Raw genomic sequence first — 170,038 nt, forward strand, 5'->3', positions numbered from 1 at the left:
TTGATACTTTGGATTTTATTTTGGATTCAGTGGCGGACACGGGATTACATTTTCATGCCCTTGCCCGTTTTCTTCTGCGGCTTCTCCTGCTGCTGTTGCTGGCGGGCGTCCTTCGGGTTGGTCTGACCTTTCTGCAACGGCTCTCTCAGATTCTTTGTAGCCTCGTTGGTCTTGCCATCGTTGTTCACCGCCACCTGCGTGCGGCTCTCGTTGGACGGAGCAACCTGCTGTGCATTGTCAGGGTTCGTGTCGTAGCGGTACGGGCGTCCCTTCTCCGGGTTGAACTTGATATACATCGTGGCATGGAAGCCCTGCTTGTCGGTCACGTTCTCCAGCTTCACGGCTTTACCCGCCACATAGTCGGCTTTCTGCTGGTCGGTGAAGCTCACGCCGCTCCATTTGCTGATGGGGCGGATGCTGCCGTCCTCGTTCGTCCACGTGTTGCGGCGTTGCTCCTTCTTGGTCTGTGCGGCATTTTCCCCGCCCTGCGCCTGACTTTTCGATGTGTCGCCTTTGGTTTCCTGTGTCTGTGCGGTACGGGGCGACTTGCCGGTTCCCGGCACGAACTCCACGCCGCGCTGCTCCACGTTCACTTGCAGGGTGGTGACGAACTTTCTGCCGTCGTTGCGCTCGATGAGCTTGTCGCGTACGGGCAGTCCGGCGCGGAGCATGTCCCGCTCCTGCGTGGTGATTTCCGTCTTGCCGATGCGCTCCGGGATGCGCACCCTGCTTGCCGGAATGTCCGTGATTTCATTCGTCTTGCGGTCGATGCTGATGTAGGAGGGGATGATCTCGCCCGTTTCCCTGTCCACAATGTCCACGACCCTACCGAGATTGCCCGTTTCGCGGAGGTTCTTCCGGTCATTGTCGGAGAATTTGTGTTCCTTGTACTCATCCAGCTTCTGCTCCTTGCGGATGAAGTGCGGCACGAGGCTGATGTTTCCCTCACCGTCCTTCTTGAAGGAGAGGCGGGCGTCCAGCTCGAATGATTCGCCGCCGAAGGTCGGTTTGACCTTTACCAAGTCGGACTTGCCATAGTTGAGCATCTTCGTAAGGTCGCCGGACTTTTCAAGGTTGTCCCGCTTTACGCCCCATCTGTCCTCCAGCTCCTGCCAGTTGATTTTACTCTCGTCGATGGGCTGGTAGCCACGTTTGCCCTGCATCTGTTCGGATTTGTCCTGTTGCTGTTCTTTCCGTTGTTCCATGTTCTCCTGTTTTTGAGGTTCTTGTTTCTCTGTCTGTTGTGCTGCCATCTCTTCCTGCACCTTCTTCTCATAGTCGGAGGTGTCCACCTTGTGAGGGGCGAGCAGCTCCTTGTTCGCTTCGGGGTCTTTCAGCAGTTGCTTCATCACCTCTAAGAGATTTTCAGCTTGGTCTGCCGCAATGCGGTAGAAACCGAAGCGGCTGGGTTCCTTGCACTGCCGGAAGAAGTTCTTGAAGAAGTTGTCCAGCACGTCGCCATGTCGGTCGAATTGCAGGAAACTCTGCGCGTTCTCCGCTTTTGCGGGGGTGCGCTTGGGTGTGCCGTCCGCGTTCAGCCCGGCTACCACGCTGATCTCGCCTGTCTTCTCGTCACGGACTACCAGCACGTCCTTTTCGTCTTTTTTCTTTGCCATCTGAAAAATGTTTTAATGGGTTATTTATGAAAGAAATTATGGATACGAGCCTTGTAGAAGGCTATATCTTCCTTTTTGAAGTCCTTGATATGGTTGGAAAGGAATGTCAGCACGTCCTCCTCGCTGTAATAGGTCTTCTTGCCCAGCGTCTTGTAGGGCAATGCGCCTACGCTGCGGTAGCGTTGGAGGGTGCGTTTGCTTATCTGGAGCAACATGCACAAATCCTGATTGTCGAAAAGGCGGATGCTTTCCGTGATAGTGGGCTGTTTCCCCTCAGCCTTCATCGCCAGCAGCAGTTCGTCCTGACGGTCGAGCCGTTCCATCAGCTTCTGCATCCAGCCCTCGAAGTTGTTTCGTGTGAGCAGTTCCATGACCTATGTCCTCCTTCCTTTTGGTTTGCCGCCCGTGCGCAGCGTGTGGTTGTGGAACAGGGTGTCTATTGTCCCTTCCTCGTTCCTTACTGTGTTGTCCTCCAATAGCCGCAGTATCTCGGAAAGGCGGTAGCGGCAGCTTCCGCGTACCACCACATACTCGATACGGTGGTCGGTGCGCATACGCTGCATGGTGCGCTTGCTCACGTTGAGCATCTTCGCCGCCTGTGCCGTGTCAAGCAGCTTGTCTTCGGTTTCCCGCTTCCGTTTCTTCTCGTCCCTTGCCTCGCGGATGTACCCTGCGATGTTCGCAATCTGCGCCATCATCTCCTTGTAGGCGGAACTTTCCATTGTTATCACTTTCATGTTCAGTCCTTTCTTTTTGTTTCTGCGACAAAATTCGGCAATAAACAAAAGGGGCTTTAACAACTCACTACGTGACTCACGTAAGATTTTTGCGGAAGATGGCTCCGTAACCCGGTCAAACGGCGCAACAGGCAGCCTTTCAGCGGAAAACGATACGTCTTGTATGCCGTTTCGTTACCTTTGCGGCAAACTCTAAATGACATGAATATGGAAATAGTATCTATCGAGAAAAAGACTTTCGAGATGATGGTGGCGGCATTCGGCGCACTCTCGGAGAAGGTCGCCGCCCTAAGGCGCAAAAGCGACACGGGGCGCATGGAAAGATGGCTCACGGGCGAGGAGGTCTGCGGGCAGTTGAGAATAAGCCCGCGCACGTTGCAGACGCTGCGTGACAGGCGGCTTATCGGCTACTCGCAGATAAACCGCAGGTTCTATTACAAGCCAGAGGAGGTGAAGCGGCTGATACCGCTTGTCGGCACGCTCTATCCGCACGGCAGATGATTTGATTTATTCACCCACTGAATCCGAAGTTATGATGAACGAGAACAACGATGTTTTTACGATGGAAGACGAGCCGATAGCCTCTGTGGTGCAGGATATGCGCAAAGGCTCGAAATGGCTGTCCGCATTTCTGGAAAGCTACCGTCCTCCGCTGGACGGGGAACGTTACCTGACGGACGGCGAGGTGTCGGAACTGCTCCGTGTGAGCCGGCGCACCTTGCAGGAATACCGCAACAACCGCGTGTTGCCCTTCATACTTTTGGGAGGGAAGGTGCTTTACCCGGAAACGGGGCTGCGCGGGGTACTGGAAGCGAACTACCGCAAGCCGCTGGAGTGAGGCGGTTTCATGAAAAAGTAAACGGGTGACACCTTTTGTGGTGCTACCCGTTTACTTGTCTTATGGGGTATGTGCAATCAGCAATACCCGGCTTTTCCGTTCTGTATGAACATCACGTATGTCTGCCGTTTCTCTTGTGAGAGTGCCTTTCCCACCAGCCATGTGCGGAACAGGTGGGTGTTGTAGGTATTCACCCTGAAAGCGACCGGGATGATGATTTCAAGGGCGTACACGTCCGCGTGCAGCCCGTTTTCAAGCTGCATGTAGCGGCACACCTCGTAGTCGTTCAGCACGTCCGACTTGCGGACGGCTCTGATGGCGGCGTTCACTGCCGGGACGGTCGTATGGAACAATCCGGCTATTTCGGTGGCGGTCATCCACACGTCGTTACCGGTTACGCTGACTGCCTTGTCCTCGATGATGATTGTGTCACGTTTCATGGCTTTTCTTTTTAGATGGTGCAACCTGCAAATTCCTCGACGCCGTTCAATCTTGCGGCAAGGTTCTCCATGTCCTGATTGAGCTTCTCTTTGGTTATCTGTAGGCTCGGTAAACAACGCCTTTCCGCTTTACAGCGGTAGGTTTTCGTTTATCTGCCCCCGAACCGTACTTACACGTCTCCATGTATACGGCTCTCCATCTGTAACATCATTTTACTTATCACAGCTCTGGATTTTTGCGTTACACTCCGCACATACGACCAAAGTCTTTCTGTGCATATAGAGCATTTTGCGTTCCCAGTCATTTTTACCTTTTAACTCTTTGAGAGTGCGGACATGGTGCATTACCACTTCTCCGTGCTTGCCACATAGTTCGCACGTTTTTGTTGTAAGCCTTTCTATCAAACTTAACGATGGTGTTTTGAACATATACGGCAGATTGTCACTTGGGGCTGTTTCACAATCCGTTTTACGGGCGTAACCCTCATTGTAGAATACCCTGTACTTGGTTTCTCCTCCCTTGTTTACAAAAGGCACGGCAAAGAGATTGTCCTTGCGGTATGTTTCAATGACTTTTCTCACTGACATATTCAGCTTTTGAGCAAGAGTTTTGTACATGGAGAACTTCATAATACAGCCGAAAGAGCGTCCCAAAGCCGATGCATTGTTTGCTATTGAGTAATAGTTGTAGAACCCTCGTATTTCGGTATTAAACTGAGATACAATCTCGTGCGCTTCATTGTCAATCATATAAGTCCTGCCTTTTGACACCCATGTTTCCTTGCCGCGTTTGGTGACAACTTTCATGGCTTCGAGGCTGAGCAGTTTATTCTTGATTACTTCTCTTGAAACGTGCAATATCACGTTCCCGTTGAAGTATCTGCGCACTGTTCCGTTACTGTTTCTCTTTGTGGCATAGTCTTTACGGACATATATTTCGTAACCCAAAAATTTTGCGCTGTCTTGTGCATTTGTAATCAAAGTCTTTTCCTGTGACATCTCCAGCCTTAACTTTTCCTGCATAAACTTGGTGATGTCAGCTTTGATTGTCTCACATTCGTTTTTCGTTCCGATAACCCCGATTAGAAAATCATCGGCGTAGCGCAGATATCTCAGTCTGCGAAAATTTCTGTCCATATCGTTGCCACTTGGCATTGTTAGTATCCGCTTCTGCTTTTCGTGCAGTTCTTCTACCATCCTTGTTCTTACGTTTACATCCTCTACTTCATTTATCCTACGTTTTAGGTAGTGTACTCTGCTGTTGAGTTTGCAAATATCCTTGTTGCGGCTTCTTACTGTCCCTTTATTGAATTTGTTGGCATATTCATTCATGTACTTATCGAACTTGTCAAGGTATATATTTGCCAAAACAGGGCTTATGATACCACCTTGCGGTGTCCCTGAATAAGTCTTGTTGAATTGCCACTCTTCCATGTACCCTGCATTGAGGAATTTCCGTATCAGACGAAGAAATCTGTCATCTGCTATTCTGCCTTTCATTATTTCTATCAGCACATCATGGTCTATGTTGTCAAAGAAGCCTTTTATATCTCCCTCGATGAACCATTTTGCACCGTTGAAATTATTTTGTAGACTTTTCAGTGCTGTGTGGCAGCTTCTGTTTGGTCTGAAGCCGTGCGATGTCCACTCAAAGTGTCCCTCATATATAGCTTCAAGCACCATTCTTACTGCCTCTTGAACCAATTTGTCTTCAAAAGACGGTATTCCTAACGGACGCATCTTCCCATTCTTTTTCGGAATGTAAATTCTCTTTGCAGGATTGGGACTATAAGTCTCATCCTTTATACTCTCTATGAGTTTGTTTATCCTATCAATGCTCATTTCATCCTCTGTTTTGCCATCAGTGCCGGGTGTCATGTTTCCCGGCTTTGCATACATACGTTGGTAGGCGGCAAAGAACATCTGTTCATTGAATAGAATACGGTAGAGCCTTTCGTATTTATACTCAGGCTCGTTGCTGTGTCCAGCTAAAATGTTTAATACTTGCTCTGGATTTCTCATACGTCTCTCACGTTTTCCGTTGTTCGTATTAAAGTTACAGACTACCTCCCTTCGCCATGTACAAGGCTTTCCCTTGCTCGGACTACTACGGAAGTTCCGTTACCATATCGGATATTCAAAAGCTTTCTTTATAGCTGTTTATTCCAGCGTTCCGACTTAGGTAATCCCCAGTTAGTTCTCTTAATAACTATTAGCACGGCATACTGTCGGATGCGACTTTCGTTCTTGTCCGCTTATTGCGGCTGTGTCATAGTCGGTTCTTTATGCTCTGCACTAACGCACAAAATAGGCAGAGTACTATGAAACAACGTATGTATAATAGTCTTCCGTTGTTGCAAGATTTGGTACCACTGAACTATCGTTCAACCAATCAAGGCTTCATCCTTATGTATGCCTTTTCGTCTTGCCCCTCAGTCGCCACTTGACTATTAGTGGACTTGGAGCTTTAATCAGTATGCTACACTCCCCATCGGGTTTCCCCTTTGGATAAACTGATTGACGATAGGATTATATCGAACCCAATCCTAACTTCTTGCTAAAGAAGTATTTATTAAGCGACCATTCTGGGCGCACTTGCGTAAATCTGCGTCGTCTTTATGCTCTTGTGTCCGAGCATGGAGCTGACCGTTTCGATGGGAACACCGTTGGAGAGGAATATCGTCGTGGCTGCCGTGTGGCGGCTCTGATGCCACGTGATATGCTTGGTGATGCCGCAACGCTTGGCGACGGCACGGATACCGGCAAGGCACGTGTTATAATGCGGAACGGGAAATATCCTGCCGTCCCCGCACAGTCCCCGGTATTTGCCGATTATGCGGTTGGCGATGTCGAGCAGGCGGATGTTGGACACCACGCCCGTTTTCTGGCGGTTGATGTTTATCCACTCGTGTTCGTCGAAGTAGGTGCGGATATTCTCTTCCGTAAGGTTGCGCATATCCGCGAACGACAGCCCCGTGAAGGCGCAGAACAGGTAGAGGTCGCGGTACAATTCCTGTTTGGCGTTTTTCAGTTTCCCCTCCATCAGCAGGCGGATCTCATCTTTGGTCAGGAAACTGCGTGTTGTTTCCTCCTTCTTGATTTCATACTCGCGGAACGGGTCGCGCGTCAGCCACTCGTTGTTGATGGCGATGAATACCATCGTCCGTAACGGGCAGACGTACAGCCACACGGTATTGGTGCAGCAGTGCTTGTCCGTGCGCAGGAACATCTCGAAGTCGGAGATGAAAGCCGGGGTAAGCTCTTTTAGGGCGATGTCCTTCACATGGTAGCGGATGTCGAGGAACTCTTGCATGTGCTTGTAAACGGTGCGGTACTTCAGCAGCGTGCCTTTGGCTTTCATGCCTGCCTCCACCTGCTTCTCGTAGTCCCCGTTGTGCTGGCGGAACACCTGCATCAGCGTGTGGTAGCGGTGTTCCAGTCCGAGAAAGGCGTTCTTCACCTTCTCCGCCGTGACGAAGTTGTCACGCTCCATGATTTCCTGATAATGCCTGTTGATGCGTACCCGCATCTTGTCAAGCATACGGTTCGTTTCGAGTGCCGCCGTGCTTCTGCCCGTGACACGTCCACCTTTGGTGTCCCACAGTTTCGGATCGACAGTCAGTTTGCAGCTGAACTGTGTCTGGCTGCCGTCCACCGTGATGCGTCCCATGACGGGAACTGTCCCGTCCTTTTTCACTACCTGACGCTTGAGGTAGTAGATTACTGAAAATGTACTCTTCATTGTCCTTAATTTTTGGGTTTCAAAATTAGTTGGTGAAGAGTCCGGTGTTGGTACGCAAAACGGGGAGGAACGGCGCAATCTTTTTCCGTAACCTGATTTTTCGCATGAGTTATGGATAACTCACTATTCCTTAGAGCCTTGTTTCGCTATTCGTACCCGTTTGTCGCATTTTCGGGCATGGTTACGAACAAGTAACGTAGCGGCGTCAGGATTTGGCTTCGGCAGGGATTGTAATGGCTTCACGGATTATCGCCACTTCAACCAAAACCCTTGTAACTCAATTCTATCACTATATCTTTCCGCATTTCACTTTTTTGTAGTAACTTTGCACCTAAAAAATGAATAACATGATTATCGAAACGATTAAACGGCTGTCAATAGATATGTTCATTGCAATCATGGCGATTGAAGCAATTGTCATTGCGGCAATCGCTTTGTCGCTTTTGATTGGTACGTTTTGCAAATAATCCCACAGGACATGGAGCAAAAGGAAATATATATATCGAAACCGAACGAATTATCATTCGAAATTTCAAGCAGAAGGATGCCGAAGGATTGTTGGAGTATCTTTCTAATCCTCGTGTGAATTGCTTTGCCGGAGACCGCCTTTGTTCCGAAGAGGCGGCATGGGCATATATGCAGTATTCCCCGAAAGACATGCTGCGCTATGCGGTGAGTCTGAAAAAAGATGACTTTATTATCGGTGACGTGTTTGCTTTGCGTGAGAATGAGGACACTTATAATGTGGGGTGGCATTTCAACAAACGTTTTGAAGGCAAAGGATTCGCTTGTGAAGCGGCAGCCGGATTGTTGGATTATCTTTTCCGGGAGGCGGGCGCACGGCGTATCTATGGATTTGTGGAAGATGACAATATCCGCTCCAAACGCTTATGCGAACGTCTTGGTATGCGCCGCGAAGGATGTTTCAAAGAGTTTGTGACATTCGTAAACAATCCTGACGGCTCCCCAAAATATGAAGATACCTGTGTTTATGCCATTCTCGAAAAAGAGTGGAATACCATCCGTCAGTGGTGACACACCAAACCTATTATGAATTAATACAAAACAAGAAGAAAATATGAACAAGCAATTCATTATCACGAATTTCGCCGCATTTGCTCTCATGCTGTTCCTGCCGACCGGATGCAGGCAGGCGGACGGCAAGCAGGATGCGGTGCAGAGTTATCGGGTCATAAAGGTCGCGGCAAGTCCGGTGGAAATCTCCGAGTCCTATTCCGCCGCCATACGCGGACGGCAGGATGTGGACATCCTGCCGCAAATATCCGGGCGCATTATCCGTCTGAAAGTGAAAGAGGGTGAACGGGTGAAGACCGGTCAAGTATTGGCTGTAATTGACCAAGTGCCCTATCGGGCGGCATTACGCACGGCGCAGGCCAATGTCAGCGCGGCACAGGCAAAAGTGGAAACGGCAAGAATCGAGCTGCGGGGCAAGCAGGCATTGTTTGACGAGAAGGTCATATCCGACTACGAGCTTTCTCTCGCCCGGAACCAACTGGCAGTGGCGTGTGCTGAACTCGAACAGGCAAAGGCACAAGAATCGGATGCACGCAACAATCTCTCCTATACGGAAATCAAAAGCCCGAGCAACGGAGTAGTAGGCACATTGCCCTATCGCATCGGTGCGCTTGTCGGTCCCAATATGGCACAGCCTTTCACGGTCGTGTCCGACAATGCGGAGATGTATGCCTATTTCTCCATTTCGGAGAATATGCTACGGCGATATTCGGCTCGCTATGGCTCGATTGACAGCATGATAGCCGGGACGCCGGAAGTGGGCCTGCAACTCAACGACGGCAGCCTGTACAAGGCGAAAGGACGTATTGAAACCGTAAGCGGCGTGGTGGATCCTGTTACCGGAACGGTACAAATCAAAGCCCTGTTCCCCAATCCCGACCGCGAACTGTTGAGTGGCAGCATCGGCAATGTCATCCTTCAAAACCCGAAAACGGAGGCCGTAACCATTCCCATGACCGCCACCGTGGAACTGCAGGACAAGATTATCGCTTACCGTCTGAAAAACGGACAGGCGGAAGCCGCCTATCTCACGGTGGACCGCCTGAACGACGGCAACCGGTTTATCGTAAAAGAAGGTCTTTCGGTCGGTGACACCATTGTCGCCGAAGGCGTGGGACTGGTGAGAGAAGGCATGAGCATAACCCCTAAAAACGAAACGAAATGAACCTGCGATTTTTTATAGACCGCCCGGTGTTTTCGGGCGTTATCTCGGTGGTGATTGTACTGTTGGGCATGATTTCCATGTTTTCCTTGCCGGTGGAACAATACCCCGACATCGCACCTCCGACCATCAACGTATTCGCAACTTATCCGGGAGCAAACGCTGAAACCGTGCAGAAGGCAGTGATAACCCCTCTGGAAGAAGCCATCAACGGAGTGGAAGACATGACCTATATGACTTCCACGGCATCGAATACGGGAGATGCTTCCATCAACATCTATTTCAAACAGGGAACCAACGCGGACATGGCGGCGGTAAACGTGCAGAACCGCGTGAACGGCGCACTGAGCCAACTTCCGGCGGAAGCCACCAAGACCGGTGTCACCACTGAAAAGCAGCAGAATGCCGAACTGATGACTTTCGCGCTCTATTCGCCCGATGACCGCTTCGACCAGACCTTCCTGAACAATTACTTGAAAATCAATGTCGAGCCGAGGCTGAAACGTATCAGCGGCGTGGGAAAGGCACAGTTGTTCGGTTCCAACTACAGCATGCGACTTTGGCTGCGTCCCGACAAGATGGCGCAATACGGGCTTATCCCCGATGACATCTCTGCCGTACTTGCACGACAGAACATCGAGGCCGCCACCGGCTCCTTCGGTGCCAATCATCCTACCGCCAATGAATACACGATGAAATACCGCGGACGCTTGTCCGGAGCGGAAGAGTTCGGTGAGCTGGTCGTCAAGTCACTGCCGGGCGGCAATGTGCTTCGGTTGAAAGAGGTTGCCGATGTGGAACTGGGCGATGAATACTACAACTATTCCTCCGAGGTGAACGGGCATCCGGCAGCTATGATGCTCATCAACCAGAAAGCTGGGTCCAATGCATCAAGCACCATCAAGGAGATTCACGAAGTGCTTGACGACCTTAGCCGGGACTTGCCCGAAGGGACGGAATTCGTGGTGCTTACCGATACCAACAAGTTCCTGTATGCCTCCATCCACTCTGTCCTCCGCACCTTATTGGAAGCGATACTTCTGGTCATCGTGGTGGTGTATGTGTTCTTGCAGGACATCAAGTCAACGCTTATCCCTACCATATCCATCTTCGTTTCCATCATCGGCACATTTGCCGTGATGTCCATGATTGGATTCTCCATCAACCTGCTCACCCTGTTCGCGCTTGTGCTTGCCATCGGAACCGTGGTCGATGATGCCATTGTGGTGGTGGAAGCGGTGCAGGCGAAGTTCGATGAGGGCTATCAATCAGCAGTTCTCGCGGCTGATGATGCCATGAAAGGCGTTTCGTCGGCTATCCTGACCTCTACCATAATCTTTATGGCAGTGTTTTTCCCCGTAGCCATGATGGGCGGGACTTCGGGAGCGTTCTACACGCAGTTCGGTATCACGATGGCTGTTGCCGTGGGAATCTCGGCAGTCAATGCCTTCACACTCTCACCGGCACTTTGCGCGCTGCTGCTGAAACCCTATATCGATGAGCAGGGCAACACTAAGAACAATTTTGCAGCCCGTTTCCGTAAAGCGTTCAATGCCGTCTTCGACAGTCTGAGCCGACGCTATGTACGTGGAGTGATGTTCATTATCCATCGCCGATGGCTGTTGTGGAGCATCATAGGCATTTCTTTCGGGTTGCTGGTGCTGCTGGTCAATGTCACAAAGACGGGACTTATTCCCGAAGAGGACACCGGGACGGTCATGGTGAGCATGAACACGAAGCCCGGCACATCCATGGCTCAGACAAGTAAGGTGATGGAGCGTATCAACAGCCGTCTCGACAGCATCGGCGAGATTGAATACAGCGGTGCGGTAGCCGGTTTCTCTTTCAGCGGTTCCGGTCCCTCGCAGGCGATGTATTTCGTGACACTCAAAGACTGGGAGGATCGTAAGGGAGAGGGGCAGTCGGTGAATGATGTCATCGGAAAGATTTATGCCGCCACTTCAGATATTCCCGATGCCACGGTGTTCGCCATGTCGCCTCCGATGATTGCCGGGTACGGCATGGGAAACGGTTTCGAGCTTTATTTGCAGGACAAGGCGGGCGGAAACATCGCCGCTTTCAAGGAAGAGGCGGACAAGTTTGTCGAAGCCTTGTCGCAACGACCCGAAATCGGCGAAGTCTATTCCTCCTTTGCCACGGACTATCCGCAATACTGGGTGGATATCGATGCCGCCAAATGTGAGCAGTCGGGTGTGTCGCCCGCAGATGTGCTTTCCACATTGTCGGGCTATTATACCGGACAATATGTTTCCGACTTTAACCGGTTCTCCAAGCTCTACCATGTGACCATGCAGGCTCCGGCGGAATATCGTGTGAATGCGGAATCCCTGCACCACATGTATGTGCGCGCCTCCGATGGCGGCATGTCGCCTTTGAGCCGGTTCGTGCGCCTGACCAAGACCAACGGCCCGTCAGACCTCACCCGTTTCAACCTGTTCAACGCCATCTCGATTAGCGGGTCGCCGGCGCAGGGTTACAGTTCAGGGCAGGTGCTCGAAGCCATCGGCGAGACGGCACGTGAAGTGCTTCCGTCAAATTACACATACGAGTTTGGCGGCATTTCGCGTGAGGAAAGCAAGACGACCAACAATGCCACGCTTATATTCCTGCTCTGCATGGTTCTGGTCTATCTGATTCTGTGCGCCTTGTATGAGAGCGTGTTCATACCCTTCGCGGTTCTGTTGTCGGTGCCTTGCGGACTAATGGGCAGTTTCCTGTTTGCGTGGCTCTTCGGTCTGGAGAACAACATCTACATGCAGACCGGATTAATCATGATTATCGGCCTGCTTGCCAAGACCGCCATCCTGCTTACCGAATACGCCGGCAAGCGGCGGTCGGAAGGCATGACGCTGGCACAGGCAGCATACAGTGCGGCAAAAGTCCGCCTGCGCCCTATATTGATGACTGTGCTGTCCATGGTGTTCGGTCTTGTCCCGCTGATGATGGCGCACGGAGTGGGTGCCAACGGCAGCCGTTCGCTTGCCACAGGTGTAATCGGTGGAATGATTGTCGGTACTTTGGCTCTGTTGTTCCTTGTGCCGTCATTGTTTATTGTATTCCAATATATTCAAGAACGTGTTAAGCATAATTAAATGAAGAAGACAGTAATATATATCATATTGTCGGGATGGATGTTTGCCGGTTGTGGCACATACAGCCGGTATCATCGTCCTGACCTCTCAACGGAGAATCTGTATCGGGACGTACCGGCGGACATTGATACAACGACCATCGCGTCCCTGTCGTGGCGGGAAATGTTTACCGACCCGAAACTCCAGTCCTTGATTGAAACCGGACTTGAACGGAACACAGACCTCAATGTGGCACGGTTACGCGTGGAAGCGACAGAAGCCGTCCTGATGACTGCCAGACTATCATATCTTCCATCACTGGGACTGACTGCCGAAGGTAATGCCAATAAACATGACGGAGCAACGGCAAAGACATATAATGTGGGAGCGTCGGCAAGCTGGGAACTGGACATCTTCGGCAAACTTACGGCGGCAAAGCGTGGTGCAGCCGCCGCGTTACAAGGAAGCCGTGCCTACCGGCAGGCCGTACAGACACAGCTTGTCGCCACTATTGCAGACAGTTACTACACCCTTGCCATGCTTGACGCACAAATGGCAATAAGTAACCGGACTTTGGAGAACTGGCGGACTACCGTACGTACTCTTGAAGCGTTGAAAAAAGTGGGGAAATCAAACGAAGCCGGCGTATTGCAGGCAAAGGCGAACGTGATGCGACTCGAAGCATCCCTGTTATCCATACGCAAGAGTATTTCCGAAACAGAAAATGCCCTGTCTGCGATACTTGCCATGCCGTCACACTCGATTGGACGAAGTAATCTGGCCGAGGCTGCTTTCCCCGATACTGTCTCGATTGGAGTCCCTTTGCAACTGCTTTCCAACCGTCCCGACGTGCGTCAGGCTGAAATGGAACTGGCGCAGGCGTTCTACGCCACCAATGCGGCTCGTGCCGCCTTCTATCCCAATATTACCCTCTCGGGGACTCTTGGATGGACTAATAACGGCGGTGGCGTAATCGTAAATCCCGGACAATGGTTGCTCAATGCCATCGGTTCCCTGACACAGCCCTTATTCAACCGGGGCACAAACATCGCCAACTTGAAGATAGCCAAAAGCCGTCAGGAAGAAGCCAAACTGTTGTTCCGGCAATCATTGCTGAACGCTGGAAAAGAAGTGAACGATGCTCTGACTGCATGGCAGACGGCAAAATCGCAAATTGAAATCAATGCTCGACAGGTTGAAACATTATGCGATGCTGTGCGAAAGACAGAATCGCTTATGCGTCATTCCAATGCCACCTATCTGGAAGTGTTGACCGCCCAACAGTCTCTTCTCGAAGCGGAAGTGCAACAGCTACAAACTCGTTTTGAACGCATACAAAGTGTAATCAAACTTTATCATGTGTTGGGAGGAGGAATGTAACTGCAATAAATAGAAAAATTTGAAATTATTATTAGTGTTATTCATCTTGGATATTTTTCGTGATTCTGCCGCATGTAGATATTGTACGAAAGCAATATTTGGATTGTAAAATATCAAGCCAATGAAAATACTTTTGCAGCATAAAATATTTATAGGATACTTTCTTTTAATGGCGATCATTGGCAGCATGGTCGCTATTGTTCTGCACGAGCGTAGTCGTGTACAGAAAATAGAGAATGAATCAATCGCTATTTTTCAAACCCAGCACAATATCAATACCACACACCGCTATGTGACCACGTTAGTAACTTATGGTGAATCCGTCATGGTATGGAATGATGAGGATTCTGGGGCTTACCGGGAACGATGTGTACGGACTGATTCCATGCTGCAAACATTACGTACACAATGTAAGGATTTCATACAACCCGAACAGATAGATTCTCTTCGTACATTGTTAGCAGCTAAAGAAGACCATCTGTTTCAAATAATGGAAGCGACCCGAGAACAAAAGAAAACGGATAGCCTTCTATTTCATCAAAAACCGACTGTAACGACACAGACAACCACCCGGACCGTTACCCGAAAGAAGAAAGGTATCGCCGGATTCTTCGGTGGCAAGGAAACCGTACAGATGCCGGTTGTTACAACCAGGCAAACCGCACCGGATAAGGAACTGATCTCGTTGTTGAATAAACGGAAACGGGACATAGAAACTTATACGGACAGCCTGCGGTTGTGCAATAGGGAACTCAACCGGAAATTGCGTTTACTTATTACAAGTCTGGATGAGCAGACATGGAACGCCTTCAGGAGCAAGGAAGAGCGTCTGAAAGCTTCCTACGAACATTCGACTTTGGTCATTACCGGCTTGATTATATTCTCAATCATCCTGTTGTTCATTTCGTATCTTGTCATACAACGGGATATTAAGGTCAAGGCAAAAAACAGGAAGCATCTGGAAGAAACGATAGAGCAGAACATCGCGCTGTTAGAAATGCGGAAGAATATCATCCTGACAATCTCTCATGACATCCGCGCCCCTCTGAACGTAATCAGCGGCAGTGCGGAACTTGCCGTGGATACCCGTGAAAAGAAACGCAGGAACACGCACCTGAACAACATCAGGATCGTGTGCCGGCACGTTGTACACCTGCTTAACAACCTGCTGGACGTGTACCGCCTGAACGAGGCCAAGGAAACCCGCAACGATGTGCCGTTCAACCTGAATGCCCTGTTGGAACGCATTGCCTTCGGCTTCTCCCACGTAATCAATAACAAAGGCATCCTATTCAATCACGATTTTACCGGTACCGATGTCAAGCTTTGCGGTGACGTGGACCGTATCGAACAGATTCTGGACAACCTGCTTAGCAATGCCGTCAAATTTACAGAAACCGGCACAATCAGCTTGAATGCTCGTTATAACAAAGGGGAGTTGGTGTTGGAAATCAAGGATACCGGCATTGGCATGAGTGAAGATGCGCTTTTACGTATCTTCCGCCCGTTTGAACGATTGGGTTCCGTCAGAAACGCGGAGGGTTTCGGATTGGGCCTGCCGATAACAAAAGGTCTTGTCAACCTGCTTGGCGGGACAATAGACGTGACGAGCGGCATTGACCAGGGTAGCACGTTCCGTGTTACACTTCCATTGAAAACCACGGATGAAACGGTAGAGAGCGAGAACTTGATAATTCCACATCCGGCACATTTGCCTCGGAATGTACTTGTCATTGATGACGACACGATGCTGTTGAATGTGATAAAGGAAATGCTGGAGCGTAACGGGATGAATTGTACTACCTGCGTAACCTCCAAGGACGTGGTCAAGGCGATGCGGGGCAAGGATTATGACCTGCTGCTTTCCGACATTCAAATGCCGGGTACCAACGGTATTGATTTATTAACCCTATTGCGCAACTCGAACATCGGAAACTCCCGTACCATCCCTATTGTAGCCATGACCGCACGCGGAGACAGGGACAAGGAAGCTTTTCTCCATGCCGGATTTACGGACTACATCTATAAACCGTTTTCATCCTCGGAACTGCTCGGCCTGCTTTCGAGGATGAAGACAGACAGGCGGGAGAAAAAACCGGAGGTTGATTTCAGTTTGGTCCTTTCAGAGGTCAATGACAAGCACAAGGCACTGCTTTCTCTTATATCCCAATCAGAGAAAGACCGAGAAGAACTTGATGCCGCCATGAAAAACGGCGACAGGCATAAGTTGCGTGAAATCACCCACCGTATGCAACCGATGTGGGAGTTCCTACGGATGGAAGAGCCCCTGCTGGCTTACCGTGCTTTGTTGAAAGACAGTAAAACAAGCGACAAAGAGTTAAAAGAATATACCCGGCAGATAATAGACAGCACCGCCATGCTCATCAAGGCGGCGGAAGCCGAGATAAAAAGACTGACAAATGAAACGGAAGATACTGATAGTTGAAGACAACGTGGGGCTGTCGCAAATACAGAAAGACTGGCTTTCCCGGGCCGGTTATGACGCTGTGACAGCCATGAGCGAGCCGATAGCCCGCTCGTTGATACGCAAAACGCAGTTCGACCTTATATTGTCGGACGTGCGGTTGCCGGAAGGCGACGGCATTTCCCTGTTGGAATGGTTGCGCAAGGAGAAGAAAGACATCCCGTTCATCATAACGACCGAATTCGTTTCCGTCCCGGACGTTGTGCGTACCATCAAACTGGGAGCCAGGGACTACCTGCCCAAACCGGTACACCGGGAACATCTGTTGGAACTGGCGGAAGATGTGTTCCACCCGGTAGCCACCGTGAGAAAGCAGGAACGGCAGTTGTTCCGCCGTATAAGTCCCATGATCCTGAAAGTGGAGAAATTCGCCAGACTGGTCGCCCCGTCCGATATGTCCGTGATGATACTCGGGGCCAACGGGACCGGCAAGGAGTCGGTGGCGCAGACCATCCATGACAATAGCGAACGATACGGCAAGCCTTTTGTCGCCGTAAACTGCGGCGCGTTACCCCGTGAGCTGGCAGCCTCGCTGTTCTTCGGGCATGAGAAAGGCGCGTTCACCGGGGCGGACACGGCAAAGACCGGATATTTTGACCTGGCGAAAGGCGGCACACTGTTCCTTGACGAGATAGGCACGATGCCGCATGAAATCCAATCCATGCTGTTACGAGTATTGCAGGAGAATGTATATACCCCGATAGGAAGCGGCAGGGAACGGATTTCGGATGTCAGGGTCATTTCCGCGACAAACGAGAATATGGAACAGGCCATCAAGGAGGGACGGTTCAGGGAAGACCTTTACCATCGTCTGAACGAGTTTGAGATCCGGCAGCCCTCCCTGGAGGAATGCCCGGAAGATATCATTCCGTTGGCGGAGTTTTTCCGTGAACGTTTCTCGAAAGAACTGAAAAGGACTACGCAAGGATTTACCGAAGAGACCAAACAGAGGATGCTTGCCTACCGGTGGCCGGGCAACGTGCGTGAACTCCGAAACCGTGTCAAGCGTGCCGTACTGGTCTCTGAGTCTCCGATGCTTGACGTGGATGGATTGGAAATAACTGTCTGTGTATGTAGAAATGAAGAAACAGACACACTTGCAATCCTGCCTCTGAAAGGTGAAGCATTTGAGAAAGAAAGCATTATCAGGGCTCTCAAAGCCTGCAACGGTCACCGGGAACAAGCGGCTGGAATGCTGAACATCAACCCGGCAACACTGTACAGGAAGATGAAGAAATACGGGCTGAAATGAATTTGACGACTAAAAATAGTGCAAATGTCACTGAATATGTGTACTTTTGCATTTAAATAGCGAAAAATGCGGCGTGCTGTCTAATGGGCAGTTGCCGTTTATATATAGACATAAGACCGCAAGCGTCCTAATGGGAATCTGGAAAATGAACATTAACAGGAACTATTGCGTGATTGCTTATGCTATGCCTTGGCATAGCGTGCATTCACCTATTCCTGTTAAGGGCATTCCAGAGCCTCCATTAGAAATAGCGTGGATTGCACGCTTCTTTTTTACAGTTTCCGGTTGAAAAAGAATTAAAGCTATGGCAAGGATTCAAGTTGTGACGGCAATAACATTGGACGGTTTCCTTCCGGAACCGGCCGGAGCACTTGTGTCCTGGGTAAGAAACGACAGGCGGGGTTTCCCCTTTTGGCGTGAACGCTGCTCGGCCCTTATATTGCCCCATTCCATCCTTGATTTGCTTTGCGAGAAAGACAACAGGGACGATTCATTCATTTACCTTGCTGAAATCATAGAACCGGAATCGGTGGAGCTGCTTCGCGGGCTTTTCCTCTATGATCTTGTTGATGAACTTGTGGTTTACCAGCTGCCGTTTTCTGCCGGACAAGGGATTCCCGTGTTGAATACATTCCGACCACAACATTGGGAACTGCATAAAACCACCTCTTTTTCCAACGGCATCTGCCGTCTGATCTACCGCAAATCTTGCAAGATGTAACTTGCATTTTGCGAAAAAACTTGCATTTTGCAAGAACATTTTCATCTCCACTTTTCATACTAAAAATTTTTATTCCGCTGTATTTCAATGGAATGCCAATGCCATTCAGTGAAATACATGGTCATTGGTACGCCATTAGCCCTATATGTAGTATAACCTGTTGCGCGACAAGGTGTAAGCAAAACTATTATTTACACTAAAGACAGAATGCATTATGCTACAGATAAACAGCGAAAGTGTCCAAATAATGCTCATGCAAATCATGGAACGGTTTGATAGGATCGACCGTACCCTGGAGCGGATGAACAAGTTGAAAGAGTGTCTGGAAGGCGACACACTTCTGGATAACTATGACCTTTGCCAATTGCTCGGTATCACCAAACGCACGCTGGCACGTTACCGCCAGAAGAAGTATGTCACCTATTACATGATTGACGGACGGACTTACTACAAGGCCTCCGAAGTGGAAGCGTTCCTCAACCAAAAAGGGAAGGTGTTGCCCCCAAAACTGAAAAATCGGATGGATGTTCAACTCAAAAAATGACTGGTATGGAAATAGTATGTATCGACAAACAGACGTTCGATGAACTTCGGGTACGTTTCGGCAAACTGGAGGAAAAGGTAATGGGTATGTGCCGTCCGGTGGAAGACCTCGGCTTAAAAAAGTGGCTTGACAACCAGGAGGTGTGCGAGATATTGCGCATATCCAAAAAGACGCTTCAGGTGTACCGTGACAAGGGTATCCTGCCTTACTCACGCATCAAGCACAAGATTTTCTTCAAAACCGAAGACGTACACAAACTATTGGAATCGAATTACTACCACTTAAAACGAGAACTATGAGCTATCATTTTTTAGAACGGAAAGACCCGCGTGTCGATGTCCTGTTTCAGGGACTTGACAATATGGAGCGGTTAATCGCAGCGATGGAGGACACCCCTAAATCCGTATTCCACGGCGAACGTTTCCTGACGGACGAGGAACTATCCAAAATTCTGAGGGTCAGCAGACGGACATTGCAGGAATACCGCACACTTGGTGTTGTCCCTTACTATCTGGTACAGGGCAAGGCTCTCTACAAGGAATCGGACATCCTTAAAATATTGGAAGATTCCTACAAGCGGTGCAAGGAAGATATGCGGTGGGTGTGACATGACAAAACGGAGAAACGGCCCGTTCATAGGGACATGCGTTTCTCCGTTCTTGATTTTCAGATAGCGCGGGGGGGCCTTTTTCTGCCTTTCCGAGCGGTGAAATCCTCCTCGCAAAGTTCAGTCGTGCTGCTGAAACCGCTTGCTTTCAAAGCCTTCATGTCCTCGTCCACTTTCTTGTCCGTCACCTGCGCGTAAAGTTGCGTTGTAGAAATCGACATGTGTCCCATCATGCGGCTAACCGTCTCTATCGGGACTCCGAGTGAGAGTGTGACATGGGTTCCGAAATTATGCCGGGCCTGGTGGAAGGTCAAATCGAAACCGTACACCTTTCCCAGTTCCCGCGTCAGCAGGATAAAATAGCCGCGGCGGTAAACATTGAACACATTATCCCCTTGTCGCTGGTTCCGGTATTTTTCAATGATTCGTAAGGGAATATCCAACAGGCGGACGGATGAAAGCGTGTCTGTCTTTTGACGGCGTATGTGAATCCACCATGCGCCGTCTTCGGACTGTGTGATGTCACTTGTCTTCAACCTTTTCAAGTCCGCGTAAGCCAGTCCGGTAAAGGTCGAAAACAGGAACATGTCCCTCACGAATTGCAGTTGAGGTTTCTCCACGGGAGTCTCCATAAGTTTCTTGAGGTCTTCCAGCTTCATGTGGCGGCTCTTCCGTCGTGGCAACGCAGGGTGGAGACGGCAGTACGGGTCACGGCGGAGCGTTCCCTGGCTGACTGCCAGTTTGGTCATCTTTTTCAGGCGGTACAGATGCTCATGCACGGTCTTGGGCATCATGTGGCAGTCCTTGCAAAGGAACAGTTCAAAATCATCATAGAAATTCTTGTCAAGGCTACGTAGCGTGACATCTTCCACGCCTTTCTTATCCTTGATGAAAGCGGAAAGGTGCTTGTACGATCTCAAGTAAGAATCAAGCGTTTCCTTGATGCGGTCCAGCCCAACACGTCTTCTGAAATCTTCGTTATGTTCCCGGAAGAGAGCCAGCAGGGTAAGCGGTTTCAGCCCGACACCCATTACGGCGTTCTTCACCAGTTCCGCCGTGATGAATCCCAGGCTGTTCTTAATCCGGTTGTAATGTCCGGTAATCTCCTCCGTCAATTCGTCTATGGCACGGTTCACTGTCACCGCATTCGCACTGCGTCCGTTGGCAAGGCCTTTTTCCGGATTCCAGATGTCGGGATTGACGGATACCTTCGTGCCAATCTGTTCCCATTCGGCATCAATGCTTACCTTGCACAATAATTGACAGGTTCCGTCCTTGCGCATTTTGGTGCGGTTGATATAAAACAGTATCGCGAATGTACTGCGATGTCTGATGGTTTTGTCTGCATGTTCACTTTTCTTTTTCATCTTATTGCGTTTTAGTCGTTTGTCAAATAACCACGGAGAAGCGTTCCGCTATCCTCTCGTTCAGCACACGGGTGTCGGCATTTATCTTGTCGTCAGTCACTTTGGCATAGATTTGGGTCGTCTCAATCCGGGCGTGTCCCAACATCTTGCTGACCGTTTCAAGCGGAACCCCATGTCCGAGCGTGATTTCGGTCGCATAGGTATGGCGGCCGGCATGAAAAACCAGCGGACAGTCTATGTCACAGAGTTTTGCGATACGTTTTAAGTTAAGGTTCATCGTGCTGTTGGAATACATGGGTAGCAGTTTCCCGTCCGGCGCTGTGTCCCTGTATTTCTCCATGATATGTAACGGCAGGTCCAGCAGGGGGATTTCAAACTCGACTCCGGTTTTCCGGCGCGAGCTTCTGATCCACCATGTGCCGTCATCGGCAAGTGACAGATGCTCTTTCGACAGAAGCCGCATATCACTGTACGGGATGCCGGTGTAGCATGAGAAGAGGAACAAATCCCGTGTGAGATAAAGGTTCGGTCTGTGAAGAGGCATGGTCATAAGCCGTTGCAGTTCCTCGGATGTGAGATACCTCCGTTTCTGTTTCGGGCGCACGGGTTCATAGCCGGTAAACGGGTAGGTGGTGATGATGCCGTCCGCTACGGCTTCACCAACGATGATTTTCAACTGCACGGTCAGGTTGATAATCGTTCCCGGAGAGAGGCGACAATCTGTCCGAAGGTGCGAATCGTAATCCTGTATGAAGGAGAGGGTCAATGCCGAAAACGGGATATCCGACAAGTTGTACTTTTCCCGCATGAACCTTTCCACATGGTTGTAGGCGTTCCGATAGCTTCTCAAACTGCCTTCGGTCCGGTTTACACCCACGCGCTTCGCGAAGTTCTCAATAAACGTGCGGAAGTAGCTCAATAACGTTGTCTGTTCACCAGCCATACCCAACAGCAGACTTTTGACATCATCCGCAGTCACACTGTCACGAACAACCGACAGTTCAGCATAGATTCCCAATGCCATCGCACGGATTTCATCCAGCCGATTGTTGATTTCCTTCGCCTTCACACTTTTGCCTGAAGCACGCCCCGAACTCCATATTGCCTGCGGCACACGGAGTTTCAGGCTGAAAGCCGCTTCAGAATACTTGCCGATGTTCAGCCTTGCCATTACAGGACACATACCATCGGCATCCGCCTCGCTCTTTTTGAGGTAGAACGACACCTTTACATTCGCTTGTTCCATAACCTTTTACTTTGTTTGCAAAATTACCGGATATCGAGCAAATGAACGGCATGACGAATATAGCGGAATATGGAAAGAAGCTCCATGCGTAACATTCAGAACCCGTATTTTTTCCCTTTAGCGAAAAAAGCATTAACTTTGTACTCGCAAAATATGAGTGAAACAGCGTTCTTTACGGTGATGTCAGTGGCAGTGCATAGACCTTTTTCCAATATTGTTTTCGACCTTGAACAGGCAACGGATAAGTAGCAATTTATTTTCCTAACTCCTCCAAAACGGGGCAAAACCATATAATGGACGAATATAGGTAAAACCTACATATCTCCCTTTTATTCCAATAGTTTGCATTATTCCTGCGAAATCCATCCGTATGTGAGCGAGTTTTAGTATCTTTGAACCATTGGAAACAGCTGACTATTCATTATAATCTAATAATCAAATGGTTAAACAATCAATTTGAATCACAAAAAGCAAACAGTTTTCCACTAAAAATCCCACCAACAAGTGGGATTTTTACTTTTAGAATAACTCCAACTGTTGCCCCGGTGTATTCACATCTTGAACTTTTTTCCCATAAAAGAGCTCAATATTACCAAATTGTTTGTCCGTAATACATATAATTCCCACCTGTCCAAACTCCGGTAAGAAAGATTTAACTCTTTTTATGTGCACATCTGCATTTTCACTGCTGGCACAATGTCGTACGTAGATGGAAAACTGAAACATAGTAAATCCATCCTTCTGCAGGTTCTTCCGGAAGTCTGCATACGCCTTCTTATCCTTCTTGGTATCAGTAGGCAAATCAAATAACACCAGTACCCACATAATGCGATATTCACTAAAACGGTCCATTACATTTCCGGATATGCTATTTTACGCAACTCTCCATTAAAACATTTATAAAGAGAAGCTGTTGTTTGTCCCACTGCTATCATTAGCGGACTACGCTTACCTGAAATAATAACATCTAACGACGGAATCGTCAAAAGCTGTCCTTTCAGTTCCTTTGTCAACATCCCATAATCTCCTCCTTTTTTCATAATATCACAAACCAGTTCATCCACATACGGACGATAAGGTTCCATTATATCATCAGCCAAGCAATACGCATTATAACGATTATGATGATGAATGCCTAACGTAGGCAAAAGTCCACTCAATACCAACCCACGTGCCACAACAGCACGCAATATCGCATACCCATAATTCAACAAATTATTAGGTGGAATGCCCTCTCTATCTCTCGTGAAACCATCTATTTTAAATAGGTTTTTCCAATAGTAAGCTGCAGCCCGAGCTTCCAGATTATCAGAATCCCCACTCTTCACATCAGCAGCCCATGCTTTCATGCATCTTATTTCTTCCCCTGCACATTTTTTCAACACAGCTGCCTGATTCTCTATCTTTTGCTTAATGGTTTGTTGCCACAATTGTTTCATCAATGGAAGAGAAGCACCTAATTGTTGACGAAAACGTTCATTCTGAGTTGTATTGCCATACAAAGGAAGCATCAGGCCAACGGGCATACTTTTACTATCGCAGGTTATGATAGCGCAATTATTTTCAAGTAGAGCTTCCAGTACTCCTGAGGTAATCGTAATTTGCTTATTATCCAATACAACTACACCAATATCTTCTATTGGTTTTGTCACTTCTGCCTTTTGTTTAAATCCTCCCGTTAAAGTTTCATTTTTCACTACTTCCGGTAGTTTTATTACTAACTGTGCATTCTTTAAAGATAAATAAATTGGATTTCCAAAATAGAGTGTTTTCTTAATCATAGTACTTCAATTTTAGTGAATATTATTCATCACCTTCTTCAAACGGTAACTGAGGAGACACCCTTTCTGTTCATAAAGTTCTTTCATTCACTCTTGAGCTAATTCTGGGGTCTCAATTTCTTGTACACGATCATAGCCAATCTGGGCTGATCACAGTTTAAAAAGCTCTGCTTTGGGAGAAGGAATAGACTGAATGATACGAAAAAGTCCTTTTATATTTGCCGCTTGGATTTTCCTTCTTTTACCATCTTCAGCAGTCATTTGAACTGGGGTACAATTTGTACCCCAGTTCAAATTCAACATTTCATCTCTTGAACACATTCGCTTTGTATATTGCTTAGCATTGCATTATCTGTCAAAACCTGAACAACATCTAAAATAGAAAAATACCATTGTTGTTCTTCTTCATTCCAGGCGGAACGAATACTCTTGCCTTGAAACAATTTCAATTTATTCTCCATCTCAATATTCCCCTATCATAACAATTTGACCAATATGATTGACTCGGACTTTAATAATTCTGTTCAATATACTTAGAGAAGAAATTCGTTTCCAGGTAATCTCCTGCAATTCTTTCCTATCTGCAACAACTGTTTCTAAATGATGCCTAAACACATAATCTTTAGAGGCTATTTTTTGCACTCTAAACAAGTTTGGACTTATTAAAGCATAATTCTCAGGATTCAGCAAATCAATTTCTTTAGGGTCAAAGCCAGTCTTCTCATTTGGGAACACAAAATACTCGTTTTGCTTCATACTAAAAAGAAACTTCCAACCTTCACTTCTCTTATAATCTTTATCAATAATAGGTTGACTAAGATTTACCCGCGTCACTGCATCAAAGAAAGAAACTACAACCTCTTCAAGTTCAAACTTCAATTCACCATTTTCATCAAATACAGCCTGTCCCTTTTTGTCTAAAACTGGTTTACGATAAATTGCGACATGATGATTATTACCTGTATTAACAAAATCAACCGGAATCCTCCGACTGTCTTTATCTAAAATAAAATTACCATCCTTATCCTTCTTTTCATGAAGTGATTGCGCTTTACTGATACCAAAAACACTCACTCGCTTTATAGTTATACCTTTCTCTTTATTGAGCCATATCGGGTTTTCATCCAGATTGGCAAATGCACTCTTCGCATTACCGTATTCTTTTATGCGATCCTGCAAAAGTTTACGAATTCTCGCATCTACAACTTTATCTACATTCAATTTTTCATCAATAGGTTTTCGTACCGTATAAACCGTTTCAAGCATTACTGTTTTAACCTTTTCCGGAACACACTCGTTCTGCTTAGCATCTAACCAAACAGGTTGCTTGTCCAATGAATTCTTACCAGTAAAAGCTTTCTTCGAATCATTGCCATTTTCTTGCAAACGCCTCAATAATGCATCTCTATAAGCAGGTTTATTTACAGTGGCTATCTTAGCTGCATCAAACGAGGCATTCACTTTCTCCTCTTTAACCACATACTGTTTATGACTACCGTAAACAGTTTCCAAATGCAATTGCCCTCGTGGAGTTTGTTGCTGCTTTTTGTTTATTCCATTTTTCTTTTTTGTTCTATTGAGATTAATTGTAACTACCTTATTCTTGGTCTTAATAGAGATTAGCGTATCATTTAAATGCTTCTTTGCCTCAGCACGAAATTCATCTAAAGACATGGGAGGAATAGCCTTTCCATTTTGAAAATACTTATTTCTTATTGCAGCTTCATTCGTATCAGGCTTAAGACTAGCATTCTTATTATTAAAATACTGGATAAATACATCTTTAGTAAATGCTACTGTCAAAGCATCCATTGCATGATGGCGGTGATCGTTACGCTTAGTCCAATCTTTAATCCTACCTATCAACCTTCCATCATTATCTTCAAAATATTCGACTAATCCCAGTACTTTATATTTTTCCCAATTCAATTCTTTCATAACATCAACAAGTTGCCAATCTTCACGCAATTCATCAGTAATCGCCCCAGTAGTAGCAACCACTCGACGACAAATTTCATTCAACATAGAAAGAGCTTTCTTTGCAATGTACTGTGTATTCCGTAAATCCCTATCAATAAATCCTTCAGGGATTTCACTCTCCTGCATTTTCAATTTTCTAAGTTTAGTTTTCTTATCCCTGAACAGTACCTCGCAACGATTTAAATATTCCTGCAAACCTTGTTCGCCATATTTCTCCTCCACAAAATCATAAGCAGTTTTACTCCCTTTCTCAATATTTATACTTTTCACTTCCAATGTTTTGTTAGAGAAAGAATCATCAAACAAACGAGCCTGTGGAATAATATGCTCAATATCAAAATCCTTACTGAACAATTTTTCTTTGGGAATATAGGTATTAGAATACAAGGTTTTATAACCATTATCTTTCAACTCTTCATACAATTTATAACGAATTATTGCATTACGGCTTACATGAGACATTCCGAAATCATTTTGCAGAATAGCTCTTATCCCTTCGTGCGTTTTTGTTGTATCCACAATAGATTTCGTCAGTTCTTCTCTCTCTTTTGCATTTTTCTTTAATTCGCGAGCCAGTTCAATACGGATTTCATCCGGTTTGCCATAAGTAGTAATAATCGCATTAATCACATTGACCATCTGATTCAGTATCTTCTCAACAACCGGATTACGCAAACTATTCTTAGGAAGAAGCTCTAATTTATCTTTCAATACCTTGTTCTTAATTTCTTCTTTCTTTAATGAGGATTTTGAATGTTTATACCCTGCATATTCACAAGCAACATCATACTGATTTCCATCTTTTAGATGAGGTAATATCTTACGAATTGTTTTTGTACTCAAACTACCATAATCTTCTTGAAAAGTTATATTCGCCAAAATTGAAGCATAATCTTTTTCAAAACCACATAAATCTGCTATCTTTTGAATCAGATTTCCATCTCCGGTCGGCGTACTATCACCCTCAAAAGAGTACAATAAATGCCAAAGTTTAAAGTAAGGTTGCTTGTCCAATTCTTTTTCCGAATCAAAACACAAAACTTCCGTATTCCAACCCAAAGCAGAAAATATCGTTTTTACTTGTTCTACAATTTCGTCAGCTGATTTTTTGAAATTAATAGACTCATGACCAGATATTTCAAGAATCTTACTAAATGCCTGATATAAGGCACTTCCTGTTCTATTTCCATCAATATTTTTAAAATTCAGATTCAGATTCTGAGGATTATTAAATAGCAATTTCAGCACATCTGATTTAGTCAGCTTATCACGGATAAAAAGTTCTTTAGCAAGTAAGCTTTTTTCATCAGCATCCAGAGGACGGCTAACATTCAATTTCAAAGAATCAATATTTTCGGCAGAATCGAGCAGTGTAGTAGAATTATCATCTTGCTTTTTACGTTTATTTTTCACACCAAGCACCGACACCTCTATATCGTTTAAAGTCTGCCATATCTTAAATTCCTGGAATAGAGGTGAAGAACGAGGAATAACCCGACTACCAATAGTTTTAATCTTTTTCTTACCATCTATTTCCACCTCTATCTGCCGCCTTTCAAACTCACAAATATTTATCAAACCTTTCTGACTTTTCAAACGACGTTGATAAAAGATAACGATATCCCGAATTTCCTTTTTCAAATCTTCCGTCAACTCTTTATGAAATTCAGCCTGTTTTTCCCATATCGTATTAAACTCATCCAAATAATCCTGCCTATAAAACACCATATTCCGCAAGCCTATATTAGGATTGTTATCCAAAACAGCCATTTGATACTGTCCAACAGTTTGTCTATTGAAATATAGTTCCTTGCTTCGATCACTAATTGCACCTAAATACCCACTCGAATTACTAATCTGCTCATTTATCTCTTGCAAAACGATTGCAAGTTCTTCAGGATTCATCCTCTCGGAAAGTGCTTTTACTCGCCATTGGAAGTTTTCAAGTTTCAATTCCTCTCTCTTTACTCCCCTTTTAATTCCCACAAGTCTGTATTCTTTTTCTACTCTTCTAGTTTGGGCTTCTTCTTCATTCCAACTATTTTCAACTTCTTTCCATACAAAATACTTCGCTAATATAGCCCAAGTCTGTGACTTATTCTTTCCTCTTACTTCGTCTTTGACTTTATCAATTAAGGAATCTGGATAAAATTGTTTCTGAAAATTCCAAATTCTATCAAATTCAGCTTGCAAATCTGAGCGATAAAAATCAGGGAAATATCTTTTTCCTGCTGTAAGAAGTTGCAAACATAATTCGCCGGGTGTAATACCCTCATCATACATTTTTTTGGCCACTTCCATCCCGTCAATTAAAGTCCCATTTTCTGCTCCTTTGGCCTTCCGACTGCTTTTATAACCACGTTTCTTGTTAATCATTAATAACACACGTGCAAATTGCTCTAATGAAATCTCTTCTACAGCAGCTTTCGCTCTTAAGCGATATGTTTCAAAAGTCGTTCTATTACCATTTTCAGACAATATCGTTTCATCGGTAATGAAATTATATTCTTTCAAGACCTCAATCAGATTTTCACGCCGCAGTTTATAGCGCTGCAAATTACGTCGCATACTTCGACCTGCTGTCCTATCTGCATTTGTAGTGATACTCTTCCCCTTTTCAAAATTCTGCAATTCGTCCACCGTTAAAGGGTTTACTCGCACACCAAGCTTAATTATTGACGATTTCTCTTCGCTCGTTTCTGCCTCATTAACTAATGCCCAGCCAATGCTACTGGTCCCCAAATCCAACCCCAATATTTTTTTCATAACAATAATTTAAAGTTAATTTCCACAAATGTAAAAAAAGCATTTGAAAAGATTGCAGGATATATCATTTTTATTCTTATCTTTGTCGTACTAAAATGAAGCAAATCACAATAAGGATTATTCCGTTGTGAAGACATTAGGTTCCCTCGTCCTTAACGGGGGATTTTTTATTTCAATAAACGAGTTTTTCCATCAAAGAAACTACTTTTTCTTTCCTTAAAAAACTTCCTGCCTACTAAAACTTTCCTCCCCAAACACTACCCTTCGTATCACAATATTTTATACCTTTGTTCACTAAGAATTAATCGTCCCATACCCATTTCTGTTTCGTCCGACAGCTGTCGGACGATAATTAAACAACTGTTGGACGATAATGCAACAGTTGTCGGACGATTAGTTTTTAGGAAGAAGAAAATTAATCTGCTTAGCGACAAAAATAATTCCCCGAAGCGACGAGAACTGTTTATCGCTATAAACAAAAATAAATATCTTATGAGCGCGTATTACGACCTTTACGAAACGCCTTCGCCCGACGGGAAAGAAGACAAGAAATCACTCCATGCACGTATCTGCCCGAAAAGGACTTATACCCAAAAGGAGTTTGTGGAACATATTGCAACTTTCCAACATCTGCCCAAGAATGTGATAGGGGCAGCATTGGATGCCTGCATTGACGAGTTGTGCGACCTCCTTGCCAACGGAAACATCGTGGAGCTGGGAGAACTCGGATTCTTCAGCACTTCACTGAAATGCTTGCGCGAGACCGACGACGAGAAAAAGAAAATCCGCTCCGAATCCGTCCAATTCCAAAACGTACACCTGCGCATCAGCAGCACGTTCCGCAACAACATCAAGAAGAAAATGACGTTGGAACGTGTACACTCCACTACCAAGAAATCGAAAAAAGTAGTAGAGACCACCGAAGAAACAAGAAAAACCGAACTGGAACTGTTCCTCAAGCAGAATGTATGTATCAACAAGAACGAATACATCCAGCTAAGCGGACTAACCAGACATGCCGCCATAGACGAACTAAACAACTTCATCCGGCAAGGGTTCCTGCGCCGCCGCGGAATGGGAAGGTCAACGGTCTATGTACGACAAGAAAAAGACACAGCAAACGAAATTTAGGGGGGAGGCGAACACAGAGATACAAAGACATAGAAATTAATGCTTTATCTCTTTGAAAAGAATCTCTATGCCTTTGTATTTTCGTGTTCATCCCCCCCAAATAATAAAACAACAAACAATGGAAAAATCAACAGAACCCCAACCCTCCACGCAGTGGTTCGTCTTCTTCAAAGACCAACTGCTGCTGAAAAAAGGATATACAGACAAAGGAGAAATAAAATACAGCGTACCCGTCAGTATAGAGCCTCCTCTGACACCGGAAGCCGGAAGTAATATACACGAAGTGTTCCCCCCCAACGGCAAGCAAGTACGTGCATTCGCCTTGGAACAGCCCGTGGCCGAAACCGACGAATGGGTCATGATAGGCCTGCGCGCATCGTACGACTACATCTCGCCGGACGAGTACCGTTCTGCAGGAAAGGCCTTCCAGATACTCTATTGGGACGAGCACAGCCACTTCTGCCCCGTGTGTGGCACCGCCATGGAGCACCAGACCCCCATCATGAAGAAGTGTCCCAACTGCGGCAATGAGATGTACCCTCCCGTTTCCACCGCCATCATCGTACTGATACGCAAAGGAGACGAAATCCTGCTGGTGCATGCCCGGAACTTCCGAGGAACCTTCTACGGACTGGTGGCAGGCTTCCTCGAAGCCGGCGAGACACTGGAAGAATGTGTGGAACGGGAAGTTTTTGAGGAAACGGGGCTGAAGGTAAAGAACATCACCTACTTCAGCAACCAGCCCTGGCCCTACCCCAGCGGATTGATGGTGGGTTTCATTGCCGACTACGAAAGCGGGGAGATAAAACTGCAGGAAGATGAGCTGACCGCTGCCGCCTTCTATTCCAAAGACAACCTGCCCGAAATTCCACGAAAACTGAGTATCGCAAGAAGGCTGATAGACTGGTGGATGGAGAACAATTAAAAATTAAAGAATTAAAAAGAGGGGGGGAAGAAATTTTAAAAAGCAGATTGCGGAAAACACACACTCACAAACGAACAACTACGAATGAAACGACTCTCATTCACATCAACCAATCGGTGTGTAACCGCAATCTGCCTATACTTAACTTCCCTGCAAACGTTTTGTTCATCAACCATCGGGTTTAAGTCTTTATTTAAGTTTTCTTTCAACACAGAAGCAAAAGGAAGAGGCGCAGCCCTCACGGGTTACGCCTCTCCGAACACTATATACACATTTTTTCCTCTTTCCTATCAAATGCCGAGTGACTTGCGCACTGCCTCCACTTTCTTCTCAGCTTCGGCATCGGCGCTGGTATAGCATTTCGGACAACCCATCTCGCCCTTCACCTCGATATAGAACTTAATCTTCGGTTCCGTACCGGAAGGACGGACAGAAATCTTCGTGCCGTCTACAGTGAAATATTGAAGTACATTGGAAGTCTCGGGCATATCCAGCTTGCTTACGTTGCCCTGGGCATCAGTAAGTTCCAGCGTCTTGTAATCCTTAATCAGACTGACAGCCGAACCGCCGATTTCCTTCGGAGGATTGGCACGGAAGTTATCCATCATCGCCTTGATTTCCTCGGCACCGCTCTTACCCGGTTTCACCACATTCACGGTGGTTTCCTTTGAGAATCCATATTCTACATAGATTTCCATCAATACGTCATAGAGCGTCTTACCCTGGTCTTTGGCCCAAGCACAGATTTCGGCCAGCAAGGAGCAGGCAGAAACCGCATCTTTATCACGGACAAAGTCTTCGGCCAGGAAGCCATAGCTTTCTTCACCACCACCGATATACTGCTGCTTGCCTTCGCTCAGACGGATTTCGCGAGCAATCCACTTGAAGCCGGTGTAGCAGTCGCGCATTTCAATCTTGTTCTTGTCTGCCACAGCCTTGATGAGTTCAGTGGTCACGATGGTCTTCACGATGAAGTCGTTTGGCTGCATCTTGCCCATTGCAATACGGTTCTTGATGATGTAGTACAAGAAAATGAGACAAGTCTGGTTACCATTAATAAGCACCCACTCGCCCTTATCGTCCTTGCAGGCCATACCGACACGGTCGGCATCCGGGTCACTTGCCATCACGATGTCAGCGTCAATCTTCTTGGCCAGCGCAATGGCCATGGAAAGGGCTTCGGCATTTTCGGGATTCGGAGAAACCACCGTTGGGAAATTGCCGTCCTTCACCATCTGTTCGGGCACGCAGTTGATATTCTCAAATCCCCACTCCTTCAATGAGTCCGGAATGAGCACGCGGCCTGCGCCATGAAGCGGAGTATACACAATGCTGAGGTCTTTCTGGCGACGGATGACTTCGGGGTCGATGGAGATGGAGTGAACCATGTCCAGATAAACCTTATCCACTTCCTTGCCGATAATCTGAATCAAGTCCTTGTTGCCGTTGAACTTGATGTCGGGCACCGTCACCTTATTTACCTCGTCTATGATGGCTGTATCGTGCGGAGCGAGCACCTGCGCACCGTCATCCCAATAAGCCTTGTAGCCGTTGTATTCTCTGGGGTTGTGGCTGGCTGTAATGTTGATACCGCTCTGGCAGCCGAAGTGGCGAATGGCAAATGAAACTTCGGGCGTAGGACGAAGGTCATCAAAAAGATATACCTTGATGCCGTTTGCAGAGAAGATGTCGGCAGAAATCTTTGCGAACTTGTCGCTATTGTTGCGGCAGTCGTGCCCCACAACAACGGAAATATCCTTCTTTCCGGCAAAACATTTGTTCAGATAGTTGGACAAGCCCTGTGTTGCGGCACCTACGGTGTAGATGTTCATGCGGTTTGTACCGGCACCCATGATGCCACGCAGACCACCCGTTCCAAACTCCAGGTCTTTGTAAAAACTGTCTATCAATTCGGTTTTATCTGGATTTTCCAACATGCGTTTCACTTCTGCCTGAGTTTCGGCATCATATGCCGGGGTAAGCCATTTTTCGGCTTTCTCAGTCACCTGCTTAATCAGTTCCTGATTTTCCATAAGACTGTTATTGTTTTAAGGGTTAATATAAACTTTTTTGTAAGACACAAATGTAGAAGAATAAGTTCAAATATCCTAATTTTATTCAGGCATTTTATATCTGTCTCCCGTCTGCTTAACATACTCTTCAAGGAACTCCTTCGGGTATCCCGGGCGGATTACGCCTGCCGGCTGGCCGATGGAATTACGTTCGAATTGACCGTTTTTCATACGTTTGACAACGCCGTCATTATACTTTACGACAAGAAACTCGCCAAGACGTTTCCAAGTATCGAAAGTGCTTTGGGCAGTCATGTTCGTATAGTTGGTAAGGAATGCCTTTGCTTTGGCAGGGTCTTTTTCCAGTAGTTTGGCAGCAGCAGCCTCAACGCCTTCCTGCGCTTCGTTGAAGGTTGTCTCCAACTCTGTCTGAGTGGCACGCACGTCGCCCATCATCAAGTCATAACGGGGATAAACCATATTGGCCACCCAGTTGAAAATCCAGAAAGCGGAGTTCCAGGAGAAAGTGATGTAATCGGCGCCGTCCACACGGGTGTAGCATACGGGAACCTTGTCCGTACAGCAGTATACGGGCGTAAATACCGTCATGTTGGCATCATCTGTGCCGAACCACAATACTCCACCGATAGGATCGGGCAACTCGGAGCGCATCTGTGCCACGAATACGAAACCGCTCTGCTGGGTGGAGATGGGACGTTCATTGAAGTATTCCTGGTCACCCACCTTGAAAGAAAGCGGGGAAAGGCGGTACGGGGTATGATACGGGCCTGCGCCGAAATCTTTGCTGATGTCGAGAGGAGTACCTTCATAATGGTCGCGCATGGCGTTCTTCACATCCTGCACGGAAACCTTGCGGTTGGGCTTCACAAACAGAGGCATCGGAGTGTTCGTCTCACCTAATATATAAGGCAGGAACTCGTTGCCACGGTCGGTAAACATATTGAAATAGCTCCATACACGGGCCTCGCAATAGCGACGGGCACCGAAATCGAGCGGAGCGTAGGCATCGGCAAAGCTGAAATCCTTGTTCACACCGTCAAAATAGCCCTTCTCGCGTGCAAAGGAGATGACGTCGGCGGAGTACATACAGTTCTCCTTGTCGTTCATGTTGAACTGATGAATGCGGCTCTGGTTGGCATGAGCAGAGATACAATCATCGGGCACGCGGACAGCCACCCATACGGCACCGCGCACACCGGGTCCCTTGCCAATCATCTCCATAATCCATATTTCGTTGGGGTCGGCAATGGTAAAAGACTCGCCACTGCTGTAATAGCCGTATTCCTGCACCAACTCCGTCATCACCTTAATGGCCTCGCGGGCGGTGCGTGAGCGTTGCAGACCGAGGTAAATCAGGCTGCCATAGTCGATGATGCCGGTGGTATCCACCAGCTCGGGACGTCCGCCGAATGTCGTCTCACCGATAGTGAGCTGGAACTCATTCATATTGCCGATGACATTGTACGTCTGGCGGGCCTGCTCTATCTGCCCGAGGTATTTGCCGGTGTCCCACTCGTGTATGTCAATCAGCGTACCTTTCTTGTGCATACCGGCAGGATAATGATATAACTCGCCGAACAAACCATAAGAATCGGCAGAATAGGAAACAATGGTAGAACCGTCCGCAGAAGCGTTCTTGCCCACGATAAGATTGGTGCAGGCCAGCGCATTCGCCACGGCTGCCACAACAAACAAGACGAAAAGAGTCAGTCTTTTACTTTTCATACTTCTAAATTATAATGTTACTAAATATTTCAGTCTTTACCATACAAATTCAAACTGTCCGGTGGTACGGTTGCCACAGCCATCCGTCACCGTCATCTCCACCACATGCTTGCCGCCTTTCTCCACATGTTTCGGGTCGAGCTCGCACACCAGGTTACCACTGATGGAATTGGGCTTTCCAAACAAGGCATACTTCCCGTCAATCGTACCCCGATAGGTATTGATGCCGGTTTCCTTGTCCTTGGCCTTGAAGATGATTTTTCCCGTACGTCCCCATTGGGCTTGGTTTAGGGGAGTTATCACCGGCGGAACCGTATCCACCGCCACGGTATAAGTCCCCAAATCCCGTATACGCACTTTCATGACACCATCCTCATACTTACCGCCAATACGATATTTTCCACCGCGTGCCGTTACGCCCGCCACATAATATTTGGCCATATCCTCCACCGGACGCCGGCGCAAGCCGATACGCAAATCGCAGGTACCGTGCATAGGAATACGGGTATCGTTCAATTGATAGGTGAAAGCGATGTCGCCACTATCAGCCCGCACGGAGTAGTTCAGCAAGACGTCATCGTAGAGCATTCCTTTCGGGATAACCAACTCCAGCCCCGGCTCCTGCAGATAGTTCACCTTGTCCCATTTGAGGGCGTATTTCTCACGATGTTCCACCGGAGCAATTATCGTCTTCTGTCCCTGCACTGTGAAGCGGACCTTGGAGATATTTCCCAGCGCATCTCTCAGCGTATAGACAAACCGGTAAGGGCGTTCTTCGTTGATGTCCACCAGTCCGCGATTGCCGTTGGATGCCTGCAGCATGCGAAGGCGGTTGCCCGGCTCTATGAAAGACTTCATGTACTGACCGTGTGTCCACGAATTGATATAGCGGTTCTCCTCATAGGCAAAGCGGTCTACCGTACTGCGGAAGACTTCCTCGCCGTCCACTTCGAGAATCACCGCCTTCACGCCATATTTATTCTGCACTCCGTCCATATAATCGTAGGCACGGATGCCAGCACCAATCAGTCCCCAGGCGATAATGGGTTTCGTAGGATGTGCCGGAAAAGCCCGTCGCGTCTGCTTGCCTTCCACCACTCCTTTTCCCGGCTGAGGAAACAGCATGATACCTTCGGCACGCGGGGCAGTCTTGTCCTTCACCTTGTCCATGAAGAAAGGCAGCGGGTCTATATATTCGTCCGTAGCCGTCTCTATCATATCCAGATGCAGGTGCGGACCGAAAGAGTATCCGGTGTTTCCGCTCAAAGCTATTATCTGACCGGCCTTCACGGGATATTCATCGGGTTCGGGAGTAATTTCCACCTCCCAACTTTCTTTCTCGTACTGCAAGTCTTCAACCCGGCGGGCCACATCGCCCACAAAGGCACTCAAATGGCGGTTTATCGTCGAATAACCATTGTCATAAGCCACATCGAGCACATAGCCCGAACCGTGGGTAACGCGGATACGCGAAATATATCCGTCGGCCAGAGCGCGTACCGGCTTGCCTATGGTTCCACCGGTCTTGAAATCCAGTCCGCCATGAAAATGGTTGGCACGTATCTCGCCGAAGTTACCGGAGAAGGTGATGGGGAAATCAAAAGGCGGGGTGAAGGAGGTCTTGTCTGTATCGGTTTCTTGGGCATAGCCGCTTTGCACACTACCAATAAAGAACAAAAGAGAGAAAAATATAGGATATTTCATATTTTGTACAGTCAATATTATTTTAAATGCATGCAAATATAAAAAGAATAGTTCTCTCTACCTACAGAAAGGTGCAATTATCATTGATTAAAACATGCATAAAAATTCTGTTGAAGAACATAGATACACCGATAACACCCAAGCCGGGAAATCGCTATATTGCGCCATGTTTAACCCCCCAATTAAAACTTTAAGGTTATGATTATCGGAGTACCTAAAGAAATCAAGAACAACGAGAACCGCGTGGGCATGACCCCTGCCGGAGTAGCCGAGTTGGTAAAAAAAGGTCATACGGTGTATGTGCAGGCCACGGCAGGCGCAAACAGCGGTTTCTCCGACGATGACTACATCGCCGTAGGTGCAAAGACTTTACCGACCATTGAAGACACGTATGCCGCAGCCGACATGATTGTCAAGGTAAAGGAACCTATTACACCGGAGTACAAACTGATTAAAAAGGGACAAGTGGTATTCACCTATTTCCACTTTGCAGCCGATAAATTACTGACCGAAGCCATGATTGAAAGCGGTGCCGTCTGCATCGCCTACGAAACCGTGGAAAAAGAAGACCGTTCACTTCCGCTGCTTACCCCCATGAGCGAGGTGGCAGGACGTATGGCTACCCAAGTAGGAGCCCGCTTCCTTGAAAAGCCACAAGGCGGCAAGGGAAAACTGATGGGCGGAGTAACGGGCGTACGTCCCGCACGCGTACTTATCCTTGGAGGTGGTATCGTGGGCACCAATGCCGCACAGATAGCTGCCGGAATGGGTGCCGAGGTACTGATTGCCGACATCAACCTTCCCCGCCTGCGCTACCTGAGTGAAGTGATGCCGAAAAACGTAAAGACACTCTATTCTTCCACCCATAACATCAAGATGGAATTGCCGAACATCGACATGGTAGTAGGTTCCGTCCTCATCCCCGGTGACAAGGCCCCGCATCTCATCACCCGCGAAATGCTGAAGATGATGAAACCCGGCACCGTACTCGTGGACGTAGCCATCGACCAGGGCGGTTGTTTCGAGACCTCCCATCCCACTACGCACAGCGATCCTACCTACATTGTGGATGGAATTGTGCACTACGCCGTTGCCAATATCCCCGGCGCCGTACCCTTCACCTCCACCATGGCACTGACAAATGCCACCCTGCCCTACACCGTTGCCCTGGCATGCAAAGGCTGGAGACAAGCCTGCAAGGACGACCCGGCTCTGGCGCAAGGATTGAACGTAGTGGAAGGCAAAGTAACATACAAAGCTGTAGCCGACGTCTTCGGGCTGAAATATGAGGCGATTGAGTTATAAGTTATAAGTGATGAGTGATTTGTTGGTATTTTCCTTTCAGCATGGTAGCGCAGCACAATTACCAACAAATCACTCATCACTCATAACTCCCCCCCAACAAAGAATCCTTCTTCCTCGCATACTCCCACCACATAGCGAGCAGTGTGATGCAGAGGTTGAAAATAAACGGAAATTCCTTGGAATTAGTGTGGAACAAGGTCTGAAAGAAGTCTGTAATGAACGGGGACAATAGAATCGCCAGATAATTCATCACCATTACAAAGGCCAGTGCCAAAGTTGTTTTTTCCGGTATGGCCGTATCTACTGTCTCGTCATAAATCAGCGGTTGAATGACACCATATCCCAAACCAACCAACATACATCCCGGTATTATCAGCCATTCTTTAGGCGAAATCCATATCAAGAGCAAACCCGCTGCAATGGACAAAAGGCTGTAAAACTTTGTGTGTTTCCCCATCCACTTCACGATATGCCCCAGGAAGAAACCCGGAGCCATAATGGCAAGGAAGAATAAGGAGATCATCAATCCGGAATTTCCGCTGGAGAAGTGATGGGCCTCCATCAAAAAAGGCAAGTCAAAAGTAACCGCCAGCACTACATACGTAGTGACGCCATAAAACAGCATCAACTGTAGCAGATGGCAGATATGGATGCCGTATTTACCGGGAACCGCACGCTTGGATTCCTCCGGAACAACGGCAGCTGTATCTTCTGCTATCTGCGGCTGACCGGTATCCCCCTTCAAATATCCGACAAGCAGCAGAGAAACCAACGGAAGCAGGTATACCACGAAAGGCAAGTGCCAGTTTACCTCTGCCAGATACCCAGTCACCGCCGTTGCCACAACCAGCGTCACATTGGTGATGGCAGAACTGTAACCAAACTGCTTCACCCGATATTCCCCCGTGAAATAGCGTGAAACCAGACCGGTGGACAACGGAATAATCACCCCCGAACCGATGCCAAGCAAAGCGCTGACCACCATCAACTGCCACATTTTGTCCGAAAAAAGATAAAGTACCCCACTGGCGGCAAACATCCAAAGCCCCGCTTTCAGCAGACGCACAAAATCACGTTTCTCTGCCAGCTTGCCCGCCAACAGCACAAAAGGAATTATCAGCAGTGAAGGCAGGGAGGTAAGCATCTGTATATCCAGTTCCGTGGCATGTGGAAAAATGGTGGTAAGCTGTCCCAAAATAGGTGACACGGCCAATCCCGGCAAGGAAGTCAATGCAGAGACAGACCAAATGCCGACAAGCGTAATAAGGGGGATTGTACCCCTTCCGGTATTGATTTTCATATAGTAGTATATTAATTAAATGAATAATGTGGGAACAACAAACTTACCTTCAGAATGTTCGTTTTTTAAGATTTTACTACGCTGCCCTTTAATAAACGCCAAATAATGCAAAACCCAGGAACTTTCATCCGCAAACCCCGTTGTTGTGGGAAATTCGACGGGGAAAAGCCTCGCCGCCTAAACCTTTAAAAAACTTATTAATATGGAAGATTTGAATTTCAGAAAAGGAGATGCAAAAACTGAAGTATTCGGTTCAAACCGTATGTTACAACCCTCACCCGTAGAAAAGATTCCCGACGGACCTACTACCCCGGAAATCGCCTATCAGATGGTGAAAGACGAGACCTTCGCCCAAACGCAGCCTCGCTTGAATCTGGCTACATTCGTCACTACCTATATGGACGAATATGCAACCAAGCTGATGAACGAAGCCATCAACATCAACTACATTGACGAGACCGAATATCCGCGCATCGCCGTAATGAACGGTAAATGTATCAACATCGTGGCCAACCTCTGGAACTCTCCTGAAAAAGAAACCTGGAAAACCGGCGCACTTGCCATCGGTTCCTCGGAGGCATGTATGCTGGGTGGTGTGGCAGCCTGGTTGCGCTGGCGCAAGAAACGTCAGGCACAAGGCAAACCGTTCGACAAACCCAACTTCGTTATTTCAACCGGTTTCCAGGTGGTATGGGAAAAATTCGCCCAATTGTGGCAGATTGAAATGCGTGAAGTGCCTTTGACACTGGACAAGACCACGCTCGACCCCGAAGAAGCCTTGAAGATGTGTGATGAGAACACCATCTGTATCGTGCCTATCCAAGGCGTTACATGGACAGGACTGAACGATGACGTCGAAGCCCTCGACAAAGCCCTCGATGCCTACAATGCGAAGACCGGCTACGACATTCCTATCCACGTAGATGCCGCCAGCGGCGGTTTCATCCTCCCGTTCCTCTATCCCGAAAAGAAATGGGACTTCCGTCTGAAGTGGGTACTCTCCATCAGCGTCAGCGGACACAAATTCGGTCTAGTTTATCCGGGTCTGGGCTGGGTTTGCTGGAAAGGCAAGGAATATCTGCCCGAAGAAATGTCATTCAGCGTAAACTACCTCGGTGCCAACATTACTCAGGTAGGCCTGAACTTCTCCCGTCCTGCCGCACAGATTCTGGGTCAATATTACCAGTTCATCCGTTTGGGATTCCAGGGTTACAAGGAAGTACAGTACAACTCTCTGACCATCGCCAAGTATATCCATGACGAAATCGGCAAGATGGCTCCGTTCGTAAACTATTCCGACGAGGTTGTGAACCCGCTGTTTATCTGGTATTTGAAACCGGAATATGCAAGAGCTGCCAAATGGACTCTGTATGACCTGCAGGACAAGCTGTCACAACACGGTTGGATGGTACCCGCCTATACACTGCCTTCAAAGCTGGAAGACTACGTCGTAATGCGCGTCGTTGTTCGCCAAGGATTCAGCCGCGACATGGCAGACATGCTGCTGGGTGACATCAAGAATGCCATCACGGAGCTGGAGAAACTGGATTACCCGACTCCTACCCGTATGGCACAGGAAAAGAACCTGCCGGTGGAAACCAAAATATTCAACCACGGATGCCGTACTCATAAAAAATAAATTAATTTACGATTAAACGATTTACGATGTACGATTAGAGTTTCTCTTGATACGGACTACGTTTAAAGGAGTAATTTCAATCGTAAATCGTACATCGTCTAATCGTACATCACAACGTGTTTATGGAAAAGAAAATATCAATTTCACAAATAAAGGAGGTTGCCCAAGAAGCCTACAATGAGGTGAAGGGCAGCACAGGAGGCAAGAATGCGGATTATATTCCCTACCTTGCCAACATAGACTCCAAACTATTCGGACTCAGCATCTGCCTGATGAACGGGCAGACCATCAATATAGGTGACACAGACTATCGTTTCGGTATAGAGTCCGTCTCGAAGGTACACACGGCCATCCTTATCCTGCGCCAATACGGTGCACAGAAAGTGCTGGACATGATAGGTGCCGATGCCACGGGACTACCATTCAACTCCATCATCGCCATTTTGCTGGAAAACGACCACCCTTCCACTCCATTGGTAAATGCCGGTGCCATTTCCGCTTGTTCCATGGTGCAGCCAGTGGGAAACTCCGACAAAAAATGGGATGCCATTGTACAGAATGTCACTGAGCTGTGCGGCTCTGCCCCACAACTCATCGACGAACTGTACAAATCGGAAACGGCTACCAACTTCAACAACCGCTCCATTGCCTGGCTGCTGAAAAACTACAACCGCATCTACGATGATCCGGATATGGCACTCGACCTCTATACCCGCCAGTGTTCTCTCGGCATCACGGCCCAGCAACTGGGCATTGCCGCAGGAACCATCGCCAATAACGGTGTGAACCCCGTCACCAAACAAACGGTGTTCGAAGCCAGCCTGGCACCGAAAATTACGTCGATGATTTCGACCGTAGGCTTCTACGAGCATTCCGGCGACTGGATGTACACCGCCGGCATACCGGCCAAAAGCGGTGTAGGCGGTGGTGTAATGGCCGTATTGCCCGGTGTCATGGGAGTATCGGCCTTCGCTCCTCCCCTAGACGAAGCGGGAAACTCCGTAAAGGCCCAATCGGCAATCAAGTTCATCATGAACAAGCTCGGCCTGGGTGTGTTCAACGGTGATAACGTAACGATTACAGAATAAGTTTCTCTTTTTAGTTATGAGTTATAGGTTATGAGTTATTTGTTGGTAGGCACCGTAATCAGCAAATGACTTATAACTCATAACTTATGACTTTATAATGGACTTCATCATGAAAATGGCTCTATCAGAATTTGTATTGCGGGAAAAAGGTATCTATGGCATACTGCATGTCATTATATTGATACTGTCGCTATTTTTAGTTATCAGCATCTCTGTCGACACGTTCAAGGGGATCCCCTTTTACGAACAGTCGGTCTACATGAAAGTACAGTTGTGGATATGTGCCCTGTTCCTGGCAGATTTTGTATTGGAATGGTTCCTGGCAGAGAAGAAGGGTCACTACGTGGCCACGCATTTCATTTTCCTGCTGGTAGCTATACCCTATCAAAACATCATTGCCTATATGGGATGGACTTTCTCACCCGAGATAACCTATATGCTGCGTTTCATCCCATTGGTGCGGGGTGGTTACGCCATGGCTATCGTGGTGGGTTGGCTGACGTACAACCGCGCATCGGGACTGTTCGTTTCCTACCTTACCATGTTGCTGGCCACTGTCTATTTTTCCAGTCTGGCCTTTTATGTCATGGAGCATGGTCCCAATCCTTTAGTCAAAGGATATGGAGACGCCTTATGGTGGGCATTTATGGACGTGACGACGGTGGGTTCCAATATCATAGCAGTCACTCCCACCGGACGGGTACTGTCCGTACTGCTGGCTGCGCTGGGCATGATGATGTTCCCTATCTTTACAGTGTATGTAACGAGCCTGGTCGAACGGCGCAATAAGGAAAAAGAAGAGTTCTACAAGAAAGTTGCACAGAAGCCCGCGCCCAAAGCCGACGCTTCCTGAATAGTTAAAACCGGAACTTTCACTTATCCGTTGGGAACAACTCTCCCCAAGTGTTGTTATAGACGCTGATTTTGAATATATTTTTCATCTAAAACCTTAACTTATGGCAAATATTAAACAAACAGTGAAGCTGGGTGTATTTACCCTGGCAATCATGAATGTGACGGCAGTAGTATCCCTACGTGGACTTCCTGCCGAGGCCGTGTACGGAATGAGTTCGGCCTTCTACTACTTATTTGCAGCCATTGTTTTTCTGATTCCGACGTCACTTGTCGCCGCGGAACTGGCTGCCATGTTTCAAGACAAGCAAGGCGGTGTGTTCCGCTGGGTGGGCGAAGCCTACGGAAAAAAACTGGGCTTCCTTGCCATCTGGGTACAATGGATTGAAAGTACAATCTGGTATCCTACCGTATTGACATTCGGTGCCGTATCCATTGCTTTCATCGGCATGAACGACGTACACGACATGTCACTGGCCAACAACAAGTATTACTCGCTCGTCGTTGTCCTCATCATCTACTGGCTGGCTACGTTCATCTCCATGAAGGGCATGAGCTGGGTAGGTAAAGTGGCAAAGGTCGGCGGCCTGGTCGGGACTATTATCCCTGCCGCACTGCTGATTATCCTGGGTATTATCTACCTTGCCACCGGCGGACACTCCAACCTGGATTTCCACAGCAGCTTCTTCCCCGACTTGACGAACTTCGACAACGTGGTGCTTGCTGCCAGTATCTTCCTCTTCTATGCCGGTATGGAAATGGGCGGTATCCACGTAAAAGACGTGAACAATCCCTCCAAGAATTATCCGAAGGCAGTGTTCATCGGTGCAGCCATTACGGTTATCATCTTCGTACTCGGAACTTTCTCACTGGGTATCATCATCCCGGCCAAAGACATCAGTCTGACACAGAGTCTGCTTGTAGGCTTCGATAACTATTTCCATTACATCCGTGCCTCCTGGCTGTCACCCATCATTGCCATTGCTCTGGCATTCGGGGTGCTGGCAGGTGTATTGACATGGGTTGCCGGTCCGTCCAAAGGTATCTTTGCCGTAGGAAAAGCAGGCTACATGCCTCCGTTCTTCCAAAAGACAAACAAACTGGGCGTACAGAAGAATATCCTTTATGTACAAGGCGGTGCAGTAACCGTACTGAGCCTTCTGTTCGTAGTCATGCCTTCCGTACAGAGTTTCTACCAGATTCTATCACAGCTGACTGTAGTCCTCTATCTTATCATGTATATGCTGATGTTCTCCGGAGCCATCGTGCTGCGTTATAAGATGAAGAAGCTGAACCGTCCGTTCCGTATCGGCAAGAATGGCAACGGATTGATGTGGCTCATCGGTGGTCTTGGTTTCTGCGGGTCATTGCTGGCATTCGTATTGAGCTTTATCCCACCCAGCCAGATTTCAACAGGCAGCAACACTGTATGGTTCTCCGTGCTCATCATCGGTGCGCTGATTGTAGTCATTGCCCCATTCATTATTTATGCTTCCAAGAAACCGTCCTGGGTTGACCCGAACAGTAGCTTTGAACCGTTCCATTGGGAAGAGCAACCTGCTGTGCAGACAGCCGGTAAAAGTGCAACAAATATGGCTACCGGTAGCGCCACTGCCAGCAGCAATGGCACAAGTAATTCCGCCACAAGTGGAAATACGGCAAAAGACACAACCAATATCCCCAAAGGATAAAAGGTTATAAGTTGAAACTAAAAAAGGAATATCCCCGAAATCACCGGGAATATTCCTTTTTTATTGTTATATGATACCAGAAGAGGGAATATTCAGAAATCCAATTCCTGCATTCTCTCCCACGCCCTTCTGCTCTCCTCCACCAACTCTTGCATGACCGACGCCACAGACTGCACTCCCTTTCCATGCAGCAAGGCAGATACCTGCCCTATTTCCAGTTCCCCTTCTTCCAAGTCACCTTCAAAAATACCACGTTTGGCACGGCCACGCCCTAAAAGGATACGAAGTTCTTCCTCTGAAGCTCCCACAGCCTCAGCAGCCTCTACGGCGCTGCGAAAGTTATTGCGCACCAGACGCACCGGAGCCAATTTCTTCAAAAGCAGACGGGTATCCCCTTCTTCCAAATGCAAGCAGTAATCCTTAAATACCTCGTTTGCAGAACTCTCTGCCGTCAAGGCAAAGCGTGTACCAATCTGCACACCTTCCGCACCCAGCACCCGGGCAGCCAGCATGGCCTCACCCGTTGCAATGCCACCGGCGGCAATCAGCGGAAGTGTAGTAACTGCACGTACAGCTGGTATCAGGCACAGGGTGGTAGTCTCCTCCCTCCCATTGTGCCCACCGGCTTCGAAGCCTTCGGCAACTACTGCATCAACACCCGCCTCTTCTGCCTTCACGGCAAAACGCGAGGACGAAACAACATGCACCACCGTGATGCCACGCTCGTGCAACCAACCAGTCCATTTCTTCGGGCTGCCGGCAGATGTAAATACAATCTTCACTCCCTCGTCGGCCACAATCTGCATTATCTCTTCTATCTGGGGATACATCAAGGGAATATTCACACCAAAAGCATGATGCGTAGCCTCATGGCATTTCCTGATATGCTCCCGCAACGTTTCGGGATGCATCGAACCTGCGCCGAGCAAGCCTAGCCCTCCTGCATTGCTTACAGCAGCAGCAAGTCTCCAGCCGCTACACCACACCATGCCACCTTGAATTATCGGATATCTTATTCCGAATAGAGAAGTCACTCTGTTCATTATTACTTTTTTTAAAGGTTTACTAATGAAAACAAGAAGAGGAGAAAGAAAGTTCAAAATTTGACAAAAAGTGATAAATTACTGTTGTTCCAAAACAGTTATCGAATCTCCATACGCCTTCAATACTTCCAGCGTACGGGCACGGCGCTTGCGGCCTTTGAAATTCCAAAACTCACGGGTAAAAGGTGTCATCAGGTCTAAACCGGAAATTCCACCGCCACTGGCACCCTGCCAACCGCCCACAGCCATATTATTGGCCCGCTCCGTCACCCGGTAACGCAAACCGGTTGCTTCAATCTGCTCCACCGTCTCACGCGGACCGGCATCAAACGGATGTTTAGCCCAGTTCGTAGGAATCATCAGAATCTTAAGCGCATAGAATTCATCTCCTCGCCAAGTATCCTTGTCTACCTTGATTTTTTTCTGATAAATGGGGTCCCAATTATATTTGGTATTGGCTGTATAAGGACGTAAGGTAAGCACCACTTTTTTCTCGGGCGCTTTCGGCATGACGGGCAATGAATTATCAAAATCCATCCACGACTTGTCCATCACCGCTTTCGGAGTACCCAGAGAATTGTTCATTTCCAATTCCTGCAATACCTCCGGATTCAGTTTTACCTCCCCCTCGCCCTTCAGCAACCGGTTCAGCCTCAACGAGTCCTGAGGGGTCCAGTTTTGGGCATAACAAGGGAAGGCTACTGCACAGAGCAGCCCCATTACAAGTATAAATCTCTTCACCTGACAGTTTGATTACTTAATACCTAATCCTTAATCCCTAAAAACAGGTCACCACCACATATATCCGCTGCCACAAAGCGGTTCGTCATAGCAGGGATCAATCGTCCACATAGTCCGTGGATACTTACGGGTTTCCCACCAGCGGCGGTAGCGCGAAGCGGCATCCAGCACCTCTTCGTCCGAAAGGAAATAGATACCTTCATAATTCTCCGCATCCGTATGTACCATCTTGCATCCCATCGAAGCATTGTTCCCGAGGCGGATAGTCTCTACCGTCCACAGGATGCATTCGCCCAAACGCAGCTTGCCACCTGCCGAATAGGATACCGGAGCCAGGGGGAAAGAGGGAATGACCGTCAAGTCCTCGGCATACTTCAGCAATTCCTCTATATCTTCGGAAGTGAACTTGGGCATGTTACTCAATCCATCCGGACTTTGGGTAGAATATTTGCCAGCCTTCAACTGCTTGACAAACAAGTCTACATCCGGATGGTTGTAGTCCAACGTTTCTTTGCTGCAAGAGCTCAAAGAGAGAACAGAAAGAGTAAAGAATACGAGCAGCATAGTCTGCCCGAATATATGTAATTTATTGTATAGAGTCTTCATATTTGTATGGTATTTAAGATTAATAAGTCATGCGCACGCCGCACAACAGATTCAGATTGGTGGGCCGTTCCGTACGCAAGGTTCTTGTCTGCGAGTCCGTATCGAAATGATGGGATACAGACGGCTCTGCAAACAAGGCAAAACGGTTGTTCATTTTATAGCGTACCCCTACTCCGGCAGCAACCGACAACTGTACCGGCTCTGCACCGAAACCATTGTCCGGAGCACCTGCAATGCATTTCTCGGCTGCTCCACCTACCATAGCATAGAAATCCACTTTCGGCGTACTGGCCAGCATCATGTTCAGCCTTACCGGAATTCCCAGCGTATGCAACGTATGGTCACCATCCAAGCAATTATACTGAAGACCGGCTTCCAAGGAGAAATGCTTGTTCAAACAACGTTCCACGCTTACCCCGGCCGTGAACGGCATATGGAAATTCCCTTTCGGCAGGGAAGTGCCGATGCCTGCTTTCAATGCCCAATTACGGGGCTTAGATGGCGATACAGCCACAGACTTTGCCGGTTCTTCCTCAGAAGATGGCAGCATTCTATCTATATCAGCATCCTTATGGCCAGGATTTGAATGGTAGTTCCCGTTTCCGGCCGGAGTTCCGTTACTGTAATAACCGTTTCCCGGCTGCTGCTGGTTTCCGTACACCCGTTGGGTAATCCGGATGGAAACATGGACAGACATGGATTCATCCTCATCGGCCTGCGCCGTCAATCCTGCCGGAATGCCGTTGGCGGGATGCTGTGTACCGGGCTTTTGTGCCATGGGGTTGGCCTGATGGATAGAGGGAAAACTTTCCTGCACCACATCCCCGTTCAAGTTACCTTCCGGCGTCATGGCCGCCACTTGTGTAAAGGCCTCCTTGATTTCCTCTTTCGGAGAGAAATACCAGAAAGCGGCAGAAGCAGCTCCCAGTACAAATACAACAGAGGCGGCTGCGGCTACGCGGTGAAACCTCGGAGAAAGAAAAAGCTGCCTCCTGCCTTTTGCGGCAACCGGTGACGGCAAGTCACGTTGCAACCCTTCCCAGAAGTCCTCCCGCACTGTCATCTCTGCGCCGGCAAGACGACTGCGGAACAAACCGGTTATTTCATCATTTTCTCTCATATTCAGTATATTCTTTAATTCTTTTTATCAACAAACACTTAGCACGATGCAACTGCGAGGTAGACGAATGCTCTTTGATGTGGAGGATTTCGGCTATTTCCTTGTGCGATTTCTCCTCAAAGACGTATAAGTTGAATACAGTACGGCATCCATCGGGAAGTTCCGCCACGAACGCCATCAGCATTTCTTCGGAAATACGGCCTCCGGTTTCGGCAATGCCTGCTTCATCCGGAATGTCGGGCAATTGTTCCTCATTCACCACCAGTTGGCTGAAACGTTGCTGTTTCCGCAGGTAGTCTATCGCCTGCGTCACCATTACCCTTGTCACCCAGGTACTCAATGCACATTCGCCACGGAAGGTGAAGTGGGTGAAAATTTTGATGAAGCCATCGTGCAATACGTCATGGGCCGCATCGACATCGCCCGTATAGCGGTAACATACCGCCAGCATCTGCTTGGAGTAGAGGGTGTATAATTCCTTTCGGGCGGAATCCTTTCCTGCCCGGCAGCCCTCAATCAGTTCTATCTCATTTTCCAATGTCAGTGCTCGTTTTACGGACGCCTCTTCGCGTCGTTTGTTAGTTAGACGCAGCATTTTTGAAAATGCTGCTGAATTAAATATAAAAAGATGTTAAAGAACGGAGATTACTTATATTTGGCTTTCAATACTTGAATCTGCTTGGCCAGCCTTTCATCCAATTCATCAAATTCATGCCAATACAGAAAACCGGGAACCATGTTGACGTAATTGATAAATTTCTTATACTGCACAAGAAACAAGGCCTGGTCCCGAAGACTGTCGTCACCATCAAAAACATGCGCCAACTCCCTGGACATGGCAGCACTCATAAGAGCATCTGTTTTCGTTGCATAGTAATCACCGACATCCCTCTGTTTCCTGCCCAACTCAAAATAAGTCTGCAATACATCCTGCAACATACGTTTGTCCGGTATATACTGCATCAATGAAGAACCTTTCAGCACATCCAGCGCATCTGTCCTATAAGAGAATTCATCCATATTATTGAAAAGCTTGCCATACTTCCACAGAGTATCTGTCGGTATCTTGGATACATCCATATCATGTTCCTTCAACAGCAGACTCATGTGTATGTCAATATCCAACAAGTGCTTTATATTACGGAGCTCCTGCTTATTATATTCCAACTCTTCCGTTATCAGCTGCATCGTAGCACGCACTTCCTTTTGGCGGGCGTTCTCGGTAATCCGGTCGTTTCCCCAGAAAGTGACAATGATGCCCGCAGCCACAATACTGAACTGACGGAAATAATCACCTATGCGCCAGCTTTTTATCTTATGGTTCAACCTGTTAAAGCTTGTCTTTCCCATATCTTTTCATTCTAAATGATACTTTTTCTCAAGCGCTTGTATTGCCTCGTCTATACGTTTTCCCACACGTTCTACATAGTCCGGCGTAAAATAGTTCCGCGCTACCCTGACAAAGTTCCGTACCGACCTGTCCGACAAGTAAATATCCCACGCCTCATATCCTCCACGATTTATCTGGTCCGTCTGTTCATCAGTCAATGCCAAATGGAAAGGAACCATAATTTCGTCCTTCATATCGTAATAGCCATTCATAGTCGCCCTAAATCCATCCAATACCTCATAGATTCCGGTCAACTGCAACAGTAGCTCTTTATCTGAAATCTTCTGCATCAACATGGAGTTTTTAAGTATATCCAATGCATTCTGACTATAATAAAAACTGCGGATATGCCCCATAAGAAAGCGGAACTGTATCAATGAATCTTCCGGTATCGTCCGATGCTTTAAATCATACTCCACCAATAAGCTGGAAAGACGTTCATCCTCTCTAAACTCTGAAACGATACTCTCATAATTCTCCCGGTTGCTTTTCAGTTCATCCCTAATCAGCGACATGGTGGCTTGAATATCTTTCTTCTCGGAGTTTTGAGTAACCAACTCACTACCGGCAAAGGTAATCAGTACACCAATCACCACAATGGAAGTCTGCCGGATGTAGTCTCCCACTTGCCAACCTTTGACAGTTGTTTTTACTTTATTCCATGTTATGTTTTTCATACCTTCCTACGCTATTTATCCATTGAAACACATCATCCGTTACAGCCAAACGCATCATCTATCTGCCCCAAACAGACCATCTGTTTCTCCCAAATACACCATCTGTTTTTCCGGGTGCCATTACTCTACCGGTTATCAAGAGAAAGCCTCTCATAAATCTGCCTTAATGCAGCATTCTTTATGAGAGGCTTTCCTTATTATTCTGCAATAACGCGTTCTGCCTTTGTCAACATGCTTTAAAACTCATATCCAATCCCTTCACAGAATGGGTCAGCGCACCGACTGAGATAAAGTCTACACCGCATTCGGCATAGTCGCGGAGCGTATCAAACGTGATGCCGCCGGAAGATTCCGTTTCATAGCGGCCGCCTACCATCTCTACGGCCTTCTTTGTCATTGCCGGCGTAAAGTTGTCGAACATGATACGGTCTACACCGCCCAGGTCGAGCACCTGCTGCAATTCGTCGAAGTTGCGCACTTCTATTTCTATCTTGAGGTCCTTGCCTTTTCCCTTGCAATATTCCTTCGCACGGTTGATGGCCTTGTCGATGCCTCCCGCAAAGTCCACATGGTTGTCTTTCAGCAAAATCATATCGAACAAGCCGATACGGTGGTTTACACCGCCACCGATTTTCACTGCCATTTTCTCGAGGATACGCATGCCCGGAGTAGTCTTGCGGGTATCGAGTACACGGGTATTCGTACCTTTCAGTTGCTCGGCATACTTATGTGTCATGGTGGCAATGCCACTCATGCGCTGCATGATGTTCAGCATCAGACGCTCCGTTTGCAACAAAGACTGTATCTTGCCTTCCACAATCATGGCCACATCACCAGGCTTTACGGCTGTACCGTCATTAATGAACACTTCCACCTTCATGGTAGGATCGAAACGGCGGAACACCTCCTTTGCTATCTCGATACCGGCCAGGATGCCCGGTTCTTTTATCAACAGTTTGGACTTGCCCATTGCCGTAGCAGGAATGCACGAAAGGGTTGTATGGTCTCCATCGCCTATATCTTCGGCGAAAGCCAGGTCTATCAGCCTGTCAATCAATTCTTCTTCCTTATTCATCTGTTTTATCTATCCTTATTTGATGTATGACATATTTGCTCTGTACTTTTCTGAAGAAACAATTCACCCGAAAGTTTCCATTTGCGGTCATCAAGGTACCGATGACGAAACCGGACTCATCGCGCTTCCCCTGATGGTTCACATTAAAACTGCCGACCTTGTGGTTGGAAAAGAAAGCAGCCATTGTGCCCTCTGCCGTCCGCTTGTCGGCGTGGGTCGACTTATTCTGAATGATTAAATCGACCTTGTCACCCAGATACTTGTTGAGCTCCTGAGAGTTTCCTTCCTTGAAGGCTCCAATCACTCCCTCGGGAACATTCTGAGCCAGCAGCACAGACGTCCAAATGAAGAGACCGGTCAACAAAAAGATTACCCGTTTTTTCATTTTCACAAGTATTTATGATAGGCAAAGGTAAGCATTTGTCTCAAAATACAATAAAAAAATGCTAAATTTGTGCGCTAATCAAAACAGAACCAGTATGAAAACTACTCTGCTCGTTGTAGGACGAACTGTAGAACAACACTTTATAACAGCCATCAACGACTATGTGCAACGTACCAAGCGTTATCTCTCATTCGAGATGGAAGTCATCCCCGAACTGAAAAACACCAAGAGCCTCTCCATGGAAGTGCAGAAGGAAAAGGAAGGGGAACTGATATTGAAAGCTCTCCAGCCGGGAGATGTGGTCGTACTGCTGGACGAAGGTGGAAAAGAAATGCGCTCCATAGAGTTTGCAGACTATATGAAGCGCAAGATGAATACCGTGAACAAACGGCTGGTATTTATTATCGGAGGCCCTTACGGATTCTCCCCCAAAGTGTACGAAGCGGCACACGAGAAGATGTCCCTCTCACGCATGACCTTTTCCCATCAGATGGTGCGCCTCATCTTTGTGGAGCAACTCTACCGGGCGATGACCATACTGAACGGGGGGCCGTATCATCATGAATGATGAATTTCAGCTCCGCGACACCTGGAATCCCTTATCCGAGAGTGACATTTCTACGAACCTGGCTCTCGGATTCGGTACATTCAGCGTCAAGGTCTCACGGATGCGCAGGGCTGCCTGCGGATCCTTAGCCACCATATACAGATAACCTCCCCCACCGGCTCCCGGCAGTTTATATCCTAAGGTATAGTCTTTTATCTGACGGATGATGTCCTCTACGGCAGGAGGATTTGTTCCACTGTCCAGTGCCTTCTTCTGCATCCATGTCTTGCCTACCAGTGTTCCGAAACTCTTGAAGTCATTCCGTTGAATGGCTTCGGCCATATCCAAGGCATGTGCTTTCATCTCTTCTAATAACCCCAGGTGCAGGGAAGAGTTGAGGAACATGGAGCGTACTATTTCTGCAAGGATGCCCTTGGCTGTACGCGTAATGCCCGTATAATACAGCAGATGGCAATCGCGGTATTCCGGATGGGTAAACAAATGCTCGGGCAACCAGCGTACCAATGGCTGCTGGGCAAATCCAGCCTCCGTCTGCAACAGTTTGATACCTTGCAGTACCCCACCGTATTGGTCTTGCCAACCGCCACCGGTCGTCAGCAACTGTTCCAGGGCAAGCGTACGGCGGCATATTTCGTTCTTATCCCACATCAGTCCGCAAAAGTCACTCAATGAACCCAAGACAGTAGAAGCCAAAATGGAGCTTGTGCCCAGACCGGAACCTGCAGGTATGGCAGAAAGCAATGTAATCTCTATACCTGTGCCGAAGGCTTCCAGTTGTTTTTCCAGCGAAGGATAAGCCGTTTCTGAAAAAGCCGGAACAAACCCGGCCAGCGCCAATGCTGCTTTGGGAATGGAAAAGGGGGAACCTATCATGCAATAGGATTGCAATTCCTCAAAAGTATTCACCACCTCCATGGCTCCCATATCAATGGAGCGCAACACGATGCGATGCTCCGCGCAAGGTTTGATGTACACTTGTAAAGGCGGCTGCCCGTTCAGTTCAATGGCAATATTCACCACACTCCCACCGGCAAACAAGGAGTAAGGCGGAGTGTCCGTCCATCCTCCCGCCATATCTATGCGTACGGGGCTACGCCCCCATACAATCTGGTCACTATACACATTCAGGCGAGGACTGCTCTTGCGTTCATACAAATCAGTCAGCAATCCTTCGCGCAACAAGTTGAATGCGGCCTGCTCATCTGCCTTGAAGTCCCTTCCGTCCAGCTTCTCAATCTGTGCACGCAGCATCCGGTTATGGATACGCTGCATCAGCGAGGCATCTGTCGGCAACACTTCCGGCTTGTCAATGCCGAATTTATGGAATTCACCGGCCACATCCATCAAGTCGAGTTGATAGAATACACTCTTTGCATGGTTGCGTGCCAGCACTTCCCAGTTTCCTTTGCAGAAGCTCTCCCGCTGTGCATACAGCAGACGCAAGTCGGCTTGTGCTGAAATTTCGTCGGCGGACAACCGACGACTTTCCAGCCAGACAGCCTTTCCTTCCGTCAAGCCCGGTTCGGAAACCATCCATCGAAGCACTGTCCCCATCTGCTCTTTATCTTCCACAACCGGGAAGATGGCAGCAGCCTGCAGGTCCTCTTTTCTGCCGGTGATGTCTTCCACCGACAATTCCCGTTCGACCAGCCATTCCGAAAACGACATTCCAAGGAACAGTGTCTTTTCATCCCGAATATCCCCCTTAAAAGTATCGTCAAAACCATAGGGGCGTACTGCCCAGCGCTGGTCGGCAAGCGGAACTATATCAATGCAGATACCGTCTGGAATGGTCAGCCTCCAGTCATTCTTGGGAACACCCGTGATAATCTGCCGTGCCCCCAGCCGCCAAGAAGCCCCAACAAAGCTATTTTCAATCCAAAGACTGTCGTTCTTCGGAGTAAGGGGGAGATGCACTTCTGCATTCTGCACAAAGATGGCCGGATTGGGCTTCAACTTCCGGTGCATAATCTGGCGCTGGTCGTAGACCTTATTCTGTAAGGTGACGGTTGAAGACAACAGTTCGCGGCTTGTTCCATAATGGTAGAATTCGCCTCCGGGCAAAGGCAATATGGCGACGGAGAGGCTATTCAGCTCTTCATCCTCAATACGGGGATGATTTCCTAAGGACAAGCCAAAGTCAGCATACAAGTCATAGTATTTCAAGTCGGAATATGGCGTATCCACGTCCAAAGCCCCATCTGCCTTCTGCGAACGTTTCATCAGCAAGTCAACGGCCCGGTCGCTCAATAGCCAGATGCCGATATCCATTAAAAAGAGATGTGTCTTGGAGAGGTTTTCCAATTCTTCCAGAGAGGGTTTCTGAAGCATGAAATCCAAGGATTCCGGTTGATTCCGGTCCGAGATAAACACACCATGATGTGTGGCGAGCAACGGGTCTACCCACAGTCCATAGCACACCACATCTGCATCGGGAATCTCTTGAAGCGGCTTTTCCGCACGGATATATACGTCACCACTGGCAATCAGCGTACGCAGTCTTTCGGGAGCCCGCTCCATTATCTTTTCGTAAAGTGGGAGTTGAAGGGATAATAAATTCTGTCCCAGTTTTTGTCCACGCGCCCAGCGAAACACCGGAATCGGGGTCAATATCTTGCCCGACGGTGCATATCCCGGTAAACGACGGCTTTGTCCTCCGGCATGCAGCAGAATACGCTTCTCTGCTGGAAGGCTTTTCTCTGTTGGAATGCACTTTTCTGTTGGAATACGCTCCTCCGCCAAATACTTCCTATCCCGTTCCTTCTGCCATTCTCTCAAGAGCCAGGTAGTTCCCCCACCCGAGCCAAGTTTCATTCCCACCGGGTCGGAAGTACAAAACCATTCCGTACGGTCCACATTTTCCAGTTCATAGAATGCCGACACCAGATTAGGCGGCAAAGACAATAATTTCTGCATATCAATCGCTGTATTGCTTACTATTTGACAGCAAAGTAAAATAATATTAGGCAATTGACATAGAAAGTTTCAATTTATTTCTTTGGTATCAAGCTTGTGTTCCTTTACGGAAATACGACTGAGTATATAGGCGATTCATAAAGAATGGCTTTTCCAATCAAGTTCATTTTTAAAACAGAGAAAAGAATTGATTAAGAGTTAAGAAATTGTCGAAAGAGACATTATTAAAGATTCTTAGTAAATTTCTCAGTAATAAAAGATAGAAATACACACGAACAGATACAAACAATTTATAGCATGCAATACACGATACTAACAACATGTCGTGCAAGAAGTTAATAACGTGTCCTACAAAAAACAAATATCGTGTCCGCAGGATATTAACTTCCTGCAAACACGATATTAATTCGCTTTTACACAAAACTATACGAGGCTAACTACCTGCTGCAACAACTCCGACAATTCGAAAGTAGCATTCTTAATATCCGAAATCCGGTTCTTGCCTTCTGTCGTAAGAGAAAAACGCATCTGACGCTTATCTTCCTTACCTATCAGACGGGTAATGAGCTTTTTTCCCTCGACAGAGCGAATGACCTTTGAAGTGTTGGAGGCAGACAAACCCAGTGCCTCGGCTATCTCACTGGAGGTAAGCTTAGGAGTATTGAGCAGCGTGCACAACAGCATTCCTTCATTCAGCGATAAATCATACATCTGCGTAAACTGCACCTCGAACTCGGCAATAGCCCGATAAACATCACGGATTTTACATAAAGTCTCCATATCTTGTCCTCCTATATAAATAAGTTCACATTTGCCTTGTCCGCACGTTCCATATAGGTAGCCACGCCGCCGATGGTTACTTCATCCAGAAGTTCTTCGTGCTGGATGCCCATCATATCCATAGACATCTGGCAAGCAATGAATTCCACTCCCTGCGCCAATGCCTGCGAGCGCAACGACTCCAAAGAATCCACTCCCTTGCGCTTCATCAAGAAGCGCATCATGCGGCTGCCCATGCCAAACATATTCATCTGCGACAACTTCAGTTTCAAAGAGCTGGACGGCAGCATCATGCCGAACATCTTGCCGAAGAAGTCCTTCTGCACACTGGGTTTCTGCACTTTCTTCAAGACGTTCAGTCCCCAGAAGGTGAAGAAAATGGTTACTTTCTGTCCCGTTGCCGCTGCTCCGTTTGCTAGTACGAAGGTTGCCAGCGCTTTGTCCAGGTCGTCACTGAACAGAATCAGCGTCTTTCCCCTACCCCCGGCTGCAGAAACATTGGAAGCAGATGTACAAGCCGGAGCACCTTTCTCGATGACTACCGTATAGCGTCCTTTCTCGTCATGCTTCTCTATCAATTTATTTCCCGTCGTATCACACCAGGCAGAAGCATCGCGTGCAAAACCGGCATCGGTTGCCACAATCTCCACACGCTCGCCCACAGCAATGCTATCCATCGCCTTTTTCACCTGCATGATAGGTCCCGGACATTGCAAACCGCAAGCATTTATCTTCAACGTTTCCTTCTTGGACACTGATGCATCCGCAGGAACATCATCAGTAGCAGCCTCTACCGAAGAAGAAGAAGAGCCGCCGCCTGCCGGAGCAGATAGAGACGGCAGAGGTGCTGTTGCCGTGGAGTAGGTCTTATAACCACCTATCAGATTGCGCACATTGCGATAGCCGCACCCCATCAGGATGCGCAGGGACAGATAACCGCGCAGACCCACAGCACAGAAAAGCACTACCGGCTTGTCTGTAGGTATCTCTGCCAAATGCTCGCGCATTTCGTCCAACGGAATATTGACGGCTCCCGGAATGGTGCCGAAAGAGAATTCCTCGGGCGTACGGGTATCTATCAGCATCACTTTATCCTTCTCTTCTACCAGCTCGCGCCAAGAGATGACAGGCATAGCACCGCTGATAATGTTCGATGCTACATAGCCGCCAATAGCGATGGGGTCTTTGGCCGAGGAGAAAGGAGGCGCATACGTGTGCTCCGTCTCCATCAAATCGTAGACTGTGCCACCCCGCTTGATGAGTCCGGCTATCTGGTCGATTCGCTTGTCCACTCCCTCATAACCGATACATTGCGCACCATAGAGTTTACCGGTTTTGGGATGGAAAGTCAGTTTCAAGGTCAAAGGCAGGGCATCCGGATAGTAACCGGCATGAGATGCCGAGTGAGTCACCGAGCTTTGATATTCCATGCCCCACTGCTTCAAGCGTTTGGCTGCAAGGCCCGTAGAGGCTACCGTCATGTCGAATACTTTGGCAATGGAGGTGCCGATAGCTCCTTCGTAGGAAACAGTATTGCCAAACACCATATTATCAGCAACGATACGTCCCTGGCGGTTGGCAGGATTTGCCAGATAATTGAGCCAGGGCTTTCCGGTCAGCGGATGAGGATATTCGATGGCATCGCCCACAGCATAGATGTCTTTTTCGGAAGTCTCCAAGTGTTCGTCTACCCAGATACCGCCCATCTCGCCCAGTTTCAAGCCGGCTTGTTGCGCCAATGCAGTGGCAGGACGCACACCGATGGAGAGTAACACCATATCGGCAGGAATGGCCTTTCCGCTTTTCAGGAATACGGTGATTCCGTTGTCCGTACGCTTGAAATGGGTTACTCCTTCTTCCAGATAGAGAGAGACGCCTTTCTGCAACAGATGCTGATGAATAGGTGCCGCCATAGAGAAGTCGATAGGTGCCATCACCTGATTACCCATTTCGACTACAGACACATGAACACCGGCATGATGCAGGTTCTCCGCCATTTCCAATCCGATGAAACCGGCACCTACCACCACGGCGCGTTTCACCTGCTTGTCCGAGATATAAGCCTTGATATGGTCGGTATCTTCTACATTGCGCAACGTGAAGATGCCTTCGGAATTAATGCCTTCCAAGGGGGGCTTCACGGGGTTGGCACCGGGAGAAAGCAAAAGTTTGTCATAGCTTTCGTCGTACTCCTTGCCTTCCACATTGCGTATGGTAACGGTCTTGTTTTTGGGATGGATGGCGATTACTTCATTCTGCACACGCACATCAATGCGGAAGCGCTTGCCGAAAGATTCGGGTGTCTGCACCAGCAGCTTCTCGCGCTCTGCTATCACTCCGCCTATATAATAAGGTAAACCACAATTAGCGTACGAGATGTAAGGGCCTTTCTCCAATAAGAGAATTTTAGCCATTTCGTCCACTCTTCTTAGTCGGGCGGCTGCCGTGGCTCCACCTGCTACACCGCCAATGATTACATATTTCATAATTCTTCGTTTTTTAAGTTTGATGATGCAAAGAAAAGAATTATTCTCAATAGAACATAATTTCCAAAGGAAAATATCGTTAAGAGACTTATTTTTAATGAGAACAGACATAAAAAAACGGATTATTACAAGTTGTTACACCTATAATAATCCGTTCTGTATACAAATTTTCTATAAATTACCAACCAAGCTTGGAGAAGCCGGCAGATTTATACCACTCTGTGGAACGATAAGCGACTGCAGCCGACTGGTGGGAAGATGAAGGGATGTAATGGGAAACACCGCTGGAACCTTCCATAGAGAACATGCCGGTAGAACCAGAACAATTCTTAGGAGTAGTCTGCCAATAGGGAACAGCAAAATCATATGCCTGTTTCCAAGCAGCAAATCCGGAAGCATCCGTCAGCTGCTGTATCAGTTCCACAAAATCGTAATAACCGACATGCATTTTAGAGCGTTGATCGTAATCAAAGACGATGGAACGTAGCTCGTCGCTATCGGTATTATCGGACAAGACTTGCTTGGTGATGCTTGCTAAGGGTTCCAGTTCTGAACTTTTTAACACGCAAACAGATACACCAGCATTCCAAGGGTCATTCTGAATCCATTGTCCCAAATAAATTTCTTTGTAGGGGGTGTAATAAGCGGCAGCTACCTTCAATGCCACTTCACCATCCGAGAACAGTGCAGGAACAAGCACATCATAGCGTGCACCCGGTCCGGGAATTTCCGTGGGCGAGCCAATGTAATAATCGGTAAAGCTGCGCAAGGCATAAGCCACTTCGATGGACTGCATAAAGCAGGCATCGAACAAGACAAAATCAAAATGGGGAACAGCGTCGGCAGACAATATCGTAACCAAGTCTGAAATATTCATATAGCGATTACCATCCTGCCCCACCCATCTTGTAGCAGGAAGTGGATTAGGAATCCAACCATCTCCATGAGACCAATAAATCAGACCATAGCTTTCAGCTCTATATTCATCGTTTTTAAAGACGTCATCAAACACTTCCAGTGTCTCAGCCACACCTACCGAATTACGGTTTTCGTATGTCTTTACCGTATTTTCCACCAATTCTCCACCTTCATTTTTCAGCTCTATGAGACGCGGTGAAGAATTGGAATCTATATATACCAGCAAATGCACGTTGTTAGCGCTCACTTTCTCCATACCCAACCTCATCTCCTCCAAATCTGCCAGTGCAAAGCTGGATAAACTATTATCCGAAGCCAGATAAGCCAGTACCGTACGACTACCTTCAACGGGAGGCTGCGGCGTCGGTTCGTCGTTTTCGCATGCTGTCAGTAAAACCGAGCAGCACATCCACAATAGTAGAAAGAGTCTGGATTTCATCATATGTATATTCCCTAAATTATTCCTGCGGTTTTGTAAATGTGAAAGCTTCAGGCTTCACCACCTGCAAAACCATATTCTTACTCTTCTTATACTTACCTTTTACCTTTACAGCCTCTTTTTCCAACTTTTTCCTGTTTTCAGAGAAATAAATCATACAAGTATAGTCCGGCTTCTTCAGATTGTACTCCAGATAGTTCTTGAGCTGGTAAGTGTATAAATCACGCTTGGGCAAGAATCCATTCTTATCCAGCTCTACGCTGTCCAATACCTGGATGTCTGTATAATATACGATGGAGTCATTGAAAGAAGCCGCCACACCAAAAGCATATACAGCCTTTTCCTTATCTTTCATTGTAAAAGCCGAGCACAACGCAAAAACCAAAGCTACGGCACAAAGTATACGAACGTATTTCATTGAGTTATAAGTTATGAATTATCAATGGGGCAAAGATATAAAAAAAACCGCACGCCTACTAAAGACGTACGGTTTTTAATTCCTTCTATTTGTCGGAAACTGATATTTCTTATTTATCCCAAATAAGATTTGAGCAATTTACTACGATTACTTTGTCTTAATCTTCTGATTGCTTTTTCCTTAATCTGACGCACACGCTCACGGGTCAAGCCGAATTTGTCGCCGATTTCCTCTAATGTCATTTCCTGCTGTCCGATACCGAAAAACATCTGTATGATTTCTTTTTCCCTATCGGTTAACGTAGAAAGAGCTCTATCAATTTCCCTCGCAAGAGACTCGTTCACCAAAGAGCGGTCAGCCATAGGGGAGTCATCGTTGACCAGTACATCGAGCAAGCTGTTGTCCTCTCCTTCTACAAAAGGTGCGTCCACCGAAATGTGACGGCCGGACACCTTCAGCGTATCAGAGATTTTGTCAACAGGGATTTCCAGTTCATCGGCAAGCTCTTCAGGAGACGGACGACGTTCGTTTTCCTGCTCGAACTTGGAGAAGGCCTTGCTGATTTTATTCAGCGAACCTACCTGGTTCAACGGAAGACGTACAATACGCGACTGCTCTGCCAAAGCCTGCAGAATGGACTGACGTATCCACCATACTGCATAACTGATGAACTTGAAACCACGTGTTTCATCGAACTTTTCGGCAGCCTTGATCAGTCCTAAATTACCCTCGTTAATCAAGTCGGGCAAACTCAAACCTTGGTTTTGGTACTGCTTGGCCACAGATACAACGAAACGCAGATTGGCACGTGTCAATTTCTCCAGTGCAACACGGTCACCCTTGCGGATGCGCTGAGCGAGCTCCACTTCCTCTTCAACAGTAATGAGGTCTTCGCGACCGATTTCCTGCAAATACTTGTCAAGAGAAGCGCTCTCTCTGTTAGTGATACTTTTTGTAATTTTAAGTTGTCTCATTCTTATAATACAGATTTGGGTTGCAAAGGTACGACAAATTATTTTGTTACAATAATTTCATCCCAACTTTTTCACCTTATTTATATCTTATCCTATATAACAAAAAGGATGCCGGTATGTATTGTACCGACACCCCCTTTTTCGCTATTGTTAGCTAATATTACAATCTTCTTACCTAACTATCCCTATTTTTTATTCTTGAGTCAAATCAACGGCATACATTGCACGTTTTCCTGACGGGAACATACCGGTGATGAACAAACCTTGCTCAGGAGACTTTCTTGCCTCTTTCATCGCCTTTTCCAAATCGTCTACCGTCTTCATCGGCACTCCGTTGGCTTTCAGAATGATGAAGCCCTTGCGGATACCTGCATCGGCCATCTTGCCATTGGTAACCCCGGTAACTTCCAGACCGTAACCCAGGTTCAACTGCTTCTTCAGCTCGGAAGATACGGGCTTGAAGGCTGCACCCAAGATTTCCATTCCGGCATCCTTCACTACCTTCGTAGTGCCTTGCTCATTCTTCAGCGTGATTTCGAATTCCTTTTCCTTCTTGTCACGAACCACTGTTACCTTCACTTTGTCGCCCGGACGGTGTTTTGCCAGCATTTCCTGCAAATCCGAGAACTTGTGAATCTTCTTGCCGTTCAATGCTATGATTACATCATTTTCCTTCAAGATGCCGGCAGCGGAACCACCTTCAACAACTTCGGCCACATAGATACCCTCTTTCACACCAAGTTCGTCGGCCTTCTTCTTCAGTTCTTCGGTCCAGCGTTCGTCCATCTGCAGGTCTGTGCTCAAATCACTACCCTTGATGCCAAGGAGCGCGCGCTGCACGGTACCAAACTGTTTCAAGTCGGCTACCACCTTTGTCATAATGCTGGTAGGGATGGCAAAACCATAGCCGGAATAAGCACCCGTGGGTGAGTAAAGCATGGCATTGATACCAACCAGCTCGCCTTTGGCATTCACCAACGCACCACCACTATTACCTTGGTTGATGGCAGCATCCGTCTGAATGAAAGACTGGATGTTTGCAGCTTGTCCATTGGAGGCAGAAGAGCCAATGGAACGGGCTTTTGCACTGACGATACCAGCTGTTACGGTAGAGTTCAGGTTGAACGGATTACCTACTGCCAATACCCATTCTCCCACCTTCAACTGGTCGGAGTCACCAACCGGAATTGTCGGAAAGTCATCCCCTTCAATCTTAATCAATGCCAAGTCCGTGCTGGGGTCAGTACCGATGATGCGTCCTTTCAGCTCACGGTCGTCATTCAGTTTCACAGTGATTTCATCAGCACCTTCCACCACGTGATTGTTCGTCACAATATATCCGTCTTTGGAGATGATGACACCCGAACCGAAACCTACACGCGGCTGGGTCTGTATCTGGCGCTGGCGTCCACGACCGTCTCCAAAGAAGAAGTCAAAAATATCCGGCTGTTCTTGTACCGTCTGGGTCTTACTCAACTGAGTGGCACGTATATGCACTACAGCATGGAGCGAACTCTCCGCTGCTTGTGTCAAATCCACTGGCTGGGCATCCGTTGCATGGAAAGCCGCCGGTAGCAGATTATTGGGGTTCTGTTGGAACAACTCGCTGAATGCGGCAGGCTTTTCCTTATTCAGCATCTTATAAGTGGTCAATCCAGCCACTCCAGAGCTCAGGAGCACGATAGCCGCAACTCCAAGGATGTTTTTTGTTGTCTGTTTCATACTATTCTTCCTATTCTTTAAATTGTTAATATTCAAGTTTCGTTTAACATTACGACGTTAAAATAACGACAAAAAACGTTCAGTTATTCCGCTTGTCACTCTTTTTTGTTCTCTTTTAACAGAGGATATTTAGGGCTTAACAGCGGTTAACGGCAAAGACTGACAAATTAGCATTTATGTACGATTGCTGACTGTTAAAGAACTGACAGATAGGGTATAAAAAGACGCATCACCCGTTGCGGCCGAAACGGATGATGCATTTGGGGTAAACAGATGATGCGTTTATACCAAACAGATGATGTGTTCGGGCTGAACGCATCATCTGTTTTTAGAGGGCAGATAGCACCTTAATAATTCAAGTAATCAATGTCCATGTGGTAGCCCCACTGCGGGAAGTAGAGGTTACCTCCCTCCCACTCCACCTCGCCACGCTGGAAGTCGACGGTCTCGCTGCGGGGATACTGCTTTTCGGGCTGTAGCGGCATGCCGTAATCAGTGTTCACAATCATGCGCCAAGAGTCTATACCACCCAGGAAGAAATATTCTTCGTCGGCATTGCGGGCAAAGGCAGGAATGCCGAATGACTGGTCGACAGGCACCCAACCCACACCCTCGAAGTAGACTTCTGCCCAATCGTGCAGATTCCATGCACGGGGATGCATCATGAAGCCGCTCTGGAAATGTGCGGGAATACCACTGATGCGGCAAAGCGTAATGAACAGCAGGCTGACTTGGCCACAGTCTCCGTGACGGTTGTCCAACACATATTCCGGGATATTCTCAATGGTGGAATATTCGCGTGCAGAAGCCCACGGGAAGTTGTCATTCACCCAACGGAAGATACGTTTGGCTTTCAGGTAGGGGTTGGTTTCACCGGCTGTCAATTTGGCAGCAAGTTCGCGCAAGCGCGGGGAAAAGACGATATGCTTCTCACGCTCGGCAGTATATTCCTTATAAAGGGCGGTCGTCGTATCATAGGGCTGCACATCTTCCGGCTTCAGATTATGCCATTCGCCGTTGGCGGTAAACTCAAAGGTTTCGGAGAATACGGTCGGTTCGCCTTCGACAGCACGTTTCTCCATGTACAATGTACTGTGACGGCACTCGGGCGACGAAAAGGTGTATTGCGGTTCGCTGGCCGAAATGAACTTGACATCCTGCTGCCGGGCCTGGTCCTGACGGGGATAGGGTAACCAGCAACGGATGATTTTCCCGGCAGGCACGGCATTGGTATCTACGGTCAACGTGTAGGTGACGCGCATGCGCTTCGGCGCAACAATGGCCTTGCCCTCTTTCTTCACAGCAGAAATGATTTCGGGCAGGTTCTCCATATTCACTTTCTCGCTGCCACTCGGCGAAGTGCCTTCCTTGGCTATCTTGATGTCATAGCAAGTGGAGTCCACACGAAACAGATTAGGTCCGGCATTGCGGAAATAGCGTTTCTCTCCATCCAGCATCATGCACTCCAAAGCTTTGGAGGCTTCCCACTGGCGCATCTGCTCATCGGTCACGTCGGGAATATACTTGCGGATATAGTCCTTCACCTGGGATTCCGTCATACAGAAATCCGTAAGCAGACGTTGGTACAGGTCGTCCTCCCAATTATAGGGCTTGCTCTCGGGCTTCGTGCTGCATGCAGAAGCCATCACAAACAGAGCGACGGTATACAATAGCTTTCTCATAACTTCACCACTCCAATACCCGGCAAATCGGGCAACGTTATCTTACCTTTCACAACCTCCATACCCTTGAAACGGTCGTTCGCAATCAGCAGACTACCGTCCAAGTCGGCAAAGTCCACTGCCGGAGAGAATTGGGAGGCAGCGGTAATGGCACAAGAGGTCTCGGTCATACATCCTACCATCACTTTCATGTCCAATGCACGTGCCAAAGTCACCATCTTCCAGGCTTCGCGCATGCCGGTACACTTCATCAGCTTGATGTTGATGCCCGTAAAGGCACCCTTCAAGCCTGCCACATCCTTCAGACGCTGAATGGACTCATCGGCAAATATGGGCAACGGGCTTTGCTGGGTGACCCATGCAATATCGTCCAGTTGTTCCTTGGGCATCGGTTGCTCTATCATGACAATTCCTTTTTCGTGCAGCCAATGTATCATATCGAGCGCATGATGTTTGTCCTTCCAACCCTGGTTGGCATCAATGGCAATCGGAAGGTCCGTCACCGAACGGATGGTCTCTATCATTTCCTTGTCGTTCTCCCGCCCCAGCTTCACTTTAAGGATATTGAACTGGTCGGCACACTCTTTCGTCTTTTCACGCACCACGTCGGCCGTATCAATACCGATGGTGAAAGTTGTAGAGGGAGTCTTTTCCTTGTCCAAACCCCATATCTTATACCAAGGGGCTTGCAACAGTTTGCCCACAAGGTCGTGCAAGGCGATGTCCACAGCAGTTTTAGCAGCGGAATCCCCTGCCGAGAGGCTGTCTATATAAGCCAGTATATCTTCCAGCTGAAAGGGGTCTGAGAATTGGCCGATAACATCCTGCACCTTCTTCAGAAAAGCCAGTACACTGTCCATCGTGCCTAGTTCGTGTTGCAGGTACGGGGGCATGGAGGCTTCACCATAACCGATAATGCCATCATATTCTATCTCGACCTGAACGTCGGGAGTGGTAGTACGCGAGTAGGTGGCCACTGTAAAGACATGGCGCAATTTCAGTTCATAGGGGAAGAAACGCAGTTTCATTTTGGGGGTTACACCTGCCCTACTGTTCACGTTGAACAAGGAAGGAGCGTCATTTCCTCCGGCAAATACATGATTGATTGCCATGCCTGAGCCGAGTGCGGCAAAAGCGGCGGTTTTCAGGAAATCTCTTCTGTTTGACATAATTGTGTGTGTATTAAATGTGCCAATATGCTAATGGGCTAATGTGCCAATGGGCTGCGCTATGTATATGCTACGTTATGTTTGCACCGTCACGCCGCAGGTCATTGGCATATTGGCACATTAGCACATTATTACATTGAATAAAATGGATTCGTTTCCGTTGTATTGAGCGACGCCTCCTTATTTATATAAGGTAACACGCGCGTAGCGAACAACAGTCTACCGAGGTTGTATTCATCGAACAGCTCGTCGTCGAGGCTGAAGCTATTGACGCGCACATCGCCTTGCGAATGGATGAAACGCTTGTTGCCGATATACATGCCGACATGTACCACACGTTCCTTGCGTTCCGGCGTCGCCTTGCGCCCGAAGAAAATCAAATCGCCCGGCTGGAGGTTACTGAAATCAGGAGCGATATCGATATGCTCGCCCACGTATGCCTGCTGGGAAGCATCCCGCGGAATGATGATGTCGTGCATGAAAAGAACGGTGCGCATGAAGCCGCTACAATCCACCCCTTTGGAGGAAGTGCCAGCCCAAAGATAAGGGATGCCCATCATGCTATGCGCCGTGGCTATAATGCTGGCGGCATCCTGCTTCAAGGTGGCACGCCATTTCTTCTCAGGCATGGAGATGGATTTGGAGATATATCCCTGACGGCCGTCGGGATAAGCCACCTTATAAAAGGCACCTTTTGTCCCCTCCCACTTCAGGCGGTTTCCTGCAGCAACATCAGAGACGGTCTGCGATGCCTGGCTGGGCTGTGAGTAGACAAAGCCATAATGCGAAGTCACCACTATTTTCTCTGCATTGTTCCAAGCGGTCAGCTCTTCCCGCGTGACGGGATGTATGCCTACTCGGTGTACCCATGCAATGTAGTTATCCGGTGTCTGGATACGGTACCAGCCGTCGCGCTGCAACACCCGCACCGGCATACCCATCAAGCCTTGCGTCATCATTTCTGAAGAGAAATCCGGGTCTACCCGAAGATTGCACACAGACACATTGACAATGCCATACGTCTTGCCTTCAAGTCCGGCCTCATCCGGAAGCACTTGCAGACAATCCATCACCGCATATCCTTTCTTTGCCAAACCATCCAGCAAAGCCGTCTTTGCCTCTGCCGAAGTGGTGACACCACGCAACATCACATTCTTTCCGGAGAAAGAGTAATCCACATCGAACAAAGCCACGCGCTTGTCCGGTGCAAACTTTTGTTTCAAACTGTCAGCGAGTTGCGCCACTTCTGCAGGTATTGTACGGTCACCCACTTCCGAAGCGACAGCAAAAAGCGGGATTAACAGAAATAAAGAAAAAAGAGAGGATAACTTTTTCATTGGCCAAAAGGATTTGGGGGTTATTACTAATAGCAAAGCTACGAATTTATTCCGAAATAGATACATGTTTTTAAGATAATTAAGAGTAAAGAATGAAGAATGAAGGATTCATCCGTACTGCATCCGCACACTGCACAACAAATTCTTCATCCTTCATTCTTCATTCTTCATTAATATTGCCTATCTTTGTACCCTATAAAGCAGTTGGTCGGTCTGTCGCTTGCGCCTCGTGCGTATGAGGAAAGTCCGGGCAACACAGAGCGTCCCACTTCCTAACAGAAAGCTGTCCGTGAGGGTAGAGTAACGTAGAAGAAAATAACCGCCGTCGCCCTTGGGCTACGGTAAGGGTGAGAAGGTGGGGTAAGAGCCTACCAGTCTTGTGGCGACACAAGGGCTGTGCGTCTTGGGAGTTGTAAGGTCATGTAAACCGACGTTATGAGAGTTGCTCGCTCCATGTCGGAGGGTAGACCGCTAAAGCTTGTATGGTGACATGCGGCTCAGATAAATGACAGACACTTCTTTAATGGAGAATGGATAATGAAGAATGGATAATTCCTAATTAGGCTTTTTCAGAAACAGAAGAACAGAACCCGGCTTACAGACTGACTGCTTTTTTATTGACAATGGATAATCGAGATAATAGCATGAACAAGCGTATTGCTGCCCTTTGGAAATTCCTCACCTACGACATCTGGCGTATTACGGAAGATGAAGTCACGCGAACGACCTTTTCCGTATACAATATCATCAAGACGATTTATCTTTGCATCAACCGCTTCACCAAAGACCGGATAGTAAACAAAGCCTCGGCGCTGACTTACAGTACGCTGCTTGCCATCGTGCCTATTCTTGCCATTTTGTTTGCCATAGCCCGCGGTTTCGGATTCGATAATCTGATGGAAAGCCAGATTATCAACGGTTTCGGCGGTCCTACGGAAACCACGGAAGTCATCCTGCAATTCGTGAATTCGTATTTGTCTCAGACCAAGAGTGGAATATTCATCGGAGTGGGTCTGATTATGTTGCTGTGGACAGTCCTGAATCTAATCAACAATATGGAAATCACCTTCAACCGCATCTGGCAGGTGAAAAAGGCGCGCAGCATGTACCGCAAAATAACGGATTACTTCTCTATGCTTCTGCTGATGCCCATTCTGCTGGTGGTGTCCGGTGGTCTTTCCATCTTCATGAGTACGATGGTGAAGAACCTCGAAGACTTTACCCTGCTGGCTCCCGTCGGCAAGTTTATGGTGCGCCTCATCCCCTTCGTGCTGACCTGGTTCATGTTTACAGCACTGTACGTCTTTATGCCGAATACAAAGGTCAAGCTGAAACACGCACTCATATCCGGTATTCTGGCAGGTACGGCACACCAGGCATTCCAATTCCTTTACATCAGCAGCCAGTTGTGGGTTTCCCGTTACAATGCCATCTATGGTAGTTTTGCCGCCCTTCCGATGTTTCTGCTATGGTTGCAGGTATCCTGGACCATCTGCCTATTCGGTGCCGAACTGACCTACGCCGGACAGAATATCCGGAACTTCAGCTTCGACAAGGATGCGCGCAATATCAGCCGGCGCTACCGCGATTTTATCTCCATCCTGATAATGTCTCTCATAGCCAAGCGCTTTGAACAAGACGTCCAGCCCTATACAGCCGAAGAGATATCCGAAGAGTGCCAGATTCCCATCCGGCTGACACACGAAACCCTTTATGAATTGCAGGAAATCAACCTCCTACATGAAGTGGTGACCGATGAAAAGAGTGAAGACATCGCTTACCAGCCTTCCATGGATATCAACAAAATGAATGTGGCCCTCCTACTGGACAAACTGGACACGCACGGCTCAGAAGATTTCAAAATTGATAAGGAAAATGAATTCAACAACCAATGGGGAGCATTGCTGAAGGCACGGGAGGAATACTACAAGAATGCAAGCAAGGTGCTGCTGAAGGATTTGTAAGCACGCGGAAGTCTTTCCGGAAACTCCGTATCTGCTTTCTTTTTGATTATTTTTTAGACGCGGATGACGCGGATTGGAATATTAAAAAAATCCGCGTCATCTGCGTCATCTGTGTCTAAAAAGTAAATCACCGATATTTCTCAGGCTCCACGGCACGAGTCATATCATAGGCACGGTCACTCTGACGGGATGCCACTAATTGCAGGAAATCGTCCATAGTGCCGTTACCTTATTTATATTGTATCATGCGGCTGATGTACTTACCAATGATATCGAACTCCAGATTCACCACACTGCCCACTTTGAAAGCATGGAAATTGGTATGCTCAAAGGTGTAAGGAATAATGGCCACCTGGAAAGTATCGTCGGTGGGATCGCACACGGTCAGGCTGACACCATTGACCGTTACCGAGCCTTTGTCTACCGTGATGTAGCCGCGCTTTGCCATCTCCTTGTCAAAAGCATACCGGAAAGTAAAGTAATAGCTTCCTTCCGCATCCTTTATATCGATGCAAGTGGCAGTCTGGTCCACATGTCCTTGAACGATATGGCCATCCAGCCGGCCGTTCATCATCATACTACGCTCCACATTCACTTCATCTCCCACCTGCAACAAGCCAAGATTGGAACGGTCCAGCGTTTCCTTCATGGCCGTCACGGTATAGGTATCATCTGTCAGACTGACTACTGTAAGGCAAACACCGTTGTGAGACACACTTTGGTCTATTTTTAATTCACTGACGAATGAACACTTGAAAGTAAAATGTACATTCTCCAGGTCTTTGACCATCGCCACCAATGTGGCACATTCTTCTACTATTCCGGAAAACATGGTTCTATATACTTTTAGGTTATACACGATTTATTATTAATATGCGCAAAGATACAAAAAGCCCTTCGTATAGGTACAAAAAAAAGGAAGCTTTTCACAAAGCCTCCTTTTTCAGTTTTCAATAGGTATTAGTTTTTTTTTAAGGTAAAAAGATTGTTTTCAGGATAACGATGCAAATATAGGCGCTTTTCGTGATACTAACCAAATTAAAAAACATGTCTTATAACATCTTTTTGAAAAATCATTTAAGTTTATTATCATTTCAAAGCATTTTTCTACACCTGCAATCGTTTTCAATGGACAAATATAAGGCTATTTTCCATGAAACACTGAAATTATCCTAAAATTTTGTTTATTTCTTATCATTTAAGTAGTGTTCGTCTGTCTGCCCGCTATGTTTTAACACTTTTGCGTCGATAAAGAACACTATTTCTTCGGCAATATTCGTGATGTGGTCGCCGGAGCGCTCCAACTTGCGGAACACGCTCACCAGGTTCAGACAAGAGAGTGCACTCTCCGGATGCCGGCTGATGTAGTCGGCAAGAATGGCAGTGGCCTCCGCATTGATTTCGTCCAGCATATTGTCCTTTGCAAACACAGCGGTAGCCAATTCTTGGCTCTCCTCCTGAAGTGCCTGCTTGGCAAGCTCGAGCATGGAGAGCACCTGGGCTATCATCTCTTCGAGACGGAGTTGCTTGACCAGCTCAGTGTCCAATGCCGGTTCGTGGCAGTTGAGGGCAAAGCGGGCGATGCCTTCTGCAAAGTCGCCCAGACGCTCCAGGTTCGTATTGATTTTGAGCATGGCAAGCACAAAGCGCAGGTCGATGGCAACGGGGTTGTAAAGGGCAATGATGTCCTCCACGTCGCTGTCTATTTTCAGTTCGAAAGCATTGACGCGACGTTCGCGCACCAATACCTGCTGGGCCAGTTCCCGGTCCAGCGTAAGCACGGCATCACCTGCACGGTCGAGCTGATTATATACCAGGGTCCACATTTCGTCTATTTCCTTTTTCAGCAAGACGAGTTCAGATTCGATAAACTTCACCATAATGTTTCTATTTTAAGATTACTTTTGTACAACTTATTTTTGCTTGTATGGAACAATCCGCTACCCGAAGCGTCCCGTGATGTAGTTCTGCGTCTCCACCTTATCGGGATTCGTAAATATCTTCCGGGTATCTCCAAACTCCACCATCTGCCCCATATAGAAGAAAGCCGTATTATCACTGACACGCGCTGCCTGTTGCATGTTGTGGGTGACGATGACGATAGTGTACTGCTTCTTCAACTCGTGGATAAGCTCTTCCACCTTGGCAGTGGAGATGGGGTCGAGGGCGGATGCCGGCTCATCCATCAGCAGGACTGAAGGAGACACCGCCATGGCACGGGCTATGCAGAGACGTTGCTGCTGACCGCCGGAGAGGGCGTAGGCAGAGACTTTCAGCTTGTCCTTCACCTCGTCCCAAAGAGCGGCGCCTTTCAGGGTTTCTTCCACCCGCTGACGGATGAAGGCGTTATCGGTGATGCCATTCACACGGAGTCCGTAGGCAACGTTCTCGAAGATGCTTTTTGGGAAAGGATTGGGGCGCTGGAACACCATGCCCACGTTCTTGCGGAGTTCATCCACTTGCACTCCTTTTCCATAGATGTCTTGTCCGTCAATGCGTATCTCGCCAGTCAGACGGGTGTCGGGAATCAAATCGTTCATGCGGTTCAGCAGGCGCAGGAAGGTAGACTTTCCACAGCCCGAGGGACCGATGAAGGCTATCACAGACTTCTCCTCAATGTCCATGCTGATGCCTTTCAGGGCATGGAAATCGCCATACCAGAAGTTCACGTCAAGGGTTTCTATCTTGTTCTTCATACCTATTGTATATGTTTTCAATTCGTCTTAATCTTCTTCTCAAAGTATTTCCGCAGGGCGTTCGCCAGCAGGTTCACCAGGAGGATAATGAGTATCAGCACCAGTGCCGTGCCGTAGGCAATGGGAAGCTGCGCTTCCATATCGGTGCCGCTGGTAGAGATGACGTAGAGGTGATAAGGAAGCGCCATGCACTGGTCGAAGATACTTGTAGGCAGCTGTGGCAGGAAGTAGGCGGCACAGGTGAAAAGGATGGGTGCCGTCTCGCCCGAAACACGCCCCAGCGCCAGAATCAGTCCGGTGATGATATTGGGTATCCCCATCGGCAGGATGACATGCCAGATGGTCTGAAGCTTGGTAGCTCCCAACGCGCGGCTTCCCTCACGCATGCTGTCGGGGATGGCTTTCAGCGCTTCTTCCGTGGTGCGGATAACCAAAGGCAGACTTAGCAGACCCAGCGTCAACGAACCTGCCAGGATGCTGTCTCCAAAATCCATATAGTTGACAAACAGCGCCATGCCAAACAGACCGAACACGATAGAAGGGATGCCGCTCAGATTATTCGTCATCATCCGTATGAAGCGTACCACCCAGCCTTTCGGCACATACTCATTCATATAAATACCGCTCATCACTCCCACCGGAAAGGCAAATAAAGCACTGCCCGCCATCAAGCAGAACGTACCTACAATGGCAGGAAGGATTCCGCCGGCAGTCATACCGTTGGTAGGAGCCGTAGTGAGGAACTCCCAATCGATGACTCCTATACCTTTATATATAATGAAGCCGAGGATTGCAAAAAGAATCCCCACCACACTTAGGCTCAACAGACGGAACAAGCCGAATGCCACGTTTTGCGAAAGATGCTTTCTATTGACCATATCTACCTTCTTTTATTTTCGTCTTGGCGAAACTGCTTCCACCGTGAAGTTTATCAATAAACTGATGAAGAACAGCACGACACCCAGCAAGAACAATGCTTCGTAATGAGGTCCGCCGGCAGGCGCTTCACCTAGTTCGGCGGCAATCGTTGCCGGAATGGTGCGCAGCGGTTCCAGGATGGTATGGGGAATGACGGCGGCGTTGCCCGTCACCATCAGCACAGCCATCGTCTCGCCCACCGCACGGCCGATGCCCAACACCACTCCGGAGGTGATGCCCGAAATGGAGTAAGGAATCACTACCTTATATATAGTCTGCCATTGCGACGCTCCCAGTGCCAGACTGGCTTCACGCATAGCACGAGGGCAGTTTCTCATCGCATCTTCCGTCACCGTAATGATGGTGGGCAGCGCCATAATGGCAAGCACAATACTGCCCGCCAGCCCGCTCTCACCGACCGGCAAGTCGAAGACCTGCTGCAAAAAAGGTACAATGACAATCAAACCGAAAAAGCCGTAAACCACCGACGGTATGCCACTCAGCAACTCAATGATAGGTTTCAGCAGATTCCTTACCCGGGAATTGGCTACCTCCGACATATAGATTGCCACCGACAGACCAAACGGCAGTGCAAAAAGGATGGCAAACAGACTGACCCACAACGTCCCCGTAATGAGCGGCAAAAAGCCGAACTGCGCAGCAGGTGTTGCCGTGGGAAACCATTCAGCACCGGCAAAGACGTCCTTCACCGAGATGGTGTTGTCTTTCAGCAGATGCACCGAGTCCGGACGAACGACGAACTGCTGCGGTACGAAGGCTATAATGCCAGGCGTACGCTCCACCAGCTCCGTAATGCAAGCACCTGCATTTTCATAGGAAGCGCCCAACTGCTCTTCCGTATAATACTGTGTGATGTCCTCCAAACGGAAAAGGCGGATAGGAAGGTCCTCCCCCCCCACTTCGTTCCAGTTTGTCAGCTCTTCATCAAAGACATCCTTTATCTGTGCCGGAGTCAGTTCGCTCACCCGGTTCTCCTTATTCAAGGCCAATACATACCCTTCTTCTATCACCTTGCTGCTGAACAAGCCCAGCGCTTCGGAAAAGAGGAACACGACGATAAGTACGATGGTAAGACTCGTCACAAAGCCGCTACAAGCCAGTATACCTTCTACAATCTTCTCAAAAATCTTTTTCATGTTGCCTATTGATTTCTGTATGCAAAGGAACGGGCCGGATGTTAAGGCAGTGTGACTAACGTTTGAAAGAAATGTTTCAAAGGTGTTACAAAACTATTACAACGACTCAAAGCACATTCCATGTAACACATTTGTAATATCCATTACCTTAATTTGCATCATGTGTTTACCCTATTTGCACCATGTGTTTTATGAAGACAAGAAAATTACTCCTACTCCTCGCCCTGGCAGCTGCCACCACTGGCATGCAGGCGCAACGCATCAAAGGCAGCGACACCGTGCTCCCCATAGCGCAGCAGACCGCCGAACGCTTTATGACCCTAAACCCCTCTGCCCGTGTCACCGTGACCGGCGGCGGAACCGGTGTCGGTATTTCAGCCCTGCTGGACCAGACCACGGACATCGCCATGGCTTCCCGCGCCATCAAGTTCAGCGAAAAGATGAAGGCCAAAGCCGCCGGAGAAGACTTGGCAGAAGTTCCCATCGCCTACGATGCCCTTGCCGTAGTGGTCCACCCCTCCAACCCAGTGAAACAACTGACCCGCCAACAACTGGAAGATATCTTCCGGGGCAAAGTCACCAACTGGCAGCAAGTGGGCGGAGACGACCGCAAAATCGTAGTCTACTCCCGCGAGACTTCCTCCGGTACCTACGAGTTCTTCAAGGAAAGCGTACTGAAAAACAAGAACTACATGAGCAGCAGTCTCTCCATGCCTGCCACGGGAGCCATTATCCAATCCGTCAGCCAAACTCGCGGAGCCATCGGATATGTGGGTCTAGCCTATGTATCACCGCGTATCAAGACACTCGCCGTTTCATACGACGGGCAGCATTATGCCGCTCCCACGCTGGAGAATGCCATCAATAAGACTTATCCGATAGTACGCCCGCTATACTATTATTATAACCGAAAAAACGCCTCGGTCGTAGCCCCTCTGCTCGATTTCATCTTGTCTGCCGCAGGACAGAAAATCATCAAAGAGAGCGGATATATCCCGGTACATAAAGAATAAATCTTCATTCTTCATTCTTCATTCTTCATTTTTTTACCCTATCTTTGTCCCCACGATACGAAAATAGTAACATTATGGCAGAAATAAAGAGCGAAGAAACAAGCGAAAAAAAGAGCTTGAACTTCATTGAGCAAATAGTAGAAAACGATTTGAAAGAGGGTAAAAACGGGGGAAAAGTACAGACACGCTTCCCGCCCGAACCAAACGGTTACCTCCACATCGGACACGCCAAGGCCATCTGCCTTGATTTCGGTATTGCCGCCGCACACGGCGGTGTCTGCAACCTGCGTTTCGATGACACCAATCCCACCAAAGAAGATGTGGAATATGTAGAAGCCATCAAGGAAGACATCCAGTGGCTGGGCTACAAATGGGGTAACGAATATTACGCTTCCGACTATTTCCAGCAATTGTGGGACTTCGCTATCCGCCTCATCAAAGAGGGCAAGGCATACATCGACGAACAGACTTCCGAGCAGATTGCCGCCCAGAAAGGAACTCCCACCCAGCCCGGTGTGGAAAGTCCCTACCGCAACCGTCCTATCGAAGAAACACTGGATTTGTTCCAGAAGATGAACAGCGGCGAGATTGAGGAAGGTGCCATGGTGCTCCGTGCCAAGATAGACATGGCAAGCCCCAACATGCACTTCCGCGACCCTATCATCTACCGTGTAGTGAAGCATCCGCACCATCGCACGGGCACCACTTGGAAGGCTTATCCGATGTACGACTTCGCCCACGGGCAAAGCGACTTCTTCGAAGGCGTGACACACTCGCTCTGCACACTGGAGTTTGTGCCCCACCGTCCACTCTACGATCTCTTCGTGGACTGGGTGAAGGAAGGCAAAGACCTCGACGATAACCGCCCCCATCAGTATGAGTTCAACAAACTGAACCTCAGCTATACGCTGATGAGCAAGCGCAACCTGCTGACTCTGGTCAAGGAAGGTCTGGTAAACGGTTGGGACGACCCCCGCATGCCGACCATCTGCGGTTTCCGCCGTAGGGGATACTCTCCGGAGTCCATTCATAAGTTCATCGACAAAATAGGATATACAACCTACGATGCGCTCAATGAATTCGCCCTGCTGGAAAGCGCCGTGCGCGAGGACTTGAACGACCGCGCCACCCGCGTATCTGCCGTACTGAATCCGGTGAAGCTTATCATCACCAACTATCCCGAAGGGCAAGTGGAAGAGATGGAAGCCGTCAACAACCCCGAACATCCCGAAGAAGGCAACCACGTCATCGAATTCAGCCGCGAACTTTGGATGGAGCGCGACGACTTCATGGAAGATGCTCCGAAGAAATATTTCCGCATGACACCGGGACAAGAGGTACGTCTGAAGAACGCGTACATCGTGAAGTGTACCGGCTGCAAGAAGAACGATGCCGGTGAAATCACCGAAGTATATTGCGAATACGACCCCGATACCAAGAGCGGTCTGCCCGGAGCCAACCGTAAGGTGAAAGGCACCATCCACTGGGTAAGTTGTGCCCACTGCCTCGAAGCAGAAGTACGTCTCTACGACCGTCTGTGGAAAGTGGAGAACCCGCGCGACGAGCTTGCCGCCATCCGCGAAGCGAAGAACTGCGACGCACTGACAGCCATGAAAGAGATGATCAACCCCGACTCCCTGAATGTGCTGCCCTGCTGCTACATCGAGAAGTACGCTGCCGGCATGCAGCCCCTCTCCTACCTGCAGTTCCAACGTATCGGTTATTTTAATGTTGACAAAGATTCTACGCCAGAAAAAATGGTATTCAACCGTACTGTAGGTCTGAAAGACGTTTGGGGTAAAATCAATAAATAAGAATATGAGTAAAAAAAACCTGCTGTCCGGAAGAGACAAAGAACTGCAAGAAATGGCAGAACAATATGAAGCTGCCAAAGCAGAGAACAGAACCATCTATCTAGACGCAGACGACTTAGCCGACCTCGCAGACTGGTATGCCGTGCATCATAAATATGCCATGGCTACCGAGGTCGTAGAGTATGGCTTGGGAATACATCCGGATAATACGGCTCTGCTGGTGGAACAGGCATACTTGTTCCTCGACACCCAGCATAAAGAGCAAGCCAAAGATATATTGGAACGGATTGCCGAAGAATCTTCCGAAGTGAAAGTGCTGAAAGCCAACCTACTGTTGGGCGAAGGCAAAGAAGAAGAAGCGGAAGCGATACTCGACAGCATAGACGATAAGGACGACCTGGCCAATATCGTTGATGTATCCTATATGTACATCGACATGGGATTCCCGGAAAAAGCATTGACATGGCTGACGCGCGGACTCGAAAAATATGCCGAAGAAGAAGCCTACCTTGCCGTCACCGGCGATTGTTACTATGCCCAGGGACTGTTTGAAAAAGCCACCTTCTTCTTCAATAAGCTGATTGACAAGAATCCGTATTCGGCTCCTTACTGGTTTGGACTGGCCCGTTGCTACTTTGACCAGCAGATGTTCGACAAAGCAATCGAAGCATGCGACTATGCCACGGTGGCCGATGACGAGTTTGCCGATGCCTACCTGATGAAAGGACATTCCTTCTTCCAATTGGGAAATGAGGAAAGTGCCATGGAGAACTACCTGCAAGCCGAAAAGTTCCATCTCGTCTCCCACGGTTTCATCAACACCTTCATCGGCCTGAACAAAACCTCCAAAGGAGAGTGGAAAGAAGGATACGACTATCTGGAAAAAGCCATAACGGCCGAAGACAGCCATGACTTCGCCTTGCCTTCTCTTTATGCCAATGCAGCCCTATGCCTGCACAAGATGGGAAAGAAACGCAAAGCACACCAGTATTGTAAAAAAGCATACGACCTGGCACCCGAAGAGATAGACCCGTACCTGATTGAGGGACGCATCTACATGGAAGAAGGTGAGTATGAGAAAGGTGTGAAGAGATGGGCCAAAGCCTTAGAGTATGCCCCCTATGCGGATACCTGGCACGAAATAGGCATGTGTAGCATGGAAATAGGACAACTGAGCTATGCCAAGCTGGCCTTTGAACATGTCAAAGAGATGGAGCCGGACTTTGAAGGTATCAACGAAAGGCTGACCTCTCTGTATATGCTGCTCAAAGACAAGGAGAACTTCATGAAGTACAACCAGCTGTGCGAACATCCGTTCAGGCTGGAAGAGTTGGACAAATTGCAACAGATACTACAAGAAGATAACCAGGAAGAGCTGGCCCTAGTGATGAAGAATATTTTCAATGCATTACAATAACAGTAATTATATACCACTAATCTAGCAAATGGAATCAGTAGCCTTTATCCAATGGTGTCTCGACCACCTCAATTACTGGACCATCACTTTATTGATGGCCATTGAAAGTTCGTTTATCCCCTTCCCTTCGGAAGTTGTAGTCCCTCCTGCCGCTTGGAAAGCCGCCAACAATGACAACATGAATATATATCTGGTGGTATTGTTTGCAACCATAGGGGCAAATATCGGAGCCTTGATAAACTACTATCTGGCAAAATGGCTGGGACGCCCCATCATTTACAAGTTTGCCAACAGCCGTTTCGGGCACATGTGCCTCATCGACGAAGCCAAAGTGCAGCATGCGGAAGAATATTTTGACAAGCATGGAGCCGTATCAACCTTTGTCGGCCGCCTGATACCTGCCGTACGCCAGTTGATATCCATCCCTGCCGGTCTGGCACGCATGAAACTGGGAACTTTCTTGCTGTACACTACCCTGGGTGCGGGCCTTTGGAATTCCATCCTGGCTTTCATCGGATATTACTTGTCCACAGTACCCGGCATCGAGAACGAGGAACAGCTGCTTGCCAAAGTAACGGAATACAGCCATGAGATAGGTTATGTATTTATCGGCATCGGTGTACTCATCGTGGCATTCTTCATCTATAAAGGCATGAAGAAGAAATAAAAAAGAAAACGGCATGATAATAAAAAAGCGGTGGACAGCATGATAAATTCTGTCCACCGCTTTTTATTGTTTATCCCAAATCCAAACTTTCTACTTTACAGCTGCAATAGCTTTATCATAATCTGGTTCTTGCGTAATTTCAGGTACCAATTCCGTATAGGCAATCTTACCATCCTTACCGATAACCACTACCGAACGCGCCAATAGACCTGCAAGCGGTCCGTCGGCCATGCGTACCCCGTAGTTTTCATCAAAATCGGAGAAACGGAAATCAGACAAAGGAATCACATTCTCAATACCCTCCGTTGTACAGAAACGTGCATGTGCAAAAGGTAAATCCTTGGAGATTGCCAACACTACCGTATCGGGCAGGCCGGCAGCCAGTTTGTTGAACTTACGTACAGAAGTAGCGCACACACCAGTGTCAAGGCTGGGGAAAATATTCAAAATAACATTCTTCCCGTTCAGTTCCTTCAAAGAGAATGAAGACAAATCTGTTTTTACCAATTCGAAATCGGGGGCAACAGAGCCCACCTTTATAAATTCACCGATAACCTTTACCGGTTGTCCTTTAAATTTTGTTGTAGCCATAGTTTTATCAAATTATATGTATACATAACAAATTACATACAGAAAAAGTTCACCCGAAACTTTTTTCCGGATAAACTGTTATTCTACAGACGAATTAATGATAATCACTTAAAAAATTAAATTCACATGAAAACTATTTTTGACGAACTTCAGCAGGAAGTAAAGAATTGGTGGATTTCACTCATTCTTGGTATTCTTTATGTAATAGTGGCTATAAGCCTGATGTTCTCCCCTCTCAGCGGGTATGCGGTATTGAGCATTCTGTTCAGCGTCTCCATGTTGTTCAGCGGTCTGCTGGAAATATCCTTTGCAGTAAGTAACCGTAGAAGGGTATCCAGTTGGGGATGGTATCTGGCTGGAGGCATCATCGACATGATTCTGGGATTCTACCTAATAGCCTACCCGATGCTCAGCATGGAAGTCATTCCATTCATCATCGCCTTCTGGCTGATGTTCCGCGGCTTCTCATCCGTAGGCTATGCCATGGACCTCAAAAGATACGGAACAAGAGACTGGGGATGGTATGTTGCTTTCGGTATTCTTGCCGTCATCTGCTCGCTCATCATCTTGTGGCAACCGGCAGTAGGCGCCCTTTACGCCGTGTACATGATTTCGTTTGCATTCCTGATTATAGGCTTCTTCCGTATCATGCTGTCATTCGAGCTGAAAAACCTGCACAAGCGCGGGAAAGAGTGGAAGGAAAAGAAAGAGAAAGAAGTATCGGCCGAATAAGTAGCCCACACGAAGCGTGTCAAAAGGAATCCCACCTTTGACACCTTCGTTTAGCCGAATTGCTCAATAACGTCTCAGAAAACGGAACATCGTAGTCCGTGACACTCCCATCTGCCGGGCAAGTTCGGCACACGACTCTCCTCTTTGGTGCTCCCTTACAAGCTTCCTCTTGTTCGCATAGAGTATCTTCATTTTGGGTGTGTCTCCTTTCTTCCTGCCCAGATGTTTTCCCTCCTTCCTCCGTCGTTCCAGTGCTTCTTTGGTGCGCATGGAAATCAGATTACGCTCTATCTCGGCCATCAGTCCAAAAGCAAAACCCAGCACTTTGCTGTTGATGTCATTCTGGAACACATACCCCTCTTTGGTACTGTACAGCACCACTCCCCTTTTGATGCAGGAGTTAAGAATGGTCATTATCTCCAGCAGTGTCCGGCTAAGCCGTGAAATCTCCGTTATAATCAAGGAGTCTCCCGGTTTCATCCGGTCCAACAAGCCCGCCAGTTTACGCTCTTTGCTACTCACTTTTCCGCTGACCGTCTCCATGTACCATCTGTCGATACTCAAACCATTCTTCTCCGCGAAGCGTATAATTTCCTCGCGCTGATTCTCTAAAAACTGTTTTTCTGTACTTACTCTTAAATAAGCTACTACTGCCATAATTGATAAACGTTTATTGGTTATTATTCACCACCAAAGAACGGTTATTCAAGTAAGAGTGGCAACACACAACTATGACTCTCTATCACAGAGGATCACATTATGGACATCCCCCGAAGTCAGGGAAGACTTCTCGGTAACTATCTCAAATATGCCTATAAACAAAGAAAACAGCCCCACTGAAGCTGTTTTCTGAAATTAGTTCATAAAAAATTGATACTATGTAGTTTCATAGTATACTCTCCTTCATTTCATTCACTATGTATCTCACATCCTCATCCGTCACATAAGGACCACTCGGCAAGCAAAGACCACGTTTGAACAAGTCCTCACTGACACCATTCACATAGGCAGGATTAGCCGCATAAACCGGCTGGAGATGCATGGGCTTCCATAAGGGACGGCTCTCGATACCGGCTTTATCCAAGCAAACACGCATGGCCTCTACATTACGGTTAGGCTCACAAGAAGTATGGGCACTCACTGACTCATGCGTAACACCGGCGGCACCACCTACGGCGCCTTTTACTGTCTCACGGTAGGCATCCTCCTCACCTCTCACATGCAGATTCCCGTCAAGCAGTACCGTGTTCAGCCAATAATTGCTGTCATAACGTCCGGAAGGATTCTCATGAAGCGTGATTCCCTCCACATCGGCCAACAACTTACGATACAGACCGCACAGATGTTTATGGTGCGCTATATGCTCATCCACCACCGTCATCTGGCCGCGGCCGATACCTGCACAAATGTTACTCATCCTATAGTTATAGCCTATACGTTCATGCTGGTAGTAAGGATAGGACTCACGGGCCTGGGTAGCATAGAACATAATCTCTTTCTTAGACTCCTCATCAGGGCAAATCAAAGCACCGCCACCGCTGGTGGTTATCATCTTGTTGCCATTGAAGGAAAGCACGCCGTATTTGCCAAAAGTTCCGAGGACTTGCCCGTCAAACTTGCTTCCAAAGCCTTCGGCGGCATCCTCTATGACCGGAATATCATATTTATCTGCCACCGACATGATTTGGTCTATCTTGTAGGGCATCCCATACAAAGCCACCGGAACAATCGCTTTGGGCTTCCGACCGGTCTTGTCGATACGGTCCCTGATAGCCTGCTCCAGAAGAACCGGGTCCATGTTCCATGTATCAGCCTCAGAATCCACGAATACCGGAGTAGCACCGAGGTAGGTCACCGGATGGGAAGAGGCACAAAAGGTAAAGCTTTGTACTATCACTTCGTCACCCTGACCAACTCCGCAAGCGAGCAGGGCCAGGTGTACCGCTGCTGTACCTGCACTCAAGGCCACTACCTTTTTATCCTGTCCCACGAAGCGTTCCAAATCCTGCTCGAAGGCATTCACATTTGGGCCGAGGGGAACCACCCAGTTAGTATCAAAGGCTTCTTGTATGAAGCTTATTTCCTTGCCGCTCATGTGAGCGAGGCAAAGATATATTCGTTTATCCATAAATATATGTGATTATTCTAATGATCTGATTTCCTCACGTAATGAGGAATAAAAAGAAAAGAAAGAAATTTATAAATCTTTCCCAAGTATTGCATAAATGATGACTTTGACGTCAAACTCAAAGTTAGTACTCACTCTTAAAGTCCCTTTGATATAGCACTCGTGAAAGTACTGGACAATGAAAATTATTTATTTGTTAACCATCAGCATAAAAACATAACTATATTTTAAGGCATTAGACAAAAGCATCTCAATAATCGTAAAAAACGACCTTGATGAATTTCCCAAGATTATCCCGGACAGAATTGCTTTAAAGTTTCACAGCACTGATTGCGCAATAATAAGCTACAACTAGGCAGTTCCAAACCATGCTTACCTACTTTCTATATCTTGGAATCATAACGATCTTTACTTACGAACTTAAGCCCTTCTTCCAATTCTGCTCCAAGAGTTTCTTCTTATGCTACTATTAAGCAAATTATTATTAACTCACGCACTTGATTACACTTATAGGCATACTGAATAAATTGTTACTCCCTGCCGTCATGAGTGAGGTAAAGACAAATTCTCTTGCACTATAAGGCTTAATTTACTATAACTTACACCTATGTTTTATTTTGCAATTGTCCTACATTCAATAATATATCACATTTTGAGAACATGGCATCATAATAAGGGAAAAATATAGAATCATCTACATCTTCTCCTTTTACCCATGCAACAATCGCTTTGGGTATATTGACACCTGCTTCTTGCGAGAATGGGTATCCTCCTCCGAATCGAGGATTTAATTCCAAAACATAATATTCACCATCACGTTCCAACACATCACAATCAAGATTACCAATATGCCCAAGTGCTTTTCCTATAGTGGCCCCAATCTCCCGAATATCAGCATTGTCCACCGTGATAGCCTTATCTGTTTCACCACTGCGCATAGCTAGTTTCTGTTTTACAGATACTCCACGATACTTACCATCCAAATCGTTTACAATATCCAATCCATATTCAGGGCCTTTTATCACTTCTTGAATCAGAATAAAATTATCATCTACCGAAGCGGTAGCAAGTATCGATTTCATCACCTTTTTACGATTAAGTTTATACACTATCTCAAGTTCATCAAAATCGTCAACAAACTCTAAACCTATACTACCTGACCCCCAACGAGGCTTCAAAATCAATGGAAAATTCAATCGGCCTGCCTTAATAGCAGCTATAGCCTCATTATAATCAACATAAGTTTCAGGTGTCTTCAATCCAAGACTTTCAATAAATTGAGCAGTTTTATATTTGTCAAAGCAAATATCAATCACTCTTGGCTCACTGACTATCACCTTAACCCCAATCGCTTCAAAATCGGACTTACGTTCAGCCAGAATGGGAAGCTCCAAGTCATTAAGTGGAATCAGTATATCAATCAATTGTTTCTTACAAATCTGCAATATAGCAGGAATATAATCCTCCGCATACACTTGCGGAACTTGAACTTTCACATCAGCAACAGTAAGAGCGGGAGCAGACAATTGCATGTCCGTTGCAACAATTTTTCCACTACCACCAATTATCTCCTTAAAATATTTCAGTAGGTATCGACGACGACCCGCACAAGTAAAAAGAATATTCATATAAGTTTGACTTTATCATAATATGTTTAATGAATCAAAAAATAGAGGTGTTCCCCCTGTATGAATGAATAAAATTTTCTTACCTATAATTTTATTTTTGATAATAAACTCGCTCATACCATAAAACGCTTTTCCAGTATAAGTAAAGTCTAGTGGTATTCCGTATCTGATTAAAGTATTTTTAATAACAGCATTTACTGCCTCATCCTGCCTGGCATAACCGCCTCCAATATAATCGTCAACAAAGTTTGTTGCTTCCTCAATACCTTCTGATGAAATTGCTTTATCAGTCAAATATTCACTAATACTATCCAATACGATATGCCTACCCCTTGGATTCTTTCTTGCTATGCTAATTCCAACAATTTTTTCTTTCCCATTATACATAAGTTTTCCAGCCACAAGCCCTGCTTGAGTCGTACCTGTTCCTGATGCCAAAAAGACATAGTCGAAACCAACATCATAATCTTTAATCTCCTTGTAGCAATTTACAAAAGCCTGAGTACCAATATTGCCATGCCCACCTCCAGGAATAAAGTAAGGCCTTTTACCCTTCAATTTTAGTTCACTAAGAATATTTTCAATAGTCTTGGACACTTTATTAACAGGTACAATAGTGACATTTACTTTAAATATATTCATCATAGAACTATTTGCAGTTTTATCAGAAACTTCTTGGGGACCAACAATATGACAATCAACGCCGCGAGACGCACAAATATTGGCTACCACTCTACAATGATTGGAAGAGCTACTTCCATAAGTAACAATACAATCATATCCCCCCTTATCAAAATCCTCAAAAAAAAGAGCTGCCTTTCTTGCTTTGTTACCTCCAAAAGAGAAAGGAATTAAATCCTCTCTCTTTATATAGAGTTGATTGCCTTGATATTGTCCAAGTTCTTGAATTATTGAATTAACCATTTCCCTATCTATTGTTTATCAAGATGTTTACCATTACGACTACGCTCCACATCAAGGAAGTCCCCACAAGGTGCAACATCAATATCTTCTTTAATGAACACCTTTTTAATTGTCAAGAAAAAGATTTTCAGGTCAAGTCCAATACTCATATTTTCAACATACCACACATCATTAGCCAATGTATTATCCCATTTACCACAATTACGCCCATGAGTTTGTGCCCAACCAGTGATACCCGGCCTTACACTATGGCGCAAACGCTCGCGTTCTGTATAATATCCAAGATAACGGGATAACAGAGGACGAGGACCTATAAGTGACATATCACCCTTCAGTACATTCCACAATTGAGGTAGTTCATCAATACTTGTAATACGCACAAAGTACCCCACTTTCGTTAAGCGTTGAGCATCTGGCAAAAGATTCCCATCCTTGTCTAGTTCGTCTGTCATTGATTTAAATTTGCAAATCTTGAATATTTTTTCGTTCTTACCTGGACGTTCTTGAAAGAAAAAAGCACCTGCACCCTTATTTGCAAAATGTAGCCAAATAGTAATAATCAATAATGGGATAAAGAGAATAATAAGTACTATTAGAGCAAAAATAAAATCTATTACACGCTTTCCAAAATGTTTATACATAACACATTCTATTTATTATCGAATTCACTCAGGCCACGAATGTACCGTTCTTTAATTGTAACAAAATCATCAAACTTAACATACATCGGCTCTCCATTTTCATCCTCTATTCTAAGATTTTCATTAATTACAGAAATAGTATCGCACAACTCATCAACATCCTTTGCCGCAATACGAATAATTCCCATTGATGCATAACAACGAGTAATTCCACCATTCCTCTTAGGGCAATCAACCATGACATTAGGTAACTTTTCAACTATGTCAATTCCTTGAAATGGGGCAAAGCACCCCTCTTTGGTAGAAAATAAAAAATAAGAGCATGCACAACCTCGATAAGCCGTATTAAGCTCCTCAGGCAAATCCTCTTTGATATGCTTTATACCAAGAGCAATATCAATCATCCATTTGATTGTATTAAAACCAGATACCCTCTCATAAGGAACATAAGTCATTTCACCACCAAAACGATATCCCATTTCCAGCAGATAAAAATGACCATCCTCGTCAAGAATAGTTTCTACCCAGGCAACCCCTTCACGACAACCAGCTTCTTTGAATACTTTTTTTACGCTGTCATTAACTTCATTAATATATTTTTTCAAGTCTGCCGATTGTGTATAGATGATAGAATACATATTCTCTAAATACCCCGGCTGGTTATGCTCAGAACTAAAATATAATAATGATATTTCACCATCTGCCAACACATAATTAACAGCAAACTCAGGACCATGCAATTCTCGCTCAACAATAATTGTTGCATTGTCTGAGATACTGCGAGCGTATTTATATGCAGCCACAAGTTCTTCACGATTCTTGCAATAACTCATACCGCGATTGCCACTCTTATCTACAGGCTTCACAACTACAGGATATTTCACATCTTTAAGCTCATTCTCTGTAAGGGCATCAGTTAGATAATAATCCGTTGCAACTGGAGCTCCAACTTTCTTACAAAGTTTCTTAAATTTAGACTTGTTTGTCGCAACTTCCCATGCTCTATCACTCGCACAGTAAAGAGGAAAATTCAAACGCTTCCCTAATTCACGAGATCTTGCTATATTAAAATCACTCGCCCCAGTGATTACAGCAGTAACCCCCACCTCACGACACTTCTGTTCCAAAAGGTCTGTATCAGTTGTGCTAATTAGCCATACCTCATCCGCAACCTCTTTTGTGGGGGAAGTCTCCATCAAATCTGCCACTATAACATATATCCCCCGTTTTTTTGCTTCATGCACTATATCAAGAGTGCCATAATCGCTACCAAGAACCAATAATTTTCTCATAGTTTATGAATGTATTTATAACTTAGATAATTCTTCCATATCTTCTTCCTTAGGTACCTCGCCACAGATTCTGACATATTCGCCCTCCGTAATAGTACCCGATTTACTAAAGTCAACCTTTCCTAAGGCGAACTTAATAGAATATAATATTGCCTTTGATAAGAAAGGTATAAAAATCAAACAGAAAAGTATTGTAAACAGCTTCGAAGATCCGGTATAAAGAATCATAACATTTATCAAGCCAATGCTCACCATAATACATTTCAAGAACAAACTTGGTTTATACTTTAGGTTCCTGCTTTGTGAGATGCGAGTGATATCATTCAGCAATGTCTTTGATGCAGAATCAAGTGAAGTAACAGCAAAAGCAAACATTGTAAGCGCAGTTAAAACATAAATTACCCAACCGCGAGAAAATGACAACGTGTAGCCTGTTGCTGCCGATACCAAGTGCCAAAAAACCGTAAGCACTATCAGTGAAATTGTACCATACTTTATAATACTCCTGATAGAATAACCATTACTACAATATGCTACAAAGCGACCACAAAAAATAGCCCAAGACACAACCGTAGCCTCAAAATACCACCAATAAGGATTTGTCAACAATTCCAACCAAGGTTCTCCACTAATCATTCCTTGAAATGGAAGAATCTTGCTTGTATCAACACCTTCGGTACTATAGGTATTAATGGTTGTAAACAAAGCTATTGTTGTAATTATGAATAGATATATATTTATGCGAGAGTATTTTACAAGCAAGTCATATTTTACAGACAAGGCTGCCAACACAACAAACGCTACAATTATTGTAACAATAGCAGATAGCTGAATAACATTGCTATCTATATCCAATGGAAGCATAATCGTTGTTGCAGCCATAGGTATTGATGTTGATAGACCAACAATAATAGACAACGAATTCAATATGACACTCGACCTTCTTTTAAAAGTGGCAAGACTATATATTCCAGCTGTTATCATTATGGTGGTTTGCCCTAGCGTATAAAACAAATCCGCATTCCATGTACCATAAGTATTCTGAAGTTCTGAAGGAAAACTACCAACAAGATATACACCAGTAAAGGTACAAGCCAACATCGCCATATAACTAAACTTGCTCTTTATCACCTTATGTTGGTCCGGCAACCAAACAATTCTATTCCCATGATTAGAAACGAACAAAAACAGATTAGCAATAAAGCTAAACAAAAATACACCAAGATAAATACAAAGCATTACGGGATAATCAGAACCATCACCCTCCAAAGCATTCATCCCTTGGAAATGAGTAACTATTTTTTCAAATAAGTTCATTAGTAGAATTTATTAAAATTTAGAATGTGAAGTCGACACCAGCCACTAAACGGGGATTTTTCTTTAGATAGTCATTCCCCCAGAGATAAAAGTTCCATCTTTTATGGGTGTAATAAAAGCCCAAAGCAACATCTGCATCTTGGTCAAATTTCCATGAATAAATTGTCCCCAGCATTGGCGTAATTGCATCCCCATTCTTTATTGTAAATAAATAGCCTAAATATGCATATTGTGAAATAGTGTTTGCAATATCTTTGTTTATACCCCACCAAGTATTGCCACACCAAAATAATCTGTTATCTTTTGTTATTGCACCATTCATATACAAAGCTGCAGTTACATATGAAAATTTCATACTATTGTTCAAATCAAAGGATGGAGTAACTTGTCCTCCGATATTAAAATACTTATCTATTTTCAAGCCATAACGTAATAAAGCCCCCATATAGGCAGCCCCTATACCAGTATATAAATCAAGACCAGAAGCAAAACCTGAACCAATTCCATATTGAAACGTTGTATAAGTTTCTTGCATATTTTCCCCAGGTCTCACTTTTAAAGATGTATAACTATACAACTTATCTTTATTAGGAGTGCCTGCAAAATAAGGAATTTGAGCAAGCAAATAACAGCTTTGCAAAGTGCACAAAGCAAAAAATAGTAATTTCTTCATTTCGTCTTCTATTTTAGTAAGCACTCATCATACAGCTACAACACCTTAATGGCATCATAGCCTACATTTAGTTGTTTTTTAATTAAACTGTTAGTATCCAATTTTGACATATCCTTCTATAGAAGCCACATCAAAGCAACGGGGGCCTTTATTGTTTATGATATTTACCGTCACTCTCATAACAGACTGTATTACCTGCACTCATCGTACATTAAAACAAGTTTTGACGATAAAAGCAAAATTCCTGCGACTTTACCATCAACCTAGCTTACATCATAGTCTAACTTCATGACAATGTACTTCACCCTTACTACAAGTCTTGAGGAAGCAATAATCTCAGTCCTATCAAAACCATATTTCCCCATAGCATTAATTAACTAGAGAAACTCGCCTAGCGGAATAAGGCGTACAATACAAAAGGAAAATAGCCTGATGAAACAGCCAATACATTAAAATTTACAGCAGGAATATCAGGCAAGAGATTTTTCTTACAAACAACAAATCTTTATCACCAATTATCAGATAATCCATCTCTGAAATTATATAAGTTCAATAAATAATCATCTTTAGGATCACAGTAACAAGTGGAAGTCCAATCAATTGTATAAAATATAGTCTTTTGAATCATAAACTCCCCAAATAGGTTCAAATGCCTATAAAGAAATATTTTTTAAACTTTGGTCGTGAAAAGCCACAACAATTTCATTTAAGAGTTCTCAAAAAATAGACTCTATCTTTTCATCAGATCCCCCCCAAAAAAACAAATGACCTTTTATTAATCAAAAACTTATCCAAAGATTCGTATCAAACCGTCATCATATTATTTAATTTGTAACCATTAGACTAGGATTAGTTATATGAAATCAAACTTTATTTATTATTTAAAGAACGGTATTCTTTCAAGAATGCTTCCCAAACCTTATGCTGTTCATAACGTTCCATAATCATCGAACGAGCGCGTCTTGCCATCTCTTTCACTTCACCATTCCGATGATCATAGAACCACTTCATTGTTTCATACAAAATATTTTCATCACGCGGGGGAATGACCCGACCATTCACACCATCCTGAATTATTTCATTACACCCACTGATATCCGTTGTTATGCATGGAATATCCAAAGCACCAGCTTCCATAAGAACCACACCAAATCCCTCTCTATATGATGGTAAAACAAAAACATCTGACATACACATAAATGGTCTGACATCTTTTTGTTTTCCATAATAATGAATATTAGGATGTGTTTCTATTTCAGTTCTAGTAATTATTTTTATAGGATTATCACTATCTTCAAATGCTCCTACCATCACTAAATTTATATTATGATATAAACCTGCCAGTTTCTTAAATGCCATAATCAATTCATTCACTCCCTTATCTTTCACTATCCGGCCAACAAAACAAAAAGTAAAGTCCTTGCCCGCATCTATATTCGTCAAAGGACACTCTACAATAACATTCTTCCGGTTAAACTTTTCAAGGTCAATACCATTGGCACTCCCATTTCCTATAACTTTCAATTTAGAAGCTTTACAAATCCCATCTGCTATTAATGATGTTTTCACTCCATTACTTACACAAAGAACCGTTGTGGAACAATAACAAGAAATACGCTCTATCATTTTTAATAGAGACTGCATCAATCCACTACATCCTTGATATCGAAGTCCATGACACATATAAATTCTGGTAGATACACCTGTTAGTTTTGCAGCAGTCATTGATAAGAAACTCCCTTTAGGAGTATTTCCATGAACAATATCAGGTTTTGTTCTTCTGAAGAAAATGAGGAACTTTATGAGACTTTTAAAATCATTTAAAAGAGAAATCGGCCTTTTCATTGGAATACAATACGTCCTAACACCTTCTTCATCACCAAATTTTTCAAGAGCACATTCATCAGATGAGATAGCAACCATATCAAAATCATTACTTAAATATGATAATTGCCCTTTAAAAAAGTATAATGATGAAGGAATTGTGGTTACAATATAAAAAAGTTTTTTATTCTTCATTTATATGCTTTATCTTCATTTTAAAATAATCCTTGGTTTCAGTAATAAATTAGACTTATTCTGAGGATTAGTCACAATAGCCCTACACTTTCAATATTTTTCATGATTGTAGTGTTGTATCCACGACAATAATATACGTCCCCATTTGTGTTGAAAAGAAAAGGAATGCATTTTGCAACAAATTAATATATAACTGATTCTTTTATTAAAGTATATATAATATCAAATTTAATATTCCTATATTAATATGTCTATTTACTACTAATACATTTAATCAAATCTTCTTTAGATAAACATGTAGTCTCTGCCAATGGTATTCTACGCCTTTTACTAATGAGTATATCTGTTCTACCAAATAAGGCAAATACCATATAAACTATAATCTTAATTATGGTATACATGCTATTTTTAATAAACCAAAAACAAGACTTTTCATACTTCTTATAACGAAAATATATTCTAAGTAAAGTTTTTTGTGTTTGAATATATTTTCTTACTACTGGTATGCCAAACTCTCTATAAAATAATAAAGGCCTATTTAATGCCCAAAATTTACTTTTAGAAGCTGTTCTGCTCCATAATTCCATATCCTCAGCTCTTAATGCCCATTCACAATATGGGTTAGCTCTAAACCACTCTAACTTACCCATTACCGTAGGATGAATAAAGCTATTAACTCTTCCACTACACATACCAGACCCCATAATATTATTATTATTATCAATTATCATAATAGAAGTACCTAATACATCTACATCCGGATGAGATTCAAGAAATTTTACTTGTTCTTCAATACGAGTAATGTACATAATATCATCCGCATCCATTCGCGCATAATACTTACCAACAGCTATCTCTATTGATTGATTCAAACGAGTAACCAAACCTTTATTTTGTCCATCATCTATCACTTTAATACGAATATCACGCAAAGCATACTCCTGCATGATGGCTAACGAGCCATCTGTACTTCCATCATTAACAAGATACAACTCCCAATCTTGAAAAGTCTGATTCACTACAGATTGTATTGCATCTCTCAAATAACTTTCTCCATTATAAACTGGAATAGCAATAGTAACAAACATAAAAGATCATATTTTAGCATCCAATTTTAACTCATCAGATAAAAATTACTCCAATAAATGTTCTTCTAATAAATTAAATCAATTTTAGAGAGTATCCATTTCAACAATTATAAAGAATAATTACTCACAATCACGAGTTATGATATTAGAATATTTTTTTTAGCAAACAAATTATATTCTTCATTCTGCTTTGCTAACAATGCAATTGAAATAAAAAGGAATAATTCTACTTCCCATAATGCATACGGTCTCTGCCAGAAAGAAGCTACATATAATAATAATAGCCCCCTAACAAATGAAGATTTAGAATACCAAACTATAACAAAAAAAAATACACTTAATACTACAAGTCCCAAAATACCATATTGAACAATAAATACTTTATATGAACTATTCCCCCCTTCACCGGAAATAGTACTGATATTATCACCACCAATACCTAAAAGGACATGTTCTGTTTTATAGAATTTGTTATTATAATAGTACTCAAAATCCTCTGATATCCTATTATTTCCTTTAAATCCCTTATCTTCATCATATTCCAATCGCAGTAATATGGCTTGAGAAAAATATGAATTTGGAAAAAAATTATAAGCCATCGTACAAGTCATTAATATCATTAGCAAGAAAGTGATAGTCTTCAAAAGATTTCCAAACGATAATTTATAAATAACCATTCCCAAGAACAATAGCATATATGCAGCTAATGACATTGACAACAATGAAGACAGAAAAATAATTATACCTTGCCATGACCTCATATTGTACCTTATCATATATAACATTAAAGATGAAATCATACCAAGATGACCTGGCTCTAAAAAAATTGACTGAAATCGGGGAAAAGGAAATGAAGTTATAGGAAGTATTAAAAACAAGCTATTACTAAATCCCCATGAATAATATGGATCGTTAATAGATACCTGATAAGAGTAAATTGGCATTCCCAATATTACTAACACATATATTATTGTAGAAAATAAAAGAACTCCAGCATAAAAATTAATAAAGATTTTCACCAATGATGCTTTTTCTTCGGACAATAATAATATAACCAATGAAGTACAAATAAAATGTCTAAATATATATTCTACAAATCGTTTTGCATCATTGATATGAGGAACATCAACAACTGTATACAAAATAAAACAAAGGATTAATAAAACACAATGTTTTTTATTGATCCTTCTTGCAAAAGGTAATCTAGTTAATATAAAAAATATAATTAGAATATACAAAATAGCAGGATTGTCCCATACAAACCAAGGTTTCATGGAACAAAGCATTATAAAGGACATCAAATATAAAGATATACGGCTTAATAGAATTTTAGAAATCTTCATCAAACTACTTTTTGCTAATCATATGCTTAAAATCTGCATTTTTCTTCCTAAATAATTTCAAAAAGCACTCCACAAGATCTTTCATAAACAATAAATACCCCCCCTGATAGTGCCGGATAATACGAATAAAGCGAGACACTAATACTATAAAACCAAAATGTGAGTAAAATTTTAAATATACGCAAACATTGAACCTATATTTCAAAAGTCCCTTACTCTTCAAAAAATCATTTATTTTAAAAGCAGCAGATAATCTTTCGTCACACCTCTCTCTATTTACAAATAATTCTAACGAGCCTTCACGTACTGTCACACAATATATCTTAGTTCTATCTGCAATAACCCTCTGAGCATAAAAACCTGATGTGATAGAAAACCATATATCATTTGCAACAATACGTTCCTCAAAATACAAACTATTTGTTTCAACCAACTTTCTTGATACCATTTTAGATACCGGACCATACAATTTAAAACGCAATGAATTAACATCATTAAGAGATATTGCCCTTTCTACAAATTTATTAATTCTCATATCACGATTAGTGACTTTCAAACTATCAGAAAACACACTATTAACTCCAAAATAAACAATATCATATAAAGAATCTTTATAAGTATCGATACTGCCTAGAAAACAAGCATTAAAAAAATCATCAGCATCAGCAAATATCAACCATCGCCCTACCGCATGCTCTAACCCAACATTTCTAGCAAAGCCAGCCCCTTTCCCTTCTTTTGTGAAATACACTTCCACGCATTCCTCCAACACACCTGGAAAGTTTGCAAAATCAACTATTTCAGGATCGCTGTTGTCATCAACAATTATAATTTGCACATCTTTTCTTCGAGGAATAGATTTTAAGCAACGCTGAAGTAAATGAGGAATATTTTTATGTGGAATTATTATTGAATAATTTATTTCATCCATAAAATCACATTTTTTATAAATCAATAAATATTACACGTCGCTTATATAAAAATTACAATCTTCCATCTATCTGCTCAATAGGTAAAACACCCTTTACATCATAGACAATTCCTTTCATAGAATCTTTAAGAAATGCTCTAATATTTTTATTTTTAAACTCATTATGAGCTACACCAAGAATTACAGCATCGAACTGATGATACAAATTTTCATATTTTTTATCTGTAATCATAATATTATATTCTTTCTTTACATGACAAGCATCAGCCCATGAATCATAAATTACAATATTTGAAGTATATTCTAACAAAGTATGATAAATATCAACAATTTTTGTATTACGAATATCAGGACAATTTTCTTTAAATGTTATTCCTAAAAGTAATACCTGAGCATTTTTTACCAATACCCCTTTTTTATTCATCAATTTTATCACCTGACTAGCCACATAATCGCCCATTCCATCATTTAAACGGCGAGCTGCTGACATTATACGAGGAAGGATACCATATACTTGTGCTTTCTGAATCAAATAGTAAGGATCTACACTAATACAATGCCCCCCTACCAAACCTGGTTTTAGTTTAATGAAATTCCATTTACTTGATGCGGCCTCTATCACGTCATTAGTGTCAATACCCATAGCATTGAATATTTTAGCGAGCTCATTCATGAAAGCAATATTCACGTCACGCTGAGAGTTTTCTATAATCTTCGATGCTTCCGCCACTCTAATACTAGGTGCTTTATGCGTACCATTCACAAGAACAGAGTTATATACACTGTCTACAATATTTGCTATTTCGGGTGTGGAACCAGAAGTCACCTTTTTAATCTTTTCCACTGTATGCTCTTTATCTCCCGGATTAATACGTTCAGGAGAATAGCCTGCGAAAAAATCCACATTAAATTTCAATCCCGATATTTTTTCTACAATAGGCAAACATTCCTCTTCTGTTACTCCTGGATAGACTGTGGATTCATATACCACAATATCCCCTTTGGAAATAACTTTCCCCACAGTTTCACTTGCTCTCCATAAAGGAAAAAGATCCGGACGATTATTTATATCTACCGGAGTGGGAACTGCAACAATGTAAAAATTGCAATCACAGATATCTTCAATGTTCGAAGTACAAACAAAACCGTAATTGCAAATAGCCTCTTGAAGCAACATATCAGATACTTCTAAAGTGGCATCATGTCCTGCCATCAATGCATCTACGCGAGCTTTATTCATATCAAATCCAACTGTTTTATACTTAGTTGAAAAGAGACGAGCCAAAGGAAGCCCTACATATCCTAAACCAATGACACAAATTTTAATTGAATTCATGATTACAAGTATTTTTCTAATTATGTAAACTACAAGCAAGTTTTTTTATAAAGTGAGGTGCTAAATATGCATCCTCTCTCCACAATTGCGAAGTATCTCGTAAGAAAGAATATATTATCTTGGAATAGACTAACATTATGTTCATAATTTTAAATCATGGAAATATAGAATGAACTATGACATAATAAATTTATTCATACATTCGATGAATTACCAATTCCAACTTCTGTCTTATCATACTACGCTCAACAGACGATAAGCCAAAAGAAAAAACAAATATTAAAAGAATGACCACTGAAATCAACGAAGTAAGAATAACAGTAAAGAATGTATCTGGAAAAAAGCTATGGATATAATTACAAATTATCCAAGTTACAATTCCAATAGCCATACTACGAGCAAATACTGCAAATAAATAATGTGATATATTGCATTCTGGTATATATCTTTTTAAGAGAAAAATACGGAAAAAAATAGCAATTATACCAGTTAAGATATCAGGACATAATGCATAATAAGGTGGATAACCATATGACAAGAGGATATAACCAATAGGTAATTCCGACAACATGATAACACATATACCTATCTGAAACCACTTAATCTCTCCGGTTGCCTGCAAAGCTGTAGTCACTGTACCAGTAACCGTATAAAGAATAGATACAATCATAGATATTATCAAGAATATAGAAGTATATTCAGGCACATTCCCCAACCATAACGTAAGTACATAATCCACATTTATCAAAAATGGAATGGAAATCAGAGCTAACAAATAAAAAGTATATCGTGCACCAGAATATACCAAGTTCAAACAGCTTTCTACATTTCCACCAGCATATTGCTTGGTTATTTGAGGAAACAAGGCCATCGAGAAATTAGACGAAAAAGTAGAGACCAAGCCACTCACCTGCATAGCTATACCTCTTGCTGCATTAATAGAAGTACCATAAAATAAATTAAGAATGATATTTGATCCCTGATCCTTAAATGAAAAGCCCAGATTACCCAAAACACTCCATCCGGCAAAAGAAAACATCTTTTTCAGTAATCTTCTATCCATTAGAAAACTATAGGTACACTCCTCAAAATGTCTTTTGCAATAGAAACTATAAAGAATACGAACTGCAATACTTGCTACAAAAACACCAAAAGCATAGAATATCAGTTTATCATAAGGAAATACCAATAGTAAAAATACCGCCCCCAACCTCAGACATGCATCAACAATACCTATATAAGCAAAAGCTCTCATATGCTCATGAGCGACTATACAAGAATTATAAGGGACACTTACCACAGTGACCATAAAAGTGAATACAGAAAACTGATAGACCCAGTTGGCAGCCACCATTCTATCCGCATCAATTACCAACTGAGTATTGACAAACCATAATCCGATAGTTTCAGCCAATAGAAAAATGATGACCGCTATAATTACATGGATATTTATTGACGTACAAAATACAAGATTCAGCCTTTTCTTGTCTCCACGTCCCAATTCATACGAGATAAACCTTTGTGAAGCGGCAACCATAGCAGAATTCAGAAAAGCGAACATAGAAACCATGCCTCCAACTACATTGTACACTCCATAATCTGAGACTCCCAATGTTTTCAATATGACTCTACTGGTGTACAAGCCAATAAGTATCATTAAAAACATACGGACATAGAGTAGCAAAGTATTTTTAGCAATACGGCGTTTATCTAGATTTTGCTCTGTCGTCACTATTGTATTAAACTTTTTTGCTTTTTATTTATTACCTAAATAACCAAAATATTAGACCGTAGTTTTGCTTATATTCTCAAAGAAAGGAAAAAATACAATGGGCTCTACGGCTTACATTCCACTACCTCAAACGGATATGGATTTTCTTCGATATTTTTCAATTCTTCGATGATTACAGTTTGTTCCGAAGTCAAATTATCTTTGTTCCAACCTTCAATAATCGCATAGGCTTCTTGAAACAAGACCTCTTCATAAACCTCCCCATATGTATAAGTCAGTAGTCGGACTTTAAGTAAAGAAGCAGGCAACTGCTCCAAAACAAGACAAATCCGATTCAATACCATTTGTTTCTTTTGCTCCTTATCCCCATCATCATAAATGGTAGCATTATACCCCATCAAAAGAGCCAGACACAAATTCGCCTCCTCTTCAACATCGGAACTCTGAGCAGAAAAAAGAGAATCGGACTTAACAAGCACTTCCTTATTCAACCGGCAAAAAGTGTCGGAATAGACCGGCTCACCGTCCATACCAAGATACATCAGCTCATGAGCTGCATGCTGAAGCTCAAGAGCACGGGAAGTTAAATCATTCATTATTATGATATATGATTAAAATATAAGATTATACTTATTTAGAAGTCACCCGATTATTTTCAGATAGGATTTGGGGACTTTGACACTTGCCGTCAAAAGATCTTTAATACGGATAACGACGTATGTTTTATTGGCTTCGATGGCAACCTCACCTTCAATACCGCTGAGTTCGCCTTTGATAACTTTTACTTTATGCCCAACAGTAAGAATTTCGCTATCAAGGCTGACACCGTCAGGATTCAAATCCATTACGAACATAAAGTCCTCCATTTGCTTATCCGGTACCACTAGCATGGAATGTGTAGCAAGGTCCTTCATATAAAAAAGGGGGACATTATAGATGTTGGAAATATCGCAGGCTGTCTGCTTGGTGGAATGAACAAATACCAGATTGCGGATTACCGGAACTTCACTGCGTTTACGACGATACTTCAATTGAGAAATGACAAAGCGCGTGGGGAGATAATAGTCAAGATCCAAATGCTCTTCCGATTTAAGTCGGTCCAAAGATTTCCGGACTGTGAATTCCTGCTTGTCACGGGTACGAGCCGCGAACCAATATTTCTGTTGTTCAGCCACTTAGGAATTTTCTTTCGAATGAATCAGCTCAGTTCCGGGTGCGCTTCGCGGTTTGAACGAGACATTTTCCCACTCAAACCGTATTGTACACTTTTGCAATGATAATAAGCTATTAAAGAAGATATTAGACTCATAGAAGTGTCCAATAAACGTTCGTTTAATGGACGCAAAGATAAGCCGTATTTTTTGAACTAACAAAATGTTTAATAAAAATATTCCCAAAGTGATTTTTGTTTTATATTAATATATTGAATTGCAGCATTGTACGTCTAATATTTAACATCTTAAAGTTCTGTTCCTTTTTAACTTTTATACCTCTACTTATTTTCTTAAAAATAGACGTTTATTAAACGAACGTTTAAAAAACACCTCATCATTTCCAATATATCATTCTACATTCCAATATCTTACCCTCATAAATGCATTATTGAAGTTTCGCAAAGATGCCTGCTGATAAATGGGAATTTATCGCACAGAACGCAAGTGAAATAAAAGCCCACTTCCATAACCTATGGAGAGAGTGAAAGCCCATGGATTTCTATCTAAAACACAAGCATTCCTTTGCGTTTCGCCCTTGCTTGGTCTACTGTTGCATAAGGAATTAGTGACGCCTAACGGCCATGAACAACCCTGCTAACGGCCATGAGGCAATCGTTTAACGACCATAAGCAGGGTTGTTCATGGCCGTTAGGCGTCACTAACTCCAAGGCTTTTACAGATGAAGTACGTAGCCCGCGCCTATTGCGCACAAGGCACAAATGTATTGTACAGCAACTTAAAAGACATTAGACTCCATTATTCATAGTCGGGCAAGCTCGAAAATGCAGGAAAACTACACCGACCGATTTATGTAACCCACGCGCGGTATTATGGTAGAGGATAATAAGTTACGGCAAAACTCAGACGTTTTTGGCAGGTGGAAGCAAATTTTGCTTCCACCTTTTCAGGTTGCTTCCACCGCAGAGTAAATGCCGATGGATAGGGAGATACAGGAGGTGGGTGGAAGTGTGGAAGCAAAGCAGATGCAAATTTATGTTTCAGCAACACACCTCAAGTTTTAAAAAAGATGTAGTACAAAGGCATAAAATATAATAAGTGTTACAAATACACACTTTATGCCCCGACACTCTTGCAAATGTCGAAAAAGTCCGTACCTTTGCAATGTGTTTTTCATAGTATTAGATTTAAGGTTAACAAAGGTTGGAGTACAGCGGTACTCCTTTTTTTATGCCCATACGTACCGTCCCGGTTCTCCAATAAAATTTTCACGTAAAATGCAAGGCAACTTTTTATATCCATTTAGTTTTTGGCTATCTTTGCACTGCTTTCGGCGGGCATAGGCACGCATAAAGCAGCTTAACTAACAATAAATCAATAATTAAAAACAGAAAATTATGGCAATGCATACATGGTTTGAATGTAAGATCCGTTACGAGAAAACAATGGAAAATGGAATGAACAAGAAGGTGACCGAACCGTACCTGGTAGATGCCCTCAGTTTTACGGAAGCGGAAGCACGCATCATCGAAGAGATGACGCCGTTCATTTCGGGAGAGTTCACCGTATCGGACATCAAACGTGCCAACTATAGCGAATTGTTCCCCAGCGAAGAGGAAGCTGCCGACCGCTGGTTTAAATGTAAACTGGTTTTCATCACACTGGACGAGAAAAGCGGTGCGGAAAAGAAAACCTCTACCCAGGTATTGGTGCAGGCTGCCGACCTGCGTGATGCAGTGAAGAAACTGGATGAGGGCATGAAAGGCACAATGGCCGACTACCAGATAGCATCTGTAGCGGAAACCGCCATTATGGATGTATATCCGTACAGTGCAGAGCCCGACGACAAACCGGAAGTTTAATTTAAGTGATGAGTTATAAGTTATGAATTATTATTGCGACCCATAACTTATAACTCATAACTCATAACTCAAAAAAACGATGATTGCAGAGAATTTAAAACAAGTACTGAGCGAACTGCCTGAAAAGGTACGGCTGGTGGCTGTTTCCAAATTTCACCCCAACGAGGCGATAGAAGAAGCGTATCGTGCCGGCCAGCGTGTGTTCGGAGAAAGTAAGGTGCAGGAAATGACCACCAAATACGAAAGTCTGCCCAAAGACATAGAATGGCATTTCATCGGGCATCTGCAAACAAACAAAATAAAATATATCGTTCCTTACGTAGCGCTGATTCATGGCATAGACTCCTACAAGCTGTTGGCCGAAGTGAACAAGCAGGCTGCCAAAGCCGGAAAAACCGTCAACTGCCTGCTGCAGCTGCACATTGCCCGGGAAGAGACCAAGTTTGGATTCAGCTTTGACGAATGCCGGGAAATGCTGGCAGCCGGTGAATGGAGAGAGCTCAAGCATATCCGGATATGCGGATTGATGGGCATGGCCACAAATACGGACAATGACGAACAAATCAAAACAGAGTTTTGTTCTTTAAGTAGCTTCTTCAATGAAGTGAAAGCCAAGTGGTTTGCTGATGCAGAGTCATTCCGGGAACTGTCCATGGGAATGTCTCACGATTACCACGAGGCCATTGCAGCCGGAAGCACCTTGATACGTGTAGGAAGCAAGATTTTTGGAGAAAGAAACTATTAACCATAAAAAATCATTATCATGGCAACATTAGAAACTACTTTTGCAGGGCTGAAACTCAGAAACCCCATTATCGTCAGCAGCTCCGGACTGACAGACAGCGCCGCCAAGAACCAGAAACTATCTGAGGCCGGCGCAGGTGCCATTGTGCTAAAATCACTCTTTGAAGAGCAAATCATGATGGAGGCTGACTGGATGGGAGACCCGAACATGTACCCCGAAGGCAGTGACTACCTTGTAGGATATATCCGCGAACATAAGCTGGGTGAATATCTGAACCTGATTAAGGAAAGCAAAAAGGTTTGCAATATCCCCATCATAGCCAGCATCAACTGCTATCAGAATGCCGACTGGGTGGAATTTGCCACCAAAATAGAAGAAGCTGGTGCAGACGCACTGGAAATCAATATCCTTGCACTGCAGACGGATGTACAGTATACATATGGAACCTTCGAGCAACGCCACATCGACATTCTGAGCCACATCAAGAAGACGGTCAAGATACCCGTCATCATGAAGCTGGGCGACAACCTGACCAATCCGATAGCTCTGATAGACCAGCTGTATGCCAACGGTGCCGCCGCAGTAGTGCTGTTCAACCGCTTCTACCAGCCGGACATCAACATTGAGAAAATGATACAAGTATCCGGCAACGTATTCAGCAATGAAGCCGATTTGTCTAAAGCCCTGCGCTGGATAGGCATCGCTTCGGCAGCCGTAAACAAGCTGGACTATGCCGCTTCCGGTGGTATCCACTCGCCCGAAGGCGTTGTCAAGGCAATATTAGCAGGTGCTTCGGCCGTAGAGATATGCAGTGTGCTTTATCAGAATTCAGCTACCATCATTGAAGAATACATCCGCTTCCTCAACTTGTGGATGGACCGCAAAGGTATGGAAACCATCAGCCAGTTCAAAGGTATTCTGAACGTAAACGACCCGAAGGGAGTCAATACCTTCGAACGTACACAGTTCTTGAAATACTTCTCTTCACATGAATGAGACAAAAGACTGACAAGAAGACAATAAAATTGAAAGGGTGATAACACTACAATGACGTTATCACCCTTTCATTTTATACTATACCGCTATCTTTTTATTTCTTCTTATCCAGCGCCTCAAAGCAGGAATTCTTGCTCACGAACTCCGGAACAATATCCTTCATGGCAGCAACAATTTTCATCTGGTCATAGGTGTAACTTACATCAATCAGCTTCTGGATACGCTCCTTCACCTCGTCATAGTCATACTCACGCACCGTGGCAATCATAATCTTCTCATGATAGGTGGGCTTTGTAAGCTCCTTCACATTCAAGAGTTCCTCGTAGAGCTTCTCGCCATGACGGAGACCGGTAAATTCAATCTTCACATCCGTACGTCCGGAAAGGCTGATCATACGCTTGGCAAGGTCCACAATCTTCACCGGCTTACCCATGTCGAAGATGTAGATTTCACCGCCGTTGCCCATACTGCCGGCCTCAAGAACAAGGCGGCAAGCTTCGGGAATGGTCATGAAGTAACGGATTATCTCAGGATGGGTCACTGTCACCGGGCCGCCACGCTGAATCTGGTCGCGGAAACGGGGAATGACAGAACCGTTGGAACCCAGCACATTGCCGAAACGCGTAGTGATGAACTGAGTGGCATGGCCTCCCTCCTTCTGCAACTTCTTCGCAAGAGACTGCACATAAATCTCGCAAATACGCTTGGAACAGCCCATCACGTTTGTAGGGTTAACAGCCTTGTCCGTAGAAATCATCACAAACTTCTCGGCACCGTATTTCACGGCAAGATCGGCAACGGTGCGCGTGCCGAATACGTTCACCTGGATGGACTCGGAAACGTTGTCCTCCATCATCGGCACATGCTTGTAGGCGGCCGCATGGAAAATATACTGGGGCTTGAACTCCTTGAAGATATCCTCCATGCGCGTGGCATTGGAGATGTCGGCTATGATGGTCTCGGCATCAATGTCACGCCAACGGTCCTGAAGTTCCAGACGGATGTCGTGCAGAGGGGTCTCGGCCTGGTCCACTAAAATAAGTTTATAGGGATTGAACGAAGCCACCTGGCGCATGATTTCACTGCCGATGGAGCCGGCGGCGCCCGTAATCATCACACGCTTGCCCTCCAGATGAGAGGCAACCTTATGGATATCTATCTCGATAGGATTGCGCTGAAGCAGGTCCTCAATCTGAATTTCCTTCAACTGTGTGCGGCTCAGCGCCTGACCGTTCCACTCGCTCAAAGGAGGCGCGGTCATCAGTTTGATGTTGTGCACCAGCAGGCGGTCAGCCATGTCGGACTTCTTCAGTTCCTCCATCTTGGCAGGAGAAATGATGATGGTCTGCACATCGCGGTCGTTCAGCACATCAATCAGCGTATCATCGTTGGGGAACACCCTGACACCCATCATCACCTTGTTGATAAGCTCAGGTTCGTCTGCAATGAATCCGCGCAGACGGTAGTGGTTGCGCAGATTGACACGCAATGCCTTGGCAATGTTGACCCCGGCTTCCTTGGCACCGTAAATAAACACATTGGCACTGTGGGTGCCGTCGAAGTTCAGCGCCTCGAAGAAAGTCTTGACAATCACACGGGAGCATGCCATCATGGCAAAGCTGATGATATAGGACATGAACAGCACGCTGACCGGAGCCAGGTTAAACTCCAAATAGCTTTCCGTCAGGACGCTCGTTATCATCAGCAGTGCATACGACACCGTCAATGACACAAAAATGCGCATGATATCCACAAAGGAGGAAAAGCGCAACACATTGGAATACGTACGGAAAACACGGAAGAAAATCAAGTTGACAACAACCGTCCATAAAATGGTCTTGTCAATGGTAGAGGATTCCAAAAAAATGCTTCTGAAATCATATCGGAGAGCATAGGCCAACAGACTGGATATGACGATGATAAATACGTCAATTAATAGAATAGTCCATATCGGAAGCACTTTCGCGGAAAGATACCGATGAAAAAAATTTCGCTTCATTTCGCTTGACAGTTTTGTTTTAGGCGAGGCAAAGATACACTATTTTAGTCAAAACAGACAATAAATCGATAAAAAAATGTTATAACAATTATTTATCGTCTATAAAGAAACCATCCCACCTCCCCCGTTTTAACAGTCAGAAAGCGGGATAGAAATAGTTTTGCCCCGGAAAATGCGGTATCCGCTACATCAGATTACTTGCCAACTCGCTCAACTGGCTGCGCTCCCCTTTCACCAGATTGACATGGGCAAACAAATTCTGGTCTCTCATGCGGTCTATCATATAGACAAGCCCGTTGGACTGACTGTCCAGATAGGGTTGGTCTATCTGCTGAATATCACCGGTAAACACCATTTTTGTACCTTCGCCGGCACGGGTGATGATGGTCTTAATCTCATGTGGGGTCAGGTTCTGGGCTTCATCGATAATACAGTAGGTTTCGCTCAAGCTGCGCCCACGGATAAAGGCTAATGCCTCGATGACCAATTGTTCACTTTTTTGCATATCCTCCAAGCGTTTCACTTCAGAGGAATTGGCAGCGAACTGATGCTTGATTACATTCAAATTATCGAACAAAGGCTGCATGTAAGGAGCCACTTTCTCATTGGCATCACCAGGAAGGAATCCAAGGTCTTTATTGGATAAGGCCACGATGGGACGTGCCAGAAGAATCTGCTTGTAGTCGGTAAGTTTTCCCAATGCGGCGGCCAGTGCCAGCAGGGTCTTACCGGTTCCCGCCTTACCGGTCAGGGCAACCAGCTTGATATTCGGGTCGTTCAGCACCTCAAAAGCAAAGCTCTGCTCGGCATTACGCGGTTCAATGCCATAATTCCTTGTCTTGTTGACCCGACAAATCGAATGGGCAAAGGGATTATAACGTGCAAGCACACTGCTGCGGTCACTCTTCAGCACAAAACATTCGTTGGGACGAATGATGTCCTTAAAATCGAACTCGTTGATGTCCAGTCCTTCTTTGGAAGAATAAATGCGGTCTATCAGCGCAGGGTCAATACCCTCGAACACTTCATTCGACTTTTCGAATATATCCACATTGATTACCTTATCATTGATGTAGTCTTCGCACAGCAGACCGATGGAACGCGCCTTCATGCGCAGATTCACGTCTTTCGTGACAAGGATGGTTTTCATTTTAGGCTTTTTGGTGGAAAGCCAGTCCACTACCGACAGAATCTGATGGTCGGGGATGCGTTCGGGAAAGGAATCACGTACCCGGGGAGAGTCCACCATGCCTGCCACCACAAACAGACGGCCCAAGCCCTCTCCCAATGGCGCCCCTTTGGTGAACAGATTGTCATCGGTAATCAAATCTAGCTCACGGACAAACTCACGCGCATTGAAATTAATCTGCTCATTACCTTTCTTGAATTTGTCCAGTTCTTCAAGGACTACGATGGGAAGATAAATGTCATTCTCTTGAAAATTCTTCAAACAGTTATAATCGTGAAGAATCACATTCGTATCAATCACAAAATTTTTCTTAGCTCCCATACACGTTAGATTTAAATTGTTAATACCTTTGCATAAGCTTAAGATAAGCTACACTGCAAGCAATTTCAAGCAAGCTTGATTGCGTTCGGTCTGCATTATCTTTGTCGCTTTTAAAGATAACAAATTAATAGGGAGAAAGGATTGCTTCTCCGTTAAATATTATAAAAGATGGATTATCAGGACACTTTAACTTACTTATATAACAGTGTGCCCATGTTTCAGCAAGTGGGCGGCTCAGCATACAAGGAAGGATTGGAAAATACTCTGACCCTGGACGAACATTTCGAACATCCCCACCGCAGTTTCCGCAGCATTCATGTGGCCGGTACCAATGGAAAGGGTTCCTGCTCGCATACGCTTGCCGCCATACTGCAAGAGGCAGGATACAGGGTCGGGCTCTATACCTCGCCCCATCTGGTGGATTTCCGGGAGCGCATCCGGATTAACGGACAGCCTATACCCGAGGAATACGTCATCCGTTTTGTAGAGCAGGAACGTGGCTTCTTCGAACCCCTCCATCCCTCTTTCTTTGAGCTGACCACCGCCATGGCCTTCCGCTACTTTGCCGATGAAAAGGTGGATGTAGCCGTAATCGAGGTGGGACTAGGCGGACGCCTGGACTGTACCAATATCATCCGTCCGGATGTATGCATCATCACCAACATCAGTTTTGACCATACCCAATTCCTGGGGGACACCTTGGCAAAAATCGCAGGAGAGAAGGCAGGAATCATTAAAAGCGGTATCCCCGTTGTAATCGGCGAGACCACTCCCGAAACGAAACCGGTATTTCTGGAAAAAGCACAGACAACGGGTGCTCCCATCTACTTTGCCGAGGAGAATGACCGTGAAGACTATCCCGGAATAGAATACGAACTGAAAGGGCTCTACCAGCAGAAAAATGCCCGGACCATCCTCACCGCCCTCCCGCTACTGAAAGAAGCCGGCTACCGGCTGGACGAACAAGCAGTGCGCAGTGGCTTTGCCCGTGTGGTGGAACTGACAGGCTTGATGGGACGCTGGCAAAAACTGCAGGAGTCGCCCACCCTGATTTGTGACACCGGCCACAATGTGGGAGGCATCACCTACATTACAGAACAACTGAAACAGCAGGCTTACCGCCAGCTACACATCATCATAGGCATGGTGAATGACAAGGATATACGGGGGGTACTGGCCCTGCTGCCCCGGGAAGCGACCTACTACTTCACCAAAGCCAGCGTGAAGCGAGCATTGCCCGAAAGCGAACTACAGGAGCTTGCCGAAGCAGCAGGTCTGGAAGGACATTGCTATCCTGATGTACCTGCCGCCGTGCGGGCTGCACAAGAAAAAAGCCTCCCGGAAGATTTCATCTTCGTGGGAGGCAGCAGTTTCATTGTGGCCGACTTGTTAGCGAACCGCGATGCACTCAATCTCTACTAAGGCATCTTTGGGCAGCGCCTTCACTGCCACAGCCGAACGTGCCGGGAAAGCACCGTCAAAATAAGTGGCATATACCTTGTTCATATCAGCGAACAAGGACATGTCTGCCAGGAAAACGGTTGTCTTCACAATATTCGCCATGCTCAGACCTGCCTCTTCCAGGATATGCTTTATATTCTCCAAGGACTGGCGGGCTTGCGCTTCCGCACCTTCAGCCATCACTCCGGTAGCTGCGTCAATAGGCAACTGACCTGATACAAATACCATTCCGCCGGCTTCGATAGCCTGGCTATAAGGGCCTATGGCGCCCGGTGCCTTCTGGCTGCAAATCACTTTCTTCATGATTGTCAAAGTTTGTTTTTATTAATAATCGAGTCTATTTTCCTTTTTTGAAATAAAAAAATCCGAAGTATATGCAGTATTCCGGAAATCCACGCATTTTATAAATAAAACAACGTAATTTCACTCATAACCTGTTATACCTAGACTTAACTCATTTAACACGGGGGAGTTCCCCAAAACAGAGGCTCTGCTTGCGAAAGCAGAGCCTTTATTCTATCCCATCCCTTTACTTGCAATGCTTCTCAATCAAAGCATCCACATTGGGGTCACCCAATTCCTTTGCCTTGGCAAAGCTGGCACAAGCTTCCTTATCCTTCTTCATCTGCAGCTGGGCGATACCCATCAGACGATAGGCCTCGGCATAGTTAGGGTCTTTCTCCAAGGCAGTCTTCAGCACATTCAACGCCTCCTCGTAACGTCCCACGCGAAGATTCACCACTGCCAGTTCGGCACGGTAAGTCAAATCCTCCGGATTCAGTTCGATGGCTTTCGCCATATCGTCCAGCGCACGCTGGTACTGCTTGGCCTTCAAAGCGGCCTGCTCACGGTAATAGTAGAACATGTCGTTCACTTTACCGTTCACGGCATTGTAATAGGCGTCATAATCCAGCATGGCATTACGCGCCTGGTCTGCATTCATACGGGCTTGGGCACGCTCCAACAAATAAGGGGCGGCCTCCTCCGTATAGGGCTGGGTAAAGCGGGCCACACAACTGTCCATCAAAGCCAGTACCTCCTCGGCAGGCGCCTGCATCAATTCCTTGGTCTTGGCGGCACTGAAGAAGGTGGCCGGAGAGGCCAGAATGGTCTTATTCACTTTATCATAGCTGGTAAATGCCGACGGATAGTCCTGCTTGGCAAACTGGATGTCACCCTCCAACTGGACATAAACCGGAAGCTCGTCAATGGCTATCGCTTTCCGTACCTCGTCCAAAGCCTTGTCGAGCGACCAGTCCTTATAAACTTTCTCGGGCTTGCCCAATGCATAATTATAGATTATCTTGGCCCGGTTGTAATACACATCATCTTTCTTTGCGGCAACCTCCAAAGCCTTATCCATATCTGCGGCGACCTTATCCATGGAAGCATCTTCACGGGACATGAACAGATGCTGGGAAGCACGGCGCAGATAACCGTCGGCACTGGCAGGATATTGTGCAATGAAATCGTTCAGAGTCTCCATATACTTCTCCGGAGACAGTTGGGAAGAAGCCATGTAGAGGAACACCAAAGCCTGCTCTTCGGTATCGGGCAATGCCTTCTTAATACCGATGCCCTTCAATGACATATCTCCATAAGACAATGCGGAGATATTCTGCGACATGGCGAAATTGGCATCAATGGCATAGCAGATGGTAGCCGTGTCTTGTCCGGAGGACTTCTGCGCAAGGCCGAAGACCTGCCCGTCCACAGTCATCAGCGGACAACTCACCATCTTGTCCTTCAAACGCATATCAAGTGTATAATAGGAATAGTTACCGGAAATCTTATCAGCTTCCTTTACTTTCCCGGCAGTGAAGGAACGGTCCTTCTGGGTGGAATAAGGCAGCAGATATACATCCGCACCGACGGCCGGAGCCACAGCAGCCAAAGTGAGTGCCGTGACTTTCTTTCCGGGGATGCCGACACGGAACTTGACAACATCGTACATGTCATCAGCTCCCATAATGGCCTCCACCGGCATCTGTGCCCCGTCCGAGCTCATCACAACGGCGCGCCGGGCACCTTTGAACAAGGTGTAGTCAGAAAGCGCAACGCCATCTTCAGTGACAAAAAAGCCGTTTCCAGTATTCAGTATCTTATCGTCCTGGTCGTAGGTCACCACCGAAAAAACGGCACGTTTGGCTTTGTCTACCCACTTCGGGGCTTGTGCCACACTCCACTGAGCCAATAAACAGAGAGTGAGCATCAACAGCAATTTCTTTTTCATATCTTAGTTGGTTCTTTGTTTTACCGCTTCATAAATCAAAATGCCGGCTGCAACGGAAACATTGAGGGACTCGATGGTTCCCAACATGGGAATCTTCACCCACTCGTCACACAACGCCAGGTTGTCATAGGACACCCCCTTGTCTTCGGCACCCATAATGATGCACATCGGACCGGTATAGTCGGCTTTGGTATAGTCGTAATCGCCTTTCTCCGTGGCTGCCACGATATGGAAACCACTATTCTTGAGGAATTGCAGGGTCTCTTTCAGGCTGTGTTCGCGGCAAACGGGCAAAGTGTGCAAGGCTCCTGCCGAGGTTTTCATGGCATCTGCGTTGACAGATACACTGTTCCGTGCAGGGATAATCACGGCATCTACCGCCGCACACTCGCAAGTACGGGCAATGGCACCGAAATTGCGGACATCCGTGATGCCGTCGAGCATCACAAACAGAGGATTCTTGCCCTGCTCGAAAAGGAAAGGTACCAAGTCCTCCGTCTTCTGGTAAGTGACTGAAGAGATGAAGGCAATCACTCCCTGGTGATTCTTCCGCGTCACGCGGTTGATGCGTTCCACCGGAACGCGCTGTACCGGTATCAAAGTCCCTTTCAAGACAGCGAACAGCTCTTTTGACAAATCACTCTGAATGTCCTTCTTTACCAATATCTTGTCTATCTCTTTTCCTGCCTGAATGGCTTCTATCACGGCACGAACGCCGAAAATCATTTCACTGTTATCAACCATATATGGGTATTTACTATTTGACGATTTACTATTTACTATTTGATACTTCCAGCAATGCTCTGGCATTGTTCAGTGCGGCTTCGGTCAGCTTAGCACCACTCAGCATATGGGCTATTTCTTCCACACGTTCATCGTCGGTCAGACGACGGATGTGACTGTTTGTTTCCGTCTCGTTGTCCTGCTTGTACACCTTATAATGGGCGCGTCCGCGGGCAGCAATCTGGGGCAGATGGGTGATACTGATTACCTGGCGGTCCTGCTCGCCCATCTCCTGCATGATATCCGCCATGCGGTCGGCTATCTCGCCGGAGACTCCGGTATCTATTTCGTCGAATACAATGGTAGGAAGCTTGACGGCACCGGCTATCATTGCCTTGATGGAGAGCATGACGCGGGCTATTTCACCACCCGAAGCTACGGAGGAGACGCTTTGCAATGCCCCGTTCTTATTCGCGGAAAACAAGAAGTTCACAGTATCCGCCCCGTGTATGCCCGGCTCTTTGCGGGCACCTATCTCTACCTGGAAACGGACATTGGGCATGCCCAACGGAACCAGCCGCGCAGCCATCTGCTTCTCCACTTCACGGGCAACGGCAGTACGCGCCTTGGTGAGGACGGCAGCCTGCTTTTTCACCTTATTATATAAAGCGTCGCAACGCGCTTTCAGTTCCTCGATGTGCTCGTCGGACGAAGTGATGGCGGAGAGTTTGGCGGCGTATTCATCCGTCAGCGCCAGAAGTTCACCGACAGTGGAAACGCGGTGCTTCTGTTGGAGCGTATAAATCAAGTTCAGACGTTCGTTCACTTCATCCAGACGTTCGGGGTCGAACTCTATTTCATCCTCCTTACCCGACACTTCCTGCGAAATATCCTTCAGCTCGATATAAGTGCTTTCCATGCGTTCGGCAAGTTCCCCGGCAACCGGATAAACCCTCTGCAGGCCAAGCATCGTGTTCAGGCATTCCTTCAGCCCGGACAACAAGCCTCCTTCGTCCGAGTAGAGCGTCTGCCCTACCCGATAGAGTCCGGCCTTTATCTCTTCCGCATGGCTCAGCGTATCTGCCTCTTGCTCCAGCTCCTCCTGCTCACCGGCAGACAAGTGTGCCTCTTCCAACTGTTCCAGTTGGAAACGGATATAGTCTTCGTCCGACTTATCCTGATTGGCACGGGCAACAAGGGCCTCCAAATCCTGCTGTGCCTGCTTCCATGCTCCGAAGATATGCTGGTAAGCAGACAAGGCCTCTTCGTTATGCGACAAGATGTCCAGTACATTCAACTGAAATCCCTCCTTGTTCAGCAAGAGGTTTTGATGCTGGGAATGTACGTCAATCAGCTGTTCTCCCAACTCCTTCATCTGAGCCAATGAAGCAGGCGTGTCATTGATGAATGCCCGGCTCTTGCCCGAAGCGGACACCTCGCGGCGCAGGATGCATTCTTCCTCGTACTCCAACTCATTCTCCTCAAAGAAAGGCTGCATACCGTAAGCGGAAATATCAAAACGGGCCTCGATAATGCACTTCGAAGCTCCTACACGAATGGCTTTCACGTCGGCACGCTGTCCCAGCAGCAGACCGATGGCACCCAGAATAATGGATTTTCCAGCACCGGTCTCACCCGTTATCACCGAGAAACCGCTGCTGAAGCTGATATCGAGCTTTTCAATAAGCGCATAATTCTGTATGTAAAGCGAACGCAACATAAGGATATTGACAATTTGACGATTTACTATTTACTATTTAAATCTTTCACCAGACGGTCTACGATGTCGGCAGCCACTTCGGCTTTGGACTTCAAGGGGTAGTCCGTCTTTCCCTGGTGGTCTATGATACTGATTTTATTGGTATCGCAACGAAAACCGGCTCCCTTGTCGTTCAGGGAGTTCAGCACGATGAAGTCCAGATTCTTGCGGTTGAGCTTGTCTTCCGCATTCATCTGCTCGTTATGAGTCTCAAGGGCAAAGCCTACGAGGAGGCGCCGTTGATGCTCTGTATCGTTCTTCAGATTGCCTAAGAAAGCGGCTATGTCGCGGGTAGGTTTCAAGTTCAAACTCATCTCCCCGGTCTTTTCGCGCTTGATTTTCTCATCCGCCACTTGTTCGGGGGTGTAGTCTGCCACGGCAGCCGTCAAGATGGCGGCATCGGCATGGACAAAGGCGGCGGATGCAGCCTCGAACATCTCCTGCGCCGACTCTACCGCATGGTACTGGTGCATCGGGAAGTAAGTGCCTTGCTGCACCGGACCGGTAATCAGTATCACCTTGGCCCCTCTGGCGGTACATTCATCTGCCAGGGCAAGTCCCATCTTGCCGGAAGAATAGTTGCCGATGAAGCGCACCGGGTCTATCTTCTCATAAGTAGGTCCTGCGGTTATCATCACTGTCTTGCCCACCAGGTCGCCCTCTTTGGCAGCAAAGTACATTTCCAGGTGGCGGATGATATTCTCCGGCTCCTCCATACGGCCTTTCCCCACCAGATGGCTGGCGAGTTCTCCCGTAGCAGGTTCTATGATGTGGTTTCCATAAGAGCGGAGTGTATCCAGATTCTTTTGGGTGGAAGGATGGGCATACATGTCCAGGTCCATGGCAGGCGCCACAAACACCGGAGCTTTGGCGGAAAGATAGGTGGTAATCAGCATATTGTCTGCCACGCCATTCGCCATCTTGCCGATGGTGGAAGCCGTAGCCGGGGCTATCAGCATGGCATCTGCCCACAGACCGAGGTCCACATGGCTGTTCCAGGTACCATCGCGTTGGGCAAAGAACTCACTGATAACCGGTTTGCTGGTCAGGGCAGAGAGCGTGATAGGGGTAATAAATTCTTTTCCGGCAGGCGTAATGACCACCTGCACCTCTGCACCACGCTTAATCAGTCCGCGAATAATATAGCATGCTTTATAGGCGGCAATGCTGCCCGTAATGCCCAATACTATTTTCTTCCCTTTCAGTATATTTGCCATTTATTTCTGAGTCATTTCACGCAGACGTATCTTGGTCAGCGTGGCTTTGGTATTCAGGGTAAAATCACTGTTCAGAATCCAGCTGTAATAGCCGGGATCGCGCTTCAGGACATCGGATACCGACATGCCCTTGTACTTGCCGAAGTTGAATACTTCCACACCTTTGTCATCGTAGACCATACGACCGGCAAAGTCCACATTCTTGTTGAAGCTGGAATAGTCGGCAAGGAAAGCCACGTCATTCTGCAACTCCGGATAGCGGTCCAACTGCGACATCAGCACCTCGTAGGTGGCACGTGTATCAGCCTCTGCCGTATGGGCGTCTTCCAAATTCTTGCCGCAATAGAATTTATAGGCGGCAGACAGCGTGCGTTGCTCCATCTTGTGGAAAATGACCTGCACGTCCACAAACTTGCGACGGCTCATGTCAATGTCCACACCGGCACGAAGGAACTCTTCCGCCAGGACGGGGATATCAAAACGGTTGGAGTTGAAGCCCGCCAAGTCGCATCCTTCAATGTCATTGGCAATGTTGCGCGCCACTTCCTTGAATGTGGGGCAGTCGGCTATATCGGCATCGTAGATGCCATGAACGGCAGATGCTTCGGCAGGAATGGGCATTTCGGGGTTGATACGCATGGTTTTGGACTCCTCATTCCCGTTGGGATATACCTTGAGGTAACAGATTTCGACAATTCGGTCTGAGTTGATATTGGTACCCGTAGTCTCCAAATCAAAAAAGACTATCGGATTTTTCAGATTCAATTTCATTGTTTTTTCGTTTTATAAGCTCTGGCTATGAGCTATAAATTATAAGTTTAACTTACAAGCCACGAGCTACAAGTACCGTGCGGCATAATTGCGCAGCCACTTGTAGCTCGTAGCTCATAATCCGATTGCTAATATTCATCAGTCATTCAGCATCATCGGCATCAGCAGCATCAGCAAGTCTTCGTTCTCTTCCTGCTCTACCGGAATAATGACACCTGCACGTGAAGGATCTGCCAGTTCGATAACGATTTCATCGGCAGAAATGTTATTCAGAATGTCAATCAGGAAAGTGGACTTGAAACCGATGCTCATCGGATTGCCCGCATATTGGCAAACCAGTGTTTCTTCGGCCGATGTAGAGAAGTCGATGTCCTGTGCGGAGATGACAATCAGATTCTCCTGCATACGGAGCTTGATAAGGCTGCTTGCCTGCGAAGAGAAGATAGACACGCGGCGCAAAGCACCGAGCAGTTGCAGACGGTCTACCGTCACTTTATAAGGGTTGTTCTGCGGAATCACAGAGTTGTAGTTGGGATAGCGTCCTTCGATAAGACGGCACACCATGCGGTAGCTTTCCAATGTGAACACAGCGTTGCGTTCGTCGAACTCGATAGTCACCATACCTTGTTCCTTCGGTAGCAGGTTCTTCATCAGGGAAGCCGGCTTCTTGGGCAGGATAAAGGCAGCACGCTCGTTGCCCTTGGCGGCCAGTGTCTTGCAGCGCACCAGTTTATGACCGTCCGATGCCACCATCGTGATATCCTCCGTTGTGATATCGAAATAGATACCGTTCATCACAGGACGAAGTTCGTCATCAGCTGTGGCAAACACGGCACGGTTGATGCCACCCAGCAACACTTGTGCATCCATTTCCACACGTACGGCATTGTCACCCAACATGGCGGACTGCGGGAACTCGTCTGCATTCTGCCCCATCAGACTGTATTTACCGTTCTGATACTGTACCGTGATTTCAAGGGAATCCGTATTGATTTCAAAAGTCAACGGTTGTTCGGGAATTTCCTTCAAAGCGTCCAAAAGGGTTTTGGCTGTGACGGCAAAACGGCCGTCCATATCACTTTCATTCACTTCGACTGTAGTGACCATCGTCGTTTCACTGTCGGAAACAGTTGCAGACAAGGTTCCGTCTTGCAGTTCAAAGAGGAAACAATCCAAAATAGGCAACGCATTCTTCGAATTAATCACACGGCTGATAGCCTGCAAATGACTGGAGAGCGCAGTACTCGAAACGATAAATTTCATATCTTCTGTATATTTAAGTTTTTTATTTTGCTAACGTCTTAGAAACCGTTTTTATCTTTTTCAAACTGACGGACAAAGTTAAAAAAAGAATTCCCTACGACAAAGAAATAGCAAGAAAAAACAGCCGAATATTCGTCTCATATTCCTAAAAAATTGTAACTTCGCCGCATCATTTAAAAAGAAAACAATGGAATTTACAGGAAAAATCATCGCTATACTCCAGCCCAGAGGCGGAGTTTCCAAGTCAGGTAACGAATGGAAATCACAAGAATATGTGATTGAAGACCATGGCCAATATCCGCGCAAAATGTGTTTTGACGTATTTGGAGCGGACAAAATCGAACAGTTCAATATTCAGATGGGCGAAGAGCTGACAGTATCTTTTGATGTAGACGCACGCCAATGGCAGGACCGTTGGTTCAACAGTATTCGCGCATGGAAGGTAGAACGCGTAAGCACTGCCGCACCCGCTCCGGGCGCTCCCGTTCCACCGCCGGCTCCCACTGCCGCACCGGAATTCCTCGCAGGGGATGCAAAGGATGACCTGCCGTTCTAAGAATATGTTATAATTCACCACAGATTGCACAGATTAACACAGTTTATTCTAGAATTTTGATAATCAAGAATTTTTAGCTGTTTTAATCTGTGCAATCTGTGGTGAGTGTGTATTTTGACTTTCCTCGTGCTTATTTTCCCTCAGCACTCTACAGAATGACCGATTAATCACCCTTTATAAAGCAATACGATATTCGGATAAACCACCCCTTCTGTACAAGTGAACTGTACTGCAAGCATGAAATGACGGAAGAAGTTGGATTGACGGAAGAAGAAGTTCGGTATCAGACGCACATACGTTTCAGGCTGGCTCAGCATCATCTCCATATCCACCATCATCACAAAATTATATATGGGTGAAAGACTGCCTATACCCTCTTCGTACACCGGTGTTCCGTCTAACACATCTCCACTCTCCACCGCCTCAATATAGGCCGAAAGGCTCAGTGCATCGGGAGCCAGCAACAGACTACCCCGATAGAAACAGGCAAAGGTATAAAGGGCAGACTCCGTGATGCCCGTCAGCTGAGTGAGCAGCGTGTTACGGGGCAACACATATTTAGGGAACTTCCTTGCTTTGGGATACAACGAATTATTTGAAACCACCTTCGGCATAAGCGGAGCATCCTCTTCCTTGGGGGTACTGTAAAGCAGAGACTGCAAGCGGCGTTCCGCTGCCAGTTCATCCTTGAGAGGGATACACATCACGGCGCAAGGCAGCTTGTCCAACGTGTCTTTAGACTGGAACAAGCAAGACATCACGCTCTCGCCCGCATGCTCATTCAAGTAAGCAATCCACTCCTCGTCGCGCTGCTTGATATAGTCTGAATAGGTGGCCTTGGCATACTCCTGACTGGCAGTAAAGCCAAACCAGGAATTTCTGTCAGACATTGCCCAGCGATCGTAAAAGAAAGTGGAAGACGGAAGCAGAGCCCCGGAAAATCCGTCCTCTACCGGCTGCTGCACCCGCAAGGCATTGATAAACGTCTGTGTGGAATCCGACCCATGGCTGATGCCGGAGCAATAAATGGCATCTTCATTGAACTTCATGTCAAACTCCGCCCAACTGCCCAGCTGCGTCTGCGAACGGATACCGTCCGTAGGCTTCCCCATATCCACTCCTTTCATACGCACATAGACCGTGGCAGCCACGTTACTCTGCTTGCCCGCGTACATAGTGCGGAAAGAAGGGAGGTTCATCAGGGACTTTTTGCTGCGCCGCGCATCAATCACATGTTCTATCAAACGCTTCTGGAAACTTACAACCAGAAAATCGGGAGTGAAGTAGGCAGCCAGGAAACGACCGTCTGCCATGGGATAGATACGTATCTCCTCTCCCTTGTAATCGAAATACTTGGAAGGAAACGAACTGGAGCAGTACTTCTCCACAAAAGATTCCACCAACTCATAATCACCCGAACCCAAACTGCAATACAATACTTGGTTCATCGGTGTATCCGGCTCGTGAAAGCTAATCAGCATCTTGTTCATCTGTTTACTCAGTCCATGCGGAGTATCCTCCACCAAAGTATACAAATACTTCTTCAAGTAAACAAAAAGCTCCGATACGTATAGAAAATGATTGTCTTTGCTGCAATTCAGTTCATTGATATCCTCCACGAGGTCTGCCATACGGTCGGTTTCGAGTATGGCTGTGGCATCTTGCGGCACCAAAGTATAAAGATTGAAATCCTGCCGGTTCTCCACCGAATTCAACCGCAGGAAAGAATACACACCAAAACCGGTACATAGCAGCACTATGGACACAACGACAGCTATCTGTATGAGGAGTCGGAGTTTCATGGCATTTATTCATCAACTTTTGGCAAAAATAGCATTTTCTACTAATAAAACAAAACAAATGTTTCAAAAAGTTTAGAAATCTATTTCAAGTCCATCGTAGGCAAAGTGTACATGGGGTGGCAGCTGCTTTTCGATATCGGCATGAAGCCCTGCATGATGGCTCATATGGATGAAATAGGTCTCTTTGGCACCAATACGTCCGGCAGCCTCCAACGCCTCCGAAATACTCTGGTGCGTAGGATGCGGCTTTGGCCGTAAAGCATTCATTACCAAAACATCCAAGCCCTTCAATTGTTCATAAGATTCCTCAGGCATCATGTGCATATCCGTGATATATCCCAGCCGGCCGCCAATGCGGTAGCCCAGGATGGGAAGCCTGCCGTGCATCACCCGTAAAGGCAGCACTTCCGTCCGGTTGATGTGGAACACCTGCCCCGCCTCCACTTCCTGCAGATAGATACGCGGAACTCCCGGATATACCTTATCGACAAAGCAGTAAGGCATCCTTGCCCGCAGATGGGCAGCAGTGTAGGCATCGGAATAGATAGGAATATCGGCAAAACGACCGAACGGGCGCAAATCATCCAGACCGCCCACATGGTCATAGTGTTCGTGTGTCACCAGTACGCCGTCTATCTTCTCAAAAGAAGAAGCACGCAGCATCTGTTCCCTGAAGTCAGGACCACAATCTATCAATATCACCGCATCATCCGTATGCAGCAGGGATGACGCACGCAAGCGGTTGTCCCGCGGGTCAGTAGAAGTGCAGACCGGACAAGTACAGCCTATCTCAGGCACACCGGTCGAAGTTCCGCTTCCTAATATTCTGAGTTTTCCCATTGACTAAATCAAATAAATTTCTAAAATCAGGTTATATACAACGATGTTTGGGTGCGTCAAAACTCTCTTACTATTTTATCAAACAAACTTCCGGGTGAATGTCAATGCCGAATTTCTCGCGGACAGAAGCCCGCACGGCATCCGAAAGAGCGACAATATCCGCTCCCGTGGCACCACCCGAGTTCACCAGTACCAACGCCTGCCGGCCGTGCACCGCAGCAGGCCCCAGCGCCTTGCCTTTCCAGCCACACCGGTCTATCATCCAGGCAGCCGGTATCTTTACCCGACCGGCATCCACATCATAGTGGGGCATGTCCGGATATTCCCGTTGCAAAGACTCGAACTGCCGACGCGGCACGATGGGGTTCATAAAAAAACTACCCGCATTGCCCAGCACCTTCGGGTCGGGCAACTTGCTTTGACGGATGTCTATAATCACGCGGCGCAAAATTTCCAGATTCAGCACCGGATATTTCTCCAGCTCCTGCCGGATAGTACCGTAATCCAATGTATAATGTTCCCGTTTACCCAGGCAGAAGTTCACGTAAGTCACAAACACGGTCTTCATCTCCGGTTGCTTAAACAAGCTCTTTCTGTAGGAGTAGCCGCATTCGTCCACCCCGTAGATACGCTTCTCCCTTGCCATGTTTATGGTTTCCACGGATGTTATCAGGTCCTTTACTTCCACACCATAGGCACCGATATTCTGTACTGCGCTCGCCCCCACCTCACCCGGTATCAGCGAAAGGTTCTCGGCACCATACCAATGCCGCTCCACACAGTAGGCCACAAAATCGTCCCATACCACACCGGCGCCCACACGCACCGACACGTGCTCCTCATCCTCTGACGTCACCTCCAGGCCACCGATACGTGAATGCAGCACCGTGCCTTCATAATCCTTAATAAAGAGCAGGTTGCTCCCTCCACCGATATGCAGCCAGGGCGCAACGACCTGTCCTGCTGCAATCAGCTCCCGCAGTTCATCCTCCGAACCGTATTCCAGAAATCTTGCAGCAGTAACGTCAATTCCAAATGTATTGGGTATCTTCCTCAAACCTTTCCTCCTTTATTTTAAATGCTCGTGTCTTCATATTTGTACAGCTCCCATCCCTTACTGCGTTTGCGGAAATAGAAGATATTGGAGTATCCGTTGCCTATGCCATTTACCTTCAGTATTTTGGTATCCGACAAGTCCTCATTCTTCTGTCCGTAATTGATATTAGACAATCTGTCGGTAGGCATTACCGGACGAAAGGCATACCACTGGTCCACATCCAAAGTAGTTTCCAGAATAGAAAACTCGTCATCAGGGTCTATGGTGATGAATTGTAGCGGATGCCTGATATGCTTGCTCTGATAGACACTGTCCGTCACAAAACGGGTATAGAATTCCACGAAGTCCTCATTTTCACCTTTCTCCATCTCGCGCAGGTTAATGGCCTCGAGCATCCACATTCCCCGCTTCCGCTCAAAATAATAACGCTTCACCATACGCGTTTTCAAGAAAATCCACTCCACTTGCACCGATGTCAGCGTAGTATCGCCCACCATGTCCATATCCTCTTCCTTATCAAAAAGCAAGGTGTAATAGTTCTGCTTGGTAAACAGATAATCATGCTTCCAAAACTCTTCCTCTATCTTTGACGGCGTGTCACGATTGTAATAGGGCAAAGGAAATACCGTCCTCTGCCTTTGCAGGGCATCATCCGAAGCATAATTGAAGATAAAATCATCAAACAGCTCGTCTGCCTCCATCGGCTTCGGTTCTTCCTTCACTTCTGCTTCCAGCAGCGTATCGGCCTTGTGACCGGCCGAATCCACCATTTCCGTAATGGTAGCAAAGGGATCCATTTTCGCCTTTTTGTTTCCGCACGAAATCAAAAAGGTGAACAACAAAAATCCCAATAAAAGTTTTTTCATTCTTTACGGACCGCTTACGGTCACTTGTTTAATTTAGCTCTTAATTTCTCAAGCATGTCTACGGTCATGGACTCCAGGTCGTACTGCGGCATCCAGTCCCATTCCTCGCGTGCACAAGAGTCATCCAGAGAGTCGGGCCAGCTGTCGGCAATGGCCTGCTTCAGCGGATCAATCTCGTATGCCATCTCAAAATCAGGCATATGCTTCTTAATTTCCTGATAAATCTGTTCCGGGTCAAAACTCATGGAGGCGATGTTGAAAGCGTTGCGGTGCTTCAGCCTTGCCGGTGCCGCTTCCATCAGCGAGATGGCCGCGTTCAGTGCGTCGGGCATATACATCATATCCATATACGTGCCGGCCTTCACCGGACATACGAATTTTTCTCCCTTCACGGCAGAGTAGAAAATATCCACCGCATAGTCCGTAGTGCCGCCACCCGGAGGGGTCACGTTCGAAATGATTCCCGGAAAACGTACCGAGCGTGTATCCACACCATATTTTGTATAGTAATAGTCACTCAACAATTCAGTCGTCACTTTTGTCACCCCATACATGGTACGCGGACGCTGGATAGTGTCCTGCGGTGTCTTCACATGAGGCGTAGCTTCGCCGAACGAACCGATGGAACTCGGAGTAAACACGGCACAATTGTACTCACGTGCCACTTCCAGTACATTCCACAACCCGTCGATACCGATTTTCCAAGCCATGGCCGGACGGCTTTCGGCAACTACCGAGAGCAAGGCAGCCAGGTTGTAGATAGTATCAATCTTGAACTGACGTGCCACCACCTCGATGGACTGACGGTCTGTCACGTCGGCAATGGCCGAAGGGCCGGATGCTTTCAATTCTCCCTTGGGCATAGCACTCGGAATGTATCCTGCCACAACATGGTCATCGCCATAACGTTTGCGCAACTCCAGCGTGAGTTCCGACCCAATCTGTCCGGTAGCTCCAATTACCAAAATATTCTTCATACGAGTTATTTATAAGGTTTCGTTATTATATATGGTGCAAATATACATACTTTTTTTTCATATTTCTGCCATATTGATATTGTTTATTCCAAGAAAAATGATGTTCTTTGTGGGAAATGTAATGACAACGTATTACCTAAAAAATAAAATGCTATGTACGGTAAAATGAAAGACCATCTCAGCAAGACACTTGCTGAAATAAAAGAAGCCGGACTCTACAAGGAAGAGCGACTGATTGAGAGTGCACAACAAGCTGCCATCAGCGTAAAAGGCAAAGAGGTGCTGAACTTCTGTGCCAACAATTACCTGGGACTGTCCAACCACCCGCGGCTGATTGCCGCCGCCCAGCAGATTATGGAACGCCGCGGATACGGCATGTCGTCCGTACGCTTCATCTGCGGAACACAGGACATCCACAAGGAGCTGGAAGCAGCCATCTCCGACTACTTCAAGACTGAAGACACCATTCTCTACGCCGCTTGTTTCGACGCCAATGGCGGTGTGTTCGAGCCCCTCTTCACCGAGGAAGACGCCATCATCTCGGACTCCCTGAACCATGCTTCCATCATTGACGGCGTACGCCTCTGCAAAGCCAAACGCTATCGCTACGCCAATGCCGACATGGCCGACCTGGAAAGATGCCTGCAGGAAGCCCAGGCACAGCGTTTCCGTATCGTGGTTACAGACGGGGTATTTTCCATGGACGGCAACGTTGCCCCGATGGACCGGATTTGCGACCTTGCCGAGAAATACGACGCGCTGGTCATGGTGGACGAATCACACTCCGCCGGCGTGGTAGGCCCTACGGGACACGGCGTAAGCGAACAATACGGCACCTACGGACGCGTGGACATCTATACCGGAACCTTGGGCAAAGCCTTTGGCGGCGCTTTGGGAGGATTCACTACCGGACGCAAGGAAATCATCGACCTGCTGCGCCAACGCAGCCGTCCGTACCTCTTCTCCAACTCATTGGCTCCGGGCATCATCGGCGCCAGCCTCGAGGTATTCAAGATGCTCAAAGAGAGCAATGCCCTGCATGACAAACTGCTGGAAAACGTGAACTACTTCCGCGACAAGATGACCGCCGCCGGTTTCGACATCAAGCCGACACAAAGCGCCATCTGCGCCGTCATGCTGTATGATGCCAAACTCTCCCAGATTTATGCCACCCGCATGCAGGAAGAAGGCATCTACGTCACCGGCTTCTACTACCCCGTAGTGCCCAAAGACCAGGCACGCATCCGCGTACAAATCTCTGCCGGACACGAAAAGGAGCATCTGGACAAATGTATCGCTGCATTTATTAAGGTGGGGAAAGAGCTGGGAGTGCTGAAATGAGTGATGAGTTATAAGTTATTTGCTTGTGCTTTCCCTTGCGGATATAAGCCCTTCATCAACAAATAACTCACAACTTATAACTCATAACTAAAAAAAATCCCGCGACTAAAATTAGCCGCGGGATTTTTTTTAGTTTCTCTCTTATCTACGTTCTCCCAGTTTTGAGTCAACGAAGAAGATTCCGGCATCACCGGCTTTCTTTATCATATCTACAATGCCGTCGGCAGTAGCTTCTTCTTCTACCTGCTCGCGCACGAATCCCCAAAGGAAGTCTTGTGTAGCCTTATCTTTTTCGGCAGAGGCAACATCTACCAATTCATCAATCATTTTGGAAACACGGCGTTCGTGCTGGGCTACCTGCTCGAACACTTCCAGTGGAGTACCGAAGTCATTGGGAACAACATCAATCTTGTCCAGTTTGGCCTTACCGCCACGCTTGATGATATAAGAAGCCATTTCACAAGCATGAGCTTTTTCTTCAGAAGCCTGCTTCTTCAACCAGGAAGCCATGCCGTTATAACCTTCTTTCTCCATATAGAAAGACATTGCCAGATAAAGGTTGGAAGACCACATCTCAGCCGTAATCTGCTCATTAATTGCATTCTGTAATTTTTCTGTAATCATAATCGTATTTATTTAAATTGAAATCATTACAAAAGTAACAAGAAACCTTAAAAGTTGTTCACGCAATAACATTTTTTATATAAAAACAGAAGCCTTGGTATAATAAATGCTTCGCCATTCATGCAACGCATCTCCAGCCTCTCTATACCAGCTCGTCCGACGTATATCCTTGAGGCAGCTCACGGCAGTTATAGCCCGAAGCCATAATTTCGCCATAAGCCCCTGCCGAACGGAGGGCGATAAGGTCGCCACGCTTCACCCCATTCAAATCAATAGCCTTACCGAATACATCAGAAGACTCGCAGATGGGCCCTACGACATCATAAGCCTGAACCGGCGCATCCGAAGTGATATTCTCTATCTTATGGAACGCTTGGTAGAGTGCCGGACGAATCAAATCCGTCATGCCGGCATCCAGAATGGCAAACTGCTTGTTGGTGCCCTGCTTCACATAAAGCACCTGCGAAATCAATGAACCGCATTGTCCCACTACCGCACGTCCCAGCTCGAAGTGGAGCGTCTGGTGGGGACGGAGTTTCAGATGGCTGTTGTAAGTCTCGAAGTAGCTTTTGAAGTCGGGTATCGGCTGACGGTTGGGGTGACCGTAGTCAATGCCGAGTCCGCCCCCCACATTGACGTGCTCGATGCGGATATGGCGAGCTTCCAGCTTATCCTGCAATTCGTTGACGCGGTTACACAAAGCCACGAAATCGCCCATATCCAATATTTGGGAACCGATGTGGAAATGCAGTCCGATGAATCTCAGGTTCTTCATATTCTGCGCAATGTCTATCACATGGTCCATATCCTGCATGCTGATACCAAACTTGTTTTCGGCCAGCCCAGTGGTAATATTGGCATGGGTATGGGCACCTACATTGGGATTGATACGGAAAGCCACATTGGCCACCTTACCTTTAGCGGCAGCCAGCTCGTTGATAATCTCCAGCTCGGGGACAGACTCCACATTAAAGCAGAAAATGTCATAATCCAGCCCCAGATTGATTTCCCAATCAGCCTTGCCCACCCCTGCAAAAACAATCTTGCCAGTGGGAAAACCTGCCTTGATGGCTGCACGGATTTCACCGCCACTTACACAGTCGGCACCCAAGCCGTTCTCGCGGATAATGGCAAGCACCTTGGGATTGGCATTGGCCTTCACAGCATAATGCACCGAATAGTTGCCATATCGGGCAGCTTCCGTACGGATGCACGAAAGTGTGTCGCGCAAGACCTTTGTGTCGTAGTAATAGAAGGGAGTACGCAATTCGCGGAATTTATGGATAGGGAATGTTCCTTTCATATAATAATCGTAATCTTTGTTTAGTTTAAAAAAAGGAAGATGAAAGAGGTGTCTACAAATAATTTTTCAGACGCAGATGACGCAGATTACACAAATAGGAAGCAAAAAGAATCTGCGTCATCTGTGTAATCTGCGTCTGAAAAATATCAAGAGTTATTCCTCATTGAACAGCGCATCACTGAGTGACTGCAACGCTGCCTTCTTGTCGCACTCGCGGATGAGGAAAGAAATATTATAGTTGCTACCACCGAAAGAAATCATACGTACCGGTATGTCGCGCATGGCATCCAATGCCTTGGCTTCGAAACCGACGTTTTCCCATTCGAGGTCGCCCACCACGCAGATGATGCACATGTCCTTGTCCACCGTCACTGTGCCATACTTCTTCAAGTCATCCAGAATTTCATTGAGATGCTTCACATTATCGATAGATACGGACACACCCACTTCTGAAGTACAAATCATATCGATGGAAGTTTGGTAGCTCTCGAATATCTCGAAAACCTTACGCAAGAATCCGTGAGCAAGCAACATGCGGCTGGATTTTATCTTGATGGCCGTAATGTTGTCCTTGGCAGCCACCGCCTTAATCTTACCCTTCTCCGTATCATTGGAAATCAGCGTACCCGGAGCAGTGGGGTCCATCGTATTGAGCAGACGGACGGGGATATTGGCATACTTGGCAGGCTGGATGCAGGTAGGGTGCAGAATCTTGGCACCGAAGTATGCCAGCTCGGCGGCCTCTTCGAAATGCAGATGACGCACCGGCGCAGTCTTGTCCACAATACGGGGGTCGTTGTTGTGCATGCCGTCGATATCCGTCCAAATCTGGATTTCGGAAGCGTTGATGGCAGCACCAATCAGCGAAGCCGTATAGTCGCTTCCGCCACGCTGCAGATTGTCTATCTCGCCGTAGGCGTTGCGGCAGATGTACCCCTGAGTGATATAAATCTCAGCATCCGGATGCAGTTCCAGCTGAACCTGGAGCTTGTCCTTGATATAGACCGGATCGGGCTCGGCATTCTTGTCCGTACGCATGTATTCTAAAGCCGGAAGCAACACAGACTTCACGCCGCATTCCTGCAGATAGTAGTTCATCATGGCGGTGGAAATCAACTCGCCCTGAGCCAACACCACTTTCTCCTCAAACAGAGTGAAGAGGTCTTTGGTATAAGAACGGATATAGTCAAAATGTGATTTGATGAGTTCCAGGCCTTTCTGTTTATACTCCGGAGTAGCAAAGAGTTCATCAATGTGCTGGCGATATTTACTTTCCAGCTTGTTGATAATCTCGTTGGCACCTTCCGGATTCTTCTTGTACAGATAGTCCGAAATCTCAACCAATGTGTTTGTGGTACCCGACATGGCAGAGAGAACCACAATCTTACGTTCACCATCGGTAATCAATTTGGCCACTTCCTTCATTCGCTGAGCCGAACCTACTGAAGTACCTCCAAACTTTAAAACTTTCATTTTCGTTCCTGTATTAATTAGTTTATAGTTACAAGCTACGAGCTACAAGTAGGCAGCTGCGGAGCTTTATCGTTAATTTCTGTTCTTTATAAGAATCAGTAGTTAGAGATAACTACTTAACTACTAATCATTGGTTATTGCAGGGGCGTATTCTGCTGTAACATCAGTCATCAGATGGTCTGCGCACCGGTACACCTTGCCGGGAAACTCTCGCAGCAGCTGCAGGTTGTGCGTGGTCATCACCACCAGTGCGCCGGCTTCACTGATGCCGTGCAGAAGTTCTGCAATGGCATGTCCGGTTTCCGAATCCAGGTTTCCGGTAGGCTCATCCGCAAGGATTATCTCCGGAGAGTTGAGCACTGCACGCGCAATCACAATGCGCTGTTGCTCACCACCCGACAGTTCATTAGGCAGCTTATATCCTTTGTTGCTCATCCCCACCAGGTTCAACACCTCTTCTATTTTGTCCTTAATCTCCCCTTTGCTCTTCCAACCGGTAGCACGGAGAACAAATTCAAGGTTATCGTACACCGTACGGTCTGTCAGCAACTGGAAGTCCTGGAATACGATTCCCAGCTTACGGCGCAACTGCGGGATGTGCTTACGCTTAATATGGAGCATGTCATACCCCAATACTTCAGCCTCGCCCGATGCAATATCCAGTTCGCCATAGAAAGTCTTGAGCAGGCTCGTCTTGCCGGAGCCCACTTTACCTACCAGGTACACGAACTCCCCTTTGTGAAGTTCCAAATTCACATCGTTCAGTACGCACAACTCCTGCTGGTGTATCTCTACGTCCGTATATCTTATCAGCGCCTCGCCCACCCCCATTTTAATTATTAATTTTTAATTACTTAATGTTTCTTCCACGTCGCACTGTGACGTTCCTCCAATTCACGCGCAAGGTCTTCAATGCGGTATCCTTTGGATGTGAGCAGCACGATGAGGTGATACAACAAATCAGCTCCTTCATAAATCAGGCGTTCGTCCGTACCGTTGCAAGCCTCAATGACGGTTTCCACAGCCTCTTCGCCTACCTTCTGTGCCATTTTGTTGATACCGGACTGGAAAAGACTGGTCGTATAGGAACCTTCGGGCATTTCATCATAACGCTTACAGATGAAATCCTGAAGAAGCTTTAGAAACATAACCGGCTGTTCGTTCTTCTCACCCCAGCAAGTATCTGTACCGGTATGGCAAACCGGGCCTACGGGATGTACCTGCACCAGTAACGTATCCCGGTCACAGTCTTCCTTTATGGAAACCACATTCAGGAAGTTGCCACTCTCCTCGCCTTTCGTCCAAAGACGGTTCTTGGTACGGCTGAAGAAAGTCACCTTTCCAGTTTCCACCGTCTTGTCATAAGCCTCCTTGTTCATGAAGCCAAGCATCAGCACCTTAGCGGTATCTGCATCTTGTATAATCGCCGGAACGAGTCCGTTCATCTTGTCAAAATCCATTCTATTTACGATTTAGCTATTTACTATTTACGATTGATATTACTTTAAGTGACTGGAGACTTATGATTTGCTTGAGTAATCCCAATCGTAAATCGTAAATCGTCCAATCGTAAACTCACCTTCATCTTCTCATCGCAATTCCTTGGGCACAAAGATACGATTTTAATTCGGGAATTTTGATTTCTCCGAAATGAAAAACACTGGCTGCCAGGGCAGCATCTGCTTTTCCCTGCAAAAAGACGTCACGAAAATGTTCTTTGGCACCTGCCCCTCCCGATGCAATGATGGGGATGGACAATCCGTCGGCAAGGCTGGAAAGCGCTTCATTGGCATAACCGGTCTTGACACCGTCGTGATTCATGCTGGTGAACAATATCTCGCCCGCACCACGTTCCTGGGCTTCTTTTGTCCACGCAAACAGTTCCTTATCCGTTTCCACACGACCACCGTTCAAGTAGCATCGCCATCCCTTCTCTGTCTGTTTGGCATCAACTGCCAGTACACAAACCTGAGAACCGAAGTTCTTCGCAATCTCGTCTATCAATCCGGGACGGCGGATAGCTGAGGAATTGATGGAGATTTTATCGGCACCTGCATTCAGTAGCCTATCCACGTCACCCAGTTCATGAATGCCTCCACCTACAGTAAAAGGAATGCTGATATTCGCAGCTATGCGTTTCACCAATTCAGTGAAAGTCTTACGGCCTTCAAAACTGGCTGTGATGTCGAGAAAAACCAGTTCGTCGGCACCCTGCTCACTATAAGCACGCGCCAGTTCTACCGGGTCGCCGGCCTGGCGGAGGTTCACGAAATTGGTACCTTTCACTGTCTGCCCATCTTTAATGTCGAGGCAAGAAATGATTCTTTTTGCTAACACGGCGGTTTGAGTTATAAGTTATGAGTTATAAGTGATTAATTTTCACCTTTCAACTAACAAAATTTTCCAGTTCTTTGAAGGTGATGCGGCCTTCGTACAGAGCCTTACCGAAAATAACGGCAGGTATGCCGACAACTTCCAAATGGCGTATATCATCGGCACAGCTTACGCCTCCACTTGCTATCAGATAGAGTTCAGGATGGTGCTCCAGTATCTCCTTATACAACGCTATCGATGGTCCTTGCAGCATTCCGTCACAACTGATATCAGTACAGATAACCTTACGGACCCCCTTCTCTACATAGTCTTTCAAGAACGGAAACAGTTCGCAGCCACTCTCATCCTTCCAACCATTGACGGCTATTTTATGCTCTTTCACATCAGCGCCAAGAATAATTTTCTCGGAACCATACATTTGAAGCCATTTGCAGAACAATTCGGGATTCTTCACAGCAATGCTGCCACCGGTCACCATCTGCGCACCGTTCTCAAAAGCTATCACCAAATCTTCATCACTCTTCACCCCACCTCCAAAATCAATAATAAGAGACGTACGCACAGCTATCTGTTCCAACGTACGGTAGTTTACCACATGATGGGAAGCCGCACCGTCCAAATCGACCACATGAAGTCTGCGGATACCATGAGCCTCCAGCTCCAGGGCCACTTCCACGGGATTTTCGTTGTACACCTTCTTGCTGTCATAATCGCCTTGGGAAAGGCGTACACATTTTCCGTCAATAATGTCAATAGCGGGAATCAGTTCTATCATTTTATTTACGATTTGACGATTTACAGTTCCAGGAAATTCCGCAAAATACGCTCTCCCACACTTCCACTCTTTTCCGGATGGAACTGTGTGGCGTAGTAATTGCCTTTATGCAAAGCGGCACTGAACGGATGAATGTAATCCGTCACGGCTGCCGTACAATCATTGACTGGCACATAGAAACTATGTACGAAATAAACAAACTCTTCTTTAGTAAAGCCTTTAAAAAGTCCGCTATTCGTCCGGGCAATGGTATTCCATCCCATATGAGGTACTTTATCCTCGTGCCTCTGCGAAATGAAACGTTTCACATCAGTATCAAAAATACCCAGGCAATCCACATCCCCCTCTTCAGAGTGGCGGCACATCAACTGCATGCCCAGGCAAATGCCCAATACCGGCTGGCGTAACTCCTTTATCAGCCTATCCATACCACCGGCACGCAAAAAGTCCATAGTGGTTTCCGCCTCTCCCACACCGGGAAAGATAACCTTATCGGCAGCACGTAGCACAGCCTCATCCGCCGTAATCACTGCCTCTACTCCCAGACGCTTCAAAGCATAATCCACCGAACGGATATTGCCTGCATTATATTTGACAACTGCAACTTTCATTTTTTTAATTGAGAATTGACCATTGAAAGGTAATAATTGAAAGGTAATGACAAGTTCCCCACCATCAACTATCAATTATCAACTATCAACTAATTAAATATTACCGTTTTGTTCTTATATGCCAACACCTTGCGTTCAATATGCTTCTGAACAGCACGAGAAAGCACAATCTTTTCCAAGTCCTTACCCTTGTTCACCAAATCCTGCACAGTGTCCTTGTGTGTAATACGCACCACATCCTGCTCTATGATGGGACCGGCATCCAATTCTGTGGTAACATAGTGGCTGGTAGCTCCAATAATCTTCACTCCACGTTCAAACGCAGCATGATAGGGCTTCGCTCCCACAAATGCCGGAAGGAAAGAGTGATGGATATTGATTATCCTATTGGGATAAGCGTTTATCATTTGCTCGGAAATGACCTGCATGTAGCGCGCCAGCACAATGAAAGTTATCTTATGCTTTGCCAGTAACTCCATTTCCTTCTTCTCTTGTTCCTCCTTTGTCTCTTTGGTAATGGGGAAAAGATGGAAAGGAATACCGAAACGCTCGGCCACGTGCTGCAAATCGGGATGATTGCTTATAATAAGAGGTATCTCCACATTCCACTCACCAGCGGTGTAACGCGCCAACAAGTCGAACAAGCAATGGGACATCTTTGAAACAAAGATAGCCATACGCGGTTTTGTATCGGAGAAATAGAGACGGAAATTCATCTCATATTTCTGTGCATACAAAGTGGCAAAATAATCCTCAATCTTTTCCTGAGGCACCAGAAAATCTTTCAATTCCCATTCAATACGCATAAAAAAGATATTCTCTACATGGTCTACATACTGATCCAGATAGATAATATTACCTTTATTCACCGTTATAAAGTCTGTTACTTCTGCCAATATGCCTGGTTTGTCAGGGCAGTGCAGCAACAGTTTGGCTGTTTTCATCATCCTAAAATGTTTTTTATCATTTTTCAAATTACAACATTCTCGTTTTGAGTCCGCAAAAATAACGATTTATTGCAAAACAACGAACTTTTCGAGCAAGAAGTTTAAAACAAGCTCCGAAATGTTTCGTTTTCTCCAGGAAAGGTTTTCATATCAAGAATAAAACAGTGCATAAACGTATTTCTAAACAGTTGTTAAATTTACTTTTCTCTTATTTTTCCAATCTTCTCAATATGAGGATATAAAGCAAATACAGCACAAAACGCTTGGAAAAAAGTTCGCCATAGCTATTGCAGATATCAAAGAAATGCCTACCTTTGCAACCGCAATCAAGAGAGATAGCAACGAAAGAATGAAATAATGGTGCGTTAGTTCAGTTGGTTAGAATACATGCCTGTCACGCATGGGGTCACGGGTTCGAGTCCCGTACGCACCGCGAAAGCAAATAGCGAATTAAAGCAAAGCTCTGAAATTCAAGGATTTCAGAGCTTTTTCTTTTTCTCTACTTCGGCAAAAAATAGCAGTTTCAGGCAGTTCTCACGTGGCTTATTCGTGGGACTTTTTGAAAGCTGTTTTTGCTCCCACGAATTGACGCTTTTGTCTTTGATTGTCAGCTTTTTGCGTAGCTGGTTTTTGAGTGTAGCAAACTAATTTTGTACCACTTAAAAATCAAAGAATTATGGGAGCAGTGAAAAGAAACACACTAAGCGTATTGTTCATCATCAAGAAAGCGAAACTTCTGAAAAACGGTGAAGCTCCTATTTGTATGCGCATCACCGTAAACAAGCGAGTAGCCGAAGTTATGATTAAACGGAGCATTCCCGTAGATTTATGGAATCAGAAAAAGGAATGTTCCAAAGGAAAAGACCGGGTAGCCATCGAACTGAACCACTATATCAATACGGTTCGTGCCAAAGTATTGCAGATACACCGTGAATTGGAGATAGACAACAAACCGATAACAGCCGATATTATAAAGGATTGTTTCTACGGACGGGACAAGGTACAGCGCACCTTGCTGGAAGTGTATGCAGAGCATAACGAAAAATGTCGTGCCCTGATTGGCAAAGAATATACGGAAAGCACCGTTACCAAGTTTGATACTTCAATAAACCGCTTGAAAGAATATATCCGTAGTTGCTACCACCGTGATGATATAATGCTGGCAGAACTGGATGGGCAATTTATTCGTGATTTTGATTTTTGGTTGAAAACAGAGAAGCATTGCCAAAACAACTCTGCATTGAAACATTTGAAGAACTTGAAAAAAGTTGTTCGTATTGCTTTGGCTAACGACTGGATAAAGAAAAACCCGTTTTACGGCATCCACTTCAAGCAGGAAGAAGTTAATGTAGAGTTCCTTTCACGTGAAGAATTGGATGTTTTGATGAACAAAGAATTTACTATCAAACGTTTAGAGCAGGTAAGGGATATTTTTGTCTTTTGCTGTTTTACCGCACTTGCTTTTGTCGATGTGCAGCAGTTAAGCCGTGAGCACTTGATAAAAGACAATAACGGTGCTTTATGGATACGCAAGGCAAGACAGAAAACTAATCAAATGTGCAATATTCCTGTTTTATCTATTCCTCAAAGGATATTAAGGAAATATGAAGATAATGTAGAGTGCATAAAGAAAGGTGTGCTTTTGCCTGTAATTAGTAATCAGCGCATGAATGCCTATCTAAAGGAAATCGCCGATTTGTGCAGCATTACCAAACGCCTAACTACTCATGTTGCAAGACATACTGCGGCTACAGTTGTTTTTCTCGCTAATGATGTGTCAATGGAAAATGTGTCTAAGATTTTGGGACATTCCAATATAAGAATGACACAGCACTATGCAAAGGTTTTGGATAGCTCCATTATGCGTGATATGGTGAATGTAGAAAGAAATTTCCTAAAAGGGTGAGAATGTAATTTTCCAAAGCTGAATAAAACATTAACAAAGGTAAGCTCCGTATTCCGTCCGTTCAAGCCCAAGCCCTACGGGTTTGAAAGAAAATCTCCACACCTGCGCTGCGCTCCGGGTTGTATTTTCTTCCAAAGGCTTGAACAGACGGACTACTACACTAATAAAGTTAATGTTCTTAGTCAGTTTCGAAAAAAGTGTGTTTTCAAAAGTTAATCAGGGTGTGTGATATGGTCAATATAGAAATGAATTTATAATCCAAGAAATCAAATTAATATCTATCTTTGTGTATCATATTAGATAAAAAGGCAAAAATGGATAATATTAGAAAAAATAGAGCAATAGTTTCGACAAATCATATTGATAATCATGGTGATCAAATATCAATTGAAGTTTTAGAGCAAATGGTTCATCTAATAAATGATTCTCAGCAAAGAATTAGATTAGGGACTGATCATAGAAGAGACTTACCACCTAAAGGTAGGTTAGAGAACGCTGTTTTAAGAAAAGATGGGGATGATTACTTGGTTGAAGCGGATCTTTGCGAATTTGAGAATATAGAACCAGTTGATTGGGATAAAACTTTATTAAAAGAATCATTTTTAGATAGTTTTCAATTTGTAGAAGTTGAAAAAGAATCTTGTGATGGAATTTCAATTTCAATCGATGTACATAATTTCAAATCCATAGATGATTATAATAATTGTATTAATAGCATTGAAAACAATGAAAATATAAGATTTGAAGAACATGTAAGAAAAGCTCTTTTGCCTGATCCTGAAATAGTATTTCAGTTGGCTCAATCATATTTATTATGTCATTTCCTAAAACCCGTTGCTCGCAAATTAGGAGAAAAATTAGCTGATAGTACTGCTGATTATGCACTCAAAGAAAGCAAACGTGTTATGAATATGATAAATAGTGCATTGAGAGAGTTTTTATTTAGATGTATTCCTTCAACAAGACCTGCTAATATTATATTTGATTATCCAGGCACGCCTCATATTGAGTTAATAGCTAGAACCAGAGATAAAGATCTTGTGCTAAATGCTCTAAGTTCTCACCAATTATCAAAAGTGGGAAAAAAGATAACAGACTTGAGTAAACACATAAATATTGCAAAAGTACAATTTGTCTTATCAAATAAAGGAAAATGGAAATTTAATTATTTGTTAACCGACAATGGGGAAGTTATTGGAACGAAAACTGTTTAAAAAAAGAGAGACAAAAAAATAGAAATGATCAATAGGAATGCTATCAGATTAGGGAGACCTATTGCTGTTAGCTGTGGAGCGACGGGAGTTATTACAGATCGAAAGAAATTCTGAATTTTAACGGCAGGTTATTCCTGCCGTTTCTCATTGTAAGAGGACTGCAAGAGCCTGTCAATATCACTTTGGCGATAGATGATTTTTCCTTTTATCTGAATATAAGGAATAATGCTATTATCCCGCCAGTCTTGTAACGTGCGGATGCTTACATTTAATAACTTGGCTACTTCGTTATTACCTAAGAACCGTTCACCGTTTAAAGTAGGTTTATTTCCCTTTGCCAGTCGGCTGATACCGTCTAACATTCTTTCCATAGACTGAAAGAAATCCTTAATTATCTCACTATTGCCGTTTATAAGTTCCATATTGTTATACCGTTCAATTGATTTATAATTAGTTTGAATGATTGACATACATACACCTGTCAGTTACGCAGATACTCGCCATAATAGGATATGGAAATACTATCTTTTACCGCATCATAACTTATATAAAGCCGTTTAAAGGCTTCAACGACAAAGTAACGGTTATCTTCTTTCTGTATCTCGTAAATGGCTGGTTTTGCCTGTCCGTTATCTGATACATGGAGCATCGAAAGGAAATGTATTTTCTTGCTTTGGTATATCATTACCGTAGGATGAAGATTTAAACTTTCCCATATTCCGACAATAGCAGACAATTTGAATGACTGGTTTACTCCCATATTATTTTCTTCTTTCTTTTCCATAGGGCAATAGTTATTTATTGTTTGATTTATAATTCGCTTTCTTGTTTTCCGTACATTCTGCAATCAGTCTTTCAATATCGGCAGATTTATAGTACAGTTTATTACCGATTTGAGAGTAGTCTAGTTTGCCACTATCCCGATAGTTCTGTAAACTTCGGATGCTGATACCGAGCAGGGCACACACTTCACGACCTGACAACCATTTATCTGGCTGGTGGGTATTCTCTTTACAAATCCGTTCCACCTGACTGACAAAGCCGGAGAACCGCCCACACACCTGTTTAAAGGTCTGTTCCTCAATAGTTACGATATTCATACGTCTTTCTCTTTTGACTGGTTTAATATCCCTTTTTGCATTTCTTCCCGATAGAGAACCGAAAGAACATCATTGTGCGTATTTAGATGCTGTTCCAGTACATTATCAATAAAATTGCCGATACTTATCTGTTTGCCTGTAATCACGCCTACAATCTGCATGATACGTTTCTGTATCTCTCCACTTATGTACACGCTTTGACGATTGCAGACTGTCCGTTTTTGGAAAAATACTGCTTTGTAGTTTTCCTTTTCCTGTTGGAATGATTGCTTTACTTCTTTCATGCTTTTAATTTTTAATGGTTTATAAATAGGTTGACTGATTTATGATACTGATTGAAAGAAAGTTAACCAGTTTTATAGCTGCATTGCTTTATCTTTAAATAGCTTTCAAATACGATTTAAAGTCATTTCTAAATATTGTTTGGCAGTCTTACGTATTGCTTTCATTCAATCAATTTTCAGCAAAGAAAAGGGTAAAAACAGACGCTTTTCAAAATGGGGCTGCTTTGTCCATTTGTATCGCAATTTGGCGTTATATGCTATATTTCAGGGATAAAAGGCTGTCTGTAATTTTGTAACCGATAAACAGACATAGGAAGAAGCCGAACCGCTTGCTTTGGCAATCTGACCGTAGGGAAGATTTTTGTTATCACATGATAACAGCAAGTTGTGTTTTGAGGTCCGCACTTCGTTTTTTGCACCTCAAAACCTTGCCACCTTATCGGGTGGTTAGGTTTACTCCGAAGTCGTAAACCTTGTGAAAAATTATAATTATGGAACAGAAAAAGAAGTCATTTAACAAAGGTGGGCGCAAGCCGAAACTTGACCCACGAACACATCGTTATTCGTTCAATTTGGACGATGTGGAAAACGCCAAATTCCTGTCATTCTTTGACAGGTCAGGTTATACGGTTAAAGCGCATTTCATTAAGAATTGTATTTTCGGTAAGTCGTTTAAAGTAATAGTCAGGGATAAAAGTAAGGTTGATTATTACATTCAGCTAACAAAGTTCTACTCACAATTCAGGAGTATAGGACAAAATTATAATCAGGTAGTGAAAGAACTTCATTCCAATTTTTCAGAAAAGAAAGCACTTGCTTTACTTTATAAACTGGAACAATGCACGTTGGAACTGATAAAGACCAATGAAATGATAGTAATGTTAAGCAGGCGGTTTGAACAGTCCTACCAAAGAGAGGGAATAATATCGGCAGATGAATAGAAGTAACTTGCCAAAAAAGAAAAATCCCGGAGTTGCCACGTGTACAACTTCGGGATAGTTTCTTTCTTAGTTGTTCGTTCCGTGTTGTTTTTCAAACTTGCGGAGCGTACCAACATCAAACCTTTCCTTTATGAACTCACGCACATCGGAAGCCCGATAATAGGCTTTTCCGCTAATCATCATAAAGGGCAGTAGTTTCTTGCTTCGCAATCGCTGTAATGTTCGGGTACTCACTTTGAACAATAGGCATAAATCCTGATTATCCAATAGCTTGTCACCCGGCATTACTTCGGGATTGGTCTGCAAGCTCTTTACATCTTTTCCTACTTCTTCCAGTTTATCAAGTAGTTTTTGCATCCAGTCTTTAAACTCATAATTATCTACATACATATTTGCTTCATTTTTCAGGTTATACTTATATGATTACCAATCGATTGATGAAGCAAAGTTCGGCAAAGGGAAGCAAACAAATTACAGGGTAGCATACGCTACCCCGTATAAATTGATGCTAAATGCTTGATTATCTATACCCTTTATTTTCGTGTTCTTTGTGAATATGGTTTGCCAGTTCATTAAGAAACTCCGTTAGTTTGGCTGGCTTTCGCTTGATGACATCCATGTACTTTTGGTGATAATCACCTAACTTGATATTGAAAAGCCATTCAAAGGTTTTGCCTAAGTCCGTCAAGTGAATAGGTTTTCCATTCTGATATATTACACGTTTTGAAAGGAATAAGCCGCTGACTATTTCCATGATATTGATAAGGCTTGTTTTGTCAGCTAAATGGAGAGGGGAAATAAAGAGCTTATTTGCATGTTGCTGGAACTGTTCCGGATATTTTATGCGCAGTTTGATAATACGCATTTCATTATTTAGTAATCCTATTGCTTCATCAATTAAATGCAAGTAGGGCATTTTTTTCTTGCTCAAACCGCACACGATACGATTTAAGTCGATGCAAACCAAAGGAGAAATAACGAAGTAAAACGCTATAATCCTGTTCGTTGCAACTGAAATCAGCTAAATGTGTAGCCAATTCCTCAATAGCTTCTGTAAATTCTGTTACAGAAACTTTACGCTGCGAGCATTCCAATAATAATTGGAAAAATCTCTCTTGTAATATATCTTTCATATACTTATATTTAATGGCTATCGAATTGATAGCTTTATTCACTTACTTTTATTAGTTTGGTTAGAAGATATATAACTTTTTAATTGTGCCAGATTAGAAGTTATAACAGCATATTTTACACCACTATCTATTATATCATCTATCATTTGCCTTATTTCAGCAGGAGAATGATTTATATGTCCATCAAACATAAGTTGCAGAGCATCATTACTATAAATTTTCTTAGCTATTGGCACACTGATAAATAGAGGTAAAAGATATAATCTGTTTGCTTTTTCTGTTTTAGGATTGATGCCCATTCTTTCACAAATAGCTAAGCCTTCCCGAATAGCTTTCATTGTAGTTTTGATAATAGCTGTATTCTCTATAAATTTAGAGGCACTTCCGGCACTCATTATTCCCGCTGAAAGACCGGCAGCGACAGCATAATGTGTGATTAGCCATACTAATATTTGATTAGAAATGACAGGCTTTAAGTTTGCTTTATCCAGTATTATGGAAAGTTTTTCTACTCGTGGAGTTGTCCGCCCGTCTTTTTCACCTAACGGAGTATTGGAATATTTTAGACCTGAAATGGCACAATGTATGCTTTTATCTTCTTTTCCGCCCCCGACCATAAAGGGAAAGGCAAAAAAGTATTGTTCAGGTTTTAGATATTTATCTATTTCAGTAAAAACATCCCAGTTATTTTGGAAAAATACAACATTTGCTTTTCCTGCTGACTTTGAAAGACTTGGCAATATAGTTGATAATTGCAATTTATTGGTGGAGACAATAATGTATTCAAAATCATTGTTTGACGAAAGTTCGTCTATTACTGTAGGCTTAAAGATTATATCTGTATCTTTTCTTGCTTTCTCTCTAAAGTCAGAACAGATAATGCGAATACCATCTTTTTGTATAAGTTCTTTTTGCTCCTTACGCACCAATACAGCAACGTCACATCCTGCTTTGGATAATTGCCAGCCATAAGTACAACCCACTACGCCAGCACCGTATATCAATATTTTCATAAAGCGATGTTATTAAGTTTTTTATTGTCGTTGATAAATACAGAGTTGAATACCGATAGATTTTCGGTATAAGTATCACAAATATCAAGTAGTTGTGTAGGGGTATAACCCGTGAACATTTTAAACTCTTTTATTAAATGTGATTTATCATAATATCCACAATCATAGGCAACTTTACTTATACTGATTTGTGGAGTTGATTGCAAAATATGGAATGTCTTTCTAAATCGTGTGATTTGGATAAAATCTTTTGGATTTAGTCCTACATATTCAGCGAATATCCGTTTGAATTGCTTATATCCTAAACAAGCCGTTTGAGATAAAACGGATATATTTCCTTCACCTTCATTGATATTGTGTATAGTAGCCATCATCCTATTAGCGTTGCATGATATATTTTCGCATAGTCTATTTAATAAATATTCTTCTATCAATCTGACTATTTGATAATTATCTGATGCTTCATTTATTTTCTCTTCCAATTCTACTAAACAGGTGTTATCTAACAAATCAATACCTATATTCTGATTAGTAAACTCTTCCATAGGATATGGAAAAAACATCCTGCATCCGATAGGCTGGAATAAAATAATGACCATATCCAAGAAAGAAAATTCTATGTCTGAATAAGTACTGATTTGCCCGCTTATATAGGATTGTGGTTGCGTTCCCTTATGAAAAGAAGAAATAATTTTATTTCCTTTATGAAAAACAAGTGCTACACAACCCGCCGGGATAGAACGCTGAAAGCCTTGCTTTACATCATCTATCCTTAAAAACCAATATTGCTTTATATAAGGAGCGAGCAATTTGGTAGGTTGTATTACTTGAATTTTCTCCATTTTGCCTTAACTATCAGGCAAAAGTAAGATTTCTTAGATTGATAATAGGTGTAAAAAAGGGACATTCTAACAAAAATGCAAAAAAACACAGTAGAGAAGTTAGAAGCATGATACTCTGTTAATAAATCTTTAGATAATGTTCCAAATGAACTATTTTACTATTTTTGCACCAACTCAAACAACCACCGCAACACCAAGCAATCTAAAGAATTGCACACGTGGGGTTATTAGTGGGAGAAAGAATTAAGAGCTTGCTAAGAGATTGAGTACGTGAGGAATAGAAATAAGGTTCATCTTCCGTACGCACCGCGAAAGCAAATAGCAAATTAAAGCAAAGCTCTGAAATTCAAGTATTTCAGAGCTTTTTCTTTTTCTCGCTCCGGCAAAAATGGGGACCCGAAATATCCGGTGCATAAGCAATTTTCGAGTTTCAGCTTTCTCAGACTTACATCACAAGAATAAGAAACTGAGCAGCAATGAATGGGCAGACCGTCCTCCGGATAGGGACAAAACTGGAAGAAGGTATAGGCAGAATCCACGTATGTCCCATGCTTTTTATTATGAAGGTTCATGTAAACCCTCGTCCCACGCACGTGGGCTCGACGGTTCACGCAGGCAAACCGGCGAACACACATGCGTGGGACGAAGTTTTGTAATAAGGTTTCGGGAATTATGCGCCAAGCTTCTCTGCATTACACACAGGACATGAAGGGAAAAAGTGCCCATATACGGGGAGCAAAAGCCATACTTCCGGCACTATAGACAACGGAGTTCGCCCCTTAATCACCATATTTGCACGAAGAAAACGGAAAATAAGCCCGAAATAGACATTAACAAATGTTATTTATTATAAACGAGAAACAAAAAAAAACACGTGGTTAAATTCTTGCTGTCAGATAGTTAAAGCCGAATATGAGAAGAAAAAGTAGTGCTGGCAAAAATGATGATTTTTAAAATCGGGGGCTGACTTACGAACTACAACTGCATGTGTAAAATAGGATATTCTTTACCTTCTCCGTCCAAATCGGACCTTTTGTATACGCTAAAGCCTATATATTTATAAAAACCGACAGCTTGAATATTCTGCTCGTTCACATCGACTTTCGTTACCTGCAAATGATTTATGGCATAAGTAACCAGTTTTTTACCAATTCCTGTGCCTCAATAATTATTGGTAATAAACAACATTTCAAGATTTCCTTCTGCAATTCTCATAAATCCGATTAAGATTCCCTCCTGTTCAAACCCGAATAGAGCGACATACTGAAAATATACCGAAAGCTGTTCCTTATAGTAATAGAAAATCTTCCTCTGTAAGAAAATCATGTGTACTCAATACTGCACTTTCCCAAATTTCTATCAAACGTGGATAATCCGTAACTTTAATTTTTCTAATCATAATTGTAATTGCTATTTAAAACCGCAAAGTTCGGAACTTATACATTCAATACACTGAACCCAAGTTAAAAAATACGTTTACGGATTTTGCTTAGTACTTGTGGCATGATACCCAAATAAGAAGCTATATCTTTGAGTGGTATATAGTTTAATGTAATGCCATATCCTTCAATCATCTGTAGATAATACTATTCAGGAGAATATTTAATCAAGTCGATATTTCTTTTCAAGAGTTTACTCAGTAGTATAGCATTCAAATCTTCAAATACAGTTTTTACCTTAGGAATAGCAGTATACAGTTCATCTACTCGCTTCTTGTCTATTCGGTAAATAACGCTATCTACAATTGTCTGCACATTAAATGCAGATCTTGTTTGTAAGGTAAAAGACATGTTCGACATTGAAAACGTACCTTCTTTACAAAACCAAAAAATTTACTCTTCCCCTTTATGATTCAAAAGCCAACAACGCAACATCCCATCAAAAACGAAATAACTATATCTTTCTATTTCTCCTTCCTTAATCAAAAATGTATCTTTACTAATCAATATCCGCTCAAAATATTGGTCAAATGACTTAGATTCCTCCAAATTAAAAATATTGATGCTAAAATTAAATCCTTTAAGTAATTTTTCTAAAAAGCATAATATTTACAGACTATAGTTTTCATCAGTTTTGATAGCCGATTTTTATTCCAGAATACCGAAACGAACCAAGGCGTTCCGGACACCATTCTCATCCACCGCCTCCGTTATATAATCGGCAACGCTTTTCACAGCCTCGGAAGCTCCTCCCATAGCTATTCCCATCCCGGCTGCACGAATCATGGAAATATCATTCCCGCCATCACCAAAAGCGATGGTTCTTGAAACATCAAATCCATAATAGGAAGCAAACTCATTGATACCCATAGCCTTGTTTACTCCCGCCACATTGACATCCGCGAAGAAAGGGTTCCATCTGGAAACAGAAAGTCCGGGAAGTTGTGCCATTACTTCTTTTTCCATTTCTTCATCACAATATATGCATAACTGACAACATTCGCCTCCCATAAACTCTTTTTCGATGTCTGCCACCGGCGGTGTAGGGTGATTGACCAGCCTGGCCAATTCGATGACGGTCGGGTTGAGTTCGTTGACAAAAATACCTTTATTCGTTTCGATAGCCAGAGCAAACCCATAATGTTGAGCCAATACCAGTACCCTCTGAAAATCCTTTTCGGGAATCTGTTTACGAGATATAGGAGTGCCATCTCTCAGTACACAATCGGACCCATTCAAAGCTATCACTGCATCGTATGGAATCTCTTCAAGTTCGTGAAGATCGGTAAACGCCCTCCCAGTTGCTATTATGATTTTTATACCGGATTCATGAACTTGCTGCAACGCTTCGATAGCCGACTGCGGAACGCGGTGAGTGTCGAAACTCACCAATGTTCCGTCTACATCTAAAAATATAGCTTTGGTCTCCATTATAAAATATTTTGGTCTAATAAATTCATTCTATCTGCATCATCTCAATTTTGTGAATATCTATATTCATTCGGTGCAACTCCCGTTGCTTTCTTAAACACCAGACTGAAATATTGCACACTCGGATAGCCCAGCCGACGCGCTACGGCAGCAGGTGTATTACCGCCTTCCGATAACATTTTCTTGGCCGTGTACAAGCATTTGAACTGGAAGTATTCAGCCAATGTCTTACCCGTCTCAAACCTCAGCAAATCATCAAAGTAAGCCGTCGAAAGATTCAGTTTTTCGGCACAGCATCCGGAAGTGGGCAGCTTCCCCTCCTGCAACTTTCCGGAAGTGATATACTCGTCCAATATCCCTTCCATTTTCCCCAGAATCATCTTGTTCTTATTCTCACGGGTGATGAATTGCCGCTCATAGTAACGTGAGCAATAATCCAGCAGCAATTCGATGTGACGGGACAGGATGGTATTGCTATGCGTATCAATGGAATGATGAAGTTCATCATCAATATTCTCAAGGCAACACGTCACTTTGGCCGTTTCGCGCTGTGACAGATGCAACGCCTCCTCCTTGCGGTAGAAAAAGAAAGTATAGTTGTCGATATGATTCTTTAACGTAGTACAAAGCAATAAATCGGGATGAAATGCCAGCAGCCAACCTTTGTCCGGAAGCGTATTGTTCTTGTTCATCCGGAATATCTCGCCGGGAGTAAGAAATACCATCGTAGCATTGGAATAATCATAATATTTCCGTCCGCAGCAGTCACAATCCCCTTCACAGTCCTCAATCAGTAGGATGGCATAGAATTCAAACTTCACAGCATCCTGATACACACTAGGATTTTCCAGATTAATAATGCTTACCTGAGGATGCAACGTTTTACATCCCAGGCACCGGTTACATTCACATACGGTCTTTATGTCCAATGTATTGTCTTTCATCACCTATAAAGTCATTCTCATTATTGTAACTTCAGATATATAAAATCTTAAGGATATGTTTTCCACACCTTCACAATATACCAATTACAAAATTAGAGGAAAATCCAGACATCTTCACTACCCTTATTACGGATTATATAACCTTAGTTACTGTTTTTATATCTGGCTACGTGACTTCATCTCCAGATACTTGTTTATCACGTCCACAGAAAGATTTTCCGGTGTAGTCAGCACAGAACTGATGCCGTGCTGCTTCAAGGTGGAGACTATCAGCCGTTTCTCGAATACAAATTTCTCGGCAATGACATGGCGGTAATACCCTTCCGTATCCCTCGCAGGAGTGGCGACGTACTCTTTCAGAGCGGCATCTTCGAAGAAGATGACCAGCAACCGGTGCTGGCGGTTCAACTGCTGCAAATAAGCCAACTGGCGATTCAAGCTGCCGATGCCGGAAAAATTGGTATACAGCACCAAAAGACTGCGTTTGTTGACGCGCTCGTTCAAATGTACGCACAATGAGGAAAAGTCGGTCTCCCCAAAAGTAGTCTGCTGGCTGTAAAGGTTCTCCAATAACGCCTGCATTTGTCCGGGCTGTCGGGAGGCGGGGATAAATGTATCAAAGTGCTCATTAAACGTTACCAGTCCGGCTTTATCCTCCTTCCGCATGACAACGTACGAAAGAACCAGGGAGGCATTAATAGCATAGTCCAGCAAGGTCATCCCGCGAAATGCCTGCTGCATAATCCGCCCCTTGTCTATCACGTTATAGATTTGCTGGGAACGCTCGTCTTGATAGACATTTACCATAAGTTCGTGCCTCCGGGCGCTTGCTTTCCAGTTTATCGTGCGGTAATCGTCGCCTTTCACATACTCCTTTATCTGTTCGAACTCCGTATGATGCCCCACCCTGCGGATACGTTTGATGCCCAATTCCGTCAAGTTGTCGCTGATAGCAAGCAACTCATACCGATGGAGCATCAGATAGGACGGATATACCTTGACATCCAGCGGAGCATCGCAAGTATATCTGCGGAAAAGCAATCCCATTCTGCCTGCCACAAACACCCGAATCCGTCCGAAAGAGTAAATCCCCCGCCGCGTAGGACGCAGATGATACGTAATCGTCCTGCCCTCATTCGCCTGGAGCCTCATCCGGAAATCAATATTCCGCAACTGGAATGCAAAAGGAATCTCATCCACCACTTCCACAGCCACCGGATGCGGATAACTGCTCTCCACACGTATGTTCACGGTGTTTTCATCTCCGTTGGAGAAGCGGGTAGCACACTGGCGGAATGCCCGGATGCCGCGAATACGATAGAGCATCACCCCATCCACCAACGCCGACACCGCCAAAACAAAAAGCGCCCACTGCCCGATTGCAAAGAATGGAGCAAAGACGTACCCGATACCCGTCAGCAGGACTATCAGAACAAGAGCAATATAGAATCGGCGGCCCAGTCTCACTTCGGCACTTCCACCTTATCAATCAGACGTTGCGTCACCTTTACCGGCGAATAGCCTTCCATCTCGGCTTCCGCTGTCAATATCAAGCGATGCTGAAGCACATACGGAGCAACGAACTTAATATCCTCCGGTGTCACAAAGTCACGTCCCTGCAACAGTGCATATGCCTTGGAGGCCTGCATCATTGCCACGGACGCACGCGGAGAAGCTCCTAAATATACAGCCTTGCTGGTACGCGTCTGCTGTACAATCAACGCGATGTACTGAAGCAGCGTGCGGTCTACAAACACGTGTTCCATCAGCCTGCGCAACGAAAGCAGTTCTTCTTTTGTGAGCACGGGCGCCAGGCTCTCCAACTTCACCAACGAAGCATTGGCGTGGTGGCGCTCCAGGATGTCCACCTCCTCCTCCAATGAGGGATATCCCATGGTTATTTTCATCAGGAAGCGGTCCAGTTGCGCTTCAGGTAACTTATAAGTCCCCTCCTGCTCCACCGGATTCTGGGTTGCCAGAATCGTATAGAGTTCTCCCATCTGATGCGTGGTACCGTCAATGCTGACCTGCCGTTCTTCCATAACCTCGAACAAGGCTGCCTGCGTCTTGGCGGGAGCGCGGTTTATCTCGTCCACCAGCACGAGGTCGGCAAACACCGGTCCTTGATGAAAGTCAAAGTCATTGGTTTTCATGTTGAAGACCGTAGTACCCAACACATCACTCGGCATCAAGTCCGGAGTAAACTGAATGCGGCTGAAGTCCGCCTTAATCAAGCGTGCCACCAGACGGGCAAGCAGTGTCTTTGCCACCCCCGGCACTCCCTCCAGCAACACATGGCCGTTTGCCAGGACAGCCGTCAGTACCAGGTCCACTATCTGCTCCTGCCCCACTATGACCGTAGCAATCCGGTCCTTCAACGCTTGTATCTTCTCGGAAAAGAGAGTCAAGTCCACCCGTTTTTCTGTGTTCTCTTCCATAAATATCTTCTTTATATATGATTGATTATTTCATTCATTTTATCGACAAGCCGTTTCATCTCCTTCTCAGAGATGCTGCGCCCTCCGTACACCACCGGCCTCACCTCGCGGATGAACGCGGCTATTTCCCCCGCTTCCATACCCGTCTTCCGGGCAATCCTGCCGAAAGAGCGCTCATCCTCTGCCACTTCCTCCACATCCACTTGTATTTCCTTCCTCAGTTCCTCCGCAAAATAGAGATATTTCTTGCGGACTAAGTCAGCATGGTCCTTCTTCTGATAATAAAGAGTACCTATCAACTCTGCAAACTCCAAAGACTTATTTTCCGGTTCGCGGATAACCGGAATGGCGCGCTGCTTCCTGCGGGCTGCAAATATCATAAAGAGCAGGATGGAAACCATACTCAAGTACAATGCCCAGCGAAGCGGCGGCTGCGAAAGGAAATAGCGAAAAGGAGACATCTGTACCTGGGCTGTTTCTTTCATATAGCCTTCGGTACGGACAATGGGAAATCCACCCATCTGGGACAATATACGAAAAAGATAAGCCGCATTCTTCCCATCCAGTACACCATAGTTCGTAAAAAGCAGGGGAGTGGAAGCCAGTATAACTTCCCCCTTTCCCCAAGAAACCGACATGGCAACCGGATGAGCAGCTTCTCCGGTAACAGTTTTTTCCGCCAACACTTTACTAGAAATGGAATCTGCAAAGAAATAAGACTGACAAAGTTGGGGATAGAAACAGAAAGTCTGCTGCGGATAAACCGCCGAATCCCCCACCCAGCACAAACTGTCTTTCGAAAGCAATGCAGTGGCATATTTTTTCAAAGCCGACGGACTGAAATAGGAATAGCTGCACTCAAATCCCAGCGTATCTTTCAAAATACGGCTGAAAGAGCTACCCGCCAGCATAATCCGGTCTCCCCGTCCCGCCATCTTCAACATCGCCTCCACATCTACATCCGTCAAATGCAGGTTATCGGTAACAACCAGTATTCCGCGGCGGAGCGTCGTATCTTCCTGCTCCAGTTCATAAAAAGTCTTTCTCGACAACGAATATCCCTTCGGCAACGATGAAGACAGCAGGCTATCGAACACGGCACAGCCGAACGGTTGCTTGTCATAATGGCTGAACGTAGGGTTCCAGACAAACTTCTTTGGCAGACGGCACTCTATCGCAAACATCAACACCAGAAAAACAATGATACCGGCTATAAACCAATGGTTCCCCTTCATGCCACCCCTCCTTTCTCCACTTCTTTCTGCAAATCCCGCATCGTATGGAACAAAGTTTCGGTCGCTTCAAAATTTCCGTAACGTACTCGTAGAAAATGGTTGGTCATTTGGCGGAAAGCTGGCAGACGGACTTCATAGATATATTGTGTAGGCGTTTTATATAACTGCCAGTCTATACGTTTTCCATCGCTGAGCTGTTTCAGCGTCTGCAGATAGAGCAAACGCACTGCCTCCCGATAATCCGTCCGGGCAAGCGCATCGGCAATTCTTTCCGCAAAATCCACTCCATAGATGGTATCCTCCCCCACTGTATAGGGCAGGGTACTCTTGCGCGAACGCATGAACAGTTCCGGACGCTTCTTGTACACAAACCAGATGACCAATACCAGGATAAGAACGGCAATGCATATCAACACGACCTCCGAATATTCTGCCACCAACGTATTCCCGAATATCTTGTCCAGCAGCTTGCCGAACCATCTGCTGAACCACTCAAGTACATTAATTTCGGGAGCTATCAGCTCACGGCTGTAAGCAAACGCCGGGTCGGACTGCCAAACGGCAACCTGTGCAGTATCACAAACCAGTGTATCAGCCGGAGCCATATTCATAGTCCGTTATCAGAGTTTATCAAAATTGTCAATATCACTCTCCACCATCACATAATCTATCTTTTCCGAAGCATGACCGTATTGATAAGCCAGTCCCAGCAATGAGAAAATCATGGACATATAAACGCCGAATGCCTGGACCACCGCCAGCAGATAAAGCACAAAGCTATAGGCTGCCGATACAGTGGCACCGCCACCTGCATCAGTCATTGCAAAGATATATTTCACAATAGTCCCGATATACCATGGAATCATCGTCACTCCCTGCAAGATGGCGGCGATGAATCCCATAACAATGGAAATCAGTACGATACCTCCCCAGGTAGCGAAACCCAGTCGGTAGGCCTTCTTCAAGGCATCTATGATATAGATATCTTCGAACAGATAGACTGGAGTCCAAATAGCAAGTGGCACAGACACCACCACAACGAGCAGAACGAACAAGAACGCAATCGCCATGAACGGAATGACGGTGGCTATAAAACCAACAATAAGCCCTACAAACAGCACCAAAAGCACACCGACAATCATTATCAGAAATACCCTTCTGACATTACGGAACAACAAGGGCTTCAGCATCCCTAACGTCACTCCCTCCAAGCGTTCTTCCCGTTCATTGTAAGTACGGACCAATGCGTAGACCAAAGAGGTCAGCATGACAGTTCCTAGCAGATAGAGAACGGCATACAGACTGTAATAAGTCACCAGCGCCATGATGGACGCTCCGACAACAGAAGAGTCGAACGAGCCTCCAGTCATATCACCCAGAGCCATTGTACCGCTCATCAGCCCGTTCAGGCTCAGTCCCTGAAGCAGACAAAGCGGCAACATCAGATATGTGGTGAATTTCATCAACGGCTTCCAATTCTCTTTGATAAAATCAAAGGTAGCAGTTAGTTTCTCTCCAAAAGAACGTTGTACATACAGTGCGATTTTAGGTTTCTGTGCTTCCATGCTTCTTTCTGTTAGGTAAATAAATATAATAAAAAAAGATAAACGACAAAGAGAGTAGAATAAAGCCGAACCTCAAAGCATCCGGAAGTTCGGTATGGCGGGTAACGAATCCTTCTATAAATCCTGCCATGATGAATACGGGTACCGTACCCACCACTATTTTCAGTCCTTTTTTGGCTCCCCGTTTGAAAGATTCCAGCCTTGAATAGGTTCCGGGAAAGAGCCATCCGTTGCCCAGGGCAAGACCGGCGGCACCGGCTACAATAATCGCCCAGATTTCGAGTGTCCCGTGCAGCCAAATGGCAAGGAAGGACTCCCAAAGCAAGTCGTGCTGATAAAAGAAGGTTTGGAAAGCCCCTATCATGATACCATTGTTAAGGAGCATGTATCCGGTGCCAAAACTGGTCAGTAACCCCATGGCAAAGCAGTTGAAGGAGACCATGATATTGTTCTGCGTGATACTCAGAAACATGGGGAACTCGGAGGAACCGTTATATACAGCCATGGGTTCACCATTAGCGATATTGTTCAAAGTCATATCCACATAGGAGTTTCCTAAAATCAAACGCACAAAATCGGGGTCTCCGGCAGCGGATATCACTCCTATCAATGCGCTGACCACAAATATAATGAAGGAAGCCACCAGCTCACGGCGTGCATCGTGCATGGCCGAAGGCACTTCACGGGTCCAGTAGGTGATAATTCTTGACCATTTCTCGCGCTTGTTTCTATAAATGCGGTTGTGCAATGCCGAGGCAAGATTGTTCAGATAGATAGTGATGCGGGAAGCGGGGAAATGCGTTTGGGCAAAAGCCAGATCTGCCGTAAGCTCCGTATATGCGTCGGCAAGTTCATCGGGAGACAGACTTTCCACCTGCTCCACCATTGTTTCTGCTCGTTTCCATTTTTCGATGTTCCGCCGGATAAACGTCACTTCTTTCATACCCCATGACTATTTCAGAGAAGTTTTGTCTGAAATAGGTAACAAAAATAAGAGAATAATGATATATTTGCAATGAAATACTAAAAATGTTTTATCAGGAATGGCAGAATCTACAATTATCACCGGACAATTTGTCCGCATCAGTCAAACGCCTGCCAGTATCGGTGAGCGGCTCATTGCACTGGCCATAGATTATATTCTGCTCGGATTCTATGTATTTTCTACTTTGGCCTTGTTTTCACGGATTCATCTACCCTCTGATTTCACGATGCTTTTCTTTTTTGCCATTGTCTACCTGCCAGTCTTGCTTTATGCATTTCTCTGCGAAATGTTCAACCAGGGACAAAGTTTCGGCAAGCGGCTGATGAACATTCGTGTCGTAAAGGCAGACGGCTCCACGCCCGGCATAGGCTCGTACCTGCTCCGATGGCTTCTCTTCCCTATCGACGGACCGGTGACCGGTGGTCTGGGACTTCTGGTCGTCCTTTTGACCAAAAACAGCCAGCGAATGGGAGACCTTGCCGCCGGCACCATGGTAATCAAGGAAAAGAATTACCGCAAGATACACGTCAGCCTCGATGAGTTCGACTACCTGACCAAAGACTACCGACCTACCTATCCACAAGCTTCCGACTTGTCATTGGAGCAAATCAACGTCATTACCCGGACCCTGCAATCGGGTAAGAAAGACCGTACACGCCGCATTGCCTCCCTTGCGAAAAAAGTGCAGGAACTTCTCTCCATCACTCCTCATGACAGTAACCCGGAAAACTTTCTTCAGACCATTCTCCGGGATTACCAGTATTATGCCTTGGAAGAAATTTAATACGAACTTCCAACAAAACCAAAGAAGTGTTAAGTCTTACGCTTATTTAAGATTCAAGCTGCATCTTTTTGGTTTTTCATTTGTTAATTAACCAGAAGGTCTTAACTAAATAACAAAGAACAATTATGAAACGAATCATTACATTAATCACACTGGTGTTGGTAAGTGCATCGACCCTGATGTATGCACAGAGTAGCAGCGAAACACGCCAAGCAGAGCGTAAAGCCCAACGCGAAGCCCAGAAAGCACGCGAAAAAGCGGAAAATGAAAGGAACTATGCCATTGCCGTCCAGGCATTGAAAGAGGGCAAGTTTGTATTGGAAGCAGACCAGCTGGTGTTCAAGAGAGGACGGAGCGCATTTGTTTCATCGACAACAAACTTCGTTCTGATGGACGGTGAACACGCATCCGTACAAATAGCTGCCAACAATGCCCTTGCAGGCCCCAACGGAATAGGCGGCATCACAGTGGACGGCAGCAGAAAGGAAATGAAAATCACGACCGACAAAAAGGGAAACGTGAATTGCAGCTTCAGCGTACAAGGCATCGGAATATCCGCACAAGTGTATATCACACTGACCAACGGCGGCAATAATGCATCGGCAAGAATCAGCCCGAACTTCAATTCGAATACCCTGACGCTGAACGGAGTCCTGGTTCCATTGTCCCAGTCAAACGTTTACAAAGGGCGGGCTTTATAAAACACCCCTTTTGTCCGTACAAAGTATAAAGAAAAGAAGATATTCATATCGTGTTCGCAGGATACGAATATCGTGTAGACACGATATTAACAGAATGCGATACAAGGAATTAATAAACTGTTATACAGAATATTAATTCCTTGCATCGTACATAAAGGGAGCTAACAGAATGTGGACATTTATTCTTTTATCTGTTGACACGTTGGGCAATAATATACTGAACCACCCATATAAGCCTCTTTTATGATGGTACTGCCACAACGGAGACAAGGATTCTTCCATGTTTTGGCAGAAAGAATGGTTTTGTAACCTCCGGCGTTGCCATAAAGATCTGTTTGCGTATCGCGTCCGCCCTCGAACGTCATATCCACCAATGTTTCTTTTAGAGCATTAAAAAGAACGTCTTTCTGATTATCCGACAGAAATAGCACTTTCTGTTTGGGATTTATCCGTGCATTGAACAGAATATCCTGCGTTACACCGTTACCTACACCGGGAATACGCTGATCGGTTGCTAATAGAGCTTTAGCAGAGAGGGTCTTCTTTGCTTCGGCAACGAGTTTCTCAAATTCCGCTTCGGTGTATTTATCGCTCAACGGCGAAATGCTTTCCCGACTCAATTTATAGTACTTATTGTCGATATAGCTATCAGGATAAACATTGATAAAACCATACATTGCAACCGTAAAGACAAGGAATGAATCATCATTAAACGTCAGCAACAACTGGTAATTGGCAGGAATCTTATCTCCCGCATTGTAATAACGGACACTGACTCCGTCACCTATATTCATGATCACATTATCCGAAAGATTGAAATTGACAAACATGCCATATCCTTCGGATGAAAGGATGGTTTTGCCTACGAGCAGTTTACCATACTCCGACGGATCGCCGTTATAGAACGTAAACTTATGCGGTTTGGTGGCATTGAATACCTGCGTGATTGTTTTACCGCTCAAGGCGTTGTTCACTTGTTTGCTCAGGGTGATAACTTCGGGTAATTCCAACATATTATCTTACTTTTATTTTCGATAGGGATATATATTTCCGTTAATAACTCGTCAATAGCTAAATAATCAATATCGTTCATTATTTTAACCGGACCACTTCCCCTATAATAGGCATCAACACGTTCAAAGAGTCTTTCTCTTTCAGATTCATGGCATTCTTCAACGGTTCGTCCCAGCGGTGTCTAGCCAAAGCATATTTGGAATGATGGACAGTCAGAAGCTTTTCCGCATTCAAGTCCCTGGCCACTTGTCCCAAATATTGGGGCATGGTATGGATATATTTCCAATCTTCGTTATACTGCCCATTCTCCAATATGGCAAGGTCAATGCCGGGATATTGCTTGCCTATTTCGGCAAAATGCGTATCATATCCACTATCACCGCCCATATAAATCTTCTGCGAAGGGGTTTCGATAAGGAAAGAGGCCCATAGTGCCTGATTCGCTTTCAACGAGCGGCCCGAAAAATGCCGGGCGGGCAAGCAATGAAGCAGAAATCCCTTATCCAGTACAGTATCTTCAAACCAATCCAGCTCAACCAGGGATGATTTCTCAAATCCCCAATACTCGAAATGTTCACCTACCCCCAAAGGACAGACCACCTTATCTACCCGATTTTTCAGCTGCATCACCGTTTCATAATCCAGATGGTCCCAATGGTCATGTGATATCACCAGATAGTCAATCTCCGGCATATCGGCAGGCTTGTAGGCATTTGCCCCCTTGAACGGCTTGTTTACAAACGAAACCGGAGAAGCCCCACAAAATACGGGGTCTACCAGTATACGCTTTCCGTCTATCTGGATAAAATAGGATGAATGTCCGAACCATACCAATACATTCTCGTCCTTGCTTATCTTGCTGAGGTCCGTCTTTATAACCGGAATCTCCGTTTCAGGACGCAAATCGGTTTCTTTCTTAAATAAGAATCCCCAGAAAACTCCCAAACGTCCCTTTTGGGAAGTCATCATCACCGTACTGTGCAGATTCCGGAATTCTCCGTCTTTGTAATGAGGCGACTTCTTTATCCTCTCCAACCGTTCTCCTTGAGGAGCCCTCCCGAAACTCGGCTGATTGACAAAAACGAATCCCACTATGACCGCAACAGCCACAATACCCACTATAATGCCAACTATCATACGTACTCTTTTCGTTTTTAATGAATTCATATTCAATGAGGCTACATTTACAGCTGCAAATATAGTCGAATTGTTATTAAATCACTATCTTCGCGCCCAATTTACGGAATCAATACAATAAAGCAATAAAAAGCCAACAAAGAAATGAACACACACAGTCTATGTTGCATCGGTTATATTACCCAAGATAAAGTCGTAACCCCTAAAAATACCATATATATGCCGGGAGGCACCTCCTTCTACTTCGCACATGCCATCAAGCACTTGAATGCTAACGATTTTTTATTGGTAACAGCTTTGGCTGATACTGACATGGGCATTGTGGAAGACATTCGGAAAGAAGGTATTTCCGTCAAAGCCTTGCACAGCACACATTCCGTCTGTTTCGAGAATATTTATGGAGAAAACCAGAACGAACGTACACAACGTGTCACGGCAAAAGCAGACCCTTTCACCGTGGAAGGTTTGAAAGATACCGATGCACGGATTATCCACTTGGGCAGTCTGCTTGCCGACGACTTCTCTTTGGAGGTCATCAAGTTCTTGTCCGGCAAGGGACTCCTCTCGGTAGACGTGCAAGGATTTCTCCGCAAGGTGGAGAATGAAAAGGTGCTGGCCGTAGACTGGCCGGAAAAGAAAGAAGCATTGAAGTATATCCATATCCTGAAAGCCAACGAAGCTGAAATGGAAGTGCTGACCGGATGCAGTGAACCGCACGAAGCTGCATTGCTGATTGCAGACTGGGGCGTGAAGGAAGTGCTGCTGACCCTGGGAGATAAAGGTTCGCTGATATATGCCCAAGGAGAATTCCACGAAATACCCGCCTATCCGGCCCTTCAGATAACAGATGCAACGGGATGCGGAGACACCTATATGGTGGGGTATCTGTATATGCGCAACAAAGGCGCATCCCACCGGGAAGCGGGATGCTTTGCCGCCGCCATGTGTACCATAAAACTACAATCACACGGGCCATTCTGCGGAACGGAGGAAGCGATAAATAACGTGATAAAAGGATAGTTTCAGTACCCTTTCATCTATAACCCGAATTTCTTCAAATCATCTTCCACGCTACCGATACCTGCAATATGGAACATATCAACCAGTACCTTGACGACATTTGGAGAAAGGAAAGCGGGCAATGTAGGTCCTAAGTGAATATCCTTCACACCGAGGCTCAATAATGCCAATAATACAATAACTGCTTTCTGTTCGTACCACGCTATGTTGTAGACTATGGGAAGTTCATTAATGTCGTTCAGCTGGAATACTTCTTTCAGCTTCATGGCTATTACCGCCAGTGAATAGCTGTCATTGCACTGTCCGGCATCCAATACACGGGGAATGCCGTTGATATCTCCCAAACCAAGTTTGTTATAGCGGTATTTGGCACAACCTGCGGTCAGGATAACGGTATCTTGCGGCAAGGCCTTGGCAAATTCCGTGTAGTAGTCACGGCTCTTCATACGTCCATCACAGCCTGCCATTACGATAAAGCGGCGTATGGCCCCGGTCTTCACGGCATTTACCACCTTGTCTGCCAGTTGCAGCACCTGGTTATGAGCAAAACCGCCGATAATCTCTCCATGCTCTATCTCCACCGGGGGCTGGCATTGTTTGGCAATCTCTATGATTTCAGAAAAGTCTTTCCTACCTTCAGCATCCTTATCAATGTACTTGCAACCCGGATAGCCGGTAGAGTTGGTGGTAAACATACGTTCTTTATACACGGCATTTGCCAGAGGAGGAACGATGCAATTGGTGGTAAACAGAATCGGTCCGTTGAAGGAAGTGAATTCTTCGCGCTGTTTCCACCAGGCATTACCATAATTGCCTACAAAATGGGAATATTTCTTGAAAGCGGGGTAATAGTGGGCAGGCAGCATTTCACCATGTGTATAGACGTCTACTCCCGTGCCTTCAGTCTGTTTCAATAATTCTTCCATATCTTTCAAGTCATGGCCGCTGATCAAAATTCCCGGACGGTTCTTCACACCGATATTCACCTTTGTAATTTCAGGATTACCGTAAGTACCGGTATTGGCCGCATCCAATAGAGCCATTGTCTTTACTCCGAACTCACCGGCTTCGAGAACCAGCTTCACCCACTCCTCTGCCGATAGAAACTCAACCGCAATGGTAGCCAGTGCGCGTTGCATGAAAACATGAACCGTATCATCATTGAATCCCAGACGCATGGCATGCTCCAGATAGGCTGCCATACCTTTCAAGCCATAGACAAGCAATTCTTTCAACGAGCGGAGGTCTTCATCTTGTTCACGCAGAACACCTACTGTCTTCGCTTTTTCGGCATAGTCATCACGCGTTCCCTGCCAAGTCAGTTCATCTACTTTGGGTAGGAACACTTTGTTGTGTTCCGCTTCTTGAATCAATCCATTACGCATGATGATTCCTTTATCCACCCGCTTCAAGATGCTTTCATCGTCGAAATTTGCATTCGTAATGGTGCAGAACAGAGCATCCGTCACAAAAACATTCACTTCCTCAGAGACCGGACAATCTGCCTTACGTAATGTATCGGCAACAACAGAGATGCCCCTGACTACAAACAGTAACAAGTCCATTGCTTGAGCCGTATGGCTTTCTTTTCCACACACACCTTTCAATATACAGCCAGTTCCTTTGGCAGTCTCCTGACATTGATAACAAAACATGTTTGATTCCATATTCCTATTCATTTAAAAGTTTACATTATCTTTCCATAAAAGAAGCGGCACCTTAGCAATAAAAATAAGCAAGCTTATTTTCTATTACTTTCGGTTTGCATTATCTTTGTGCAAAGATGAGAGTTCTACAACGCGAAAACTGTCACGAATGTTACATCGAATCACAAAAAAGTAAAAAAGAAAATGGAAATCCATACATTATTGAAAATGCCTCCTTTCCAAGGCATAACAGAAGAAGAATTATTATCCCTCATTCTGGCACCCGAACATGCACGCAGGCAATACAAACCTGCTGACTTTATTGCCATACAGGGAGAAGCATACCGTTCTCTATTCATATTGTGCAGCGGCAGTGTACGTACCCAAATGGTCAGTGCAGAGGGAAAGCAACTCACCATAGAAACGCTGAAAGCCCCGCAACTACTTGCCCCGGCTTTTGTCTTTGCCTCCGAAAACCGCTTCCCGGTAAATATCGAAGCAAAAGAGAAATGTGAGATACTCATCATAAACAAGAATGTTTTCCTGGAGTTCCTGCATCGACACCCCACTGTGATGCGCAACTTTCTGCAACTGGTATCGGACAGAACTCTGTTCCTCTCCAAAAAGCTGAATGCCTTTGCCCTGCAAAGCCTGAAATCGCGCATACTGAACTATCTACGCATGCATGGCACGATACTCAACCAGCAGGAAGTGGCACAAATACTGGGAGTGGCGCGTCCCTCGCTGGCACGTGCCTTATCGGAGCTGGCAAGCGAAGGATGCATCCGGATAGAAGAGAAGGAAATGCGGATAAATGAAATCTCCGCCCAAAAGTATTTATAAAAAAACGCCCACAAAACACGCACGCCTGCGCATCTTGCGGACATCTTCATCCTTTTATAAAACTGCCTGCTTTTTCTAAGCAACTTTCTTTAATTGCATGTTCGCTTTCCTACTGCCTTTCCGCCCCAATCTGCGAATCCAAAGATAATAGCCCGTCAGCGGCAAACTTGCACCTGTCAAAGCGGCAAGGAAACTCAATATGCGAGTGGCGAGTCCTCCCCAACTGCCTACATGAACGGAGAATATCCAGCCTCGGATTTTCCCTGAAATGTCGGTATCTTTATATAAGGTAGTCCCGGTGATTTCACCGCTACGGAGATTGAACGTATAGCGGTCGGCAGCACGCTGGTTGCCCAACCGATTGAAAGATACCGTAGCAGAGCCTTTGGATACGGTTATCTGCCTATAATCAGGATTGAGTCCCTTCAGTTCTTCGTAAACCTTCTGCCAGTTTGCAAAGGGAGAGAAGGGCTTTCTTTCACGATTCTCAGTTCCCGGTCTGCCATCAGACCGACCTTGTCCCCCATCTCCTCCGTGGGCAGCAGTTTGTGCCGGAGCACCGTGTCCCCCACCTCCTTGCGCAGTTTCCACTCCGAAGACCTTGTAGAAACCGGTACGATACCAGGAGAAAGACCATGTCAGTCCCGTAAGCGCCATTGCCAGCAGAAAAATCAGCGTGTACATACCGCCTGCCACATGCAGGTCGTAGCAGAAGCGGCGCCAACCTTTATTGATAACAATCTTCAGACTGTTCTTCAAAACTTTCTTTGTACGGGGCCACCAAATGACAATGCCCGATATCAGGACAAAGACAAACATCAGCGTGGCAGTGCCCACAATCATTTTCCCCCAGAAGATGCCTCCATCGGGCTTCATGCTGTCCAGCAACCAGCGATGCAGGCGGAACATGGTCGTGAAAAACGGCGCACGCTCATACTTGCCCTTTATCTCACCCGTATACTGGTCTACATAGACGGAAGCACGACGAGGTTTGGAAAGGTTCACCTGCCAGGCACGCTCCGGAGCAGACGAGGCTGTGACACCCGTCACAGAAACACTATCCGGCAGAGTAGCGGCCACTTTTTCGGCCACCTTGCCCATGGGAAGCGGTGCCGGCCCGACTTTCTCCACATAGTAGAGGTCGCGGTGGCAGAGCTCCATCACCTCCGTCTCGAATACCAGCATGGCTCCGGAAAAACAGATAAGGGTAATCAGTAGCCCGAAGGGGACTGAAAGCCATAAATGTATCTTACGAAAAACTTTCTTCATAGGAGCTTTATTCCAGTTTACCTACACCGTTCAGTTGGGTTGCATTGACAACCAGACCTTTGGTAGCTGTTGCATTGGCAGGGTCTACCTTATAGATGGCAGGATAGCCGGAAGAGGTAGTGACTGCCACATATGCGTTGCCATTTTCCATGTACGGGGTATTACCAAAGCCAGAGACATCGCTTGGAAGGCCGTTCACATAAGTCAAAGCTCCAGTGGAGGCATTGAAGACGGCAAGTTGGTTGGCAACCTTGTCTGATGCCGTAATTGCCTTATCATACATCAGCAGCAGGAAATAATTACCTGAAATATACCAAGTCCGCAAGAAAGAGGCGCCATTGGCTTTCTCTTCAAGATTATAGTAATAAGCGGCATCAAATTCTTCTGCTTTGGTATCGATGCGTACAACTCCAGCAGGCAATGTAGTCTGCTGACGCGAATCACTCATGGTCTTGGCATAGCTCGGAGAAAATACATATACATAGCCGTCGTCGGCAAGCCAGTTCATCTGGTAGTACTGTGAACGGTTACGTCCGGCAGCATAACTGATTTTGTCTGTAGTGATGACCTTATGAGAATTCAGTGTCTGATCACCAAAGATAGCGATATGGCATTCATTAGGATACTGGGTCCATTGCAATTCGTCCTTCTCATAGGCACCGCTACCCTGCCCGCCGGATTCTGTCTTTATTAAATCCTCATTACCGGAAAGCACCCACTTGTAGCTACCGTCTTCGTTCTTCTGCATGCAACCATACTGGCTAAGCCCCATGGGAATGGCTGCTGCATAAACCTTACTGCCCACTTGTTCTATACCGGCCAGTGTTACGTATTCACCATTTTCAAGGAAATTTTCGGCAAGAAATGGAGTATCCTTTGTTACCGAGTTCTTTGTATAAGTCTGTTTCTCGACATCCAGATAGGAAATCAAAAAAGATTGGGGAGTATATCCATTTGCATCATTCAGTTCCGTAGGGCCGTCGCCGGTAGAAGTCGTCATTATAAATTGGTCATAATAGCCGTAGGTAGTGAAACGATTGACGTTATACTCCTGGCTACGTTTTTCCAGTTCACCGTTTGTATTCATAATGAACGACTGGGTAGTGCCTGCATTTCCCTGGTGATAGTTCAAGGCATACAGATATTTGTTTCCGTAGAACACCCAGTAAGTAGCCCCATCGTTCACAAGGCCATTGCCGGCAGCAGTAATTTCACCGCTTTCCAGTGACTCGGCTGTCAGCAGGACAGGAACGGAGCTACCTGAAACTGTAGCCGTGGCAGCTATCACATAGTTACCCTTTGAACCGGAACCGGAGCCGGAACCCGGTTCGTCTGTGTCTGTACAAGAAATTAAAGCCATTCCGGTCATTGCCATTGCCAAGAGGCCGGACAAAAGATAATTCTTCTTCATTTGTTCTTCTTATTAATTACACCTATTAAAACCATTATATTTATTAATCACCAAAATGTACACGTACCTTGCCATAGAACGCACGCCCGGCTTTCTGAAGACTGAAATTGTCGTACAAATCCTCGTTCGTGAAGTTGCGGCATTCAAACGAGATATTATAGCGGCCATTCTTCAGACTATAGCTCAATGTCAGGTTATGGGAGAACTGGTCGGGTACCATGAAATCCTTGTTCTTGCTACCGATGGCCTGCGAATAGTAGGAGAAGCTGTGCATGTACTGGTTGTCGTAAGTCACGGACAGCATATTCCCTTTCTTCCAGAGGTCGCGCCAATAGAAGTTTACGTCAAAATCAGCAAACTGATAGGGCACATTGGGAATGCGTGCCTTGTAACCGAGATTTTCCACAGAGTTGCCGGTACTGCCGATTTGCATCTTCTCATTGTCACGCACATTCATCTGCGTGAAGTTGCCGCCCACACTCAGCCAGCGTCCGAAGCCATAGCGTGCCGATACATTGTATCCCTTCGTCAGCACCTTGCCGTAGTTGGTATAAGTGGCCCCTTCTTTTCCTCCGCTCAAGTCCTGGATATTGCGCTGGATATAATCCTTCGTATTGCGGTATACCACACCGCCTTCCACGTAGACAGAATGTTTTCCAAAACTCCGGGAATAACTCAGGTTCAAGTTGATGTTGTCACTTTTCTCGGGACGGATGCCGATGTCTCCACTCTCCAGGTCTTCGTCACCAAACATCTCTTCGATAGTGGGCAGGCGGTAAGCTTTTTCATAAGAGAGCTTCGCCTGCAAGCCGGGCAGGATGAAGTAGGTTCCGGCAGCACCATATCCCCAAGAGTCTACCGTACGGCTGGTGCGTACATAATTACTACCGGTATCATCCTCGGCCATAGGTCCTGCCACATACTGGCGGTAGTATTTGCCGAATGCCGAGAAGTTCCACTTTTCGGAAGGCATCAGGCGGTATGACAAACCGGAGATATTCTTGCGGGTCTGCTTGGCAATGGCATCCGTCTGTTCTTCCACCGCCAACAGTGAAGTATTATCACGCTGGAATGCACTCAACACATGATTGAAAGTCAGCATGTGGACTCTGGCAATGCGGTAATTCAAGGTCAATGTACCGTTCCAATTGTCATTATCGGCACGGGAATACTGGCGGGACTGTTCGCCGGGACTGTTCAGCGGATGTTTCTCACCAAGCCAGTTGTATTCATAGCGGGCAGTATCCACATTCGTAGTGGCATTGCGATTGTAGTTGGCTGTCAACACCATATCCAGCCCCTTGATTATCAAGTTGCGTTTGCTGTATTCCATCGAAGGCATTAGTGAATGGCCGAAGCGGTGCTTTTCTCCGAAGACTGTCTTCTGGCGTACACCGGTCTGTATGTCCTTGTACATGTGCGAATAGGTGAAACCGAACATCAGCCGGTCTGCCCAACTTTTGTCCACAATACCCGCTTTGGCCACAATGGCTTCGTTGTGGTAAGTATCATTGAAACGCTTCACGCGCACCTTCTCACTTTCGTTGAAACTGCCCGTCTCAAAATCCTTTACCGGCGCATCTACATGATAATCGTTGTCCGAGTAGTTTTGAAAGGCATTGATTTCATAGCTGAAACCGTTCTTGAAAGTCTGTCCGAAGTTAACGTATGAGCGGTGGGTATTGAACGAGCCGTAAGAATAAGAAGCATCCAGGAACCAGTTCCGGCGTTTCTTGTTGGTAACAATATTGATGACACCGCCAATGGCATCCGTACCGAAGCCCACGGGAACTACACCCTTATATACCTCTATACGGTCGGCAAAGCTCACCGGAATATTGTTCAGGCTGAAGGAGCTTCCCACACCTTCCTGCGGCACACCGTCAATGAACACCTTGACGTGCTTTCCGCTAAAACCGTCCAGCATCAACTGCATGTCCGAACCTACCCCACCCGACTCACGGAGTTTCATGCCCGGAGCCTTGGTCAAGGCATCGCTCAGATTCTTCGTGGTGTTCTGGAGTTCCTTTGTATCGACTGCCACAGCATTGAATGCCGACCTCTTCACCCGGCTTACTCCGGTAGAAACGATAGTCACCTCGTCCAGCTGTTGCGTTTCGGGAGCGATGGTTATGTTCAGCTTCATCCGCTCATCATTGACCAGTTTCACCTTTTTCTCCACCTTTGTATAACCTACGGCAGACACCACCAGCGTATAGTCGCCGGCAGGCGCCTTGATGTGATAGAGGCCTTCCTGATTCGTGGTTCCTCCATAACTCGTCCCTTTCAGATAAACAGTCGCAAAATCCACCGTTTCTTTTTCCGTAGAAATGATTCTACCCGAAATCATCCCTCCTCTCCTCTGCGCATGTACAGACAGAGAAGCCAACAGAAGGAAAAACAGCAGCGAGAATTTAAGTGTATATGCTTTCAATTTTATAATAATTATAATGTTGTTAGTAAACCGGTGCAAAGGTCATTATTAACAGCCAGCTGTGCAATCGCTTATTGTAGGTAATTATATGGAGTGGATTTATCGTATATATCATATTACGCAATCACCATTGATGGGTATTATCAATAATAAATCTAAAAAAAGAGGAGCCGGGAAATGAAAAACCCCTATTTATAGGTATTGCCCAATATGCCTTTTTGTACGACCTTTGCTGCAAATTAAAACAAGACAACGGACAATAAATTATTAAAGTTTAAGTATGAAAATTGAAAAGATTGTAGCCCGTGAAATCCTTGATTCACGCGGCAATCCCACAGTAGAAGTGGACGTTATTCTGGAATGTGGTGTTATGGGACGCGCAGCAGTGCCTTCCGGTGCTTCTACCGGCGAGCACGAAGCGCTGGAACTTCGCGATGGCGACAAGCAACGCTACGGTGGTAAAGGTACACTAAAAGCAGTAGAAAACGTCAACAAGATAATCGCACCGGCACTGATTGGCTGGTCGTCACTGGAACAGCGTACCATCGACCACAAGATGCTTGAGTTGGACGGCACGCCTACCAAATCCAAGCTGGGTGCCAACGCCATTCTGGGTGTCTCACTGGCAGTAGCCAAAGCCGCTGCCAATTATCTCGATATACCTTTATACAGATATATCGGTGGAGTAAATACCTACGTAATGCCGGTCCCGATGATGAATATCATCAATGGAGGTTCACACAGCGACGCTCCTATCGCTTTCCAAGAATTTATGATTCGGCCGGTAGGCGCCTCTTCCTTCCGTGAAGGCCTGCGCATGGGAGCCGAAGTATTCCACGCCTTGAAAAAAGTGTTGCACGACCGCGGCCTCAGCACTGCCGTAGGTGACGAAGGCGGTTTTGCACCGGCACTGGCAGGAACAGAAGATGCGCTGGACTCCATCATGAGCGCCATCAAGGCTGCCGGCTACGAACCGGGCAAGGATGTGAAAATCGGTATGGACTGTGCCTCATCCGAGTTCTTTAAGAACGGTATCTATGACTACTCCATCTTTGAAGGCGAAAATGGTAAAAAACGTACTGCCGACGAACAAATAGCTTACTTGGAAGATTTGATTAATAACTACCCGATTGACTCCATCGAGGATGGCATGAGCGAAAACGACTGGGAAGGCTGGAAGAAGTTGACCGAACGCATCGGCAACCGTTGCCAGCTGGTTGGCGACGACCTGTTCGTGACTAACGTGGAATTCCTTGAAAAAGGTATTGCCATGGGCTGCGCCAATTCCATCCTTATCAAAGTCAATCAAATCGGTTCACTCAGTGAAACGCTGGATGCTATCGAAATGGCACACCGCCACGGTTATACCACAGTGACTTCTCACCGTTCCGGCGAAACCGAGGACGCCACCATTGCAGACATTGCCGTTGCCACCAACAGCGGACAAATCAAGACCGGTTCTCTGAGCCGCTCCGACCGCATGGCGAAGTACAACCAACTATTGCGCATCGAAGAAGAACTGGGTAACCTTGCTGTCTATGGCTACAAAAGAATAAAATAACCCTTTGTAGTGAATAAGTCATAAAGAGGGAATAGCGTCTTTGGGAAAAGGCGCTATTTTTATTAAAGAATCGTCTATATCTTTGCAAAAGTCATCCCCTACTATCCTCTATAGGAAAGATTCTTTCCAAGATGGTAGCAGGTTAATGTTTCATTGACTAAAGACTATTCGTCCGACAGTCGTTACATTATCGTCCGACATATGTTTAATTATCGTCCGATAGCTGTTGGACGATAATTAAACATATGTCGGACGAATAGTTTTTAGTAAGCAAGAATATAAAATATAGCGGCGCAACAATCATTTGCTCCCAAAGCCTCCCTTTATTATTTACGGAGGCCTTCAAAAACAGTCCTCATTCACGGTTCATCAAACGATGCTCTGCCATCTGCTCGAACTTCGTGCCGGGACGTCCGTAATTGGCATACGGATAAATGGAGATGCCTCCGCGCGGGGTGAAGATACCCGTCACCTCAATATACTTAGGGTTCATCAAATGAATGAGGTCTTTCATTATGATGTTCACGCAATCCTCGTGGAAAGCACCATGATTGCGGAAGCTGAACAAGTAGAGTTTCAAACTCTTGCTCTCTACCATCTTGACATCGGGGATATAGCAAATACGGATTTCCGCAAAGTCCGGTTGCCCCGTGATGGGACAGAGGCTGGTGAATTCGGGGCAGTTGAAACGCACCCAGTAGTCATTGCCGGGATGCTTGTTATCAAATGCCTCCAATACTTCGGGGGCATAGTCCTGACGGTATTCTGTCTTTCTCCCCAAAAGGGAAAGTTGGTCTTTCAATTCTGTCATAGCCATATATTTTTAGTGATACAAGTGTGCCTCATTTAGTAGAAGCCAAAAACTTTTCCAATCCTTCTCTGCGCAACGTGCATGCCGGGCAGTGTCCACAACCATCTCCCGGGATACCGTTATAACAAGTCAGCGTTTCGTGACGTATAAGTTCGAGCACTCCAAGCTCGTCTGCCAGCGCCCAGGTCTCCGCTTTGTCAATCCACATCAGTGGTGTGTGCAGTACGAATTGCTCGTCCATAGCCAGGTTCAGCGTCACGTTAAGCGACTTGATGAAAGCATCCCGGCAATCGGGATAACCGCTGAAATCGGTCTGCGACACCCCCGTCACAATATGATTAATCCCCCGCTCGCGGGCGTAGACGGCGGCTATACTCAGGAAAAACAGATTGCGTCCCGGCACAAAAGTATTCGGAAAGCTGTCTGCCGGCTTCTCCTGGTCCATCTCCATGCCGGCATCTGTCAATGAGTTATGTCCCAGCCGGCCGATAAAGGAAACATCCATTACTTCGAACTCCACACCTGCCTTACGGGCAATGGCCCTCGCCAAGTCCACTTCCTTCTGATGTTTCTGTCCATACAGAAAACTCAGCGCATACACTTTCTTAAATTCACGTTTTGCCCAAAAGAGGCAAGTGGTCGAGTCCTGCCCGCCACTGAATACCACCAAAGCAGTGTCCCTATTCATCTTGTTAAAAGCCTCTCCCCTTGCCCTCCCCCGTAGGGAGGGAAACAGAGAGGGCATTGCTAATTATTTGTTTGACATAATAACTGATTTCCCCTCACTACGGGTAAGGGGCTTTAAATATCGCCTATTTTCCATACTTTATAGGAGATGCCTTCATCATAGACATCACTACCGTCTATCCGCTTAATAGCTTTTACCACACGGATAGTCACAGGCAGTATCAATACCTCGTACATGGACTTCAGCAGAATCTGGATACACATCATCACCAGCAACTCCCGCCATGCAATGATTCCTCCGAACGCCACCGGAAAGAAAATCAACGAGTCTGCCGTCTCACCAACCACCGTCGACCAAATGGCACGTGCGGAGAAATTACGCCCGTTGCTTGCCAGTTTCATGCGGCTCATTACGTAGGCATTCAGAAAAGAGCCCACCAAGAATGCCGTCAGACTGGCTATGACAATACGGGGCGCCATTCCAAAAACAAAATTGAAATGCGCGGCACCATCCCAGAAAGGGGCGGCAGGCAACGCCACGGCTATCAGTCCCAGCATTACCACAAAAAAGTTCATGGCAAAACCGCTCCAGATAATCAGGCGGGCTTTACGAAAGCCCCAAACCTCGGCAATGCAATCGTTGATAATATAAGAAATCGGGAAGACCAGCAATCCGGCTGTTACGGTAATACCAAAAACCTGGATAACTTTAGTCTCAAGAAGATTGGCTGCAATCAAGCATACATTGAACAGAATGCCCAGCAACATAAAAGGTACAGATACTTTTTGTTTCATACTCCTGTTTTTTACGTGGTGTTCTAGAATACACGACCGCTATTCACGGCATCATACATTTTAAATCCGGTTGCAAAGGTACAACAAGTTTTGCAAATGAACAAACAACATATATTTTAACTAAATCCCAAGCAAGACAAAGCTCCTTTTTTTTATTCGAAGTAATTACAGACAGTGCATATTTAGTTAACGAGACTTAAATAAGATTTCCCAAACCAAGAATATTATTTACAATAGTTTTAAAAAACATAAACCAATAGCATAAAAATCAATATATTAACTGATTTTAGCACAAAATCAAAAACATGCAACCAAGTTTGCTCTCAAACAAGATTTCATTCACGCAAATTTCTTAAGCAAATAAAATAATGGACAACATATTTTAATACATACGATTCTATATTTTAAATAATGAAAATTAGGATTATATTTGATAACAACAATCCGGAAGCTCTGGAAAGCACATTGATATTAACCAAGAATATACCATATTATATATAGTAACCTTAGAAAAACAATGAATGCCTATGATTTACCCGAAAGCCCCAAGACACTATTAGTGTCATCTTCTATTCAACCTATTTATTTTGAGATCCATTAGCTTAAACAAAAAACATCTATTATGAATGAAAATCGTAAACGAGGAACATCGAACAACAAAATCCTCACAGCAATTGCCATCGCCTCCCTATTTATAGGAAGCAGCAAAATCATGGCAATAGAGACCTACTCGGAAAATTCATTCGGAGTGACAGAACAGATGCAGGCACAAACAGCCCGCGGTATTGTTGTCGACCAGAATGGAGAGCCTATCATCGGAGCAAGTATCTTGGAAAAAGGTACTACCAATGGAGTTACCACCGACTTATACGGTAAATTCTCGCTAAACGTAAAAAGAGGTGCCACCCTGGTCATTTCCTACATCGGTTATAAGACGCAGGAAGCCAAAGCAGATGCCAACATGAAAATCACCCTTACAGAAGATTCCGAACTACTGGATGAAGTAGTTGTTGTCGGTTACGGTGTACAGAAAAAGAAACTTGTCACCGGCGCCACTGTACAAGTGAAAGGAGAAGACATAGCCAAGCTGAACACTGTGGATGCCCTGGGCGCTTTGCAGAGCCAGTCACCGGGTGTCAACATCACGCAAAACAACGGCTTCCTGGGTTCGGGCTTTAAGGTGAATATCCGCGGTATCGGTACTACCGGAACCTTCTCCCCGCTTTATGTGGTAGATGGAGTTGCCAACGGTAGCATCGACGGGCTGAACCCGAGTGACATTGAATCTTTGGACGTCTTGAAGGATGCCGCTTCCGCCGCCATCTATGGTGCGCGTGCTGCCAACGGCGTTATCCTGATTACCACCAAACGAGGTAAAACCGGCGTTGCCGAAGTCAGTTACGATGGCTATGTCGGTGTGCAGAACCTCTACAAAATCCCTACTATCCTCAATGCCCAAGAGTACATGATGATGCAGGATGAAGGCCGTGTAATGGACGGATTGAGTCCGTACAACTGGGCGACCTATATTCCGGAAAGGGATTTGCAGGCCATACAGAACGGAACATGGAAAGGGACAAACTGGCTGAAGGAAGTGCTGAATGAAGATGCATTGGTACAGAACCACGCAGTCAACATCACCGGAGGAACAGACCGTTCCAGATATGCCATAGGTATTTCATACACCAACCAAGAAGCCACCATGGGAGTTCCCGGCGAATTTCCAGAAATGAACCGCTACAACTTCCGCGTCAACTCGGACCACGTAGTCATGAAAAAAGGCAATCTTGACTTCCTGAAAGTAGGCGAAACCATCAACTACAAATATTCGCAAACGCAAGGTTCATTCGGAACCGGCGGCATTTATTGGAACGGAGTGCACAATATGCTCATCATGAGCCCGTTGATGCACCCTTACAATTCAGACGGGGGCTACTACCTCTATGCAGACCAGGAAAAGGATAACTACAAATGGGATATCTCCAACGGAGCCAATAAAAACCCGATAGCTTATCTGGACTACTATATGAACCAGAACCTAAGCAAGTCCCATTACATGCAGAGCAGCTTCTATGCAGAACTGCAACCCATCAAGAACCTGCGTATCAAGAGCCAGTTCGGTTACATCATGGGAGCCTCCAGTTATCGTTCCTATTTGCCGAGATTCGATTATCTGAGTGCGTCACTCAACAACGCAGAAGACAAGGTTACCCAATCCATGTCTATGTATAACCGTTGGTCATGGGACAATACAGCCAACTACATCTTCAATATCGATGACCACAACATCGACGTCCTGGTAGGTCAGAGTATTGAAAAATGGGGTATGGGAGAAGAAATGAGCGGTTCAGCCATAGGCTCAAACTTCTATGATTTCAAGCACGCTTATTTGTCCAATGTTCCATTGACCGCCAACAGTGTGTCCTCCTTGACTGGCAAGCCTAACGGGGAAGGTTCCATCGCCTCCTTCTTCGGACGTGTCAACTACAACTATCAGGAGAAATACATGGCTTCTGTCATCATGCGTGCGGACGGTTCCTCCACTTTTGCCCGCGGACACCGCTGGGGATACTTCCCTTCAGTATCCGCAGGATGGGTTATCAGCAACGAGTCCTTCATGTCAGGAATCAAATGGCTGGACTTCTTAAAGCTACGCGCTTCCTGGGGGCAAAACGGTAACTGTAATGTATCTACTTTCCAATATCTTTCACTGATAACTTCCAACAACGGATATGGCGGTTATACGTTCGGCGACTCCATGGACCTCATCAGTACCGGTTCATACGCCTACCGACTGACCAACCCGGACCTTACCTGGGAAACACAGGAGCAATTGAATTTCGGTATCGATGCACGCTTCTTGAACAACCGCCTGGGCTTTGAATTCGACTGGTATAACAAAAATACCAGAGACTGGCTGGTTACGGCTCCGGTACTCTCTTCCTTCGGTGCCAATGCAGTGTCCGTCAATGGCGGTAATGTAAAAAACACGGGTATTGAAGTAGGACTCCACTGGAACGACAACATCGGAAAGGATTTCCAATATGGAGCCAACCTGACCCTTGCTCACAACAAGAATGAAGTGACCAAGATTGCCAACAAAGACGGAATCATCCACGGTAGCGGCAGCGTTCTGTGGGAAGGAGCCGAAGAGTGCTTCCGTGCTGAAGTAGGCAAACCCATCGGCTACTTCTACGGCTACAAGAGTAACGGCATATTCCAGAACCAGGAACAGATAGACAACTACAAAGGTCCGAAACTGAACGGCGACAAGACACAGCCGGGTGACGTAATCTGGGCAGACACCGACAATAGCGGTACGCTCGATGCCAATGACCGTACTATGATAGGTAACCCGAATCCCGACCTGACAATGGGACTTTCCCTGAATGCCAGCTGGAAGGCCATTGACTTCTCAATCACTACTTACGGCGCATTCGGCCAGCAGATTCTGAAGTGTTATCGTGACTTCTCCTCCTCACCCTTGAATAACTATACAGCAGAGATATTCCAACGCTGGCACGGCGAAGGTACGTCCAACAAGTTCCCGAGACTGTCCAGCGCTTCCAGCTCCAACTGGAACAGAGTATCAGACATTTACATCGAAGATGGAGACTATCTCAAGATAAAGAACATCACTGTGGGATTCGACTTCAAGAAAGCATTCAAGAAGTTACCGGTACAACAGCTGCGCCTGTATCTGACCGCACAGAACCTCTTTACCTTCACCGGCTATTCCGGTATGGACCCGGAAATCGGTTACGGTGGCGACGATTATGGTTGGGCATCAGGCATCGACCTGGGCTACTACCCCAGTGCACGTACCTATATGATAGGCTTAAATGTAAAATTCTAATTAACCGAAGAAATTATGAAAAAGATATTATTCATAGCATCAGCAATACTGATTCTTCTTTCAGGATGCGAAAACTTCCTCGATTCGGAACTTTTGACCGAAAAGACAACCGCCAACTTCCCGGAGACAGAAAAGGATGCCCAAGAGATGGTGACGGCCATATACGCCCATCTGTTGTTTGAAAGTCCTGAAACCTCTTCCCAGTATTACATTGCCCAGTTGGCAGGTGACGACTGTCTGGGAGGCAACCTCTCCTACTCCAACAACTGTGCCACCAACTTCCTTATGTACAGTGGCAATCTGAATACATTTGCCGGCATCTGGGACCGTTGCTACACCCTTATCAACCGTGCCAACAATGCCATCAACACAATGGAGAATGTGAAATCATGGTCCAGCGAGAGCGAACGTAACCGACTTTTCGGTGAGTCCTACTTCCTGCGTGCCATGGCTTATTATGAGCTGGCACAAGTCTTTGGCGGAGTTCCTTTACGCACCACACTGGAAAGTACCAACCTGCCGCGTGCATCCGTAGACGAAATCTACGCCCAGATTGCAGCCGACTTGAAAAACGCCATTGAAATGATGCCGGCAAAGATTTATCCGAAAGGCTCAGACATGACCGGACACGCTACAAAATATGCTGCCGAAGCCATGATGGCACGTGTATTCCTTTTCTATACCGGACGCTACGAAAAAAACGAGCTCCCCAACGGAACTACCAAAGAGGAAGTCATCTCTTGGATAGATGACTGTGTAAACAACTCCGGTCATAAACTGGTGTCCGACCAACGCAACATCTGGGCCTACACCAACGATGCTACCGAAGACAATACCGAAGGGTTCCGTTACCAATACGTTATCAACCATAACCTGAAATGGGAAGGAAACAGTTCCGACGAAACTTTATTCGCCAACAAGCATAACCTGAAATCCGACTGGACCTATACCTGGTTCTCCAACACATGCGCGCAATTCTATTCACCGTCTGCCGACAACTATTCCAACAAAGACAGTTATCCCTTCGGCACCGGTTGGGGAGCTGGCCCTGTATCTCCGGCTATGGTCAACGAATGGAAAGACTGGGCCGCCAAGCAGACCTATACGGACGGTTACAAGGAGGATCCCCGTCTGACCGGTTCCATATGGTCGTACAAAGCACTTGATCCGAATGTTGCCGGCAATGTACTGATGGACTGCACCATGGACGAGGGTGAACCGGAATATACCGTATCCTATCGTTACTATGAACAAACCGGCTATTTCCAGAAAAAATACATCAATATCAATTCCTACAATGAAGGCAAAATCGAACCTTTCGGCAAGCAGATGTTCCCCGGAATATCTTCGCAGACATCCCAACAGCTACTCCAAATAGCCGACTTGATTCATATCCGTTTTGCCGACGTTCTGCTCATGCAGTCCGAGCTGAAACAAGACGCTACGGGTCTGAACAAGGTACGTGCCCGCTCCCACTTGGCTCCGGTGGCCTACTCCCTGGAAGCCATCAAGCAGGAACGCCGCTGGGAACTTGCATTCGAGTCCATCCGCTGGTGGGATATCCTTCGCTGGTCGGGTCCTTCGCTTGAGGAAGCCGGTGACATACTCAACAAACAGACCGGGTTCAATATAATAAATGCCGCTACGGTGGTACCGATGGTCAAATTCGACTATCCTTAATTCCGCAACACTATTATAAAATATTTTTTTTAAGTACCTGAGCAACAAAAA

The 170,038-nt window shown here is 45.6% G+C and carries 147 protein-coding genes, 1 tRNA gene, 1 other RNA gene and 3 pseudogenes; 44 read left to right on the forward strand and 108 right to left on the reverse strand.

Going from position 1 to position 170,038, the window contains the following annotated elements:
• Positions 1-44: 44 nt before the first annotated feature.
• The 3 genes from DXD65_RS10910 to DXD65_RS10920 are packed head-to-tail and all read right to left on the reverse strand — an operon-like array spanning position 45 to position 2,353.
• A complete protein-coding gene (locus DXD65_RS10910) occupies positions 45-1,616 on the reverse strand; it encodes a DUF3945 domain-containing protein (RefSeq protein WP_004291455.1) in 1,572 nt (523 codons plus the stop codon).
• A gap of 20 nt (positions 1,617-1,636) precedes the next feature.
• Positions 1,637-1,987: a helix-turn-helix domain-containing protein gene (locus DXD65_RS10915; RefSeq protein ID WP_004291454.1), complete on the reverse strand. Its 351-nt coding sequence runs from the start codon at positions 1,985-1,987 to the stop codon at positions 1,637-1,639.
• A 3-nt stretch (positions 1,988-1,990) separates the two neighbouring features.
• Positions 1,991-2,353, reverse strand: a complete 363-nt coding sequence (locus tag DXD65_RS10920; protein WP_004304264.1) for a helix-turn-helix domain-containing protein — start codon at positions 2,351-2,353, stop codon at positions 1,991-1,993.
• Positions 2,354-2,554: 201 nt separating this feature from the next.
• On the opposite strand from DXD65_RS10920, the gene DXD65_RS10930 reads away from it, so the two are divergent.
• On the forward strand, positions 2,555-2,854 hold the full coding sequence (locus DXD65_RS10930) for a helix-turn-helix domain-containing protein (RefSeq protein ID WP_004291426.1): 300 nt from the start codon (positions 2,555-2,557) through the stop codon (positions 2,852-2,854).
• A 31-nt stretch (positions 2,855-2,885) separates the two neighbouring features.
• Positions 2,886-3,191, forward strand: a complete 306-nt coding sequence (locus tag DXD65_RS10935) for a helix-turn-helix domain-containing protein (protein WP_004291424.1) — start codon at positions 2,886-2,888, stop codon at positions 3,189-3,191.
• Between the two features lie 77 nt (positions 3,192-3,268).
• Here the strand turns inward: DXD65_RS10935 and DXD65_RS10940 are convergent, their stop codons facing one another.
• From DXD65_RS10940 to DXD65_RS10950, 3 genes are all read right to left on the reverse strand, one after another.
• A complete protein-coding gene (locus DXD65_RS10940) occupies positions 3,269-3,631 on the reverse strand; it encodes a hypothetical protein (protein WP_004291423.1) in 363 nt (120 codons plus the stop codon).
• Between the two features lie 213 nt (positions 3,632-3,844).
• On the reverse strand, positions 3,845-5,653 hold the full coding sequence (ltrA, locus tag DXD65_RS10945; protein ID WP_013610569.1) for a group II intron reverse transcriptase/maturase: 1,809 nt from the start codon (positions 5,651-5,653) through the stop codon (positions 3,845-3,847).
• A gap of 550 nt (positions 5,654-6,203) precedes the next feature.
• The gene (locus tag DXD65_RS10950) at positions 6,204-7,373 is read right to left on the reverse strand and encodes a site-specific integrase (RefSeq protein WP_117887630.1); all 1,170 of its coding nucleotides are present in this window, start codon (positions 7,371-7,373) and stop codon (positions 6,204-6,206) included.
• A 495-nt stretch (positions 7,374-7,868) separates the two neighbouring features.
• On the opposite strand from DXD65_RS10950, the gene DXD65_RS10960 reads away from it, so the two are divergent.
• The 10 genes from DXD65_RS10960 to DXD65_RS11005 all read left to right on the forward strand — a co-directional run bounded on the left by DXD65_RS10960 (position 7,869) and on the right by DXD65_RS11005 (position 19,651).
• Complete coding sequence (locus DXD65_RS10960) at positions 7,869-8,408, forward strand: GNAT family N-acetyltransferase (RefSeq protein ID WP_117616111.1); 540 nt, start codon at positions 7,869-7,871, stop codon at positions 8,406-8,408.
• A gap of 43 nt (positions 8,409-8,451) precedes the next feature.
• Positions 8,452-9,573, forward strand: a complete 1,122-nt coding sequence (locus DXD65_RS10965) for an efflux RND transporter periplasmic adaptor subunit (protein WP_005809248.1) — start codon at positions 8,452-8,454, stop codon at positions 9,571-9,573.
• The gene (locus DXD65_RS10970; RefSeq protein WP_117616106.1) at positions 9,570-12,683 is read left to right on the forward strand and encodes an efflux RND transporter permease subunit; all 3,114 of its coding nucleotides are present in this window, start codon (positions 9,570-9,572) and stop codon (positions 12,681-12,683) included. Before DXD65_RS10965 ends, DXD65_RS10970 begins: the two co-directional genes overlap by 4 nt.
• Positions 12,684-14,042, forward strand: coding sequence for an efflux transporter outer membrane subunit (locus tag DXD65_RS10975; protein WP_005809240.1), 1,359 nt, complete (start codon positions 12,684-12,686; stop codon positions 14,040-14,042). It begins immediately after the preceding gene.
• 121 nt (positions 14,043-14,163) lie between these two features.
• Positions 14,164-16,488 carry an ATP-binding protein gene (locus tag DXD65_RS10980; protein WP_117616105.1) on the forward strand — a complete coding sequence of 775 codons (2,325 nt, stop codon included), beginning with the start codon at positions 14,164-14,166 and terminating at the stop codon, positions 16,486-16,488.
• Positions 16,463-17,779: a sigma-54-dependent transcriptional regulator gene (locus tag DXD65_RS10985; protein WP_008766697.1), complete on the forward strand. Its 1,317-nt coding sequence runs from the start codon at positions 16,463-16,465 to the stop codon at positions 17,777-17,779. The genes DXD65_RS10980 and DXD65_RS10985 overlap by 26 nt, the downstream gene beginning before the upstream one ends.
• A 304-nt stretch (positions 17,780-18,083) precedes the next feature.
• Positions 18,084-18,500, forward strand: a complete 417-nt coding sequence (locus tag DXD65_RS10990) for a hypothetical protein (protein WP_008766698.1) — start codon at positions 18,084-18,086, stop codon at positions 18,498-18,500.
• A gap of 214 nt (positions 18,501-18,714) precedes the next feature.
• Entirely contained in the window at positions 18,715-19,044 is a 330-nt protein-coding gene (locus tag DXD65_RS10995) for a helix-turn-helix domain-containing protein (protein WP_008766699.1), read from the forward strand.
• 5 nt (positions 19,045-19,049) lie between these two features.
• Positions 19,050-19,343: a helix-turn-helix domain-containing protein gene (locus DXD65_RS11000; protein ID WP_008766700.1), complete on the forward strand. Its 294-nt coding sequence runs from the start codon at positions 19,050-19,052 to the stop codon at positions 19,341-19,343.
• The gene (locus tag DXD65_RS11005; protein ID WP_008766701.1) at positions 19,340-19,651 is read left to right on the forward strand and encodes a helix-turn-helix domain-containing protein; all 312 of its coding nucleotides are present in this window, start codon (positions 19,340-19,342) and stop codon (positions 19,649-19,651) included. The genes DXD65_RS11000 and DXD65_RS11005 overlap by 4 nt, the downstream gene beginning before the upstream one ends.
• Positions 19,652-19,710: 59 nt before the next feature.
• Here DXD65_RS11005 and DXD65_RS11010 read toward each other — a convergent pair whose 3' ends face one another.
• The 5 genes from DXD65_RS11010 to cas9 form a co-directional block, all read right to left on the reverse strand.
• Complete coding sequence (locus DXD65_RS11010) at positions 19,711-21,018, reverse strand: site-specific integrase (RefSeq protein WP_008766702.1); 1,308 nt, start codon at positions 21,016-21,018, stop codon at positions 19,711-19,713.
• A 22-nt stretch (positions 21,019-21,040) separates the two neighbouring features.
• Positions 21,041-22,264 (reverse strand): site-specific integrase, encoded by a 1,224-nt coding sequence (locus DXD65_RS11015; RefSeq protein ID WP_008766703.1) that lies wholly within the window; start codon positions 22,262-22,264, stop codon positions 21,041-21,043.
• 519 nt (positions 22,265-22,783) lie between these two features.
• A complete protein-coding gene (gene cas2, locus DXD65_RS11020; protein ID WP_035448785.1) occupies positions 22,784-23,116 on the reverse strand; it encodes a CRISPR-associated endonuclease Cas2 in 333 nt (110 codons plus the stop codon).
• Positions 23,116-24,045 carry a type II CRISPR-associated endonuclease Cas1 gene (gene cas1, locus DXD65_RS11025; protein WP_117887631.1) on the reverse strand — a complete coding sequence of 310 codons (930 nt, stop codon included), beginning with the start codon at positions 24,043-24,045 and terminating at the stop codon, positions 23,116-23,118. The genes cas2 and cas1 overlap by 1 nt, the downstream gene beginning before the upstream one ends.
• Positions 24,046-24,507: 462 nt before the next feature.
• Positions 24,508-28,791 carry a type II CRISPR RNA-guided endonuclease Cas9 gene (cas9, locus tag DXD65_RS11035; protein WP_117887632.1) on the reverse strand — a complete coding sequence of 1,428 codons (4,284 nt, stop codon included), beginning with the start codon at positions 28,789-28,791 and terminating at the stop codon, positions 24,508-24,510.
• A gap of 492 nt (positions 28,792-29,283) precedes the next feature.
• Between cas9 and DXD65_RS11040 the strand changes: the two genes are divergently transcribed.
• On the forward strand, positions 29,284-29,922 hold the full coding sequence (locus DXD65_RS11040; RefSeq protein WP_117887633.1) for an HU family DNA-binding protein: 639 nt from the start codon (positions 29,284-29,286) through the stop codon (positions 29,920-29,922).
• A gap of 118 nt (positions 29,923-30,040) precedes the next feature.
• Positions 30,041-30,847, forward strand: a complete 807-nt coding sequence (gene nudC / locus DXD65_RS11045; protein WP_016274387.1) for an NAD(+) diphosphatase — start codon at positions 30,041-30,043, stop codon at positions 30,845-30,847.
• Between the two features lie 290 nt (positions 30,848-31,137).
• Here the strand turns inward: nudC and DXD65_RS11050 are convergent, their stop codons facing one another.
• The 3 genes from DXD65_RS11050 to DXD65_RS11060 form a co-directional block, all read right to left on the reverse strand.
• Positions 31,138-32,880: a phospho-sugar mutase gene (locus tag DXD65_RS11050; protein WP_117887634.1), complete on the reverse strand. Its 1,743-nt coding sequence runs from the start codon at positions 32,878-32,880 to the stop codon at positions 31,138-31,140.
• An 81-nt stretch (positions 32,881-32,961) separates the two neighbouring features.
• Complete coding sequence (locus DXD65_RS11055; RefSeq protein ID WP_035448792.1) at positions 32,962-34,605, reverse strand: C69 family dipeptidase; 1,644 nt, start codon at positions 34,603-34,605, stop codon at positions 32,962-32,964.
• Between the two features lie 36 nt (positions 34,606-34,641).
• Positions 34,642-36,309: a M23 family metallopeptidase gene (locus DXD65_RS11060; protein WP_035448794.1), complete on the reverse strand. Its 1,668-nt coding sequence runs from the start codon at positions 36,307-36,309 to the stop codon at positions 34,642-34,644.
• A gap of 198 nt (positions 36,310-36,507) precedes the next feature.
• Between DXD65_RS11060 and ald the strand changes: the two genes are divergently transcribed.
• Positions 36,508-37,614, forward strand: a complete 1,107-nt coding sequence (gene ald / locus DXD65_RS11065) for an alanine dehydrogenase (RefSeq protein ID WP_035448795.1) — start codon at positions 36,508-36,510, stop codon at positions 37,612-37,614.
• Between the two features lie 76 nt (positions 37,615-37,690).
• On the opposite strand, the gene DXD65_RS11070 is transcribed toward ald, so the two are convergent.
• Positions 37,691-38,914 carry an MFS transporter gene (locus tag DXD65_RS11070; protein ID WP_117887635.1) on the reverse strand — a complete coding sequence of 408 codons (1,224 nt, stop codon included), beginning with the start codon at positions 38,912-38,914 and terminating at the stop codon, positions 37,691-37,693.
• A 202-nt stretch (positions 38,915-39,116) separates the two neighbouring features.
• On the opposite strand from DXD65_RS11070, the gene DXD65_RS11075 reads away from it, so the two are divergent.
• The 4 genes from DXD65_RS11075 (at position 39,117) to gadC (ending at position 44,184) form a co-directional block, all read left to right on the forward strand.
• On the forward strand, positions 39,117-40,553 hold the full coding sequence (locus tag DXD65_RS11075) for a glutamate decarboxylase (protein ID WP_005831197.1): 1,437 nt from the start codon (positions 39,117-39,119) through the stop codon (positions 40,551-40,553).
• A gap of 122 nt (positions 40,554-40,675) precedes the next feature.
• Positions 40,676-41,641, forward strand: coding sequence for a glutaminase A (gene glsA / locus DXD65_RS11080; RefSeq protein ID WP_005831199.1), 966 nt, complete (start codon positions 40,676-40,678; stop codon positions 41,639-41,641).
• Between the two features lie 109 nt (positions 41,642-41,750).
• Positions 41,751-42,494, forward strand: a complete 744-nt coding sequence (locus DXD65_RS11085; RefSeq protein WP_005832258.1) for a potassium channel family protein — start codon at positions 41,751-41,753, stop codon at positions 42,492-42,494.
• 103 nt (positions 42,495-42,597) lie between these two features.
• Positions 42,598-44,184: a putative glutamine/gamma-aminobutyrate antiporter GadC gene (gene gadC / locus DXD65_RS11090; protein ID WP_005832260.1), complete on the forward strand. Its 1,587-nt coding sequence runs from the start codon at positions 42,598-42,600 to the stop codon at positions 44,182-44,184.
• A gap of 92 nt (positions 44,185-44,276) precedes the next feature.
• Here gadC and DXD65_RS11095 read toward each other — a convergent pair whose 3' ends face one another.
• The 9 genes from DXD65_RS11095 to DXD65_RS11135 form a co-directional block, all read right to left on the reverse strand.
• On the reverse strand, positions 44,277-45,227 hold the full coding sequence (locus DXD65_RS11095; protein WP_009038261.1) for an NAD(P)H-dependent flavin oxidoreductase: 951 nt from the start codon (positions 45,225-45,227) through the stop codon (positions 44,277-44,279).
• A gap of 78 nt (positions 45,228-45,305) precedes the next feature.
• The gene (locus DXD65_RS11100) at positions 45,306-45,968 is read right to left on the reverse strand and encodes a DUF4858 domain-containing protein (protein ID WP_008664780.1); all 663 of its coding nucleotides are present in this window, start codon (positions 45,966-45,968) and stop codon (positions 45,306-45,308) included.
• Positions 45,969-46,016: 48 nt separating this feature from the next.
• Entirely contained in the window at positions 46,017-46,574 is a 558-nt protein-coding gene (locus tag DXD65_RS11105) for a DUF4943 family protein (RefSeq protein WP_005831209.1), read from the reverse strand.
• Positions 46,575-46,593: 19 nt separating this feature from the next.
• Positions 46,594-47,694 (reverse strand): outer membrane beta-barrel protein, encoded by a 1,101-nt coding sequence (locus DXD65_RS11110; protein ID WP_055288597.1) that lies wholly within the window; start codon positions 47,692-47,694, stop codon positions 46,594-46,596.
• Positions 47,681-48,289, reverse strand: a complete 609-nt coding sequence (locus DXD65_RS11115) for an RNA polymerase sigma factor (RefSeq protein ID WP_005831214.1) — start codon at positions 48,287-48,289, stop codon at positions 47,681-47,683. Before DXD65_RS11115 ends, DXD65_RS11110 begins: the two co-directional genes overlap by 14 nt.
• A 50-nt stretch (positions 48,290-48,339) precedes the next feature.
• Entirely contained in the window at positions 48,340-49,044 is a 705-nt protein-coding gene (locus DXD65_RS11120; RefSeq protein WP_016274373.1) for a hypothetical protein, read from the reverse strand.
• Between the two features lie 6 nt (positions 49,045-49,050).
• Positions 49,051-49,761 (reverse strand): hypothetical protein, encoded by a 711-nt coding sequence (locus DXD65_RS11125; protein ID WP_005831218.1) that lies wholly within the window; start codon positions 49,759-49,761, stop codon positions 49,051-49,053.
• Positions 49,762-49,987: 226 nt separating this feature from the next.
• Positions 49,988-50,836 (reverse strand): carboxylating nicotinate-nucleotide diphosphorylase, encoded by an 849-nt coding sequence (nadC, locus tag DXD65_RS11130; protein WP_005831220.1) that lies wholly within the window; start codon positions 50,834-50,836, stop codon positions 49,988-49,990.
• Complete coding sequence (locus DXD65_RS11135; protein WP_009038259.1) at positions 50,829-51,221, reverse strand: DUF4783 domain-containing protein; 393 nt, start codon at positions 51,219-51,221, stop codon at positions 50,829-50,831. Before DXD65_RS11135 ends, nadC begins: the two co-directional genes overlap by 8 nt.
• 94 nt (positions 51,222-51,315) lie before the next feature.
• On the opposite strand from DXD65_RS11135, the gene rlmH reads away from it, so the two are divergent.
• Positions 51,316-51,789: a 23S rRNA (pseudouridine(1915)-N(3))-methyltransferase RlmH gene (gene rlmH, locus DXD65_RS11140; protein WP_005831223.1), complete on the forward strand. Its 474-nt coding sequence runs from the start codon at positions 51,316-51,318 to the stop codon at positions 51,787-51,789.
• Positions 51,790-51,795: 6 nt separating this feature from the next.
• Here rlmH and DXD65_RS11145 read toward each other — a convergent pair whose 3' ends face one another.
• From DXD65_RS11145 to DXD65_RS11190, 10 genes are all read right to left on the reverse strand, one after another.
• A complete protein-coding gene (locus DXD65_RS11145) occupies positions 51,796-54,705 on the reverse strand; it encodes a bifunctional fucokinase/fucose-1-phosphate guanylyltransferase (RefSeq protein ID WP_229075320.1) in 2,910 nt (969 codons plus the stop codon).
• 423 nt (positions 54,706-55,128) lie between these two features.
• Complete coding sequence (locus tag DXD65_RS11150; protein ID WP_005832281.1) at positions 55,129-55,485, reverse strand: MarR family transcriptional regulator; 357 nt, start codon at positions 55,483-55,485, stop codon at positions 55,129-55,131.
• An 11-nt stretch (positions 55,486-55,496) separates the two neighbouring features.
• Positions 55,497-57,971: an FAD-dependent oxidoreductase gene (locus tag DXD65_RS11155; protein WP_117887637.1), complete on the reverse strand. Its 2,475-nt coding sequence runs from the start codon at positions 57,969-57,971 to the stop codon at positions 55,497-55,499.
• A gap of 178 nt (positions 57,972-58,149) precedes the next feature.
• Positions 58,150-59,328: a clostripain-related cysteine peptidase gene (locus DXD65_RS11160; RefSeq protein ID WP_165859436.1), complete on the reverse strand. Its 1,179-nt coding sequence runs from the start codon at positions 59,326-59,328 to the stop codon at positions 58,150-58,152.
• Positions 59,329-59,347: 19 nt separating this feature from the next.
• On the reverse strand, positions 59,348-59,746 hold the full coding sequence (locus DXD65_RS11165; RefSeq protein ID WP_005832284.1) for a hypothetical protein: 399 nt from the start codon (positions 59,744-59,746) through the stop codon (positions 59,348-59,350).
• Positions 59,747-59,859: 113 nt separating this feature from the next.
• Complete coding sequence (locus DXD65_RS11170; protein WP_002561589.1) at positions 59,860-60,720, reverse strand: RNA polymerase sigma factor RpoD/SigA; 861 nt, start codon at positions 60,718-60,720, stop codon at positions 59,860-59,862.
• Between the two features lie 192 nt (positions 60,721-60,912).
• Complete coding sequence (locus tag DXD65_RS11175) at positions 60,913-62,442, reverse strand: Do family serine endopeptidase (protein WP_005831283.1); 1,530 nt, start codon at positions 62,440-62,442, stop codon at positions 60,913-60,915.
• 347 nt (positions 62,443-62,789) lie between these two features.
• Positions 62,790-64,124: a transglutaminase-like domain-containing protein gene (locus DXD65_RS11180; RefSeq protein WP_005831285.1), complete on the reverse strand. Its 1,335-nt coding sequence runs from the start codon at positions 64,122-64,124 to the stop codon at positions 62,790-62,792.
• Positions 64,121-65,293 (reverse strand): dipeptide epimerase, encoded by a 1,173-nt coding sequence (locus DXD65_RS11185; protein WP_008664809.1) that lies wholly within the window; start codon positions 65,291-65,293, stop codon positions 64,121-64,123. The genes DXD65_RS11180 and DXD65_RS11185 overlap by 4 nt, the downstream gene beginning before the upstream one ends.
• Positions 65,294-65,424: 131 nt before the next feature.
• The gene (locus tag DXD65_RS11190; protein WP_117887639.1) at positions 65,425-66,630 is read right to left on the reverse strand and encodes an NlpC/P60 family protein; all 1,206 of its coding nucleotides are present in this window, start codon (positions 66,628-66,630) and stop codon (positions 65,425-65,427) included.
• Between the two features lie 200 nt (positions 66,631-66,830).
• On the opposite strand from DXD65_RS11190, the gene rnpB reads away from it, so the two are divergent.
• Positions 66,831-67,244, forward strand: an RNA gene (rnpB, locus tag DXD65_RS11195) — RNase P RNA component class A.
• A 30-nt stretch (positions 67,245-67,274) separates the two neighbouring features.
• Positions 67,275-68,594 (forward strand): YihY/virulence factor BrkB family protein, encoded by a 1,320-nt coding sequence (locus tag DXD65_RS11200; protein ID WP_117887640.1) that lies wholly within the window; start codon positions 67,275-67,277, stop codon positions 68,592-68,594.
• A gap of 136 nt (positions 68,595-68,730) precedes the next feature.
• Here DXD65_RS11200 and DXD65_RS11205 read toward each other — a convergent pair.
• The 6 genes and pseudogenes from DXD65_RS11205 to pstC all read right to left on the reverse strand — a co-directional run.
• Positions 68,731-68,811: pseudogene (locus tag DXD65_RS11205) on the reverse strand (NAD(P)H nitroreductase); the annotation flags it as partial.
• Positions 68,812-68,823: 12 nt separating this feature from the next.
• Complete coding sequence (locus DXD65_RS11210) at positions 68,824-69,426, reverse strand: riboflavin synthase (protein WP_117887641.1); 603 nt, start codon at positions 69,424-69,426, stop codon at positions 68,824-68,826.
• Between the two features lie 352 nt (positions 69,427-69,778).
• Positions 69,779-70,474, reverse strand: coding sequence for a phosphate signaling complex protein PhoU (phoU, locus tag DXD65_RS11215; RefSeq protein WP_005831301.1), 696 nt, complete (start codon positions 70,472-70,474; stop codon positions 69,779-69,781).
• Between the two features lie 60 nt (positions 70,475-70,534).
• The gene (gene pstB, locus DXD65_RS11220; protein WP_005831304.1) at positions 70,535-71,290 is read right to left on the reverse strand and encodes a phosphate ABC transporter ATP-binding protein PstB; all 756 of its coding nucleotides are present in this window, start codon (positions 71,288-71,290) and stop codon (positions 70,535-70,537) included.
• A 17-nt stretch (positions 71,291-71,307) separates the two neighbouring features.
• Positions 71,308-72,168 (reverse strand): phosphate ABC transporter permease PstA, encoded by an 861-nt coding sequence (gene pstA / locus DXD65_RS11225; RefSeq protein WP_117887642.1) that lies wholly within the window; start codon positions 72,166-72,168, stop codon positions 71,308-71,310.
• A gap of 12 nt (positions 72,169-72,180) precedes the next feature.
• Positions 72,181-73,365, reverse strand: coding sequence for a phosphate ABC transporter permease subunit PstC (gene pstC / locus DXD65_RS11230; protein WP_035448808.1), 1,185 nt, complete (start codon positions 73,363-73,365; stop codon positions 72,181-72,183).
• Positions 73,366-73,556: 191 nt separating this feature from the next.
• On the opposite strand from pstC, the gene DXD65_RS11235 reads away from it, so the two are divergent.
• The 4 genes from DXD65_RS11235 to DXD65_RS11250 all read left to right on the forward strand — a co-directional run bounded on the left by DXD65_RS11235 (position 73,557) and on the right by DXD65_RS11250 (position 78,276).
• On the forward strand, positions 73,557-74,378 hold the full coding sequence (locus DXD65_RS11235) for a PstS family phosphate ABC transporter substrate-binding protein (RefSeq protein ID WP_035448809.1): 822 nt from the start codon (positions 73,557-73,559) through the stop codon (positions 74,376-74,378).
• A gap of 74 nt (positions 74,379-74,452) precedes the next feature.
• On the forward strand, positions 74,453-76,192 hold the full coding sequence (locus DXD65_RS11240) for a glutamine--tRNA ligase/YqeY domain fusion protein (RefSeq protein WP_005832304.1): 1,740 nt from the start codon (positions 74,453-74,455) through the stop codon (positions 76,190-76,192).
• Positions 76,193-76,196: 4 nt separating this feature from the next.
• Positions 76,197-77,609: a tetratricopeptide repeat protein gene (locus DXD65_RS11245; RefSeq protein WP_005831314.1), complete on the forward strand. Its 1,413-nt coding sequence runs from the start codon at positions 76,197-76,199 to the stop codon at positions 77,607-77,609.
• A gap of 28 nt (positions 77,610-77,637) precedes the next feature.
• Positions 77,638-78,276: a DedA family protein gene (locus tag DXD65_RS11250; RefSeq protein WP_005831315.1), complete on the forward strand. Its 639-nt coding sequence runs from the start codon at positions 77,638-77,640 to the stop codon at positions 78,274-78,276.
• 90 nt (positions 78,277-78,366) lie between these two features.
• Here DXD65_RS11250 and tpx read toward each other — a convergent pair whose 3' ends face one another.
• Positions 78,367-78,867 carry a thiol peroxidase gene (gene tpx, locus DXD65_RS11255; RefSeq protein ID WP_005831317.1) on the reverse strand — a complete coding sequence of 167 codons (501 nt, stop codon included), beginning with the start codon at positions 78,865-78,867 and terminating at the stop codon, positions 78,367-78,369.
• A gap of 126 nt (positions 78,868-78,993) precedes the next feature.
• On the opposite strand from tpx, the gene DXD65_RS11260 reads away from it, so the two are divergent.
• Positions 78,994-79,599 carry an HdeD family acid-resistance protein gene (locus DXD65_RS11260; RefSeq protein WP_044468654.1) on the forward strand — a complete coding sequence of 202 codons (606 nt, stop codon included), beginning with the start codon at positions 78,994-78,996 and terminating at the stop codon, positions 79,597-79,599.
• Positions 79,600-79,662: 63 nt separating this feature from the next.
• Here DXD65_RS11260 and DXD65_RS11265 read toward each other — a convergent pair whose 3' ends face one another.
• The 16 genes from DXD65_RS11265 to DXD65_RS11345 all read right to left on the reverse strand — a co-directional run bounded on the left by DXD65_RS11265 (position 79,663) and on the right by DXD65_RS11345 (position 97,826).
• Positions 79,663-80,256 carry a master DNA invertase Mpi family serine-type recombinase gene (locus tag DXD65_RS11265; RefSeq protein ID WP_005831322.1) on the reverse strand — a complete coding sequence of 198 codons (594 nt, stop codon included), beginning with the start codon at positions 80,254-80,256 and terminating at the stop codon, positions 79,663-79,665.
• Between the two features lie 229 nt (positions 80,257-80,485).
• The gene (locus DXD65_RS11270) at positions 80,486-81,727 is read right to left on the reverse strand and encodes a DegT/DnrJ/EryC1/StrS family aminotransferase (protein ID WP_117887643.1); all 1,242 of its coding nucleotides are present in this window, start codon (positions 81,725-81,727) and stop codon (positions 80,486-80,488) included.
• A gap of 605 nt (positions 81,728-82,332) precedes the next feature.
• Positions 82,333-83,355, reverse strand: coding sequence for an ATP-grasp domain-containing protein (locus tag DXD65_RS11275; RefSeq protein WP_057253070.1), 1,023 nt, complete (start codon positions 83,353-83,355; stop codon positions 82,333-82,335).
• A gap of 15 nt (positions 83,356-83,370) precedes the next feature.
• Positions 83,371-84,279, reverse strand: a complete 909-nt coding sequence (locus DXD65_RS11280) for a 1-aminocyclopropane-1-carboxylate deaminase/D-cysteine desulfhydrase (RefSeq protein ID WP_117887644.1) — start codon at positions 84,277-84,279, stop codon at positions 83,371-83,373.
• An 8-nt stretch (positions 84,280-84,287) separates the two neighbouring features.
• Complete coding sequence (locus DXD65_RS11285; RefSeq protein WP_064774949.1) at positions 84,288-84,920, reverse strand: sugar transferase; 633 nt, start codon at positions 84,918-84,920, stop codon at positions 84,288-84,290.
• Positions 84,921-84,928: 8 nt separating this feature from the next.
• Complete coding sequence (locus DXD65_RS11290; protein ID WP_057253073.1) at positions 84,929-86,212, reverse strand: acetyl-CoA carboxylase biotin carboxylase subunit family protein; 1,284 nt, start codon at positions 86,210-86,212, stop codon at positions 84,929-84,931.
• A 15-nt stretch (positions 86,213-86,227) separates the two neighbouring features.
• Positions 86,228-87,529: a BCCT family transporter gene (locus tag DXD65_RS11295; RefSeq protein ID WP_057253075.1), complete on the reverse strand. Its 1,302-nt coding sequence runs from the start codon at positions 87,527-87,529 to the stop codon at positions 86,228-86,230.
• A gap of 19 nt (positions 87,530-87,548) precedes the next feature.
• Positions 87,549-88,202, reverse strand: a complete 654-nt coding sequence (locus DXD65_RS11300) for a hypothetical protein (protein ID WP_057253077.1) — start codon at positions 88,200-88,202, stop codon at positions 87,549-87,551.
• 870 nt (positions 88,203-89,072) lie between these two features.
• Entirely contained in the window at positions 89,073-90,221 is a 1,149-nt protein-coding gene (locus DXD65_RS11305; protein WP_057253781.1) for a glycosyltransferase family 4 protein, read from the reverse strand.
• A gap of 251 nt (positions 90,222-90,472) precedes the next feature.
• A complete protein-coding gene (locus DXD65_RS11315) occupies positions 90,473-91,309 on the reverse strand; it encodes a glycosyltransferase family 2 protein (protein WP_057282078.1) in 837 nt (278 codons plus the stop codon).
• Between the two features lie 137 nt (positions 91,310-91,446).
• A complete protein-coding gene (locus DXD65_RS11320; protein ID WP_117703163.1) occupies positions 91,447-92,583 on the reverse strand; it encodes a hypothetical protein in 1,137 nt (378 codons plus the stop codon).
• A gap of 73 nt (positions 92,584-92,656) precedes the next feature.
• A complete protein-coding gene (locus tag DXD65_RS11325) occupies positions 92,657-93,583 on the reverse strand; it encodes a glycosyltransferase family 2 protein (RefSeq protein ID WP_057282076.1) in 927 nt (308 codons plus the stop codon).
• A 52-nt stretch (positions 93,584-93,635) separates the two neighbouring features.
• The gene (locus DXD65_RS11330; protein WP_117887646.1) at positions 93,636-94,919 is read right to left on the reverse strand and encodes a nucleotide sugar dehydrogenase; all 1,284 of its coding nucleotides are present in this window, start codon (positions 94,917-94,919) and stop codon (positions 93,636-93,638) included.
• 190 nt (positions 94,920-95,109) lie between these two features.
• Positions 95,110-96,651 carry a lipopolysaccharide biosynthesis protein gene (locus DXD65_RS11335; RefSeq protein WP_057282074.1) on the reverse strand — a complete coding sequence of 514 codons (1,542 nt, stop codon included), beginning with the start codon at positions 96,649-96,651 and terminating at the stop codon, positions 95,110-95,112.
• A gap of 104 nt (positions 96,652-96,755) precedes the next feature.
• Positions 96,756-97,247: a UpxZ family transcription anti-terminator antagonist gene (locus DXD65_RS11340; RefSeq protein ID WP_117887647.1), complete on the reverse strand. Its 492-nt coding sequence runs from the start codon at positions 97,245-97,247 to the stop codon at positions 96,756-96,758.
• 45 nt (positions 97,248-97,292) lie between these two features.
• Positions 97,293-97,826, reverse strand: a complete 534-nt coding sequence (locus DXD65_RS11345) for a UpxY family transcription antiterminator (RefSeq protein WP_117887648.1) — start codon at positions 97,824-97,826, stop codon at positions 97,293-97,295.
• Positions 97,827-99,220: 1,394 nt separating this feature from the next.
• Here DXD65_RS11345 and DXD65_RS11355 point away from each other — a divergent pair.
• The 3 genes from DXD65_RS11355 to DXD65_RS11365 all read left to right on the forward strand — a co-directional run bounded on the left by DXD65_RS11355 (position 99,221) and on the right by DXD65_RS11365 (position 101,426).
• Positions 99,221-99,685: a DUF4494 domain-containing protein gene (locus tag DXD65_RS11355; RefSeq protein ID WP_005831367.1), complete on the forward strand. Its 465-nt coding sequence runs from the start codon at positions 99,221-99,223 to the stop codon at positions 99,683-99,685.
• Positions 99,686-99,764: 79 nt separating this feature from the next.
• Positions 99,765-100,430, forward strand: a complete 666-nt coding sequence (locus DXD65_RS11360) for a YggS family pyridoxal phosphate-dependent enzyme (RefSeq protein WP_117887649.1) — start codon at positions 99,765-99,767, stop codon at positions 100,428-100,430.
• A gap of 18 nt (positions 100,431-100,448) precedes the next feature.
• Positions 100,449-101,426, forward strand: a complete 978-nt coding sequence (locus DXD65_RS11365; RefSeq protein ID WP_008664861.1) for a dihydroorotate dehydrogenase-like protein — start codon at positions 100,449-100,451, stop codon at positions 101,424-101,426.
• Positions 101,427-101,520: 94 nt separating this feature from the next.
• Here DXD65_RS11365 and DXD65_RS11370 read toward each other — a convergent pair whose 3' ends face one another.
• On the reverse strand, positions 101,521-103,425 hold the full coding sequence (locus tag DXD65_RS11370) for a polysaccharide biosynthesis protein (protein WP_005832351.1): 1,905 nt from the start codon (positions 103,423-103,425) through the stop codon (positions 101,521-101,523).
• 184 nt (positions 103,426-103,609) lie between these two features.
• Positions 103,610-104,935, reverse strand: coding sequence for a PhoH family protein (locus tag DXD65_RS11375; RefSeq protein WP_117887650.1), 1,326 nt, complete (start codon positions 104,933-104,935; stop codon positions 103,610-103,612).
• Positions 104,936-105,103: 168 nt separating this feature from the next.
• On the opposite strand from DXD65_RS11375, the gene DXD65_RS11380 reads away from it, so the two are divergent.
• The gene (locus DXD65_RS11380) at positions 105,104-106,357 is read left to right on the forward strand and encodes a bifunctional folylpolyglutamate synthase/dihydrofolate synthase (RefSeq protein ID WP_117887651.1); all 1,254 of its coding nucleotides are present in this window, start codon (positions 105,104-105,106) and stop codon (positions 106,355-106,357) included.
• Here DXD65_RS11380 and DXD65_RS11385 read toward each other — a convergent pair.
• From DXD65_RS11385 to dnaN, 7 genes are all read right to left on the reverse strand, one after another.
• A complete protein-coding gene (locus DXD65_RS11385) occupies positions 106,325-106,699 on the reverse strand; it encodes a RidA family protein (RefSeq protein ID WP_035448830.1) in 375 nt (124 codons plus the stop codon). The two genes, DXD65_RS11380 and DXD65_RS11385, sit on opposite strands and share 33 nt — an antisense overlap.
• A gap of 226 nt (positions 106,700-106,925) precedes the next feature.
• Entirely contained in the window at positions 106,926-108,629 is a 1,704-nt protein-coding gene (locus DXD65_RS11390) for a serine protease (protein WP_117887652.1), read from the reverse strand.
• A 3-nt stretch (positions 108,630-108,632) separates the two neighbouring features.
• Positions 108,633-109,373, reverse strand: a complete 741-nt coding sequence (gene rlmB / locus DXD65_RS11395) for a 23S rRNA (guanosine(2251)-2'-O)-methyltransferase RlmB (protein ID WP_005831382.1) — start codon at positions 109,371-109,373, stop codon at positions 108,633-108,635.
• A 28-nt stretch (positions 109,374-109,401) separates the two neighbouring features.
• Positions 109,402-111,072 carry a DNA repair protein RecN gene (recN, locus tag DXD65_RS11400; protein ID WP_117887653.1) on the reverse strand — a complete coding sequence of 557 codons (1,671 nt, stop codon included), beginning with the start codon at positions 111,070-111,072 and terminating at the stop codon, positions 109,402-109,404.
• 26 nt (positions 111,073-111,098) lie between these two features.
• Complete coding sequence (gene coaBC, locus DXD65_RS11405; RefSeq protein ID WP_117713869.1) at positions 111,099-112,328, reverse strand: bifunctional phosphopantothenoylcysteine decarboxylase/phosphopantothenate--cysteine ligase CoaBC; 1,230 nt, start codon at positions 112,326-112,328, stop codon at positions 111,099-111,101.
• Positions 112,329-113,099: a 3'-5' exonuclease gene (locus DXD65_RS11410; protein ID WP_005831385.1), complete on the reverse strand. Its 771-nt coding sequence runs from the start codon at positions 113,097-113,099 to the stop codon at positions 112,329-112,331.
• Between the two features lie 138 nt (positions 113,100-113,237).
• The gene (gene dnaN / locus DXD65_RS11415; protein ID WP_005831387.1) at positions 113,238-114,362 is read right to left on the reverse strand and encodes a DNA polymerase III subunit beta; all 1,125 of its coding nucleotides are present in this window, start codon (positions 114,360-114,362) and stop codon (positions 113,238-113,240) included.
• A 187-nt stretch (positions 114,363-114,549) separates the two neighbouring features.
• Here dnaN and DXD65_RS11420 point away from each other — a divergent pair, with 187 nt between their 5' ends.
• Positions 114,550-114,918, forward strand: a complete 369-nt coding sequence (locus DXD65_RS11420) for a DUF3127 domain-containing protein (protein ID WP_005831391.1) — start codon at positions 114,550-114,552, stop codon at positions 114,916-114,918.
• Between the two features lie 167 nt (positions 114,919-115,085).
• Here the strand turns inward: DXD65_RS11420 and DXD65_RS11425 are convergent, their stop codons facing one another.
• The 5 genes from DXD65_RS11425 to DXD65_RS11445 all read right to left on the reverse strand — a co-directional run bounded on the left by DXD65_RS11425 (position 115,086) and on the right by DXD65_RS11445 (position 120,460).
• Positions 115,086-116,720, reverse strand: a complete 1,635-nt coding sequence (locus DXD65_RS11425) for a DUF3352 domain-containing protein (protein WP_005831393.1) — start codon at positions 116,718-116,720, stop codon at positions 115,086-115,088.
• A gap of 72 nt (positions 116,721-116,792) precedes the next feature.
• A complete protein-coding gene (locus DXD65_RS11430) occupies positions 116,793-117,560 on the reverse strand; it encodes an MBL fold metallo-hydrolase (protein WP_005832365.1) in 768 nt (255 codons plus the stop codon).
• A gap of 70 nt (positions 117,561-117,630) precedes the next feature.
• Positions 117,631-118,617: a UDP-N-acetylmuramate dehydrogenase gene (gene murB, locus DXD65_RS11435; RefSeq protein WP_016274343.1), complete on the reverse strand. Its 987-nt coding sequence runs from the start codon at positions 118,615-118,617 to the stop codon at positions 117,631-117,633.
• Positions 118,618-118,634: 17 nt separating this feature from the next.
• Positions 118,635-119,483 carry a DUF4348 domain-containing protein gene (locus DXD65_RS11440; RefSeq protein WP_005831399.1) on the reverse strand — a complete coding sequence of 283 codons (849 nt, stop codon included), beginning with the start codon at positions 119,481-119,483 and terminating at the stop codon, positions 118,635-118,637.
• A gap of 20 nt (positions 119,484-119,503) precedes the next feature.
• Entirely contained in the window at positions 119,504-120,460 is a 957-nt protein-coding gene (locus DXD65_RS11445; RefSeq protein ID WP_005831407.1) for an NAD-dependent epimerase/dehydratase family protein, read from the reverse strand.
• 153 nt (positions 120,461-120,613) lie between these two features.
• On the opposite strand from DXD65_RS11445, the gene kbl reads away from it, so the two are divergent.
• Positions 120,614-121,801: a glycine C-acetyltransferase gene (gene kbl, locus DXD65_RS11450; RefSeq protein WP_005831412.1), complete on the forward strand. Its 1,188-nt coding sequence runs from the start codon at positions 120,614-120,616 to the stop codon at positions 121,799-121,801.
• Positions 121,802-121,942: 141 nt separating this feature from the next.
• Here the strand turns inward: kbl and DXD65_RS11455 are convergent, their stop codons facing one another.
• From DXD65_RS11455 to purU, 9 genes are all read right to left on the reverse strand, one after another.
• A complete protein-coding gene (locus DXD65_RS11455; RefSeq protein ID WP_005831414.1) occupies positions 121,943-122,425 on the reverse strand; it encodes a ferritin in 483 nt (160 codons plus the stop codon).
• A 142-nt stretch (positions 122,426-122,567) separates the two neighbouring features.
• Positions 122,568-123,728 (reverse strand): diaminopimelate decarboxylase, encoded by a 1,161-nt coding sequence (gene lysA, locus DXD65_RS11460; RefSeq protein ID WP_005831416.1) that lies wholly within the window; start codon positions 123,726-123,728, stop codon positions 122,568-122,570.
• Between the two features lie 153 nt (positions 123,729-123,881).
• Positions 123,882-125,201 carry an aspartate kinase gene (locus tag DXD65_RS11465; protein WP_005831418.1) on the reverse strand — a complete coding sequence of 440 codons (1,320 nt, stop codon included), beginning with the start codon at positions 125,199-125,201 and terminating at the stop codon, positions 123,882-123,884.
• A 123-nt stretch (positions 125,202-125,324) separates the two neighbouring features.
• Positions 125,325-126,032, reverse strand: coding sequence for a cell division ATP-binding protein FtsE (locus DXD65_RS11470; protein WP_005831420.1), 708 nt, complete (start codon positions 126,030-126,032; stop codon positions 125,325-125,327).
• Between the two features lie 23 nt (positions 126,033-126,055).
• Complete coding sequence (gene hisIE, locus DXD65_RS11475; RefSeq protein WP_005831422.1) at positions 126,056-126,661, reverse strand: bifunctional phosphoribosyl-AMP cyclohydrolase/phosphoribosyl-ATP diphosphatase HisIE; 606 nt, start codon at positions 126,659-126,661, stop codon at positions 126,056-126,058.
• Between the two features lie 121 nt (positions 126,662-126,782).
• Complete coding sequence (gene hisF, locus DXD65_RS11480) at positions 126,783-127,538, reverse strand: imidazole glycerol phosphate synthase subunit HisF (protein WP_005831425.1); 756 nt, start codon at positions 127,536-127,538, stop codon at positions 126,783-126,785.
• Between the two features lie 49 nt (positions 127,539-127,587).
• A complete protein-coding gene (gene hisA, locus DXD65_RS11485; RefSeq protein ID WP_005831427.1) occupies positions 127,588-128,310 on the reverse strand; it encodes a 1-(5-phosphoribosyl)-5-[(5-phosphoribosylamino)methylideneamino]imidazole-4-carboxamide isomerase in 723 nt (240 codons plus the stop codon).
• Positions 128,311-128,330: 20 nt separating this feature from the next.
• Positions 128,331-128,921, reverse strand: coding sequence for an imidazole glycerol phosphate synthase subunit HisH (gene hisH, locus DXD65_RS11490; RefSeq protein WP_008664882.1), 591 nt, complete (start codon positions 128,919-128,921; stop codon positions 128,331-128,333).
• Positions 128,922-129,010: 89 nt separating this feature from the next.
• The gene (gene purU, locus DXD65_RS11495) at positions 129,011-129,868 is read right to left on the reverse strand and encodes a formyltetrahydrofolate deformylase (protein ID WP_005831431.1); all 858 of its coding nucleotides are present in this window, start codon (positions 129,866-129,868) and stop codon (positions 129,011-129,013) included.
• Between the two features lie 359 nt (positions 129,869-130,227).
• Here purU and DXD65_RS11500 point away from each other — a divergent pair.
• From DXD65_RS11500 to DXD65_RS11510, 3 genes are all read left to right on the forward strand, one after another.
• Positions 130,228-130,301, forward strand: a tRNA-Asp gene (locus DXD65_RS11500).
• Positions 130,302-130,544: 243 nt separating this feature from the next.
• On the forward strand, positions 130,545-131,774 hold the full coding sequence (locus DXD65_RS11505; protein WP_117720060.1) for a site-specific integrase: 1,230 nt from the start codon (positions 130,545-130,547) through the stop codon (positions 131,772-131,774).
• Positions 131,775-132,088: 314 nt separating this feature from the next.
• Positions 132,089-132,988, forward strand: coding sequence for a hypothetical protein (locus tag DXD65_RS11510; protein ID WP_165859440.1), 900 nt, complete (start codon positions 132,089-132,091; stop codon positions 132,986-132,988).
• 128 nt (positions 132,989-133,116) lie between these two features.
• Here the strand turns inward: DXD65_RS11510 and DXD65_RS11515 are convergent, their stop codons facing one another.
• The 4 genes from DXD65_RS11515 to DXD65_RS11530 are packed head-to-tail and all read right to left on the reverse strand — an operon-like array spanning position 133,117 to position 134,372.
• A complete protein-coding gene (locus DXD65_RS11515; protein WP_011202714.1) occupies positions 133,117-133,410 on the reverse strand; it encodes a helix-turn-helix domain-containing protein in 294 nt (97 codons plus the stop codon).
• 59 nt (positions 133,411-133,469) lie between these two features.
• Positions 133,470-133,772, reverse strand: a complete 303-nt coding sequence (locus DXD65_RS11520) for a DUF3876 domain-containing protein (protein ID WP_165859441.1) — start codon at positions 133,770-133,772, stop codon at positions 133,470-133,472.
• 10 nt (positions 133,773-133,782) lie between these two features.
• On the reverse strand, positions 133,783-134,088 hold the full coding sequence (locus DXD65_RS11525) for a helix-turn-helix domain-containing protein (protein ID WP_117720058.1): 306 nt from the start codon (positions 134,086-134,088) through the stop codon (positions 133,783-133,785).
• Complete coding sequence (locus DXD65_RS11530; protein ID WP_117720057.1) at positions 134,085-134,372, reverse strand: DUF3408 domain-containing protein; 288 nt, start codon at positions 134,370-134,372, stop codon at positions 134,085-134,087. Before DXD65_RS11530 ends, DXD65_RS11525 begins: the two co-directional genes overlap by 4 nt.
• 491 nt (positions 134,373-134,863) lie before the next feature.
• On the opposite strand from DXD65_RS11530, the gene mobA reads away from it, so the two are divergent.
• Positions 134,864-135,313, forward strand: coding sequence for a conjugal transfer protein MobA (gene mobA, locus DXD65_RS11540; RefSeq protein ID WP_117720055.1), 450 nt, complete (start codon positions 134,864-134,866; stop codon positions 135,311-135,313).
• Positions 135,314-135,379: 66 nt separating this feature from the next.
• On the opposite strand, the gene DXD65_RS11545 is transcribed toward mobA, so the two are convergent.
• The 15 genes and pseudogenes from DXD65_RS11545 to DXD65_RS11620 form a co-directional block, all read right to left on the reverse strand.
• A complete protein-coding gene (locus DXD65_RS11545) occupies positions 135,380-135,703 on the reverse strand; it encodes a helix-turn-helix domain-containing protein (protein ID WP_117720054.1) in 324 nt (107 codons plus the stop codon).
• A gap of 130 nt (positions 135,704-135,833) precedes the next feature.
• Complete coding sequence (locus DXD65_RS11550; protein ID WP_165859442.1) at positions 135,834-136,253, reverse strand: RteC domain-containing protein; 420 nt, start codon at positions 136,251-136,253, stop codon at positions 135,834-135,836.
• Positions 136,207-136,446 (reverse strand): hypothetical protein, encoded by a 240-nt coding sequence (locus DXD65_RS11555; RefSeq protein ID WP_044154245.1) that lies wholly within the window; start codon positions 136,444-136,446, stop codon positions 136,207-136,209. Before DXD65_RS11555 ends, DXD65_RS11550 begins: the two co-directional genes overlap by 47 nt.
• A 38-nt stretch (positions 136,447-136,484) precedes the next feature.
• Positions 136,485-137,459 (reverse strand): ketopantoate reductase family protein, encoded by a 975-nt coding sequence (locus tag DXD65_RS11560; protein WP_117887654.1) that lies wholly within the window; start codon positions 137,457-137,459, stop codon positions 136,485-136,487.
• Positions 137,456-138,301 (reverse strand): helix-turn-helix domain-containing protein, encoded by an 846-nt coding sequence (locus DXD65_RS11565; RefSeq protein ID WP_005831436.1) that lies wholly within the window; start codon positions 138,299-138,301, stop codon positions 137,456-137,458. The genes DXD65_RS11560 and DXD65_RS11565 overlap by 4 nt, the downstream gene beginning before the upstream one ends.
• A 975-nt stretch (positions 138,302-139,276) precedes the next feature.
• Positions 139,277-139,700, reverse strand: a pseudogene (locus DXD65_RS11575) (GNAT family N-acetyltransferase).
• A 64-nt stretch (positions 139,701-139,764) separates the two neighbouring features.
• Positions 139,765-140,349 (reverse strand): annotated as a pseudogene (locus DXD65_RS21250) (Crp/Fnr family transcriptional regulator).
• A gap of 39 nt (positions 140,350-140,388) precedes the next feature.
• Positions 140,389-141,171, reverse strand: a complete 783-nt coding sequence (locus DXD65_RS11585) for a Cof-type HAD-IIB family hydrolase (RefSeq protein ID WP_009038203.1) — start codon at positions 141,169-141,171, stop codon at positions 140,389-140,391.
• A 44-nt stretch (positions 141,172-141,215) separates the two neighbouring features.
• Complete coding sequence (locus DXD65_RS11590; protein ID WP_005831452.1) at positions 141,216-142,115, reverse strand: helix-turn-helix domain-containing protein; 900 nt, start codon at positions 142,113-142,115, stop codon at positions 141,216-141,218.
• A 156-nt stretch (positions 142,116-142,271) separates the two neighbouring features.
• The gene (locus DXD65_RS11595) at positions 142,272-143,582 is read right to left on the reverse strand and encodes a DUF58 domain-containing protein (RefSeq protein WP_117887655.1); all 1,311 of its coding nucleotides are present in this window, start codon (positions 143,580-143,582) and stop codon (positions 142,272-142,274) included.
• Positions 143,579-144,553: an AAA family ATPase gene (locus DXD65_RS11600; protein ID WP_009038201.1), complete on the reverse strand. Its 975-nt coding sequence runs from the start codon at positions 144,551-144,553 to the stop codon at positions 143,579-143,581. The genes DXD65_RS11595 and DXD65_RS11600 overlap by 4 nt, the downstream gene beginning before the upstream one ends.
• A gap of 11 nt (positions 144,554-144,564) precedes the next feature.
• Entirely contained in the window at positions 144,565-145,788 is a 1,224-nt protein-coding gene (locus DXD65_RS11605) for a DUF4350 domain-containing protein (RefSeq protein WP_117887656.1), read from the reverse strand.
• Positions 145,785-146,399, reverse strand: a complete 615-nt coding sequence (locus DXD65_RS11610; protein ID WP_117887657.1) for a DUF4129 domain-containing protein — start codon at positions 146,397-146,399, stop codon at positions 145,785-145,787. Before DXD65_RS11610 ends, DXD65_RS11605 begins: the two co-directional genes overlap by 4 nt.
• A 9-nt stretch (positions 146,400-146,408) precedes the next feature.
• Complete coding sequence (locus tag DXD65_RS11615; RefSeq protein ID WP_117588507.1) at positions 146,409-147,353, reverse strand: hypothetical protein; 945 nt, start codon at positions 147,351-147,353, stop codon at positions 146,409-146,411.
• A complete protein-coding gene (locus DXD65_RS11620; protein ID WP_117887658.1) occupies positions 147,334-148,296 on the reverse strand; it encodes a stage II sporulation protein M in 963 nt (320 codons plus the stop codon). Before DXD65_RS11620 ends, DXD65_RS11615 begins: the two co-directional genes overlap by 20 nt.
• Before the next feature lie 100 nt (positions 148,297-148,396).
• On the opposite strand from DXD65_RS11620, the gene DXD65_RS11625 reads away from it, so the two are divergent.
• Positions 148,397-149,122 (forward strand): RDD family protein, encoded by a 726-nt coding sequence (locus DXD65_RS11625; RefSeq protein WP_009038196.1) that lies wholly within the window; start codon positions 148,397-148,399, stop codon positions 149,120-149,122.
• 125 nt (positions 149,123-149,247) lie between these two features.
• The gene (locus DXD65_RS11630) at positions 149,248-149,823 is read left to right on the forward strand and encodes a DUF4251 domain-containing protein (protein WP_008664890.1); all 576 of its coding nucleotides are present in this window, start codon (positions 149,248-149,250) and stop codon (positions 149,821-149,823) included.
• Positions 149,824-150,002: 179 nt separating this feature from the next.
• Here the strand turns inward: DXD65_RS11630 and DXD65_RS11635 are convergent, their stop codons facing one another.
• Both DXD65_RS11635 and DXD65_RS11640 read right to left on the reverse strand, forming a co-directional pair.
• Positions 150,003-150,836, reverse strand: coding sequence for a DNA-formamidopyrimidine glycosylase family protein (locus DXD65_RS11635; RefSeq protein WP_117887659.1), 834 nt, complete (start codon positions 150,834-150,836; stop codon positions 150,003-150,005).
• Between the two features lie 79 nt (positions 150,837-150,915).
• A complete protein-coding gene (locus DXD65_RS11640; protein ID WP_317125005.1) occupies positions 150,916-152,004 on the reverse strand; it encodes an MBL fold metallo-hydrolase in 1,089 nt (362 codons plus the stop codon).
• Positions 152,005-152,118: 114 nt separating this feature from the next.
• Between DXD65_RS11640 and DXD65_RS11645 the strand changes: the two genes are divergently transcribed.
• A complete protein-coding gene (locus DXD65_RS11645; RefSeq protein WP_008664898.1) occupies positions 152,119-152,994 on the forward strand; it encodes a PfkB family carbohydrate kinase in 876 nt (291 codons plus the stop codon).
• A 17-nt stretch (positions 152,995-153,011) separates the two neighbouring features.
• Here the strand turns inward: DXD65_RS11645 and hcp are convergent, their stop codons facing one another.
• The gene (hcp, locus tag DXD65_RS11650) at positions 153,012-154,661 is read right to left on the reverse strand and encodes a hydroxylamine reductase (protein ID WP_117887661.1); all 1,650 of its coding nucleotides are present in this window, start codon (positions 154,659-154,661) and stop codon (positions 153,012-153,014) included.
• A gap of 183 nt (positions 154,662-154,844) precedes the next feature.
• On the opposite strand from hcp, the gene DXD65_RS11655 reads away from it, so the two are divergent.
• Positions 154,845-155,483 (forward strand): Crp/Fnr family transcriptional regulator, encoded by a 639-nt coding sequence (locus DXD65_RS11655; RefSeq protein WP_008664904.1) that lies wholly within the window; start codon positions 154,845-154,847, stop codon positions 155,481-155,483.
• Positions 155,484-155,558: 75 nt separating this feature from the next.
• Here the strand turns inward: DXD65_RS11655 and DXD65_RS11660 are convergent, their stop codons facing one another.
• From DXD65_RS11660 to DXD65_RS11670, 3 genes are read right to left on the reverse strand one after another with little or no spacing between them, the layout of a single operon-like run.
• Positions 155,559-156,752, reverse strand: coding sequence for a PepSY-associated TM helix domain-containing protein (locus DXD65_RS11660; protein WP_117887662.1), 1,194 nt, complete (start codon positions 156,750-156,752; stop codon positions 155,559-155,561).
• A gap of 7 nt (positions 156,753-156,759) precedes the next feature.
• Positions 156,760-158,163, reverse strand: coding sequence for a DUF4374 domain-containing protein (locus DXD65_RS11665; RefSeq protein ID WP_005831492.1), 1,404 nt, complete (start codon positions 158,161-158,163; stop codon positions 156,760-156,762).
• 43 nt (positions 158,164-158,206) lie between these two features.
• Entirely contained in the window at positions 158,207-160,513 is a 2,307-nt protein-coding gene (locus tag DXD65_RS11670; protein ID WP_009038190.1) for a TonB-dependent receptor, read from the reverse strand.
• Positions 160,514-160,877: 364 nt separating this feature from the next.
• Between DXD65_RS11670 and eno the strand changes: the two genes are divergently transcribed.
• The gene (gene eno / locus DXD65_RS11675; protein ID WP_005831501.1) at positions 160,878-162,158 is read left to right on the forward strand and encodes a phosphopyruvate hydratase; all 1,281 of its coding nucleotides are present in this window, start codon (positions 160,878-160,880) and stop codon (positions 162,156-162,158) included.
• A gap of 355 nt (positions 162,159-162,513) precedes the next feature.
• Here eno and queF read toward each other — a convergent pair whose 3' ends face one another.
• The 3 genes from queF to DXD65_RS11690 form a co-directional block, all read right to left on the reverse strand.
• Positions 162,514-162,969: a preQ(1) synthase gene (gene queF, locus DXD65_RS11680; RefSeq protein WP_008664917.1), complete on the reverse strand. Its 456-nt coding sequence runs from the start codon at positions 162,967-162,969 to the stop codon at positions 162,514-162,516.
• Between the two features lie 31 nt (positions 162,970-163,000).
• Entirely contained in the window at positions 163,001-163,657 is a 657-nt protein-coding gene (queC, locus tag DXD65_RS11685; protein WP_005831503.1) for a 7-cyano-7-deazaguanine synthase QueC, read from the reverse strand.
• Between the two features lie 113 nt (positions 163,658-163,770).
• Positions 163,771-164,451: a queuosine precursor transporter gene (locus DXD65_RS11690; RefSeq protein ID WP_005831504.1), complete on the reverse strand. Its 681-nt coding sequence runs from the start codon at positions 164,449-164,451 to the stop codon at positions 163,771-163,773.
• Between the two features lie 622 nt (positions 164,452-165,073).
• On the opposite strand from DXD65_RS11690, the gene DXD65_RS11695 reads away from it, so the two are divergent.
• Both DXD65_RS11695 and DXD65_RS11700 read left to right on the forward strand, forming a co-directional pair.
• On the forward strand, positions 165,074-168,307 hold the full coding sequence (locus DXD65_RS11695) for a SusC/RagA family TonB-linked outer membrane protein (protein ID WP_008664919.1): 3,234 nt from the start codon (positions 165,074-165,076) through the stop codon (positions 168,305-168,307).
• 15 nt (positions 168,308-168,322) lie between these two features.
• Entirely contained in the window at positions 168,323-169,987 is a 1,665-nt protein-coding gene (locus DXD65_RS11700) for a RagB/SusD family nutrient uptake outer membrane protein (protein ID WP_233556134.1), read from the forward strand.
• The last annotated feature ends 51 nt before the right edge of the window (positions 169,988-170,038 follow it).

The organism is Bacteroides sp. 4_1_36 (genome assembly GCF_003466325.1).
GTDB classification, from domain to species: domain Bacteria; phylum Bacteroidota; class Bacteroidia; order Bacteroidales; family Bacteroidaceae; genus Bacteroides; species Bacteroides uniformis.

What these genes read in the sequence shown, in the direction of transcription:
- DXD65_RS10915 (WP_004291454.1), bottom strand. Translation starts at nt 1,987, where the DNA reads ATGGAACTGCTCACACGAAACAACTTCGAGGGCTGGATGCAGAAGCTG.
- DXD65_RS11445 (WP_005831407.1), bottom strand. Translation starts at nt 120,460, where the DNA reads ATGAAGAATATTTTGGTAATTGGAGCTACCGGACAGATTGGGTCGGAA.
- DXD65_RS11245 (WP_005831314.1), top strand. Translation starts at nt 76,197, where the DNA reads ATGAGTAAAAAAAACCTGCTGTCCGGAAGAGACAAAGAACTGCAAGAA.
- DXD65_RS11120 (WP_016274373.1), bottom strand. Translation starts at nt 49,044, where the DNA reads ATGGGAAAGACAAGCTTTAACAGGTTGAACCATAAGATAAAAAGCTGG.
- DXD65_RS11145 (WP_229075320.1), bottom strand. Translation starts at nt 54,705, where the DNA reads ATGCAGAAATTATTGTCTTTGCCGCCTAATCTGGTGTCGGCATTCTAT.
- phoU (WP_005831301.1), bottom strand. Translation starts at nt 70,474, where the DNA reads ATGGTGAAGTTTATCGAATCTGAACTCGTCTTGCTGAAAAAGGAAATA.
- DXD65_RS11095 (WP_009038261.1), bottom strand. Translation starts at nt 45,227, where the DNA reads ATGAACAGAGTGACTTCTCTATTCGGAATAAGATATCCGATAATTCAA.
- DXD65_RS11110 (WP_055288597.1), bottom strand. Translation starts at nt 47,694, where the DNA reads ATGAGAGAAAATGATGAAATAACCGGTTTGTTCCGCAGTCGTCTTGCC.
- DXD65_RS11070 (WP_117887635.1), bottom strand. Translation starts at nt 38,914, where the DNA reads ATGAAAATCAATACCGGAAGGGGTACAATCCCCCTTATTACGCTTGTC.
- DXD65_RS11370 (WP_005832351.1), bottom strand. Translation starts at nt 103,425, where the DNA reads ATGAAGCGAAATTTTTTTCATCGGTATCTTTCCGCGAAAGTGCTTCCG.
- DXD65_RS11365 (WP_008664861.1), top strand. Translation starts at nt 100,449, where the DNA reads ATGGCAACATTAGAAACTACTTTTGCAGGGCTGAAACTCAGAAACCCC.
- DXD65_RS11330 (WP_117887646.1), bottom strand. Translation starts at nt 94,919, where the DNA reads ATGAATTCAATTAAAATTTGTGTCATTGGTTTAGGATATGTAGGGCTT.
- DXD65_RS11060 (WP_035448794.1), bottom strand. Translation starts at nt 36,309, where the DNA reads ATGAAATATCCTATATTTTTCTCTCTTTTGTTCTTTATTGGTAGTGTG.
- DXD65_RS11325 (WP_057282076.1), bottom strand. Translation starts at nt 93,583, where the DNA reads ATGGATGAAATAAATTATTCAATAATAATTCCACATAAAAATATTCCT.
- DXD65_RS11565 (WP_005831436.1), bottom strand. Translation starts at nt 138,301, where the DNA reads ATGGAGAAAATTCAAGTAATACAACCTACCAAATTGCTCGCTCCTTAT.
- DXD65_RS11655 (WP_008664904.1), top strand. Translation starts at nt 154,845, where the DNA reads ATGGAAATCCATACATTATTGAAAATGCCTCCTTTCCAAGGCATAACA.
- pstC (WP_035448808.1), bottom strand. Translation starts at nt 73,365, where the DNA reads ATGAAAAAGATTTTTGAGAAGATTGTAGAAGGTATACTGGCTTGTAGC.
- DXD65_RS11085 (WP_005832258.1), top strand. Translation starts at nt 41,751, where the DNA reads ATGAAAATGGCTCTATCAGAATTTGTATTGCGGGAAAAAGGTATCTAT.
- DXD65_RS11105 (WP_005831209.1), bottom strand. Translation starts at nt 46,574, where the DNA reads ATGAAGACTCTATACAATAAATTACATATATTCGGGCAGACTATGCTG.
- DXD65_RS10940 (WP_004291423.1), bottom strand. Translation starts at nt 3,631, where the DNA reads ATGAAACGTGACACAATCATCATCGAGGACAAGGCAGTCAGCGTAACC.
- DXD65_RS11465 (WP_005831418.1), bottom strand. Translation starts at nt 125,201, where the DNA reads ATGAAAGTTTTAAAGTTTGGAGGTACTTCAGTAGGTTCGGCTCAGCGA.
- DXD65_RS11380 (WP_117887651.1), top strand. Translation starts at nt 105,104, where the DNA reads ATGGATTATCAGGACACTTTAACTTACTTATATAACAGTGTGCCCATG.
- DXD65_RS11695 (WP_008664919.1), top strand. Translation starts at nt 165,074, where the DNA reads ATGAATGAAAATCGTAAACGAGGAACATCGAACAACAAAATCCTCACA.
- DXD65_RS10995 (WP_008766699.1), top strand. Translation starts at nt 18,715, where the DNA reads ATGCTACAGATAAACAGCGAAAGTGTCCAAATAATGCTCATGCAAATC.
- DXD65_RS11040 (WP_117887633.1), top strand. Translation starts at nt 29,284, where the DNA reads ATGAGCGCGTATTACGACCTTTACGAAACGCCTTCGCCCGACGGGAAA.
- DXD65_RS10910 (WP_004291455.1), bottom strand. Translation starts at nt 1,616, where the DNA reads ATGGCAAAGAAAAAAGACGAAAAGGACGTGCTGGTAGTCCGTGACGAG.
- DXD65_RS11560 (WP_117887654.1), bottom strand. Translation starts at nt 137,459, where the DNA reads ATGAAAATATTGATATACGGTGCTGGCGTAGTGGGTTGTACTTATGGC.
- DXD65_RS11015 (WP_008766703.1), bottom strand. Translation starts at nt 22,264, where the DNA reads ATGGAACAAGCGAATGTAAAGGTGTCGTTCTACCTCAAAAAGAGCGAG.
- DXD65_RS11320 (WP_117703163.1), bottom strand. Translation starts at nt 92,583, where the DNA reads ATGAAACCTTGGTTTGTATGGGACAATCCTGCTATTTTGTATATTCTA.
- DXD65_RS11545 (WP_117720054.1), bottom strand. Translation starts at nt 135,703, where the DNA reads ATGTATGTAGATAATTATGAGTTTAAAGACTGGATGCAAAAACTACTT.
- pstB (WP_005831304.1), bottom strand. Translation starts at nt 71,290, where the DNA reads ATGAAGAACAAGATAGAAACCCTTGACGTGAACTTCTGGTATGGCGAT.
- hisA (WP_005831427.1), bottom strand. Translation starts at nt 128,310, where the DNA reads ATGATAGAACTGATTCCCGCTATTGACATTATTGACGGAAAATGTGTA.
- mobA (WP_117720055.1), top strand. Translation starts at nt 134,864, where the DNA reads ATGGAACAGAAAAAGAAGTCATTTAACAAAGGTGGGCGCAAGCCGAAA.
- DXD65_RS11510 (WP_165859440.1), top strand. Translation starts at nt 132,089, where the DNA reads ATGGATAATATTAGAAAAAATAGAGCAATAGTTTCGACAAATCATATT.
- DXD65_RS11520 (WP_165859441.1), bottom strand. Translation starts at nt 133,772, where the DNA reads ATGGAAAAGAAAGAAGAAAATAATATGGGAGTAAACCAGTCATTCAAA.
- DXD65_RS11275 (WP_057253070.1), bottom strand. Translation starts at nt 83,355, where the DNA reads ATGAATATTCTTTTTACTTGTGCGGGTCGTCGTCGATACCTACTGAAA.
- DXD65_RS11600 (WP_009038201.1), bottom strand. Translation starts at nt 144,553, where the DNA reads ATGGAAGAGAACACAGAAAAACGGGTGGACTTGACTCTCTTTTCCGAG.
- DXD65_RS11000 (WP_008766700.1), top strand. Translation starts at nt 19,050, where the DNA reads ATGGAAATAGTATGTATCGACAAACAGACGTTCGATGAACTTCGGGTA.
- DXD65_RS11305 (WP_057253781.1), bottom strand. Translation starts at nt 90,221, where the DNA reads ATGAAGAATAAAAAACTTTTTTATATTGTAACCACAATTCCTTCATCA.
- queF (WP_008664917.1), bottom strand. Translation starts at nt 162,969, where the DNA reads ATGACAGAATTGAAAGACCAACTTTCCCTTTTGGGGAGAAAGACAGAA.
- DXD65_RS11515 (WP_011202714.1), bottom strand. Translation starts at nt 133,410, where the DNA reads ATGGAACTTATAAACGGCAATAGTGAGATAATTAAGGATTTCTTTCAG.
- DXD65_RS11265 (WP_005831322.1), bottom strand. Translation starts at nt 80,256, where the DNA reads ATGGCAGTAGTAGCTTATTTAAGAGTAAGTACAGAAAAACAGTTTTTA.
- DXD65_RS11010 (WP_008766702.1), bottom strand. Translation starts at nt 21,018, where the DNA reads ATGAAAAAGAAAAGTGAACATGCAGACAAAACCATCAGACATCGCAGT.
- DXD65_RS11425 (WP_005831393.1), bottom strand. Translation starts at nt 116,720, where the DNA reads ATGAAACTCCGACTCCTCATACAGATAGCTGTCGTTGTGTCCATAGTG.
- DXD65_RS11665 (WP_005831492.1), bottom strand. Translation starts at nt 158,163, where the DNA reads ATGAAGAAGAATTATCTTTTGTCCGGCCTCTTGGCAATGGCAATGACC.
- DXD65_RS11260 (WP_044468654.1), top strand. Translation starts at nt 78,994, where the DNA reads ATGAAAACTATTTTTGACGAACTTCAGCAGGAAGTAAAGAATTGGTGG.
- DXD65_RS11670 (WP_009038190.1), bottom strand. Translation starts at nt 160,513, where the DNA reads ATGATTTCGGGTAGAATCATTTCTACGGAAAAAGAAACGGTGGATTTT.
- DXD65_RS11185 (WP_008664809.1), bottom strand. Translation starts at nt 65,293, where the DNA reads ATGTCAAACAGAAGAGATTTCCTGAAAACCGCCGCTTTTGCCGCACTC.
- purU (WP_005831431.1), bottom strand. Translation starts at nt 129,868, where the DNA reads ATGATGAAAACAGCCAAACTGTTGCTGCACTGCCCTGACAAACCAGGC.
- DXD65_RS11315 (WP_057282078.1), bottom strand. Translation starts at nt 91,309, where the DNA reads ATGTTTGTTACTATTGCTATTCCAGTTTATAATGGAGAAAGTTATTTG.
- DXD65_RS11200 (WP_117887640.1), top strand. Translation starts at nt 67,275, where the DNA reads ATGAACAAGCGTATTGCTGCCCTTTGGAAATTCCTCACCTACGACATC.
- DXD65_RS11250 (WP_005831315.1), top strand. Translation starts at nt 77,638, where the DNA reads ATGGAATCAGTAGCCTTTATCCAATGGTGTCTCGACCACCTCAATTAC.
- gadC (WP_005832260.1), top strand. Translation starts at nt 42,598, where the DNA reads ATGGCAAATATTAAACAAACAGTGAAGCTGGGTGTATTTACCCTGGCA.
- DXD65_RS11635 (WP_117887659.1), bottom strand. Translation starts at nt 150,836, where the DNA reads ATGTTGGAATTACCCGAAGTTATCACCCTGAGCAAACAAGTGAACAAC.
- DXD65_RS11605 (WP_117887656.1), bottom strand. Translation starts at nt 145,788, where the DNA reads ATGAAGGGGAACCATTGGTTTATAGCCGGTATCATTGTTTTTCTGGTG.
- DXD65_RS11525 (WP_117720058.1), bottom strand. Translation starts at nt 134,088, where the DNA reads ATGAATATCGTAACTATTGAGGAACAGACCTTTAAACAGGTGTGTGGG.
- DXD65_RS11645 (WP_008664898.1), top strand. Translation starts at nt 152,119, where the DNA reads ATGAACACACACAGTCTATGTTGCATCGGTTATATTACCCAAGATAAA.
- DXD65_RS11125 (WP_005831218.1), bottom strand. Translation starts at nt 49,761, where the DNA reads ATGAAAAACATAACATGGAATAAAGTAAAAACAACTGTCAAAGGTTGG.
- DXD65_RS11585 (WP_009038203.1), bottom strand. Translation starts at nt 141,171, where the DNA reads ATGGAGACCAAAGCTATATTTTTAGATGTAGACGGAACATTGGTGAGT.
- DXD65_RS11530 (WP_117720057.1), bottom strand. Translation starts at nt 134,372, where the DNA reads ATGAAAGAAGTAAAGCAATCATTCCAACAGGAAAAGGAAAACTACAAA.
- DXD65_RS10930 (WP_004291426.1), top strand. Translation starts at nt 2,555, where the DNA reads ATGAATATGGAAATAGTATCTATCGAGAAAAAGACTTTCGAGATGATG.
- ltrA (WP_013610569.1), bottom strand. Translation starts at nt 5,653, where the DNA reads ATGAGAAATCCAGAGCAAGTATTAAACATTTTAGCTGGACACAGCAAC.
- DXD65_RS11360 (WP_117887649.1), top strand. Translation starts at nt 99,765, where the DNA reads ATGATTGCAGAGAATTTAAAACAAGTACTGAGCGAACTGCCTGAAAAG.
- DXD65_RS11470 (WP_005831420.1), bottom strand. Translation starts at nt 126,032, where the DNA reads ATGGGGGTGGGCGAGGCGCTGATAAGATATACGGACGTAGAGATACAC.
- rlmH (WP_005831223.1), top strand. Translation starts at nt 51,316, where the DNA reads ATGAAAACTACTCTGCTCGTTGTAGGACGAACTGTAGAACAACACTTT.
- DXD65_RS11290 (WP_057253073.1), bottom strand. Translation starts at nt 86,212, where the DNA reads ATGAGAAAATTATTGGTTCTTGGTAGCGATTATGGCACTCTTGATATA.
- DXD65_RS11590 (WP_005831452.1), bottom strand. Translation starts at nt 142,115, where the DNA reads ATGAAAGACAATACATTGGACATAAAGACCGTATGTGAATGTAACCGG.
- DXD65_RS10990 (WP_008766698.1), top strand. Translation starts at nt 18,084, where the DNA reads ATGGCAAGGATTCAAGTTGTGACGGCAATAACATTGGACGGTTTCCTT.
- DXD65_RS11660 (WP_117887662.1), bottom strand. Translation starts at nt 156,752, where the DNA reads ATGAAGAAAGTTTTTCGTAAGATACATTTATGGCTTTCAGTCCCCTTC.
- DXD65_RS11055 (WP_035448792.1), bottom strand. Translation starts at nt 34,605, where the DNA reads ATGAAAAGTAAAAGACTGACTCTTTTCGTCTTGTTTGTTGTGGCAGCC.
- DXD65_RS11440 (WP_005831399.1), bottom strand. Translation starts at nt 119,483, where the DNA reads ATGAAAAAACTTTTATTGGGATTTTTGTTGTTCACCTTTTTGATTTCG.
- cas2 (WP_035448785.1), bottom strand. Translation starts at nt 23,116, where the DNA reads ATGGACCGTTTTAGTGAATATCGCATTATGTGGGTACTGGTGTTATTT.
- nudC (WP_016274387.1), top strand. Translation starts at nt 30,041, where the DNA reads ATGGAAAAATCAACAGAACCCCAACCCTCCACGCAGTGGTTCGTCTTC.
- kbl (WP_005831412.1), top strand. Translation starts at nt 120,614, where the DNA reads ATGTACGGTAAAATGAAAGACCATCTCAGCAAGACACTTGCTGAAATA.
- DXD65_RS11175 (WP_005831283.1), bottom strand. Translation starts at nt 62,442, where the DNA reads ATGAAACAGACAACAAAAAACATCCTTGGAGTTGCGGCTATCGTGCTC.
- DXD65_RS11240 (WP_005832304.1), top strand. Translation starts at nt 74,453, where the DNA reads ATGGCAGAAATAAAGAGCGAAGAAACAAGCGAAAAAAAGAGCTTGAAC.
- DXD65_RS11355 (WP_005831367.1), top strand. Translation starts at nt 99,221, where the DNA reads ATGGCAATGCATACATGGTTTGAATGTAAGATCCGTTACGAGAAAACA.
- DXD65_RS11700 (WP_233556134.1), top strand. Translation starts at nt 168,323, where the DNA reads ATGAAAAAGATATTATTCATAGCATCAGCAATACTGATTCTTCTTTCA.
- DXD65_RS11340 (WP_117887647.1), bottom strand. Translation starts at nt 97,247, where the DNA reads ATGAATGATTTAACTTCCCGTGCTCTTGAGCTTCAGCATGCAGCTCAT.
- cas1 (WP_117887631.1), bottom strand. Translation starts at nt 24,045, where the DNA reads ATGATTAAGAAAACACTCTATTTTGGAAATCCAATTTATTTATCTTTA.
- DXD65_RS11430 (WP_005832365.1), bottom strand. Translation starts at nt 117,560, where the DNA reads ATGGGAAAACTCAGAATATTAGGAAGCGGAACTTCGACCGGTGTGCCT.
- pstA (WP_117887642.1), bottom strand. Translation starts at nt 72,168, where the DNA reads ATGGTCAATAGAAAGCATCTTTCGCAAAACGTGGCATTCGGCTTGTTC.
- dnaN (WP_005831387.1), bottom strand. Translation starts at nt 114,362, where the DNA reads ATGAAATTTATCGTTTCGAGTACTGCGCTCTCCAGTCATTTGCAGGCT.
- glsA (WP_005831199.1), top strand. Translation starts at nt 40,676, where the DNA reads ATGGAAAAGAAAATATCAATTTCACAAATAAAGGAGGTTGCCCAAGAA.
- DXD65_RS11150 (WP_005832281.1), bottom strand. Translation starts at nt 55,485, where the DNA reads ATGGAGACTTTATGTAAAATCCGTGATGTTTATCGGGCTATTGCCGAG.
- DXD65_RS11505 (WP_117720060.1), top strand. Translation starts at nt 130,545, where the DNA reads ATGGGAGCAGTGAAAAGAAACACACTAAGCGTATTGTTCATCATCAAG.
- eno (WP_005831501.1), top strand. Translation starts at nt 160,878, where the DNA reads ATGAAAATTGAAAAGATTGTAGCCCGTGAAATCCTTGATTCACGCGGC.
- DXD65_RS11555 (WP_044154245.1), bottom strand. Translation starts at nt 136,446, where the DNA reads ATGAAAGATATATTACAAGAGAGATTTTTCCAATTATTATTGGAATGC.
- DXD65_RS11180 (WP_005831285.1), bottom strand. Translation starts at nt 64,124, where the DNA reads ATGAGAAAGCTATTGTATACCGTCGCTCTGTTTGTGATGGCTTCTGCA.
- DXD65_RS11610 (WP_117887657.1), bottom strand. Translation starts at nt 146,399, where the DNA reads ATGAATATGGCTCCGGCTGATACACTGGTTTGTGATACTGCACAGGTT.
- recN (WP_117887653.1), bottom strand. Translation starts at nt 111,072, where the DNA reads ATGTTGCGTTCGCTTTACATACAGAATTATGCGCTTATTGAAAAGCTC.
- DXD65_RS10965 (WP_005809248.1), top strand. Translation starts at nt 8,452, where the DNA reads ATGAACAAGCAATTCATTATCACGAATTTCGCCGCATTTGCTCTCATG.
- DXD65_RS11210 (WP_117887641.1), bottom strand. Translation starts at nt 69,426, where the DNA reads ATGTTTTCCGGAATAGTAGAAGAATGTGCCACATTGGTGGCGATGGTC.
- cas9 (WP_117887632.1), bottom strand. Translation starts at nt 28,791, where the DNA reads ATGAAAAAAATATTGGGGTTGGATTTGGGGACCAGTAGCATTGGCTGG.
- DXD65_RS11115 (WP_005831214.1), bottom strand. Translation starts at nt 48,289, where the DNA reads ATGCTGCGTCTAACTAACAAACGACGCGAAGAGGCGTCCGTAAAACGA.
- coaBC (WP_117713869.1), bottom strand. Translation starts at nt 112,328, where the DNA reads ATGGCAAATATACTGAAAGGGAAGAAAATAGTATTGGGCATTACGGGC.
- DXD65_RS11300 (WP_057253077.1), bottom strand. Translation starts at nt 88,202, where the DNA reads ATGAAGAAATTACTATTTTTTGCTTTGTGCACTTTGCAAAGCTGTTAT.
- DXD65_RS11190 (WP_117887639.1), bottom strand. Translation starts at nt 66,630, where the DNA reads ATGAAAAAGTTATCCTCTCTTTTTTCTTTATTTCTGTTAATCCCGCTT.
- DXD65_RS11615 (WP_117588507.1), bottom strand. Translation starts at nt 147,353, where the DNA reads ATGGAAGCACAGAAACCTAAAATCGCACTGTATGTACAACGTTCTTTT.
- DXD65_RS11280 (WP_117887644.1), bottom strand. Translation starts at nt 84,279, where the DNA reads ATGGTTAATTCAATAATTCAAGAACTTGGACAATATCAAGGCAATCAA.
- lysA (WP_005831416.1), bottom strand. Translation starts at nt 123,728, where the DNA reads ATGAAAGGAACATTCCCTATCCATAAATTCCGCGAATTGCGTACTCCC.
- DXD65_RS11420 (WP_005831391.1), top strand. Translation starts at nt 114,550, where the DNA reads ATGGAATTTACAGGAAAAATCATCGCTATACTCCAGCCCAGAGGCGGA.
- DXD65_RS11630 (WP_008664890.1), top strand. Translation starts at nt 149,248, where the DNA reads ATGAAACGAATCATTACATTAATCACACTGGTGTTGGTAAGTGCATCG.
- DXD65_RS11410 (WP_005831385.1), bottom strand. Translation starts at nt 113,099, where the DNA reads ATGAAATTGAATCTGAAAAATCCGATAGTCTTTTTTGATTTGGAGACT.
- DXD65_RS11155 (WP_117887637.1), bottom strand. Translation starts at nt 57,971, where the DNA reads ATGAAATATGTAATCATTGGCGGTGTAGCAGGTGGAGCCACGGCAGCC.
- DXD65_RS10980 (WP_117616105.1), top strand. Translation starts at nt 14,164, where the DNA reads ATGAAAATACTTTTGCAGCATAAAATATTTATAGGATACTTTCTTTTA.
- hcp (WP_117887661.1), bottom strand. Translation starts at nt 154,661, where the DNA reads ATGGAATCAAACATGTTTTGTTATCAATGTCAGGAGACTGCCAAAGGA.
- DXD65_RS11640 (WP_317125005.1), bottom strand. Translation starts at nt 152,004, where the DNA reads ATGAATTCATTAAAAACGAAAAGAGTACGTATGATAGTTGGCATTATA.
- DXD65_RS11235 (WP_035448809.1), top strand. Translation starts at nt 73,557, where the DNA reads ATGAAGACAAGAAAATTACTCCTACTCCTCGCCCTGGCAGCTGCCACC.
- tpx (WP_005831317.1), bottom strand. Translation starts at nt 78,867, where the DNA reads ATGGCTACAACAAAATTTAAAGGACAACCGGTAAAGGTTATCGGTGAA.
- DXD65_RS10950 (WP_117887630.1), bottom strand. Translation starts at nt 7,373, where the DNA reads ATGAAGAGTACATTTTCAGTAATCTACTACCTCAAGCGTCAGGTAGTG.
- DXD65_RS11285 (WP_064774949.1), bottom strand. Translation starts at nt 84,920, where the DNA reads ATGTATAAACATTTTGGAAAGCGTGTAATAGATTTTATTTTTGCTCTA.
- DXD65_RS11690 (WP_005831504.1), bottom strand. Translation starts at nt 164,451, where the DNA reads ATGAAACAAAAAGTATCTGTACCTTTTATGTTGCTGGGCATTCTGTTC.
- DXD65_RS10985 (WP_008766697.1), top strand. Translation starts at nt 16,463, where the DNA reads ATGAAACGGAAGATACTGATAGTTGAAGACAACGTGGGGCTGTCGCAA.
- DXD65_RS11390 (WP_117887652.1), bottom strand. Translation starts at nt 108,629, where the DNA reads ATGAAAAAGAAATTGCTGTTGATGCTCACTCTCTGTTTATTGGCTCAG.
- DXD65_RS11135 (WP_009038259.1), bottom strand. Translation starts at nt 51,221, where the DNA reads ATGAAAAAACGGGTAATCTTTTTGTTGACCGGTCTCTTCATTTGGACG.
- ald (WP_035448795.1), top strand. Translation starts at nt 36,508, where the DNA reads ATGATTATCGGAGTACCTAAAGAAATCAAGAACAACGAGAACCGCGTG.
- rlmB (WP_005831382.1), bottom strand. Translation starts at nt 109,373, where the DNA reads ATGGTTGATAACAGTGAAATGATTTTCGGCGTTCGTGCCGTGATAGAA.
- DXD65_RS10920 (WP_004304264.1), bottom strand. Translation starts at nt 2,353, where the DNA reads ATGAAAGTGATAACAATGGAAAGTTCCGCCTACAAGGAGATGATGGCG.
- DXD65_RS10935 (WP_004291424.1), top strand. Translation starts at nt 2,886, where the DNA reads ATGATGAACGAGAACAACGATGTTTTTACGATGGAAGACGAGCCGATA.
- hisH (WP_008664882.1), bottom strand. Translation starts at nt 128,921, where the DNA reads ATGAAAGTTGCAGTTGTCAAATATAATGCAGGCAATATCCGTTCGGTG.
- DXD65_RS11375 (WP_117887650.1), bottom strand. Translation starts at nt 104,935, where the DNA reads ATGGGAGCTAAGAAAAATTTTGTGATTGATACGAATGTGATTCTTCAC.
- DXD65_RS11455 (WP_005831414.1), bottom strand. Translation starts at nt 122,425, where the DNA reads ATGATTACAGAAAAATTACAGAATGCAATTAATGAGCAGATTACGGCT.
- DXD65_RS11170 (WP_002561589.1), bottom strand. Translation starts at nt 60,720, where the DNA reads ATGAGACAACTTAAAATTACAAAAAGTATCACTAACAGAGAGAGCGCT.
- DXD65_RS11270 (WP_117887643.1), bottom strand. Translation starts at nt 81,727, where the DNA reads ATGGATAAACGAATATATCTTTGCCTCGCTCACATGAGCGGCAAGGAA.
- DXD65_RS10975 (WP_005809240.1), top strand. Translation starts at nt 12,684, where the DNA reads ATGAAGAAGACAGTAATATATATCATATTGTCGGGATGGATGTTTGCC.
- DXD65_RS11620 (WP_117887658.1), bottom strand. Translation starts at nt 148,296, where the DNA reads ATGAAAGAAGTGACGTTTATCCGGCGGAACATCGAAAAATGGAAACGA.
- DXD65_RS11050 (WP_117887634.1), bottom strand. Translation starts at nt 32,880, where the DNA reads ATGGAAAATCAGGAACTGATTAAGCAGGTGACTGAGAAAGCCGAAAAA.
- DXD65_RS11075 (WP_005831197.1), top strand. Translation starts at nt 39,117, where the DNA reads ATGGAAGATTTGAATTTCAGAAAAGGAGATGCAAAAACTGAAGTATTC.
- queC (WP_005831503.1), bottom strand. Translation starts at nt 163,657, where the DNA reads ATGAATAGGGACACTGCTTTGGTGGTATTCAGTGGCGGGCAGGACTCG.
- DXD65_RS11005 (WP_008766701.1), top strand. Translation starts at nt 19,340, where the DNA reads ATGAGCTATCATTTTTTAGAACGGAAAGACCCGCGTGTCGATGTCCTG.
- hisIE (WP_005831422.1), bottom strand. Translation starts at nt 126,661, where the DNA reads ATGGATTTTGACAAGATGAACGGACTCGTTCCGGCGATTATACAAGAT.
- DXD65_RS11295 (WP_057253075.1), bottom strand. Translation starts at nt 87,529, where the DNA reads ATGAACTTATTTGAAAAAATAGTTACTCATTTCCAAGGGATGAATGCT.
- DXD65_RS11385 (WP_035448830.1), bottom strand. Translation starts at nt 106,699, where the DNA reads ATGAAGAAAGTGATTTGCAGCCAGAAGGCACCGGGCGCCATAGGCCCT.
- DXD65_RS10970 (WP_117616106.1), top strand. Translation starts at nt 9,570, where the DNA reads ATGAACCTGCGATTTTTTATAGACCGCCCGGTGTTTTCGGGCGTTATC.
- DXD65_RS11160 (WP_165859436.1), bottom strand. Translation starts at nt 59,328, where the DNA reads ATGAAATCCAGACTCTTTCTACTATTGTGGATGTGCTGCTCGGTTTTA.
- nadC (WP_005831220.1), bottom strand. Translation starts at nt 50,836, where the DNA reads ATGAATAAGGAAGAAGAATTGATTGACAGGCTGATAGACCTGGCTTTC.
- DXD65_RS11625 (WP_009038196.1), top strand. Translation starts at nt 148,397, where the DNA reads ATGGCAGAATCTACAATTATCACCGGACAATTTGTCCGCATCAGTCAA.
- DXD65_RS11165 (WP_005832284.1), bottom strand. Translation starts at nt 59,746, where the DNA reads ATGAAATACGTTCGTATACTTTGTGCCGTAGCTTTGGTTTTTGCGTTG.